Raw genomic sequence first — 224,517 nt, 5'->3', positions numbered from 1 at the left:
CGTCTTCGATCACCGAGTTGGAGAGGATCTCGCCCGCGATCTCCTCGACCGTGGCGCGCACGGCGTCGTCGATCGGGCCGTCGACGGTCAGTTCGAAGCGCTTGCCGACGCGCACACCGCTGACGACGCCGCGTCCGGTGCGGGCCAGGGCTCCGGCGACCGCCTTCCCCTGCGGGTCGAGCAGCTCGGCCTTGGGCATCACTTCTACAACGATGGTCGGCACGGGGATACTCCGCTCACTCGGGCGACAAGGGTGGGGGTTCGCCGACGATTCTACCGTGCGCGGCCGACAGCAGGTTCCGGGGCGGCGACCGCGGCCGCATAGGCGATCGCGCGCTCCTCCAGCTCGTCGCGGAGCCGGCGGAACAGCGCCGCGGACGCGTCCCCGGGCCAGTCCGGATCGAGCGCGGAGCCGGGGAGGCCGGGGTCGCGGTACGGGATGACGCGCCACTCGTCGAGCGCGCGCATCCACAGGGCGAACGCCTGGGCATCGTCGGCGGGCGGCCGCGCGTCGCCGAAGCGCAAGAGGAAGGATTCGTGCGCGCGACGGATGGACGACAGGTCGTACCAGCGGGCGAGGCCCGCGGCCAGATCGCCGCGTGGGGACGCATCGGCGAACAGCACGACCTCCGCCTCGGCGGCGATCTCCCGGGCGGCCGCGGCCAGCTCGTCCTCGAGGGATGCGGGCGCGATCCAGAGGCCGTCGGCGACCGAACCGCAGCCGAGCGCGCCGAGCCGGCGGCGCAGCCGATCGCGGCTGCCGCGGCTGCGCTCGGGGAAGGAGAAGGAGAGCAGGCACCATGCCGTCGCCTCTGAGCGCTCGCCGAAGATGCGCGCGTCCCCGCTCTCGAGCATCGGGACGGCGGCCTCATCGAGCGCATAGCCCGCGACGCCGTCGCGCGGCTCCCGGCGCAGGACGCCGCGCGTGCACAGCCGCGCGAGACTGGAGCGGGCGGTCGCGGGAGGCACGTCCAGCGCATCCATCAGCCGCACCGCGCCCGCGGCGCTCATCCACCCGCCGGCCGGTCGCAGCACGTTGCCGACCACGGTCCGGAGCAGCGCGGTGGCGCTGCCGCTGCTCGCCTCGAGGTCGTCGCGTCCGGCGGCGGCTTCAGTCATGCGTCAGTTCGCCGAGGGCGTCGCGCACCGCGGCCATCCCGACGCAGAGCTCCTCGAAGCCGGTGCTCAGCGGCGACAGGCCGATGCGCAGCCCGTCCGGGTCGCGGTAGTCGGGGATGACGTCGCGCTGCCAGAGCAGGGCCGTGACGTCGCGCATCGCCGGGTGGCTGAGGGTGATGTGGCCGCCGCGGCGTTCCGCATCCCGCGGGCTGGCGAGTGCGACCCCGAGCGGTGTCAGCCATTCCTCGGCAAGCGCGATCGCGAACTCCGTCAGCGCGACGGACTTCGCCCGCACGGCGTCGATGCCGGCTTCGCCGATCATGGCGATCGTGTCGCGCATGGCCAGCATGCCGACGATCGGCGGCGTGCCGCTGAGGAAGCGGCGGACGCCCTCGGCCGGCTGGTACTCCGGACCCATCAGGAAGACGTCGCGCACGCCCATCCACCCCTGGATGGGCTGGGTCAGCCGCGGGATCAGGCGCGCGTTCACGTAGCCGAACGCGGGCGAACCGGGTCCGCCGTTCAGGTACTTGTAGGTGCAGCCGACCGCGAGGTCGACGTCCGCGGCGTCGAGCTCGACCGGGACGGAGCCGGCGGAGTGGCAGAGGTCCCAGAGCACGAGCGCGCCCGCGTCGTGCACGATCCGGGTGATCGCGGGCAGGTCGGCCAGGAAGCCCGACCGGTAGGCGACGTGGCTCAGCACGACGAGGGCCGTCCGGGGGCCGACCGCCGCGGCCACCTGTTCGGGCGTGACGCCGGCCTCGGTGTCGGCCTCGATCCACACCAGGCTGAGGCCGCGCTCGCGGGCGATCCCGTCCAGGAGGTAGCGGTCGGTCGGGAAGTTGTCGGTGTCGAGCACGATCTCGCTGCGCTCGGGCAGCGCATCCACCGCCGCCCGGGCGAGCTTGTAGAGCAGCACGGTGGTCGAGTCGCCGATGAACGTCTGGCCGGGCGCGGCGCCGAGGGCGACTCGGCCGAGGTCGTCGCCGATGACGAACGGGAGGTCCATCCACTCCTCGTCCCAGCCCCGGATCAGGCGGTCGCCCCAGCCGTCGAGGAGGAAGCGGTGGATGCGCTCGACGCTCGCGCGCGTCGGGCGGCCCAGCGAGTTTCCGTCGAAGTACGCGGCGACCTGCGCGCTGCCGTCGTCGATGCCGGCGAAACGGTCGCGGAACGCGGCGAGCGGGTCCGCGGCGTCGAGGGCCCGGGCGGCGGTCAGCGGGTCGGGCGACAGGGTGGACGGAAGGGCGGTGTCGAAGTCGGTCATGCGTGGTCCTCGGTGGAGCTGGTGGCGTGGGAATCCGTGTCGTGGGAATTCGTGTCGTGTGCGGATGCGGTGAGCCGGGCGACGGTGAGCCCGCGGGCATCGGCGAGCCAGTCGGGGAGGGCGTCGGTGAGATCCTCGGGAGGCGGCGACGGCACGAGAGCGATGCGCGGGCCGATCGTCGGCGCTGTGCCTTCGGGCGTAGGCCGGCCGCCGGCGATGGAGCGCAGCACCGCCTCGGCGGGGACGCCGGCATCCAGCATCCCGCGCAGCTCGCGCGCGTTGACGCCGACCGGGAGCGGGCCGTTGCCGAGGTCGGTCCCGTAGAGCACGGTGCCGCCCGCGCGGGCGAAGCGGCCGAGGTTGTCGGAGGCGATGCGGTGGTGCTCGGTGGGGTCGCCCCAGCCGTGGATGTCGAGCGTGCTGACCCAGTTCATGCCGCGGCGGACGCACTCGGCGATCAGGGCGTCGTCGAGGCGCTCGGTGAACGGCGTGTGCGCCAGCTGGTCGGCTCCCGCGGCCACGGCTCGCGCGGTCTGCCCCGCGCCCTCCACGTGGACGGTCACCGGAACGCCCTGCGCGTGGGATTCGCTCACAATTCCGCGCAGGATGCGGTCGTCCACAGTTTCGCCCGCGACCGTGTTGAGGGTCACCTTGATGCGGGAGGCTCCCAGCATGACATTCGCACGAACCGCCAGCCGAGCCTCCCGTTCGCCGCCGACCTCCGTCGAGGAGCCCGGCGGTCCCCACCCGGCGTTGACCGGGTAACCGCCGACGCAGGTGAGCAGGGAGCCCACGATGGCGACCGCCGGGCGCGTGAGGTCGTCGGTGAGCCACCCGGCTGCCACGGCGGGGATCCAGCCCAGGTCGATCGCGTGCGTGATGCCACCGGAGAGCAGGGCGTGCTGGTCGGTGAGCCCGAGGTGCGTGTGGTGATCGGTGAGGCGGGGGAACAGTGTCCCGGCGATGCGGTGGTGACGTGTGCGCGCGTGCGCGGGGACGTCCGTCACCGGGTGGAGGCGCTCGCCGTCGCTGCGGAAGGTGGTCTCGCCGAGGAATCGGCGGCCGTTCCAGACGGCGTCGACCGTGAGGTACAGGTCGCCGGCGGCCGCCCCTGACCGGTCGGGTAGGTCGGGCACGTGGGTCACGCGGGTGCTCCGATCTCGGTGCGGACGGCGTAGAGCTCGGGGAAGAAGGTGAGGTCGAGCGCCTTCTGCAGGAACCCGGCGCCGCTGGAACCTCCCGTGCCGGTCTTCATGCCGATGGTGCGCTGCACCGTCTTCAGGTGGCGGAAGCGCCAGAGCTGGAAGTTGTCCTCCAGGTCGACGAACTCCTCGCAGGCCTCGTACTCGCGCCAGTGGTCGGTGGCGTGCTCGTAGATGTCGCGGAACACGGGCACCAGCTCGGGAGTGAACACGTGGGCCTGCGTCACGTCGCGGTCGAGCAGCGCCTCGGGGACGGCGAAGCCGGCACGAGCGAGGTAACGGAGGAACTCGTCGTAGATGCTCGGCGCCTCCAGCAGCGCGGACAGCAGTGCGTGCGCGGCGGGGTCGCTCTCGAAGACGCTCAGCATGCGGCGGTTCTTGTTGCCCAGCACGAACTCCACGGCGCGGTACTGGTACGACTGGAAGCCGGACGAGTTGCCGAGGAACCCACGGAACTCGGCGTACTCGGTCGGCGTGAGCGTCGCCAGCACCGACCACTGCTCGGTCAGCGTGCGCTGAATGTGCTTCACCCGGGCGATCCGCTTGAGGGCGGGGGAGAGGTCGTCGGCCCGCAGCAGGTCGCGGGCGGACTCCAGCTCGTGCAGCACGAGCTTGAGCCACAGCTCGGTGGTCTGGTGCTGGATGATGAACAGCAGCTCGTCGTGGTGCGCCGGCCGGCTCACCGGGCGTTGCGCGCTCAGGAGGGTGTCGAGGTCCAGGTACGACCCGTACGACATCCGTTCCCGGAAGTCGGTGACGATGTCGGGATCGAACTCTCGGGTGTTGTCGCCGTCGGCCATGCTGCAATTCTGCGCCGGTCGTCGGATAAGTGCAACAGTGAGATGGGATCGGGCGGCAGTGCCGTCCGTCCTCCCGCCGTTCACCCTGCCGTTACCCGGCGTTGCGTGCCTCGTCGCACCCCGCTCCTAGCCTGGCGGGACGCCGACGTGGAACGACGCGCGTGCGCGGCGTGGCCACCGTGTCCGCCGCGTCGTCCACCGCACAGGGAGGCACCGGATGGGCAGGCACTACGATCTCGCGGTGGTCGGCGCCGGCATCGTCGGCCTCGGCCACGCCGTCGCGGCCCTCCGCCGCGGGCTCACGGTCGCCGTCGTCGAGCGGGCGTCCACGGTCAACGGAGCGTCGCTCCGGAACTCGGGTCACCTCTGCATCACCGGTCAGGACGGCGAGGCCCGCGCCTACGCCGAACTCGCCCGCGAGCTCTGGCTGACCCTCGCCCCGGAGGCCGGCTTCTGGCTGCGCGAGTCCGGCACGGTCGTGGTCGCACGGAACGCCGACGAGCTGGCGGTGCTGGAGGAGTTCCGCGAGCGCCGTGGCGGCCACGACGTGCGACTCTTCGGACCTGCGCAGGTGCGCGAGAGCGCACCGCTGGCCGACGGTGTGGCGATCGGGGGAGCGTACCTCCCGTCCGACCTGCAGGTCGACCCGCGCGAGGCCGCCCCGGCGATCGCCCGCTGGCTCGACGCGCACGGGGTCGACCTCTTCTGGCACACGACAGCGCTCGCCGTCGAGGCGGGCACCGTCCACACGAGCCGCGGCCGGGTCGCCGCCGACGCGGTCGTCGTCGCCGTTGACGCGGATGTCGACCAGCTGTTCCCCGGCATGGCGGATGCCCACGGCATCCAGCGCCGCGGCCTCGACATGCTGCTGGTGGATGCGGCACTCGACGCTCCGCTCTCCGCGCCCCTCCTGACCGGCTGGTCGCTCGTCCAGCAGACCGCGTTCTCGCGGACCCCGAGCGCCGGCGCCCTGCGCGACCGCCTGGTGGCGGAGCAGCCCGCCCTGGCGGCCCTGGGCGCGGACGTTTCCTTCGCCCAGCGCCCGGACGGCTCGCTCCTCATCGGATCGACGGCTCGCCAGAGCGAAGACGCCTCGCCCTTCCAGCCGGAGGCCGCCTTCGAGGCACTCCTCGACCAGACGCGCGACCTCTTCGGCGCCGTGCCTCTGCGGGTCCGCGAACGCTGGCAGGGCGTCCACGCGGCGGCGCCCGACGACTTCCTCGTCGCGGCGCCGGCCCCGGATGTGCGGGTCGTCTCCGTGACGGCGGGGATCGGGATGACGACGGGGCTCGGTCTCGCCGACCGCGTCGTCGACGAGCTGTTCTCGGACGCGCCCGGCTCCCTCCTCCCCGCCGGCGCCACGCGCGCCCGTTAGTCCCGACCGCGACGAAAGGCACCACCATGACCCCCGACGGACGCATCACCAGCGAGTTCGACGACGTGACGATCGACGACGCCGCAGCCTCGCGCCACGCGGACGCGACCGGCGCGGACGACGAGGAGTGGGACAAGTTCGACGACAGGCCCGACGAGTTCCCCGAGGGCGACGACCGCGACGAGGACGACCTCGCCGACCTCGAGCTGGTGGTGCTCGGCCTGACCGGCACCACGGTGCTCGACGACGGCGCCGGAGCGCCGCGCGCCCTCCCCGGGACGGAGGACCTCATCCACCGGCTGCGGGCCACCGGCGTGAAGGTCGCGATCGTGAGCGGCTCCCCGCGTCCGGCCGTCGACCTCCTCCTGGACGCCGTCGGCTGGACCGGGATCGCCGATGCGGTGCTCACTCCGGCGGACTCAGGCCGGGCGCAGCCCTTCCCCGATCTCCCGCTGACCGCGCTGCTGCGCACCGGCGCCTCCAGCGTCGAGGGGATGGTCGTGGTCGACGACACGGCGGACGGCATCTCGGCGGGGATCGCCGCCGGCGCGGGGCTCGTCGTCGGTGTGCTGACGGGTACGGACGGCGAGGACGAGCTCCTCGAGGCCGGCGCGGACGCGGTGCTGACGAGCGTCGCCGACCTGCCCGAGCTGCTCGGCTACGAGCACACGGATGCCGACCGCGCCGCCGCCGACCGCGCCGCCGCCGACCGCGCCGCCGGCGACGCTGCCGACCGTCGTGCCGAGGGGGCCGACGCCCGGTGACGATCAAAGCGGTCACCCCGCGCGTCGTCGCACCGCCGGCACGCCTGGGGATGGGGGTGAGCGTGTACCCGTCGGCCACCGCGATGGTGTGGCCGGGTGAGGGGCACACGCATGAGGCGGTCGCGGTCCCCGGCGTGCGGCTCGCCCCGGGTGACGTGCTCGCCCAGGTGGAGCTCGCGACGGTGTGCGGCTCCGACATCCACACGGTCCTCGGTCACCGGCAGGCGCCCGCGCCGCTCGTGCTCGGGCACGAGCAGGTCGGCCGCGTCATCGCGCTCGGCCGCGGCGGCGCCAAGACGACCGACGGCCATCGGGTGGAGCTGGGGGAGCGCGTCGTGTGGTCGGTGGCCGTCCCGTGCGGGCGCTGCGCGCGCTGCCGCCGCGGCCTGCCGCAGAGGTGCTCGAACCTGCAGAAGTACGGCCACGAGCGGATGCGCAGGGGCTGGGAGCTGTCGGGCGGGTTCGCGACGCACGCGCACATCCTCGACGGCACGCCACTGGTGCGGGTGCCGGAGGACATCCCGGCCGTGGTGCTCGCGCCGGCCTCCTGCGCGACGGCGACGGTCGCCGCCGCCGTGGAGGCCGCCGAGGCGATCGTCCCGCTCGACGGCGCACTAGTGCTCATCGCCGGAGCCGGGATGATGGGACTCACCGCCGCCGCGATGGCCACGGATGCGGGCGCGCGGGTCGTGGTGAGCGACCCCATCCCGCAACGCCGGGAGGCGGCGCTCGCGTTCGGCGCGGTGGGCGTGGCCGACCCCAGCCCGGGCGCGGACCACGCCACCTCACTGCCGACAGTGCTGGCGAAGGCCGGCGGCCGGGGCGCGGCTCCGGTCGCCGCCCTGGAGCTCTCCGGGAACCCGGCGGCCGTGCGGACCCTGCTCGACGGCCTGGATATCGGCGGAGTCCTCGTCCTGGTCGGTTCCGTCTCGCCCGGGCCGGACCTCGCGGTCGCCCCCGAGCAGCTCGTGCGCCGCCTGCTCACGATCCGCGGCGTCCACAACTACGCACCGCGGCACCTGGAGCAGGCCGTGCGGTTCCTCGCCTCCGCCTGGCAGCGGTACCCGTTCGCGGAGCAGGTCGGCGAGACATTCCCGCTCGCCGAGGTGGATCGGGCGCTCGCGTCCGCCGCGTACCCCCGGGTGGCGGTGCGGCCGTAGCCTGGGTGGATGCTCGACCGCTTCTTCGACCTGATCCGGGAGGTCCCGGCCCCGGACGACGCCGAGCTGCTGTTCGGCTTCGACGAGCTCGGCCGGCTCCGCGAACGCAACCTGCGCCGCTACCTGGAGACGCCGCACGCGCCCATCCTGCTGCTCGGCGAGGCTCCCGGCTGGCGCGGGATGACCGTCACCGGCGTGCCCTTCACCTCGGTGCGCGAGGTGGATGCCGGCGTGCTGCCGGGGCTCGAGCTGCCGGCTCAGCCGCAGGCGCCCTGGGAGGCGTCGAGCCGCGTCTTCTGGGAGAAGATGAGCGCCTGGCGCGGTCCGCTCCCGCTCTCCTGGCCGGTGTACCCGCACCATCCGTTCGTCGCGGGACGGCCGCTGACCAATCGGACCCCGCGCTCGTCCGAGGTGCGCGCCGGCGCCCCGGTGGCCGAGGAGCTGATCCGCGCGCTCGGCATCGAGACCATCGTCGCCGTAGGGCGCAAGGCGCAGGGTGCGCTCGCCGAGGCGGGGATCGAAGCGCCCGCGGTGCGGCACCCCGCGCAGGGGGGCGCCCGCATGTTCACGGAGCAGTTGCTCGCCCTCAACCGGGCGATGCTCGACGGCTGACGACCGGTCGCAGCGCAAGGTCGCGGTGCCCGGCTAGAGCGCCTGAGCGTCCCGGTGCTCCGCCGTCTTGTCGAGGTACACGGCGGCGTTCCGGCGGATGCCGTCCAGCTCGTCGTCGGTGAGCTCGCGCCGCACCTTCGCGGGGACGCCCGCCACGAGTGACCGCGGCGGGATGACCGCGCCCTGCGTGACGACGGCCCCCGCGGCGATGAGCGAGCCGCTGCCGACCGTCGCTCCGTTCATCACGGTCGCGCTCATCCCGACCAGGACGTCGTCCTCGATCGTGCACCCGTGCAGCACGGCGTTGTGCCCGACCGAGACCCGCTCGCCGACGGTCAGCGGGAAGCCGGGGTCGACGTGCGCGGAGACATTGTCCTGCAGGTTGGAGTCGCGGCCGATGCGGATCGGCGCGTTGTCCGCCCGCACCACCGCTCCGTACCAGACGCTCGCCCCGGGCTCGAGCGTGACCGCCCCGACCAGGGTCGCTCCGGGCGCCACCCAGGCGTCGGCGTCCACCTGCGGAGCCCGGTCGCCGGGCAGCGCGTAGAGCATCCGGTCAGTCCCGCTCTTCGTCCGCTTCGAGCGCCTCGTCCGCGTCGACGAAGGTGTCGTCGGTCTCGGTCGCCCGGATCGCTGCCTCGGCCTCCTCGGACTCCAGCGCTTCTGCCTCGCGTTCGCGTCGGTGTTTGGTCATCGCGCACCTCCACGAGGCAGCGTAGCGGCAGGATGCGGAGATCGGTTGACCTGCGTTGGTCGGAGCGGTATATTCCTTCTGGAATAATCAAACCGGAACACTCATGGCTGAATCACGCATCCTCACCCCTCTCGCGGTCGCCGCCCTCGCGCTGCTGGCCGAAGGTCCGTCGCATCCGTACGAGATGTACCAGACCCTCATGCTCCGCTCCGAGGACCGCCTGGTGAAGGTGCGGCCCGGCTCGCTCTACCACACGGTCGACCGCCTGGCGCGGCACGGCCTGGTGCGGGTGACCGGCACCGAGCGCGAAGGCAACCGGCCCGAGCGCACCACCTACGCGATCACCGAGGAGGGCACGCTCGCCCTGGGTGAGCGCATCGCCGAGATCATCGGCACGCCCGTGAACGAGTACCCGGAGTTCCCCCTCGCGCTGGGGGAGGCGCACAACCTGCCGGTCGGCTCCGTTGTCGCGCTGCTCCGCAAGCGCATCGGACTCATCCGGGCCGACATCGCCGCCTACGACGAGGGGATCCGAACGATTCGGGCCAAGTCCGTCCCGGCGATGTACTGGGTGGATGTGCGCTATCAGCGCGCGATGGCGGAGGCCGATGTGGCCACGCTCGAAGCCCTCATCGACGACCTCGAGTCGGGAGCGATCTCCTGGGTCGAGGAGAAGCACTGAGCGACACCGCTCTCAACAGGAAGAACGTGACATGGAACGCGTACTGAAGCCGTGGCCTGCCCTCTGGGCGCTGGTCATCGGGTTCTTCATGATCCTGATCGACACCACCATCGTGTCGGTCGCCAACCCGTCGATCATGAAGGGTCTCGACCTCGGGACCGACTACAACGCCGTCATCTGGGTGACGAGCGCCTACCTGCTCGCCTATGCCGTGCCGCTGCTCATCACCGGTCGTCTCGGCGACCGCTTCGGGCCGAAGAACATCTACCTGATCGGCCTTGTGGTCTTCACGGGCGCCTCCGCCTGGTGCGGGTTCGCCGGGCACATCGGCATCCTGATCGCGGCCCGCGTCGTGCAGGGCCTCGGTGCGGCGCTCATGACGCCGCAGACGATGGCGGTCATCACGCGGATCTTCCCGCCGGACCGCCGTGGTGCGGCCATGGGCCTCTGGGGCGCGGTCGCCGGTGTGGCGACGCTGGTCGGCCCGCTGCTCGGCGGCATCCTCGTCGACACCCTCGGCTGGGAGTGGATCTTCTTCATCAACGTGCCGGTCGGCATCGTCGCGTTCATCCTCGCGGTGCGGCTCGTGCCCAAGCTGCCGACGCACACCCACAGCTTCGACATCCTCGGCGTGGTCCTCTCGGCTGTCGGCATGTTCCTGCTGGTGTTCGGCATCCAGGAGGGCGGCACCTACGACTGGGGCGTCATCTGGGGACCGATCTCGGTGTGGGGCCTGATCATCTCGGGGATCGTCGTGCTCGCCGCCTTCATCGTCTGGCAGGCCGTCAACAAGAAGGAGCCGCTGCTCCCGCTGCCGCTATTCCGCGACCGCAACTTCTCGCTCGCGAACGGCGCCATCACGACCGTCGGCTTCGCGGTGACCTGCATGGCGCTGCCGCTCGTGTTCTACTTCCAGACCGTCCGGGGACTGACCCCGACCGAGTCGGCGCTGATGCTCGCCCCCACGGCCGTGCTGTCCGGTGTGCTGGCCCCGTTCGTCGGCCGCCTGATCGACCGGGTGAACCCGCGCAACATCACCACGCCCGCGCTGGTGCTGTTCTCCTTCTCGCTGTTCCTGTACTCGCGGATGCTGTCGCCGGACGTCAACATCTGGCTGCTGCTCATCCCGAGCTCGCTGCTGGGCATCGCGATGTCGGGCGTGTGGGGACCGATCTCCACCACGGCGACGCGCAACCTGCCGATGAACCAGGCGGGCGCCGGCTCGGGCGTCTTCAACACGACGCGCCAGATCGGCGCGGTGCTCGGAAGCGCCTCGATCGCCGCCCTGATCGAGAGCCGGCTCGCCGTCGACCTGCCCAAGGCGCCGGGCGGGGCGGCCAACGCCGGCGCGGCGACCTCGGGCACCGAGCTGCCGCAGTTCCTGCACGCCGGCTTCACGCAGGCGATGTCGGAGGCGCTGCTGCTCCCCGCGGCGGTCGCCTTCCTCGGCGCGCTGATCGTGATCTGGTGGGAGCGCCCGAAGCCGCGCGCCTGGGGCGCCGGAGCGCCGGCGGGTGCGGGTGCGGGTGCGGGTGCCGCTGGCGCGGGTGCTGGTACGGCCGGTGCTGGTGCCGCTGGTGCGGGTGCCGGCGCGGCCGAGCCGGCCGGGGTCGGCGCGGTGCAGTCCGGCGCTGCGAGCACGGCCGACGAGGCGACCGGGCCGACGCACGGTGCGCACGCGGCACCGGTCCCCGTGGATGCGACGCCGCGCGGCTCGCACGCCGCCCCCGTCCCGCCCGCGACGGACGTCGCCCCCGGCGAGGAACCGCCCCACGGCATCCACGCCGCGCCGGTCACCGACTGACCCTCGTCTCGCGCACGACAGAGCGCCGCACCCTCAGGGTGCGGCGCTCTGCGCATCCCGGCCCCGCGCGACGCCGCCGGCACCCACGATTTGTGCCAAATGTAGGGAAAGCGCCCCGCGATTTGTGCCAAATCCAGGGAAAGCGCGCCCCATAACCACGATTTGTGCCAAATCGCGCTACGCTCCCGCCGCGCCGCACGCTCAGGGGTGTGCTGCTCCGAGCATCCTGGGCACCGCCACCGGCCCCACGATTTGTGCCAAATGTAGGGAAAGCGCCCCCCATAACCACGATTTGTGCCAAATCTTCCAACGTCACGCGCGACCATTCGTGCCGAATGCGGCGCGAGCGCGCCGCGAAGGGACTATTCGTGCCGAATGTTGCGAGAGCGTGCGCTGACTATTCGTGCCGAATATTGCGAAAGGCCGCCGCGGGGCGACGATTCGTGCCGAATGATGCGGAAGCGCGCTGCGACGATTCGTGCCGAATGTCGCAGAGAGCGGCGGCAGCGGCGGCGGCGCACCGCGGCGCGACCGCGCCGCCCGCGCGCGACCTACGGCTTCAGCCCCACCGCGGGCAGCAGCACCCCGTCGATCAGCGACAGCAGGAACTCGCGGTCCACCGGCTTCTGCAGGATGAGGACGCGGTACGCCGTCATCGAGGGCACGATCAGGGCCAGCGTGTCCACGTCCGTGTCCGCCGGGATCTCGCCGCGCTCGATCGCGCGGCGCATGAAGAGCCGGTTGAGGGACGCGCGCGGCTCGACGATCGCGGCGGTGACGGCGTCGACCAGCTGCGGGTCGCGGGCCAGCATCGACGTGATGCCGGCCATCACCTGGAGTTTCTTCTCGCCGTCCTGGATGGCGTGCGGGCGGATCATCGCGACGAGGTCCCCGCGCAGGGTGCCGGTGTCGGGAAGGTGCTCGAGGTCGATGTCGTTCTTCTTCATGCACGCGATCGCGTCGACGACGAGGTCGCCCTTGGACGCCCAGCGCCGGTAGACCGTCGCCTTGCCGGCCTTCGCCCGGGCCGCGACCATGTCGATCGTCATCCCGTCGTAGCCGGTCTCGGCGAGCACCTCGAGCGCGGCGTCGAGGATGTCGGCGTCGCGCGTGTGGTCTCGCCGGCGGCCCAGGCGGGGGGCTGCGCCGTCGGTGTCGAGCTGCGTCATCGCGGCTCCTTCAGGTCTGGTCGATGCATCCAGACCATTGTAAGGTTAATTTTAGAACTCGGGAGATCCGAAACTCGCCAGTTTCGTATATGCTGGCGCTCATGTCGCCGACTTCCTCCGTCACCGCGGTCTCACCCGAACCGTCCGGAACCGCCGTTCCGCACTCCCGGCGCTGGTGGACACTCGTCACCGTCGCCCTCGCCCAGCTCATGGTGGTGCTCGACTCCACCGTCGTGAACATCGCCCTCCCGTCCGCTCAGCAGGACCTCGGCTTCTCAAACGCCGACCGCCAGTGGATCGTCACCGCCTACTCGCTCGCCTTCGGCAGCCTCCTGCTGTTCGGCGGCCGCATCTCCGACCTCATCGGCCGCAAGCGCGCGTTCATCATCGGCCTCATCGGGTTCGCCGGCGCCTCCGCGCTGGGCGGCGCGGCGGGGACGTTCGGGATGCTCGTCGGCGCCCGCGCGCTGCAGGGCGCGTTCGGCGCGCTGCTGGCCCCCACCGCGCTGGCCGTGCTGACCACCACCTTCACCATCCCGAAGGAACGCGCCCGCGCCTTCGGCATCTTCGGTGCGATCGCGGGGGCGGGCGGCGCCGTCGGCCTGCTGCTCGGCGGTGTGCTCACGCAGCAGTTCAACTGGCGCTGGAACCTCTATATCAACGTCCCGATCGCCATCATCGCGATCATCGGCGCCGCGCTGTTCGTCACCTCGGTGAAGCGCACCGGCCCGCGTCCGAGGCTCGACGTCCCGGGGACGCTGCTCGTCTCCGCCGCGCTCTTCTCGCTCGTCTACGGCTTCTCGAACGCCGAGACCGACGGCTGGGACTCGCCGCTCACCTGGGGCTTCCTCGGCGCCGCCGTCCTGCTCCTCGTGGTGTTCGTGCTCTGGCAGCGGCGCGCCGCGCATCCCCTGCTCCCGCTGCACATCGTGCTCGACCGCAACCGGGGCGCGTCGTACAGCTCCATCCTGATCGCCGGTTCCGGGATGTTCGGCATCTTCCTCTTCGTGACCTACTACCTGCAGACCACGCTGAAGTTCACGCCCATCCAGACCGGACTCGCCTTCCTGCCGATGATCGTGATGCTGGTGATCGCCGCCCAGTTCTCCACGAACGTCTTCGTCCCGCGGTTCGGGCCGAAGGTCATGGTGCCGATCGGCATGGTCATCGCCGGCTCCGGGATGGTGTACCTCACGCACCTCGGCGTCACCGCGAACTACGCCACCGACATCCTCCCGCCGCTGATGATCCTCGGCGCCGGGATGGGCTCGATCATGCCCGCGGCGATCCAGACCGCCACGCTCGGCGTCGACCGCCACTTCGCGGGCGTCGCCTCTGCGCTCGTGAACACCAGCCAGCAGGTCGGCGGCTCGATCGGCACCGCGCTGCTGAACACGCTGGCCGCGACCGCGGCGACGGACTACCTGGCCTCGCACCTGCCGCCGACTCCCGCGGTGATCCAGGATGCTGCCGTGCACAGCTACGCGACCGCGTACTGGTGGGGCGCCGCGTTCTTCGCCTTCGGCGCCGTGCTGTCGGCGCTGCTCTACCGTCGCCGCTCGCAGGGCCTGTCCCTGGCCACGAGCCGGACGCCGGCCCTGGGCGAGGCGCCGGCGGACGAGGCGCCGGTCGGCGACGCGCCGCTGCCCGCGGCGCACTGACTCAGGCCGGGAGCGTCTCCGCCGCGGCTCCGGCCGCCGGCGCGGGCGCTCCCGGCTCCGCGACGACCCGCACGGCGTTCGCCCATGGGTCGTCGAACGTGACCGACCGCCCATCGTCGCGGGCGGCGACGCCGTAGTGCCGCATCCGCTCGCTCAGCTCCCCGAGGTAGTCGGCCGACGGCACGCGGATCTCGACCTCGCCGAGGCCGAGCGCGAGCCGACGGGGACCGGCGCCGCGGCTGTTCCACGTGTTCATCGCCATGTGGTGGTGGTAGCCGCCGGCGCTCACGAACAGCGCGCTGCCACCGAGGCTCGCCGTGGTCTCGAAGCCGAGCCGGTCGACGTAGAACGCGCGCGCCGACTCCACGTCGCCGACCGACAGGTGGACGTGCCCGACCGTGGCGTCGCCGAACGGATCGATCCCGCCGGCGTCGGCCAGGGCGACGCCGCGCTCGGTGAGGTGCTCGGTCAGGAACCGGTTCGGGTCGAGGTAGAGCGTCGCCATCTCCACCTGGCCGTGGGTCCAGCTCCACAGGCTGCGGTCGCGGTCCCAGTACAACTCGACGCCGTTCCCCTCGGGGTCGGTGAAGTAGAACGCGGTGCTCACGAGGTGGTCGGCGCTGCCGGTGAAGGTTCCCGGCGCACGGCGGGCGACCGAGTAGACGGCCGCGGCGAGCGCCTCCTGGGTGTCGAAGACGATCGCGGTGTGGAACAGCCCCGCCTCGCCGGGCGACGCGTGACGCAGCTCGGGGGCGTGCTCCAGGATGACCGCCGGTGTGGCGCCGCGACCGAGGATGACGCGGTCGCCCTCCGCCGCGAGCACGGTCAGCGTGACGGCGTCCCGGTAGTAGCGGGTCATGGCGTCGAGGTCGGCGACGCGGAGGGTCACGGCCCCCATGGCGGAGTCGGCGGGCAGCAGTTCGGGCATGGACCCTTCAACGCCCGGTGGATGCGGGAAATTTCACGTCTCGATCGCACCGCCGTTCTCGGCGAGGTAGCGACGCAGCGTCAGTGCCGGGTCGGCGGCCTGCTCGCGGCGGTAGCGGGCGAAGTCGAGCTGGTCGCGCAGGGACGAGCCGCCGCGCATCCGCTCGGCCTGGGCGCCCTCCACCGACTGGATGCGCGCCGCCTCCGCGACCAGCGCCTCGCGGTCTGCGGCCGCCAGCACGAGGACGCCGTCGTCGTCCGCGACGATCCAGTGCTCGGGGGTGACGGTCACCCCGTCGAGGAAGGCCGACCGCATCGCGGTTCCGGCCGGGGGCACCCGGCGGGGGCCGAAGGGATGCGCGCCGCGGCTGAACACCGGCAGCCCGATCTCGCGCAGCTGCGCGGTGTCGCGGTGCCGGCCCCAGATGACCGCGCCGGCGAGGCCGGCGGTCGCCGCCTCCAGCAGCATCAGGTCGCCGACGCAGGCTTCGTCGTCGCGACCGCCGTTGTCGACGACGAGCACGGCTCCGGGAGGCGCGTCGTCGATGGTCTCGAGCAGCACATCCACGCTGCCGAGATGGGTGACGGGGGCGGCGGGTCCGGCGAACGGGCGCCCAGGGAGCAGGGCGACGAGGCTGACGGGGGCCGTTCCGACAGGGATGCCGAGGCGGACGGCGGCATCGGCGACGGCTGCCGTCGCGGGGAGGGTGAGCTGGTCCATGACGGGACGCTATACCGCCCGGCATGCCCGCGGACGAATGGCCCCGCTCGCCGTCGCGCCGCGGCTACTCCCCGGTCAGCCGCTCCAGCAGCTCCCGGTACCGCGCCGCGGTGCGCTCGACCACGTCCTGCGGAAGCGCCGGCGGCTCGCCCGTCTTGTCCCAGTTCGCGGCGAGCCAGTCGCGCACGATCTGCTTGTCGAAGCTCGCCATCCGCTCCTCCGGCGTGGTCCCGGCCGCGTACGCGGCCGCATCCCAGTACCGGCTGGAGTCGCTGGTCAGCACCTCGTCCGCGAGCGTGATCACGCCGGTCGTGCGGTCGGCGCCGAACTCGAACTTGGTGTCGGCGATGATGACGCCGCGCGCCTCCGCGATCGCGGCTCCCCGCGCGTAGACGTGCAGGGACCGTCGCCGCAGCTCCTCGGCCACGTCGGCGCCGACGAGCTCGACGGTGCGCTCGAAGCTGATGTTCTCGTCGTGCTGACCGAGCGGGGCCTTCCAGGCCGGGGTGTAGATCGGCTCGGGCAGGCGGTCGCCGTTCCGCAGTCCGTCGGGAAGGGGGATGCCGCACACGCTCCGGCTCCGCTGGTACTCCGTCCATCCACTGCCGGTGAGGTAGCCGCGCACGACGCACTCGACCGGGAACATGTCGAGCGGCTTCACGAGCATCGAGCGGCCCGACACGGCCGCGGGGATCCGCTCGACCACGCGCTCGCCGACGAGGGTGTGGTCGGGCACGAGGTGGTTCGGGACGTCGTCCAGCTGGTCGAACCACCACAGGCTGAGGGTGGTGAGCAGCTCGCCCTTGTCCGGGATGCCCGGCTGCAGCACGTGGTCGAACGCGCTCACCCGGTCGCTCGCGACGACCAGCACACTGTCGGTGTCGGCGAGCCCCTCGGCGCCCTCGGGCACGTAGAGGTCGCGCACCTTGCCCGAGTAGACGTGGACCCATCCCGGAATCTCGCTCACCCGTCCATCGTAGGGGCGGGCGGCGAGACCGGGATGCGCGTCAGGCCAGCAGCTTCGCCTTCGCCGACGCGAACTCCTCGTCGGTGAGCACGCCCTGCGTGTGCAGGGTCGCCAGCTGCTGCAGCTTCGTCATCATGTCGTCCTCGGTGGGAGCCGCCGCCGGCGCCGGCTGCTGCGCGGCCTGCTGCGCTGCCGCCTGCTGCGCCATCTGCTGCATCTGCATCTGCTGTTGCTGCTGCTCGTACTGCTGCTGGTCGTACTGGCTCTGCGCCTTCTCCTGCTGGTGGCGCTGAACGCTTCCGGAGACCGCGGTCGCCGTACCGGCGACCACCGCCGTGCGCGCCGCCATCCCGATCAGTCCCGGGCGTCCCATCCGTCGCAGTGGCATGGTTGTCCTCCTCAGCTCTCCGTGGTCTCGAGTTCTTCGTACGCCTCGGCCGCCACCGCGTTCAGCACGGGTGCGGGGATGCGCTCGCTGTGCAGCACGACGCCGCCGGACTCGAAGAAGCGGCTCGCCAGCTCCTTCGCCCAGAGGTGCTCGATCACGAGGATCGCGCCGGTCGTCCCGGGTTCGAGCAGCTCGGCGATCTGCTGCACGTCCTCGTCGCCGGCCAGGCCGCTGCCTTCGAGCGTGATGTCGGTCATCCCGATCTCGTCGCCGATCTCCTCCAGCTCGATGATGTCGATGCTCCCGTCGTCGTGACGTTCGACGAAGACGAGGTCGAGCAGGCGGACCGTGCCGCTCGCGACCAGGTCGAGGATCGCCTGAACGACGCCCGCCGACGGGCGGTCCGTATCGAACGCGGCCACCATGAATTCCGCCGGACCGTACTCGAAGTCGGCCATGTCTGCCCCTTTCCCAAGCGGCCCTCGTCGCTTTTCACGGGCACCATACTGCGCGCCTCACCGGCCTGGCTACGCACCATTTCGCTGCCGGCGGCGGAGGTTGATGTGTCCGGTCACATCCGTAGGATGGAGGGGTGCCAACGGCCGCCCGGCCGCTGACGATGACCCGAGGAAGGGCCGCAATGGGCGAGAAGAACTGGGCAGGCAACTACGAGTACCGCGCGGCGAGGATCGCCCGCCCGACCACGCTGGAGGAGCTGAGCGACCTCGTCCTGGACTCCCCGGCGGTTCGCGCGCTCGGCAGCCGCCACTCGTTCAACGACCTTGCCGACACCGAGGGCGTGCTCATCAGCACGGCCGGCCTCCCGGGCGACGTGCGCATCGACGAGGCGGCGCGGACGGTGACGGTCGGCGGCGGCGTCCGCTACGGCGACCTGGCGCGCGAGCTGCAGGACGCGGGATGGGCGCTGCACAACCTCGCGTCGCTCCCGCACATCTCGGTGGCCGGCGCGATCGCAACCGCGACCCACGGCTCCGGCGACCGCAACGGCAACCTCGCGACCGCGGTCGCCGGGCTGCGCATCCTGAACGGCTCGGGCGAGCTCGTGGAGCTGCGCCGCGGCGATGAGGGCTTCGAGGGCGCCGTGGTGGGCCTCGGGGCGCTGGGCGTCGTCACGGACGTGACCCTCGACATCCGTCCGACCTACGACGCGCGGCAGCGGCTCTTCGGCGGTGTGCCGTGGGATGCGGTGCTCGGGCGGTTCGACGAGGTCACCTCGGCGGCGTACAGCGTCAGCCTCTTCACGACCTGGGACGAGGAGGCGGTGTCGCTCGCGTGGCTCAAGGAGCTGGCCGGAGCCGAGACGCTGATCGAGGACGACTTCTTCGGCGCCCCGGCGCTGACCGAGCCGCGGCACATGATCGCGACGATGGATGTGCGCAACACCACCGAGCAGCTGGGCGTGGTCGGCCCGTGGAGCGAGCGCCTCGCGCACTTCCGGTTCGCGTTCACGCCGTCGAACGGCGAGGAGATCCAGTCCGAGTACCTCGTGCCGCGGGCACGAGCCGTGGAGGCGATCGAAGCGGTGCGTGCGCTCGCGCCCCTGATCGCGCCGCTGCTGCAGATCAGCGAGATCCGCACCGTCGCGGCGGACGACCTCTGGCTGTCGAGCGCCTACGAGACGGACGTCGTGGGCCTGCACTTCACCTGGTTCCGCGACCAGGCCGGCGTGGAGGCGGTGCTGCCCGACCTGGAGGCCGCTCTGCTGCCGCTGGGCGCACGTCCGCACTGGGGCAAGCTCTACGTCGACCGCGACGGGATCGTCCCGTCCCTCTACCCGCGCCTCTCCGACTTCGCGGCTCTCGCGTCGCGCTTCGACCCCGCCGCCCGCTTCCGCAACCCCTTCCTCACCCGCCTGCTCCCTTAGTCCCGCGCTCCGCCCACCGTCGAGTACACGATTAGTGCACGCGACACGCCGCGAAGGCGTGCACAAATCGTGTACTCGACGGAGGGTGTCGAGGCGTGGGGGTCAGGAGACGCGGGCGGCGATGTCGGTGCGGTAGTGGGAGCCGGCGAGGTGGATGCGGCCGAGCGCCGTGTAGGCGCGGTCGCGCGCCTCGGCGAAGTCGGTGCCGCGGGCCACGACGGAGAGCACGCGGCCGCCCGTCGCGAGCAGCTCGCCCGTCGCCTCGTGGAGCACGGTCGCCGCGTGCGCGATGGTCACCTCGGGCACCGCGGCCGCCTCGCCGAGCCCCGTGATCGGGCGCCCGGTCTGCGGCGCCTCCGGGTAGCCCTCGCTCGCGAGGACGACCGTGACGGCGGTGTCGAGCGCGAACTCGGGTCGCGGCATCCCGCCGAGCCCGCCGGTGGCGGCGGCGTAGAGCAGCGTGGACAGCGGGGTCACCAGCCGTGGGAGCACCACCTGGGTCTCCGGGTCGCCGAAGCGCGCGTTGAACTCGATCACGCGGATGCCGCGGTCGGTCACGATCAGGCCGCAGTAGAGCAGCCCGATGAACGGGGTCTGCTCGGCGGCGAGGGTGCGGACGGTCGGTAGCGCGATCGTGTCGATGACCTCGTCGACGAAGCCCTCCGGCAGCCAGGGGAGAGGGGAGTACGCACCCATCCCGCCGGTGTTCGGGCCCGCGTCGCCGTCGAGCAGGCGCTTGTAGTCCTGCGCCGGCGAGAGCGGCAGCACGTCGTGGCCGTCGCTGACCAGGAACAGCGACACCTCCTGGCCGTCCAGGAACTCCTCGATCAGCACGCCGCCGTGGCGCAGCCAGTGGGTCGCGTGCTCGACGGCCGCGGCGCGGTCCTCCGTGACGAGCACGCCCTTCCCTGCGGCGAGGCCGTCCGCCTTGACGACGTACGGCGCGCCCAGCTCGTCGAGCGCGCGCTCCGCCTCGGCCAGCGTCTCGGCGCGCACCGCACGGCCGGTCGGAACGCCCGCGGCGTCCATGATCCGCTTCGCAAACGCCTTCGACCCTTCGAGCTGCGCCGCGGCCTTGCCCGGTCCGAACACGGGGATGCCGCGGGTACGCAGTGGATCGGCCACCCCTGCGACGAGCGGAGCCTCCGGGCCGATGACGACCAGGTCGATGCCGTGCTCGATCGCGTACTCGGTGACCGCCTCGCCGTCGAGCGGGTCCAGGCCCGTTTCGACCCGCACATCCTGCGCGATGCCCGCATTGCCGGGCGCCGCGACGATGTCGTGCCGCTCCTCCTCGCTGAGCAGCGCGGTGATGATGGCGTGCTCGCGGGCACCGGAACCGAGGACGAGAATCTTCACGCCACCATGCTAGAGGGAGCGGATGCCGCGGCTCAGCCGGGTGGAAGGATGGAACGCATGGCGAGAGCGAAGATCGCGGACGACGTGGGTGGACCGGCCGTCCGGGCCGCCGTCGCGGGGGGAGCGCCCCGTGACACGACGGCTACGGCCGTGCGGTACCTGCTGCAGCTGCTCGCGGAGCGGGCGCCGGGCAACACCGTCGAGGTGCGGGTGCCGCCGTTCGGTGCGGTGCAGTGCATCCCCGGTCCGCGTCACACCCGCGGGACCCCGCCGAACGTCGTCGAGATGGATGCGGCCACCTGGCTCGGTCTCGCCTCCGGGTCGCTCACCTGGGAGGAGGGCGTCGCCTCGGGCGCCGTCCACGCCTCCGGGCAGCGCGCTTCCCTCGAGGGCCTCGTGCCCTTGCGCTACTGACCGCCGTCGCCGTTCCGTAAGGTTCCGTCACCGACGGTCACCCAGCTTCGATCTGGGAGAATGGGAGTCATGAGCGACACCCCGCAGGACGAGCCGGTCGACGAGGTCGAAGAGACCGTCACCCCGGCCGAGGTGCGGGTGCGGCGCTCGCCGCGGTACTTCCGGTTCATGATCACGGGCGCGGTGCTGTTCGCCATCGTGGCGCTCATCCTCACCTTCGCGTTCCCGGAGAACCCGACGTACGACCGCGGAAGCGTCTTCGGCTTCCTGCTCGCGATCTGCGTCACCGTGGGCGTCGCCGTCGGCGCGGTCGTCGCGCTCATCCTCGACCGCACCACCGCGCGTCGAGCGCGCAGCGTCCAGGCGGATAGAATCGACGTGCGCGTCACCGAGCCCGGGTCGTCGCCTGCACGGCGCGAGGGCTCGCAGCCGGAGCCCGGCACACCGAGCACCACGCAGGGCAGCACGCAGAGCACCACCAGCGACACCGAGAGCTGAACATCCCGACTTCCTGAAAGGGGTCCGCTGTGGCCGGAGGCGACGGTCTTCTCAGTCACGAACTGCTTCCCGGCGAGAAGGGACCGCAGGACGCCTGCGGTGTCTTCGGCGTCTGGGCCCCCGGTGAGGAGGTCGCGAAGCTCAGCTATTTCGGGCTCTACGCGCTCCAGCACCGCGGCCAGGAGTCGGCGGGCATCGCGACGAGCGACGGCGACAAGATCCTGATCTACAAAGACATGGGTCTCGTCTCGCAGGTGTTCAACGAGAACGCGCTCAACTCGCTCCCCGGCCACATCGCCGTCGGCCACACGCGTTACTCGACGACCGGAGCGTCCAGCTGGCAGAACGCGCAGCCGACGCTCGGGTCCACGGCCAGCGGAACCGTCGCCCTCGGCCACAACGGCAACCTGACGAATACCGCCGAGCTGATGCAGCTCGTGCACGAGCGCTACCCGCAGCACGACGGAGAGCTCTCCCGCGGCAACACGACCGACACGGCCGTCGTCACGGCGCTCCTGACCGGCGACCTCGACCACACCCTCGAGTCGACCGCCCTCGAGGTGCTTCCGCGCCTGCGCGGCGCCTACTGCCTCGTCTTCATGGACGAGCACACTCTGTACGCGGCGCGCGACCCGCAGGGCGTGCGACCGCTGGTGCTCGGCCGGCTGGAGCGCGGCTGGGTCGTCGCCTCCGAGACCGCCGCCCTCGACATCGTCGGCGCCAGCTTCGTGCGCGAGGTCGAGCCGGGCGAACTGATCGCCATCGACGAGAACGGACTGCGCAGCCAGCGGTTCGCGACCGAGAAGCGCGCCGGATGCGTCTTCGAGTACGTCTACCTCGCGCGTCCCGACACCACCATCGCCGGCCGCGGCGTCTACGAGGCCCGCGTCGAGATGGGCCGCCAGCTGGCCCGGGAGCACGCCGTCGAGGCCGACCTCGTCATCCCGACCCCGGAGTCCGGCACGCCCGCCGCCATCGGCTACGCGCAGGCGTCCGGCATCCCGTTCGGACAGGGCCTGGTCAAGAACTCCTACGTCGGCCGCACGTTCATCCAGCCGTCGCAGACCATCCGCCAGCGCGGCATCAAGCTCAAGCTGAACCCGCTCAAGGAGGTCATCAAGGGCAAGCGCCTGGTGGTCGTCGACGACTCGATCGTCCGCGGCAACACCCAGCGCGCCCTGGTCTCGATGCTCCGTGAGGCGGGCGCAGCAGAGGTGCACGTCCGCATCTCCAGCCCGCCCATCACCTGGCCGTGCTTCTACGGCATCGACTTCGCGTCGCGCGCCGAGCTCATCGCGACCGGGCTCGGGGTCGAGGAGGTGCGCCAGTCGATCGGTGCGGACAGCCTCGGCTACCTCTCCGAAGACGGCATGATCGACGCGACCGAGCAGCCGCGCGAGCGCCTCTGCACGGCGTGCTTCACGGGCAACTACCCGATCGAGCTGCCGGATGCGCACCACCTCGGCAAGAACCTGCTCGAGCGTCCGGCCGTCGCCGCGACGGACGACGGTTCCGACGCGACCTCCGACGGCTGCGAGCCGGGCCCGGACTCCGAGTTGGAGCCGCTGCTGTCGTTCGGCGACCCCGGCCGCCAGGAGTGAGGCGGGAGGCGCCCGCCTCCGCCGATACGATGGAGCGGTGACCGACTCCACCGCCTCCTCGTCCGCCTCCTACGCCGCCGCCGGCGTCGACACCGCGGCCGGCGACCGGGCCGTCGAGCTCATGAAGGCCGCTGTCGGCCGCACCCACGGCCCCGAGGTGCTCGGTGGTGTCGGCGGGTTCGCCGGCCTCTTCGACGTGTCCTTCCTGCGCGACTTCCGCCGGCCGCTGCTCGCGACCTCCACCGACGGCGTCGGCACCAAGGTCGCCATCGCCCAGGCACTCGACAAGCACGACACGATCGGCCAGGACCTCGTGGGCATGGTCGTCGACGACATCGTCGTGGTGGGCGCGCGTCCCCTCTTCATGACCGACTACATCGCCTGCGGCAAGGTCGTCCCCGAGCGCATCGCCGCCATCGTCGCCGGTATCGCCGGCGCCTGCGCCGAGACCGGAACGGCCCTGGTCGGCGGTGAGACGGCCGAGCACCCCGGCCTGCTGGGAGCCGACGACTACGACGTCGCGGGCGCTGCGGTGGGAGCCGTGGAGGCCGACGACGTGCTCGGCGCCGAGCGCGTCCGCGACGGGGATGCGGTGCTCGCGATGGCCTCGTCGGGACTGCACTCGAACGGCTTCTCGCTGGTCCGCCACATCCTGGCCGCGCGCGGCATCGGGTTCACCGACCGCTCCGAGGAGTTCGGCGGCGTCGTGGGCGAGGCGCTGCTGGAGCCGACCCGGCTCTACACGGGACCGCTGCTGCGGGTGATGCAGGATGCGTCCCTCGGCGGAGCGATCCACTCCCTCAGTCACGTCACCGGCGGCGGCATCGCCGCGAACCTCGCGCGGGTGCTCCCGGTCGGGTCGTGGGTGGAGGTCGACCGCTCGACCTGGTCGCCCACGCCGGTGTTCCGCATTCTGAGCGACCTGGCGGGCAGCAGCCTGGAGTCGAGCGAGGGCACCTGGAACCTCGGCATCGGCATGTTCGCCGTCGTCGCTCCGGAGGCGGCCGAGGCGGTCGCGGCCGCGCTCACCGCCGACGGCATTCCCACCTGGCGTGCCGGGACGGTGTCCACGGGCGCCCGCGACCTCACCGGCTTCGAGCAGGGCGCCAAGGGCGTCGACGGCGGCGCGGTGCGCCTCGTCGGCGGCTACGCCGCCTGAGCCCGCGTCACCCTTTTTGGTCGGAGCGCCCCGCCCGCGCCTGCCGCTAGAGTGGCGCGTGTGAGCCGACCGCACGCCAGCCTTCGCATGGCGGGTGCGGTGGCACTCGCGGCTGTCGGTGCGCTGCTGGGAGCGGCGCCCGCTGCGGCGGCCGGGCTCCCCGCGTCCCCTCCACCCGCGACCCCTGCGCCATCGGCGCCGTCACCGGCGCCTGCGTCCGCCGCCGGGCCTGCGGATGCGCTCGTGCCGTTGGTCGACTGCGTGCAGGATGCGCCGCTCGGCGCCGTCTCGTCCCGCACGGTCGTGCTCGGGTATCGCTCGACCGCGGCCAGCCCCGTGACCGTGCCCGCCGCATCCGGGACGAACGACCTCACCGCGGGCACCGCGGACCGCGGCCAGCCCTCCACCTTCGCGCCGGGGGAGCACCACGGCGTCTGGCTGCTCACCCTCGACTCGGCCGCCGAACCGGACCTCGCCTGGCGCCTCGGCGCCACTGCGGTGCGCTTCGACGGCGCTCCCGCCTGCACGGCGGCCACTGCGGTCGCGGTCAGCGCGCCGGAACGGATCAGCGCGGGCGACACGGTCTCCGTCTCCGCCGCCGTGACGCGGATGCTGCTCGCGCCGCCCTCCACGGGCGCGATCGCGTTCGCCCTGGACGGCGGCCCAGCGGTGACCGCTCCCGTCTCCACCTCGGGCGTCGCCCGGGCGGACCTTCCGGTGGCGGCCGCGGGCGCTCACACGGTGACCGCGACCTACCTCCCGGCCGACGGCTCGGGGCTCCTCCCTTCCGGCGGCAGCGCGACCGTCACCGCGACAGCTCCGAGCGCGCCGCTCGAGGTCGCGGTAGGATCGGTCGTGACCGGGAGCAGCAGTGTGCTGGTCACCGTCGCACGCGCCTCCGCGGAGGGCACGGCGTCGGCCGACCTGATGACCGCCGACGGCACGGCCGCCGCCGGAGCGGACTATTCGCCCCTGGCGACGACCGTCGCGCTCGACGAGGGGCAGACCACCGCGACGGTCCGCGTCGACCTGCCGCCGCGCCCCGCAGGATCGCCCGCCGCGACCTTCTTCGTGCTGCTGCAGCGCGCATCCACCGCCGTCACCAGAGCGTCGGCCACCGTCCGCCTCCCTGCGGTGCCGGCCGCGGTGCCGGCGGCGGGCAACGGGGCGAACCGGGCGGGCGCCCTGCCCGGTGCGTCCTCGGCGCTGCCGCCGGACGACCCCACCGACGGTGCGCCCGCGACGGCGAGCACCGCACAGGACCTGGCCATGCTCGCCGGGGGCATCCTGCTCACCGCGGGCGGCATCCTGGGTGTGCTCGGCCTCGTGCGCGCGGTGGGGATGCGTGAAGCGCGGGCATGACGAACGTCACGTCCCGACGGTGACAGCTTTTCGGGGTGCCGGATCGCTGACGACCCGGCGGGCCTGGCTCTGGGGAGGGCTGGCTCAGGAGCGAAGGGCGGCGCTACGCGCGCTTCGGGGTGCCCGTCTCCTCGTCTTCGTCGTCGTACTCGTACTCGTCCTCCGACTCGGTCTCCTCGTCGGATTCGTACTCCGCCCACTTGGCGTACTGGTCGTCTTCGCTGTGGGAATGACCGGTCAGCTCACGCTCCAGGGCGTCGTAATTCACGGAAGGACTGAACGACTTCAACTGGCGAGCGATCTTGGTGTGCTTCGCCTTCTGACGGCCGCGCCCCATGCGTGACCCCCTTTTGGTCCCAGCCCGCACGAGAGACTCGCCGGGGATCGAATAAGAACAGTGAAAACTAGCATCGAGTTTAGCATGCGGCCCTCATGGCACCCCGAGTCGCCGCACAGCGAGAAGTGGTGGGATGAGCGCGTGAGCACGACCAGGACCGACACCCAGGTGGTGGTGATCGGCGCAGGCCAGGCCGGCCTCGCCGTGGCGTATTACCTGAGGCGGTTCGAGCTGACTCCCGGGGTCGACTTCATCGTCTACGACCGGGGTCCGCGTACCGGGGGAGCGTGGCAGCACCGGTGGGATGCGCTCAAGCTCGGCAGCGCCCACCACGTGAACGACCTCCCCGGGATGTCGGAGCTGGGGCTCAGCTTCGACACGGCGGACCGATCCCTTCCGGCCCGCGACATCGTGGCCGGCTACTACCGCCGCTACGAGGAATACTTCGGGCTGGATGTGCAGCGCCCGGTGACCGTCACGAGCGTGTTCGACCGCGGCGCCGACCTCGTCGTCCAGCACACGGCGGGCGAGACGGGCACGCGCATCGTCGTGAACGCGACAGGCACCTGGGGTGCGCCGTTCGTGCCGTACTACCCGGGCATGAACGACTTCCGCGGCCGGCACGTGCACACGTCGAGCTATCTGTCGGCGGACGAGTTCGCCGGGCAGTCCGTCGTGGTGGTCGGCGGCGGCACGAGCGCGATCGGGTTCCTGCTCGAGCTCGAGGGCATCGCGTCCTCGCTGACCTGGGCGACCCGGCGGCCCGTCGACTTCCGGGACGAGTCCGAGCTGACGATCGAGGGCGGCGTCGCGGCCGTCGCGATGCAGGACGCCGCAGCCCGGGCCGGACAGGCGCTCCCGTCGATCGTGAGCGGCACGGGCGTGCCGCGGACGCGACGCATCGCCGCGGGCATCGAGCGCGGTGTGCTGATCGAGCGGGAGATGTTCACCCGGATCGAGGAGGACGGCGTCCGCTGGCCGGACGGCTCGTTTACGCAGGCGGACGCGATCATCTGGGCGACCGGCTTCCGTCCGGAGTTGCGTCATCTGGCGCCGCTTCGGCTGCGGGAGAAGTCGGGCGGACTGACCGTCGCGTCCGGCGCCTCCTGGCAGGACCCGCGCATATTCCTCGCCGGGTATGGGCCGCAGGCGTCCACGATCGGGGCCAACCGCGCGGGACGCATCATCGCGCGCCAAATCATGGCGCAGCTGTAGGAGCCGACTGGGCCGGGCCGACGCGTCAGACCGTGATGTCGCGGCTCTCGCCCGCGAACCGCAACCCGCTCACCCGCATCCCGCCCGCGGCCGTGTCCGCATCCACCTCGAGCACGCCCGCCGCTGCGTCCGGCCGGAGCCCCAGCTGCGCGCCGAGCACGGCCACCGCCGCCGCGGCGGACCACGCCTGCGGGCGGCACGCCGCGGGGTAGGGGATGGGCGACGTCGTCTCGTCCGCGCCGTCTCCCGCGTGCAGCTCCGGCATCCGGTAGCCGAAGCCGGCGGCGGCTGCGAGCAGCCCGTCGGACAGCACGGCGGCCTCCTCGCGGAATCCGTCGTGCGCGAGGCCGCGTACGACGATGGCCGTGTCGTGCGCCCACACGCTGCCGCCGTGGTAGCTGAGCGGCCAGTAGCCGGCGGAGTCCGTGGACATCGTCCGCAGACCGTAGCCGGACGAGAGCTCGGGGGAGACGAGACGGCGCACGACCAGCGCGGCCTGGTCCGCATCCAGGATGCCCGTCCCCAGCAGGTGCCCGATGTTGCTCGTGACGGTGTCCACGCGCCGCTTCGCCGCGTCGAGGGCCACGGCGGGGTAGGCGCCCGCCGGGTCGTCGATCCAGAAGGCGTCCGCGAACCGCTGCTTGAGCCCCGCCGCCCAGTCGCGCCACCGGTCGCCGCCCGGCCGGTCGAACGCGTCGAGCAGCTCCGCGCCGCCGATGGCCGCCTCGTAGGCGTAGCCCTGCACCTCGCAGAGGGCGATCGGTCCCTCGGCGAGGGTGCCGTCGCGCCACTGAATCGAGTCGCCGGAGTCCTTCCATCCCTGGTTCGCCAGTCCGTGGCCCGTGGTGTCGACGTACTCGAGGAAGCCGTCGCCGTCGCTATCGCCGTAGTCGCGCATCCACGCCAGGGCCGCCTCCAGGTGCGGGAGGAGCGGCTCGATCTCGTGCCGGGGCATTCCCCACCGCCACGCGTCGTGCAGCAGGCAGACCCACAGCGCGGTCGCGTCGACCGTGCCGTAGTAGAGAGGCGGAAGGACGACCCCCTCGCCCGGGATGGCGAGCGCGCCGGGCCGGAGCTCGTGCATGATCTTGCCCGGCTGTTCCGCGGTGTCCGGCACGACGCGGGTGCCCTGGTAGTGCGCCAGCACGCGCAGCGTCGAGGCGGCCAGCTCGTGCCCGAGGGGGAGGAGCAGGCGGGCGGCCCAGATCGAATCCCGCCCGAAGAGGGTGAAGAACCACGGGGCGCCGGCCGCCAGGAAGACGTCGTCGGGACGCTCGCGCGTCGACATGCGCAGTGCCTGCAGATCGGCCACCGCCTGCCGCAGCCAGGAGCCCAGGCGGGAGTCGTCGGTGCGGGCCTCGAACGCCGCCCACTCCTCGGAGGGGCGCGCGCCGGCGACCACCGCTGTCGGGTCGTCGACCTCGATGCTCCACTCGACGACGGCCTCGCCGTGGGCCGGTGCCTCCACCTGCCAGCGCAGCACACAGGCATCCCCGTCGACGGTCACGTGAGCCCGGGGTGCGCGGACCGTCGCGGTGATGGGCCCGCTGCGGAGCACCGCTCCGTGGTCGGTGGCGTCGACGCTCACCGGATGCTCGCTGCCGGTGAGACCCGCCTTGATCTGCTGCATGGGCGAGAAGTCGGCGTGCAGCGCCACCTCGATGGTGGTGCGGACCGGCGCGCCGAGCGCGCTCCGCAGGACGAGCCGTTCCTCCAGGGAGCCCGCGCCCACGACGCGGGTGCGGTCGACCCGCACGCGCGGATCGGCCGTGCGGTCGTCGATGCCGCGGGCGAGTCCCGTGAAGACGGCGGTGGCCGCATCCGGGCCGGCGGTCGCGATGTGTTCGGGCTCGGCGCCGCCGATGGTGAGGACCACGCGATCGAGCACGCGGAGATCCGAGTGGTAGAAGCCGTGGATGCCGTGCCCGTCGATCCTCCCGTCCGGTGCGGACCAGGCCTGCGAGGGTGCGGTGAGCACCACGACGCTGTCGTGCAGGAGCGGCTGGAGGGGCTGGGTCATCGTGGCGGTGGTGCTTTCGTGCTCGGTGGTGGTGTCCGTCATGGTGGTGGCTGCCGTCATTCCTTCACGGCCCCCTCGCTCGCGTTCATGATCCGTCTCTGGAAGATGAAGAAGACCACGGCGACGGGGATCGTCATGACCGCGGCAGCGGCGAGTTTCAGCGGGTACTGCGTCCCCTGGCTGAGCTGCCCGCTGGCGAGGCCCGCGACGCCCTTCGTCAGGGTGGTCAGGGCCGGGCTCTGCGTGGAGACGATGAAGTGCGCCAGCTCGTTCCACGACCCCTGGAACGACAGGATGATGATCGTGATCAGCGCGGGCCGCGCCATCGGGAGCACGACCGACCAGAACACACGGAACGTCCCCGCGCCGTCGATGCGGGCCTGCTCCTCGACGCTTGCCGGGATGGACTCGAAGAAGTTCTTCATGATGAAGACGCCCGCGGCGTCCGTCAGCAGGGGCACGATCATGCCCGTGTACGAGTCGTAGATGCCGAGCTGGTTGATCACCAGGAACTTCGGGATGAGCAGCACCACGGTCGGGACCGCCATGATGGCGACGAGGGCGGCGAACACGACCGAGCGGCCGCGGAAGTGCAGGCGCGCGAGCGCGTACCCGGCCAGCGAGTCGAAGAAGACCCGGCCCAGGGTCACCACGATGGTGACGACCGCCGAGTTGGCGAACCAGACGGGAAAGTCGGAGTTGAGGAACAGCTTCGCGTAGGCCGCCGTGGTGAAGGTCTGCGGGATGAGCGCGACCGGGTTCGAGGCCGCCTCCGCGTCCGTCTTGAACGACGTCGCCAGCTGGATGAGGAACGGCATGATGTAGACGATCGCCAGCACCACCAGCACCGCGTAGGTGACGGAGGTCGCGACCACGGTGCTCGCGGAGCGCCGGCGGCCGGCGGGCCGTTGGGAGGGCGGCGGTGGCGAGACGGCTGCGCCGCGCTCGCTCTGCATCGCTGTGGTGCTCATCGGAGCGTTCCCTTCCGGTCGGGATCGTCGGTCTCGCGCGCGGCCGGCACGCTGCTCGGAGCGCCGGTTGCGGCCGTCCCCGCCGCCAGCGCCGGCTGGTAGAGCCGCATCCGGCGCTTCGAGACCTTCCGATCCCGGAGCACCCAGCGCTGGAAGATCGTGAAGACGACGATGATGACGAACAGGATGAACGCGATGGCCGCGCCCTGGCCCCACTCCTGGTTGACGAACGACGTCTGATAAGAGAGGTACGCGGGGGTGAGGGTGGTCTTGCCCGGCGCGCCGCGGGTGCCCGTGTAGATCTGGTCGAACACCTGCCAGCAACCGATCAGTCCGAGGGTCAGGACGGTGAACAGCGTCGGCCGGAGCTGCGGGAGGGTGATGCGCCAGAAGCGCTGCCAGCCGTTGGCGCCGTCCATCATCGCCGCCTCCGTCACGTCGCCGCCGAGGTTCTGCAGGGCCGCCAGGAAGAGCAGCATGAAGGTGCCGCTCGTGGTGAACACGGCCATGATGATGAACGCCGTCATCGCCACCGACGGGCCGCCGAGCCAGTCCCACCAGGAGACGCCGAGCGCGGTGTTCTGAGTCAGCGCGGCCGGTCCCTGGGCGACGCCGAAGAGCCGTAGGAAGTTGTGGATGATCCCGCTGGGATCGTTGAACCAGTTCGGGCCGTTGATCCCGAACCAGGAGAGCACCTTGTTGACGGCCCCGCTCGTGCTGAACAGGAACAGCCAGAGCACCGTGATGGCGACCGAGCTCGTCACCGAGGGGAAGTAGAACGCGGTCCGGAAGAACCCTCGGCCGCGGAGGATCGCGCGGCTGACCAGCACGGCGAGACCGAGCGACACCGCGGTCTGGATGGGGACGACCAGCACCACGTACCAGGCGTTGTTCTTGAGCGCGGTGCCGAAGTCCTGCTCGGCCAGCCCTCCTCCGCCGAGAAGCGTGGCGTAGTTGTCGAGGCCGACGAACTTCACGTCCGGCGAGAAGGGGCTGCCGCGACCGCCCCAGTCGGAGAAGCTGACCCAGAGGGCCATCAGCACCGGGACGACGAGGAAGACGCCGAGCAGCAGGATGACCGGGGCGGTGAACAACCACCCCGAGGCGGCCTCGCCGCGCCGGATTCCGGTGCGACGAGACCGACTCGCGGTTGCAGACATGACGGGCCTTTCCTCCGGTGGGCGCGTGCTACTTCAGCAGCGCTTCGAGGTTCTTCTGCGTGGTGTCGAGGATGGACTTCGGGTCGCCGGTGGCCAGCGACTCGAGCTTGCTGTTGAGGTCGGTGACCACGTCGGCGGAGCCCTTCGCGGTCGGCACGCCCTTGGCGTAGTCGGCGGCGTTCAGGAACGGCACCAGGTCGGGGTTGTCCGACTTCCACTCGTCGGCAGCCGACTTGATGGACGGCATCGGGCCGAAGGCCCTCGAGAAGGCGAGCTGGTCCGACTTGCTGGTCAGCTTCTCGACCAGCTTCAGCGCGGCGGCCTGGTTGGGGCTGTCGGCGGCGATGCCCCAGCAGTTGGTGAACTGCAGCGTGCCCTGGCCGGCCGGTCCCTTCGGCAGCTCTGCGATCTTGTACTTGATGTTGGGGAAGTCGGACTTGAGGGCGCCGGTGATCCAGTTGCCCTCGATCGTCATCGCCGCGAGGCCCTTGCCGAACGCCTCGCCGCCCCAGCCGGCGCCGAGGTCCTTCGCGTACTTCAGCTCCCCGCCGTTCAGCATCTGCTTGACGAAGGCGAGCGCCTTCACGTTGGCCTCGCTGTTCGCGGTGGCCTTGGTGCTGTCCTCATTCATGAGGTTTCCGCCGGCCTGGACCATGAACGAGCCGATGCGGGCGTACTCGCCCGAGATGCCGAGCCCGACCTGGCTGCCCGTCGTGAGCTTCTTGGCGACGGCCTCGAGGTCGTCCCAGGTCTTCGGGATGTCGGCGTCGGTCAGCCCGGCGGCCGTCCAGGCGTCGGTGTTGATCACCAGCTGGAGCGTGGAGAAGTCCTTCGGCGCACAGTAGAACTTGCCGTCGTAGGTGAAGGACTTGACCAGGCCCGGGTAGAAGTCGCTCTTGTTGCTCAGCTGGTCGCCGTAGGCGAGCAGCGACCCGTTCGACGCGTACCCGGCCAGCGCGTCGGTGGACAGGTAGAAGACATCGGCCGGCTTCTTCGCGGCGAAGCCCTGCGAGAGCTGCTGGTTGAGGTCGCTCGCGACCACCAGGTTCGCCTTGGTGCCCGAGCTCTTGGACCAGTCGGACACTGCGGACTTCACCGCGGTGGTCTCGGCGTCGCCGGACGAGCCGATCATGACGGTCAGCGCCTTGTCGGACGAGGTGAGCTTGCCGGTGTCGGAACTGCTGCTGCCGCCGAAGCCGGAGCCGCACGCCGTGAGGGCGAGCGCGGTCGCCGCGGCGACGGCGCCGCCCGCGAGCCAGCGGTGTGTGATCTTGCGCATTCGTGTCTCCTTGGTATGAGTGTGCCCGCGAGGAGGGGCGCACACGGGAAGGGGCGGGAAGGTTGTGGACAACCCGTCGGATGGTGCGGTCTGTGAGCGGATCCCGGGCACGCCGGAGCCGGTGCCGGTGCTCCGCTGCGATGCGCGCATCCGACCTCCTCCGCTCCGTCGCCTGATTCGTCACTCCTGGTTTGATCGATCAAATCGGCAGCCACTACGCTGAGTTTGAACGATCAAACCGGGATGCCTGTCACAGTAACCGCGCGCTTCCACAGGTGTCAAGCAGCCCACTAGGGTCGTATCCAGCCACGAGACGAGCCGGAGGGAGGCCAGGCGATGGGTGCGCAGCCGACCGTGACCGACGTCGCCGGCGTCGCCGGGGTGTCCCGCCAGACCGTGTCGAACGTGCTCAACGCGCCGGAGCTCGTCCGCCCGGAGACGCGGGAGCGGGTACAGGCCGCCATCCACTCGCTCGGCTATCGGCCCCACGCCTCGGCGCGCCGGCTCCGCACGCAGAAGAGCTCCACGATCGGCATCCGCCTCGACCCCATCACGCAGGACGGCATCTCGGGCAGCATCCTCGACCGGTTCCTGCACGCGCTCACCGAGCAGGCCGACCGCCAGGGTCTCCGGGTGCTGCTCTTCACCGCGACGGGGCCGGAGGACGAGATCGAGCAGTTCCGCCGGCTGTCGGACGCCGCCGACGTCGACGCCTTCGTGCTCACGTCGACGTTCCACGGCGACCCCCGCACGGAGTGGCTGATCGAGAACGGCCGGTCGTTCGTGACCTTCGGCCGCCCGTGGGGCATCGACGACATGACCGATCCCGAACATCTGTGGGTGGATGTGGACGGGCGCGCCGGCGTGCGCGAGGCGACGGCGCATCTGCTCTCCCGCGGCGGTCCGCGCATCGGCTTCATCGGCTGGCCCAGCGGGTCCGGGACGGGCGACGACCGCCGCGCCGGCTGGCTGGAGGCGATGCGCGCGGGGAGCGGTCTGACCGAGGAGGAGCTCCGGCTGCTCGACGCGGCGGTGGAGGACGTCGTCCCGAACGGTGCGGACGCGGTGCGCCGCCTCGAGCAGCGCGCCGGCCGCCTCGACGGGGTCGTCTGCGTCTCCGACTCCCTCGCGCTCGGCGCCCTCACGGCGACGGCGGGCCGCATCCCCGTCGTCGGCTACGACGACACGCCGGTCGCCGAGGCGCTCGGCTTCTCGAGCGTCGCCCAGCAGCTCGACGAGGTCGCCGCCGGCGTGCTGGAACTGCTCACCGGCGCACACGGCGGCCGCGTCCAGCGCGGCGACCCGGTGACCGACCCGCGTCACCGCCTGGTGACGCCGCGCCTGGTGGTGCGCGACGGTCCGTCGCTCATCGGCGACCGCACGCTCTGAAATCCGCGTGTAACGCGCTGCGGAGACAATGGAGGCATGTCTCCACAAGAGCCTCTGCTGGATGCGCCACGAGCGCGTCGCCTCCCGATCACCGTGTCCATCACCCGCCGTGTCGACAGCACGCGCCTGGCCGAGGTCACCCACTGGGTGCAGGCCGGCGTGAACCTGGCCAACACGTACGACGGCTTCCTCGGCTCCGGCTGGGTGCGCGCCCACGCCGACTCCGACGAGTGGCACATGCTCTACCGCTTCGCGGACGCGGACACCCTGGAGGCCTGGGAGGCGTCGGACGACCGTGCCGACTGGCTCTACGCGGGTCGCGAGCTGGTGGAGGTGTCCCGCGTCGAGCGGAGGACCGGCATCGAGGGCTGGTTCGACCAGCCGCAGCCGGGCGTGCCCGCGGCGCCGCCGCGCTGGAAGCAGGCCGTGACGATCTGGCTCGGATTCTTCCCGCTGTCGCTCGCCTTCACGTACCTCACCGTGACGTTCGTGCCGGGCTGGCACAGCCTGTGGCCGCTCGCGACGGTGCTGCTCAGCACGCTCTGCCTGACGCCCACCATGACGTACGTGCTGCTGCCGTTCGTCACCCGGTTGCTGCAGCCCTGGCTCCGCCGGTAGTTCACTCGGGGTTCTCCCTGACCCGACCCTGAACTCCCGGAATCCTGCCCGCGCGCCCTTGCATCCCTCGTAATCGCGATATATCGTGAATCCGTCAACAGTCGCGATATAACGCGAGTCACCGACGGTCCCGGCATGGACCGGAGAAGCAAGGAGAACGAACCATGGCACAGGAGAAGTGGCTGATCCAGCCGGGCGAGAGCCGCACCATCGATGTGGAGCTCGTCCGCGCGCTGAAGGTCGGATTCATTGGCGGTCAGATCGACATCGTCGGGCACGACGAGCCCGGCGCGCGGATCGAGGTCCACTCGGTCGAAGGGCGTGACCTGAAGATCGTCATCGACGGCGACCGCCTCGAGATCGACCACCCGCAGCTGCGCTGGGACAACTTCATCGAGGTCTTCAAGTCCATGCGGTCCAGCGCCCGGGCCGACGTCAGCGTGCTCGTGCCGCGCGATGTCGAGCTCAAGTTCGGCGTCGTCTCCGCGACCGCCCTGGTCTCCGGACTGCACACGGACGCGCGGCTCAGCACCGTGTCCGGGGATGTCGTCGCCGACGGCCTCACCGGCGACATCGAGCTCAACTCCGTCAACGGCGAGCTCTCGGTGCGCGACCACACGGGCCGCATCTCCGCGCACACCGTCTCGGGCGACGTGACCGCGACCGGCGCCATCCGCCGCTTCTCGGCCGACGGCGTCTCCGGCGACGTCATGATCGACGTCACCGGCACCCCGGACGAGATCGCCGTGAACACGGTCTCCGGCGACACGACCATCCGCATCCCGGAGGCCGTCGGCGCGCGCTACCGAGTGAACACGGTGTCGGGGAAGGTGCAGCTCGACAACATGACCGTGGTCGGCGGGATGGGCAGGGGCTACACCGGCACCTCCGGCACGCTCAACGGCACCTGGGTCGAGATCAACGTCAACTCCGTTTCGGGCGATGCGGCAGTGCTGCGCAGTGCCGCGACGGCGCAGGGCGCGAATGCGCAGGAGGCGTCGGCGTGAGCCCCGTCTTCTCGCACGGCAGCCTCCGGCTGTACCTGCTGAGCCTCCTCGACGAGTCCCCACGGCACGGCTACGAGCTCATCCAGGCGCTCAGCGACCGCTTCGGCGGCACGTACAGCCCCAGTGCCGGGACGATCTACCCCCGCCTCGCCAAGCTCGAGGAGGAGGGGCTGGTCACCAAGACCACCGAGGGCCGCAAGACCGTCTACGCGATCACGGACGCCGGGCGCGCGGAGCTGGACGCCCGCCGACCCGAGCTGGACGCGATCGAGGAGGAGGTCACCGACTCGGTCCGGCGGCTCGCCGACGAGGTGCGCGCGGGCGTGAACGACGCCATGCGCACGCTGCGCGCCGAGCTGGCGTCGGCCGCCCGGGAGGCGAAGCGGAACGCGTCGCGCGTCGACCCGCGCCAGGAGTCCCGAGACGCCGGCCGGGATGCACGCGCAGCCGGGATGACGGCGGTCCGGGATGCGGAGGCGGCGCTCAACGAGTTCCGTCAGCAGCTGCGAACGGACCTGCGTTCCGAGGCGGCGCGCGGCGCCCTCCCCGTCGACGTCGTCCCGCTCCTCAAGGGCGAACTGGACCGCGTTCGGCGCACCGTCGCCGAGGCGCTCAGCCGCCGCTGAGCGCGAGCGTTCGGCTTTGGGAAAGAGTCAGCGAATGCTCATCCGGCTCCCAGTGAGACCACTGCCGGTCGCCGTGCCGCGCCAATCCGCCACACCCGACCCGTCTGCAGGGCAACGCCCAGTGTTTGCAGATCGGGAGGGTGCTGGGGGCGCGACGCGCCGACTTGACAGTGCATTGCCAGCGAGTATGCTCGCACCTCGTGACAAATGAGGGGAGATCCCCGAAGCGCTGGTTGATCGGCGACCCGCTTCCGAGTGAGAAGCTCGAAGGACAACTGCTCCCGAAGCACCTCGCCCTACCCATCTTCGCCTCGGATGCGCTCTCGAGCGTCGCCTACGCTCCGCAGGAGCTCCTGATGATCCTGCTGCTCGGCGGGCTGGCGTTCCTGACGTTCGCGCCGTGGGTGGCCGCGGCGGTCGTCGTCCTGCTCGTCACGGTCGTGCTCAGCTATCGGCAGCTCGTCAAGGCGTACCCGTCGGGCGGCGGCGATTACGAGGTCGCCCACAAGAACCTCGGCGAGAAGGCCGGGCTGGTCGTCGCGTCCGCGCTGCTGGTGGACTACGTGCTCACCGTCGCCGTCTCGGTCGCGTCCGGCGTCGACAACGTGATCTCCGCGCTCCCCTTCCTCGCCCCCTGGCGGGTCGAGCTCGCCATCCTCTGCGTCATCGTCATCGCTGCCGTCAACCTGCGCGGCGTGCGGGAGTCGTCGAAGGCGTTCGCGCTGCCGACGTACATCTTCATCGGCAGCATCGGCCTCATGGTCGTCACGGCGCTCATCCGCACCGCCTTCGGCGACGCTCCGGTGGCCGAGTCGGCCGGGTACCAGGTGCACGCCGACTCCCTCACCCAGGCGGCCGTCGTGCTCCTGCTGCTGCGCGCCTTCTCGAGTGGATGTTCGGCTCTGACCGGTGTCGAAGCGGTCGCCAACGGCGTCCCCGCGTTCCGCACGCCGAAGATCCGCAACGCCCGCATCACTCTGGGACTCATGGGCGGCATCGCCATCACCCTGTTCGCCGGACTCACCGCGACTGCCCTGATCAGCGGCGTCCACTACGCCGAGAACCCGTGCGACCTTCAAGGCTGGGCGCAGTGCGCGACGTCGCCGCAGCGCAGCCTGATCGCCCAGATCGCCGCCGCCACCTTCGGCAACAACACGTTCTTCTTCTTCCTGGTGCAGGCCGCGACGGCGGTGGTGCTGCTGCTGGCGGCCAACACCGCCTTCAACGGCTTCCCGCTGCTCGGCTCGGTGCTCGCCCGCGACTCCTATGCCCCGAAGGCGCTGAACACCCGCGGCGACCGCCTCGTGTACTCGAACGGCATGATCATCCTCGCGCTGGCGGCGACGGTGCTGCTGGTCGTGTACCAGGCGAACCTGACCCAGCTCATCCAGCTCTACATCATCGGGGTGTTCGTGTCGTTCACCCTCGGCCAGTCGGGCATGGTGAAGCACTGGATCTCGCTGCTGCGCGAGGGCGGCCAGACCGGGCGTGAACGCACCGGGATCATCCGCTCGCTCTGCATCAACGCGTTCGGCGCGTGCCTCACCGCGATCGTGCTCATCGTCGTGACGATCACCAAGTTCACGCACGGCGCGTACCTGGTCTTCATCTTCATGCCGATCCTCTGGTTCCTCATGCTCGGCGTGAACCGGTACTACCGCGACGTCGAGAAGGAGGTCGAGGTCGACCCGGTCACGACGTTCGGAAGCGTCGGCGACCACGCCATCGTCCTCATCGGCAAGATGCAGAAGCCGGCCCTCAAGGCGCTCGACTACGCCATCGCCGCCCGGCACGACTCCATCGAGGCCGTCCACGTCTCCATCGACGAGGAGGCGACCCAGAAGCTGCAGCGGCAGTGGATCGAGCAGAACATCCACGTGCCGCTCACCATCATCGAGTCGCCGTACCGCGAGTTCGGCATCCCCCTGGTGAAGTACCTCAAGCACCGGCGGGAGGAGCACGGCTCCGAGGTCGTGACGGTCTACCTGCCGCAGTACATCGTCGGTCACTGGTGGGAGTCGCTGCTGCACAACCACCGCGCCCGCCGCATCAGCAAGCAGCTCATGCTGTGCCACGGCGTCACCGTCGCCCTCGTTCCGTGGCTGCTCGACTCGTCGTCGCTCATCTACGGCCGCCGCTCCCGCCCGCTGCCCGGCCAGGACCGCCGCGGCGAGCCGGTGCGCCCGGTCGCACGCCGGCCCCTCGTGCCCGCGTCGCGCGCGCACACGCGCATCCACATCCACCCGGTGCCGCTCACGATCGGCGACCCGGCCGAGAGCGCGGAGGACGTGGCGGCGACCATCCCGGAGCCGCAGCCGCAGGCCGATGCGACGACGGCGGAGCAGGCGGAGAAGCGCGAGCCGGCGGCCGCCGGCGGCGGGCCGAAGGCACGCGCGAAGCGCTAGGCGGCGGGGCCGCTAGGCGGCGGCGACGCCGCTAGCCGGCGGCATACGGGGCCAGCTCGACGATCGGTCCGTGCCCGGGCAGGATGCGGGCCGCGTCGCAGAGGACGAGCCTCCGGGCGCTCCGGGCCGCCTCGTCGGCGTCGTGCTGGAAGAACCCGGGCAGCTGCTGCAGATCGCCCGAGTCACGGAGCAGTGGATGACCGCTGACGACGGCATCGCCCGACAGCAGCGATTGCGATTCGGGCTCGAAGAAGCAGACGCTCCCGGTCGTGTGCCCGGGCGCCGGCACCAGCTGGAGCTCGTGTCCGGTGCTGAGCAGGATGCTTTCGCCCTCCACGGCCACCGCATCCCGCACGCCGACGTCGCCCAGGCCGCCGGCGCGCACCGCGGCGACCACCCAGCGCACCGTTCCCCGCTTGAAGATCGAGGGGAACAGGTCGGCCACGGTGACCTGCTCGGTGACGTCGCGGCGCACGTTGGGGAGCTCGGCGGGCGACGCGGCCACCACGACGCCCCGCTCGGCGGCGAGCCTGGCGCTCGCGCCCAGGTGGTCGGAGTGCCCGTGGGTGATCAGGATGCGGCGCAGGTCGGCCGGGTCGGCCCCCGCGATGCGGATGGACTCCTCGACCAGCGGAAGGTCCGCGGGGTAGCCGCAGTCGACCAGTTCCACGGCGCCGGCGCCGTGGAAGACAGTCCAGTTGGAGAGCGGTCCTTCGACGAAGAGGATGCCGGGGGCCACGCGGACGGTCGAACGGATGCCACTCACACCGTCACTCTAGCGACGCGCTTGACCTTGACGTAGCGTCAACTCCTAGCGTGGGTGCTGCATCGCATGAGAGGAGGGGACATGGACTGGTCCATCCAGGACATCGCCCGGATCGCCGGGACGACCAGCCGGACGCTGCGGCACTACGACGCGGTCGGGCTGCTCAAGCCCAGCCGGGTCGGGGGCAACGGCTACCGGTACTACGACCGCGACTCCCTCATGCGGCTGCAGCGCATCCTGCTGCTCCGCGACCTCGGCCTGGGCCTCGACGCCATCGGCCGGGTGCTCGACGACCGGACGGATGCGGCGCCCGCCCTGCGCGACCACCTCGCGTGGCTGCGCACGGAGCGGGAACGGCTGGCGCGGCAGATCGCGTCGGTCGAGTCGACGATCCACGCCGTGGAGGAAGGAGAGGAGATCATGGCCGAGCAGATGTTCGACGGCTTCGATCACACGCAGTACAAGGACGAGGTCGAGGAGCGCTGGGGGAAGGAGGCGTACGCCTCCTCCGACCGCTGGTGGCGCAGCAAGACGCCGGAGGAGCGCCGCGACTGGCAGGAGCGGCAGCAGCGTCTCGCCGCCGACTGGCAGGCGGCCGCCGCGGACGGGGTCGCACCCGACTCCGACCGGGCGCAGGAGCTGGCGCGACGTCACGCGGACTGGCTGGCCGACATCCCGGGCACGCCCGGCTACGGCACCGGCGCCCCGCTCGCCGCGTACCTGAGCGGTCTCGGCGACATGTACGTCGCCGACCCCCGTTTCGCGGCCAACTACGGCGGGGAGGCCGGCGCGACGTTGGTCCGCGACGCCCTCCGCCACTACGCCCAGCACCTCGCCTGACCCGCGCCCCCGGGTCGTTCCGGTCTAGCGCGCTGAGCCCCCCGTCGAGTACACGAAAAGTGCACGGTTTCGAGCTGAAACCGTGCATTTTTCGTGTACTCGACGGTGGGGGCGCGAGGGCGAGCGAGGTCAGGGGTGGCGGGGGCGGCCGGTGAGGCGGTCGTCGAGCCAGTGGGCGGCGACGACGCGGGAGGCGCGCGGGCAGCGCTCCGACGGAGGGTCGGCGGGCGCACGGTCGGGCTGCGGGCCGTGGACGAAGGGGGAGTCCGGGCGGATGGCGCGGTCGTGCGCCGCCCGGTCGGATTCGAGCAGGATGCCGTCGCGCACGTCGAAACGGACGGCACCCTGCTCCTCCTCGAGGCCGGCCGACTGCTCGGCCGTTCCCTCGAGCTCGCTCTCCAGCGCCGCCGCAGCCGTTGCAGCGTCCTGCGGCAGGCGGATCGCGAAGAAGGGGAGGGTGATGCTGCACAGCGGGCCGACCAGCAGCGCGAACGCGAGCGTCCCGACGCCGACGTTCCCGCCGAGCGCCCACCCGATGATCAGGACGGTCACCTCGATGGCGGTCCGCACCATCCAGATGGGCCGTCCGGTGCGGGCATGCAGGCCCGTCATGAGGCCGTCGCGCGGGCCGGGTCCGAGGCGCGGACCGATGTAGAGGCCGGTCGCCACGGCGAGAAGGAGCAGGCCGCCGACGAAGAACAGCACCTGCGCCCACAGTTCCGTCTGCTGCGGGAGGAGGTCGAGCCCCAACTGCGCGCTCGGCCCGACCAGCAGGACGTTGAGCACCGTGCCGAGTCCCGGCCGCTGGCGGAGCGGGATCCAGAAGGCGAGCACGACCAGCCCGACGATGTTCGTCACCAGGCCGAACGGGATGCCCGTCTTGAGGGAGACCCCCTGGGCGAGCACATCCCACGGCGACAGCCCGATGCCGGCGCGGACCATGAGCGCGATGGCGATGCCGTAGAGGAACAGGCCGATCAGCAGCTGCACGAGGCGCCGGGTGAGGAGGAGGCGGGTGGTCATGGGAACAATCCAATCGCGATGATTGGACTGGCGGCAAGATGCCAATTCGCCTAAAGTGGCCTGCATGTCGGATGCGCAGCTCACCGCCCGGTCTCTCGAACTCCTGCTCGGGACCTGGCGCACCTCCGCCGCGTCCTACGCCGCCCTCGCCGACCGCATCCGGCTGCTCGTGCTCGACGGGCGCGTCCCGATCGGCACCCGTCTGCCCGCCGAGCGAGATCTCGCCGGCCGGCTGCAGCTGAGCCGCACCACCGTCGCCGCGGCGTACCGGCAGCTGCGGGAGGGCGGCTTCGTCGACAGCGTCCGCGGCTCCGGCAGCGTCACCCGCCTGCCCGGGCGCACGCTTCCGCTGCCCGCGACCGGCGGCGAGGGGATGCTCGACTTCACCAAGGCGTCGCTCCCCGCGGCCTCTCCGCTCGCCGCCGCGGCCCGGGCGGCCGCCGAGGAGCTGCCGCGCTTCCTGCCCGACCCGGGTTACGACCCGGTCGGCCTGCCGCACCTGCGCGCCGAGATCGCCGAGCGGTACACCCGCCGGGGGCTGCCGACCGACCCCGGCCAGATCCTCGTCACCGTCGGCGCCCAGCAGGCCATCGCGCTGATCGCGCGCACCTTCCTGCAGCGCGGCGACCGGGTCGTGATCGAGGTGCCGACGTACCCGCACGCCATTGAGGCGATGCGGCTGGCCGGCGCGCGGCTCGTGCCCATCACGGTCACGGCGCCCGAGGAGGGCCCGCACCGGCTGGGGGAGGAGACGGACGGCTGGGATGCGGAGGGCATCGAGCAGACGTTCCGCCGGGCGAATCCTGCGCTGGCGTACCTGATCCCGGACTTCCACAACCCGACCGGCGCCTCGATGAGCCCGGAGACGCGTCGCCGGGTGCTCGCCGCGGCGGCCGGCCACGGCACGATCGTGGTCGCGGATGAGACGACCGCGGAGCTCGACATCGACCGGGTCGGCGAGTACCTGCCGCTCCCCAGCTACGCGGACCCCGCGACGCCGGCGGCCCCGATCGTGATGATCGGCTCGGCGAGCAAGACGCTGTGGGGCGGCCTCCGGATCGGCTGGATCCGCGCGGAGCGCTCGCACATCCAGCGCCTGATCGCCGCAAAGCCCGCGACCGACCTCGGAACGCCGGTCATCGAGCAGCTGGTCGTCGCGCAGCTTCTCCCGCAGCTCGCCGAGATCGCCGAGGAGCGCCGGGAGCAGTTGCGGCTCGGCCGCGCGGAGGTCCACCGGCTGGTCGCTGAGACCTTCCCGGAGTGGACCGTTCCGCCGCAGCACGGCGGCCTCACCGCGTGGGTGGGCATCGGGGCGCCGGTGAGCTCGGCGCTGGCACTCGCGGCCCGCAGCCACGGCCTCCTGATCGCGGCCGGTCCGCGGTTCGGGCTCGACGGAGCGTTCGAGCGCTTCCTGCGCATCCCGATCACCTACACGCCGGAGGAGTACGACCGGGCGTTCACGGCGCTGTCGCGGGCGTGGGCGGTCGCGGCCAGCGAGCCGGCGCCGTACTTCGACCAGGGGGCGCTGCCGAGCGTGGTCTGACGCCCGCAGTGCACCTCACGGGGACGCCCCCGGGAGTACGGGGATGTCGTACCAGGGCATGAAGCGCTCGCCCAAGCACGGCTGACATACTTTCCGAGCGCCATCGTCGCCGCGCGTCCCGTCCGCCGTTCCTTAAGGGGAATTCCGTGCACTTCCTCGCCGTCCTCAGCATGAAGAACCGTGCCCTGATCGCGCTCATCACGATCGTCGCAGCGGTCTTCGGCGGCCTCGCGCTCACCAACCTCAAGCAGGAGCTGATCCCCTCGATCTCCTTCCCGCAGCTCGTGGTGCTCTCCAGTTACCCGGGCGCGTCGCCGGAGGTCGTCAACAATGACGTGAGCACCCCGGTGGAGGCGGCGATCCAGGGGGTCCCGGACCTCGACAGCACCTCGGCGGTCAGCAGCACGAACCAGTCGATCATCACGGCGAAGTTCACCTACGGCACCGACCTGGCGACCGCCGAGCAGAAGATCGACCAGGCGATCAACCGCATCAAGTCCACGCTGCCCTCGGGCGTCGAGCCGCAGGTCCTCTCCGGCAGCATCGACGATCTCCCTGTCATCCAGCTCGCCGTGACCGGCGGCACGGATCAGCGGGCGCTCGGGAACGACATCACCAAGCTCGTCCTGCCCGACATCAAAGACCTCAACGGCGTGAACGACGCCCAGCTCGTCGGCGAGGTCGGCCGGCGCATCACCATCACACCGGACGCCGCGAAGCTCGCGGCTGCCGGCCTCTCGACGTCCGCAATCAAGGATGCGCTGCAGCAGAGCGGCGTGCTCATCCCGGGCGGCGACATCACCGAGGACGACAAGACGCTGTCCATCCAGTCGGGCAGCCAGCTGGGGTCGGTCGAGGACATCGCCGGACTGCCGCTGGTCCGCTCGGCGGGCGGCGCGGGGGCGTCGGGCGCGGGCGGAGCTGCGAGCGCGGCTGGCGGCGCGGGGGCGTCGGGCGCGGCCGGTGCGTCGGGCGCGGCCGCCGGCAGCGCAGGTGCCGCCGCGGGCGCCGCAACCGGCGCGAACGCAGCGACCGCCGCTGCCGCCGCGGCCACGCCGCCCCCGACGATCGGCGCTGTCGCGACGGTCGAGGAGACCGACGACCCGATCACATCCCTCTCCCGTGTCGACGGAAAGCCGGCGCTGACCGTCGCCGTCACCAAGCTGCCGTCTGCCAACACCGTCGAGGTGTCGCACGAGGTGAGCAACCTCATCCCGGACCTCGAGAAGAAGCTCGGCTCCGGCGTCACCATCACCGTCGTCTTCGACCAGGCGCCGTTCATCACGCAGTCCATCAACTCGCTCACCGAGGAGGGGCTGCTCGGCCTCGCGATGGCGGTCATCGTCATCCTGGTGTTCCTGCTGTCGGTGCGGTCGACCCTCGTCACCGTCATCTCCATCCCGACGAGCGTGCTCATCACGTTCATCGTGATGTGGGCCTCCGGCTACACGCTCAACATCATCACGCTCGGCGCGCTCACGATCGCGATCGGCCGCGTCGTCGACGACTCGATCGTCGTCATCGAGAACATCAAACGGCAGCTCGTGGCGGGTTCCGATCGCGCGGTCGTGATCGTGCGCGCCGTGCGCGAGGTCGCCGGGGCGATCACCGCATCCACCATCACGACGGTCGCGGTGTTCCTGCCGCTCGCCTTCGTCGGGGATGTCACGGGCGAGCTGTTCCGGCCGTTCGCCGTCACGGTGACGATCGCCCTGCTCTCGTCGCTGCTGGTGGCGCTGACGATCGTCCCGGTGCTGGCGTACTGGTTCCTGCGTGCGCCGAAGGTGCACAAGCACGAGGGCGGCGACGACGTCGAGGCCGCCCACCTGACCGTCGAGGAGGCCGCGGCGTCGGGGGTGGACGAGCTCGAGCATCCCTCGCGCCTCCAGGCGGCCTACCTGCCGATCATCCGCTGGACGCTCAAGCACTCGGTGTGGACCATCGTCGCCGCCGCGCTCGTGCTGGTTCTGACCGTCCTCTCGTTCCCGCTGGTGAAGACGAACTTCCTCGGCTCGAGCGGGCAGAACTCGCTCACGGTCACGCAGACCCTGGATCCGGGCGCGAGCCTCCAGGCGAAGGACGACGCCGCGAAGGTCGTCGAGAAGAAGCTGCTCGACACGTCGGGCGTCAAGACCGTGCAGGTCTCGATCGGCTCCAGCGGATCGTCGCTGCGTGACGCCTTCACGGGCGGAAGCGGTGGCACCACCTTCTCGATCACGACCGACCCGGACGCCGACCAGGCGAAGCTGCAGAACACCATCTCGGACGAGCTCGCGGCGATCAAGGGCCAGGGCGAGATCACGCTATCGGCGTCGAGCGGGTTCGGCGGGTCGACCGACATCCAGGTCGACATCTCGGCCTCCAGCAACGCCGACCTGCAGAAGGCGACGGACTCGGTGGTCGCGGAGCTCGACAAGAAGTCGTCGCTCAAGCAGGTCACCAGCAACCTGAGCGCGTCGCTGCCGTATGTGGCCGTGGAGGTCGATCGCTCGAAGGCGGCCGCCGCCGGACTCAGCGAGGTCGCGGTCGGCACCATCGTGTCGCAGGCCATGCAGCCGACGCAGGCCGGATCGGTCGCGATCGACAACACGACGCTCAGGATCTACCTGCAGAGCGCCAACCCGCCGACGACCGTCGCGGGACTCGCGCAGCTGCCGATCCCGACCGCGGCCGGCGTCGTCCCCCTCGACACCCTCGCCTCCGTGAAGGAGGTCAAGGGACCGGCGACGGTCACCACCGAGCGCGGCCTGCGCACGGCCAGCGTGACCGCGACTCCGGCGACGGACAACCTGACGACCGCGAACGCGGACGTCACGGCGAGCCTCAAGGCGGCAGACCTGCCCGAGGGTGCGACGGCGAAGATCGGCGGCGTCTCCGCCAGCCAGTCCGACGCGTTCCAGCAGCTCGGGATCGCGCTGCTCGCGGCCATCCTCATCGTGTACATCGTGATGGTGGCCACGTTCCGCTCGCTGCGTCAGCCGCTGCTGCTCCTGGTCTCGGTGCCGTTCGCGGCGACCGGCGCCATCCTGCTGCAGATCATCTCGGGCATCCCGCTGGGCGTGGCGTCGCTGATCGGCCTCCTGATGCTGATCGGCATCGTCGTGACCAACGCGATCGTTCTGATCGACCTCGTCAACCAGTACCGACGGCGGGGCCTCAGTGTGTCGGATGCGGTCGCCCACGGCGCCTCCCGCCGTCTGCGCCCGATCCTGATGACGGCGCTCGCGACGATCGCCGCCCTCACGCCGCTGGCCATCGGGCTGACCGGGCACGGCGGGTTCATCTCCCAGCCGCTCGCCATCGTGGTGATCGGCGGCCTGATCTCGTCCACCGTCCTGACGCTGGTCGTGCTGCCCACGCTGTACAACCTCGTCGAGGGGCGGCGTGAGCGGAAGGCGGCCCGGCGCGCGGCGAGGCTCGGCGGGGACGGCGACGGGACGTCCGGAGGCGGCACCGACGTGCCGCCGACCGGCCCCTCCGGTTTGGACGGCTCCTCCGGCCGGACCCCGGAGCCGCCGGTGTTCACCCGGCCGGCGGGCGGCTCGCAGATCTGAGCTGGACGTCGCGCGGCGTCTGAGATCCCGGACAGGCGACGCGCGACGGCCCGGCCTCTGGCGCCGGGGTCTGGATAGGGTCGCGGTATGAGCGAGCAGCCGCTGTCCGTCGATCCGCTGTGGCCCCGCGCGGGCGGGTGGCCGCCCCTGGGACCGGACGGCGCGGACCTGACGCTGCTCGGCATCCCAACGCACGAGACGTCGCTCTCGCCGACGGGAGCGCACGCGACGCCCGGTGCGGTGCGGGATGCGCTGCGCCGGTACTCGGCGTTCGTGCCGGGACTCGACGTGGAGGCGCTGCGCTTCGCCGACGCCGGCGACGTCGAGTCGCCCGATGCGCCCGGCGGACGGGAGCGCGCGATCGACGCCATGGCGCACGCGGTCGGTCTGTCGCGGCTGACGGTCGCCGTGGGCGGAGACAACGCGCTCACCGTCCCTGCAGCGCTCGGCGCGTTCGGGCCGGACCTGGCCGCCGCCGGACTGATCACGCTCGACGCGCACCACGACCTCCGGGACGGGCGGTCGAACGGCTCACCGGTCCGGGAGCTGCTGGAGGCGGGGCTCGATGGGCGCCGGGTCGTGCAGATCGGTATCGCGGACTTCGCCAACTCGGCCGCCTACACCCGGCGCGCGGCCGAGCACGGTATCACCGTCATCCCGCGCGACGCCCTGCACACGCGCCCGCTCGACGACGTCGTGGCAGAAGCGTTGGAGATCGCCGGGGCCGCGGGTGGTCCGGTGCACGTGGACCTCGACGTGGACGTCTGCGACCGTTCCGTCGCGCCCGGCTGCCCGGCCTCCGTCCCGGGCGGCCTGGCGGCGTGGGAGCTGCGGCGCGTCGCCCGGCTGCTCGCCGCATCCGCCTCGGTCCGCTCGATCGACATCGCGGAGGTCGACGCGACCGCCGACGCCCCCGACCAGCGCACGGTGCGCCTCGCCGCGCTGCTCGTCCTCGAGGCCGCCGTCGGCCTCGCCTCCCGCTGACGCGCGCGCCGGTCCCCTCCGCCCCCTCCGTCGAGTACACGAAAAGTGCACGCGACACGCGGCGGGAGCGTGCACTTTTCGTGTACTCGACGGAGGGCGGAGGCTCAGGAGGCGCGGACCGTGCGGGAGACGAGGGGGACGCCGGGACGGTAGGCCAGGTGCACGTGGCTGGGGGCGGCCAGGACCGCGAAGTCGGCCCGCGCGCCCGGGCGCAGGTGGCCGACGTCGTCGCGGCGCAGCGCGGCGGCGCCGCCGAGCGTCGCGGCCTCCAGCGCCTCGGCGGGAGTGAGGCCGAGCTCGCGCACGGCCAGCGCGATGCAGAACGGCATCGACGACGTGAACGACGACCCCGGGTTGCAGTCGCTCGCGATCGCCACCGTGGCGCCTGCATCCCGCAGCCGCCGCGCGGAGGGGTACGGGTGCCGCGTCGAGAACTCGACGCCCGGCAGGAGTGTGGCGACCGTGGCGGAGGCCGCCAGGCGCTCGACGTCGTCGTCGGTCAGGTAGGTGCAGTGGTCGACGCTCGCCGCATCCAGCTCGACCGCCAGCTGCACGCCGGCTCCCGGGCCCAGCTGCGACGCGTGGACGCGCACACCGAGTCCGCGCGACGCTCCAGCGGTCAGGATGCGGCGGCTCTGCTCCACGGTGAAGGCGCCGGTCTCGCAGAAGACGTCGATCCACGTGGCGTGAGGCGCGCACGCGTCGAGCATCGGGCCGACCACTAGATCCACGTAGGCGTCGGGGTCGTCCGCGAACTCGGGAGGGACGACGTGCGCACCCAGGAAGGTCGTCTCATCCGTGACCTCGCGGGCGAGCCGCAGCAGCCGCTCCTCGTCGGCGACGGTGAGCCCGTATCCGCTCTTCACCTCGAACGTCGTCGTGCCTTGGGCGTGGAGTTCCGCCACGAACCCGCCCAGCCGACCGCGCAGCGCAGCGTCGCTTGCCTCGCGCGTCGCCGCGACGGTCGACCGTATGCCGCCCGCGGTATACGGCCGCCCGGCCATCCGCGCCTCGAACTCCGCCGAGCGGTCACCCGCGAAGACGAGGTGCGTGTGCGCGTCCACGAAGCCGGGGACGACCGCCGCTCCGTCCAGCTCCTCGACCGCGTCGGCGTCCTCCCGCGGCGCGGCGGACGCCGGCCCGGTCCACGCGACCCGGCCGTCCACCTCCAGCAGGGCACCGTCGGTCACGAGCCCGAGATCGCCCTCGTGCGCCGGGTCGAACGTGACCAGCTCGCCGATGCCGGTGAAGAGCGTGGCGGTCATGGCCGGACGGCGCCCTGCTCGCGCATCGGGATGCGCAGCCCGCGCTCCTGCGCGACCTCGACGGCGCGCTCGTAGCCCGCATCCACGTGCCGCATCACGCCCGTGCCGGGGTCGTTGACGAGCACGCGCTCGATCTTCTCGGCGGCGAGGGGCGTCCCGTCAGCGACCACCACCTGTCCCGCGTGGATGCTGCGTCCGATGCCGACCCCGCCGCCGTGGTGCAGCGACACCCAGGTCGCACCGGATGCGGTGTTCAGGAGGGCGTTGAGCAGCGGCCAGTCCGCGATCGCGTCCGAGCCGTCGGCCATCGCCTCGGTCTCGCGGTACGGGGAGGCGACGGATCCCGAGTCGAGGTGATCCCGCCCGATGACGACGGGCGCGGACAGCTCGCCGGACGCGACCATCTCGTTGAAGCGCAGACCGGCGAGGTGCCGCTCTTTGTATCCCAGCCAGCAGATGCGGGCGGGCAGGCCCTCGAAGTGCACCTTCTCGCCCGCCCGGGTGATCCACCGTCGCAGGTGCTCGTCGTGCGGGAACAGCTCCAGCACGGCACGGTCGGTCGCCGCGATGTCGGCCGGGTCGCCGGACAGGGCCGCCCAGCGGAACGGGCCCTTGCCCTCCGCGAACAGCGGGCGGATGTAGGCGGGCACGAAACCCGGGAAGTCGAACGCTCGCTCGAATCCGCCGAGCTGCGCCTCGGTGCGGATGGAGTTGCCGTAGTCGAACACCTCGGCGCCCGCGTCGAGGAAGCCGACCATCGCCTCCACCTGGGCCGCCATCGACCGGCGCGCGTCGTCGGTGAACCGTTCGGGGTCGGCGGCGGCCCGCTCGCGCCACTCGTCGACGCCGTAGCCGATCGGGAGATACGAGAGCGGGTCGTGGGCGCTGGTCTGGTCGGTCACGATGTCGATCGGGACGCCGCGCCGCAGCAGCTCCGGGAAGACCTCGGCGGCGTTGCCGACCACGCCGACGGAGAGCGCCCGGCGCTCGTCCTTGGCGGCGAGTGCCCGCGCGACGGCGTCGTCCAGGTCGTCGGCGAGCACGTCGAGGTAGCCGTGGTCGACGCGGCGCTGGAGGCGGGTGCGGTCCACATCCACGATCAGCACGGCGCCGCCGTTCATGGTGACGGCGAGCGGCTGGGCGCCGCCCATCCCGCCGCATCCGCCGGTCAGCGTGAGGGTGCCGGCGAGCGTGGCGTCGGCGTGGTCGCCGGGGCCGCGCTGCGCCGCCAGCTTGCGGGCGACCGCGCCGAACGTCTCATACGTGCCCTGCAGGATGCCCTGCGAGCCGATGTAGATCCAGGATCCGGCGGTCATCTGGCCGTACATGGTGAGGCCGAGCGCCTCCAGCCGGCGGAACTCGGGCCACGTCGCCCAGTCGCCCACCAGGTTGGAGTTGGCGATCAGGACTCGGGGCGCCCACTCGTGCGTGCGGAAGACGCCGACCGGCTTGCCGGACTGCACCAGGAGCGTCTCGTCCGCCTCCAGGTCGCGCAGGGTCGCGACGATCGCGTCGTACGCCTCCCAGCTGCGCGCGGCGCGGCCGGTGCCGCCGTAGACGACCAGGTCGTCGGGGCGCTCGGCGACCTCCGGGTCGAGGTTGTTCATCAGCATGCGCAGCGGCGCCTCGGTCTGCCAGCTCTTGGCGCTGAGCTCGGTTCCGCGCGCCGCGCGCACCGGTCGTGCTCCATCCATCGTCTTACGTCCTTTCGCAATTCATCGGTTCCTCAGTTAATCCGCGTGACGACGGCGTTTCGGCGGATTAAGTGAGGAAGTGATGGTCAGGGGAGGGGGGTCGGGAGGGCGGCGCGGAGGGCGCCGGAGCGGACGAGGTCGGTGGCGGCCTCGATCTCGGGGGAGAGGTGGCGGTCGGGGCCGGGGCCCGGGACGACGGTGCGCAGGGTCGCGATGACGGAGCCGGTCGCGGGGCCGGGGCGCAGCGGGGCGCGCAGGTCGGCGCCGCGGGCGGCGGTCATCGCCTCGATCGCGATCACGCGCGTCAGGCCGTCGATCGCGCGGTGCAGCTTGCGAGCGGCCGCCCACCCCATCGACACGTGGTCCTCCTGCATGGCGGACGAGGGGATGCTGTCGACGGACGCCGGCGCGGCGAGCCGCTTCAGCTCGGAGACGATGCCCGCCGCGGTGTACTGGGCGATCATCAGCCCCGAGTCGACGCCCACCTCGTGCGCGAGGAACGGCGGCAGCCCCTGGTTGCGGGCCGGGTCGAGGAAGCGGTCGGTCCGGCGCTCCGACATGCTGGCGACGTCGGCGACCGCGATGGCGAGGAAGTCGAGCACGTAGGCGACCGGTGCGCCGTGGAAGTTGCCGTTCGACTCCACCCGTCCGTCCAGCGTGAGCACCGGATTGTCGACGGCCGACGCGAGCTCCCGCTCGGCGACGAGCTCGGCATGGGCGAGGGTGTCGCGGGCCGCGCCGTGCACCTGGGGAGCGCAGCGGAGGGAGTACGCGTCCTGCACCCGGGTGCACTCCGGCCCCTTGTGGCTGGCCACGATCGGCGAGCCGGCGAGCATGGTCCGGATGTTCGCCGCCGAGACCGCCTGGCCTGCCTGAGGCCGCAGCCGCTGCAGATCGTCCGCGAAGACGGCGTCGGTGCCGAGCAGCGCCTCGACGCTGAGCGCAGCGGCGATGTCGGCGTCGGTCAGCAGGCCGTGGAGGTCGTGGATCGCGAGGGCGAGCATCCCGAGCATCCCGTCGGTGCCGTTGATGAGCGCCAGGCCCTCCTTCTCGGCGAGGACGACGGGGTGGATGCCGGCGGCCGCGAGCGCGTCGGCGGCGTCCTGCAGTTCCCCGTCGACGCGCACGCGCCCCTCGCCCATGGCGGCCAGCGCGCAGTGCGCAAGCGGTGCAAGGTCGCCGGAGCAGCCGAGCGAGCCGTACTCGTGGACGACCGGGGTGATGCCGGCGTTGAGCAGGGCGGCGTAGGTCTCGACGGTCTGCGGCCGCGCGCCGGTCCGTCCGGTCATGAGCGTGGAGAGGCGCAGCAGCATGAGGGCGCGCACCACCTCCCGCTCCACCTCGGCGCCGGAGCCGGCGGCGTGCGATCGGACGAGACTGGCCTGCAGCTGAGCACGCCGGTCGGCCGGGATGAACGTGGTCGCGAGGGCGCCGAACCCGGTCGAGATGCCGTAGTGCGGCTCGGTGTCGTCGGCGAGGGCCTCGACGATCGCGCGGGAGGCGGCGACGCCCGCGAGAGCGTCCGGATCGAGCTCGACACGAGCGTCGTTCCGGGCGACGGCGACGACGTCGGCGATGGTCAGCGGTCCGGCGCCGACGGTGACGGAGGTCTGGGTCTGGAGCATGCTCCGATCATCGCGCCGCAGCGTCCGGGCGCGCCCCGGCTGTAAGCTGCTCGGTGTCCGGGATCCCAGACGCATAGCCAGCATGCACAAGCTCCGGATGCCTGAGCCCAGGATGCCCAGCCCAGGATGCACAGCCGGGAGGATGCGATGAGCAAGGTGCCCGCAGCGGAGAACACGCTACGCATCCTCGGCTACCTCGGCGCTCAGCGCGGCCCTGCCCCGGCCGCGGCGATCGCCTCCGCCCTCGGTCTTCCGCGCTCCACGGTCTACCACCTGCTCGCCGTGCTGACGGAGCACGGCTTCGTGCTGCACTTCCCCGAAGCGCGCCGCTACGGCTTGGGCGTCGCGGCCTACGAGCTGTCGAGCGGGTTCTCGCGGCAGCAGCCGCTGAGCCGCCTCGGGCGTCCCATCGTGGCGGCGCTCGTCGACGCGATCGGCGAGTCGGGTCACGTCGCCGTGCTCCACGGCCGCGACGTCGTCTACATCGTGGAGGAGCGTGCGCCCCGGCGCCCCCGGCTGGTGACGGATGTCGGCGTGCGCCTCCCGGCCCACCTCACGGCGAGTGGACGCGCGCTGCTCGCCACCCTTCCCCGGGAGCAGCTGCGGGCGCTCTACCCGGACTCCGGAGCGTTCGAGGACCGCACCGGCGCGGGCCCGCACTCCTACGCCGAGCTGCGCCGCGTCGTCACCGAGGCCCGCGAGCGCGGTTACGCGACCGAGGACGGCGAGGTCACGGCCGGGTTCGCATCCGTCGCGGTTTCCGTGCGCGACCACGCCGGCTGGCCGGCGGCGGGGATCGCCGTCACCTTCCCGCGCGAGAACGTGGCACCCGAGGGGTGGGATGCGCTCGCCGCGCGGGTCCGCGACGCCGCGGCCGAGCTCTCCCGCCGCATCCGGGGCAGCTGACACGCGAGCGGCGTCAGGAGGCCGGGACCGGGAGCGCCTTCGCGTAGCAGACCGAGTAGGGATCGCCCACGTAGGGCCCGAAGTTCGGGATGCGCGCATACCCCGACCGCTCGTAGAGCGCGATCGCGGCGTGCTGCAGGGGCCCGGTCTCCAAGCGCAGCTCCGCGACGCCTGCGTCGGCCGCCGCGCGCTCGATCGCGGACAGGAGCAGGCGGGCGAGGCCGCGCCCGCGCGCATCCTCGTGCACGAACATCCGCTTCAGCTCGGCCCGGGGAGCCGCCCTGTCAGACGCATCGCCGACGACCAGCGCCGCGATGCCGAGCGCGCGACCGTCCACCCGCGCGACGAACACGGTGACCCCCTGGCGCTCCAGTTCGGAGACGTCGAGGAGGTAGCAGCTCTCGGCCGGGTACAGCGAGAAGGCGTACTCGTCGCTGAGACGGAGCAGATCCTCCACCTCGGGCTGGCGAGGCGGTTCCACGCGGACGTCGATCGGCATGCGTCGATGCTAGCCGCGCGCTGTGACGGCGGCGTTACACGGGGCGGTGGATGCGGCGGCCGCGGCCCAGCGCATCCACCGTCCCGAAGGGCTCAGGCTCGGCTCGGCGTGCGGTTCTCGGCGCTGACCATCCAGGCGAACTGCTCGAGCCGCTCGATGATCGCGTGCAGGAGGTCCGCAGAGGTCGGGTCCTCCTCGTCGACGTCGTCGTGCACGTCGCGCATGGTGCGGACGACCGCCTCCAGCCGCTCGGTGATGAGGTCGACGGTCTCGGTCGTGTCGACCTCGCCGTTCGGGAACTCCGGCAGGCTGGTCTGCTCGGCGACGGTGGCACTGCGGCCGTCGGGCGTCGCGTGCAGTGCGCGCAGGCGCTCGGCGACGTCGTCGCTGAACTCGCGGGCGGCCTCGACGATCTCGTCGAGCTGCAGGTGGAGGTCGCGGAAGTTGCGTCCGACCACGTTCCAGTGCGCCTGCTTGCCCTGCAGGTGCAGCTCGATCAGGTCGACGTGCACGCGCTGGAGGTTCTGGGCGAGCTCGGCGGAGGCGACGAAGCCGTGCTCCGCGTGCTCGCGACGCGTCGGCGCGACGCCGACGGCGGCGGTGCGGCGCACTGCGGGCGTCTTCGGAGTGGTCTTCTTGGTGCTCGTCTTGGTCTGGCTAGCGGCCACGATGGGGTCCCTTCCGGTCGATGGACCTCACGCACGGTAGGCCGCCGGAGCGCATCGCGGAACCGGGTTGACTTCGGCGCGAAGATCTTGGCACTCTCCGGGCCCGAGTGCTAAAATCTGTGGTCGAAAGCGGGAGGCATTCCGCCTCTCACCAGCTCAATTGAAGAAAGGGGTACATCCAATGGCCATGTCGTTCGATCCTTTCTCCCAGTTGGACCGGATCGCACAGAGCGTCTTCGACACCAGCCGTCAGCCGCGCATCATGCCGGTGGACCTGTTCCGCGAAGGCGACCGCTACATCCTCAACGCCGACCTGCCCGGCGCGGACCCGGCCTCGGTCGACGTGGACGTCGACGGCCACCTGCTGACCATCCGCGCGGTGCGCAGCGCCGCCGACCGCGACGGCGCCCGCTGGCTCGCGCAGGAGCGCCCGTACGGCGCCTACATGCGCCAGTTCACGATCGGCGACGACGTGGACAACGACGGCATCACCGCGTCGTACGACAACGGTGTGCTGAGCGTTGTGATCCCGATCGCCGAGCGGGCGAAGCCGCGCAAGATCGCGGTGGAGTCGCCGCGCGAGAACGGCGCGCGGGCGGTCTCGGCCGGCTGATCGGCAGTCCGGCAGCGGTGAGAGCCCGGGGGCGCTCCGTCAGGCGGCGGCGCGCCCCCGCGCCACCCACTCCAGACGCCGCAGCGCCTCGGCATTGCGGATGTGGAGCAGTGCGTCCGCGATCACACCGGGGATCCGCGTGACGATCCCGGTGTGCGGGTACTCGACCATCCGGACAACGCAGCCGCCGCTGCCGCGCGGCTTCACCTCGATGATGACCCGCTCGGAGCCGAACGGGCGGGTCTTCGCCTCGAGCACCATCCGGTGGGGCGGATCCCACTCGTCGATGCGCGTCTCGTCGTTGAGCACCAGCGGCCAGATGCCGATCGAGTGATGGAGGCGCGACCCGACGGCCGGGTAGCGGTCGTCGGCCGCGCGCAGCCGCGAGGCTCCGACGACCCACGTCGGGTACACCCACGCGTCTGCGAGGACGGAGAAGACCTGCTCGGGCGAGCAGGCCATACGGCGGACGTTGACGGACATGATCACGGCTCCCGGGGGGTCGGCGGAAGGATGGCATCGGGGATGAGCGACGGACCGGACGGCGTGAACGTCTGGCCGGGTCCTGGGGCTAGGTCCGGCATCCTCGTCACGCCGAACTCGTGGCGCAGCGCGCTGCGGGCGGCGTAGTAGCCGCCGAGTCCGTGGACGCCGGGACCCGGGGCGACGGACGCCGACGCGAGGTAGAGCCCGCGGCCGGGCATCCGCCACGGGTCGGAGCTGAGCACCGGGCGGGCGACGAGCTGCCCGAAGTCGGGCGAGCCCGCGGAGATGTCGCCGCCGATGTAGTTCGGGTTGTGCTGCTCCATCTGGACCGCCGTCATGGTCGAGGTCCCGATGATCAGATCGCGGAACCCGGGAGCGAAGTGCTCGATCCGGCGGATGATCGCCTCCGTGCGGTCCACGGTGGAGCCGCGCGGGACGTGTGTGTACGCCCAGAGCACGTGCTTGCCGGCCGGCGCCCGGCTGGCATCGAACAGCGAGGGCTGCGAGAGCAGGACGTACGGCGGGTCGCTTTCCCGTCCGGCCGCCACCTCGTTCTCGGCACGCGCGACCTCCCGCCGGCTGCCGCCGAGGTGCACGGTCGCGGTCTCCGCCAGCTCCGGGTTGGTCCACGGCACCGGCCCGGAGAGGGCGAAGTCGGCCTTGAACACGCCGTTGCCGTCCCGGAACCGTCCGATGCGGCGCAGATAGCCCGCCGGCAGGCGGTCCTCGCCCAGGCGGGCCGCGTCCGCGACATGGGTGTCGAAGACGACGACGCGCGCGTCGGGCAGGTCGGCGAGCGACTCCACCGGGGTTCCCGTGACGACCTCGCCACCGTGCGCCTCCAGATCGGCGACCATCGCGTCGGCGATCGCCTGGCTGCCGCCGACCGGGATGGGCCAGCCGCGTGCGTGCGCGTAGGTGGCGAGGGTCAGCCCCGCCGCAGCGCCCGCCACGCTCGGCAGGGGAAGGGTGGTGTGCGCGAAGACACCGGCGAGCAGCGCGCCCGGAGCTTCCGTGCGGAACGGCAGGTCCCACCACGGGCCGCCTTCGGCAAGTGCCGTCAGCCCGAACCGCGCGGCCACGAGAGGATGGCGCGGCACCTGCAGCAGGGCCGAGCCGGTGAACTGCGCCACGGCGTCCGCCTGCCGCACCAGCGGGCCGAGGAGGGCGCGCCACGCGGGGCCGTCGACGCCCAGCGCATCCGCCGTCCGCTCCAGGTCCAGGTACGCCATCGCGACGCGGCCGCCCTCGAGCGGGTTGCCGTAGGACGCGGTGGGGACGATGAACGGCACGCGCCGGTCCAGGCCGAACTTCCGGAAGAAACCGGAGGCGAAGGCGAGGGGATGCACGGCCGAGCAGATGTCGTGCCGGAACCCGGGGAGCGTCAGCTCCTCCGTCCTCAGCCCTCCGCCGATGGTGGCGTTGCGCTCGTAGACGCGCACCGAGAGACCGGCGCGGGCGAGCGTCACGGCCGCCGAGAGACCGTTCGGGCCGGACCCGATGACGATCGCGTCCAGCCGGTCCGCGGAGGGGGAGGAGCTCATACCTCCCTGTATACCCCGGTGCCGCCGGTCCGCAGAGTGCGATGACCAGTGCACTCCCAGCATCCATCCGCTATCGTTGGTAGGTCGGCTCTTGACACTGCGCGATCTGCGCGGATGGGTTTGTCAGTCAAGTGGGCCGGTTCTGCACCCGATCAGCGGTGTGGATCACACAATCGTGAACGGCCCCGGACACAGTTCGCCCGGGAAACATCCGGTGCGCTTCGGCGCGCCGCCGCGCACTCGACCTGAACCCAGGAAGCACATCCATGCCCGGATACAACAACGACCGACGATCGCAGCCCTCCCGCGGCGGCGCCCCGAAGAGCGGAAGCCGCAGCCCCAAGCACCGCGGCTACCGCGCCGAGGAGCCCGCGGCGGGCAAGAAGGCCCGCTGGAACGCCGACGAGCGTGCCGCCCGCGGCCGTGCCACCTACGGCACGCGCGACGACAACGCCGGCGCCGGCCGACCCCGCGCCGAGCGCCCCAACTGGGAGCCCCGCGGCAAGGACGCCCGCCGCACCGACCGCGAGTGGGACGACCGCGCGCAGCGCCAGGAGCGTCCGCGCCGGTTCGACGACCGCGCCGAGCGCCCGCGTCGCGACGGGGATGAGCGTCCGCGCCGGTCGTTCGACGACCGCGCTGAGCGTCCGCGTCGTGAGTACGACGATCGTCCGCGCCGTTCGTTCGATGACCGGGCCGACCGCCCGCGTCGGTCGTTCGATGACCGGACCGAGCGTCCCCGTCGTGACGGGGATGACCGTCCGCGCCGGTCGTTCGACGACCGGGCCGACCGTCCGCGCCGTTCCTTCGATGACCGTGCCGAGCGTCCGCGTCGTGACGGGGATGACCGTCCGCGCCGCTCGTTCGATGACCGGGCCGACCGTCCGCGTCGCTCCTTCGATGACCGTGCCGACCGTCCGCGCCGTGAGTACGACGACCGCCCGCGCCGTTCGTTCGACGACCGTGCCGAGCGTCCCCGTCGCGAGTACGACGACCGCCCGCGCCGTTCCTTCGACGACCGTGCCGAGCGTCCGCGCCGCGAGTCCTCCTACTACCCGTCCCGCGACGAGAAGCCGGCCTTCGTGCCGACCGACGACGTCGTGCTCGAGCGTCTCGAGGCCGAGGCCATCCAGGCCGAGGACGTCGACGGCGTGACCTTCGCCGACCTGGGTCTGGGCGGCAACATCGTCCGCGCGCTCGCCGACCTCGGCGCCGAGAAGCCGTTCCCGATCCAGGCGGCGACCCTCCCGGACGTGCTCGCCGGCAAGGACGTGCTCGGCCGCGGCCGCACCGGCTCCGGCAAGACGATCGCCTTCGGCGCACCGCTCGCCGAGCGGCTCATGCAGCTGTGGGCGGAGTCCGGCAAGGCCGGCGGCAAGCGCCAGCTCGGCCGTGCGCCGCGCGCGCTCATCCTGGCGCCCACCCGCGAGCTCGCGCTGCAGATCGACCGCACCGTGCAGCCGATCGCCCGCAGCGTCGGCCTCTTCACCACCCAGATCTACGGCGGCGTGCCGCAGGGCCGTCAGGTGGGCGCGCTGCAGCGCGGCGTCGACATCGTGATCGGCACCCCGGGCCGCATCGAGGACCTCGTGGAGCAGGGCCGCCTCGACCTCAGCGAGGTGCAGATCACCGTCCTCGACGAGGCCGACCACATGTGCGACCTGGGCTTCCTCGAGCCGGTGCAGCGCATCCTGCGCCACACGGCCGAGGGCGGCCAGAAGCTGCTCTTCTCCGCCACCCTCGACTCCGGCGTCGCCCAGCTGGTGGACGAGTTCCTCGTCGACCCGGCCGTGCACGAGGTCGCCGGTGAGGACCAGGCGTCCTCCACGATCGACCACCGCGTGCTCGTCATCGAGCACCGCGACAAGGGCGCCATCATCGAGCAGCTCGCCGACCGCGACGGCAAGACCCTCGTCTTCGCCCGCACCCGCGCCTTCGCCGAGATGCTGGCCGAGCAGCTGGAGGACGCCGGCATCCCCGCCGTCAGCCTGCACGGCGACCTCAACCAGTCGCGCCGCACGCGCAACCTGGAGAAGCTGACCAGCGGACGGGTCAACGTGCTGGTGGCGACGGATGTCGCAGCCCGCGGCATCCACGTCGACGACATCGACCTGGTCATCCAGGCCGACGCCCCCGACGAGTACAAGACGTACCTGCACCGCTCCGGCCGCACCGGCCGCGCCGGCAAGCAGGGCACCGTCGTCACGCTGATCCCCAAGCAGCGCCAGCGCCGGATGAACGACCTGCTCGGCCGCGCCGAGATCGAGGCCGAGTTCGTCCCGGCCGCCCCCGGCGACGACGTGCTGCTCACGCTCGCGCAGTAACCACGTTCACGCGCACCGCCCATCCCCGGTCCCCGGGGGTGGGCGGTCGTGTTTTAACTGCATTGGTGCTCCCCTGCGGACCGCTTGCGGCCATCCAGCGTTTCAGGCGAGCCGGTGCTCGATATGTTTTGTTTGAACATGAGATTCGAACGAAAGGTGGCCCCCATGGCCGTTATCAGCGTCACTCCGGAAGAGCTGAAGAGCCAGGCGCAGGTGTACCTCGTCGCGAGGGACGAGATCGAGTCCGCGGTGCAGAAGGTGAACAGCATGAACAGCACGATCGCCGAGGAGTGGAAGGGCGCGGCCTTCGAGGCGTACCTGAACCAGTACGACCAGCTCTACAAGAACGTCCAGCAGTTCGAGCAGCTGCTGCAGTCCATCAACGAGCAGCTCAACTCCTACGCCGACACCGTCGCGGAGCGCGATGCTCAGGACGCGCAGAGCTTCGGCTTCTGAGGTCGATGCTGCCGCGCGTCGTGCGCTGGGGGGTGTCATGGCCACGCTGCTCGGCGTGAGCCTCGTGCTGCTCGCCCAGAACTCCGCCCGGGCGGACACCGAGAGCGGCGGGAACGGTCCGGGCGGGGACGGTTCGGTCGGGGACGGACGCCTCCACCTGATCCCGGAAGTGATCACCAATTCGGGGCTGAGCGTCAGCGGTTCGAGCGACTTCCCGCTGCGGGCCGGGCTGTTCCTGCCGGAGCTGTCGGAGCGTGCGAAGGCTCTGGCCACTTCTCGGGCTTCCGTCGAGCACGCCGTCCGCACGGTCGCCTTCGATGCTCGCCCGAATCCGCTCTTCTCGAAGAGCTACGCCGAGACGAGGCGCGCGCTGTTCGCTTCGCCCGCGCCGCAGCGGCCGTCCCTCGACAGCGCCGAGGGCACGGCTCGCGGCGGCGACGGCATGTGGCTGCTGCTCATGAGCATCGCCGCGGCGCCCGCGATCGGCCTGGCGATCCTCCTCGGGAGGAAGAACGCCACCAGACGAATGAGGAGAGATGCCGGATCGACACATTGACGTCAGCCTGGAACTGCGCGGCCGGCAGCTGGACCTCCGCGTCCCCACGGCCGTGACGCTCGGCCGCCTGACCGAACTGCTCGCGCAGGTGCTCCGGGAGCACGGCATGGTCATGCCCCCGGAGTGGCGGCTCCGCCTGAAGGACAAGCCGATCGCGCTGGGCGATCACGACGTGATCGCCGACTTCCCGGTGGGCAACGGGGATGTGTTCGAGGTGGTGGCGGGGTGATCGCGGTCTCTCAACGCATTGTCGCCATGCTCTGTCTGGCGTTCGTGATCGTGCACGTCACGAGCGCGTGCTCACTCCTGGAAGGAAGTCAGATGAACCAACCGGGGACGCCTCGTGCCGACCTCGCAAACCAGAGGGCGTCAGCCGTGAAGTTCGTGCGGAACCAGCCTGACGTTCAAGTCATCAGATTCACTCAACCGGGGAGCGTGGACGGCGGTGGCGGGTGGTCAGCCAACGCGGTCGTCACCATTGGCGGCAAGGAATACCACGAGATTCTCGGCCCTAACACTCTGGGAGGGGATCCGCTGCCTGACACCCCAGCTGGTGCGACCAGTGGGCCCGTGCTCGTCCAATACAGTGACGGCACCTCGGAGGTGCTGGAGTGACCGGCGCAGAAGACTACAAGGGCATCGCTGACGCTGCATACAAGGTGGACCCGCTGGTCAGGCAGCCCCCGTTTGTCGCCGGATCCACGTTCTATATCGGTGGCGAGAAGCAGGGGAATCTCTACTGCGTCGTTGACAGCATGACCGATCCAGTGACCGGGTTCCAGGCGATGACCGTCGCTCCGCTGGTCGGCGGGAAGCCCGACCTCTCGCAGGTCACCGTGTCGTATGCCGGGACGAACCCTGCGCACCGGGCGGACCTCAGCACGGACATGACATCGATCGTGGATTCGAAGCTGGCGAAGACGCAGGCGGAACAGGCCATGGCGTACGCCGAGAAGGTCAGGAGCACGTACGCGGCCTCGTCCGTGACAATCACCGGGCACTCGCTCGGTGGCTACCTGGCGTTGCTGGTCGCGGCCGAGTTCCACCTGCCGGCGGTGACGTTCAACGGGCCCGACCCGTGGGACGTGCTCTCGCCGCAGGCGCGCGACTGGGTGAAGGTTCAGATCGCCGCGGGGAAGAACCCGTTGCACAACTACGTCAACGAGTGGGATGTGATCGGCAACTTCCACGGCAACGGGACGGGTGCGGCGGACTACGTGAAGGCCGCACGTGGCCAGTGGTTCTTGAACTACCACAACCTCGACACCGGGTTCGGCTTTGCGAAGGACGGGTCGGTCATCGGCGCCGGCGCTCAGGGTCGGACGATGCACGAGATCATGGACAACCTGTGCAGCCTCGTACCGCCTGGATACCGGCAGGGATTCACCGACCTGCTCACCGGCGCCGCCGAGAGCCTCCACGATCCGGCGATCGCGTCGGCCGTGGGCGGTGCCGTGTCGGGCGTGATGGTCCTCATCGACACGGTCGCAGCGATGGCGCTGGCGTCGCGGATCTTCAGCACGATGGACGTGCTCCGCACGATCAAGACGGTCAACAGCGGCCTGGTGCCACAGCTCGCGGACGGCCTCAACCAGTCGAAAGACGCGATGGGCGCGCTTCCGTACATCACCGAGAGAGACATCGAGCAGTGCGTCGCCGTTCACCGCTTGCAGGTGCACGCCAACATCGACGAACACGCGGTCGCCGCCGTCGACCGGAAGCTGGACGACCACGTACGAGTCGTCGACCAGCTCGCGAACGGAATCAGCAACGCGGTCGCCACGGCAGGTGCACAAGACCAGCTCTGGGCGTCCTTGTACGCGGCGCGCTGACGGAAGGAGAACGACATGTCCGGTTCCGGAGCGAAGGCCGACCACGGGAGCCCCGATCTGGCGGACCTGCTCGCGGGGATCGCGAGCGGCCTCCACGAGGCGATCGACGACGCGCATCGCGGAATGGACGTGCTCCTCCACGACGCAGCGGTGAGGCTCCTCAACGCGCTGCTGCCGCCGATGGTCCACAGCAGGAACGCGTTCGTCCGCGCCGCGAACTGGGCTGCGCTCGAGGCCGACACGGCCCAGTTGCTCTTCGCCCTCGGCAACACGGTGATTCCGAACTCGGTGCTGGCCGGACAGGTCGCCGAGAAGGTCGAACAAGGGATCGGCCGCATCGTGACGGACCTCGACTACACCCACGGAGTGAACAGCATCACATGACGACCCACCACCCACTCGGAGGAGTGGAGCACGCGCAGCAGGAAGAAGCTGCTGCTGCACGCCGGCGTCTCGACCAGGCGGAAGAGTTCGTCGCCGGCTACCGGTCACGGCTCGCGCGGATGCAGGAAGCCTTCTACGAGGTCGCTGCGCGGCACGGAGCTGAAACAGCACCCGGCTTCATCGCCAAACTCGAGCGTGTCGCCGAGGAAGGAGACCATCAGGTGCGCCGGGCGACACAGGTGATCGCAGGATTCCGAGCGGACCTCGACGAGCAGGCCGCGAGGCACGGGGACGAGCGGGAAGCGTTCCTCCGCGATCGCGAGGTTTAGGGGTCGCCGAGGGGTAGCGTCCGGAGATCAGGCGATCTCGTCGGTGGACGAGCGCGGCTTCTGTGTCGTCGCTCGTGGCCGGCGGCGCGGGAGCAGCCAGCTGATCAGCCCGCCGATCACGGAACCCGCTCCGAAGATGAGCAGCCACCGGGCATCGAAGCCGCCCTCGCCGGGTGCGGTCCCCGACGGCGTCGCGTCCGTCGCCGTCACCGGGTTAGCGAACGCCTCGTAGATCTTCCCCTGGTCGGCGCCTGCGGCGCGCGTGTTGGCGAGCACGGTCGAGAACCGCTTGCTGAACTCGCCTCCCGCGGCTGCATCCGCAGTGCCGGTCATGATCGTCTGGTTCATCGCGTCGAGCACGGCCTCGGTGTCCGTCTGCGTAGCCGTAACCCCTTCGACCAGCGTGTCGAACTGTGCTGAGTTGTCCTCGATGAGCTGCGCGCTCGCGGCGACGCTCTGGGCGCCGTTGCGCGTGGACGCCACGAGATCCGAGAGAGCGGAGTAGAGGGCGGGACCCGTGCGCTCGTCCACGTAAAGCTCGGCGGTACCCTCGGGGCCGCCGTTCCACGGCACGGTGGTCAGCTGAAGCACGGTGTTCGCTCCCTCCCGCCAGAGCGCCGGCGCAGCGCTGATGCTGGCGATCGCCGCCGCGTACCAGCCCTGGAGGCGGCGGACCGCCTCAGAGAAGTACGTCGACGACAGGTGGAGCGCCGCTGTCGTGTCGAGGTCGGCGTCGATGGCCTCGAGCTGTTCCCTCACCGCGTCGATCTGGGCGAGGATCGCCGCGATGTTGTCACGGCCGAGTTCCCCGAAGTCCGCCACGTCCGCCTCGCTGAGGCGGCTCTCGATCGTGGACGCGTCGACCGTGCCGTAACGGTTGTAGACCGACTCGGTGCTCCGTCCCTCGAAGTCGCGCGTGGGCACCACCGCCGCGCTGAAGTCGTCCAGACTGTCGGACGGCGCTCCGAAGAGGAGAAGCAGCAGGTTTGCGGCCGTGCGGATGCCGCTCAGGTATGTCGTGATCCCTGCGAAATCCGAACTGCCGATCGCCTGCGTTGCCGCGTCTGCGGGGACGAGCAGATAGGTGTCGCTCCCGACGGTCTGCGAAGGGCCGACGACATCGGAGGAGGTGGTGTCCTGCGCGACATAGGTCACGGTGGCACTCCCCTCCACACCGGTCAGGTCGATCGTGTACTGGAAGGTGACAGAGATCGGTTCGCTGCCGCCCCTGTTGTCGACCGTGGCCGACGCGGACGCCGCGTCGATCGTGACGCACTCCGGGATCGTCTGCGGACACGATGGGGCAGGGGTCACCAGCGAGACGCCGGCGACCTCGGCCGGGAGTCCGCCGGGCAACGTCGCGATCACGGTGTATCGCGTCTCGGGAGGAACGTCCACCGATACCGAGCGCGTCGCGGCGTGCGTGGCGACAGCCGCCCCGGTGGGCTGCAGCAGCGTGAGGGCCGGAGAGGCGACGCCGTGCGCGTGAGCGTAGGCGCGGATGAGTTCGAGTTGACTCCGGTAGGGCGCCGGGTCGAACCCTGAAGCGCCCTGAAGCTCGGCGAACAGTGCGTCGTACTGGACCGGATCGGTCGGGATGGTGGCCACGAGATCGCGGATCTTCTGCTCCTGGCGGAGGACAGCGTCCGAGGCCCCGCTGTCGCCGAAGCCGCCGGCGATCAACCGGGCGAGCGCCCGTCGCGCACCGGACGCCGGAAGCGCTGAGGGATCGATGCGGTAGGTGGACTCGTCGATCGCAGGATCGCCGGAGGGAACACCGAGAGCGGCGTTGTCGCCGGGCATGGTGAGCGCGAAGAACTGGGTGAGCAGGGACGTCTCGAGCGCTTCCAGGCGCCGAAGAGATTCGGTGAGATGGGATCGCTGGTGCTCCAGTGACGAGGTCAGCGCGTCGACTCGGGCGTTGTAGTCGGTCACGATGGTCTCGTAGTTCGCGACGGCCTGCTCGAGGTCGGCCAGCGCGCCGGTTCGGGTCCCGTCCGGGGCACGGGAGGAGAGCCCGTCGAATCCGGTCCAGGCGTCCTTCCCGGACAGCAGGTCGTCGATGTGGTCCGTGAAGGCCCTGTCGAAGTGGTCCTTGTTCGATGCGGCCTGCTGCGAGATGGCGGCGTTCCCGTTGACGACGTTGGTGTGGGCGATCTGCTCCTGGAGCATGAAGTACTCGGACAGGTGTGGTCGTTGATCGCCCAGCGAGTCGGCGATGGAGGTCAGCGCTCCGGTGGTGCGGTCCGTGAAGCCGTTCTGCGCCGCGATCCATCCCGAGTTCAGCGACGTCAAGAGGCGGGCGAGGCCCACACTGCTGCCATGGCGCGAAGACGCCGTTCCGAGGGAGGGGGCGATCGACCCGTCCAGAATGTCGACCAGGCCGGAGTGCCGAGAGACGACCGAGCTCATGGCCGTCTGGGCATCCGAGATGTTCGCGGCGATGCTGGCGAAGTACATCTTCACGATCCGGGTGTTGAAGTCGCGCAGGATCGTGGCGAGCTGACCCTCCAGGCGCTCGCGGGAGAGCCGATCGCCTGCGACCACCTTGTAGTCGACGGCGGCCCTGGTCGGGTCGAGGTCCTCAAGCGTGAGGATGTCGTGCGAGAAGGACCGAGGCAGGACGATCATGGCGCTGACGGCCCGGCCGGCGTAGGCGCGCTCGGCCACCGCACGTGAGACCACCTGCCAGTTGTACTCGGTGTCGTTGGAGACCAGGCTCACGAACTCCTGGCCGAAATGGTAGGTCTCGCCGTTGAAGTCGGCGGAGTGATCCTCGTTCACGAGCGCGATGGCCGGGGCTCCTGCCGGCGCGCCGCTGCCGTGAGGGTTCACCAGCGCGGTCGATCCCGCGAGGACGAGAGCCACAACGAGTGCATACAGGCTCACGATGGCCTTCCTGAGCATGCCTACCTCCCGCGCGAGTGGATGCGCCGATCCTGTCCTCGGCGCCGGGACGCGAGATCGTTCCCCGTCCCGAATATGACCCTAACAGACACGGAATCAAATATTTCGATAAGGTCATTTCAACGACAGAAGGGACAGGCGGATGAAGCTCTCCGACGGACGCGACGCACTCGAGTTCGAGCGCGCCGGCGACATCCTGCGCGTGAAGGTGACAGGCGCCCAGATCGCGATGGCGTCGATGGAGGTCATCCGTCACCATGCCCGCATCGGTCCGGACGCGTTCGACGAGTTCGCGGCGGTCGTCGAGTATGCGGTGCCACCGGGGGCCGTGACTCTGCGGCAGGCGACGCTGAGCGCACGCACCCGGTTGGCGAGGCTGCAGACGGCGCAGAGGCTCGCAACACTGGTCCCGCGGGCGGCGGGCTTTCGTGTGCCGTTCCTCCATCCGGAGAACATTCTGCTGACAGGAGCGGGTGCCCGTCCCGCCCACTCCGGCCTGGCGGGAATGCTCGCACCGATGGACTCCGACGACGCGCGCTTCCTCGTGGGGTACAAAGCGCTCGTCCTCAGCGTGTTCCACCCGCGGTTGCCCTTCGAGCACCTGGTCGACGGCTCGGCGGCGCTCACCGACGCGCTCAGCATGACCGTGTCGGGTCTCGGCACACCGGAGGAGATCTCGGCGTTCATCGACGCGGAGTGTCTTTCCGAGTCGCATCGCGCCGCCCGGCGGACGGCAACGGTGCCGCGTCTTCGGCACCGGCTGCTCACCGGGGGAGGGACGGCAGCGATCGTCGGGGCGGCCGTTCTCGGCTGGTTCACCTACGTGTCGTACGTGCAGACGGTGCCGAAACAGGAGGCGATCATCGCCGCCCAGGCGGAGTTCCTCACCCGCGACTACGCCCGGGCGCTGGCGGAACTGCGCGACTACAGTCCCGGCGACCTGCCGAGATCCGCCCGCTACATCCTCGCGGCGAGCTCCATCGAGCTCGCGGAACTGACCGGCACGCAGAAGCAGGCGGTGCTCGACAGCATCTCCACGAAGACCGACGACAACACGCTGGGCTATTGGATCCATCTCGCCCGGGGAGAACTCGACCGTGCCCTCAGCCTGGCGCAGAACCTCGGAGACGACCAGCTCACGTTGCTGGCCTACACGGAGCTCTACGAGGCGACGAAGCTGGACGCGAGGATGGACGGCGCGACGAAGCAGAAGCGCCTCGAAGACTACAGCGCGAAGATCGACGACCTCACCGGGCGACTGAGGGTGGAGCGGTGAGCGCCCCGGCGGTCGACGACCCGTTCGGCACATCCACCATGTCCGAGCCGAGTGATCGGTTGATCGACGATCGGCTGGAACCCGAGACGGTGCTTTTCGTCGTCCACATGCTCGGTGAACGGCTGATCAGCATCACTCTCACGGAGGATCGGCGCTCCGCCGTCCGCGACGGGCTCACGATCGGCGTGATCAACGACCGGCTGTTCGTCAACGGCGAGGCCGTCAGCCCCGGGATTCGACTGCTAGCGGGAATCAAACTGCTGATCGTGGATGCGCGCCTCGCCAGGACGACGCACCTGCAGTTGGACATGACGGAAGATACCGTCCTGGGGAAGTCGGCGGCCGCCACGGTGCGAACGTCGTCGAGCGGCGGCGTCGCCGCCGTCGTCGTCCGGAACGATGCCCTCGTCGTGGACCCCGCAGGCGGCCTCGTCTATCTCAACGACGTGCGCATCACCGAGCCGGAGCTGCTCGGGCCGCTGGAACCGGGTGACCGTTTGCTCACACCGGAGGTCCTGCTCGAGAGGAGACCCTCGCAGTGGCGCCTCACGACCTTCGCGCCCGGCGTGGAGGTGAACGAGGCCGCCGTGCTCCGGCAGCCGAAGGCAGCCGAGTTCCCTCCCGATTTCCCCGAGTACCGGCGGAGTCCTCGAATCACTCTCGAGCTGCCGACCGAGAAGATCGAGCTGCGGAAGATCGAGCCGCCCCAGAAGCCGGACAGGAACGGCATCCTCAAAGCGCTCCTCCCACCGTTGGGGATGGTCGCTATCGGCGTCGTTACCACCGTGCTGTCCGGGCGGAATCCGCTGCTGATGCTCGGCATGGCCCTGATGAGCATCATTACTGCGGCATTCACCGTGTCGACCTTCGTGAGCGAGCGTCGGGCGAGACAGCGGCAGGAGGCGGTGAGGCGGGAGAGCTATGAACGGTACCTGCTCGATGCCGCCGCGTCCCTCGGGCGGCTCTCGGCACTCGAGAGACGGGTGCGTGACCATGCCCTACCCTCGCCGGATGCAGTGATCGACCTCGTCGACGCGTACGACTCGCGCATCTACGAGAGGCTCCCGAACAACAGGGACTTCCTGGAGGTCTCACTGGGCATGGGAGACATCCCGTCGTCCCTGACGATCGCCTCCGACGTCGACGAGCGCGACGACGACCACGACGCGCGAAGGGTCGCCGAACTGCTCGCGCGCTATGCGACGCAGCGCCAGGTGCCGATGCCGCTGAGCCTGCGATCGCAGACGATCGGGCTGGTCGGGGGTCGTGATGCCGTGACGACCGCTGCGGCCGGCCTCCTGTTCCAGCTGGCCGTCTTCCACTCGTACCGCGATCTCCAGTTCGTCGCGCTGGTAGGCGAGTCGTCGTACCGGGAGGAGTGGCTGCACTGGCGCTTCCTGCCGCACTTCACGTTGCACGACCTGAACCTCCGCGGGATCGTCCGCAACGCGAAGACGCGCGACATGGTCCTCGGCAGCTTCACCCGGATCCTCGCGAGGCGGCGGCAGGCGCTGCGGGAGTCGACCCGGGAGAGTCCGGTGTTCGCGCCGCACTACGTCCTCACGGTCCTCGACGACACCCATCTCGCCGGACACGGGATCAACGAGTACCTGGCGGAGGACATGAGCAAGCTGGGGGTGACCGTCATCTGGTGCACCGAGGACCGCACCATGCTGCCGGAGACCGTGACCGCGCTCATCGAGTACCGGAACCGCACCGCCGGCACACTCGTCAACGACGGGCGCGTCCATGTGGCGCGGGGTTTCGTGCCATATGCGAGACCGCGAGGGTTGGAGCGGGCGCTTCGGCGCCTGTCGAACCTGACGCACGTGGAGGTCGAGAAGAACGCGGTCCCCACCGCTGTGAGCTTCCTCGAGATGTACCAGGTCGAAGAGGTCGAGCACCTCGAGGTGGGTCGGCGCTGGTCCGAGGCGGACACCTCGAAGACGCTCGCCGTTCCGCTCGGATTGCGGGGAAAGGACGACCTCGTCGAACTCAACCTCCACGAACGGGCCCACGGCCCGCACGGTCTCGTCGCGGGAACGACGGGCTCGGGCAAATCGGAGATCGTGCAGTCGTACATCCTGTCGCTCGCGGTCAACTTCGGCCCGGAGGATGTGGGCTTCCTGCCGATCGACTTCAAGGGCGGCGGAATGGCCAACCTGTTCGCCGGCCTGCCTCATCTGCTGGGATCCATCACCAATCTCGACGGCGCCGCTTCGGCGCGGGCTCTCGCGTCCATCCGCGCCGAACTTCAGAAGCGGCAGCGGCTGTTCGGCGAGTACGGCGTGAACCACATCAACGGGTACACGCGGCTCTACAAGCTCGGTCGGCAGGAGGGCGATCCGATCGAGAGGAAGAACTACCCGGCGAGACCCCTCCCGCATCTGTTCCTGATCTCCGACGAGTTCGCGGAGCTGAAGGCCAACCAACCGGAGTTCATGGAGGAGCTCGTCTCGACCGCGCGGATCGGGCGATCGCTCGGCGTTCACCTGATCCTGGCCACCCAGAAGCCGAGCGGAGTGGTGAACGACCAGATCTGGTCGAACAGCCGCTTCAAGCTGGCGCTGAAGGTCGCCGACGTGTCCGACTCGAACGAGATCATCAAGACGCCGGATGCGGCCGGCATCGTCGAGCCGGGCCGGGCCTACCTGCAGGTGGGCAACAACGAGATCTACGAGCTCTTCCAGTCCGCGTGGTCGGGGGCTGCCTACGATCCCGGCTCGGCGGACACGAGCGGGGTGGACGAACGCATCTACCGGGTCAACGACGTCGGGCAGTACGACCTGTGGACGCGCGACCTCTCGGGCGAAGAAGCCGTCCGGGAGGCGCGTGGTGATCGCGTCAGCGAGCTGAGGGCGGTCGTCGCTCACCTCGCGGAGGTGGCACAGGGGGCCCGGGCCGTTCTGCCGGATAGGCCGTGGTTGCCGCCGTTGGATGGCCGGCTGACGACGCCAGCTGTAGGCGAAGGGCCCGGGGTGCCCCTGGGTCGGCTGGACATCCCGCGCCGGCAGTCGCAGGAGACCTACGTCTTCGCCCTCGAAGAGGCATCGCATCTGGCCGTCTTCGGAAGTCCCGGCTTTGGTGCGTCCACGGTGCTGCAGACGCTCGTGATGAACCTGGCGCGCCAGCGGAGCCCGCTGCAGGTGCAGTTCACCCTTCTGGACTTCGGCAACAACGGTCTCCTGCCGCTGCACCGCTTGCCGCACGTCGCCGATCTGGTGACGCTCGAGGAGCACGAGAAGCTGCGGAAGGCGCTGGACCGGATCGGCCGGGTGCTCTGCGAGCGCAAGCGGCAGCTCCGGACGGCGGGCGTGGCCAACGCCGCCCAGTTCGCCGCCAAGACGGGGGAGGAGCTGCCGGTCGTCGTCACCGTCCTCGACGGCTACGACGCGATCGCACAGGACAAGCGCAAGGATTCGATCGACGCACAGCTGATCCAGCTCCTGCGTGAAGGGGCCGCACTCGGCGTCCACCTCGTCATGACGGCGAACCGCGCGAACTCCCTCCGGATGAACATGAGCAGCAACATCCCCGCGAAGATGGCGCTCTATCTCAACGACGAGGCCGACGTCGCCGCGTTGTTCGGCCGGGAGCGCGTCGTGCAGGCGGAGATCCTCGGTCGGGGGCAGCTGCTGCTGGAGGCGCCGACCGCCATCCAGTTCTACCTGCCGGCGGAGGGCGGGAACGACACCGAGGTGCTGGATGCTCTCGACCGGGAGGTCGCGCGGCGGGACGCCGAGTGGACAGGCGAGCGACCGGCGCGGATCCCGATGGTTCCCGACGAGCTGCCCCTGACCGACTTCGGCGCCCTGCCGCAGGTCGCCGGCTGGACCGCGCGTGGGGACCTGCCTCTGGCCATGTCATGCCAGACGACGGACGTCGTCGGACTCGTTCGCGGCGCCCAACCGTTCTTCCTCTGTGCGGCCTCCGATGAGGATCAGGAGGTGATCCTCCAGAGGACGCTGCTGCACGCGCTCGCCGCGACCGGCGCTCGAACCGTGCTCGCCGACCACGGCCAGCGCTTCGAAGACCTGGCCGAGCTCGTGCACGATGTGGGAAGCGTGACCTGGCACGACAAGCCGGAGGATGCCGCTCTCGACGCCGCTCTGCTCACCGAATACCTGCACCTCGGCGGGAGCCGGCAGCGGGGCGACTCCCAGGTGCTGGTGATCGCCGACCTGGCGCACTTCGTCCAAACGACGAGGATCACACCGGACGTGTTCGTCTCGAGCCTGAGACCGGCGAGCAGGGCCGGGCTGGATGTCGTGATCTTCTCGCCCCACGCCTACATCGCGAAGTCGTTCGATCCGGTGCCCAAGGGCCTCAGGGAACTGAAGTTCGGAGGTCTCATCGGAGCAAGGGCGTATGAGAGCCCGCTGATCAGGACCGGGGGCCTCTCGACGGAACCGGACCTGCACTCCGACCAGGTTCACCTCGTGAGCAGAGGAGGATCGGCCTACGACAAGGTCAAGCTGCCGTCAGGCTGACGGCGCCGACAGCCCCGCCGCTCCTGGTTGCACGAGGGTGAACCGGCCGTCCTCGAAGGGCGCGACGCCCGCGGCGCCGGCGAAGGCGGCGAACGCGCGTGACGCAGCCTCGCGCTCCTCCGGCGGCATCGCGGCGAGGACTTCCGCGACGGCGTTGCGGCGGTGGGCGATCACGCGTTGCACCAGGCGCTCGCCCTCGTGCGTGAGGCTGAGCCGCACGTAGCGGCGGTCCGACGGATCCTCCCGCCGTTCGATGAGGCCGAGGCGGACGAGCTTCTCGCTGGTGCGCGTCGCGTTCGAGGCGTGGACGCCCAGCTCGACGGCCACGTCCCCCGGGTTCTGCGGACCGCGGGTCGCGATGAACACCAGAACACGCAACTGCGGCGACGTGACGATGTGGTCGACCTCCATCACCGACTGCGCTGCCACGTGCATCAGCACATCTGCCGCGCGCAGGGCGGACTCGATCGATTCCTCGTCGCTCACGACTCCATTTCTACCGTGAACGCGCGCCACGCGGACCGCCGGGATGCGCGATGCTCCCGGCGAGGCCGCGCAGCCGCGCCTCCCGTTCAGCTGCCGTCGTCGCCGTGGTCGCGGTCGTCCCGCCGCAGGGCGCCCTTGACCCGCTCCACCCCCTCCGTGACCAGCGACGTGGCCGAGTCCTTGATGGCGCCGAAGCCCTCGGGGTCGCCGCTGAGCAGCGCCTTCGCCGTGTTCTTGGCGAACTCGAACGTGATGTGCGGCGGAAGGGGCGGGACGTTCTTGCTGGTGTGCGCGTCGATCAGCGTGACTCCCCGATGCGCGAATGCCGCATCCCACGCCGCCGCCACGTCGTCGTCCTCGGTGACCGTGATGCCGTTGAAGCCCAGCAGTCGTGCCCACCCGGCGTAGTCCACCGACTCGACGTCCTGCGACGTCGACCACACCGGGTTGCCGTCCTCCGTCCGCATCTCCCAGGAGACCTGGGTCAGGTCGTCGTTGTGGAGCACGAGCACGATGAAGGTCGGGTCCGACCAGCGCGACAGGTACTTCTTGATGGTGATGAGCTCGTTCATCCCGAGCATCTGGAACGCGCCGTCGCCGATCGTGCACACCACGGCGCGGTCGGGGAACGCGAACTTGGCGGCCTCGGCGTACGGCATGGCCGCCAGCATGCTGGCGAGCCGTCCGGAGAGATCCCCGAGCATCCCGTCGTGCAACCGGATGTAGTGGCCGTACCAGTCGGCGGTCGTGCCCGCGTCGGCGGTGACGATCGCACCGGCCGGGAGGCGCTTGTTCAGCTCCTGGTAGACGCGGCGCGGATTGACGCCGTCGTCGTACGTCTGCTCCGCCTGCGCCGTCAGCTCGTCGTCCCACTTGGCCATGTCGGCGATGACCTTCTCCTGCCAGGAGCGGTCCTCCTTGCGGGTCAGCAGGGGCAGGAGGCCGTCCAGCGTGGCCTTCACGTCGGCCCAGATGCTGACCTCGGTCGGGTAGCGCATCCCGAGCTGCTCCGGGCGCAGGTCGATCTGCACGGCGCGCGCCTGCCCGGTCGCGGGCAGGAACTGCCCGTAGGGGTAGTTCGTGCCGAGGAGCACGAGGGTGTCGCAGTCCTTCATCTGCTGGTAGCTCGCTCGCGAGCCGAGGAGCCCGAGCTGCTGCGTGTGGAACGGGACATCGGACGGCACCACCTGCTTGCCCCGCAGGCTGGTGATGACGCCGGCGCCGGCGAGCTCGGCCGCCTCCAGCACCTCGGCCGTCGCGCCGTTCGCGCCCGCGCCGACCAGGAACGTGACGCGCTCGCCGGCGTTGATGACGTCCGCGGCCGCCTGCAGCTGCTCGAGCGGCGGGGCGATGCGGATGGACGGCGCGACCGCGCTGGACCGCGACTGCCACATCTCCGGGCCCGGTTCCACCATCTTCTGGCCCTGCACGTCGTGCGGCAGGATGATCACGCACGGCTGCAGCCGGGTGATCGCGGTCCGGAACGCCGTGTCGACGACGGCCTGGGCCTGCGCGGGCGACACGATCGTCTGCACGTACGCCGCGACGTCGGAGAACGTCCGCTCGAGGTGGCTCTCCTGCTGGTTGAAGGTCCCCAGCGAGTCGAGCCCCTGCTGCCCCACGATCGCGACCACCGGCTGGTTGTCCATCTTGGCGTCGTAGAGGCCGTTGATCAGGTGGAAGCCGCCCGGGCTCGACGTGGCGATGCACACCCCCACCTCGCCGGTGAACTTCGCGTGCGCCGTCGCCATGAAGGCGGCGATCTCCTCGTGCGTCGGCCGGATGTACTCGAGGCCCTCTCCGGCCCGCTCGGCCTTGCCGAGCGCACCGTCGAACTCCCCGATGCCGTCCCCGGGGTACCCGAAGACGCGCCGGACGCCCCACTCCCGGATCCGCTCGATCACGAACTCGCTCACCGTCGCCATGCTGTCTCCTCCACGTCTTTCGTGTCCTCCGCCATCCAACGCTTCCGCGCCGCCCCGTCAACGGCCACGGGAGCGGCTCACTTCTTCGACTGCTCCTCGGCCGCCTCCCGGAAGCGCTGCCGCGGCTCGGGGAAGGCGCTGACCGGGGCGTCGTCACGCGGCGTCAGCCCGTTGCCGATCCACCCGAGCACCAGCCGGAACCGGCGGCTCAGGCTCGGCAGCGCGATCGCGTGGTACACCTTGTCGACCGCCCAGGCCGGCAGTCCGCGCAACGGCACGCCGCGGAGCACCGCGGCCCCGCGCATCCCGCCGTAGCTGGCCAGCGTGCCGAGCGAGCGGTGCCGGTACTCGACGGGACCGCGCCCGTCGAGCGCGCGGCGGAGGTTGTCGGCCAGCACCCGCGCCTGCCGGATCGCGTTCTGCGCGTTCGGCGCGTAATACGCCGGCTGGTGCTCTGCGGTGAGGTCGGGGACCTGCGCGTCGTCGCCGAGCGCCCACACACCGTCGACCACCGATCCGTCGTCGCGGACCGCCTGCATGGTCGCGGCGCACTGCACGTGACCCTTCTTCCCCAGCGGCACGCCGGCTCGCTCGAGCACCGGGTTCGGCGTGACGCCGGCCACCCAGACGATGGTGTCCGAGGGGTGCGTCTCCCCGTTGCTGAGCACGACGTCGCCGCCCTCGCACGTCGTCACCTCGGTGCGGAGGAGGACGCGGATGCCGCGGCGGCGCAGCAGCCGCAGCGTCCAGGCGGACAGCGGCTCGGTCAGCTCGGCGGCGATGCGGCCGGCGGCCTCGATCAGCAGCCAGCTCATCCGCTCGCCGTCGAGCTCGCGGTACCGCTCCAGCTCCGCCGTCGCGAGGCGCTGCAGCTCGGCGATCGCCTCGACGCCGGTGTACCCGCCCCCGACGAAGACGAAGGTCAGGGCGCGCTGCCGTTCCGCGCGGTCGGTCGTCGCGGCGGCGAAGCGGATGCGCTCCAGCACGTGGTCGCGCAGGAACGACGCCTCCTCGACGCTCGAGAATCCGATGGCGTTCTCCTCGAGGCCCGGGATGGGCAACGTCTTCGTGACCGCGCCGAGGGCGAACACGATGTGGTCGTAGGAGAGGGAGCGTTGCGTGCCGTCGAGCGCGCGCACGACGGCCAGCTTCGCGTCCGGGTCGACCGACTCGACCGTGCCGGAGACGACGTCCGCGTGGCGGAGCGGCCGGCGGATCGGGACGACGCTGTCGCGCGCCTGCGTCTCGCCGCCCGCGACCTCGGGCAGCAGCGGCTTGTAGGTCAGGTACGGCTGCGGCTCGACGACGGTCAGGCGGAGCCGGTGCGCCGCGGCATCCCGGCGCAGGTCCCTGGCCAGCGTGAAACCGGCGAAGCCGGCTCCGAGGATGAGGATGTGCGGCTCGGTCATCGGTCACTCCCTCGCGATCACAGTCCCACGCTGCCGTGCATGATGCCGCCGTCGACGAAGACGGTCGTGGCCGTCATGTACTTTGCGGCGTCCGAGACGACGAACGCGACGACGTCGCCGATCTGCGAGGGCTCGGCGACCTCGCGCAGCGGGATGCTGTTCTCCAGCCTCTGCCGCAGCGAGTCGTCCTTCATGGTGGCGGCGTTGATCGGGGTGTTCACCGCGCCGGGCGCGACGCTCACGACGCGGACTCCCTGCGGCCCCAGCTCCACGCCGGCGGTCCGGGTCAGCATCCGCATCCCGCCCTTCGAGACGCAGTAGCTGAGGTTGCCGGGCATCGGCCAGTCCTCGTGCACCGAGGACACGTTGACCACGACGCCTCCGCCGCCCTGGGCGATGAACCGTTGCGCGGCGCGCTGCGTGCCGAAGACGGCGCTCTTGAGGTTGATCGTCATGACCTCGTGGAAAGTCTTCTCGTCGACCTCCAGGAGGCTGTGCCGCTTCTCGACGCCGGCGTTGTTGACGTAGGCGTCGAGCCGGCCGAACTCGTCGACGGCGGTCTGGATGAGCTTGTCGATGCCCGCCGTGGTCGACGCGTCCGCTTCGACGCCGATCGCCCGGCCTCCACCGGCGGTCACCTCCTTGACGAGGTCCGCAGTGTCCTCGGGATGGGCGACGTAGTCGATCACCACGGCCGCACCGGCTGCCGCGAGGGAGCGGACGATCGCTGCCCCGATCCCGCTGTTGCCGCCCGTGACGACCACGCTCTTGCCGCTGAGCTCCACCGGGTCCTCCTTCGCTCGACGCGTTCGACGCCGCGACGCCGTTCTCACGCCGTTCCGGCGCCGCGCTGATGCCGCCCATTGAACGCTGGGCTCGCGCAAAGGGAATCGTTCGTGCGAAGGCTCGCAGGGGATCGCGGGCGAACATCCGGAAACGTGTACGCGCTGTCGAGGGATGGGTCTCCGGCTGGACGGGATGGCGAGTCACAGCCGCCTCGGAAGCCGTATTGTCATGATGGGCCAGACCCGTTTCAGCGAAGAAGAGGAGCGCCATGAGCTACGCCGTGACCAATCCCGCCACCGGCGAGACGGTCAAGACCTTCGACACCATCAGCGACGACGACCTGCAGGCCGCGATCGCGGCCGCCGACGACGCATTCCGGACGTGGTCGCGATCGACCACCGTGCAGGACCGCGCAGCGCTCGTCCGCCGGGTCGGGGAGCTGCACGTGGAGCGCCGCCAGCAGCTCGCCGACATCATCGTGCTCGAGATGGGCAAGCCGGTCGAGCAGGCACTGGCGGAAGTCGACTTCGCCGGCGCCATCTACGAGTACTACGCCGACCACGCGGACGACTTCCTGAAGGACGAGCCGATCCAGCTGCTCGACGGCGACGGCTCGGCCGTGGTCCGCCGCTCCGCCCTCGGCGTGCTGCTCGGGATCATGCCGTGGAACTTCCCCTACTACCAGGTGGCCCGCTTCGCCGGCCCGAACCTGGTGATCGGCAACACCATCCTGCTCAAGCACGCGGAGCAGTGCCCGGAGTCGGCGGCCGCCATCCAGCAGATCTTCCTCGACGCGGGCTTCCCCGAGGGCGCCTACGTCAACATCTACGCCAGCCACCCGCAGATCGAGACCGTGATCGCGGACCCGCGCGTGCAGGGCGTCTCGCTCACCGGCTCGGAGCGCGCCGGTGCCAAGGTGGCGGAGATCGCCGGGCGCAACCTCAAGAAGGTCGTGCTCGAGCTCGGCGGCTCGGACCCGTTCATCCTGCTCTCCACCGACGACCTGGATGCGGCGGTGCAGAACGCGGTGGATGCGCGCCTCGACAACAGCGGGCAGTCCTGCAACGCCGCGAAGCGCTTCGTGGTCATCGACGAGCTGTACCAGCCGTTCCTCGACAAGTTCACCGCCAAGCTGTCCGAGGTGGAGGCGAGCGACCCGACGAGCGAGGAGTCGGCGCTCGGCCCGCTCTCGTCGCTCAAGGCGGCCGAGAACCTCGACGAGCAGGTGAAGCGCGCGGTCGAGAACGGCGCGACGCTGGTCCGCGGAGGCGGCCGCAACGGCGCGTTCTTCGAGACGACGGTGCTCACCGACGTCACGCCGGACAACCCGGCCTCGAAGGAGGAGTTCTTCGGCCCCGTCGCGCAGGTGTTCCGCGCCAAGGACGAGGAGGACGCCGTTCGCATCGCCAATGACACCCCGTTCGGCCTGGGGTCGTACCTCTACACGACCGACAAGGAGCAGGCGGAGCGCGTCGCGAACCGCATCGAGGCCGGCATGGTGTTCGTCAACGTGGTGCTCGCCGACGGCGCCGAGCTGCCGTTCGGCGGCGTGAAGCGCTCCGGCTCGGGCCGCGAGCTCGGCCGCTTCGGCGCCGACGAGTTCGTCAACAAGAAGCTCATCCGCTCCTCCTGGTGACCCGGGGCTCCGCCCCACCGTCGAGTACACGAAAACTGCACGGATTCGGGAGGAATCCGTGCAGTTTTCGTGTACTCGACGGTGGGGGTGCTGAGGCCGGGTGGGTTACGGTGTTCGTGGAGGTGCCCGATGGGATACATGATGTACGACAGCAGCACGCAGATCTCGTTCGATGACCGCGTGCTGGCGCACCTCGAGGTCGTCATCGTCTCCAAGCTGCGGCGCAAGGAGTCCTTCGCGTTGAGCTGGCGCGAGTCGCCGGAGAACGGCGACGGCCGCACCACGATCTGGATCGACCCGTCCATCCCGCTCCGCTTCCGCTACAGCGGTTCGCGGCCCCCGACGATCGACCGCGAGTGGATCGAGCACCTGGCCGCGTCGGCCGCGAGCTCCTCCGGCCTGATCGCCCTCGACGAGGACGGCCAGCACGTCACCGGCACCACGCACGAGCGCGGGCTCTAGGGCCGCTCACTCCTCGAGCTGATCGAGCGTGTGCCGGGCGAGCGCGGCCATGCGCGGGTTGTCGTCGGACGACATCGCCAGCGCGGACGCCATCGCGACCGCCCAGCCGCGGGCGCGCCTCCAAGTCGCCCGGTCGGGGGATGCGGGGAGCGCCGCGCGGAACGCCTCCCGGGCGTCCCCGTCGAACGTCAGCCACGCCGTCGCCAGGTCGGTGGCGGGGTCGCCGCTCGTCACATCCCCGAAGTCGACCACGGCGGCCAGCGAGACCGAGTCGCCGATGAGCAGGTTGCCGGGATGGAGGTCTCCGTGCAGCAGCAGGGGCGGGCCGTCCCACACCGCCGCTTCCAGAGCCTCGCGCCAGGCCTGCTCGAGGTGGGCGACCTCCCGGCGTCCGGAGAGCGACCGCAGCCGCAGGCGCACGGCCTCGTCGCGGTCGGCCAGCGGCACGCCGCGCACGGGGTTCCTCGGCGCCTCGGGCGCCGGGACGGCCAGCTCGCCGACGAACATCGCGAGCGGCTCCGCCAGCCCGGCACGTCCGGCCGCGTCGACCGAGGCGCCGTCGGTGCCCTCGAACCACTCGACCACGCTCCACGGCCAGGGGAACGCCTCCGAGGGCGACCCGACGCGCACCGGCGCGGGCACGGGGACGCCGACCCGCGCGGCGATCGCGGGCAGCATCCGCTGCTCGTGCTCGATCAGGTGTGCGGCGACCTCGCGGCGCGGGACCCGCACGGCCAAGCGGTCGCCGAGGCGGTAGAGCTGGTTGTCCCAGCCGTCCGAGACGAGTCGCAGCTCTCCCGGGAGGTCGGGATGCTGCTCCGCGAGCAGTCGACGGACGAGTCTCTCGTCCGTCACGATGTCGGCCGCAGGGGTGTCGCTCACCGGTCGAACCTAGCAGGATGCGCGCCGCGCCCAGGGCGGCCGGGACGCGGCTGATCGGCCGTCGTGGCCTCGTGGTTCGCAGCAAAGCTGCGTATCGTGGAGAACCACGCCGATTCCGTGCATCCCGCGCCAAACGTGTGCGGGATCTGTGTGAAAGCATGTCCGTCGGAGGTTCCATGACCAAGACGCCCGCCCCGGCCGCCGACCGCATGCACGCGGTCACCCCCGAGACCCGTGAGCTCGTCGACCTGGTGCTCGACTACTCGCGGCGCCGCATCCTGAGCGAGGACACCCCGCTCGACAAGCCGCTGCCCGAGTTCGAGCTGCGCCGGCTCGCCGGGCAGACTGTCTCCGAGACCGGGATCGGCGCCGAGCGCGCGCTCGCCCTCTTCGAGCACGTGCTCGCCCCCGCCTGCATCACCACCGACCACCCGCGGTACCTCTCGTTCATCCCGACCGCTCCGACCAAGGCGGCGACCGCGTTCGACCTGGTCGTGTCGGCCAGCGCCGTCTACGGCGGTTCGTGGCTCGAGGGATCCGGAGCGGTCTACGCGGAGAACCAGGTGCTCGCCTGGCTGGCGGCCGAGTTCGGGCTTCCGGCCACGGCGGGCGGCGTCTTCGTGCAGGGCGGGACGCTCGGCAACCTGTCCGCGCTCGTCGCCGCCCGCGAGGCCGCCCGCACCGAGCGGGGCAACCCGTCCGGTCGCTGGGTGATCGTGTGCAGCGCCGAGGCGCACTCCTCCATATCGTCGGCCGCGCGGGTGATGGATGTGGACGTGGTCGCGGTCTCCCCGGGTGAGTCCGGCGTCCTCACCGGTGACGCGGTGCGCCCCGCTCTGGAGGAGTACGGCGACGCGGTCTTCGCGGTCGTCGCGACCGGGGGGTCGACGAACTTCGGAATCGTCGACGACATCGCCTCCGTCGCGGCGCTCAAGTCGGAGTTCTCGTTCTGGCTGCACGTCGACGGCGCGTACGGGCTCGCTGGGATGCTCTCCCCGCTCGCGCGTCATCGCTTCGCCGGCGTCGAGCACGCGGACTCCGTGATCGTCGACCCGCACAAGTGGCTGTTCGCTCCGTTCGACGCCTGCGCACTGATCTACCGCGACCCGGAGGCCGGCCGCCGCGCGCACACGCAGCACGCCGAGTACCTCGACACGCTCACCGAGAACACCGAGTGGAGCCCGTCCGACTATGCGGCGCACCTGACGCGCCGGGCGCGCGGGCTGCCGTTCTGGTTCTCGCTGGCGTCGCACGGGGCCGCCGCGTACCGGGACGCCGTGACGGCATCCATCCGGCTGGCCGAGCAGATCGCAGACGAGATCGAGCGGCGCGACGGGTTCCGCCTGGTGCGGCGGCCGCAGCTGTCCGTGGTCGTCTTCGAGCGCGAGGGGTGGACGAAGGAGGACTACGCCGTGTGGTCGGCCCGCCTGCTGGACGAGCAGCGCGCGTTCGTCACGCCGAGCTCGCATGCCGGCCGGCCGAACACGCGCTTCGCCGTCCTGAACCCGCTGACGACCTTCGACGACCTGGTCGGCATCCTCGACACGATGGAGTGAACGGCAACGCATCAATCGGCAACGCAGAAGCCCCCGTGCCAGACGGCACGGGGGCTTCTACGTTCGAGAGGGAGGGTGTCAGACGATGTCGTCCGACTCGCCCGTCCGGCGCGTCACGCGCTCGCCCGTCGCAGGATCGACGGCCGTGCGGGTGGTGGCGACGGAGGTGCGACGCCGGGTGAGCAGCACGATCCCGATGATGATGCCGATGACGCCGGCGACCATCAGGATGTAGCCCACCAGGTGCAGGTCGATCCAGCCGACCTGGACGTTGAGTGCGAACGCGAGGATCGCGCCCACGACGACGAGGAAGATCCCTGCGCCGAGGCTCATGGCGTCTCCCGGCCTAGACCCGACGGCTTCCGGTGAGCAGTCGCACCAGCCAGACGATCACGGCCAGGACGAGCAGGATGATTCCGACCCAGAGCAGGAAGTTCAGGGACTGCACGAATCCGCCGGTGAGCAGCAGGATGATGGCGATGATGGCAACGATGATGAGCAGGATGTTCATGGAGAAGTGTCCTTTCCTTGACGCGCTCCACACAACAACTACTTCAATTGCCTAGCAATCCCCTTGACTTCAGGTTCGTTTGGGCCTAGCCGTGCGCTCGGACGCGATCCGGTCCACGGTTTGGCGCATCTTCGTGAGGAATCGGGTGACCGTCTCGGCCTCGTCGGCGCTCAACTCGGCGGTCGCGGCGGCGATCTGCTCCTGGGCGGCGGCCAGCAGAGGACCCGTGTCGCCGAGCGCGGCCCGCGTGGGGACCAACTCCACCGAGCGCTTGTCGATGCGGCTCGGGCGCCGCTCCACGAAGCCCGCCTTCGTCAGCCGGTCGATGAGGAGGGTGGTGGACGCGCTCGACACCCCCACATAGGCGCTGACGTCCTTGGCGAAGGTCGGACGCCCGGCGGCCGTGTTGTCGAGGATCAGGCGCAGGGCGAGCAGATCGTTCTCGCCGATCCCCATCGCCGACCCGGTGCGCCGCCGCATCGCCGCTTCGGCCGCACGGTAGACCTGCAGCGCCTCGAGCACACCCGTCTCGGGCCGAGGCTCCTCCGGTTCGTGCGTCACTCTTATCAGTCATGCCCAGGATGCGTCCGTATGCAACGGGGGTGGACCTGACTGTCGGCGGATTCACGGACACGGAATGGGCGCGTATGCTCGCGCGGTGGACGAACGAGTGCTCCTCGAGCGGTATGAGCTGCACGACCGGTTGGGTCGGGGCGGGATGGCGACGGTCTTCCGCGCGCTCGACCGGCGGCTGGACCGAGAGGTCGCGGTGAAGGTGTTCGCCAGCGGAACAGCGGTGGACGATGCGCGACGGCGCACCGAGGCGACCATGCTGGGGCGGCTCAGCCACCCAAACCTGGTCGCGCTGCACGATGCGCACCTCGCTGCGGACGGCGACACCACGCCCAGCTTCCTCGTGATGGAGCTCGTCGACGGCGAGGACCTCCGCACGCGCCTGGAGCACGGTCCGCTCGCCCCGCAGGAGGCCGTCGAGGTGGCGGTCGGCATCGCGGAGGCGCTCGTGGTCGTCCACGAAGCCGGCATGGTGCACCGCGACCTGAAGCCCGGCAACATCCTGCTCGCCGAGGCGAGCGTCCCCGGCGGGCAGACCGTCGTGAAACTCGCCGACTTCGGGATCGCGCACCTCGTCGGCTCGGAGCGCATCACGACGATCGGCACGGTGATGGGGACGGCCGGATACCTCAGTCCGGAGCAGATCTTCGCCGGGGAACCCGGTCCGTCGTCCGACATCTACTCGCTCGGCCTCGTGATGCTGGAGGCGCTGACCGGGGTGCGCGAGTACCCCGGGACGCCGGTCGAGGCCGTAGCCGCTCGGGCGGCGCGCGATCCGCGCATCCCCTCGTCGCTGCCGGAGGACTGGCGCGGGCTGCTGGGCGCCATGACCGCGCGCGATCCGCAGCTGCGGCCGACGGCGCTCGAGGTCGCGGTCATGGTGCGGGAGCTGGCGCCGCAGCTGGTGGGGTGGACTCCCGAAGCGCCGGAGGACGTGCCCACGGTCGCGATGCCCGCGGTCGGGGCGGAGGCGGTCGGCGGCGCCGCGGTCGCGGCCGAGCGGTCCGGCGGCGCGGCCGCGCTCGGGGCTGAGCCTGAAGCGACCGACGCGACGCGCATCCTGCCCACGACCAGAGCGCGTCGCTCGCGGGCGTCGACGCGGCGCCGGCGCGGCATCGTCGCGACGGGGGCGGTCGCGGGGAGCATCCTGGTCGTCCTGGCGACGCTCGGGCTCGGCAGCATGATGGCGCCGGCGTCGGAGAAGCCCCAGAGCGTCCCGGACACGCCCCGGCCCACACCGAGCGTCGTGGCGCCCGCGTCGACTGTCGCGCCGGTCGAGGCGCCTGCCACGCAGGAGCCGGTGCAGCAGGAGCCGGTGCAGCAGCAGGCGCCCGCCAAGCAGGAACCGGCCAAGCAGGAGCCCGCCAAGCCCGGTCCGGGCGGCGGCCCGGGCAAGGGCGGCGGCAAAGGCGGCGGCCCGGATAAGGGCAAGGGCTGACCGCTTCCCGCTGAGCCTGCGCACCGGCGAGCCGCGCCCGGGATCCCTGCGAACTTCCGCAGCCGCCCGTTCGCCGGTACTGTCCGGGGTATGCCCGAGCAACCGAGGACCGCCGCCATCGTCGTGAACCCGGTGAAGGTGGATGAGCCCGCGCTGCGCGAGGCGCTCGCCGCCGCCGAGCAGCGGTGGGGGTGGAACGAGACCATCTGGCTCGAGACGACCGAGGACGACCCGGGTGCGGGCCAGACCAAGGAGGCCCTCGAGCGCGGGGCCGACGTCGTGATCGCCGCGGGCGGCGACGGCACCGTCCGGACCGTCGCGGAGGCGCTGCGCGGGAGCGACGTCCCGATCGCCCTGCTCCCCTCGGGCACCGGCAACCTGCTCGCCCGGAACCTGAACCTGACCCTGGATGACGTGGAGAACGCCCTCGACTCCGCCTTCGACGGGGGCGACCGGTCCATCGACATGGGCGTGGTCGAGCTGCGCGACGGCGACGGTCCCACGCGCCGCCACGCGTACCTGGTCATGGCGGGCGTCGGGATCGACGCGCGCATGATCGCGGCGACCGACGACGACCTGAAGGCGCGCCACGGGTGGCTCGCCTACGTGAAGGCCATCGGCACGGTGCTGCGCGACAAGAACCAGCTGCGCGTGCGCTACCAGCTCGACAAGACGGGGGTGCACTCTGCGCGCGCCCACACCGTCCTGATCGGGAACTGCGGGTCGCTGCCCGCGAACATCCTGCTGCTGCCGGATGCCGCGGTCGACGACGGCGAGTTCGACATCGTCGTCCTGCGGCCGGAGGGATTCATCGGCTGGCTGCAGATCGTCGTCAAGATCTTCTGGGAGAACGGCGTGCTGCGGCGCACCACCGTCGGCCGGCGCTTCATGGGCGCCGACCGGGAGGTGCGGGCGATGAACTACCTCAAGGGCCGCGAGTTCGTCATGCGGCTGAGCCGGGCGGAGGAGGTGGAGCTGGACGGCGACCTGTTCGGGCGCGCCTCCGCGCTCCGCACCTGGGTCGATCCGTCCAGCCTCACCGTCAAGGTTCCGCGCGAGGACTGAGCCTCAGGCGAGGACTGAGCCTCACACGAGGACTGAGCCTCAGGCGCGAGCCAGCAGCTCCAGCGTGTCCACGACGCGATTGGAGAAGCCCCACTCGTTGTCGTACCAGGCGACGACCTTGACGTGACGCCCATCCACCCGGGTGAGCGCCGAGTCGAAGATCGACGACGCGGGCTGCCCGGTGATGTCGCTCGACACGAGCGGGTCCTCCGAGTAGTCGAGGATGCCGCGCAGCGCGCCGTCGGCCGCCGTGCGGTACGCGGCGAGCACCTCGTCGCGGGTGACATCGCGCGCGACCGTGGTGTTGAGCTCCACGATGGAGCCGACCGGCACAGGCACGCGGATGGAGTCGCCCGACAGCTTGCCGTCGAGCTGCGGCAGCACCAGGCCGATCGCCTTGGCGGCGCCGGTCGTCGTCGGCACGATGTTGACCGCTGCCGCACGGGCGCGGCGGAGGTCGCGGTGCGGGCCGTCCTGCAGGTTCTGCTCCTGCGTGTACGCGTGGACGGTCGTCATGAAGCCGTGCTCGATGCCCGCGAGGTCGTCGAGGACCGCGGCGAGCGGAGCGAGCGCGTTCGTGGTGCAGGAGGCGTTGGAGACGATGACGTGGCGCTCCGGGTCGTAGGCGTCGGTGTTGACGCCGTACGCCAGGGTGACGTCCGCGCCGTCGGATGGGGCGCTGACCAGCACGCGGCGCGCGCCGGCGTCGAGGTGGGCGCGGGCGGCGTCTGCGGAGGTGAAACGTCCGGTGGACTCGAGCACGACCTCCACGCCGAGCTCCCCCCACGGCAGGTCGGCGGGCTCGCGCTCGGCGAGCACGCGGATGCGGCGGCCGTCGACGACGAGCGTGTCCCCGTCGACCTCGACGGAGCGTCCGAGCCGGCCCAGCGAGCTGTCGAAGGCGAGGAGGTGGGCGAGGGTCGCCGGGGCGGTGAGGTCGTTCACGGCGACGACCTCGAGGTCGGTGTCGCGCTCGAGGAGGGCGCGGAGGGTGTTGCGGCCGATGCGGCCGAATCCGTTGATGGCGATGCGGGTCATGGGCGTTCCTTTCGTGTTGCCGCATCCATGCTCGACGGTGGGTGTCGCGTCTACCAGTGGCGTGGATGCCATGCTACGCAAGATTTGCGCCAGACATTTCGCCAGGTGGCGCAAGGATCCCGCCAGCGCCGTGGCGGCGCCGGGTCACGCCGAGAACGTGTTCCGGTACTCCGTGGGGGACGTGCCGAGGATGCGCTGGAAGTGCAGCCGCAGGTTGGCCCCGGTACCGAGTCCCACCCGGGCGGCGACCTGCTCGACGCCGAGATCGGTGCGCTCCAGCAGTTCGCGTGCCAGGTCGACCCGGGCGCGGAGCACCCACTGCATCGGCGTGTATCCCGTGTCTTCGACGAAGCGCCGGGAGAACGTCCGGGCCGACACGTTGGCGTTGCGGGCCAGCTGCTCCAGGGTGAGCGGCTCGGCGAGGTGGGCCAGCGCCCACTCCCGGGTGCTGGCGAACACGTCGCCGAGCGGTTCCGGGACGCTGCGCGGCACGTACTGCGCCTGGCCTCCACTGCGGTAGGGGGCGGCGACGAGCCGCCGGGCCACGCGGTTCGACAGCCCGACGCCGTGGTCGCGGCGCACGAGGTGCAGGCAGAGGTCGATGCCGGATGCGGCGCCCGCCGAGGTGAGGATGTCGCCCTCGTCGACGAACAGCACGTTCTCGTCGACCTGGACGAGTGGATGCCGCTCCGCCAGCGCCCGCGTGTAGTGCCAGTGCGTGGTCGCGCGCCTGCCGTCGAGCAGCCCGGTCGCGGCCAGGGCGAATGCCCCGGTGGAGATGGCGGCGAGCCGGGCGCCGCGTTCGTGCGCCGCCAGCAGCGCCCCGACGACGGAGGCCGGCGGCTCGGTGGTGGCGGGCGACCGGTAGCCCGGGACGAACACCGTGTCCGCCTCCTCCAGCGCCGACAGCCCCTCGGCAACGTGGTACGAGAGGCCGTCGCCGCCGGTCACCAGCCCCGGCGCCGCGCCGCACACCCGCACCTCGTACGGCATGCTCGGCCGGTGCGAGAAGACCTGCGCCGGGATGCCCACGTCGAGAGGCTTCGCGCCCTCCAGCACCAGCACGGCGACGCGGTGCGACGCGCTCATGACCGGGCGGAGACGATCTGCAGCAGGGCTGCTCGCAGCGCGGCGGGGTCGGCGACCTCGGGGAACACGTCGTCCTCCAGCCCACGCACCCCCTCGAACGCGGAGCGGCCCGCGCCGGTGATCGCGAGCACGTGCCGGCGGCGGTCGCCCGGGTCGGGCGTGCGGGTGACCAGGCCCTCGCGGACCAGGCGGTCGACGGTGCGCGACATGGTCTGCGGTTCGACCTGCGCCATCCGCGCCAGGTCCGACTGCGAGTCGAACCCCAGCTCGAGGAGGTGAAGGACGATCAGTCCGGCGTGCGTCAGGCCGCGCTGCTCGAGCGCCTCGGCCCACGCGCGCTCGACGGCGCGCGAAGCGGCGCCGAGCAGCCGGCCGAGCGGCCAGTTCTCGGGGCGGTGCTCCTCCGCCTCGGCCTCGCGCGTGTCCATACCCTCATCGTACGGATGCGGGAGCCGCAACGGTGCGCGCTGTGCGCATCCTGCGCGGTCTCCCCGCTCGCGCTCAGTCGGTTCCGGAGTCGAACGCGGCGCCCTCGGAGCTGAGGTCGATCTCGCGGGAGAGCTCCTCATCCACCGTCTCGACGCCCTCGAGGATCGCGCGGGCGCGTCCCTCCTCGAGTTCGCCCACCAGCGCGCCGGTCGGGCCGCCGATCAGACCGGCGGCGGCGTACTGCTCGAGCCGCGACCGGGAGTCGGCGATGTCGAGGTTGCGCATGGTCAGCTGGCCGATGCGGTCGGCCGGGCCGAAGGCGGAGTTGCCGACGCGCTCCATCGACAGCTTCTCGGGGTGGTAGCTGAGCGCGGGACCCGTCGTGTCGAGGATGGTGTAGTCGTCGCCGCGGCGCAGGCGCAGCGTCACCTCGCCGCTGATCGCGGAGCCGACCCAGCGCTGCAGCGACTCGCGCAGCATGAGCGACTGCGGGTCGAGCCAGCGGCCCTCGTACATGAGGCGGCCGAGGCGGCGGCCCTCGTTGTGGTAGTTCGCGACCGTGTCCTCGTTGTGGATGGCGTTCAGCAGGCGCTCGTAGACGATGTGCAGCAGGGCCATGCCCGGCGCCTCGTAGATGCCGCGGCTCTTCGCCTCGATGATGCGGTTCTCGATCTGGTCGGAGGCGCCCAGGCCGTGGCGGCCGCCGATCGCGTTGGCCTCCAGCACGAGCGCCACCGGGTCGTCGAACTCGACGCCGTTGATGGCGACCGGGCGCCCGGCCTCGAAGCGGACCGTCACCGTCTCGGGCGTGACCTCGACGTCGTCGCGCCAGGCGGCGACGCCCATGATCGGGTCGACGATGTCGAGACCGGCGTCCAGCTCCTCCAGGCGCTTCGCCTCGTGGGTGGCGCCCCAGATGTTCGCGTCGGTGGAGTACGCCTTCTCGCTCGGGTCGCGGTACGGGAAGCCGCGCGCGACGAGCCACTCGCTCATCTCGGTGCGGCCGCCCAGCTCCTCCACGAACGCGGTGTCGAGCCACGGCTTGTAGATGCGCAGCCGCGGGTTGGCGATCAGGCCGTAGCGGTAGAACCGCTCGATGTCGTTGCCCTTGTAGGTGGAGCCGTCGCCCCAGATCTCGACGCCGTCCTCCATCATCGCGCGCACCAGCATGACGCCGGTGACCGCGCGGCCGAGCGGGGTCGTGTTGAAGTACGTCTTGCCCGCCGAGCGGATGTGGAAGGCGCCGCACTGCAGGGCGATCAGTCCCTCCTCGACCAGGGCGCGCTTCGCGTCGACGAGCCGGGCGATCTCGGCGCCGTACTCCTTCGCGCGGTCGGGGACCGCGTCGATGTCGGGCTCGTCGTACTGGCCGATGTCGGCGGTGTACGTGCAGGGCACGGCGCCCTTCTCACGCATCCAGGCGACCGCGCAGGAGGTGTCGAGCCCTCCCGAGAACGCGATGCCGACTCGCTCACCGACGGGCAGACTGCTCAGAACCTTGGACACGGCGACCAGCTTACCGGGCGGGGTGCGCGGTCTCGGTGCCGCGGTGGCGCTGCGGTGCCGGCGGGGCGCGGGCGCCGTCGCGTCGCTGCCGTGGCGCCGCCGCGGCGACGCAGTCACCGGCGCACATTCGTGCCGAATGCGCGTCAACGGCCTCGCTGAAGCGACATTCGTGACGAATGTCCCCGGCAGTGCTCGCGGGACGTGCGGCGGTGGGTGCCGAGATTTGTGCCAAATCGTGGTTATAAGCGTCGCACTGCCGCGATTTGGCACAAATCGTGAGGCGGCCCGGGCCAGGGCGAGGGTCAGCCGCGGCCGTCGGGGGATGGGGTGGGGCACGCAGTGCCGGGCTGCGTGAGCAGCTCGAAGTGCCACGCCTCGTTGGCGTACGCCTGGCACAGTCCCCAGGCGTCGCCGAAGCGGTTGAGGAAGTCCATCGCGCCGGCGTCGGCGATGTCGACCGCCTCACCGCGCACGTGGGTGGAGTCGCTCCCGCGCCGCACCCACTTCTCCGCCTCCTCCTCGCTGCCGTACTGCGCGACCGCCTGCGCGAACAGGTGCTCCTGGTACCGCTCCGACCTCCAGCCGTCGGCGATGGTGATGCGTGACCCGTCGCCGTCCTGCGCCATCGCCTTCTGCGCCTGCCGCAGCGCTTCCAGCAGCCGCGGGTCGAGGCGGGTGACCGCCGGGAGGCCGCTGTCGAGGGGCAGGGAGGTTCCGTCGGGGATGTACCCGTCGTCGTCGGTCAGGCCGGAGACTGAGCCGGAGCCGGAGCCGGAGGCGTGAGAAGCGTCAGGCGCGGTCCCCGGCGCACCGATCGGCCGGGCGAGCGCACCCGCAGAGGCGGTGCATCCCACCAGGGTCGCGGCGAGCAGGAGGGACAGCGCGGCCCTGAGGAGGCGCGGGCGGTGTGCGTGCATGTCTCCACGCTCGCAGCGCGCGGCCGGGCGCCGCGTCCGCCGCGAGGCCCATCCCGGTCCGTCGCGCGACGGACCCCGCCGCCGCACCGCGCGCCGCCGCCCTGCGCGGGGTCGCCGCACGATTTGTGCCAAATCGCGGTTATGCGACGCTCGTAACCACGATTTGGCACAAATCGTGAAAGGCCACGCGACGGGCCGCGCGCGACGGGGCCGCGCGAAGCGCCGGCCGCGGCGGCGTCAGCCGAGCCGCGGCGTGCGCGGCGGCTCGGCGCGGCGGCGGCCGGTCGCCTCGAAGGCGGCGGCCAGCCGCAGCAGGGCCGCGTCGTCGTAGGCGCGGCCGGCGAACGTCAGGCCGACGGGCATCCGTGTGTCCGTCATCGTGCCCATCGGCACGGTGACCGTCGGGATGCCCAGGTGGCGCGGCACGAGGTTGCCGGTCGCGACCCAGACGCCGTTGCGCCAGCCGAGGTCGGCGGAGGCCGGGTTCACGTCCATGTCCGCCGGGGCGACGTCCGCGACCGCGGGGAACACCACGGCGTCGAGGCCGAGCCCGTCCATCCACTCCTCCAGGTCGACGCGACGCGTCTCCTCCAGCCCGCGCAGACCGGGCTCCAGCTCCGGGATGCTCTCGAGCGTCGTTCCGGGATGCGCACGCACCCAGGCGGGGTAGTCGGCGATGTCGTCCTCGAAGCCGTCGTACCGGTCGGGGAGTGCGCCCTCCGGATGCGGGAAGATCCGCGCGCCGTCGACGTCGGCCAGCGTGCGCAGCGCGGGGTCGCCGTTCGCGGCGAGGAAGTCGTCCCACGCCCACGCCGACAGGTCCACGATCTCGCGCCGCAGGTACGCAGGGCTCACGAGGCCCCGCGTCGCGATGGTCGGTGCGCCGGGACGGTCGCCCTCGTAGTTCGACACCGCCGGGAAGTCGACCTCGACGACGGTCGCGCCCGCGGCCTCCAGGTCGCGGCGCGCCGCCTCCCAGAGGGCGATCACGGAGTCGCGCGTCTCGATGCGCCGCCCCGTCGGGCCGCCGATGCCCGGGCGCTCGGCCGTGCCGGCGTCCGGGTCGGCGTTGATGTACATCCGCGGGATGCCGAACCGGCGTCCGCTGAGCGAGGCGCCCTCCGCCAGGGCCGGGTATGACGACGGCCGCAGCTCGGAGGCGCGCGGGATCGGCACCCAGGGCTGGGCGCGCCAGAAGTCGCCGCGGGTCTCGGTGTCGTCGGCGACGATCACGTCGAGCACCTCGAGCAGGTCGGCCGTGGTGCGCGTGTGCGGCACCACCACATCCATCGTCGGCACGAGCGGCCAGTTGCCGCGCACCGAGATGACGCCGCGCGACGGGGTGTAGGCGCACAGCGCGTTGTTGGATGCGGGCGCCCGTCCGGACGACCACGTCTCCTCGCCGAGACCGAAGGCGGCGAAGCTGGCGGCGGTCGCCGTTCCGGACCCGTTGGAGGACCCGGACCCGAACGCCGCCGTGAGGTAATCCCCGTTGTACGGGGACTCGGCGCGACCGTAGACGCCGCGCTGCATTCCCCCGTTCGCCATGGGAGGCATATTGGTGAGGCCGAGCAGGATGGCGCCGCCGGCGCGCAGGCGCTCGATGGTGAACGCGTCCCGTTGCGCGACGAGGTGCTCGAATGCGGGGGACCCCGCCGCGGCGGTGAGCCCCCGGGCCAGGTAGCTGTCCTTCGCCGTGTACGGGATGCCGTCCAGCGGCCCGAGGGTCGCTCCCGCCGCCCGGCGGGCGTCGGATGCGCGGGCCTCATCGATCGCGTCGGGGTTGCGCACCACGACCGCGTTGAGGCGAGGGCCCGCGGCGTCGTATGCGTCGATCCGCGCGAGGTAGGCCGTCACGAGCTCCTCGCTCGTCGTCTCCCCGGCGTCCAGCGCCCGCCGTAGCTCGGCGATCGGTGCCTCCACCACGTCGAACGTCATCGGACCGTCTCCACCGCCGGCTGCTGCTGGGTGATGCAGTGGATGCCGCCGCCGCGGGCGAAGATCGGCCGCGAGTCGACCATCGTGACGCGACGGCCGGGGTAGGCGGCCTCGAGGATCTCGGTCGCCTCGGCGTCCGCGCGCTCCTCGCCGAAGCCGCACGCGACCACGCCGTCGTTCACGACGAGGTGGTTGACGTAGCTCCAGTCGACGAATCCCTCCTCGTCGCGGAGGGTGGCCGGCGCGGGCAGGTCGACGATCTCCCACGACCGTCCCGCCGCGTCGGTGGTCTCCGCGAGCAGGGCGCGAAGGTCGCGCGAGACCTCGTAGTCGGGGTGCTCCGGGTCGCGCTGCGTGTGCAGCAGCAGCGTGCCGGGCGACGGGATGCTCGCCACGATGTCGACGTGCCCGTTGGTGCCGAAGTCGTCGTAGTCGCGGGTGAGCCCGCGCGGCAGCCAGATCGCGTGGGTGGCGCCGATGGTGCGCGCCAGCTCCGCCTCCACTCGCTCCTTGTCGGCGTAGCGGTTGCGGCGCGGGTCGAGCTGCACCGTCTCGGTGAGCAGCACGGTCCCCTCGCCGTCGACGTGGATGCCGCCGCCCTCGTTGACGAGCAGGGAGCTGACGAGCTCGGCGCCCGTCCGCTCGGCCACGAACCGGGCGATCTCGGCGGACTTCCGCCACTCCGCCCACTCCGGGTCGCCCCAGCCGTTGAAGGTCCAGTCGACGGCGCCGAGCACGCCGGGGCGCTCGTCGTCCACGACGAAGGTCGGGCCGAAGTCTCGCATCCAGAACTCGTCGAGCGGCGCCTCCACCTGGTCGACGTGCGAGCCGAGCGTTCGACGGGCGCGCTCGCGTTCGCTGGGGTCGACGACCATGGTCACCGGCTCGTATTCGGCGACGGCGTGGGCGACGGCCGTCCAGGCGGCGTAGGCCTCCTCGGCGGACGCGGCGTCGTCGCCGAGCGTCAGCCCGGCGCGCGGGAACGCCATCCACGTGCGCTCGTGCGGTGCGGTCTCGGCGGGCATGCGCCAGGTCATCGGGCCTCCATCGGTCGAAGACGACATCTGTTGATCGAATGATCAATAACTCACCCAGAAGGTACCTATACTGGGCGGACCATGTCAAGAGCACCCCGCCGACCGCCCGCCGAGCGCCGCGCCGAACTGGCGACCGCGGCCCGCGACCTGGCGCTCGCCGACGGGCTCGCGGCCGTCACGCTGCGCAGCGTCGCCGGGCGCGCGGGCGTCACTCCCGCGCTGGTCGCGCACTACCATCCCGCGATGGATCAGCTGGTCGCCTCGGCTTTCACCGCCGTCGTCGGCGCCGAGCTCGGGGAGGTGCAGGCGCTGCTCGCGCCCGCCGAGGGGGCCGTCGACCGGTTGGCACTCCTGCTGCGCACGCTGCTCGACGGAACACGCGACGACGTCACGCTGGTCTGGGTGGAGGCGTGGGCGCTGGGACGCCGCAACGAGGCGCTCGCCGCGGCGGTGCGGACCCAGATGGACGCCTGGCAGGAGCTCATCCTCGCCATCGTCACGGAGGGTGTCGATGCGGGCGACTTCTCGGCCGACGACCCGGCCCAGACCGCCTGGCAGCTGCTCGGCATGATCGACGGACTGAATGCGCAGGCCTTGGTCCGCTGGGGCGCCGCCGGTGACCGCGGCCCCGTGCTCGCGCACGCCGTCGAGGGGATGCTCGGACTGCGCCGCGGGGCGCTCGATCGCGCGCTGACACCGTAGGCCGCGATCGAGTCGTGAGTGGATGCTCGAATCTCCGTCGAATGGCGACCATATGTCACCACTCGGCGGCCGCGGCCGCGGCCACGGCCGCCGGGCTCAGCTGATCCAGGCGAGCAGCTCCGCGCGGAACTCGTCGGGCTTCTCGATGTGGGCGGAGTGGCCGCAGTCGTCGAGGACGACCTCGCGCGTCGTGCCGCCGGCGTCCGCGTAGCGGCCGAGCACCGCGCGCGTCTGCGCCAGCATCGGCTGCGGCGGGGCGACCTCGTCGCCCGGCCAGCCCGGGATGATCCCGGCGGCGCCGAGCTGGTTGAGGTCGAAGAAGGACGCGTCGCCGACGATCGCGTCGACCGCGCCGTGGATCCACAGGATGGGCGGCTTCGCGGGTGCGTCCACGATCCCGGACGTGTCGAAGTAGGTCGGCGCGAGGGTGTTCAGGATGCCGCGGGTCCCGGGCGCGAATCCGGGCCAGTGCTCCGACCCGCCGGCATCGCCCGGGTAGTTGTCGGGGCCGGTCGCCGTGGAGAGCATCGACTCCACCCACAGGTCTTCGTACTCGGACTCGAAGCCCGGGGCGACGTACGAGGAGCGGTAGACCGCGCGCGGCGAGGTGGGCGCGTCCTCCGTCGTGTCGCCGGCGGCGAGTCTCGCCACGAAGTCGGGGTTCGCGCCGCCCCCGCCGGTGCCGGAGGCGTCCGGGTTCAGCAGCGAGCCGTCGGCCGCGGTGCCGCCGAAGCCGTACGGCGAGACGGGGGAGACCAGGGTCAGGCTGGACACCAGGTCCGGCCGGTCGAGCAGCAGCTGCATGACCACCCCGCCGCCGAGGCTCCAGCCGACGATGTGGGTCGCGCCCAGGCCGAGGGCGTCCGCCACGGCGGCCACGTCGTCGGAGAAGTCCCGCACGCCGCGGGTCGCATCCACCGGGAGGGTCTCGCTGTCGCCGAAACCGCGCAGGTCGACGGCCAGCGCACGGATGCCCGGCGGGAGGGCCAGCATGAGCGGCTGCCAGAACAGCGACGAAGACACGTTCCCGTGCACGAACAGCACCGTCTGCAGCGCGTCGCCGTCGGCGGGCCGCTCCAGCACGTTGGCCGCGTAGCGGTCGGTGGTGACGCGGTGGGCGGTGATGCCCGGCAGCAGGGTTCCGGTCATGCGTGGGTCTCCTTCGGGTCGAGGACGGGCACGACCTGCCGCAGGCCGCCCTCCGTCATCAGGATCGTGTAGTGGTTGACGTCGTGGGCCTCGTGCGCGCGCAGATCCGGGAGGCGCCGGCCCCACTCCTCGACGACCGAGGTCTCGTAGAGGGGCGGCCCGTCGAGCAGGCCACGTGGCGCCCGCACGAAGTCGATGGGCAGCCGCAACCCGGCGAGGGCGTCGGCGTAGCCCGCCGATCCGTCCAGTTCGAGCGCGTTCACCGAGACTGCCGCCGGGTCGACGCTCGAGCGCAGCTCGGGCTCCTCGCCGACGAGGTCGTACGCCACGTAGTCGGCGATCGCCGCGTTCCACCAGGGCCCGATCGCGGTATGCGCGCGCCAGAAGTCCTCGTAGGCCTGCGCCGACGGGAATCGCATGCGCAGACGCTCCAGCGCGGGGCCGAGCACGACGGCAGGCAGGTCCTCCGGCGGCACGCCCTCCGGGAGCGGAATGGGGAGGCCGCCGTCGATCAGCACGAGCCGCTCCACCCGGTCGGGATGCCGCTGCGCGAGCCGGACCGCGACGAACGCGCCCATCGAGTGGCCCGCCACGGTGGTCCGCTCGATCTCCAGGGCGTCGAGCACCCGCGTCAGGTCGTCGGCGTGGTCGTTGAGGGTGAACGGTCCCGGCAGGCCCGCGCTGCGCCCTCGTCCGCGCAGGTCCGGCGCGATGATGCGGCGGTCCGGCAGCGCTGCCGCGGCGAGCATCCAGGCCACGTGGTTCGCGGTGATCCCGTGCACGGCCAGCAGCGGCGCGCCGGTCGCGTGCGGGTTGTAGTCGCCGCCGGCCAGCGTGCCCCCGCGCACCGGGACCGCGAGGGGATGCTCGGCTCCGGTCATCGTGCGCTCCACCCGCCGTCCATGGTGTAGCTGGCGCCGGTGACCATCCCGGCCGTGTCGCCGGTGAGCCAGAGCGCCAGACTGGCGACCTCGGACGGCTCGACCAGCCGCTTGATCGCCTCCTCCGCGAGCAGCACCTTCTCGAGCACCTCGTCCTCGGGGATGCCGTGCACGCGCGCCTGGTCGGCGACCTGCTTCTCGACCAGGGGCGTCCGCACATACCCGGGGTTGATGCAGTTCGAGGTGACGCCGTGCTGCGCCCCCTCCAGCGCCGTCGTCTTCGACAGCCCCTCGAGCGCGTGCTTCGCCGTGACGTACGCGGACTTGAACGGCGACGCGCGCAGCCCGTGCACGCTCGAGATGTTCACGATCCGGCCGAAGCCGCGGTCGTACATCCCGGGCAGCGCGGCGCGGATCAGGAGGAACGGCGCCTCCACCATGATCCGCAGCATGAGCGCGAAGGTCTGCGGCTCGAACTCCGGGATGGGGCGGACCGTCTGGATGCCGGCGTTGTTCACGAGGATGTCGGTGTCGAGCGTCAGCTCGGCCAGCTCCTCCGTCTTCGAGAGGTCGATCTCCCAGGCGTCCCCGCGCAACCGGGCGGCGACGCGGCGCGCCTCGTCGCCGTTCAGGTCGGCGATCGTCACCCGCGCGCCGGCCTCCGCGAACGCCTCGGCGCAGGCCATCCCGATGCCGCTGGCGCCCCCGGTGACGAGCGCCCTGCGCCCGGTCAGATCCGTCATCGCGACCTCCTCCCGGCCGCCATCGGCCTCGGCCGCACTCTAACGCCGCGCGCCGGGGGAACGGAAGGGTCGCGGCTCAGTCGTACGAGAGACCGATGCGCTCCCGGATGCTGTCCAGCGTCCCCATGATCTCGACCGACTGGGAGAGCGGCAGCCGCACGTCCTCGCCGCCGCCCGCCGCGATGAGACGCTCGATCGCACGAGCCTGGTACTGCATCCCGCGCCCGCTGATCCGGGACTCGTAGGTCTCGACGACGTGACCGTCGGCGGCGACGACGCGGAACGACGTCGGAGCGTAGAACGTGGCATCGAGTTCGACGCGCGCGTCGGTGCCCACGATCACGGCGCTGTTGTCGCCCACGGCGTCCAGGCCGGTCGTCAGCGCCGCCTGTGCGCCGGAGTCGTAGCCGAGCAGGATGGACGTCTGCCGGTCGACCCCGGTGTCGGTCGGGATCGAGAGGGCCAGCACCTCGGATGGCGCGCCCAGCACATCCCACGCGAAGGACACCGGGTAGATGCCGAGGTCGAGCAGCGCTCCGCCGCCCAGCGCCGGGTTGAGCATGCGCCCGAGCGGGTCCGGGTTGGTGCGCTGCCAGTGGTGGGCCGCCACCGACCGCAGCTCGCCGAGGGTGCCGTCGCTGATGATCTCCTGCAGCCGCTCCATGTGGGGCAACCACCGCGTCCACATGGCCTCGAGGGCGACCAGGCCGCGGGAGCGGGCGGCGTCGGCGATCTGCTCTGCCTCCGCGCGGTTCATCGTGAACGGCTTCTCGACCAGCACGTGCTTGCCCGCGGCCAGTGCCAGCAGGGCGTTGGGCGCGTGCTGGGGATGCGGTGTCGCGATGTACACGACGTCGACGTCGGGGTCCGCCACAAGCTGTTCGTAGCTGCCGTGCGAGCGGGGGATGGCGTGGGCGGCCGCGAACCGCGCCGCCGACTCCGGCGTCCGCGAGCCGACGGCCGCGACGGTGTGGCCGTCCAGCTGAAGGTCGCGCGTCATGGCCGCTGCGATGCCGCCGGTGCCGAGGATGCCCCACGCGGGGGAGGAGGTCGTCATGCGGTCATCGTACCGACGCGTCTCACTCGCGCAGCAGCGCGCGCAGCGTGCCGATCGTGTCCGCCTCGCCCGCGTCCTTGTCGTCGCGGTAGCGCTTCACGCGCGCGAACCGCAGCGCGATGCCGCCCGGGTAGCGGCTGGAGCGCTGCACGCCGTCGATCGCGATCTCGACGACCGTGGTCGGCGCCACCCAGACGGTGCCCGCCGTGCGCCGCACCTCGATCTCCTGGAAGTGCTCGGTCTGCCAGGCGAGCAGCTTGTCGGTGAGGCCCTTGAACGTCTTGCCCACCATGACGAACCCGCCCGGCTCGCCGTACGCGCCCTCGGGGTCGCGAGCGCCGAGGTGGATGTTCGACAGCATCCCCTGCCGGCGCCCGGAGCCCCACTCCACGGCCAGCACGACCAGGTCGTACGTGTGCACCGGCTTGGCCTTCACCCAGCTCGACCCGCGGCGGCCGGCGGCGTAGAGCGAGTCGATCGCCTTCACGACGACGCCCTCCTGCCCAGCGGCCAGCGCGTCCCTCGAGACCCGCTCGGCGACCTCGGGGTCGTCGGTGATCTCGCCCGGGATGCGGTGCTCGCCCGCCACCCGCTCCAGTTCGGCGAGCCGGGTGGAGAGCGGCTCGTCGAGCAGGTCGCGGCCGTCGACGTGCAGCACGTCGAAGAACCAGGGATGCAGGGCCGTCTCGCGCGCGGCGTCCGCGCCGAAGCGCGACATGGTCTCCTGGAACGGACGCGGCGCCCCCTCCTCGTCGAGCGAGAGGGTCTCGCCGTCGAGGATGACGTCGCGCACCGGGAGCCGGCGCACCACCTCGACCACCTCGGGAAGGCGGTGCGTGATGTCCGCGAGGTTGCGCGTGAAGACGCGGACGTCGTCCCCGTGCCGGTGCACCTGGATGCGCGCGCCGTCGAGCTTGTACTCCACCGAGGCCCGGCCCGTCGTCGCGAGCGCGTCGGTCGGCGTCGGGGCGGATGCGGCGAGCATCGGGAGCACCGGGCGGCCGACCTCGAGACCCACCGCCTCCAACTCCTCGGCCGTTCCGGTGAGGGCGAGCCGGGCCGTCTCACCGAGGTCGCCGGAGAGCATCGCAGCCCGCCGCACGACGTCGCCGCTGCGGTCGGACGCTCGGGCGATCGCATCGGTCAGCACGCCCTCCAGGGCGCCGGTCCGCATCTCGCCGAGCAGCACGCGGGTCACGAAATCCTGCTCCCGCGCGGTCGCCCGCGACGAGAACTCCTGGAGGACGCGCGTGCGCTCGGCGGCGGATCCGGTGCCGGACAGGGCCGCGAGCCGGTCGAGCAGCGCATCCAGGTCGTCGACAGTGAGCGACGGCTCGGCGGAGGGATCGCCCATCGCGCCGCTGAGCCCGCGCCAGCCGACGCCGACGCGCCCCTGCCGCGCCTTGCCGACGAGGAAGCCGACCGCCGGGGCGATCTCCTCGGGCGCGAGCCCGCCGAGCAGCGCGGCCAGCGCATCCACCTTGGCCAGCCGGGACCGGGTGGAGGCGACGGTCTCGGCCGTGGTCACGAGCGCATCGAGGAGCACGTGCCCATCCAACCACCGGCCTCCGACGTTCCGGGGTCGTGACCGATGTCCGCGGACCGTCCTAGGCTGCATCCATGAACCCCGTCCACAACCTCGACGCGGCCTTCGCCCTCATCCCGGAGCCGTGGCAGCCCCACCGTCTGGCGAGCGTCAACGACTACGACGTGAAGGTGGCGCGCCTGCGCGGTGAGTTCGTCTGGCACGCGCATCCCGAGACCGACGAGCTGTTCCTGGTCATCGAGGGCCGGCTCACGATCCAGCTGCGCGACGGCGACGTGGAGCTCGGGTCCCGCGACGTTTTCGTCGTTCCGCGCGGGGTGGAGCACCGGCCGCGTGTCGACGACGGCGACGCCCTGGTGATGATGGTCGAGCCGGCGGGCACGGTCAACACGGGCGACAACCCGGGGGAGCGGACCGCCGAACTGCGCGAGCTCCCCGCGGACTGATCCCGCGCTCAGACAGTGGCGAGGAACCCGGAGATCACATCGAGCGACCCCGGCACGATGCGGTAGTACGCCCACGTCCCGCGCTTGGTGCGGGAGAGGAATCCGGCCTCGCTGAGCACCTTGAGGTGGTGCGACACCGTCGGCTGGGAGAGGCCGAGCGGCTCGGTGAGGTCGCAGACGCACGCCTCGCCGTCGGCGTGCGCGGCGACCATCGACAGGAGCCGGAGCCGCGCGGGATCGGCGAGCGCCTTCATGGCGCGGGCGACCGAGACCGCGTTCTCCTCGCTGATGACCTCGCGGGTGATGGGCGCGCAGCACGCCTGCAGGTCGCGGAGGGGGAGCAGCTCGGTGATGGCCATGGGGAGATTCTCGTCGCTATATTGACAGTCGTCAATGTATGCGTTCATCCTGTGTTCATCGACAAACGTCGATGAAGGAGGTAGAAACGACATGGATTGCTGCGAGACCGACGTGTGCCAGCCGCTTCCGGACGGGTCCTGCCCGCCCGACTGCTGCTGACGCACCGGGCCGCCGCTCTTCCGGGGCGGCGGCCCGACCGCCACCCCGACCGCCGACAGGAAGACCCGATGACCGCATCCGCCCGCCCCACCGTCCTGTTCGTCTGCGTGCACAACGCGGGCCGCAGCCAGATGGCCGCCGGCTACCTGCGCGAGCTCGGCGGCGACCGCGTCGAGGTGCTCTCCGCGGGCTCCGAACCGGGCGACGCGATCAACCCGGTCGCCGTGCAGGCGATGGCCGAGGAGGGCATCGACATCGCCGGGTACACCCCCGCCATCCTGACCACGGATGCCGTGCGCGAATCCGACGTCGTCATCACGATGGGCTGCGGCGACGCCTGCCCGATCTTCCCCGGCAAGCGCTACGAGGACTGGGAGCTCACCGACCCGGCCGGACGCCCGATCGACGAGGTGCGTCCGATCCGCGACGAGATCCGGGCGCGCGTATCGGCCCTGCTGAAGGAGCTCCTCCCGGCCTGAGCAGCGCGGATGTTCGCAGAACCCTCTCGCGGATGTCCCCTTTCCGTCGGCGCACCGGATCGCCGCGCTATCGTCGTCTCGTCCACTTCCCCCTCTGCAGACAGGCGACGCGTAATGCCGAGACAGGAACGCGCCGAGCGAACGCGGGTCGCCATCCTCGACGCCGCGGCCGCCGAGTTCGATGAGCACGGGTACCAGGGCGCGCGGCTCGAGCGGATCGTGGAGCGCACCGGCTCCACCAAGGGCGCGGTCTACTTCCACTTCAAGTCGAAGCTCGACATCGCCCGGGCGCTTGTCGACGACAAGTACGGCAACTGGCCGGTCATCATCGGAGAGGTCGCCGAGTCGGGCCTCCGGGGGCTCGCGGCCGCGGAAGACCTGACGCAGCGCGTGGCCGCCGTGTTCGTGCGGGAGGTGCGGGTGCGGGCGGCGATGAAGCTGTCGCAGACGCTGTTCCCGCCGATGGTCGAGCAGAGCCCGTACGACCGCTGGATCCTGGTCATCGGTGGGCTGCTGCAGCAGGAGATCGACGACCGGGGGCTTCGTGGCGTGGATGCGCGCGAGCTCGCCACGGTGGCGGTGCACTCCTTCTTCGGCGCCTACATGATCGCCGACGAGCTCGGCACCCTGGAGGGGTTGCCCCGGGATGTGACCCGCATGTGGGATGCGCTGCGCCCGGCTCTCACCGCATCCTGAGCAGTCGGGAAAGCGGTTGTTGCGGTCAAACCGGTAAGTCAGTATGTTTTAAGCCGGGGAAAACGACGGCCGTCTGCGCCGTCACTTGGGGGAGTGCGCCCCGTCTCGTTCTGGAGTCGGGGCGCGCCCCGGCGCCCGTTCTGCAGGCCTACTCGGCTTCGCCGCGACGGGCGCGCGACCGGCGCACGCGCCGGACGATCAGCCAGGCCAGCGTCAGGCCTACGGCGGCGTAGATCACGACATCGAGGTACTCGGTGTAGCGCTCCACCAGGTGGTACTGCGTGCCGAGGGCGAAGCCGGCGCCCACCAGCAGGGAGTTCCACAGCAGCGTCCCGGCCAGGGTGAAGAGCGCGAACCGGCCGAACGGCATCCGGGTCGCGCCGGCCGGCAGTGAGATGAGGCTGCGGACCAGAGGCACGAGCCGGCCGAAGAACACCGCACCGCGGCCGTGGCGGCGCAGCCAGTCCGCCGACGTGCGGAAGTCGCTCTCGTCCACGAGCGGCAGCCGGGCCAGCAGCCGCACCGCCCGATCCTCGCCCAGCCTCCGGCCGAGCAGGTAGAGCACGACGGCCCCCGCGAAGCTGCCGAGCGTCGCTGCGAGCAGCACCAGGACCACGTTGAGCGAGCCCTGGAAGGCGAGGAACCCGGCGAACGGAAGGATGACCTCGCTCGGGATGGGCGGGAACACCACCTCCGCGAGCGCGCAGATGCCGACCCCGACCTCGCCGAGCGCGGTCATCACGCGGGCGGCGGCGCCCGCGATGCCGCCGAGGTCTGCCGGGTCGGTGGAAGAGGGGGAGGCGGTCGGAAGGGCGAGGGCGAGCGTCGTTCCCGTCATGCCGACGACGCTACCGGCGGAGGATGGGAGACCCGTGGATGCTGTACTCGCCCGGGCGCGCTCAGCTCACGCGGACGAACGTCTGCTGCCAGCCGGTCGACCCGTTCGGAGCGATCGGCTCGCGCTTCTGCTCCTGCATCCGGCCGGCGCGATCGGTCGCGCGGACCGAGAGGGTGTGGCTGCCGCTCGTTGCCTGCCAGTCGAGCGACCACTGCACCCACGTGTCGGCGTTGATCGGCGTCGAGAGCTTCGCCTGCTGCCAGTCGCCGCCGTCGATCTTCACCTCGACGCTCCGGATGCCGACGGTCTGAGCCCAGGCGACGCCGGCGATCTTCGTCGGACCGGCGGCCACCGGCTTGTCGACGCGCGGCGTGTCGATGCGGCTCGACAACTTGATCGGCGCCTTGGCGCTGTAGCCGCGCGGCGTCCAGTACGCCTGGTCGGCGGCGAACGTCGTCACCTTCAGCTCGGTCAGCCACTTGGTCGCCGAGACGTACCCGTAGAGCCCGGGCACGACCATCCGCACCGGGAAGCCGTGCTCGAGCGGCAGCGGCTTGCCGTTCATGGCGACCGCCAGGATCGCGTCGCGGTTCGCATCCGTCAGCGCCTGCAGCGGCGTGCTCGCCGTGAACCCGTCCACGCTGCGGGAGAGGACCATGTCGGCGCCCGAGCGGGGGCGTGCCATGGCCAGCACGTCCCGCACCCGGACGCCGAGCCACTTCGCCGTGCCGACGAGGTTGCCGCCGACCTCGTTCGAGACGCAGGTCAGGGTCACGGAGTACTCGTCCAGTCCCATGTCGAGGAGGTCCTGGAAGCTGAGCTCGACGCGCTTCTCGACCATCCCGTCGACGGTCAGCTTCCAGGTCGCGGGGTCGACGGACGGCACGGTGAGCGCGGTGTCCACCCGGTAGAAGTCGGCGTTGGCGGTGAAGAGCGGGGAGATGCCCGGCACGTCGAGCTCCGCGCCGGCGGGCACCGTCACGCGAGAGCGCGGGGCGGGGAGGCGTACCGCCGCGCGGATCGCAGCGATGGACGAGGTCGCGGCCGAGCCGAGCCGCGACCCCACGCCGGCGACGACGGCTCCGACCGCCGCGACACCGGTGAGCACGAGGAAGCGGCGGCGGTCGAGGCCCGCTTCGGCGGCGCCCGCCGCGCGCGCGTCGCGCCAGCGGCGGAGGCGCCCGATGAGGAACGTGAGGAGGAGCGCGCCGGCGACCGCGCCCACGGCCGACGGCAGCGCGGAGAGCAGCGTCGCGCCCGTGCGGGTCAGCGTCGCCACGACGGCGACGACGCCCGCGACCGCGAACAGAGCGGCGCCGAGCCGGCGGCGCCACAGCTCCAGCACGCCCGCGACGGCGGCGGCCACGAAGACGGCGAGCCCGAGCGAGGCGAGCAGGAACAGCTTGTCGTTCGAGCCGAACACCTCGATGGCGAACTCCTTCGCCCAGCGCGGCACGATGTCGATGACGAACGAGCCGACGGCCAGGATCGGGCCGGCGTCCCTCACGGTGACCAGGGCGACCAGTTCGGCGACGGCCAGGAACACCCCTCCGCTGACAGCGCCCGCGAGGGCCGCCCAGAGGATGGTGCCGGCCCTGTTCTTCGTGCGCTGATTCATCACGCTTCTGGTTCGTGACCGGGGGTGCCGCGGATTGGTCCAATCCGATTCCGCCGCCATCCCGAACCCCTGATGACCGCCACAGCGGTGGCCTCTTGATCAGCAGCATCCCTTGAAGGAGAACAATCATGCGAACCACTGCCCGTCTCGCAGCGGCCGGCCTGCTCGCCGCCGCCGCCCTGGCCCTGACCGCCTGTTCGTCCGGAGCCGGCTCGGCCACGAACGACAAGTCCAGCGCTCCGATGGAGTCGTCCAGCCCGTCGGCGTCCACCATGGACCCGGCCGCCGACCTCGTCGGCCCCGGCTGCGCCGCCTACGCCAAGCAGGTCCCGTCGGGCTCCGGCTCGGTCGCCGGCATGGCCGAGGACCCGGTGGCCACCGCCGCGAGCAACAACCCGCTGCTGACCACGCTGGTCGCGTCGGTCTCCGGCAAGCTCAACCCGAACGTCAACCTGGTCGACACCCTGAACGGCGGACAGTTCACCGTCTTCGCCCCGGTCGACGACGCGTTCAAGAAGATCGACCCCGCGACCATCGACACGCTCAAGACGGACGCCGGCGCTGCGACGCTGACCTCCATCCTGACCTACCACGTGGTGCCCGGTCAGCTCTCCCCGAAGGAGATCGTCGGCACGCACAAGACCGTCGAGGGCGGCGACGTCACGGTGACCGGCTCGGGTGACTCGCTGAAGGTCAACGACGCCAACGTGATCTGCGGCGGCGTCCACACCGCCAACGCGACCGTCTACCTCATCGACTCGGTGCTGATGCCCCCCGCGAAGTAACCCTTCGCCCCGCTCGGCGCCCCCGTCGAGTACACGAAAAGTGCACGCTTCCGGCTCCGGAAGCGTGCACTTTTCGTGTACTCGACGGAGGGGGAGGGCGCGGGTCAGCGGAGGAAGCGGGCGAGGGCGGCGGTGAGGGCGGCGCGGGCGTCGGCGTCGGAGATCGTGGCCTCGTCGTCGCCGGGCTGGTGGCCGTAGTCGCCGAACTGGGCGTGGTTCATCCCGGCGATCTCGACCAGTTCGGCGTCCGCGGGAAGCAGGTGCCGGGCCGCCGCGATCTTCGCCGGGGTGCTGAGGCCGTCGCGTCCGCCGCCGATCGACAGCACGCGGAGGTCGGAGTTGCTGAGGTCGTTCGCGCAGTACGACCCGAAGAGGATGAGTCCCTCGACCTCCGGGTCGTCCGCCAGCTGGCAGGCGCGCACCCCGCCCAGGGAGTGCCCGCCGACGTACCAGTGATCCACGTCCGGCGCGTGACGCGTGAACGTGCTCAGCGGGCGCTGGTCGAAGAAGGCCAGGTCGAGGGTGGGTTTCGTGATGGCGACCGTCAGCCCCGTCTCCTCCACGGCTCCCGACAGCTTGGACAGGTAGGCGTACGGGTCGACCAGCGCCCCCGGGACGAAGACGAGCCCCGTCCCGGATGCTGCGCCGGTCGGCTCCATCACCACCGCATCCCCCGCATCGTGGATGCTGACCGCCGGATTCCGCCACGCCTCCAGCGCCGCCGCCCGGTCGCCCATCATCGGGGTCGACGCCCAGGCGAGGAAGCCGACGACGACGAGCGCGACCACGGAAACGCTCGCGATGGCGACGTTCCGGATGGCGCGCGGAGTTCTTCTGGACGCGTTCACGCACGTAGCGTACCCTGACAGTAAGCCTGCTGACTAATCACTTGGCAAGGGAGTTCGCATGTCGTCTCGGACACGCTGGGCCGGGCTGGTCTTCATCAGCGTCGCCGTGGCTCTGATCATCGTCGACTCGACGATCGTCAACGTCGCCATCCCCTCCATCGTGGACGAACTGCACATCGGCTCCACCGGCGTCCAGTGGGTGCAGGAGTCGTACACCCTCGTCTTCGCCGCCCTGCTGCTGGTCTTCGGCACGCTCGCCGACCGGTTCGGCCGTCGCCGCATGATGCTGACCGGCGTCGTCATCTTCACCCTGGCGTCGGTCGCGGCCGCGCTCGCGCCGACCGGCGCGTTCCTGATCGGCGCGCGGCTGGTGCAGGGTGTCGGCGGCGCGATGATCCTGCCCACCACGCTGTCGCTCATCAACGCGGGCTTCCGCGGCAAGGAGCGCGCCCTCGCCTTCGCCGTCTGGGGCTCCACGATCGGCGGCATGACCGCCCTCGGACCGCTGCTCGGCGGCTGGCTGACCACCGCCTTCTCCTGGCGCTGGGCGTTCGGCATCAACATCCCGCTCGGCATCATCATCGTGATCGGCGTGCTGGCGACCGTGCCCGAGTCGCGCGACACCCGCAATGCGGAGAGCGTGGACTGGGTCGGCGCGCTGCTGTCCGTGATCACCAGCGCGTCCCTCGTCTTCGGCCTCATCGAGGGGCGCACCTACGGTTGGTGGCTGGTGGACACGCGTCCGTCGATCGGCGACTGGACCTGGCCGTTCGCCCTGTCGCCGGTGCCGATCGCCTTCGCCGTCGCGATCGTCGGCGGCGTGCTCTTCGTGCTGCGCGGCCGCGCCCGGTTGAAGGCCGGCCGCAGCACCATGCTCGCGCTCGACCTTTTCCGCATCCCCTCGTTCCGCAACGGCAACATCGCGGCGACGATCGTCGCGCTCGGTGAGTTCGGCATCGTGCTGGCGCTGCCGATCTGGCTGCAGAACGTGCTCGGCTACAGCGCGCTCGACACCGGCCTGATCCTTCTCGCGCTCGCGATCGGCTCGTTCGTCGCCAGCGGCTTCGCCGGAGCGTTCGGCAACCGCATCCCCGCCGTGACCGTCGTGCGCGTCGGCCTGGTCGCGGAGATCGTCGGCGTCGCCGGGCTCGGTCTGGTGATCACGGCGACCACCCCGTGGGGCGCGCTGCTGCCCTTCCTCTTCGTCTACGGCTTCGGCGTCGGTCTCGCGACCGCGCAGCTGACCGGCGTCGTGCTCCGGGATGTGCCGGTCGACCAGAGCGGGCAGGGCTCCGGGACCACCAGCACGGCCCGCCAGATCGGTTCGGCGCTCGGCATCGCCGTGCTCGGGACGGTGCTGTTCGCATCCACCACGGTCGTGCTGGACGACAGCCTGCAGGACCGCGGGGTGCCGGCGGCGCAGCGCGACCAGCTCGTCTCCGCGGTCGTCGACAGCTCGGGCGCCGCGATCGCCGCCCTCGAGAAGGATCCGCGCACGGCGCCGATCGCCGCGGACGCCAAGACCGCGTTCAGCGACGGGACCCGCTGGGCTGCGTTCTCGGCGGCGGGGTTCCTGGTGATCGGCCTGGTCGCGACGCTGTCGCTGGGCAGCGGGCGGCGGCGGGAGGACGAGGATGCGCGGGGCGGCGAGTCACCGTCCGATGCGCCCGTGGCGGAAGCCGCGCCGGCCGCCCCCGCGGCTGCCGGAGCACCCGGCGACGCGACTCCTCGCTCGGAACTGACGGCCGACGACGTCGCGTCGATGGTCCAGCGTCTCGCGGACGCCCTCGAGGCCGACCCGCAGCTCGAGCGGGCGACCGCCGCCGCGAAGCGGCTCGACCGCCGATCGCGCGCGCTGCTGACCCGCTTCTTCAGCGACCTCGCCCGCGACTGACCGCTCAGGGGCGCGCGCCGCCGCATCGCGCAGCCGCGCTGGACGCCGCCGCCTCGGCGGTCGCTCAGTCCCGCGCCTCCTGCACGTCGCGCGCCTTGAGCGTGCGGTAGGTGGTGACGGGATGCGTCCCCAGCACGATCTTGCCGCGCGAGTGCAGGTTCTGCAGGTCGTCGTAGGCGTACGCGATCTCGTCCAGCGGGTAGAAGCCGGAGATGAGGAGCGTGAACGCGCGCTCGTCCGCCAGCTGGGCCAGCCGCGCGAGCTGGGCGCTGCCGTGGGCGACCGTCTCCGGGTCGTCCTGGAGCAGCCGCAGCTCGGTGTCGCGGCGGTCCGCGCTGGACCGGTAGCGCGACGGCGGCACGCCGAGCGACTCGGCGAGCGCACGTCCGTCCTGGCCGAAGTTGTCGATCAGGCAGGTGACGCCGTTGGGGGCGTGCTCGCGGATGCGGTCCTCGATGCCGTCGCCGTAGCGCACCGGCTTGATCCCGAGCTGGCGCAGGTAGTCGAAGTTGCGGTCGCCGCAGGTGCCGATCACCCGCGCGCCGCGGTGCTTGGCGAGCTGGGCCTCGATGCTGCCGACCGCGCCGGCGGCGGCCGAGACGACGACGGTGTCCGTGTCGCCGACGCGCAGGTCGTCGAGCGTGTCGAGTGCGGTGACACCCGCGAGGTAGAGCCCGCCCGCGACCTCCCAGGCGACGTGCGGCGGCTTCGGCACGACGGCCGCCGTCGGCACCACGAGGTACTCCGCATGCGCGCCGGTCCGCACGTGACCGATCACCTCCGCGCCCCGCCGGAAGCGGCCTGCGGCATCCGGCACCACGACGATGCCGGCGAAGTCGCTCCCCGAGGCCCGCGGGAAGGGCTCGTCGGCCCACGCCTCCTCACGGCCGCTGCGGATGAAGCCGTCGATGTGGCTGATCCCCGTGGCGACGACCTCGACGATCACCTCGTCGCGTTCCGGTGTCCGCAGCGGGCGGGTGCGCTTCTCGAGCACATCCACGTCGCCGTTGCGGTCGTACTCGACCACCATCGTGTCGCTGTAGGTCTTGGCCATCGTCGGTCACTCCTTCTCGCGCTGCTCTAGTCGTCCGGCAACCACAGTTCGCCCGGCCGGTACGATCCGAAGCTCCACTCGCGACCGCCCGGGTCGAGCACGCGAGCGCGGCGGCCGCCCCATTCGGTGTCTCCCGGAGGGAAGACCTCGGTCGCGCCCGCCGCGATCGCACGGGCGTACGCGGCATCCACGTCGGGCGTGACGAGGTAGACGCCCGCGCCGGTCGAGACGCCGACCAGCGGGGGAGGAGGCTGCGTCGTGTCGGTGCCGAGCATCACGACGGTGTCCTGCCACCGCAGTTCGCAGTGGGCGACCGTCCCGTCCGGTGCCTGCTGGCGCTGCAGAACGTCGAACCCGACCGCCTCCAGCCACTCGATCGCCGCAGCGGCGTTCCGGTAGCTCAGGTAGACGGCCGACGAGATCATCGGTCCAGCTCTGACCCCTGCGCCTGGGGCGGCCGCGCCCGCAGGTCGGAGCGGATGCCGTCGAGCACCGCGTGGACGGAGACCCGCTTCGTCTCCGTGTCGACGATGTTCGCGGGCACGGTGACGATCAGCCCGGACTGGTAGAAGGCACGGATGCGGAACCCGCCGGCCCAGGAGCTGTCGGACTCGTTGTCCGTCTCGGATCCGCCCGACAGCTCGAAGCGCAGCAGACCGGTGCGGCTCTCGACGCGCGTGACGACCTGTGCGCCGGGCGTGCCGTCGTCGATGACCTCGCTGGCCACGACGATGGTGTCGGTGAAGACGCCGACGCGCAGCGTGACCGTGGAGAGCCCGGACGCTGCCGCGGCCCCCAGGTAGATGATGCGCTCGTCGCCGACGGCGAGCTCCAGCTGGCGCAGAAGCACCGGGTACCAGTCGGGGTTCGTGCCCAGCAGTTCCACCAGGCCCCGCTCCGCGTGAAGCAGTGCTCGGAGCTGCTCCTGGATCGTCGCGGTGTCCGTCATCGGGTGCCCTCCTCGTGAGCCGTGGCGCGTGTTCGACGCCCCGCTCCCAGCGTATCGCTAGCCAGGCTAGAAAAGCGATCTTCTCGTGTTCCGGATGCTGAGAACACGAGAAGGGGAGGGGCTGTCCGGCCCCTCCCCTTCAGCGCGGGATGCGATGCGTCAGCGCCGCGGGTCGTTCCGTCCCGGCGTCCCCGCCCCGAGCGCGAGGGTCTGCTGAAGGGCGGTGTACTCCGGCTTCGGCTGCAGGTTCTCGTCGTAGATCGTGGCGGCGCCTTCGCCCGCGAACACGCCCGGCACCCACGAGTACGCGTCGCCGAATCCCCACACCGTGTACGACAGGCACGAGCGCACCGCAAGGCAGGCCTGCAGCGTCGACGTGTACCCGCCGACCTGCGCGTTCTGCTCCACCGGCGTCACCGGCAGAGTGGTCCGCACATCCACCTCGGTCTCTGCGACCTTGAGCCCCAGGTCCGAAAACCGCTGCAGGTTGCTCTGCAGGTCCGGCAGCGGGTACTGCGTGTCGAGGTGCGTCTGGAAGCCGACGCCGTCGATCGGGACGCCCTTCGCCTTCAGGTCGCGGACGAGTGCGTAGACCGCATTGCTCTTCGGGCCGGTGAACTCGATGTTGTAGTCGTTGTAGAAGAGGAGCGCCTTCGGATCGGCCTGGTGCGCCCAGCGGAACGCGTCCTCGATGTAGCTCGGCCCCAGCTTCTGCAGCCAGATGCTGTCGCGCAGCGTGCCGTCGTCGTTGAACGCCTCGTTGACGACATCCCACTGCCAGATCTTCCCCCGGAAATGCGTGACCTCGTCGATGACGTGCTTCTTCAGGATGGCGCGCAGCTGGTCGGCGCTCATGGACGGCGCGGCGGCGGTCAGCCACGCGGGCAGCTGGCTGTGCCAGACCAGGGTGTGTCCGCGCACGAGCTGGTCGTTCTGCTCGGCGAAGGCGACCAGCCGGTCGGCGGCGGACCAGTCGTAGGTTCCCTGCGTGGGCTCGACCACCTCCCACTTCATGACGTTCTCCGGCGTCACCGACGAGAACTGCGTCGCGGTGATCGACCGGTAGGCGTCGTCGGATGCGAGGGCGTCGGTGTTGACGGCCGTCCCGATGCGAAGACCGGACTGCGCGGCGAGTGCCCGCAGCGAGGTGTCCTGCCCGGGATTGTGGTGGCCGGCCGGCGTGGATGGGGTGCCTGCGAAGGCGGCGCTCTGGGTGAGGATGACGGCTCCGGCCCCGATCACCGCGGTGGCGACAAGACCGGCTCGAAAACGTGATGTCACGCTGATACTCCTTTGTATGCGTCGGGCTCCGGCGAGCGTCGGTGCCCGTCCCGAATTTGTTGCGTCATCCACCCAATGCCGCCCCCGAACGGGTGTCAAAAGTTTTGGAAAAGCCGTGTGCGCTGTGGGAAGCTCGCGCCGCGCGAGCGCCGAGACGCGTCGCGGCGCTGCGATTTGTGCCAAATCGCGGTTATGCGAGGCCCAAAACCAAGATTTGGCACAAATCGCGCGAGCGGTGAGGGGCCCGGGCGGGAATGCCTTCGCGGACCGACGGTTATATAGTTAGCGCATATAAACAATCGACTCCACGTACTGGCACGCACACCGACAAGGACTCCCGTGGCTCGCACCGGCATCTTCACCAAGGACCACCCGCACTACCGCTGGGTGGCGCTCTCGAACACCACCCTCGGCATGCTCATGGCGACGATCAACTCGTCGATCGTCATCATCTCGCTGCCCGCCATCTTCACCGGCGTCAAGCTGAACCCGCTCGAGCCGGGCAACGTGTCCTACCTGCTCTGGATGCTGATGGGCTACATGCTCGTCACCGCCGTCCTCGTCGTCATGTTCGGCCGGATGGGCGACCAGTTCGGCCGCGTGCGCATCTACAACCTCGGGTTCGTCATCTTCACGCTCGCCGCGATTGCGCTGTGCCTCGACCCGTTCACCGCCGGGCCCGGGGCGCTCTGGCTGATCGCCTGGCGGTTCGTGCAGGGCATCGGCGGTGCCATGCTGTTCGCCAACTCGACCGCGATCCTCACCGACGCCTTCCCGGCGAACAAGCGCGGCTTCGCGCTCGGCCTCAACCAGGTCGCCGCGATCGCGGGAAGTTTCATCGGCCTGATCCTCGGCGGCGTGCTCGCCGAGATCGACTGGCGTGCCGTCTTCTTCGTGTCGGTGCCGTTCGGTGTCATCGGCACCATCTGGTCCATCAAGTCGCTGCACGAGGTCGGGCAGAAGAACCCGGGCCGCATCGACTGGCTCGGCAACGCGACCTTCGGCATCGGGCTCATCGCCCTGCTCACCGGGATCACCTACGGCATCCAGCCCTACGGCGGCTCCAGCCAGGGCTGGGGCAACCCGTGGGTGCTCGGCGCGATCATCGGCGGACTCGTGCTGCTGGCCCTCTTCGTCGTCGTCGAGCTGAAGGTGCCCGCGCCGATGTTCGACATGCGCCTGTTCCGCATCCGGGCGTTCTCCTCCGGCATCTTCGCCGGCTTCCTCGCCGCGATCGGCCGCGGCGGTCTGCAGTTCATGCTGATCATCTGGCTGCAGGGGATCTGGCTGCCGCTGCACGGTTACAGCTACGAATCGACGCCGCTGTGGGCCGGCATCTACATGCTCCCGATCACGATCGGCTTCCTCATCGCCGGACCGATCTCCGGTGCGCTGTCCGACCGGTTCGGCTCGCGCGCCTTCGCGACGGTCGGCCTGCTGCTCGTGGCCGCGACCTTCGTGGGGCTGCTGCTCATCCCCGTGAACTTCGAGTACTGGCAGTTCGCCGTGCTGACCGGCCTCAACGGCATCGGGTCCGGCCTGTTCTCCTCGCCCAACCGCACGGCGATCATGAACAGCGTGCCCGCGAACGAACGCGGGGCCGCGTCCGGGATGGCCGGTGTCGCCCTGAACGCCGGAAGCTCCCTCTCGATCGGCATCTTCTTCTCGCTCATGATCGCCGGGCTGTCGGTGGCGCTCCCGTCCGCGCTGACGAACGGCCTGACCTCGCACGGCGTCCCGTCGAACATCGCCGCGCAGGTCGGCAACACCCCGCCCGTAGGTTCGCTGTTCGCCGCGTTCCTCGGCTACAACCCCATCCAGAGCCTGCTCGGCCCGACCGGCATCCTCACCGCTCCGCACGTCGACGGCGCCACGCTGACCGGCAAGGAGTTCTTCCCGCAGCTGATCTCGGGGCCGTTCCACGACGGGCTCGTGGTCGTCTTCATCGCCGCCGCCGTCATGAGCGTCATCGGCGCCGTCGCCTCCTTCCTGGGCGGGGGCAAGTATGTTCATGAGGAGGCCGCCGCGATTCCGACGCGGCAGGCCACCGAGGAAGGCGAGGAAGTCGGTGCCCAGCGCGCATGAAGCTGACGAGCGGCCGGCGGCCGGACGCGACGACGATGTCCCCGGCCGCCTGGCCCTGGCCGTGGGGCGGCTGAACCGCCGCATCCGGTCGTCCACGGGAGGGCTCAGCCACGGGCAGCTCTCCGCCCTGTCCACGATCGTGCGCAGCGGTCCTCTCCGGCCCAGCGAGCTCGCCGCGATCGAGGTTGCGGCGGCCCCGACGATCACGCGGATCGTCGCGGAGCTGGAGGCGCGCGGCCTCGTCGAGCGGACCCCCGACCCGGAGGACCGCCGCTCCCTGTTCGTCTCGGGAACCGAGTCGGGCAGCGCCCTGCTCCTGGAAGCGCGCTCGGACCGCGCCCGCGCGGTCGCGGACGTGCTCGCGGAGCTCGCCCCGGAGCAGATCGACGCGATCCGCGCCGCCCTCCCCGCACTGGAGCAGGCCGCGCAGGTCGCGCCGCCGCCCACCGCATCCACCCTCTGACCCCCGAGTCGCGCGCTCCACTCGGCGTCGAGTCGTGACATCTGGTCGCCACTCGACCCGGATTCGCGCATCCACTCACGGTTGGATGGACGGCGACGGTAGGCGCGCCGGCGCGCGTCGGCGGCGGGTCAGGCGACGGACAGCAGCGCGGCCGCGACGACGGCCAGCACGAGCCCCGCCCACTGCACCGGCGCGACACGCTCCCGCAGCACGACGGCGGCGAGCAGGATGGTGCCCGCCGGATACAACGCGACGAGGACGGACATCGTGGTCAGGTCGCCCAGCCGCAGCCCGAGCAGGATGAGCAGGTTCGCCGACGCGTCGAGCGCTCCGGCGGCGACGGCGATCCCCGAGCGGCGAGCGTCGAGCCGCGGGCCGGTTGCCGCCCGGCGGCGGCTCCGCAGCACGAGCAGGGCGACGACCGACCACATCACCGCCCCGTTCACCGCACGGTTCGCGATCAGCGGCACGACGCCGGAGTCCGACGGCGTCTGGTCGAGCAGGATGAGGAACACGCCGATCATCGCGCCGGCCCCCACCGCCATGAGCAGCGCGCGGAGGCTCGGCCGCACGGCGCCCTTCTCGGGGACGAAACCGACGAGGACCACGGCGACCAGCGCCATCCCGAGTGCGATATAGCCGAGCACCCCGAAGCGGTCGCCTCCCAGCAGACCCCACGCCATCGGCACGAGAGCCGACACCAGGGCCGTCAGCGGCGACAGGATGCTCATCGGCCCGAGCGCGAGGCAGGCGTAGAGCAGACCGACCGCGATGGAACCGACCAGCCCCGACAGCACGCCCCAGCCCAGCGCGGCCGCGGACCAGACACCGCCCGCCAGCGGTAGCGCGAGGAGCAGCAGGAGGAGCCCGCTGATCGCGCCGACAGCGGTGGTGCGCACCGGGCCGATGCGCCGGGCGGCCACGCCGCCGAAGAAGTCGGCGGAACCGTAGACGATGGCGCTCAGCAGCCCGAGGACTGCCGCCGGCATCAGCTCCCGGCCAGACGGTACGTGTGCAGCACGGCCCCGCCGACGAACCGGTCCAGGGCGGCGAGCTCGAACGTCCACTTCTCGTGGTCGTCCGGGAAGATGCGCAGGCCGCCTCCGACCATCACCGGGTAGGTGAGCAGGCGCAGCTCGTCGACGAGCCCCCACACCAGCAGCGACCGGACGAGGGATGCGCTCCCCGCCACGAGGATCGGGCCGCCGTCGCCCTCCTTCAGGGTCGCGACGGCGGAGCGGACGGGCGGCTCGAGGGCGGTCGCGTTCCAGGTCAGCTCGCCCGGGCGGGAGGTGGCGACGGACTTCGGCATGGCGTTCATCTTGTCGGCGAACTCGCCGTCGCGCGGCGGCCAGGCGTCCGCGAACTGCTCGTAGGTGCGGCGTCCCAGCAGTAGGGACTCGGCCTCGAGCACCTCCCGCAGCTTGAAGGCGCGGAGGTCCTCGGTGCTGAACGGGATGGTCCAGCCGGAGTGCGGATGCGTGGGCTCGCCGCCGGGAGCCTCGACGACGCCGTCGAGGGTCATGAACTCGGTCACGATGAGCCGCCGCATGTGGGCGATGGTACCGGAGCAGGGGTGTGGACGGGCGGGTTCTCCACAGATCCGTCGCAGCCGGGGAAGCCGTCAGGGGCCGCCGTTACGATCGATGCATGAGCGACACCTCCGGCTGGGTCCCCGACGACAGGGATGCGCCTCCTCTCGATGAGGAGCCGCCCTTCCTCGAGTACGACGACCCGTATGCGGGCGCTCCGGAGTGGGAGGGTGCTGGGCCGGCGCCGGCGCTCGCTCGGGCGGCGGCTCCGGTGCTGCCGGTCGTGCGTGCCACTCCGCCGCGCTTCGGCACGGCGCATGAGGCGTTGCGCACGGTGTTCGGCTACGACACGTTCCGCGGTCAGCAGCAGGAGATCATCGAGCGCGTGGCCGGTGGCGGCGACGCGGTCGTGCTCATGCCGACCGGCGGCGGCAAGAGCCTCTGCTACCAGATCCCGTCGCTGCTGCGCGAGGGTACGGGCGTGGTCGTCTCCCCGCTCATCGCCCTCATGCAAGACCAGGTGGATGCGCTCATCGCGGTCGGCGTGCGCGCCGCCTTCCTGAACTCCACGCAAGACGGCGCGGCCCGTGCCGCGGTCGAGCGGGCGTACCTCGGCGGCGAGCTCGACATCCTCTACGTCGCCCCGGAGCGCCTGTCGTCGGAGTCCACCAAGCGCTTCCTCGAGCGCGGCCGCATCGCGCTGTTCGCCATCGACGAGGCGCACTGCGTCTCGCAGTGGGGACACGACTTCCGTCCGGACTACCTGGCGCTCTCCGAACTCGCCGACCGTTGGCCGGACGTCCCCCGCATCGCCCTGACGGCCACCGCGACGGAGGCCACCCACCGTGAGCTGACGTCGCGGCTGCGGCTCGAGGGCGCGGAGCACTACGTCTCCGACTTCGACCGGCCGAACATCCAGTACCGGATCGTGCCCAAGGCCGAGCCGCGCAAGCAGCTGCTCGACTTCATCACGCGCGAGCACCCGGGCGACGCCGGGATCGTCTATGCGCTGTCGCGCAACTCGGTGGAGAAGACGGCCGAGTTCCTCTCGTCGCGCGGCCTGACCGCGCTGCCGTATCACGCCGGTCTCGACGCGTCGGTGCGCGCAGCGACCCAGTCCCGCTTCCTGCGCGAGGAGGGCGTGATCGTCGTGGCGACCATCGCCTTCGGCATGGGGATCGACAAGCCCGACGTGCGCTTCGTCGCCCACATCGACCTGCCCAAGTCGGTCGAGGGCTACTACCAGGAGACGGGCCGTGCCGGGCGCGACGGCCTGCCGTCGACGGCGTGGCTGGCGTACGGCCTGCAAGACGTGGTGCAGCAGCGCCGCATGATCGACGACTCGCCGGGCGACCTCGCGCACCGCCGCCGGATGACGCAGCACCTGGATGCGATGCTCGCCCTGTGCGAGACGGTCCAGTGCCGCCGCGTCAATCTGCTCGCCTACTTCGGCCAGAACTCCTCGCCGTGCGGCAACTGCGACACCTGCCTGACCCCGCCGGAGAGCTGGGACGGCACCATCCCCGCCCAGAAGCTGCTGTCGACGGTGGTCCGCCTGAAGCGCGAGCGCAACCAGCGGTTCGGGGCCAGCCACCTGATCGACATCCTGCGCGGAAAACGCACGGCACGCGTCGAGCAGTACGGCCACGACGCCCTCGCCACCTGGTCGATCGGCGACGACCTGTCCGAGAGCCAGTGGCGCGGGGTGGCCCGGCAGCTGATCGCTCAGGAGCTTCTCAAGCCCGAGGGCGAGTACGGCGTGCTCACGATCACCCCGGCGAGCGCCGAAGTGCTCTCCGGCGCCCGCCCGGTCATCCTGCGCACGGAGCCCGATCGCCCGGAACGCGCGGCCCGCTCCTCCCGCAGCAGTGCGTCCTCGGCCGACGCAACGCTGTCGCCCGCCGACGCGGACCTCTTCGAGGCCCTGCGCGGCTGGCGCGCCGCCCAGGCCCGCGAGCAGTCGGTCCCCGCCTACATCGTCTTCTCCGACGCGACCCTCCGAGCGGTGGCCGCGGCCCGCCCCGCGACGCCCTCCGATCTCGACGGCATCCCCGGCATCGGGGCGAAGAAGCGCGAGGCCTACGGAGAGGCGCTGCTGGCGGTGGTCGCGGCATCCGGCGCGGCGGCTCCGGTCGCGGGGTAGGGGCGCCGGGGGCTCGGGCGCTCTCGTCGCGGTGTTGGCGGGGGCAGGGGCGCCTGCGCGGCCACCGCTGACGGAAGCTACCGTCGGAGATCTGCAGCCGTTCGCCGGAGATCTGGCCGATAGCGCCCCGATTCTCCCTCTCCAGAGCGTTGCGTCGGAGATTTGAGCACCTTTTTCCGACGCAAGGGGTGGCCCCTGAGACCTGTCGGGCAAGTGTCGGAGATCCGGCCGGGCACAACCCGGTGCTGCTTTTCCGGCCCGTTGGATCGGGAGCCAGGCCCGTCCATCGATAGCCGGGGGCCCGCCGTCCCGGACGCAGACCGTACGTCGGAGATCTGTGACCGTGTGTCGGAGATCCGGCCGGTTACGCCCCGGATCTCCTTCCCCAGAGCGTTGCGTCGGAGATTTGAGCACTGTTCTCCGACGCAAGCACCTCCGCGGAGCCCGACGAACGCAAGCACCTGCGGGGGCCCACCAGCGCAGACGCGCAGAGAGCCCGGCCGCCATGCGACCGGGCTCTCGGGTGCGCACGCGTCAGGCGGCGCGGCGACGCCCGCCGCGCGCGAGCAGGAGCGCGCCCCCGGCCCCCGCGAGGAGCAGCGCCGCGCCCAGCGGCACCGTCACGTCGGAGCCCGTCGCGGCGAGACCGGCTCCAGTTCCGTCCGCGGCGACGGCGGCCGCCGCCACCGTGATGGCGACGCTCGCCGTCGCGCCCGACGTCCGGCCCAGCAGCACGAGCGTGTGCGCCCCGGCCGGAACCGTCGCGGGAATAGTGACCGACGCGGTGACCGATCCCGTCGGCCCGGCCGTGACGACCGCGAGAAGCACGGGGTCGGAGTGCAGCCACACCTCCACCTGCTCCCCGGCGGCGAAGCCGCTCGCCGTCACCGAGACCTGCCCGCCGGCCGCGACCGACCCGCTGGAGACGGTCGCGACCGGGGCAACGGGAGTCCCGCCCCCGCCGGACCCGCCGGACCCGCCCGACCCACCGGTCCCTCCAGAGCCGCCCGACCCACCAGAGCCACCCGACCCACCGTTCCCCCCACCCGGAAGCACCGCGCACGACACGGTCCCCTGCCGCAGCGCGTGGCCGCCGTCGTTCGTGTCGTCCGCCCAGATCGCCGGCTTCAGCCCGTTCACGCACTCCGCCTGCGGCGCGACCGCGAAGCCTTCGTTGTTGTAGTCCGGCATCCCGCTGGGGCGCGCGAACGCGGCCGTCACCTGGAACGTCCCGGCCCCCGTCCCGCCGGATGCGACGGTAAGCAGTTCGTGCTGCCCGTGGCACGTGTCGTCGCAGACCGCCCAGATCGCCTGCCGCTCGGCGTCGAACTGGAGGTCCATGACGCCGGGCATCCCGGTCGAGATGGTCGCGACGCGCGTGAATGTGCCGGATGCCGCCAGCGCGTAGGCGTAGACGTTGCCGTTGGCCTCCAGCCCGGCGAAGAACAGGCCGCTGCCGTGGCCCGGGTACCGCGCGGGGTCGTACGCCTGGCCGGTCGTCGCATCCACGAAGCCGTTGCCCGTGAGGTACGCGTCCGGAACCCAGGTCACCGCCTCGAGGCCCAGGTTCGCTCCCACGGCGGGGAGGTCCGCGGTGAGGTTCCAGTCCGCCGTGGCCGTGAGCGACGTCCCGGGCTGCGACGGGTCGAAGCGCAGGATCGCCGGGCGGCTGACCGTGTTGGCGGAGTTGTTGCGCTCGGTCGAGACGTAGATGCCGCCGTCGGGGCCGGCGCCCGTGATGGTCACGCCCTCCGAGTCGGGGTCTCCAGTGCCGTCGGTGTAGTGCAGCGCCTTGCCCGCGCTCCAGCCGTTCGCGGTGTCCGGCGTCCAGGCCGTGCCGTTCCAGAGCAGGCGGAACAGCGTTCCGGGGCCGTTCTTGACCGCCCAGAGCACGCCCGGCGCACCGGTGCCGGAGGCCTGGTAGTACAGGCCGCTCATGTTCCCGCCGAGCACGTTCGCCGCATCCACCTCGCGGATGTCCGACCCGCCGGGCCACGCGGCCAGCTGGACGTCTCCGGGGCACGCATTCGGACCGTTCTTGGTTGATGCGCTGGTCGTCGTGAACGCGCCGGTCCCGTTCGGGCAGCGGCCGTAGGTCGTCGTGGCGTGTGCCGTCCACGTGTACGAGTCGATGAGCGTGGACCCGTCGGGCGCGAACAGCCGCGCCTGGTCGGCGCTTCCCAGCCCGAACAGCGAGGAGACGTCCGCGGTGTAGTACCCGCCGGCTGCCAGGGTCGTGCCGGTCGGGATGACGAAGGCGTCCGTGTCCTTGTCGTCGCGCAGGATGTAGCCGCCCAGGTCGGCCGCGGTGGCGCCGGTGTTGATCAGCTCGATCCAGTCGGACGTGTCGCCGTCCGACTCCACCTCGTTGATCTTCACCGAGACGGGCGGCGTGCTGCAGTCGTTCGCCGCGCCCTGCGTGGAGGTCGTGGTGTTGCGGAACGCGCCCGTGCCGTCGGGGCAGCGACCGTACGTGACGGCGGCGTGCGCCGTCCATGTGTAGCTGTCGACCAGCGTGTGCTGCGGGTCGAAGAGCCGCGCGGAGTCGCCGCTGCCCAGGCCGAAGCCCAGCGTGGCGTCGTCGATGACGACGTAACCGCCGGCCGCGATGACCGAGCCGGACGGCAGCGGCACAGCGGTGTGGGTGTCGTCGTTGTCGAGCACCGACCAGCCGGTGAGGTCGACATCCTGGGCGCCCGTGTTCTTCAGCTCCACCCAGTCGGGCCCGCCGCCGGGCGCGCTGGACTCGACCTCGTTGATGACGACGGACGGCGTGGCCGCCGACGCGGGGGCCGCTGCGGCGAGCGCCGCGGTGGCGCAGAGCCCGGCGACCGCCAGTGCGGCCAGCCCTCTCCAGTGAGTGCGCACGGATGTTCTCCTCGGGATGACGTGGTGCGGGTTCCGGGTGCGGCACGGATGCCGGGAGCGTCGCTGAGAGGACGCTCAGACGCAGCCTCCGGGATGCGGGCGAACGCGCGGTGAACGGCAGCCGACGATCCGGTGGCGCAGCGCGCATCCACCTCGGCGAGGGCTGTACCCCACGCACTTCGGGCCGTACCCCTTTGCGAACCGCGCGGTGCAGGGTACGGTGCGTGATTCATGCGGGCGACCAGGGAATTCCTTCCGGCCGCCCGACGTTATGACATTGAACGATTACTGCGGCGATCTCGAAGGAGGAAGCAGGAGATGGCACGAATGATCGAGGAGCTCGAGGACGAGACCGGCGCCGTCATCAAGTACAAGCGTCACGCGAACGGTCGGGGACTCGTGTCCCCGACGGCGCGGGTGGCCGAGTCGGCTTACATCGAGCCCACGGCCTACGTGGAGGCGGATGCACGCGTCGGGATCGACGCCTACGTCGGCGCGGGCAGCTGGATCGACAAGGGAGCCACGGTGGGTGACCGCACCTTCGTGGGCGCGAACGTCCACATCGGCGCGGGATGCGTCGTCGGCTCCGGCGTGAAGATCGGCAGCGGCGCGAAGCTCGGCGAGAACGCGATGGTCGGCAACGGCGCGCGCATCGAGCGCGACGCGCAGCTCGCCGCCGGGTCCGTCGTGGAGCTGAAGGGTTCGGCGGCGGCTCGCGCCGCCCTCGCGACCCCGCTCCGGGCGCCGCGTCCCCAGCAGGGGCGCGACCTGCGGACCCCGCGGGCGCCCCGCCGGGCGGCCTAGCCGGATCGGCGGCGCCGGCAGGCCCGGCGCCGCCGCGACCGCGGATCGAAGCGCCGCTCCCACTCGGGGGCGGCGCTTTTTCGCGCTCTGCAGCAGGGCGGGCGCTTGTTCCTTCACCACCAGCCCGGACACCCGCATTTGGAGGTTCCCACAACGCCGGGGTCGCACGTCCACCCGGCCGTTTGTAGGCGGCGCACCGACGTTTTCGCCAGTCCCGGCGGGCGTCGTAGCGTGTCCTCATCCCGCGATTTTCTTGAGGAGAGGTCATGGTCGACACTGCCGAACGCGTCCCGAACGCTGTCTCCACCACCACCCCGGCGCCCGCCGTCCCGGAACCCGGACCCGTCGGTGCATCGCCCCGCGTCGACGTGGAGGCGCTGGGCCGCCAGCTCCTCGGAGACTGGGCGGAGGCGCGGCTGGCGTCGCGCCGGCTCGCGGGGCGTCCCGAGATGCAGAAGCAGGAGGGCCTGTCCGTCGCCGAGCACCGGAAGCGCGTGTTCGAGCAGCTGAGGCTGCTGGTCGAGAACGGCCAGGTGCACCGCGCCTTCCCGAAGTCGGTCGGCGGCGAGGAGGACAACGGCGGCAACATCGCCGCGTTCGAGGAGCTCGTGGCGGCCGACCCGTCCCTCCAGATCAAGTCGGGCGTGCAGTGGGGCCTGTTCGGCGCCGCCGTGCTGCACCTCGGCACCGAGCGTCACCACACCGCCTACCTGCCCGCCATCATGTCGCTGGAGGTGCCGGGCGCGTTCGCGATGACCGAGACCGGGCACGGCTCCGACGTCGCGAGCATCGGGACCACCGCCACCTACGACCCGGAGACGCAGGAGTTCGTCATCGACACCCCGTTCCGCGGGGCGTGGAAGGACTACCTCGGAAACGCCGCGGTGGATGCGACCGCTGCGGTCGTGTTCGCGCAGCTCATCACGCAGAACGTGAACCACGGCGTGCACGCCTTCTACGTGCCGATCCGCGACGCCAACGGCGACTTCCTGCCCGGCGTCGGCGGCGAGGACGACGGCCAGAAGGGCGGACTGAACGGCATCGACAACGGCCGGCTGCACTTCACCGGGGTCCGCATCCCGCGCACCGATCTCCTGAACCGCTACGGCGACGTGGCGGAGGACGGCACCTACACCTCGCCGATCTCCAGCCCGGGGCGTCGGTTCTTCACCATGCTCGGCACGCTGGTGCAGGGTCGCGTCTCGCTCGACGGGTCGGCGACCATCGCATCCAAGATCGCCCTGAAGATCGCGATCACCTATGCGGACCAGCGGCGCCAGTTCACCGCGGGCAGTGACACCGACGAGGAGGTGCTGCTCGACTACCAGCGGCACCAGCGCCGCCTGCTGCCGCGCCTCGCGACGACGTACGCGGCGAGCTTCGCCCACGAGGTCTTCCTGCACAAGTTCGACGACGTCTTCAGCGGCGTCGCGGACACGGACACCGACCGGCAGGACCTCGAGACGATCGCGGCTGCACTCAAGCCGCTCAGCACGTGGCACGCGCTCGACACGCTGCAGGAGGCGCGCGAGGCGTGCGGAGGGTCCGGCTTCCTGACCGAGAACCGGCTCACGTCGCTCCGCCAGGACCTGGACATCTGGGTCACCTTCGAGGGCGACAACAACGTCCTGCTGCAGCTGGTCGCGAAGCGCCTGCTCACCGACTACAGCCGCAAGTTCGCGAAGGCGGACGCCGGCGCGCTCGCCCGCTACGTCGTCACCCAGGCGGCGGGCAAGGCGTACCACGGCAGCGGGCTGCGGAGCGTCGCCCAGACGGTCCGCGACTTCGGCTCGACGGCCCGCGCGGTCAACTGGCTGCAGGAGCCGTCCACCCAGCGCGAGCTGCTGACGGCGCGCGTCGAGACGATGATCGCGACGATCGCGGGACGCCTGCGCCCCGCATCCAAGCTGGGCAAGAAGGCGGCCGCCGACCTGTTCAACGCGCAGCAGAACGACCTGATCGAGGCCGCCCGCGCCCACGGCGAGCTGCTGCAGTGGGAGGCGTTCACGGACGCCCTCGAGGACGCGCCGGACGAAGGCACCAAGCAGGTGCTGACCTGGCTGCGGGATCTGTTCGGCTTCGGGCTGATCGAGAAGCACCTCGCCTGGTACCTGATCAACGGCCGGCTCTCGCCGCAGCGGGCGCAGGCGGTGTCGGCCTACATCGACCGGCTGCTCACGCGCATCCGCCCGCACGCCGTCGACCTGGTGGATGCGTTCGGCTACGGCCCCGAGCTGGTGCGCGCGAAGATCGCGTCCGGCGCCGAGGCGGAGCGCCAGGCCGAGGCCCGCGCGTACTACGCCGAGCGCCGTGCCGACGGCACCCTGCCGCCGCACGAGAAGTCGCAGAAGAAGCGCTGAGGCTTGGCGGGCGGCGTCGCGTCGCTCGCCCCGGCCCGGTCGCGCGATTTGTGCCAAATCGTGGTTATGGCGCTCCCATAACCGCGATTTGGCGCAAATCTCTCGCGTTCCCGCCCGCCGCGCAGGATTCGTGCCGAATGGCAGCAACCGCGGCGCCGGTGCGTTCATTCGTGACGAATGTCGCGCGCCGCCGGGTGCGATTTGTGCCAAATCGTGGTTATGGCGACGCGAATACCGCGATTTGGCACAAATCGTGAGCTCGCGAACGCGCGCGTCAGAGCAGGCCGAGTGCGCGCACGGCGTCGCGCTCCGCGACGAGCTCCGCCACCGACGCGTCGATGCGCGAGCGCGAGAAGGCGTCGATCGCGAGGCCGGGGACGATCCGCCACGCGCCGTCCACCGAGCGCACCGGGAACGACGAGACCAGCCCCTCCGGCACCCCGTACGACCCGTCGGACACCACGCCGGCGCTGGTCCAGCGCTCGCCCGTGCCGTGCACCCAGTCGTGCACGTGGTCGATCGCGGCGCTCGCCGCCGACGCGGCGGACGACGAGCCGCGCACCTCGATGATCTCGGCGCCGCGCTTCGCGACCCGGGGGATGTACTCGTCCACGAGCCAGCGCTCGTCCACCAGTTCGGTGGCCGGGCGGCCGTCCACGGTCGCGTGGCTGAGGTCCGGGTACTGGCTGGCCGAGTGGTTGCCCCACACGATGACGCCGTCGACGGACCGGACGGGCACGTGCAGGTGCCGGGCGAGCTGCGCGACCGCGCGGTTGTGGTCCAGCCGGGTCATCGCGGAGAACCGCTCGCGCGGGACGTCCGGCGCGTGCGCGCTCGCGATGAGGGCGTTCGTGTTGGCCGGGTTGCCGACGACGAGCACGCGGACGTCGTCCGCGGCGCCCGCGTTGATCGCCTCCCCCTGGGGTCCGAAGATGGCGCCGTTCGCCTCGAGCAGGTCGCTCCGCTCCATCCCCGGTCCGCGCGGGCGCGCGCCCACCAGAAGCGCGATGCTGGTGCCGTCGAACGCCGCCCGGGCGTCGTCCGTCACGTCGACGGAGTGCAGCAGCGGGTATGCGCCGTCCTCCAGTTCGAGGGCGGTCCCCTCCGCCGAGCGGACCCCGGCCGGGATCTCCAGCAGTCGGAGACGCACCGGCGTCTCACGCCCGAGCAGCTGCCCCGACGCGATCCGGAACAGCAGCGCGTAGCCGATCTGGCCGCCTGCCCCGGTCACGGTCACGGTGACGGGCGAAGGGGACGGAGACGGGGTGGATGCGCTCACGCCGCGAGCCTAAACCGCAGCCCGGGCGACCGCGCAAGCCCCGAGACCGGCCGCGCGCCGCGGCGTACGGTGTGCCCATGACGTTCGATCCGAATGCCGACATCAGCGGCGGCAAGGTCCGCCGCCGTGGCCGCACCACTGGGATCGCCGCCGGAGGCGTCGGCCTCGGCGCGATCGCGGTGTTCCTAATCGCCCAGCTGCTCGGCGTGGACGTGACCGGGCTCGTCGGCGGCGACTCCGGCGGCAGCACCCAGCAGATCGGGACGGGCGACCAGGAGGTGGCCTGCACGACGGGCGCCGAGGCGAACGCGAGCGTCGACTGCCGGATGAAGGGAGCGGCCGCCTCGCTCGACACGTACTGGGCGGACGAGCTGCCGCGCCTCGGCGGCAGCTACGAGTCGCCGCAGTTCATCCTGTTCACCGACCAGACCAGCACCGGATGCGGCGGAGCCACGAGCGCGGTGGGGCCGTTCTACTGCCCGCCCGACCGGACCCTGTACGTCGACACCGGCTTCTACGACGAGCTGCGGTCGCGGTTCGGCGCGAGCGGCGGCCCGCTGGCCGAGATGTACGTCGTCGCGCACGAGTGGGGCCACCACATCCAGAACATCTCCGGGATCATGGACCAGCACACCAGCCGCGAGACCGGACCGGCGTCGGACAGCGTCCGCACCGAGCTGCAGGCGGACTGCTTCGCCGGGAGCTGGGCGGGCGCGGCGTCGACGACGAAGGACGAGAACGGGCGCACCTTCCTCGAGCCGATCACGGATGCGCAGATCGCCGACGCGCTCAGTGCGGCTGCCGCGGTCGGCGACGACCGCATCCAGAAGGCAGCCACGGGACGCGTGAACCCCGAGGGGTGGACGCACGGCTCGGCGGAGCAGCGTCAGCGCTGGTTCACCACCGGCTTCCGTCAGGGCGCCGCCGCCTGCGACACGTTCTCGGTTCCGGCCTCACGTCTCTGAGCGTCACCGGGCGTCGGTGTCGACGGCGTCCAGAAGGAGCCCGACGGCGTCACGAACGGGGCCCGGCCGCGTCTCAAGGGGTATGTCCCCTTCCACTCTGACGGTCCCCGAGGGGATCGCTCTGCTCCTGCTGCGCGACTCCGACGGCCGACGCGCGGTCGAGGCGGGGACGTTCGACGCCCTGCTCGCGGCGGGTGCGCTCGCCGAGCTGGCGGTGGACGGCGCGATCGACCTCGACGCGGGCGAACGGGTGGTCGTGGCCGGCGGAGCCCGTGCATCCCGAGCACGACGCCTCGATCTCACGCTCCACCGCATCCTCGACGAGGTGGCGGCATGCCCGCCTCAAAAGGACGAGTGGTGGGTGGCCCGGCTTGCGGGCCTGGCGCTGACCGACGGCATCCTCGACGCCCTCGTCGGCCGCGGCATCCTGGCCGAGCGTCCGCGGACCTTCCTCGGCCACCCGGTGGCGCCCGCCTACCCGGCCCTCCGGTCCGACGAGGAGGAGGCACTGCGCGACGCCCTCCGCTTCTCGCTCGCGGTGGACCACCACCCGGCCCCGCGGGTCGCCGCGACCATCGCGCTCCTCGACGTGATCGGCCGCCTCCGCCACGTCGCCGGCTTCATCCCCGACGGCGGTCTCGACCTGCGCTCCGGCCAATGGCCCGCTGCCGCCCTCCAGGCGTGGCTGCTGGGCCGCGACCCGGTCGCCGGTGGCGCGCTGCGAACATCCATCGAGCGCGGTGACGCCGGCTGAGCGGCCCCGGGCACTAGCCTGGCGGAATGCGCACCCTCTACCCGGAGCTCGAGCCGCACGACAGCGGGATGCTGGAGGTCGGCGACGACCAGCAGCTCTACTGGGAGGTGAGCGGCAACCCGGACGGCAAGCCCGTCGTGTTCCTCCACGGCGGCCCCGGCGGCGCGACGACCCCGGCGCACCGGCGCCTGTTCGATCCGGAGCTCTACCGCATCGTGCTGTTCGACCAGCGGATGTGCGGACGCAGCCTCCCGCACGCCAGCGCGCCGGACGCCGACCTCGCGGTGAACACCACCTGGCACCTCGTCGAGGACATCGAGCGGCTGCGCGAGCACCTGGGGGTGGACCGCTGGCAGGTGTTCGGCGGTTCGTGGGGGAGCACGCTGGCCCTCGCGTATGCGGAGACGCATCCCGACCGTGTGACCGAGCTGGTGCTGCGCGGGATCTTCACCCTGCGCGCGCAGGAGCTGGACTGGTTCTACGAGGGCGGCGCCGCGGCACTGTTCCCCGATCTGTGGGAGGGCTTCGTCGAGCCCGTACCCCCGGCGGAGCGGTCGCACCTGATGCGCGCCTACCAGCGCCTGCTCTCCGACCCGGACCCGGCGGTGCACCAGCCCGCCGCGGTGGCGTGGTCGCGCTGGGAGTCGTCCACGATCACCCTGCTGCCGCGTCCGGAGCTCGTCGAGTCGTTCACCGAGCCGGCCTACGCCGTCGCCTTCGCGCGCATCGAGAACCACTTCTTCATGAACGGCGGGTGGTTCGAGGAGGGCCAGCTGATCCGGGATGCGCCGAAGCTCGCGGGCATCCCGACGGTGATCGTGCAGGGCCGCTACGACGTCTGCACGCCCCCGATGACGGCCTGGGACCTGCACCGTGCACTGCCGGAGGCGGACCTGCACATGATCCCGGACGCCGGGCACGCCTTCGACGAGCCGGGCATCCTGGATGCGCTGATCGAGGCGACCGACCGTTTCGCCGGCAAGGAAGCGCCCGAGCAGGACGACGCGGCCGAGCAGGACGACGCGACGGACGCCGATGGGCCCGACGCCGAGGAGCCGGACGGCTCAGCCGGCTAGCACCGCCAGCGCCTGCCGCAGCTGCGTCGACGACGTGGTCATCGTGTACGGGAAGTACACGACCTCGACGCCGACCGCGGCGAACTCACGCTCGAGCCGCAGGCCCTTCTCGGTGCCGCGCCAGTCGTCGCCCTTGAAGAACACGTCGAACCGGAGCTCGCGCCAGGTGTCGAGCTTGTCGGGGACGGTCTCGGCGACCGCCTCGTCGACGTACTCGATGCTGCGCACGATCTCGAGCCGCTCCGCCAGGGGGATCACCGGGCTGATGCCCTTCGTGAGCTCGAGCATCTCGTCGGAGACGACGCCCGCGATCAGGTAGTCGCACTGGCTCTTGGCGTGCTTCAGGATGTTCAGGTGTCCGATGTGGAACAGATCGAACGCCCCTGCGGCGTAGCCGACGCGTCGGGTCACGGGCTTCCCCCCTTTGGTTGAGATATCCTCACCATTCTGGCGGATTAGTGAGGATTTGTCACCAGGGGGATCGGATCCTGATCAGACGCGGCTCAGCAGGGCCTCCGCGACCGTCTCGACGAGGGGGGTGAGCTGGGCGAGGGACTGTTCGAAGACGGCCTTCGAGCGCCCGTACGGGTCGACGATGTCCCCCTCCGCACCGCCCCGGGGCGTCGAACGCCCGCGGCCCAGCGGCCTCGGCGGCCGGTGCGACGCGGCCCAGGCGACGAGTTCGCGCGGGGTCGTGTCACCGGGGGCCGCCCCGCAGAGCTGGGCGAACTCGGCCAGGGTGAAGGCCCGGCGGGCGGCGCGCGGCGCAGCGGAAGCCACCCACTCGCGGTGCGCGAAGGTGGCGGTGAGGATGAGATCCGCCCGCTCGAGCATCGGAGGATCCGCCTGCCGCGCACGGTGGCCCCGGACGTCGAGACCCCTCGCCTCGAGCAGGCGGGCCATCGGCGGGTCCGCCGACCAGCCGGTCATCGCCTCCGTGCCGGCCGACTCGACGCGGAAGCGCCGGTCATCCGCCAATTCTGTGGCGAGGAGCGCTTCCATCGCGGGCGATCGGCAGATGTTCCCCGTGCAGAGCGCGAGGACCCGGAACGGATCGTGTGCGGACATCCCACCATTCTCTCCGATGCGCCGGGCGTGGCCGCGACCACACCCGAAAGGGGGTGATTCCCGGCGTGGCGTGCTACGGTCTCACGCTGTTAGATTGGTTGATTTTGACCTGGCACCTCGCCGCGGCGTTTGCTAGGGTCGCCTTCAACCTCGGCAGGAACTGGTCTCCCCTGCCACTCCCGTTCGTACTACCCGACGTTTGGATAGCACCCCTCTATGTCCCGACACCCTGCCCACCGTATCGAGACCCCTCGGACGGCAGGCGCGAAGAAAGCGCGCCTGCGAACCGGAATCGCACTAGCGGCCAGCGCGGCCGTCGCGGCCACCGCTGTCGGCGTGACCGCCGCCGGCGCCTTCGCCGCCCAACCCACCTATGTCGCCGCCCGGCAGATCGCCGCCGACAGCTTCGACCGCACCGCGCAGAGCGGTTGGGGCGCTGCCCCGATCGGCGGCGCGTACAGCGTGAGCAGCGCAGCGGCCTTCTCGGTCGGCTCCGCCGCCGGCACCCAGGCCGTTCCGCGGCCCGGTGCGTCACTGAACGCCACCCTGCCGTCCGCGACGGCGTCGGATGTCGATGCTGCGACCACGGTCGTGCTCCCGTCCGTCCCCGCCAGCGGCAACGGCGTCTACTCCGGCGTGCAGGTCCGCTCCACGGCCGGCGCGTACTACCAGGCCAGCTTCCGGGTGGACTCCGCCAAGCGCGGTCTGCTCTCCATCATCCGCGTCAACGGTTCGACCGCGCGTCAGACCGTCGTCGCCGCTGAGAAGGTCGTCGTCTCCTCGGTCGCCGCCGGCCAGCCCATCCGCCTGGAGCTCCGGGCCACCGGCACCGACACGGTTGCACTGAGCGCCCGTGCCTGGGTCGCGTCCACGACGACGCCGGACTGGCAGGTCACCGCGGGCGACAACTCCATCGACCGGCTCACCCACCCGGGCGGCATCGGACTGTGGAGCTACGTCTCCAGCAGCTCCACCGCGGTCCCCGTGCGCTTCGACGACCTGAAGGCCGCGGCCCTCGAGGTCGAGCAGCCGGGCGACCCGGGACCGGTCGTCACGCCGACGCCGACCCCGACCGAGACCACGACGCCGACTCCGACGCCCACGCCGACGACGACGCCCGCTCCGCCGGTGACTGCTCCGCAGCCTCCGGTGACCGACCCCGGGTCGACCCCGACCACCGGACCGGACACCAGCATCGACCAGTCGTCCGCACGCACCGCGACCGGCGCCGCGCCGATCGGCAGCACGTCCTACGCCGTCCCCGCGGGTGCCTACTTCGTGGCGACGAACGGCAGCGACGGCGTGTCGCGGTCGACCGAGTCCGCCCCCTGGAAGACCGTCCAGCACGCGGTGGACGCGGTTCCGTCCGGTTCCACCGTGGTGGTCCGCGGCGGCACGTACCACGAGACCGTGACCATCCCGCGCGGCAAGCAGGTCACCATCCAGTCGTACCCGAAGGAGGCCGTCTGGTTCGACGGCAGCCGCACGGTGTCGAACTGGGCCCACTCGGGTTCCGCCTGGGTCGCCGGCAGCTGGAACGTCAACTTCGACGACAGCCCCACGTACGACCGGGGCGCCCCCGACGGCACGGCGGCAGGCTGGCAGTTCGTCAACCCGGCCTACCCGATGGCCGCGCACCCCGACCAGCTGTTCCTCGACGGCCGCGCGCTGAAGCAGGTCTCCTCCCGCTCCGCGGTGACGGCCGGCACGTTCTACGTGGATGAGGGCGCTCACCAGCTGGTGCTCGGCTCCGACCCGTCGGGCCACGAGCTGCGCGCCAGTGACACCGTCAAGGCGTTCGTGGTGCTCGGCGACGGCAGCGCGCTGAAGGGCATCGGCATCCGCCGGTACTCGCCCTCCGTGCCCGACATGGGCGCCGTGCAGGTGTACGCCAACCGGGCCACCATCGAGAACGTCGCCATCACCGACAACGCCACGACCGGACTCGCCATCGGCGGTACGGACGGCACCCTGACCCGCGTCACGGTCGCCCGCAACGGCATGCTGGGTGCGCAGGCGACCTACTCGGACCGCCTCAAGGTCAACGGCATGCTCGCCGACCACAACAACACCGAGCACTTCAACCGCGCGCCGGTCGCCGGTGGGTTCAAGGTCGCCCGTGCCCGCGACATCACCGTCCTGAACAGCAACTTCCTGAACAACGACGGCAACGCGCTGTGGTTCGACGAGTCGGTGTACGACGCGAAGATCGCCAACAGCGACATCGTGGGCAACTCGGGCAACGGCCTGGTCGCCGAGATCTCCGCGAAGTTCGCGATCGCCAACAACGTGATCGCGCAGAACGGCATCGCCGGCATCCTCGTCAGCGACACCAACGGCGCGGACATCCGCAACAACACGATCACCGGCAACGCCCGTGACATCAACATCACCCAGGGCTTCCGCCGGGCGAGCGACCTCTCCACCGCCGGTCACGACCCGCGGCAGAAGCTGCCGGACCCGACGGTCACCTGGATCACGGGCAACATCAGCGTCGTGAACAACGTGCTCTCCAACAGCACCGGCAACGCCGTGCTCGCGGTCGAGGACTACAGCCACGAGCGTTCGGCCGCCCAGATGGGCATCACCCTGAACGGCAACGTCTACCAGCGGACCTCCGCCGGAGACCCGTCGTGGCTGATCATCTGGTCGCGCGGCGCGGGCAACCCGGCCGTCTACGGGTCGCTGGCGGAGTTCACGTCGGCCACCGGCCAGGACCGCACGTCGCGGTCGTTCGACGGGCAGAGCGTCCTGACGAGCGGCTTCGACCCGCTGCCGCTGGTCGCGTCGCTCACCTCGGCGCTGGCTCAGCCGCTGCCCGCGGCGACGGCTCAGCTCATCGGCAAGCCGGCCGGCGCACTGCAGCTGGGCGCCTGGAGCTGATGCTCCGGATCGCTCAGCGGCTGCGGACCATGCGGGCCGCCGCCATAACCCCGGAGAGATCCCGCCGGATCGCGGGGATGAGCAGCACCGCAGCACCGTAGACGAGCGCAAGCGCCACGACGGCCGCCGCCACCTGGACCACCGTGCCCAGGGCGGCGGCCGTCGTGCATGCGGCCCAGGCGGCCGCCGCGCCGAACGCGGCGCATGCCAGCACCCGGCCGGCTCCGGCGTACAGCCGGGCGGTGGGGACCTCGGTGTTGCGTGCGAGCCACCACAGCGACAGCGGCCACGACAGGGCCGGTGCGATCGCGTAGGCGATCGCGACACCGAGCACACCGCCGAACGATCCGATGACGATGCAGACGATCTTGATCGCGGCGCTCACCAGCGAGTAGCGCAGGAGCGCCCCCGTCAGCCCGCGCGAGACGTAGGCCCAGTAGCCGACGAAGGCGAGGATCTGGAAGATCCCGGCGATGGCGAACAGCCGCAGGATCGGCGCCGCCTCGCCCCACTGCGCGCCGAGCAGCAGGGACGTCAGGGGCTCGGACGCCCCGGCCACCAGGGCGAGGCCCGCCACGACGGTGTAACCGAGGGCGAGCTGCCCGCGGCAGAGCCACTCGCCGAACCGCTCCTTGTCGTCCTGCAGGCGCGAGAAGACGGGAAGAGCGACGGTGGTGAGGGGGATGCGCACCTGGTTGAGCGGCGTCATCAGGAGCTGGAAGGCGCGGCTGTAGACGCCGAGGGCCGAGGCCCCGAAGCGTGCGCCAACCAGGATGTTGTCGATGTTGTTGCTGATGTAGCTCACCAGCTGGGAAGCGAGCATGTTCCAGCCGAAGGCGACGAACGCGCCGATCGGGGCGTCGCGCCGTGGGAGCCCGGGCAGCCAGCGGCCCGAGATCACCAGGACGACGAGCAGAACCGTGGCCTGGGTGAGCTGCTGCGCCACCAGGGCCCAATATCCCCAGCCCGCCAGCGCGGAGCCGACGGCCACGCCGAGCGCGAGGAACGGGGCGACGATGTCGGCCAGCGCGACGGCGTTGAACCGCATCCGGCGCACCAGATCCGCTCGGTACTGGGTGCCGAGCCCGTTGATGAGGAACGTGAACGCCAGCGCGTGAGCGATCGGCACGAGATCCGGCTGGTGGAAGCCGAGGGCGATCAGCCCGGCGCCCGAGAAGACCGCCGCGGTGAGCACGGCGCCGATCGCCGCGTTGACCCAGAACAGGTTGCTGCGCTGTCCCCGGGTGACGACGGGCGCCTGAATGGAGGCGGACGACAGCCCGAAGTCACGGAACAGCTCCCCGACGCCGATGATGGCGACGACCATCGCGATCAGGCCGTAGTCGTGGGGGCTGAGAAGGCGGGCCAGGACGACGACGGACGCCACCTGGACGACGACCTTGCCTCCCTGTGCGCCCAGGGTGACGGCCGCTCCCCGTGCCGCGCGACGGCCGAGCCCCTCCGTGCCGGGGGCGGGGGTGCGCACGTCGGGTGCGTCGGGGTCGTGCGCGGTCCGCGCGCGAGAACCCGCCCGCTCGACGCGATGCTGGGGGCCGGGACGCGGTGTCCGGATCGTCATGCGCGGCGCTCTCTCGCCGCGAGCGTGCGGGCTCGGGCGCGTCGGAACGTCCCCCGGGCGACGCGCACGACCTCGCGGAGACGCGGCAGCGCGAGCGCGAGCAGTCCGAAGCCGCGGTAACGCGGAACGCGGCTCCCCGCGAGCACGGCGCCGGCAAGGCGTCCCGCCAGTGTGCTGCGGCGGGTGGTCTGCAGCGGCTGGACGGCGGCCAGGTCCTCCATCTCGATGGTGCTCACCGAGATGACGCCGGCCTCGACGGCGCGGAGGATGATGTCGTAGCCCCGCTCGGTCCGGGCGATCAGGGCGCTGCGTCCGGCGCCGTCGGCGAACACCGGGTAGCCCCGCTCGTCCGACCGCCAGAAGTCCGCCGCGGTGATGTCGGCGCTCTCGCCCACTCCGTCCGCGCAGATCTTGCAGCGCCACTGCGCCGCAGGACCGAGGGCGGACCCCCACGATTCGTCGTAGCTCGCGTCGCTGGACGTTCCGTCGGGACGTTCGACGGTGAAGCGCCCGGGCCATCCGCGGCCGCGATACCAGAGGTCGCTCACCGGCGTCCCCGGGGGAGAGCCCAGCTCGGTTGCGAGGCGATCCGTGGCGTGCTGGCTCGGCGTGCCGGCGCAGAAGAACGAGAGCAGCACCGGCTGCTCGCCGGATGCCCGCCGGTCGGAGGTGAGCGCGCGGACGGCACTCACCTCGCACGGCTTCCCGACCATGACCGTGCCGGGGAGCAGGACCTCGGGACGCGAGGCGCTCGCCGTCGGCGCATACCGGGAGCCGGCGGCGCCCAGCGCCTCGTCGCGGCTGAGGATGCTCACGCTCACCGTGCGCCGGGGCTCCTCGGCGTCCGCGCGTGCACCCACCATGCGCGCGGCCTGGCCGGTCTCCAGCAGCCAGGCGGCGATGGCGGTGAGCGCTCCGCCGCTGCTGCCGCGGAAACGCACGTCGGTGTCGGTCGCCCAGGCCATCCACACGCGGAGGTACGGTCCCATCGTGGGGTGCCGGCGCCCGGCCGTAGGATGCACCGCACGTACGGTCACGCCGGGGCAGGCCTCCTCGAACCGTCGGACGGCGTCCGGCTCGACCGACGCGGCCGGCTCCGCGCGCGGCGCTTCCTGGTCTTCCGCGACCGGGTCGACCGGCGTCGGGCGGAGGTTGCCCTCGGCATCGAGCCGCATCTCCAGCCCGGGGTCGAGCAGCGCGCACGCCCCGCATCCGCTGCAGTTGCCGGACGCGACGACGCGGGCGACGGCCGCTCGGAGGGCGGCCGTGCGCTCCTCCGCGGTGCGGGTCGATGTCGTGCGGGTGGTCGTGGTCATGCGGCCACCCGCTCGACGCTCTGCGCGAGCGCCGAGGCCGCCGCATCCAGGCGCTCGCCGGCGACCCCGAGGAGCCGGGTCGCGTCGGCCGAGAGCGCCTCGTCGGCGACATGTGCGAGCGCTTCTCCGGCAGCATCAGCGGAGGTGCGCAGGTCGACCGAGCGCGTCCAGCCGAGGTCGCCGAGCAGCGGACCGAACTTGCGGGAGTAGGCGAGGGGCACGGCCGGGGTCCCGGTCGACAGCGCATTGAGGCACGCGTGCATCCGTGAGCCGAGCACCACTTGGGCGGATGCGACGGTCCGCCGCACGTCGTCCAGGTCGCGCGGCACGACGGTCTCGAGCCGCTGGGAGCGCTGCGCCTGCAGTTCGGAGATCGCGTGGATGTCGGAGTCGGGATTGTCGGATTCGAGCACGTGGGCCAGAAGCGTCACCTCGCGGCCTTCTGCCGCGAGGCCGTCGAGGAGGCGGTGCACCGTACGGCGGTACGCCTCGTTGTCGACGTGCGGGTTGGCGTTCCAGAGCAGGCCGGAGACGTTGAGCACCACGTCCCGGGTCTTCGCGACGGCCGGCCGCGGGAGGGCGAACACGACGTCGGTGGTCAGGACGTCGGCCGGGCGTCCGAGAGCCCGGGCCGCGTCGGCGCTCGCGCTGTCGCGGGCCATCACCAGCTGCGACCTGCGGAGGCTGCGCCGCGCGATGCGGCGGCCGAGGGGGGAGTCGAACGGGCCGATGGTCTGCGGCCCGAGCACCACCGGCACCCCCGCCTGGGTGGCGAACTCCGCCACCGCGGACATGACGGCCAGGCGCCGAGTGCCGTAGATGTCGGCGAAGCTGTCGCCGGACCGCGTGTCGACGACCAGATCGAAGCCGGCCAGCCAGCGCTGCATCCCGTTCCGTCCCGTGACGCGTTCCTTCACGAGCGAGCGGAGGCGGCCGATGGGCAGCTGCGGTGCGCGCATCCCGTAGTTCTGGAAGACGATCTCCGTGTCGGGCTCGACCCGGCGGAGGAGCGCGGCGGTCCCCGCTCCGAGCGCGCGCACGCCGAGGTTGGGCGACGCATCGTCGGCCCACAGGATCAGTGTTCGCATCGACGCTCCCATGGTCGGTCGGGTGAGGGGGTGCTCGGCGCTCGAGGTGAGACTTACTCATGTATCTTAGTCAGCGCCCGGCGTTCGCGTGACCCCAATTGAGGGCGCGTGAGGAGCGGGGCTGCGCGTGCCAGAGTGGACGGCATGCCGATCGGAGGGGGAGACATGCCGGGCCTCGTCGTGCAGCAGTCGTTTCCGGAGCCGCGACCCACCACCAACCCGTACCTGATCATGCTGCGCGAGGCCGTCGCCGCGCAGCCCGGTACCGAGGTGCGGACCTTCAGCTGGCGTCGGGCACTGCTCGGGCGGTACGACGTCTTCCACGCGCACTGGCCGGAGATCCTCGTCTCGGGTCACAGCCCGCTGAAGAAGGCGGTGCGGCAGGTCTTCACCCTGGCCCTGCTGCTCAAGCTCCGGATCACCCGCACGCCCATCGTCCGCACGGCGCACAATCTCGACCTGCCGACCGGGATCAGCCGGCGCGAGACCGCCCTGCTGAGGCTCTTCGACCGCTGGACGACCCTGCGCATCCGCCTCAACCCGCTCACGCCGGTTCCGGAGGGATCGGCGGTCGAGACCATCGAGCACGGCGACTACCAGAAGTGGTTCGCCCGCTACCCCCGGCGGTCGGCGACGCCGGGGCGGCTCGCCTACGTCGGCCTCGTGCGCCGCTACAAGGGCGTCGACGCCCTGATCGCCGCCTTCCGCGATGCGTTCCGCTCCGACGGCGAGCCGCACGCCAGCCTGACGGTGTCGGGCAAGCCCTCGTCGGACGAACTCGTCGCGCAGCTCCAGGAGCAGGCGGCGGGCGACGACCGCATCTCGCTCCGCTTCGCGTTCCTCACCGACGAGGAACTCGTCGCCGCCGTCACCGAGGCGGAACTGATCGTGCTGCCCTACCGCGAGATGCACAACTCCGGGGGTGCGCTCTCCAGCCTGTCGCTGCAGCGGCCGGTGCTCGTGCCTGACAACGAGGTGAACCGGTTGCTCGCCGAGGAGGTCGGCGAACTCTGGGTGCAGCGGTACCAGCCGCCGCTCGGCTCCGGCGACCTCGAGCGCGCGCTCGCCGCCGTCCGCGCGCGCGAGCCGGGCAGCACGCCGGACCTGAGCCGGCGCGGGTGGGACGAGACGGGACGGCGCCACGTCGAGGCGTACCGTCGTGCCATCTCGCTGGTCAGCCGGCGGCGCGCACGAACACCCCGCGTTTGACCGGACGGCCCGCCCGGAGGGCGTCGCCGAGCGATCGGGCGGCGAGTCCCCGGGCGGCGTAGGCGTCGAGCACCGCACCGGAGAGGGCGAGCCGGTCGACCACCGGCTCCGGCCCGTCGTCGACGCCGTCCACGGCGGAGGCGAAGTTGTCGTGCGCGAGCAGGATGGCTCCGCGGTGCGCGGCCCGTTCCGCCCCCGCGAGACGTTCCGCGTCGGACAGGGCGCCGGCGCCGTCGCGGACCGACGCATCCCAGAGCACCGGCACCAGGCCCGCCGACCGGACCGACCGCCAGGCCGAGAAGGTCAGGTGACCGTAGGGCGGCCGGTACCAGCGGACGGTGCGGCCGATGGTGTCCTCGAGCTCGCGCCTCCCGTCGTGCATCCGGCGGTGGAACTCTTCGCCCGGCAGCGTCGTGGCATCCACGTGGTCCACGCCGTGCAGGGCGATCTCGTGACCGGCCTCCTGGACGGACCGCACGAGCGCGGGATCGCGGCGGACGCGCGAGAGCAGGACGAAGAACGTGGCGGTCGCGCCCCGGTCGGCCAGCAGCTCCACCAGGCGGTCCGTCGTCCCGGCGACCGGGCCGTCGTCGTAGGTCAGCACGAACTCCGGCGCGGCCGTGCGTACGGAGACGATGGAGCCGGCCGGTGCGGTCACCCGCCGGACGACCTCGCGGGCCGCGCCGCGAAGCGTCATGCGCCGGCTCCCGCTGGGCCGCCTGCGGCGCCTGCGGCGTCGGCGGCCGCGGCATCCCCGGAAGCGGGCCGTGCGTACTCCTGGTAGACGATGCCGAGCGCGCCCTGCACCATCCCGCCGCCCCGCCAGATCGCCCGCGCACCGCGCGCCTGGTGCCGCAGCGAACGGAGCACCACGCCGGCGACCCATCGGACGGCGCCGCCGAGGATGCGCGCGAGGCCCCCGGCGACCGCCGCGACCCGCACCCGAAGGGGGCCGGCCGCGCCGCGCGCGAGGCGGATACGGATGGTGCTGGTCGAGTTGCCGTGGCTCCACGCGCGCTGCAGCACCCACCGGCGCGTCATCCGGGTGCGGGGGACCAGATCGGTGATGGCCGACTCGTCGCACCAGGTCATGCGATAGCCCTTCGCGTGCAGCTCACGGCTGAACAGGGTGTCCTCTCCGCCGCTCAGGCCGAGGTCGTCGGCGAACCGTACGCCGGCCTCGTGGACCTGCTCGAGGTCGAGCAGGAGGTTGCCCGCGGCGGCGACGTCGATCGGCGACCCCGTCGGCATCCTGCGCCGCACGTAGAACGACCCGGCGGCGAGCCACGGGTCCAGTTCACCGCTGAACTCGGCGACCACGCGGCCGGAGACGGCTGCCGGCCGGCCCGTGTCCTGCCAGGTCTCGAGCAGCCGCACCAGCCATCCCTCGTGCGGCACCTCGTCATCGTCGATGAAGGCGAGCAGCCGGGTGCCCGCCTCGTCGATCGCGCGGTTCCGCACGGCCGAGATGCCGGGATGCGACTCCACGACGGCACGCACGCGGTCGTCGCCGAGGGCGTCCACGACGGCCTTGCCGCTGCCGGCGGGATCGTTGTCCACGATCAGCACGCGGGTGGGATGGGACGGCCCCGCCTGGTCCGCGTGCTGGAGCAGCTGCGGCAGGAGCGCACCGAGCTCGGCTGGACGATGGAACGTCGGCACGGCTATCGTCACTGACACCGGTTCCTCCGGTTGCACGGCCACCCCCCCTCACGTCAGAGCGGAAGTCTATGCCAGACCCGACACCCGATGCTCCCGCCGTCACGCGCGGACCCGCACCGGTGTTCGCCGCGGAAGCCGTCGTGGTCGTGAACTACGGGTCGTCCGGCCTGCTCGCCGAGAACCTCGCCGCCCTCACCCGGCGTGCCGGGGGGCTCCTGACGGTCGTCGTCGACAGCTTCAGCTCGGACGCCGAGCGCGCGAGGATCGCGGACCTCTGCGAGCAGGAGGGATGGATCGCCGTGCTGCCGCCGGACAACCCGGGATTCGGCCGGGGGATGAACGCCGGCGTCGAGCGAGCCGCACAGGCAGGCGCCGAACGCGTCCTCCTGCTCAACCCGGACGCGGAAATCGCACCGGAGGCGGTCCGGGCGCTGTTCGACGCGGTCGCTGCGAGCCCGCTCACCCTGGTCGCCCCGCGCATCCTCCGTCCGGACGGGACGGTGTGGTCGGCCGGGTCGGATGTGTCGCTGGTCGACGGGCGGATGACGTCGGCGCGACGACGCCCGCAGCCTCCAGAGCGGCGAGCCGAGCCGTGGCTGAGCGGCGCCTGCCTCTGCCTGTCGCTCGCACTGTGGGAGCGGGCGGGCGGCTTCGCGGACGGCTACTTCCTGTACTGGGAGGACGTGGACCTGTCGTTCCGGGTTCGCAACGCCGGGGGAGCACTGGAGGTGCGGGAGGACATCGTCGCCACCCACGCCGAGGGCGGAACGCAGCAGGCGGGGGCCGAGCGCGCCGCGACCGCCAAGTCGGAGGCGTACTACTACTTCAACATCCGCAATCGCATGCTGTTCGCCGCGCTTCAGCTCGACGACGACGACCTGCGGCGCTGGCTCCGCGCATCCCCCGGCGTCGCGCGGGAGATCCTGCTGCAGGGCGGCCGTCGGCAGTTCGTGCGACCCGTGGTCCCGCTGCGCGCCGCCCTGAGGGGCCTCCGCGACGGACGCCGGATCGCGCGGGCGGAGCTGCGGGCGCGGGCGGGTCGTCCGCGCGCGGCGGTCCCCGGCGGCGTCGACGGCCGGCGTGACGCGCGCATCCGGGAGGGACGATGACGGTCCGGGGACGACTGCGGCGGTATGCCGAGCTCGCGCGCGGGGTGCTGCGCGGCCACCCGGGAGCCCGCATCGGCCCGGGCGTGCGGCTCGGCGGTCCCGGGCGGTACGAGCTCGCCCGCGGAAGCGCCGTCCGCAAGGGCGCGCGGGTGTGGGTCGGCGAGGGCGCCGTCCTGCGACTGGAGCGGGGCAGCGCCATCGGCGCACGCTGCACGGTGAACGTCGCGTCGGGTGTGTCGCTCGGGGAGGGCACCCAGATCTCGTGGGAGGTGCAGCTCCTCGACACCGACTTCCACCGCATCACCCGGCCGGACGGTGAGGTGCTTCCGCACACCGCGCCGATCCGCATCGGCCGTCACGTGCTCGTCGGGACCGGCGCCATGATCCTCAAGGGCGTGAGCATCGGCGACGGGGGCGTCGTGGCCGCCGGGTCGGTGGTGACGCGCGATGTGGATGCGGGGGTCATCGTCGGGGGGAACCCGGCCAGACCGCTGGGCGAGGCGTCCGACTGGGAGTGACCGTGCCGCGGGGTGGCTCGGCGGGGCGGTGACCCCCTGATGAGGGGGCGACAGCTGAGGAATTCTCGTATTAGTCTGGACATGCAACAGCGACCCGACCCCTGATGCGACCTGATAGCCGTTCCGTACTCCCTTACCCGGGAGTCCCGCGGAGACATCGTTGGCCGAGCCGTCGTGTGTTTCCGAGAGAGCGAGAGCGAGCATCCACATGGTCGATGGGGGAAGGCGCATCAGCGTCGCCCTCGTGGGCACGCGAGGCGTGCCGGCGAGGTACGGGGGATTCGAGACCTGCGTGGAGGAGGTCGGCACCCGGCTGGCCGCCCGCGGCCACGACGTGACCGTCTACTGCCGCCCGACCGCCGACGACGCCCGCCCCTCCGAGTACGCCGGGATGCGGCTGGTCCACCGGGGCGCGCTCCGCCGGCGCAGCCTGGAGACCCTCAGCCACACCGGGCTCTCGGTCGCGCACCTGCTCCGCCACCGGACGGACGCCGCCATCGTCTTCAACGCGGCGAACGCGCCGTACCTGCCGGCCCTGCGCGCTGCGCGCATCCCCGTCGCCACCCATGTCGACGGACTGGAGTGGCGGCGTGCGAAGTGGGGACGCGGCGGCCACGCCTACTACCGCACGGCCGAGTCGCTCGCCGTGCGCTGGTCCGACGCGCTCATCGCCGACGCGCAGGGGATCGCCGACTACTACCGCGACGAGTTCGACGCCGACACCGAGCTGATCGCCTACGGCGCACCGCTCGTGGCTCGCGAGTCCGACCTGCTCGCCGGCGTCGGCCTGGAGCCGGACGGATACCACCTGCTGGTCGCGCGGTTCGAAGCCGAGAACCACGTGGACATGATCGTCGAAGGCTACGTGCGGAGCGCCTCCACCAAGCCCCTCGTCGTCGTCGGCTCAGCTCCGTACGCGGAGGAGTACAGCGCCCGGGTGCGGAACGCCGCGGACGACCGGGTGCGGTTCCTCGGCGGCGTCTGGGACCAGCGCCTGCTGGACCAGCTGTACGCGGGAGCCAGCACCTACCTACACGGCCACTCGGTCGGCGGGACCAACCCGTCGCTCCTCCGCGCGCTCGGCGCCGGCACCGCCGTGATCGCCTACGACGTCTCGTTCAACCGCGAGGTGGCCGGTGCGGCCGCCGCCTACTTCTCCGACGCCGCGGGCGTCGCGGCGGCGGTGGATGCGGCGGACGGCGACCCGTCACTGCTGGTCGCGCGCCGCGACGCAGCGGTCGCACGGGCGTCCGCCTACGACTGGGACGACGTGGCCGACCGGTACGAACTCCTCTGCCGCCGCCTGGCCGCCCGCGAACTGGTCAAGCCGGCCCGCCCGCTCGGGCGTCAGCGCACCGGGGCCTTCGGCCGCCGGACCGCCGAAGAGCAGGCGCTTCCGGGCGTCGGCCGGATCGAAGGGGTGTCGCGATGACCGGCGGCAGCGCCGACGCGACCGGCCTCCGCACCGGCGGCTTCGGCGACGCCGTGCGGCGGCTGCGGGATGCGCAGAAGCCCCCGGCGCGATCCGCGCCCGCCTACTCGCGGTTCGTCAACCGGCGCATCGGCCGCTACCTCGCTGCCTGGGCGTACACCGCGCGACTGACGCCGAACGCGGTCACGGGCATCAGCGCCGTCTTCACGTTCGTCGCCATCGGCCTCCTCGTGGCCCTGCCGCCGACCTGGCTGCTCGGCGTCGTCGTGGCCGTGCTGCTCCTGGTCGGCTACGCCTTCGACTCGGCCGACGGGCAGCTGTCCCGTCTGCTCGGCACCAGCAGCCCGGCCGGCGAATGGCTCGACCACATGGTGGATGCGACCAAGGTGTCGACGATGCCGCTCGCGCTCGCCGTCGGCTTCTACCGCTTCGGAGTCGTCCCGACTGCATGGCTGCTCGTGCCGATCGGTTTCGCGATCGTCTCGGCGGTGCTCTTCTTCGGCATGATCCTGACCGAGCAGCTGCGGCGCCGTACCCGCGGCGCCGTGCCGCTCGCGGCCGACGCGCCGGGGCGCCCCTCGTGGGCGCGGGCGCTCGCCGTGCTGCCCATGGACTACGGCGTCCTGTGCCTGTCGTTCCTGACCCTCGGTGCCGTTCCCGTGTTCACGACGCTGTACACGCTGATCGCGGCGGCCACCACGGCCTTCCTCGTTCTCGCGGCCGCCAAGTGGTTCCGCGAGCTCCGCTCCTGGACTCCCGCAAGACCCGAACAGAAGGGGGACCTCCGATGACCAAGGTCGATCGTCCCGAACCGAACCCCGACGAGCAGCCCGGCGGACGACGCCGTCGGCGGGCGCTCCTCATCGCCGGCGCCGTCGTCGTGGCGGCGGTCCTCGCGGTCGCGATCTCCGTCGCCGCGGTGCGGGGTGCGCAGAATGCCCAGAACGCCCAGTCCGCGTCCGGGGACAAGAAGACGGCGTTCCAGCTCCCCACGCCGGACACCAACTCGCCGCCGCCGCCCGCCGCCTCACCGACGCCGAGCGCGTCGTCGGGCGGCGCCCAGGCCGCGCCGAAGCCCGACGCGCGCTACGGAGCACCCGTCGCGGCCGTCGTGTCGCGCGACGACACGGCGACGCTGTCGGGCGGCCTGACGGCCAAGCTTGAGGTCGAGAAGACCAACGCCACGGCGGTACGGGCCGGTGAGGTCTCCGGTTCGGCCGTGCAGGTCAAGGTCGAGCTGCGCAACCCCGGCGCCAGCGACGTCTCCCTGTCCCAGGTGGCCGTGAACGCCTACTACGGCTCGAAGTCGATTCCCGCCACTGAGCTCAGCGATGGCGCCCAGCCGCTCCTCGGAACGTTGAAGGCGGGTGAGACCCGGACCGGGGTCTACGTGTTCTCCGTTCCCGCCGACCAGACCGGCGCTGTCGTCATCACCGCGACCGACGCCGCCGGAACCCCGATCACCGTCTTCAAGTGAGCCGTCCGTGACCGTCGCCTTCCGAGCCCTCCTCGTCTCGTCGTCCCTCAGCGGGCCGGCGGTCGACCGTACGCTGGTCAGCGTCGCGGGGCTCACGGTGGCGGTCGCGGCGTTCCTGGTGCTCCGGCGGATGCCGCGCACCGCGGTGGGCGTCTGGATCGGCGTGCTCTGCTTCGTGCCGATCTGGATCGGCCTGGGTATCGGCTTCAACGGGAACTACTACCTGCCGGCGGTGACCGGGATGGCCCTCCTCGCGACGGTCGCGCTGCTCCCCGCCCACGGTTACCGGTTCGGCATGATGGACGGACTGGTCGCGCTGCTCATCGTCTTCGCGATCGCCTCGCTGCTCACGGAGAACGCCGGGATCGCGCTCGGCTTCGCGTTCTCGCTCGGCACCTACTTCGTCGCCGGTTATGTGTTCGGGCGCGTCGCGGGGCTCCGCGTCGACCCCGCCTGGATCTACGGCGCGGTCGCGATCGCGTTCAGCATCGTCAGCGTGCTCGCCATCATCGAGTTCTTCGGCGGCTGGAACCCCTTCGTCACCATCAAGGCCGGCAACTCCATGTACGCCATCTGGGGCACCATCCAGGAGCGCGGTGGCGTCGCGCGGGCGGAGGGCGCCTTCGGGCACTCCATCGCCCTCGGCTCCAGCCTCGCGATCGCCATCCCGCTCACCCTGGCCGCACGCTTCCCGCTGCTGCTCAGGGCGGCGATGGTGCTGCTGATGCTGTTCGCGACGGTGCTCACCTTCAGCCGGATCGGGATGATCGGCGCGCTTCTCGGCCTCTTCCTCTCGATCCTGTTCATGCGCGACGCCATCTCGCGCCGGGCGCGGATCGTCCTCACCTCCGCGATCGTGGTGGTGTCCCTGCTGGTGTTCCCGCTGGTCACGACGGTCTTCGACGACGCCGGGTCGGAGGCCTCCGGAAGCGCCGACTACCGGGGCGACCTGCTGTCGCTGATCGGGAGCATGAACGTGGTCGGCGTCGCGGACTCGGCGCGCAAGGACTCCACCGGCCAGGTCTACTTCGGCGACTTCCGCTCCATCGACAGCCAGCTCATCCTCACCGGGCTCTCCAGCGGAGTGATCGCGCTCCTGCTGGTCGTCGCAGCCCTGGTCGCCGGCATCGTGCTCGTGATCTCCCGCCGTGCCACCCCGGCGACCATTGCCGTGGTCGCGCAGATCCCGGCTCTGGCGACCGTCGCTCTGATCACCCAGTACTCGGTGTTCCTCTGGGTCGCGATCGGCCTCGCCGCGACGACGCAGCACTTCCGTCCGTCCGTTGCAGCCGGCACGCTCCTCGTGTCGCAGCACCACCGGCGCCAGGAGGTCCCCGCGGGCCTCCCGGCCGCCGTGCCCGTCCCCTCGCGCGAAAGGAGCGCACGCTGATGCCCGCGCCCGCCCGACACACCCCCGACAACCGCCCCAGCACCGAACAGGGACGGGGCGGAGACCCCGCCCAGCACCAGTTCGTGGCCGCTTTCAAGCGCTTCTGGTACATCATCGCGCTGGGCGCGTTCGCCGGGCTGATCGGCGGGTGGGGACTCGCCCAGGTGGCGACGCCGGTCTACACCGCGACGAGCAACCTGTACTTCTCGCTCAACTTCGGCGGTTCCGCGAACGACCTCAACCAGGGCTCCACCTACACGCAGAACCAGATGCTGTCCTTCGCACAGCTGGCGGAGTCCGCGATCGTGCTGCAGCCGGTGATCGACCAGCTGCACCTCGAGCGCACGCCCGCCTCCCTGGCCGACTCGATCGCCGTCAGCACGCCGCAGAACACCGTCATCCTCGAGCTGTCCGTGACCGACAGCGACCCCGCGCAGGCCGCAGACATCGCCAACGCGGTGGCCGCGACGCTCGGCAAGAAGGTGGAGGAGATCGCCCCGAAGAGCGTGACGGGCGCCACCACCGTGTCCGTGCGCACGATCCAGACGGCGGTGAAGCCGGAGGCGCCCTCGTCGCCCAACGTGAGGCTGAACCTCGTCGCGGGCGTCGTGATCGGTCTGCTGCTCGGCGTGCTGCTCGTGGTGCTGCGCGAGCTCCTCGACACGCGGGTGCGCTCCGCCGACATCGCCGCGCGCGTCACCGGCGTCCCGCTGCTGGCGCAGATCCAGCGGCTGCGACGGCGCCAGCCCAGCCCGATCCTCCTCACCGACCCGCTGTCGAGCGCCGCAGAGGGCTACCGGCGTCTCCGCTCCAGCCTGGAGTTCGTGAGCGTCGACTCTGACCGCCTCGCGTTCGTGGTGACCTCGTCCGTCCCGGACGAAGGCAAGTCGCTGGTCTCGCTGAACCTCGCGCTGGCGCTGACGGAGGGCGACCGCCGGGTGCTGCTCGTGGATGCGGACCTGCGCCGGCCGACGCTCGCCGCCTCGACGGGGCTGCCGGCCGGATCGGGCCTCACCTCCGTGCTGGTCGGGCGCGCCTCCGTCGCCGAGGTCGTCCAGGAGTGGAACGGGCTGGACGTCATCACGAGCGGTCCCATCCCGCCGAACCCCAGCGAGCTGCTGTCGTCGCGGGCCATGTCCGACTTCATCGCGCAGGTGGGCCGCGAGTACGACGTCGTCGTGTTCGACACGCCGCCGATGACCGCGGTCGTCGACGCGGCGGTGGTCGCCCGCTCGCTGGATGGCGCACTCGTGGTGGCGGACCGGACGCGCGTCTCGCGGTCGCAGCTGGCACTGACGATGGACCTGCTCGAGAAGTCGGGCGTCCGTGTCCTCGGGCTCGTCCTCAACCGCGTCGCGCCCACCAAGAGCTCCGACAGCTACTACCGCCAGTCGGGCACCGAGAAGAGCGGATGGCGGAGCCGGCTGCGCCTGCGCCGTCGCGCGTCGACCACTCCGCCGCTCCCGCTTCCCCCGCTGCCGGCCTCGGAACCCGACGCGCTGCCCGCCGCCGAGCGCGCCGCAGCGGACTGGGAGGTCGACGACGCACAGCTCGACGAGCACTTCGACGAGGACATTAGCGCCGTCGAGTCGGACGAGGACGACGACCGCGAGCTGGCGAACACCGGCCCGACGTCACAGGTGAAGCCGCGCCGCTGACGGCCGCGGCGCGGGTCGCCCGCCTCAGCGGCGGGCGGCCGACCGCACGATGTCCGCGATGCGCCGCCGGTAGGTGGAGACGCTGTGCCGGCGCTCCGCCTCGTCGGCGTCGGCCGTGACGGCCTGCGCGGTGGCGTCCCAGCCGTCGATCGTCCCCTGGAGGGCGTCCGCCAGTGCGGTCGCGTCGTCGGGACGGACGGTCACGGCCGTGCGGTAGCCCGCCGTCGCCTCAAGGAGCCCGCTGGTGGCGCTCGCGATCACCGGGCGTGCGGCGAGCAGTGCCTCCACGGCCGTGTTGCCGAACGGCTCGTCGACGCGCGAGGGCACCACGACGACATCGCCGGAGCCGACGATGTCCCACACGGACGGCTGGAAGCCGTGGAACCGGACGCTGTCGTTCAGACCGGCGCGGCCCACCGTCTCGGTCAGCTCCTTCTCGTACCACTCGTAACCGGGGAAGACCGATCCGACGACGTGCAGGTCCGCCTCGACGCCGCGGTCCCGGAGCTGGGCGACCGCGCCGATGGCCACGTCCACGCCTTTGCGCGGCGAGAGACGGCCGATGTAGGTGACGCGCAGCGGCCCGTCGAGCCGGGGGCGGGGGTCCGTCCGCGTGCCGGGACCGGGGACGGCGTTGTAGACGATCTCCGACCGCTCGCCCAGGCTCCGGAACGAGCTCGTGAGCACCCCGGTGCTGAACCGGCTGTTCACCACGATCCGCCGGGACAGGAACAGGGGGAGGGCCAGGATGCGCCGCATCACCGCGGAGGCGCTCGCCTCGCCCTCGTGCACGTGGGTGAGCACGGGGATGCCGCGGAGGCGGGCGAGCACCGGCCACAACGGCACGGTGATGGTGTTGACGTAGACGAGAGCGGGGCGCTCACGGCGCAGGAGCGAGGAGCCCTGGACCGTCGAGACCAGGGCCGTCCGCACGAAGCGGACGAAGCCGCGCGGCGTGAGGACGCTCTTCCTCAGCACAGGGCTCGGGCACAGCTCGACGGACGCCCCCCGCCGCCGCAGCTCGGCGATCAGTGGGCCGTCCGTCGGAACCGCGACGACGACGCGCCAGCCGTCGTCGACCAGTCCGCTCACGCTCTCGAGCATCACCCGGTCGGAGCCGTAGAGCTCCGCGCTGGGGTGCGCGACGAGGACGGTGTGCGAGGGTCGGCGACGGCTGGCTGCGGTCATCCTCCGGATCTTACTGGGCCGGGGTCACCGCGAAGTTGTCGAACTTCGTGGTGAGGGGTGCGTCGGTCGCGGTACCGGAGAGGTAGGCGCGGAGTCCGACGGTGCCGGCGGTCTGCAGTGCGGCCGTCGTGTCGGTCACCGAGGCCTGCCAGGTGGCCGGTTCGGTGGTCCCCACCTTCCACACCCGGGCCTGGATGGTGGTCGGCGAGGTGCCGAACACCTGCAGGCGCACCTGGTACTGCGTCCCGGGGGTGTAGGTGAGACCGGCGACGTTGGCCACCTTCAGTGCCGTCGAGCCCTGGAGCAGCTGGATCTGCACCACGCCGTTGCTCTGGAACCAGACGCGGGCGGAGTACTCGGCGGTGCCGACCACCCGGCCGAGGGCGGAGACGTAGATCCCCCCGCCGGTCGAGGTGCGGTCCGTCGTGAACTGCACCGTGGTGTTCGTGTTGGTGCTCGTCACGCTGTTCAGCAGCTCGGTCTTGGTGGACCCTGCGGCGCCGACGATCTGGCCGGCCCCCGTTCCCACCGTGTAGGCCGTCGCGGAGCCCGCTCCGGTCCACGCCCCGCCGAGGTCCGCCGTTCCCCAGCCGCTGGCCGAGGTGCGCTCGAACGTGTCGGACGCGAGGGCGGCGGGCGGAGGTGCGGTGACCGTCACGGACTTGGTGGCGGCGTTGGTGCCACCGCGGTTGTCCGTCACCGTCAGCGTGACCGTGTAGGTCCCGCCGGCCGCGTACGGGTGGCTGGCCGTGGCCGTGTTCGCCGTGGCTCCGTCACCGAAGTCCCAGGCGTAGGAGGCGATGGTTCCGTCGGGATCGCTGGAGGCGCTCCCGTCCACCGAGACCGTCAGGCCGTTGGTCGACGAGGTGAAGCTCGCGACCGGCGCCTGGTTCGGCGGAAGGGTGGTCGTCACCTGCTGCTGGACGGGAGCCCCGGCCAGTCCCTGGTTGTCGGTCACCGACAGCGTCACCGTGAACGTGCCCGCGCTTCCGTAAGTGTGGGTGGGGTTCACGCCGGTGCCGGTGGTGCCGTCACCGAAGTCCCACGCGTACGAGGCCACGGTCCCGTCCGGGTCGGACGAGGCGGATGCGTCGAACGAGGCGTTCAGGTTCGTCGCACTGGCGGTGAAGGAGCCGACCGGAGCCTGGTTGGCGGCCACCGTGACCTGCTTGGAGGCCGTGTTGGTCGAGCCCTGGTTGTCGGTCACCGTCAGGACCACCGTGTAGGTTCCGCCGGCCGCGTAGGTGTGGCTGGCGGTCGGTGTCGTCGCGGTCGCGCCGTCACCGAAGTCCCAGGCGTAGGAGGCGATGGTGCCGTCGGGGTCGACGGATCCGGTGCCGTCCGCGTTCACGGTCAGGCTGTTCTGCGTGGTCGTGAAGGATGCGGTCGGCGTCTGGTTCGGCAGCGTGCCGCTGGTGCCCAGCGCGTAGTGGTTGGCGACCTGCTGCGCACTCAGCTCGCTGGAGTAGACAGCGGCCTCGTCCAGCGTCCCGTTGAAGTACGGGCCGGTGGAGCCCCAGGTGTTGTCGCCGCCGATCCGCCAGTACCCGTTGTAGGCCTGAGCCTGGGTCTGCGGGTTGGTGCCGACCAGCTGGCCGTCGACGTACAGGCTCATGCCGTCCGGACCCTGCGTCGCGACCGCCATGTGCCACTGGTTGTTGTTCAGCGGGTTCGGCGACGTGATCGTGTTGGTCTGGCCGGTCCACACCCCGAACACGATGCGTCCGTCGTCCTGCATGTAGACGTGCCGGTCGTAGCTCCCCGAGAGGCCGGTCTGCTGGTCGCCGAAGCCGATCAGCTTTCCGCCCTTGGTCGTCGAGGTCTTGAACCAGATCTCCTCGCTGTAGGTGGTCGGGTTGGCGTACTGCTGGTTGCTGGAGACGACGCCTCCGTTCGATCCGCTGAAGTTCGTGTTGAACTTCACGGCCTTGTCAGCGGTGCCCGGGAGGACGCCCGACTGGTTCTTCGTCGTCGCGGTGCCCGAGTAGGTGCCGTTGTTGCTGTACGCGTCGGCGCTGTTCGCGGTCGACCCGCTGGTCTCATCCAGCCGCCAGAAGATGTCCGGGTTGGCGTTGTAGACCGCGGCGCCGTAGGCGTCGGCGGGAGCCGGAGCCAGCGGGGACGGACGACCGGAGGCGACGTACTGGTTCACGACCGTGGTGCGGTCGAGGACCGTCGGGTAGATCGAGACCTGACCGATGCTGCCCGCGAAGAACGCGCTGCCCGGCTGGTTCGGCCATCCGCCGAGGCTGTCGCCGCCGACCCGCCAGTAGCCGGAGTAGTCCTGGCCACTGGTGACGTCGGTGCGCGAGCCCACCTGCTTGCCGTCGATGTAGAGCCGCATCCCGTTGGAGCCGAGCGACGCCGTGACCTGGTGCCACTGTCCGTCGTTGAGTCCCGCTGCGCTGTTCAGCGTCTGCACGCCGCCCGGGTACACGCCGAACCAGATCCGGCCGCTGTTGTCCATGTAGACGTGACGGTCGTAGCCGCTCGATGTCCCGACGTTGGCGTTGCCGAAGCCGATGATCTTGCCGCCGCTGGTGGAGGTGGTGTTGAACCAGGCGGACACCGTGAAGGTGTTCGGTCCGGGGATCGACGAGGGCGTCACGGCCCAGCCGGTCGAGGTGCCGTTGAAGGTGGATGCGGTGGTGCCGCTGATCGGACCGGCCACCCCGTTGCGGGTGACGCCGGCCTGCAGCTGCAGGTCGTTGAACCCGACGTGGTCGAATCCGGCCGAGCCGCTCGCCTCATCCAGCGGCCAGTACGAGCTCGCGCCCGCCTGTGTCACGGAGTCCGCGTAGGGTCCGCCGCTGTCCGACGCCGCGATGGTCACTGTGTTGCCGAGGCGGGAGATCTGGTTGCCGTCGGGGTCGGTCACGTAGACGCGGTAGGAGTGGGTGGATCCCGGCGCCAGACCGGTGTCGATGAAGCCCATCGAGGGACGCGTCCAGAAGTTGGAGATCTGGGTGGTCTGGTAGACGGGTGTGGCGGTCTGGCCGTCGCGGACGACCTTGTAGCTCAGGTTGACGTTGTCCTGATCGTAGGTCGCGGTCCACGAGACGCGGGCCTGGCCGGCCTTGAACGAGACGGCGCTGGGGACCAGTGCGGTGTTGACGTTCGGGCCGAGCTTGCTCTTGACCACGTTGTTCATGGCATAGCGGACGAGGCCCTGCTGGGCGACGCCGTTGACGTACGGGAACTCGCCGCCGGCGACCAGGTAGTTGCCGTTGCCGGCCACCGACCAGGCGGCCTGGCCCTGGCCCGTGAACGAACCGGTCACGTACTGCGGGAACCAGTTGAGCAGGGTCGGGGCGGGCTGACCGGTGAAGTTGGCGTAGGCGCCGTCACCGTTGTTGGTGAGCGTCCCGGTCTGAGCCTTCGAGAAGGCCATGGTGTGGTGGTAGGTCCACGGGTCCGTCTGCGGGAAGCCGCCGACGTTCCCGCAGTAGTGCGGGTGCCCGGCGACGTACAGCGCGTCGTTCATCGGCCAGATGGAGTACGTGTCGCCGTGGCAGTCCTCCATCCAGATGAGGTTGCCGGTGGCGGGGTCGGCCGAGAAGCTGCCCTCGAGGTTGCCGCCGGAGCCGAACACGTAGCCGGAGCCGTACACGCGGTCGTTCGTGGCGACCAGCGCGGTGATGCCCGCCTGGGTGCCCGCGTCGCGGACGACGGAGTTGGCACCGAACGCCTGGAAGGCTCCGGTCGTGCCGTCGAACATGGCGAGGCCGTAGGCGTTGGTGCCGCCGTTGACGTGCTGGAAGCGTCCACCGGCGTACACCTTGGTGCCGTCCGGGCTGACGGCCAGCGCGTCGACGACGTAGTCGGCGCTGGCGGCCCAGGTGGTGTTGGTGGAGCCGTCGGATGCGTTGATCTTCGCGACGTACGGCGTGGAGGCGCCGTTCGTGGTCGTGAACGTGCCGCCCGCGTAGAGGGCGGTGTTCGTCGCGGCCAGCGCACGGACCTGGCTCTCCATGACCGGGCGGAAGGAGCTGATCACCTGTCCGGTCGCCGTGCTGATGGCGACGATGCGGTAGTAGTTGCCGCCGCCCGCCGTGGTGAAGTCACCGCCGACATACACGCGGGTGCCGTCCGGCGATGCCGCGATGGCGAGCGCCTGCGCGTTGAGCGGGACGTTGAAGCTGCTGATGAGGTTGCCCGTGGTCACGTCGTACGCCAGCAGGTTGCTGCGCGCCGTCGTGTTCGTCCCGGCCGCCGCGCCTGCGGGGCGTGCCGTGGTGAACTTGCCGGCCACGTACACGGTGTTGCCGACCACGACCTGCGCCCATGCCACCCCGTCGATCTGGGTGGTCGGCAGGACGTCGGCGCTCACCGTCGGTGGCGAGGCCGGGTTGGCCGGATCCGGTGGTGCCGTGTCCGCGGCGGCGGGCTGCGCGATGGCGATGCCGCCGAACACCAGGCCGATCGCCGTCAGGACGGCGGTCAGGATACCCAGTGTGCGAGAGCGGGGTCGGGGCGTTGTACTCATGACAACCTCGTTGTCTTTCGGTCGGGGGAGGGAGCGAGGCGGTTGGATCCGGGGGCGCATCAGTACGCCCCCACGGGATGTGTCAGCACCTTGACGGTGCGCCACATGATGACGAGGTCGCCGGTCAGCGACCAGTTCTCCACGTAGTAGAGGTCCAGGCGGACGCTCTCCTCCCAGGAGAGATCGGAGCGACCGTTCACCTGCCACATCCCGGTGAGTCCCGGCTTGATGTACAGGCGACGGTGCACGTGGTTCTCATAGCCCTCGACTTCGGAGGGCAGCGGCGGGCGCGGGCCGACCAGGCTCATGTCGCCGAGGAAGACGTTGACCAGCTGCGGCAGCTCGTCGAGCGAGAATTTGCGGAGCGTGCGGCCGACGCGGGTCACGCGAGGGTCGTGCTTCATCTTGAACAGCAGGCCGTTGCCGTCGCTGCTCTCGCGGAGCGCGGCCAGGCGAGCCTCGGCATCCACGACCATCGAGCGGAACTTGTACATCTTGAAGCGCTCGCCGTTGCGGCCGACGCGCTCCTGCGCGAAGATCACGGGCCCGTTGTCGTCGAGCTTCACGGCGATCGCGATCGCGAGGAAGAGCGGGGAGAGCAGGAGCAGGGCCAGCCCGGCCGCGAAGAAGTCGAACGCGCGCTTGAGCACGTGCTTGCCGCCCTCGAACTGCGGGATCTCGACGTGGATGAGCGGCAGCCCCTCCACCGGACGGAAGTGGATGCGCGGGCCCGCGACGTCGGTCAGCGGCGCCGCGAGAACCAGCTCGGTGGCGGTCCCCTCGAGCTTCCAGGCGAGCTTGCGCACGAAGTCGCCGGAACTGAGGGCGCGGCCGGCCACGATCACCGTGTCCGCGCCCAGCCGCGCCGCAGCGTCAGCGACCCCCGACAGGTCGCAGACGATCGGTACCTCCCGCTCGGGACTCGCGATCCGGCGCCGCATCTCGGCGTCCTTCTTCGCGCCCTTGCGCTTGCCCGTGTCGAGAGCGGCACCCACGACGTTGTAGGCCGCTCCCGACTTCTGGTGGATCTGGCGCACGACGTAGTCGACGTCGTTGAACCGTCCCACGACGAGCGCACGCGAGAGGTAGTGGTCGAAGGTGCGCTGGTGGATGAGCCAGTGGCGCCACAGCCAGCGCGAGAACAGCACCCCGGCCATGCCGGCCGGCAGCGCGACGATGAAGTAGCCCCGGGCGATGTCGATCTTCGTCACGAGGAAGAGGATGGCCAGCACGCCGAAGGTCGTCGCCGTCGCCGAGACGACGCGGCGGTACTCGGAGACGCCGAGCCCGATGACGCGGGGATCGCGGGTGCGGTACACCGACAGGGTGAAGAGCCACGTCGCGGCGATGATCAGCGACAGGTAGGCGTAGTCGAGGTGGAATCCCGCGGTCGGAGCGACCGCGTCGTCGAAGCCGAAGCGCACGTACACTGCGCCGATGGTGGCGGCGAGGATGATCGCGGTGTCCGTGGCGAGCAGCCGGTAACGGTAGCGCTTCGCCCAGGTGAGTTCGGAGCTGCGCCCGCGCAGAGCGGTGGGGGCGACGATGCCGGGGAGCCGGGGGCGGACGACGGTCATGCCGCCACCTCCGCAGCGCCGGCGCCGGCATCGTGTCCCATCAGGGAGCCGACGGCGGCTGGGGGGAAACCGTGGTCTCGAACGGCTTCACCGCCGCCGGCTCCGCTCGAGGGGCGACTCCCGTGGTTCCGCGCGCGCCGAGTGCTCCCCCTTCGGATGGGGTTGAGTGCGGGAAGCGCTCGGCGCGGCGAAATCGGGTACACGTGGGTCACCTGCGGGTCGGGTAGGTACTGCTTTCGGGTGGTGTGAACGATCGGAGTTCCAGTACCGTAAAGTGACTGTTCCTCACCAATCCACAAAACTGAGAATACATCGTTTTCTCAGCTTCGCGTCACCCGCTTTTGGGGGGTGAGTGATCCTCAGTTACCCGTGAGCGTGTTGAAGGCGACCACCACGATCGCGCCGTTGAACAGGAACGACAGCACCGAGTGCCACGTCACCGTCCACCGGATCGCCGGAGACAGGACCCTGGTGTCGGACGTGGCGAAGGACGTGCCGACCGTCACGGAGAAGTACACGAAGTCGCTCAGCCGAGGCTGCCGTTCGCAGGGGAACTCGAGCGTCGGATGCGCGCTGCAGTGGTAGCGCCGGAAGTACGACTGCGCGAACCCCCAGTGCAGCAGGGCCCACGACACCAGCATCGCCCAGACGCCGAGGCTGTCCACGAGGAGGTGGAGTCCTTCGTCGGCTACCGGCGTGCGCACCGTCAGGGCGCCCGACGCGCCGATCACGAATCCGCCGACCGTGGTGAGCGTCGTCATGGTGCGTACCGTCCGACCCAGGTGGAAGCGACTGAGGGTCCGCTTCGACCAGCTCTCGCGACGCGCCATTGTCGCGACGACGACGCCCACCGTGAGGACATAGGCGGTGCCGACCGCGCACCACGCTGCGAACAAGCCGAAGTACGTCGCGTCTGTCGCCAGGAACATCATCGCGAGCACGAGGCCGATCAGCGAGGCCTGAACCAGCAGGTTCGCCGCGACGGCGACGTGGGTCAGGGGCGCGACGGACGGTTCGGGTTCCGTCCGTCGCTCCGCGCGAGTCGGTTCGACCGCGGTGTCCATGCCAATGCTCCTTCGTGCGCCCAGGCGGGAGCTCACATCACATAAGACGGGAGCGAACCCGTTCCATGACGCGGCCGCTGCACTGCGCCCATCCCCGTCACGAATCCCGGAACCATCGCGTCTGGAGGAATGAAGGGCCCGCGTCTGGCACCAGCAGCGGGCCGCAACCACATTCACGATTGGAACACCGTGCGCATTCGCAAAGCACTCATCCCCGCCGTCCTCGTGGCCGGCATGGCCGCCGTCAGCCTGTCGGCGTGCAGCACGACCACCGAGACCGTCAGCACGTCCGCGGCGACGGAGGACACCGCGGAGGTCGACACCAACTTCGACGGAATGCCGAAGGAGGTCCCCTACCTGCCCGAGTCCGTCGTCACGAGCGTGAAGGTGAGCGGCAGCAACGTGACCGGCAACTGGACCGCAGATGCCCAGACGACGTCCGCCGACGCGGTGAAGGACGCCGAGCAGGTCCTCAAGAACAAGAGCTTCACCGAAGCGGGCACCAACAAGTGGGAGAACGACAAGTACGTCGTGAAGCTGTCGGGTTCCGGCAGCAGCGTGAAGTACGAGCTCGACCGCAAGTAGTCAGTCAGATTGGAACGCTGTGCGCATCGCTAAAGCACTCATCCCCGCCGTCCTCCTCGCCGGTATGGCCGCCCTCAGCCTGACGGGCTGCGTCGAGGCCAGCCTCGGGGACACGAACTCGACCAGCAACCCGACGAACGACAACTTCTCCGAGATGCCGCGCGAGGTGCCGTACCTGCCCGACTCGGTCGTCACCAAGGCCACGACCTCCGGCAACGATGCGAGCGGCGACTACACGGCCGACGTCGAGACCACGTCCTCCGACGCGGCCGCGGACGCCGAGGAGATCCTCGAGAAGAACGATTTCTCCAAGGTCTCGACCCACAAGTACGAGAACAGCAAGTACACGGTGACGCTGTCGGGCTCCGGCAGCAAGGTCAAGTACCAGCTCGACCGCAAGTAAGGCGCCGAGACCCGGAGTACGAAAGAGGCCCCCATCCCGTCAGGATGGGGGCCTCTCTCGTATCGCCGGCGCTCGGTCTACCGACCGCGCTGGTACGGAATGACCACCTGTTTCACGATGAGCAGGGCCGCCGCGGCGAAGGGAATCGCCACCAGGGCGCCCAGCACTCCGAGCAGCGCACCGCCCGCCAGAGCCGCGACCACCACGAGCGCTCCGGGCACCGCCACCGCGCGGCTCATGATCCGCGGGCTCAGCACGTACGCCTCCACCTGCATGTAGACGAGGTAATAGATCGCCGCGGCGATGGCGGTCGCCGGCCCGGATAGCGCGCACACCGCGGTGATGATCACCGAGCCGGTGGCCGTCCCCACCAGCGGGATCAGCGAGAACACGAACGCGATCGACGCGAGCAGGATCGGATACTTCGCTCCGATCACGCTCAGGAACACCGCGCTCAGCACGCCGTTGATCAGTGCCAGCGCCAGCTGACCGGAGACGAACCGGCCCACCGAGCCGGTGATCTGATCGCCGAGGTCTGCGACGCGAGCGCGCCGAGAGGCAGGCACCAGCTGGTACGCGCGGCGCGTGATGCGCGGGAGGGACGCGGTGAAGTAGACGGTCAGGATGGCCACCACGACCACGCCGAAGGCGCCGTGCAGGACCGCCGCGCTCGTCTGCAGCACCGCCGTGGTGAGACTCGGAACGTTCTGCTGCGCCCACGACGCCAGCGCGTCGATGTTCTGCTGGTTCACGATGGCGGGGAACTGCGTCTTCAGCCCCTGGAACCACTCATTGGCCGCCCCGCTCTCGAACCACGAGGCGACGTGACCGACCAGCTGGCTGCCCTGGTCGACGGCGACGGGGACGATCGCGTAGACCAGAGCGACGAGGCCGCCGATCGCGACGGCGAGGGTGGCGACGAGGGCCAGCCACCGCGGCACCCGGCGGCGCTCGAGGAACGCGATCAGCGGTTCGACGCCGAGGGCGAGGAAGAGGGCGGCCCCGATCCACGTGATCACGGTCGACAGGCTGGCGACGGTGTTGAGCACCAGCAGGCCGAGCCCGACGCCGAGCGTACCGACGAGGGCGAGGCGGAACGGGTTCTGGATGGTCACACCTACCCAGACGGCTCCGCATGTCGGACGTGACGCCTAAGCTGGCGGCATGTGCGGCAGGTTCGCGATGGACGACAAGGTCAACGCCGAGATCACGGAGTTCGTGGAACGGACCGGGCGGCGGCCCGAGGAGTGGCGCGCCGACTGGGAGGCGGACTACAACATCGCGCCGACCGACGACATCCCGGTGCTGATCGACTCGGCCAAGACCCGGGAGCTGCGCTTCGAGCGCGCGCACTGGTCGCTCGTCCCGTCCTGGTCCGACACCCTCAAGACCAAGTTCCCCACCTTCAACGCGCGGGCGGAGGACATCGCCGAGAAGTCCACCTGGCGCAAACCCGTGCAGTCGCACCGCGCGATCGTCCTGGCGCGCGGCTACTACGAGTGGCAGGGGCCGAAGGGCAGCAAGACGCCGTACTTCATCCGCTACCCGGAGGGACGCCTGATGGGCTTCGCCGGGCTGTACTCCTGGTGGCGCGACAAGAGCAAGGCGGAGGACGACCCCGACCGCTGGGTGCTCACCGCCACGATCCTCACGTCGGATGCCGTGCAGACGCTCGCCGACATCCACGACCGCAATCCCGTCATCCTGCCCGAGGAGCTGTGGCAGCACTGGATCGACCCGTCCATCGTCGGCGACCAGGCCCTGGTCGACGAAGCGGTGCGCGCGGGCGTCGCCGAGGCCGAGACGCTGCGCTTCGACCGGGTGGCCCCGTTCAAGACGAGCGACGACGGACCGCAGCTGATCCAGCCGGTGGACGCCGCCTGAGCGTCGGCGAAGCGTCGGCGAAGCGTGAGCGTCGACGAGGCCTGACGCTCAGCGCGTCAGCTCGATGATGACGCTGCGGTGCGTCGTGATCGTCCGGCCGGTCTCGAAGAAGCCGAGCGCCTGCAGGTCGGCGAGTCCCCACGTGTCCTGGACGCCCTCCTCGTCGTCGTACTCGATCATCCACACCCGCTCCACGCCGTCGAAGCGACCGCGCTGCGCCGCCGCCGGCACCGAGTAGGCGCGGTCCGACCACCAGTCGTTGCGGTAGTAGGGGACGCGCAGGGTGACATCCCGGACGCCCCGGAAGCCGTCCGGGTAGGTGCGCATCGCCAGCCGGGGCCGCTGCGAGGGCCGCGCCGACTCGTCGAAGACGACGGCGTCGCCCGGGCCGGCGTTCGCGTGCATCGCCGCGCTGATCTCGGCCCAGTCGCTGTCGTTCTTGGCGTAGGGACCGCGCTGGAGCACGTAGACCGGGGCGCAGAGGGCGACGAAGACGAGCGTCGCGCCCGCGGTCGCGGCCACCGTCCGCCTCGGGTCGCCGCCGATGAGCCGCCCGAGCACCAGGATGCCCTCCGCGACGAGGAGTGCGGCGGCCGGAGCGGCGAACGTCGAGTAGCGGCCCGTGTACATCGGGTACACGAGGTTGACCACGAGCATGACGCCCGTCGGCAGGAACAGCCAGGTGGCGGCGACGAGGCGGGTCGACACCCCGCGGGGACCGGTGCCGGAGGGACGCATCCCGCGCGTGCGCCAGGCGCGCCACGCCGGCCACAGTGCGAGTGCGATGAGCGCCCACGCCGGGATCGCGACCCACGGCATCCCGAACCACAGGAAGTAGTACCAGATCGACGGGTCGTCCGGGGTGGCGCTCAGGTAGGAGATCTGACTGCGTTCGAGGTATGCGAGCGCGGCGAGCGGCATCAGGGTCAGCATGACGCCGGCGGCGCAGACGGCCCATGCCCGGAGGGTCGAGCGCGACGCGCGGCTCCCGAGCAGCACGGCGCCGTGGGCGATCAGCAGGGTGGCGAAGTAGAGGAAGAGGTACGAGGAGGCGGCCATGCCGACGGCGTACAGCAGCCAGGCGAGCCGCCGCGCGGCCGGTGCCAGCCGCCGGCCGCCGCCGTCGACGAGCCACAGCAGGAGCAGCGTGAGCCAGGCGGCCGCGGCGGCGGTGAAGGCATACGACCGTGCCTCCTCGCCGGCGTACGTGAGCCGGGGGAGGACGGTCGCCACGATCCCGGCAACGACCGCCGCCCGGGCGCCGCCGCGCCGGCCCGCGATGAGCGTCACGGCCGCCACCGCGGCCCCGACCGCCACCGCGCTCGGCAGCCGCAGGGCGAACGCGCTCTCGCCGGCCAGACGGATCCACCCGTGCATGAACAGGTAGTAGAGCCCGTGCACCGCGTCGACGTGCAGCAGCATGCCGATCAGGCTGCCGACGGGGCGCTTGGCCGAGAGCAGCGTCGCCGCCTCGTCGCCCCACAGCGAAGGGATCCAGCTCGCCGCGGCGCACAGCACGATCGCAAGGAGGCCGAAGATGCCCGCGATCGTCCACGGGCGCACCGCGCGGAGCGGCGCTCCGACCCGGAGGTCCGGTTCGACGAGGACGGCCATACCACCCGGTTCTAGACGGCGGACGGGAACACCTCAGAGACAACCAGAGAACCCTGGGGGACGCGTGAGGGAGCACTACGGAAACTCACAGCCCCTGCCTACTCCGGCGGTGGTCCTCCGGATAGCCCCGTGGCGCGCGCGCGCCGAGCGCCGCGCGCAGAGCGCAGCGCGCCGGCGCTCAGACCTCGCCGCGCCGCGCTCCCGCCCAGAGGTCGACCCCCGCATCCACCGCGTGCTGGTCGATCGCCGCCAGCTCGTCGTCGGAGAAAGACAGGTTGCCGAGCGCCGCGACGTTCTGCTCGAGCTGGCCGACGCTGCTCGCACCGATGACCAGGGAGGTCACACGCTCGTCGCGGAGCGCCCACGCGAGCGCGAGCTGCGCGAGCGACTGCCCACGGGCCGCGGCGATGTCGTTGAGCGCGCGCAGGTGCCCGATCGCCTCGTCGGTGAGCCAGGACGAGTCGAACGAGTCGCCGCGGCTCGCACGGGAGCCCTCCGGCACGCCGTCGAGGTACTTGTCGGTCAGCATCCCCTGCGCCAGCGGCGTGAAGCCGATCACGCCGACGCCGAGCTCGTCGACCGTGTCGAGCAGGCCCTCGGTCTCGATCCAGCGGTTCAGCATCGAGTACGACGGCTGGTGGATGAGCAGCGGCGTCCCGAGGTCCGCGAGGATCTCTGCGGCCCGCCGGGTCTCCTCGGCGCTGTACGACGAGATGCCGACGTAGAGCGCCCGCCCGGAGCGCACGGCCGTGTCCAGCGCCTGCATCGTCTCCTCCAGCGGAGTCGACGGGTCGGGACGGTGCGAGTAGAAGATATCCACATAGTCGAGCCCCAGCCGCTCCAGCGACTGGTCGAGGCTGGCGAGCATGTACTTGCGGCCCCCGCCGCCCTGCCCGTACGGCCCGGGCCACATGTCCCACCCGGCCTTGCTCGAGATCACCAGCTCGTCGCGGTGGTCGCGGAGGTCCTCGCGGAGGATGCGGCCGAAGTTCTTCTCGGCCGACCCGTAGGGCGGACCGTAGTTGTTCGCCAGGTCGAAGTGGGTGACGCCGAGGTCGAAGGCGCGGCGGATGATCGCGCGCTGCGTGTCGATCGGCCGGTCGTCGCCGAAGTTATGCCAGAGGCCGAGCGAGAGGGCGGGCAGGTCGAGACCGCTGCGCCCGGTCCGGCGGTAGAGCATGTCGTCGTAGCGTGCGGGATCCGGAATGTAGGCCATGCCTCCACAGTGCTACGCCGAGGGTGCGATGTCCAACCGGCGCGGACGTCCGGTGCGCTGCGCGAACCACGGCGGCGGCTACCGCAGATCGGCGACCGATCAAGCCCTTCCGCGCCGACGGATGCGGCGGTCGCATAGGACCATGACCGACGAAACGACTCCCACAACCGACCCCACCGTCCCCGGCCAGCCGCAGGGCGCTCCGGCGCCCTCGGACACCCCGGTGCACGACCAGCCGACCGCCGCCGGGCAGGCGCCTGCGGGCACGGCCCTGGACGACGACGCCGACCTCCCGGCCGACGACGAGACGGCCGACACCCTCCAGAACGACGCGCTGCTGGACGAGGAGCAGCCGTGACGTCACCCCATCGCTGCTCATGACAGCGGCGGCCACGCTCGGGTGAGCACGGCCGCCGCTGGACGGGCAGGGGACGGGTCAGGTGCGGCTCGCACCGCGGCGCAGCCAGCCGACGATCGCCGTGATGACGAAGAAGACGATGCCGAGGATCGCCAGCCACAGCAGCCCCTTGATGGCGAAGCCGAGGATGGCGAGGACCAGCCAGATGATGAGCAGGACGATGATAAGAGCGATCATGTGATCATCTGACCCCTCCGCGCGGGACTCGTCAATGTTCAGCGGCGGCCCTTGCGTGCCGCCCGGTTTCGTGCGAATACCCAGCCGACCACGCCGCCGGCCGCGAACACGATGAGCACCAGCGCCCACGTCGGCATCACGAGCTGCCCCCACAGCAGGTAGATCGTCGCCTGGTCGCCGCCGACCCCGTTCTGGATGGCGACGACGATGAGCAGGACCACCAGCACGATCGCCGGCCACTTCCGCTTGAGGAAGCGGACGAACGCGTTCTCCCGGGTGTCGTGAGGGGTGCTCATGGCGTCAGTATGGCGCGACGCGCCGCGGGCGGAACAGGGGGAGGTAAGGGCGTCACGAAGTGCGTGCAGGCACGTCTTCCTCTGTAGGGGCGCTCGAGGTACTGCCTCGACACCGCAACGCCCCGCCAAGAGAAAGAGAACTGTATGAACCCCCGTTCCATCCGCCGCGCCGCCGTCATCGCCGTCGTGGGGGCGACCGCCGTCGCAGGCGCCTCGCTGCTCACCGGCTGCGTCCCCGACGCGAAGGCTCACGTCCAGGAGGGCGCCGTGCACGTCACCAAGGACGGCAAAGAGACGTTCGAGAAGGATGGCGTGGTGGTCGATGCCGCCGGCAAGAAGGTCCTCATCGAGGCTAACGGCGCCAGCGCGACCGTCAAGTGCACCGGCGGCGAGGAGATCGACCTCGTCGGCCACGACGGCACCATCACCCTGACCGGGTCGTGTGGCCACGTCGAGGTGACGTCGAGCAAGCAGAAGATCACCGCGGAGACCATCTCGGGTGTCAAGCTCACCTCGTCCGACACCACGTTCGATGCCGGCACGATCGAGAAGGATGTCGTCGTGTTCGGCTCCGACATCGACCTCACCTACGGTGAGTACAACGGCTCGGGAGCGCCTGCCCTCTTCGGCGCGAACATCAACGTCGGCATGAAGGGCCAGGCGCCCAGCGCGACCGCAACCCCGATGCCCACGCCCGCGAAGTAACGAAACCCCCGCGCGACGGCCGTCGCCGCATCCACACGGTGCGGCGATGGCCGTCCGCGCATCCATACGATGCGGCGACGGCCGTCCGCGCATCCACACGATGCGGCGACGGCCGTCCGCGCATCCACACGATGTGACGACGGCCGTCCCCGCATCCACACGGTGCGGCGACGGCCGTCCCCGCATCCACACGATGCGGCGACGGCCGTCCGCCGTTGCAGCGCTTCGCTCAGCCCACCGGCAGCTTGGTGTCGTCCTGGTGGTACAGGAAGTCCTCGAGCGGGAACGGCTTGTGCTCGATGGCCGCGGCGATCGCCAGCTGGCCGATCACGGTCTCCACCACGGAGCGCTCGAACGGGCCGAGCCCCGCATCCACCGGCACGATCGTCAGTCCCGCGTGACCTGCGCCCGGCACGCTGGCCGGGTCGGCGCCGGTCACGAGCACGACGCGAACCCCGGCGTCGAGCACCGACGAGGGGATGGCCAGCTCGCGCCCGTCGCCGAACACCACGAGCGCATCGCCCGCGGAGAGCACCTCCATCGGTCCGTGGAGGTACTGGTACGTCTCGAAGGCGGCACTCGGCGTGCGCAGGCCCTCGCGGACCATGAGCGACAGCTCCGACGCGGACGACAGCGACGCGCCGCGACCCACGACGTCGATCGCGCCGGCCTCGGCCAGCACCCGGCCGATCGTCTCCGCCACCTCCGCGTATTCACGCAGGGCGTCGGCCGCGCGTGCAGGGATGCGCTCCGCCTCGGCGGCCGCGTCGAGCGCGCCGACGTGGTCGAGCAGCAGCGCGTAGGCGAGGAGCGTCGCGGTGTAGCCGCTGGTGTACACGGGCGAGTCGGGGAAGCCACCCAGGCCGAGCACCGCATCCACCGTGTCCCGGATGGGGGCCTCGGGGTAGTTCGAGATGCCGATCCGCGTGCCGGCGGGCAGCGTCCGAGCGGCGTACAGCGGCTCGGGGCTGCGTCCGGACTCGGATACCACGATGTGGTGGTCGGCCCGCACGGCGACGACACCGTCGGCGAGGTCGGACGCCACGACCGACGAGGCGGGCCGGCCCACGGCCGCGAGGGCGGCGACGAGCGCGTGCGCGGAGTTCAGCGAGGCGCCCATCGCGACGACGGACACCGACTCGTCGGCTCCCCATCGGCTCAGTCCGGAGGCGGCCAGGTCGCGCAGCACGGTCTCCCGGGCGAGGGCGAGGTTCTCCGGCTGGGCGCGCATGGCGTCGACGAAGGGGGCTTTGGGTTCCATGGAAGGTCCTTACGTGTCGGTGAGGGAGGTCGGTCGGGGAAGGTCAGCCCTTGACGGCGCCGGCGGCCATGCCGCTGACGACGTACCGCTGGAAGATCAGGGCGACGATGATCGGGGGCAGGGCCGCGAGGATGCCGCCGGCGGCCACGAGCCCGAAGTCGGTCGTGTAGCGTCCGGCGAACTCGCTGATCGCGACCGGCAGCGTCTTGGCCGCGTTCGACGAGGTGAAGATCAGCGCGTACATGAACTCGTCCCAGGCCAGCAGGAACGCGAACATGATCGCCGCGAAGATGCCGGGGCGCGCGGCGGGCAGCACCACGCGGAAGAGCGCGCCCAGCCGCGAGGCTCCGTCGATGCGGGCCGCCTCCTCCAGCTCCTCCGGGATGGTGAGGAAGTAGTTGCTGAGGATCCACAGCACGAACGGCACCACGAGAGAGCAGTCGACGATGATCAGGCCGACCACCGAGTCCAGCAGCCCCAGCGAGTTGAGGATCAGATAAAGAGGAATGAGCAGCGCGATCTGCGGCAGCATGTACGTCGCCAGGAAGAGGATGAGCACCGCCTGCCGGAAGCGGAACCGCAGCCGCGCGAACGCGTAGGCGCCGAGGATGCCGACGACCATCGAGACCGCGACGGTCCCGACCGCCACGATGGTGGTGTTGGCGAGCGCCGCGCGGAACGTCGCGCCGACGCTTTCCGCCCCGCCGCGGAAGATCAGCTCGTAGCGGCTCCAGTCGAGCGTGTCCGGGATCCACTGCAGCGGTGTGGAGATCAGGATGCGCTGCGGCGTCACGCTGGCGATCACCATCCACCCGAAGGGCAGTAGGATGACGACCGCGACCCCCAGCGCCGCCAGGTGGATCAGGATCGAGTTGCGGGTCGTGCGCTTCACAGCAGGCTCATCTCGGATCGGCGCAGCATGCGCAGGTAGACGAAGGTCAGCGCGAGGATGACCAGCACGATGATGTACGACAGGGCGGCGCCCACCCCGAAGTTCTGGTCGGAGAACGCGGTCGTGTAGGCGTAGTACGCGATCGTCTGGGTGCCGTTCACCGGCCCGCCGCGGGTCATCGCGTAGATGATGTCGAAGACCTTGAACGCCTCCACCGTGCGCAGCACGAGCACGATCGAGATCGACGGCACCAGCATCGGCAGCACGATGGTGCGGAAGATGCGCGGCCAGCTCGCCCGGTCGACCTTCGCCGCCTCGTACAGCTCGCTCGGGATGGACGTGAGCCCCGCCAGCAGGAAGAACGCCACCAGCGGGGTCGTCTTCCAGACGTCGGCGACGATGACCATGTTGAGCGCGAGGGTCGGGTCTCCGAGCCACGCCTGGTACTGGTCGATGATGCCGAGCTGGGTCAGCGCGGCGTTCAGTGCGCCGTACTGGGCGTTGAAGATGCCCTTCCACATCGCCGCGTTCACGATCGTCGGGATGGCCCACGGGATGATGACGACGGCGCGGAACAGCCACCGCGCGCGGAGCTTCGCGTTCAGGAGTCCCGCCACGATCAGGCCGAGCACCAGCTCCAGCGCGGTCGAGACGAGGGTGAAGTACAGCGTCCGTCCCATCGCCGCCCAGAAGCCCGGGGCGGTGAGGGTGTCGATGTAGTTCTGCAGCCCGACGAACGGGGTGTCGGTCGCCAGCGCCGAGTTCACCTCGAAGAACGAGATGAGGAGCGTGCGGAGGATCGGGTAGACGATGACCCCGAACACCGCGATCGCGGCGGGCAGCAGCAGCCAGAAGGCGAGCCTTCCCTGGTTGTCGCGCTTGCGCCGGTTGCGGCGCTGCCCCGTCGCGGGGGCGCGTCGCTCCGTCTCGACTCCGGCGACCGACACGCCGCTCATCCCTGGTTCTCGTTCGCGGCCTCGACCGCGTCGTCGAGGGCCTGCTGCGGACTCTTCTTCCCGAGCAACGCGTTCTGCAGCTCCACCTGGATGGCCTGCGACACGGTGTTGTAGTTCGGCACCGGCGGGCGCAGGATCATCGAGTCGTAGGCCTTGCCCGCGGCGGCGAACACCTCGGGGTTGGTCTTCGTGATCTCGGGCTTGGTGTAGCTGGCCTTCCAGTTCGTCATCGAGCTCTTGACGTACTTGTCCTGCACCGCCTCGCTGGTCATGTACTCGATGAACTTCCACGCGGCCGCCTGGTGCTTCGACTTGGCGCCGATGGCGAGCGCCATGGAGCCGTTCACGCCGGGGTTGTCGCCGCTGGGGCCCGCCGGGGGAGCGGTGACCGCGATCTGCCCGACCACCTTCGAGATCGACGGGTCGTTCTGGTCGCGGAAGGTCGACTCCCAGTTCAGCTCCATCGCCGTCTTGCCGGCCGCCATGGACTTGTCGGTGTCGTCCTCGAGGAAGGTCGTCGACGCCGGGTCGGTGAGCCCCTCATCCAGCGACTTCTTCATGAACTCGAGCGCCTGCACGCCCGCGCCCTCGTTGATGTCGAGCTTTCCGCTGGAGTCGGTGAACTGGCCGCCGTACGCCCCGAGCAGCTCGGCGTAGTCGCACACCAGCGCCTCGGCCTGCGACCAGCTCCAGGCGATCGGGTACTGCACCACCCCGGCGTCCTTGAGCTTCTTGGCGACGGCGAGCACGCCGTCCCACGCCTTGACGTCGTCGGGGGTCGCGCCCACCTTGGCCAGCATGTCCTTGTTGTAGAAGAACAGCTTCGTGGACGGGCCCCACGGCACGCCGTAGAACTTGCCCTTGTACTCGGCGCTGGTGAGCGCGCCGCCGAGCATGTCGCTCTTCCACGAGGACGGGAACCGCTTGGTCACGTCGGTGATGATGTTCTTGGAGGCGAACTCCGCCGGCCAGATCACGTCGAGGTGCACGACGTCGTACGTTCCGGCCGGAGCCGAGGTGACGATCTTGTCGTGCAGCGCTTCGTAGGCGACGAACGTCGGCTTGACGGTGATCTTGGGGTTCTTCGCCTCGAAGTCCTTGATCATCGCGTTGACGTCCGACTCCGAGTAGCCGGCCTGCTTCATGAACAGGGCGTTGATCGTGCCGGTGCCGTCGCCCTCGCCGCCCGACGCGGTGCCGGCGCCGGTGACGCTGCAGGCGCTGAGGGCGAGAGCGGCGGTCGCGGCGAGCCCGAGGGCCCCGAGTGCGCGACGGCGCCCGGTGGATGTGATTCTCATGACTTCCTCCGTGTGTTCGATGGTGCGAAGGGGACGACAGTGGCCGCCTCCGTGAGCCGGCGGGCGAGCGCGAGGGCGCCGCGCACCGGGGCGACATCCAGCAGGTGGATGGAGTGGGTGAGCCCGCGGGCGCGCAGGCGCTCGCCGAGGGCGTCGAACAGCCGCGGCTGGTGGCTGACGACGCCGCCCGCGCAGACCACGTCGTCGCCGGCCGCGCCGCGGCGGTGGACCAGCTCGACGCTCCGGGCGAGCTCGTCGGCGGCGGCGTCGATGACGCGTGCCGCCCGTTCGCTGCCCGCATCGGCCGCAGCGAAGACGAGCGGTGCCGCGGCGCCCCACGCCGTGACGCGCGGGCGGACCGTGAGCGCGTTGGAGAGCCCGACGATCTCGTCGACGCCGAAGTGGGCGAAGAGGGCGTCGGCCAGCGCGTCGCGCGGCTCGTCCTGGTCGACCGCGTCGAACAGCGAGCGCACGGCGTCCCGCACCAGCGCGGGGGCGCTTCCGGGGTCGTTGAGGATGTAGCCGTAGCCTCCGGCGCTCACCAGGCTGCCGTCGGCGCGGCGGCCGACGACCTTGCTGCCGGTGCCCGCGATGACGGCGATCGCCTCGTCGAAGCCGGCCGCCGGTCCGACCAGCTCGACGTCGTTGAGGGCCAGCGCCGGTCCGTCGTGCAGCTCCGCGAGCATGTCGGAGAAGGCGAGCGTCTGGGCTTCGCTGTCGAGCCCGTGGGCGCCGACGACGAGGGGAGCCTCCGCGGCGCCGGGCTCCTCATCCAGCAGGGCGAGCAGCCCGCGGACGTTGTCCTCCGAGTGGAGGTGGCCCCCGTGCTGCCAGTCGGCGGTCTTGACCGACCGGTCGAGGAGCGCGGCGCCGGCGTCGTCCTCGACGCACACGTGCGTCTTGGTGCCGCCGATGTCGATTCCGACGATCACGTCTGCTCCTTTGCGTCGTTGAAGGATCTTCTTCTTTCCTATCGGAGTGAGAAGAAGTTGACGCCCAACCTAGGCGACACTCCCCGCCCCCGTCAAGACCCGCGCGTCCTCGGGGGCTGCGGTGTTCGAGATTTGGCACAAATCGTGGTTTTGAAGGTCGCATAACCGAGATTTGGCACAAATCGTGACGGGCATAACCGCGATTTGGCACAAATCGCGGCCACAGACCCAGGCGAGTGCGGGTCAGAACGCGAGGTACGCGAACCCGTTGACCTCGGCGGCGGCCAGCTCCGCGGCGCCCAGCAGCACCGCATCCTCGCGGTGGGTCGCCGGCTCGATGCGCGGCACGCGGATGATGCGCCCCCGCAGCCGCTCCTGGATGCCGGGGATCACCATGTCGGAGCTGCCGACGAAGCTGCTTCCCACCACGACGAGCTCCGGGTCGAGCACGATCACCAGCGCCGCGACCGCGATCGCCACCATGTCGAGGATCTCGTCGGCCAGCTCCTGCGCGTCCGTATTGCCGGTGCGGGCGAGTTCGAAGACGTCCTCGGCGGTCAGTGAGCCGGAGGCGGGGATGGGCATGCCGCGTTCCCGGGCGCGCTGCGTCAGCGCGAGCGAGCCGATGCGGTCCTCGAGGTCGCCGCGCGCGTCGTACGAGCGTTCCAGCGAGGACCGTTCCATGAGCAGGTAGCCGATCTCGCCTGCCTCCGCCCGCGCTCCGCGGTGCAGTTCGCCGTTAGCGACGATGCCCGCGCCGAGGCCGTTCTCGAGGAACAGCGCCACCAGGCTCGACAACCCCCTGCCCGCTCCGGCGTGCAACTCGCCGTAGGCCAGCGCGTTCGCGTCGTTCTCGACGATGACGGGCAGGTCGGTCCGTTCCCGCAGCAGCGCGCCGAACGGGACGCCGGTCCAGCCGAACTCCGGCATCGTGCCGACCACGCCGTCCGGCTGCTGCACCACACCGGGCACGGCGATCCCGACCGCGAGGCACGGCGTGCCCATCGAGTCCGCGGTCGCGATCAGGTCGTCGAAGAGCCGGAACACCTTGCGTAGCTGCCGGTCCTGGTCGGGCGCTGCGCCCGTCCCGCCGCCGTCCGCTCCATCGCCATCCGGCCCGCCGCCTTCTGCCCCGGCCTGCCTGGCGCCGAGCGTCACCGACCGCCGGAACACCACCTTCCCGTCGAAGTCGACGAGGATGCCCGTCACCGTCTCGGCGCGCAGCTGGATGGCCGCGACGAGCCGCGAGCTGCCTGCGTACCGCAGCAGCACGGAGGGCCGCCCGCCGGTCGACGGCTCCTGCCCGGCGGGAACGATGAGGCCGTCGTCGATGAGGGATGCGGTGAGCCGGTTGATGGTGGCCGGGCTGAGGCCCGTCTTGACGCCGAGCTGCTGCCGCGACAGCGCACCGGACTCGCGCAGCGCCTCGATGATGGCGGTCTGGTTGACGCGTGCGAGGGTGCTCGTGGTCGCCGTCGCCCGCGTCCGCTTCGCCACCGGCGCCTCCTCGTCCCGTCCCCGCTCCCGCGGTCTGCGCACACTTTACTATCGCAGTGATCGGATGTGCGCCACCGTCACCCGGTCGCCGGTCACCCCGCGCTCAGCCTAGCGACGCTGCGATCGCCTCCGGGATGCATGACCTCTTCCCCGTGACCCGCAGCGGGGGCACTCGAACTGGGGCGCGCATCCGCTCGGACGGCAGGGGTACCGTCGGCGGCATGTTCCGGTTCCCTCGTGCAACGGGCCGGCGGCGGACTGACCCCGCCGTCGGCTCGTTGCTGGCCGGCGCCATGGCGGGCGGCATCCGCGACATCTACGGACACACGGTCACCTACGTGCCCGAGGACCTCGTCTACGTCGAGCGCCTGTTCACCGACCTCCGCACGGACGACGGGTTCGTCGGCGACGAGTTCACCCTGCAGAGCCTCGGCTGCCTGATCGGCGAGATCCTCGTGCGCACCGATGGCGGGCACTGGAGCGCCGCTGCGCGCCGCCGGGGAGGCCCGGACGACGCGGGCCTCGAGGTCGTCCTGCCGAACGGCCGGGCGGTGAACCCCATCCGCGCCGCCTACGACCGGGCGGACCGCGGGGCCGACTCGTCGGTGATCCGGTTCCGCCAGGTCGCACTCGCGTCCTGACCGGCGCTCGCGTCCTGACCGGCGCTCGCGTCCGACCGGCGCTCGCATCCGACCGGCGCGAGCATCCCGGCCGACGTCGCCCCACCGGTGCGCACGCGCCGCCGCTACGGCATGATCGTCGCCGGGAGCACATCCTCCCGCCAGGAGGGACGACGATGTCGAAGACGCGGCTCGAGGCCTTCAGCGACGGCGTGCTCGCCGTCGCCATCACGCTGCTGGTGCTCGACCTGCACCTCGAACCCGGCGAGCCGGGCGGCCTGTTCGCCCAGCTGGTCGCGGCGTGGCCGTCGCTCGCGTCCTACATCGTGAGCTTCCTGGTCATCGGCGTCATCTGGGTGAACCATCACGCGGTGGTGCGGCTGGTTCAGGTCGTCGACCGCACGCTGCTGTTCTGGAACCTCGTCCTCCTCATGTTCGTCACCGCGCTCCCCTTCACGACGTCGACGCTGGCCGCGGCCCTCGCGGGAGGCGACCGCACCGATCTCCGCGTCGCGGCGGTCCTGTACGGGGGCGCGATGACCGGCGTCGCCGTCGGTTTCACCGTTCTTCAGGCGCGCATCACCGGCCAGCTGGTGGCGTCGGGCCAGATGGATGCGGCCACGCGCCGCCGCTCCCTGCTGAGGTTCGGGCTGGGCACCGTCGTCTACCCCGTGATCACCGTCGTCGGACTGTTCAGCGTCGTCGCGATGCTCGTGGCGCTCGCCGCTCTGAGCCTCTACTACCTGTTCAACCAGACGGGCACGTCGGAGACCGGCCATCTCGGCGACGGCGAGCCGTCCTGACGGGCCGCTTTCACTACGCTTTTTGACGTCCCGGGTCGCGGCGCCGCCGCGGCTGCGGCACAGTGTCCGAATGAGCTTCGGACCGGCACGATCCCTGGAGCAGCTCTTCGCGACCAGGTCGAGCATCAAGTGGCGCCGCTACCCGGCGGACGTGCTGCCCGTCTTCGTCGCCGAGATGGACTTCGATGTCGAGCCGGCCATCCTGGACCGCGTCGCCGAGACCCTGCGGCACTCGGACACCGGCTACCTGGACTCCGCCGGTCCGCTGGCGCCGGCCTTCGCCTCCTTCGCGGCGCGCGAGTGGGGCTGGGAGGTCGATCCGGGCACGGTGCACCTGGCGACGGATGTGACGGTCGGCGTGGTCGAGGCGCTCCGGCTGGACCTGCCCGAGGTCGGTGGACGCGTCGTGCTCACGCCGCCCGTGTACCCGCCCTTCTTCGAGATGGTGGACGAGGCGGATGCGGTGGCGGTCACGGTCCCGCTGCTCGAGGACGAGGACTGGTCGCTCGACCTCGCGGGGATCGAGCGCGCCTTCGCCGAGGGGGCGGACGCCCTGCTGCTCTGCAACCCGCAGAACCCGACCGGCCGATGTCACAGCCGCAGCGTTCTGGAGGCGCTCGCCGCGCTGGCCGCCCGCTACGACGTGTTCGTGGTCAGCGACGAGGTGCACGCGCCGCTCGCGCATCCCGGAGCCGTCTTCACCCCCTTCGCGCCGATCGCCCGCGCCGCCGGCGCCCGTTCGGTCACCGTCACGTCGGCGAGCAAGGCCTGGAACCTCGCCGGCCTCAAGTGCGCCGTCGTCGTGCCGGCCGACGACGCGTCGGCACAGCTGCTGACCGCCCTGCCGGAGGAGCTGGCCGCGCGCACCAGCATCCTCGGCCTCCACGCCAACGTGGCCGCCCTCTCCTGCGTCAGCTGGCGCGACGACCTCCTCGGCCTCCTGGTGTCGAACGTCCGGCTGCTCGAGGCCGAGCTGGCCGAGCACGCACCCGCCGTCCGCGTCGTCCGGCCCGACGCCGGGTATCTGGTCTGGCTCGACTTCCGCGACGCCGGACTCGGCGACGACCCAGCCCGCGTGCTGATCGAGCAGGGGAGGGTCGCCCTCAACTCGGGACTCGCCTTCGGCGAGCCCGGGCGCGGCTTCGCCCGGATCAACCTGGCGTGCAACCCGTCCACGGTTGTGGAGGCGGTGCGCCGCATCGCCGCGACGGTCGCGGCCGCGCGCGAGCGGGCGGTGCTCGCCGGCTGACGCCGCTCGCCTGACGGCGGCGCCGCTGCCGGCGGTCACCGATCGTCGGAGAACCGGTCGCAAATCTCCGACACAGGGCTCTGGTGCAGGAGTTTCGCGGCGATTTCAGCCGATCATCCGACGGTAGGCGCCGAATCTCCGACGCTGGGACTGGAGGGGAGTCTCACGCGCCGTCCGCGCCGCCCGCGGCGACCAGCCCGCGGTCGAGGTCGTCCAGGATGTCGCGCACGCTCTCCAGACCGATCGACAGGCGGATCAGCCCCGGTCCGATCCCCGCCTCCGCCTGCTCCTCGGGCGTCAGCTTGGCGTGAATGGTGCTGCCGAGGTGGATCGCGAGCGTCCGGACGTCGCCGATGTGCGTCATCGGCGAGATCAGCTCCAGCGCGTCGATGAAGCGGCGGGCCGCCTCCCGTCCGCCGGCCAGCTCGATGGACACGATCGATCCGGCTCCTGCAGGCAGGTAGCGCTGGGCGCGGGCGTGGAACGGGTTCGACGGGAGGCCCGGGTAGTGCACCTCGGCGACCTCCGGCCGTGCCTCCAGCCATTCCGCCACCGTCTGCGCGCTGGCGACGTGCCGGTCCATCCGCACCGACAGCGTCTCGATGCCGTGGAGCAGCAGGAAGCTGCTGGTCGGTGGCACCGTCGGCCCATACTCGAGCACGATCACGCTGCGCACGTAGGCGAGGTAGGCGCCCTCGCCGTAGCGCTCGACGAAGGACGGGACGCCGGGCCGCGGCGCCGCGGCGAGCTGCGGGAACCGTCCCGCCTGCGCCGCCCAGTCGAAGCGTCCCGCGTCGACGATGGCGCCGCCGATCACCGACGCGTGACCGGACAGCCACTTCGACGTCGAGTGGATGACGATGTCGGCACCGTCTTCGATGGGGCGCCAGAGGTAAGGCGTCGGCACGGTGTTGTCGACCACCAGCGGGACGCCCGCCTCGTGGGCCAGCCGGCCGATCCGCTCGATGTCCACCACCTGGCCGAGCGGGTTGGGGAGCGTCTCGGTGTAGACGGCCTTGGTGTTCGGGCGGATGCGCGACGCCCACTCGGCGTCGTCCGCGTCGTCGGGCACGTACTCGAACTCGATGCCCTGGCGGGCGAGCACGCCGCGGAACATCTCGCGCGTGCCCTCGTAGAGCGACCGTGTGGCCAGGATGTGGTCGCCGTTCGCCGCGAGGGCGCTCAGGGCGGAGGCGATCGCCGCCTGTCCGCTGGCGACGACGATCCCGTCCACGCCGCCCTCGAGGTCGGCGATCCGGCGGCCGGCGACCGCGTTGGTGGGGTTCTCGTTGCGCGAGTACGCGCGGTAGGCGCTGCGGCCGGCGAACCGCTCCTCGCCGTCGTCGAAGCTGTCGAAGACGTACGCCGCCGTCTGGTAGATCGGGGTCACGCGGGAGCGGGTCTCGGAGTCGACCACGGCTCCGGCGTGGATCTGGCGGGTCTCGAAGTCGAGCGGTCGGGTGCTGCGGCCTGGCATGGGGTCACTGTAGTGAGAGCCGCGGCAGACTGCCACGTTGTTGCGCCATGCGACGGCCGCAGCACCCCTCCGTCGCTCATGCCGTGCGTCCTTCGGACTCGTCGTCGGTGATGTGCTCTTTCCAGACGGTCGTGGCGGCGGGGTCGTCGCTCGCCTCCAGAAAGGCGATGTGCTCCATGAAGCAGCCGGGAGCGGCCACATGCTGCTCCTCTATACAGCCGAGCCGGGCTCACCCTCCGCCGAGCGGCTGCGGCTGCTCGCCTCGTGGTCGGCGGAGCGGACGGCGACGTCGGCGCAGTGACGCCCGCGCGTCCGGGCGCCAGGGGGCCTCAGCCGAGGCGGACCGGTCTCCGGAGCCGCTGCGTGATGAACAACGCGGCACGCTCGACGGCTTCGTCCGCCTCGTCGAGGACCCCGGTGAAAGCGGGGAACACATGGGGGACGTCGGCGACCACATCCAGGATCACGTCCACTCCGGCGTCGCGGGCCCGGTCGGCGAGCCGCACGGAGTCGTCGAGCAGCAGCTCGTTCGTGCCCACCTGGAGCAGGATCGGAGGGAACCCGGTCAGGTCGGCCAGTACCGCGGGCGCGAGGAGCGGCTGGTGCGGGTCCTGCCCGGCGAGGTAGAGGTCGCCGGTGCGGCGCATCCCTTCGATGGTGAAGAGCGGATCGGCGTCCCGCCTGGTGGACATCGAGGCGCCGGACCTCGTGTGGTCGAGGCCCGGCGAGAAGGCGACGATGCCTGCGGGGAGCGGCAATCCCTGGTCGCGGGCGGCGAGGGTCGTCGTGACCGCCAGGCCGCCGCCGGCGGAGTCGCCGGCGAGGACGATCGACGACGGATCGGCTCCGTGGTCGAGCAGCTCGCGGTAGGCGGCGAGACAGTCGTCGATGCCCGCGGGGAAGGGATGCTCGGGCGCCAGCCGGTAGTCGAGGGAGACGGCCGGCACGCTGGTCTGCTGCACCAGGCGCGCTGTGAGGGCCATCGCGGTCTCCGGTGACCCGAGCGAGAACGATCCGCCGTGGAAGTAGAGGATCGTTCCGGGGTGCGGATCGGTCGCCGGCCGCACCAGGACTGCGGGTCGCCCGCCCAGCTCGATCGGGCTCCGCGTGATCTCGGTCGGCACGGGGAACTGGCCCATGAATCGCGCGAACCCCGCCCGCTGGTCCTCGACTGCGGCCGGACCGGCGGCTTGTGGGGCCGCTCGAAGCTGCCGATCGAGCGCCTGTCGTTGTTCCCTGCTCATGTCTTCCTCTCGTCCGGACTACTTGCCGCGGCATGTATCTGTAGAATGTATGCCGTGGCAACTAAAAGCGCAAACGACGCACTCGTCCGGCTCTTCGACGACCTGGTCCGCTGCGAGACGCGCCTGTACAACGCGATCGGCGAGTCCCTCCGGCAGGAGCACGGGATCGCCACCTCGCAGTACGAGTTCCTCCGCTACTTCCGCGATCACCCCGGTTCGCGGATCGCCGACGTCGCAGCCAACTTCGCCGCTGGAATCGGCGCGATCAGCAAAGGAGTCGACCGCCTCGAGGCGCGCGGATGGGTGGCCCGCCACCCGAACCCGGCCGACGGGCGTTCCTCCCTCGTCAGCCTGACCTCCGCAGGCGCCGTTCTCGTGGCCGACGCTGACAGCACGTTCCGCGACCGGTTGGCCGAGCTGATGACCGCAGATCTCGCAGCGGCCGACGTCGAAGCGACAGGGCGCGTGCTCGCGTCACTGCGCTCCGCGCTCGAGCGGGATCGCGTGGGCCTGCCGGTCGGCTGAGGCGGCGAACGGCCCCGGTTCCCCGGGTCCTTGGCTGAGCAGATCACGAACGTCATTACCCGCACGTCGGACGAGAGGGTTCTTCTTAGGAGAGGCGCTTCAAGATACGCTCGCCAGATGCAGGCCAGTTTTGTCACGAGCGGCGAAGTCCCGCAGATTGTCGCTGATGGAACGGATTATTGGGTTCGGCTCTGGACACCTCCGTCCGATCCCCAGGGTGGTTGGTTCATCGACGAATGGCAAATCTCGGACGCGACCGACGCGCTCTCGGTCATTGAATGGGCGCGCGGACGCACTGCCCCCCAGGGCGCTTTCGAAGTGTTCGTCGAATCCAGGGATCACGCTGTTCGAAGCGATGCCCAGTATGTACCTGTGAAGCGGCACATTCGCATCTACGGGGCGCCGGCAGACCATGGCGGCGCCACCGAGCAAGTTACCTTCACTGCACAATGATCGCCGTCAGAGCGGACCTGTCGGTCCCGCTCTGACGGCGATCGGCTCGCTAGCTCCTATAGATGGGCACGCTGACAGTGAGCGGTTCAGACTCCGCAGCTCCCGCCTTGGCGAATGTGACTCCGCATCCCACGCCTTTCCAGATGCCGTAGATGGTGTTCACCGAGTACGACGGGTTATACCCGGCGGGCGCGCGAAGAACGTAGGACAAGTAGCCGCGGAATGTGTTCGGACCCGCGCTGCACGGCGCCGCGGCGTTAGCTTGCTGCTGAGCGGTGTTGTAGTAGTCATTCGTGGTCCCCGCCAAACTGCCCGCGCGCGTGGCTGTGCCAGGCCGTCCGCGCGCCGGGCGCGAAGCGTACGAGCGCGGCCGTCATGCGCTTGTCCCCGTCGTGCGGCGTCACGATCGGGTCGACCCAGACGTCGCCGGCGAACTGCTCCGGCGGGTTCTTGACCGTGGGGGTGGTGGGTTCGATGTTCATGCGTTCTCCGTCTCCAGCAGCACCTTGATGGCGCGTCGCTCGTCCATTGCCTGGTAGCCCTCGGCCGCCCGCTCGAGCGGGAGGGCGAGGTCGAACACCGCTCCGGGGTCGATCTCGTCGTTCATGATCGACGCGATCAGCTCGGGAAGGAATCGCCGCACGGGCGCCGGACCTCCGTGCAGTACCGGGGGAGCGCAGCGGAGGAGGATACGCCGCGAAAAGCCCGGTACGGAGCGCCGGGAGGGAACTACGATCGGGCGACGGAAAGGCCCTCAAGATCCGCGCCAAGGGCTGCGGAATTTGTCGTTCAGAGGGCGTGGCCTAAAGCGGCGGACGCACCCTATACGCGAGGTTTACTTCTTGGTCGTAGTAGCCATTGCGGTGGTATGGAGCGTATGAGACAAGTCGAATCTGCGCGAACGTACCCTCGGCAACGTCGTCGATCGTCACGTTCCACGTCAGTTGGGAGATCTCGCCAGACCTTCCGTTGACCGTGATTGCGCCACGTGTGGCGCTGCGACCCTCGAGTCGCCAGATCAGAGGACGATCTTCGGGATCCCATCCCAGGCATTCAAACGTCACGACATCACCCGGATGGAGAATCGTTTCGACCCTCACAAGCGACTGTTGTGTCCCTGCATCAAGTCCGGGGCGATTCTGGTTTCCGAAGCTGTCGACGACTGACTCGATTCGGGGGTAGATCTCTCCCGCACTAGCTTCGCGACTCATGTAGAGCGTCACCCGATTTCTTATCTCGCCCGCGATTCCAGAGAGCAGATCGCGCTCAAAGGGGACTAGCGGACGGCTGTGAGCGACGTCGTTCCGAAGAGCATCGAATCGTCGCAGTAGGGGAAGCGTGCTCGCGCGGTCGCCCAAGGCTGCAGCCACGGGCTCCCAGTTCTGTTCGACAATGTTGATCAGCTCGTAGCACTCGCACCAGGCCAAGCCTGGCCGCTCAATATTCGCCACGCCCCGGCGGGTCCGGCTTCGGCTTGCATCGCGGCGCTGATCCCATTTCGCCCGCTGTTGCTCTGTTGACACCCGGTCGAGCCACCCGTCGCCCCAGGCTTGCTTGTACGCGTGCAGCATCAGCTCGCGGAGCGCCGACTCAAACGAGCTAAGGGCAGCCGACGGTTCGAGCAAAGACACGTGTGGAAGTATGCAGGAAGGCCAGGCCCTCGGGGAAGCCGTCACTTAAGCGCCTGCGTGCATTGCTCCTTCGTTGCATTGCTCGTCCGTCGCTCCCTTCGTTGCTTTGTTCGCTCATCGGTCCTCTTCCTTCAGCCTGGCCAGCTTTTGCTTTCATCTCTCCGTCCCGGTCATGTTGGTGCTTCTCCTGTCTCGACGTGCAGCTGATGCTGAGCGTGGGACTATCGCCACCGATTGGGTGCAGCTCCCGCACGGACCGCGAGCAGAGGTCGCGTTCGGCACTGAAACCGGGCCGCCAGGGGCTAGGTTAGTGCGGCACTCGCGCAGCCTGTTACCTCGAAAAGGACATCGATAGGGGCAGCTGAATCACTCTGATAACTGTCCCAACGGGCTCCAAGGGTGGTGGTGAATCGGGTCGAAGCCGCGCACGTCCACGTCACTTTTATATCGATCGGCCGGGTCGGAACGTTTTTGACGCTTGCTTACTCTCGGTGCTTGCACCCCACGGACCAACCCGCTATACATGAGCAAACGTCAGTTTGACTCATTGCCGTGGCTTCGGCCTGCGGTCAAGGTGTCACCACCGGAAGTGGACCTGTGCGCGCAGCTAGATTTGTCGCCGCCACTGGAATTGTGGCGGGGTCGTTAATCGCTACCTTGGTCGTCGGTCCGGCGCAGGGATCATTTGCCGCCATTTCTTCGCCCACCTCAGATTCGGTGACCCGAATTGCAGGGGGAGACCGCTTCGAGACGGCCGCTGCAGTGTCTGCCTCGACGTTCCCGGTCGGTGTGCCTGTGGCCTATGTGGCAAGCGGATACAACTTCCCCGATGCCCTTGCTGGCGGGCCCGCTGCGGCGCATGAACACGGGCCGGTACTCCTCACAGCGCCGACTCAGCTACCCGATGCCACCGCGGGAGAACTGACTCGGCTGAAGGCAGCCAAGATCGTCGTTCTAGGCGGCCTGGCGGCCGTGTCGTCATCCGTCGCGTCCGCGCTAAGGGAGTACACCGCAGACGTGACACGGGTCGCCGGTGGTGACCGCTTCGAAACGGCAGCCAAAGTCTCCGCTTCCGTATTCCCACCCGGCGTTCCAGTCGCCTATGTTGCAAGCGGATCAAACTTTCCGGATGCGCTCGCTGGCGGTCCTGCTGCCGCCGCAGCAGGCGGCCCTGTCCTTCTCACTGCCCCTGGAGCTCTGCCAGTAGCCACCTCCACTGAACTGAAGCGGCTGAAGCCTGAGAGAATTGTGATGCTCGGAGGCGACGCTGCAGTCTCGGCCGGCGTGGAGACATCGTTGAAGGACATGAGCTCAGCGTCCGTCACTAGAGTTGCCGGGAGCAACCGATTTGAAACGGCCGCGATGGCCACTTCCGTCTTTGCGCCCGGAGTTCCCGTCGCTTATGTCGCCAATGGATACAACTTCCCCGACGCGCTCGCCGGTGGTCCCGCCGCATCGATCGCAGGCGGCCCAGTGCTGCTCACCTCGCAGGGAACCCTCTCCGATGCGACCTCGAAAGAACTCGATCGGCTGCGGCCGAAGTCGATCGTAGTGCTCGGCGGTTCCGCGGCCGTGTCGGACACGGTCTCTCAGGCGCTCGGTGGCAAAGTGAACAGACCGATAGCCCTGACGATCGCGACTCATGAGCTTTCCGCCGCGACGGTCGGCGAGGCGTACTCCGCGACGCTGAACGCGGCCGGAGGCACTGCGCCCTACCGATGGTCGGTGACCGGTCTTCCCGATGGCGTTCTCGCCTCCCCAGAAGGGGGCCTTAGCGGCACCCCTTCGGCCGCGGGGACCTCATCGGTGACGATCGCCGTGATCGACTCCGCCGGAGCGTCAGCCGTCGCGAGTCTCCTGCTCATCGTTTCGCCGGGAACGTTCACCGCGCCGACGCCGACGATCGCGGGCGCCCCCGAGCTCGGCGGAACGCTGACGGCCGACCCGGGTCTCTGGCAGCCCGTTCCCGAAACCTTCGACTATCAGTGGTTGCGCAACGGTGCTGAGATATCGTCTGCCTCCGGCGTGCAGTACATCCTCACCGCCGACGACCTCGGCGCCACACTATCGGTGAAGGTCACCGGTCATAAGCCCGGATACACCGCCCTCAGTGTCGCTAGCTCGGGCCTATCCGTCCCGCGCCCCGGAACCGGATTCCACATCGCGCCGATACCGACTGTGTCCGGAACCGGACAGTTGGGTGGAGCGCTGGTAGCCACTGTCGGCACCTGGAGTCCAACGCCCACGACATTCCAGTATCAGTGGCTGCGCGACGGCCAGCCTATCGAGGATCAGAACGCAAAGACGTTGCGCTACTACCCCTACGGCGCCGACCTCGGACACACGATCACGTTCAGCGTCACCGCGACGCTCGACGGGGTAAGTGCTACACGCGCGAGCGCCCCCGTGACGCCCACCTGCGGGCCGGCCGTCACCGACGGCACCCGGGTCGCCGTCATCCACACCGATATCTCGGGAGCCGTGACCTACACCACGGAGGACGTGGACGTGGTGAGAGTGTGCGAGACGCCCGACACCGGAGGCCCGAACGTCACGGTCGGATCGACACTCACGATCGGCCCCGGCGTGAGCCTCGAGCTGTACAAATACCTGAACGTCGCCGGCACACTCAACCTCTCTGGAACGGCCGACGCGCCCGTTACGGTTCCGGTCGTCTCCGGCGCGATCATCGGCTCCTACTCCAGCGGGAGACTGACCGTCGCGTATGCGAACGCACCCGACCTCGGTATCCAGTGGAGCTGCGGGTCGATCGACATCCGTCATTCGACGTTCGACGAACTGAACGTCGACGGCACAGCGGGCATGTCAGAGCTGGAGGCACTGTGCTTTCCCACTCAGGACACCCTACGCATACAGGACTCGACGATCCTGCAACCAGGGCAACCGGCCTGGATGGGATGGACGTGGGGCCTCAAGGTCGACGGATGGCGGGGAAACGTCGACCTAGAGCGCAACGATTTCGCCGGCGACGTGTCTGCATGGTTCAACTCCCCCTGGAATCCGAGTACGACCGACCCGCCGGGCTCCGGCATCGTCCGCGACAATACGTTCCGCGGCAGAGTGGGGCTCCAGTACTTCGATCAATGCTCAGGCAACTGCGCGACCAAGGCTGCTCCGCTCGCGCTCACGGGAAACCGGCTCACTGATTCGGCTGCGGGATTCGAGCTTTCGGCCATCCTGACGGACGGGTCCGTGGCGAACAACACCGGACCACGAACCGGACTCGTCACCTACGAGGCGGTCACGGCGTCAGGCCACCTTGCATTCCCGCTCCCCGACGCCGCGCCGACCGCGCCGCAGTACTCCCGGTGGCTCTCGGTGCCCACCGGCTCGACCGTCGTGATCCCTCCCGGGAACAACATGACGCTGCGAAGCGTCTGGATTCAAGGCACGCTTACAGTCGGTGCTGCCGGGGCGAGCCCCGTCACGATCACTGGCGACTCGCAGCTGACCATCGGCGTAGAAAGCGGCGCGACGGCGACCTTCAACGGAGTCACGTTCGACGATCTCCTATGGGTCGACACTTCGGGGGATCTCTCGATCGTCGACTCGGTGCTGAACAATCCCGTCGGCGAGTCCGATGGCAGCCAGGAGCCGATGCACTACGACTGGGTCAATTCGGTGATCCGCCAGACCGGGGGCAACCTGTACCTCGACGCACAGTATGTCGGCACTCCACGACTTCTCAAGCAGATAAGCGGCGAGGCCGTCGTCCGGGGCAGCTTCGTCGGCCCCAAGACCGGTATCGCACTGATCGAGACCTGCGAGTGGGAAGAGCAGAAGTGCTTCGTCGACGCACGCGATGTCGATTGGGGCGAAGCGACAGGGCCGTTCCCGCAGCCGCCGCTTGGAGACCTGCTCGCCCCGACACCGCAAGCGCTGTTCTGCGGAACCGGCATCGCCTATCCCTGGCCAGGGTCGACGGCGGCAGACGCGGGACACTGGGTCGGCGGATGCGACGGTATCGATCACGATCCCGGGCGGCAGATCGCGACCGCGAAGCAGAACTACGATTCCGCGCGGGCGGAGTTCTTGGCCGAGTGCGCGACCGATCCCGGTGAGTTCGCAAGCGCCTGCGACGTCGTCACGCGAACGGACACGTGCCTCTCGGGTGCCATGACCTTGGCCCAAGAGGTGTCGCCATACCCACTCGCGCCGCCGAGCGACTCCGACGTCGCAACGAAAATTGCGAGCGGAGGTGTGGATACCCTCGAGGCACTCGATCGGCCGGCGCTCCGCATAGCGAGAGCTGGCGCCGCCATCGCGCTGAAGGCGGGCTACGTGTATTCGACACTTCTCAGCGTGAAGTCGGCGTACGACCAATGCAGGCCCTAGTGAGGGGGCGCTTTCGGTACGTCCTCGAGAACATCCGCACGACCTCTGCGGCTCTGTCAATTCATGCTGGATGTCACTGAACGGGAAAGATGGAGCGCCTGACGATGACGTCGGCAGGAACTGCGAAGACGGCGACCGGACGACCTTGGCCGTTGGCGCACACGCGAAACGCGAGGGCAAGCGGGTCGTTGTCATCTGACCGAAGGGCGTGAACCGCGATTGATGATCCGCCGCTAACGAGAGCCACTCTATTTGTCCCGTGCTGGATCGCCCCGCGTTTACCCCGCACATTGCAACGGCCTTGGCGTCACTCCAATCGGTGCCATGCGAGCGAAAACTGCGGAAAGTCAGGCGCAACGCGACCTACGTCAGCCTCTGCGGCCTACCGGAATCTAATCGCGGTTTCGGGTCTGAGGTAGAATTCTCGGTGCAGCCTGGATGCGAACCGGTGCGATTTGCACGAATCGCCGATCGCCTCGCACTGGGCGCGATCTGCTGCGTCGACTAGGCGAAGTGTTCGTTGCCTCAGGTATGCCTATTCGGGACAACCAGGGGAACAGTTGCAATCATGTTCGGATTGTGCAGGGCGGACTTTTCGTTGCGCCCCAGCGCAGGGAATGTGGCAACTAGTCGAGTTGCTCGACCCTGTCGAGGTGGAGTCCTCGTAAGCGGACAAAGGTCCCAGATCCCCCGACGCAGTTCGAAGATCACTCGCCGTCGGCTCGACATAGCGCGAGCGATTTCCGAACCGCGCGGAGTGATCGTGTGGGGGACGCCGAAGAATCACGAGCGGCGCTCGGTCCCTTTCCCCGGTCTGGTGACCGCTCCCCCGGAGGCCCGGTGCGCCGGTCGGGAGGCCGACGAGCCGGTGTTCGTCGGCGCCGAAAGTGGTGTGCTCCGGGCAGGCAACTTCCGCAGTCGCGTCGTCAATGGGGCCATCGCCCGGTGCATCGAGAAGGACGACACCTTCCGGCGACTGACTCCCCACGACCTCAGACACTCGGCCGCGTCGCTCGCCGTCTCGGCCGGAGCCAACGTCGAATCCGTGCAAAGGATGCTCGGACACGCGTAGGCCGCGATGACCCTCGACGTCTACGCCGACCTCTTCGACGATGACCTTGACGACGTTGCGGACGCACTCGATGCCGACGACGCGAAAATCAGTTGTAGTCAAAATGTCGTCAAAACGGCGATTCGACTGCGTGGCCGAGCAAACAAGAAACCCCCGGATTCCGTTAGGACCGGGGGTTCTCTCTGGTGGCTCCGACCGGCATCGATCCGGTGACCTTTCGATTTTCAGTCGAACGCTCTACCAACTGAGCTACAGAGCCAGAGGATGCTGCTGCATCCACCTAGACGGAAGCCCTTCCGAGAGGAAGGGCTTGTCGCCGTGGCGACCCTGACGGGACTTGAACCCGCGACCTCCGCCGTGACAGGGCGGCACGCTAACCAACTGCGCTACAGGGCCTTACTGTGTTGCTTTTGAATTGTGGTGTTCATCGATCGTGCTGCTCATCGATTGTAGTGGACGCCGTTGGACGTGACCCCAACGGGATTCGAACCCGTGCTACCGCCGTGAAAGGGCGGCGTCCTAGGCCGCTAAACGATGGGGCCGGATCGTCCCGAATCGCTTTCGCGCTCCGATGACCACCGACGAACAAGCATACGGAAACGTCGCCGAGAATGCGAATCGCCTCCGGATCCCGGGCGGGTCGGGGCTTTCCGGACGGTTTCCGGCCGCTGCCGGGTTCGCGCAACGCCCCACGGAAATCCGCGATCCGGCCCATGCGGACGCATAGTCTCCGAGCCAGGCGGTCCCTCGGCCGCCCGTGCGAACGCACGCCCCCGAACCGGCATTGAGGCCACCGACCTGGGCTCACGGACACCATGTTGCTAAAGTTGCGCCTGTTGACCGTGTGACCGATGTGACGGATGTGATCACTGTCGACGCGAGAAGTGAGCGGGTCGATAACAGCATGAGACGCGAGACGACGAGCCGAACGGTTCCCCCGACCATCCCCGGCAGCCCCCGCCGCCGGGCGGTCCGTGCTGCCCTGGCCGCCCTCGCCGTCGCCGCCGTCACGGCGGTGGGAGCCATCGCTGCCCCCGCCTACGCCGACAACTACCCGTCGTGGCAGGACGTGCAGAACGCCAAGGCGAACGAGTCGGCGGCCAGCGCCCAGGTCGACCGCATCAACGGCCTGATCTCGTCGCTCAAGCAAGAGGTGGCGGACACGCAGGCGCTCGCCGTCAAGCGCGGCGCCGAGCTCGAGGTCGCCCAGACGAACTACGACATGGCGACGATGAAGGCGCTCGATCTCGAGTCGCAGGCCGTCGCCAGCCAGAAGAAGGCCGACGAGGCCAGCGAGCAGGCCGGCAAGCTGGCCGCGCAGCTGTACCGCACCGGCGGCCGCAACCTGACGGCCAACCTCTTCCTCAGCGGCAACAACGCCAGCACCACGAGCCCCGACAAGCTGCTCTCCGGGCTGGGCAGCATGTCCAAGCTCGTCGAGCAGTCCAACAAGGTCTACACCGACGCCAAAGCCGCGCAGAACACGGCGAAGTCGCTGTCGGCGCAGGCGGATGTGGCGAAGGCCGAGCGCGAGCGGCTCCGCGTCGTCGCCGAAGCGGCGATGCAGGCCGCGATCGAGGCGGCCAAGGCGGCTCAGGACAAGCTGGCCGAGCAGCAGAAGCAGATCGTCGTCATGCAGGCGCAGCTCGCCGCCCTGAAAGACACCACCGCCAAGACGGTCGCCGGCTACCAGGCCGGTGTCGCGGCCGCGGCCGCAGCGGCGGCCGCGCGCGGGTCGGCGGGGCTCCCCGGCGGCTACGTCGGACCGCAGGGCTGGGCCGTGCCCGCCGCCGGCCCGATCACCGACGGCTTCGGCGCGCGCCCGTCGCCCGGCGGCGTCGGCAGCACGTACCACATGGGCATCGACATCGGCGCCTCGTGCAACGCGCCCATCTACGCCGCCCACGAGGGCACGGTCATCTACGCCGGCCCCAACGGCTCCTACGGCAACTTCGTGCTGCTCGACAACGGCGGCAGCGTCGACACGGGTTACGCCCACATCCGTGACGGCGGCATCCTCGTCGGCATCGGCCAGCACGTCGGAGCCGGCCAGCCCATCGCCCGCGTCGGCACGACCGGCGCATCCACCGGCTGCCACCTCCACTTCGAGGTGCGCACCAACGGGACGAAGATCGACGGCATCCCGTTCATGAGAGACAGGCAGGCACCCCTTGGCTAACGAGAACGAGAAGATCAGCCGGGTCCGCCCGGGCCTCGCTATCGGAGCGGGCGTGATGGGCGCGGTCACCGCATCCATCGGCATCGTCACCCCGGCGCAGGCGGTCGACTACCCGTCGTGGAACGACGTGCAGCAGGCCAAGAACAACGTCGCCAATCAGCAGGCGATGATCGACAACATCACGAGCCTGATCACCGGTCTGCAGTCGAGTGTGGATGCGGCCCGCATCGCCTCGGAGAAGGCGGCGGAGGCGTACTTCCAGGCGAAGGATGCGCTGGCGGCCGCGACGGCGAAGGCCGATGACCTGCAGAAGCAGGCGGTGGAGGCGGCCGAGAAGGCGAAGACCTCCAAGATGCGCGCGGGCCTGCTCGCCTCGCATCTGGCGAAGTCCGGCGGCGGGGACGTGACCACCGACCTCATGCTGAAGGGCGGCGGCTCGGGCTCCGCCGCCGACAAGCTGCTGTTCCAGCTCGGCACGATGAGCAAGCTGACGGAGCAGTCGAAGGCGGTCTACGACCAGGCCACCACGGACAAGAACACGGCCGACGCCCTCACCGCGCAGGCCAAGGCGGCCAAGACCGAGCGCGAGTCGCTCGCCGCCGAGGCCGACAAGGCGCTCGCCGCCGCGCAGTCCGCGCAGGCGCAGGCGCAGGCGGCGCTCGCGACCCAGCAGCAGAAGTCGACCGAGCTGGTCGCGCAGCTTGCGACGCTGAAGAACACCTCCGCGCAGACCGAGGCCGCCTACCTCCAGGGCGAGCAGGTGAAGGCGCAGCAGGAGGCGGCCCGCAAGGCGCAGGAGGCGGCCCTGCGGCAGCAGCAGCAGCAACAGCAGCAGCAGCAGGCCGCCGCACCGAGGCCGCCGGCGTCCGGCGGCGGGGGAGGCGGCGCGGCTCCGGCGGCGCCCGCGGCTCCTGCGGCCCCGAACGGGAACGTCGTCCAGACCGCGATCGCCTACGCCCGGGCCCAGCTCGGCAAGCCGTACATCTTCGGCGGCGAAGGTCCGGTGGGCTACGACTGCTCCGGTCTGACGATGAAGGCGTACGCGTACGCCGGCGTCTACATCGGCTCGCACTCGGTCAACAACCAGTACTACACCGCGGCTGGCCGCGGTCAGCTGGTGTCGTACAGCGCCAAGCAGGCGGGCGACCTCATCTTCTGGGGATCCGGCCCCGGCGACTTCTACCACGTGGGCATCTACATCGGCGGCGGCATGATGATCGCCGCTCCCACCGAGGGCGACGTCGTCAAGATCCAGTCCGTCTGGGGCTCCCCCTACCGCCTGGTCGCCCGCCCCAGCGCCTAACCCACTGCGTCGCGCGCTCCGCCCCCGTCGCGCGCTCCGCCCCCCGTCGAGTACACGAAAAGTGCACGCCATCCGGCCGGATAGCGTGCACTTTTCGTGTACTCGACGAGGGGTCGGCCCGGGGGGTCAGTGGCCCTCGGCGGCGAGCTTGGCGATCGCCTTCTGGATGAGGCCGTCGGCCTCGGCGGCGTCGCCCCAGCCCTCGATGTTGACGAACTTGCCCGGCTCGAGGTCCTTGTAGCGGGCGAAGAAGTGCTCGATCTCCTTGCGCGTCTGCTCCGGGATGTCGTTCACATCCTGGATGTGCTGCCAGCGCGGGTCCTTGTACGGCACGGCGATGATCTTGGCGTCGCCGCCCGCCTCGTCGCTCATGTTCAGCACGGCGACCGGGCGCACCTTGACGCCGACACCCGGGAAGACCGGGTACTCGAGCAGCACCAGCGCGTCCAGCGGGTCGCCGTCGTCGCCCAGCGTGTTCTCGAAGAAGCCGTAATCGGTCGGGTACACGAAGCTGGTGAAGAGCACGCGGTCGAGGTAGACGCGACCGGTCTCGTGGTCCACCTCGTACTTGTTGCGGCTCCCTTTGGGGATCTCGATGACGACGTCGTATTCGGCCATGCCGTGCTCCTTAATGGTCGTGATTCGGCACTAACGTTACTAGGTGCCCCTCCACGGTTCCGCGGCCCCGGACCGCCGCCCGCGGCTGACGCCCGCCATCGCCGACGCCCGCCGGGCCGTCCGCACGGCGCTCGCCGCGGCGGCCGAGCTTCCGCCGGTCGACCCGCACGACGACCATGGTCCGGCCCGCCCGGCTCCGCTGACACCGGGCGCTCTCGTCCTCGTCGGGCTGAGCGGGGGAGCGGACTCCCTCGCGCTCGCAGCGGCCACCGCGTTCGAGGCGCCGCGGGGGGGATTCCGTGCGGGCGCCGTCGTGGTCGACCACGGCCTCCAGCCCGGGTCGGATGCGGTCGCCGCGCGCGCCGCCGAGCAGGCGACAGCGCTTGGGCTCGACCCGGTGCTGGTGCGCCGGGTCGAGGTGGATGCGGCGGGCGGCCCCGAGGGGGCGGCCCGCACCGCCCGGCACGCGGCGTTCGACGCCGCCGTCGCGGAGACGGGCGCCGAGCGCATCCTGCTCGCCCACACCCTCGACGACCAGGCGGAGACGGTGCTGCTCGGCCTCGCCCGCGGTTCCGGCCCGTCGAGCCTGCAGGGGATGCTGCCGGACACCGGCCGGCTGCTGCGCCCCTTCCTCGGGATCCGCCGCGCGCAGACGCGGGCGTTCTGCGCCGACAGCCGCCTGGAGCCGTGGGACGACCCCCACAACGAAGACCCCTCTTATACGCGCGTGCGCGTGCGGCACGCGGTGCTGCCGGCGCTGGAGCGCGAACTCGGACCGGGTGTCGCCGAAGCGCTGGCGCGGACCGCCGAACAGCTCCGCGAGGACGACGAGGCGCTCGACGGCCTCGCCCTCGAGTGGGCGCAGGAGCTGGTGACCCAGGCCGACGACGGATCGGTCGCCCTGGACGTCCGCGGCCTCGCGTCGGACCCGGCGGCGCTCCGCCAGCGGATCATCCGGCTGGTGGTCTCCGCGGAGTTCGGCGTCTCGCTCACGCGCACCCATACGCTCGCCGTCGCGGCCCTCATCACCGACTGGCACGGGCAGGGACCGGTCGACCTGCCAGGCGTTAGAGTGGTCAGGCAGAACGGGCTGCTCACGTTTCACCCCACCACGTAAGGACAGCACCTCCCCCATGGAACTCACGGACGTTCAGGACGACCTCACCGAGATTCTGATCACCGAGGAGCAGATCCGCTCCCGCGTCGCCGAGCTCGCCCGCGAGGTGGAACGCGACTACGCCGGCAAGGACGTGCTGCTGATCGGCGTGCTCAAGGGCGCCGTGATGGTGATGGCCGACCTGTCCCGCGAGCTGCGCATCCCCGTCACCATGGACTGGATGGCGGTCAGCTCCTACGGCAGCGGAACGCAGTCCAGCGGCGTCGTCCGCATCCTGAAGGACCTGGACACCGACCTCAGCGGCAAGACCGTCCTCATCGTCGAGGACATCATCGACTCGGGCCTCACGCTGTCGTGGCTGCTGTCGAATCTGCGCAGCCGCGGGCCGGAGTCCATCGAGATCTTCACGCTGCTGCGGAAGCCCGAGGCGGCGCGCGTCGAGATCGACGTGAAGTACGTGGGCTTCGACATCCCGAACCAGTTCGTCGTGGGCTACGGCCTCGACTACGACGAGCGCTACCGCACCCTGCGCGGCGTGGGCATCCTGGCGCCCGCCGTCTACAGCTGACGCGGCCCGCTACTGCGGCCGGCCGCACGCAGACCGCCCAGAGCGAACACGCAGGCGACCCCCAGCGCCCAGGCGGTACTGTGGTCGCACCATGAACGTCAAGAAGATCTTCCGCGGCCCGATCCTTTACGTCGTGCTCGCGATCATCGCGGTATGGATCGGCTCGAGTCTGATCACCATGTCGGGCTTCAAGAGCGTGTCCACGCAGAAGGGCCTGGAGTACCTCTCCCAGGACAAGGTGGCCAGCGCGAAGATCGTCGACGGTGAGAACCGCGTCGACCTGACGCTGAAGGAGCCGGACGGCAACCTGGGCGACCAGGTGCAGTTCTACTACGTGACGCCGCGCGGCGAGGACATCGTCAAGGCCGTGGACGCCGCCGACCTGCCCAAGGGCTACGACGACGAGGTGCCGCAGCCGAACTGGTTCGTCAACATCCTCGGCTTCCTGATCCCGGCGCTGCTGATCGGCGTGTTCTTCTGGATCATGATCTCCGGCATGCAGGGCGGCGGCAACAAGGTCATGCAGTTCGGCAAGTCGCGGGCGAAGCTCGTGACCAAGGAGACGCCGAAGGTCACCTTCGACGACGTCGCCGGCTCCGACGAGGCGATCGAGGAGCTGCAGGAGATCAAGGACTTCCTGAAGGAGCCGGCCAAGTTCCAGGCGGTCGGCGCCCGCATCCCGAAGGGCGTGCTGCTGTACGGCCCTCCCGGAACGGGCAAGACCCTCCTGGCCCGCGCCGTCGCGGGTGAGGCGGGCGTCCCCTTCTACTCGATCTCCGGTTCGGACTTCGTCGAGATGTTCGTCGGCGTCGGCGCCAGCCGCGTGCGCGACCTGTTCCAGCAGGCGAAGGAGAACTCGCCCGCCATCATCTTCATCGACGAGATCGACGCGGTCGGACGCCACCGCGGCGCCGGGCTCGGCGGCGGTCACGACGAGCGCGAGCAGACGCTGAACCAGCTCCTCGTCGAGATGGACGGCTTCGACCCGAAGACCAACGTCATCCTGATCGCGGCGACGAACCGTCCCGACATCCTCGACCCCGCGCTGCTGCGCCCGGGCCGCTTCGACCGCCAGATCGGTGTGGATGCGCCCGACATGCTCGGCCGGAAGAAGATCCTCGAGGTGCACGGCCGCGGCAAGCCCCTCGCCGCCTCCGTCGACCTCGAGGTACTGGCCCGCAAGACGCCGGGCTTCACCGGAGCCGACCTGGCCAACGTCCTGAACGAGGCCGCGCTGCTGACCGCGCGCTCCAACGCGCAGCTGATCGACAACCGCGCCCTGGACGAGGCCGTCGACCGCGTGATCGCCGGTCCGCAGAAGCGCACCCGGGTCATGAAGGACCAGGAGAAGCTGATCACGGCGTACCACGAGGGCGGCCACGCGCTCGCCGCCGCGGCCATGCGCCACACCGACCCCGTGACGAAGATCACCATCCTGCCGCGCGGTCGTGCCCTGGGTTACACCATGGTGCTGCCGCTGGAGGACAAGTACTCCGTCACCCGCAACGAGCTGCTCGACCAGCTGGCCTACGCCATGGGCGGCCGCGTCGCCGAGGAGATCGTGTTCCACGACCCGACGACCGGCGCCTCGAACGACATCGAGAAGGCGACCTCCATCGCCCGCAAGATGGTCACCGAGTACGGCATGAGCGCCGACATCGGCTCGGTCAAGCTGGGCCAGGCGAACGGCGAGATGTTCCTCGGTCGCGACATGGGTCACCAGCGCGACTACTCCGAGCGGATCGCCGAGCGCGTCGACGCCGAGGTGCGCGCCCTCATCGAGAAGGCGCACGACGAGGCGTGGGAGGTGCTCAACGACAACCGCGCGACGCTCGACCGTCTGGCCGCCGCGCTCCTCGAGCACGAGACCCTCGACCACAACCAGATCGCCGAGATCTTCGCCGAGGTGAAGAAGCTGCCGGAGCGCCCGCAGTGGCTCTCCAGCGACAAGCGCCCCATCTCGGACGTGCCGCCGATCCCGTTCCCGAAGGCGCCGATCGACGCCGGTGCGGTGGACGGCGGAGTGGACTCCGAGCCTCCGGCGGCCAAGCCGAAGCGTTCGCCCGCCATCAAGCCGCGGCCGGCCACCGCCTAGGGCCGCCGCGCGCATGCCCGGCATCGACCGTCCGCGCATCGAAGCGGCCGTCGCCGAGATCCTCGCCGCCATCGGCGAGGATCCGGCGCGTCCGGGGCTCGAGAGCACTCCGTCCCGGGTCGCCGACGCCTACGCGGAGTTCTTCGCCGGCATCGGGCGTGACGCGGCCGCGGATCTCGGGGAGCCGGTCCCGCTCGAGGATGGGCGCACGGCCGAGACCGTGCTGCTGCGCGACATCGAATTCCGCTCGGTCTGCGAGCACCACCTGCTCCCATTCCTCGGCGTCGCCCATGTCGCGTACCTGCCGGGTGACACCGTGGTCGGGCTGGGGCGCATCCCGCGCGTCATCGAGACGCTCTCCGCGCGCCCGACGCTGCAGGAACGGCTGACGGAGCAGATCGCCGACACGATCGAGGAGGGCGCCGCCGCCCGCGGCGTGCTCGTTGTGCTCGACGCGGCCCACTCCTGCGTCACCACGCGCGGGCCGCGCCAGACGGGCAGCACGACGGTGACCGTCGCCGCACGCGGCGCGTTCGCCGACCCGATCGCGCGGGCCGAGCTCATGGCCCTGATCGGGCGTGGCGTCGCGTGACCCTCATCATGGGCGTCCTCAACGTGACGCCGGACTCCTTCAGCGACGGCGGGCTCTGGCTCGAGCCGGACGCCGCCATCGAGCACGGCCTCGACCTGGTCGAGCAGGGCGCCGACCTGGTGGACGTGGGCGGCGAGTCCACCCGTCCCGGAGCGGTTCGCGTCGATCCGGTGGAGGAGCAGAAGCGCGTCGTCCCGGTCATCCGGGAGCTCGCGTCGCGCGGGGTGCTCGTCAGCGTGGACACGCTCAACGCGTCGACCGCGAGAGCGGCCGTGGAGGCCGGCGCCGCGATCATCAACGACGTCTCCGGCGGACTCGGGGACGCCGGTATGCCGGATGCCGTCATCGAGACCGGCGCGCAGTACGTCGTCATGCACTGGCGCGGACGTCTCGACGCCGCCGACTCGCGCGCCGTCTACCGGAACACCGTTGCCGAGGTGCGGAGCGAGCTGTCGGCCCGAGTCACCGATCTGCTCGAACGCGGCGTCGACCCGGCCAAGCTGATCCTGGACCCCGGCCTCGGGTTCTCGAAGAACGCGACCCACAACTGGCAGGTGCTCGCCGGGCTGCACGAGATCGAGACGCTCGGTTACCCGGTGCTGATCGGCGCGTCGCGCAAACGGTTCCTCGCAGCTCTGCTGCCGGAGGGCGCGCCCGCGGAGGATCGCGACGCACCGACCGCCGTCATCTCGGCGCTGGCCGCCCAGGCGGGCGCCTGGGCGGTGCGCGTGCACGACGTGCCGTCGACCCGGATCGCCCTCGACGTGGTGCGGGCGTGGCAAGCTGGACGCGATGACTGACATCCACTCCCGGAGGGCCGACTCGATCGTCCTCACCGGCTTGCGCGTGCGCGCGAACCACGGCGTCTTCGACTTCGAGCGCGCCGACGGGCAGGACTTCGTCGTCGACGTCACCGCGTGGCTCGACCTCGCGCCGGCTGCCGCCGGTGACGACCTGGCCGCGACCGTCCACTACGGCGACCTGGCCGAGGAGGTCGTCGCGGCGGTGGAGCGCGACCCCGTCGACCTCATCGAGACCGTGGCCGAGCGGGTCGCATCGACGGTGCTCGCGCATGAGCCGGTGGATGCCGTCGAGGTGACGGTGCACAAGCCGCAGGCGCCGATCAGCGTGCCCTTCGGGGATGTCGCGGTCCGCATCACGCGGAGCCGGCCGTGAACGCGGCGCCGATCGGCAAGCCGGTGCGGATGCGCGTCGGCGTGCCCGCCGTGCTCGCGCTCGGCAGCAACCTCGGCGATCGCGCCGAGACCATCCAGGCCGCCGTCGATCTGCTGCGCGCGGAGCCGGGCGTCGATGTGCGCGCCGTCTCGAGGCTGTACGAGACGCCGGCGCTCAAGCCCGAAGGCATCGACGAGGAGGCTCCCGCGTACCTGAACGCGGTCGCCCTCGTGCACACGCTGCTCGAACCGCTGGCCCTGCTCGGCGTGGTCAACCGCGTCGAGGACGCGCTGGGACGCGTCCGCGAGGAGCGCTGGGGCGACCGCACGATCGACATCGACATCGTCGACTACGACGGCATCGTGTCCGAGGACGACCCGCGGATCGTCCTCCCGCACCCGCGGGCGCACGAGCGCGCCTTCGTCCTGGTGCCGTGGCTCGACGTCGACCCCGGGGCGCGTCTGGCGGGCTACGGGCCCGTCGCAGAGCTGGCCCGTCAGGCCGGCGATCCGGTCGAGCTGTGGGAGGACCGCCCGTGAAGCGCACCGGTCCCGCCTCACTCATCGGACTCGCCGTCCTCGGTCTCGCCATCGGCTTCCTCGCGGAGCTCGCCGCGGCGTCGATGGGCGCCGCCATCTTCATCCCGCCGCTGACGCTGCCGATCACGCTGCTCGCGGTCGCCGTGATCGTCGTCGCCTTCGCCGTGCCGATCCGGCGTGCGGTGCGCGGACGCAGCGTGCGGCGCATCGACCCGTTCCAGGCGACGCGCATCGTGGTGCTCGCCAAGGCGTGCAGCCTGAGCGGCGCCCTGCTCGTGGGCGCCGGCGTGGGCGTCGGCGCCTATCTGCTCACCCGGGATGTGCTGCCCGGCGGCAACGCCATCCTGCTGACCGCGCTCGCCACAGCCGGTGCGGTGGTGCTGCTGGTGGCGGGCCTGGTGGCCGAGTTGTTCTGCACTCTGCCTCCCGGCGACGACGACGAGCGCACGGAGAACGTCCATGTCCGATCGGATTGACCTCGACGTCGGCGAATGGCGCCGCGTCTCGCCCAAGTACGTGCTGGTCGTCATCGCCAGCACCGTCCTGACCGGCCTCGTGCTCTCCGCGGCGAGCCTGTTCCTGTGGCTCGTCGGCGGCTGGAGCTTCGGCTGGCTGCTGCTCGCCGTGGTCGTGGTCGTGAGCGTCATCGCCCTCGTGATCGCGCCCCGGCGTGCCCGCTCCATCGGGTACCTCCTGCGCGAGGACGATCTGCTGTTCCGTCGCGGCATCATGTTCCAGCGGTTCGTCTCGGTGCCGTACGGGCGGATGCAGCTGATCGACATCAACCGCGGCCCCGTGAGCCGGCTGCTCGGGTTGGCCGACCTCAAGTTCGTCACGGCGGCCGCCTCCACCGGCGTGATGGTGCCCGGCCTCCCGGAGGCGGACGCCGCGGAGCTGCGCGACCGCCTGGTCGAACTGGCGGAGAGCAGACGGGCCGGACTGTGACCGCGCCGCAGCTCCCCGGTAACGGCTCGGCGCCGGCGCTGTCGCCGGCGGAGCGCGCGGCCGAGCGGTACACCGACGGCGAGTGGCACCGCCTGCACCCGGCGACGCCGGTGCTGCGCGGTGGGATCGTGTTCATCGCGCTCATCGGCTTCGTGCTCTCGAACCTGCGCGAGCGGTTGATCAGCTTCTTCGTGGGGGCGCCGCAGTACGGAGGCGACCCGCTCGACGCGATCTACGACCACGGCTGGGAGGGCTGGGCGCTGCTCGGCGTCGCCGTGGTGCTTCTCGCGTGCCTCGGGGCGTTCTACCTGTCGTGGCGCATGCACAGCTTCCGCATCACCGGGGACGCGGTGGAGGTGCGGAGCGGCATCCTGTTCCGCACCCAGCGCAAGGCGCGGCTCGACCGCATCCAGGGCATCAACGTGGTGCGCCCGCTGCTCGCCCGGCTGGTCGGCGCGGCGAAGCTCGACATCTCCGTCGCCGGCCACGATGCGAACGTGCAGCTCGCCTACCTCGGGTCGTCCCTGGCGGACGGCCTGCGCGGCGACGTGCTGCGGCTGGCGTCGGGGGTGCGCGCGGTCGAGGCGGCGGAGGCCGCCGCCGAGGCGGCCGAGCAGGCCGGCACGGCGGGTGTGCACGACCCTTCGGCCCCCGGTGGGGAAGCTCTCCGGCCGTCGCGCACCGCCGCGGTGGGCGACCTGGTCGGCCGGCGCGTGAACGAGTTCCTCGCGCCGGAGCTCGACCCGAACGCCGCACCGCCCGAGTCCGTCGTGAAGATCCCCCCGCTGCGACTGTTCGGTTCGCTGCTGCTCAGCGGCTTCACGATCTTCGTGCTGGTCGTCGTCGCTTTCCTGGTGTGGGGCGCGGCGAGCGGCGCCCTGTGGCTGCTCATCGTGGTGCTGCCCGGGCTGCTCGGCTCGGCGAGCTTCTACATCAACCGCTTCACCAAGTCGCTGCGCTACTCCATCGCCGGCACGCCGGACGGCGTGCGCGTCGGCTTCGGCCTGCTGAGCACCAGCAACGAGACGCTGCCGCCCGGGCGCATCCATGCCGTCGAGGTGCTGCAGCCACTGCTGTGGCGGCCGTTCGGGTGGTGGCAGATCCGGATCGACACCGCCGGTCATTCGCGCGAGAAGGGCGCCGCCGGCCAGCCGAACACGACCATGCTGCCGGTGGGCGACGCCGCCGATGTGTCCCGCGTGCTCTCGCTGGTGCTGCCCGGCTTCGCGACCGACGAGCACCGCGCCCTGGTCGAGGCGGGGATGGTGTCGTCCGGTCATGACGACTTCACCGGGAGTCCGCGCCGGGCCGCCTGGATCCGCCCGATCTCGTGGCAGCGCACCGGCTTCCGGCTGGTCGGCGACGCGATCGTGCTGCGCCGGGGGTTCGTGTGGAGGAGCCTGGCGATCGTTCCGCTCGCGCGGCTGCAGAGCCTCGAGCTGCAGCAGGGCCCGCTGGATGCGGCGCTCCGGCTCGCGGAGGCGCGGTTCCACACCGTCTCCGGCCCGGTGCGCCCGCGGCTGGCCGCGATCGACGCCCGGACGGCCGTGACGCTGTTCGAGGAGGTCTCGGCGCACGCCGTCGCCGCCGCGACCGTCGATCGCAGCCACCGCTGGCGGCACGATCCGATCCGTCCAGAGGAGGACCACTGATGCTCCCGTCCGCTCGTCCACCGTCGCAGCGTTCCGGGCGGCTCGGGCTCGGGATCGTGGGCTCCGGCCGCGTGGGACCAGTGCTCGGACTCGCGCTCGCCGGTGCGGGCCACGCCATCGTCGGGATCTCCGCGGTCTCGGAGCGCAGCCGCGAACGCGCGGAGAGCATGCTGCCGCACGTGCCCATCCTCGACGTGCCGACGGTGGTCGAGCGCAGCGAGCTGGTCGTGCTGGCCGTGCCGGACGCCGAACTCCCCGGACTCGTCGCCGGCCTCGCCTCGACCGGCACGTGGCAGCCCGGCCAGATCGTGCTGCACACGGCGCCCGGCTACGGGATCGACGTGCTCCAGCCGGCTGCCGCCGCGGGCGCCATCCCGCTCGCGGTGCATCCCGCGCTCGAGTTCACCGGGACGAGCCTCGACCTCACCCGCCTCGCCGAGAGCTACTTCGCGGTGACCGCACCGGCCGCCGTGCTGCCCATCGCCCAGGCGCTGGTCGTCGAGATGGGCGGAGAGCCGGTTGTCGTCGCCGAGGCGGACCGGCCCGCTTACGCCGAGGCCATCGCGACCGCGACATCGTTCTCGCGTTCGATCGTCGAGCAGTCCACCGGGCTGCTGCGCGACATCGGCGTCGAGAACCCTGGCTCGTACCTCAGCTCGCTGATCCGCTCGGCCGTGGACAACGCGCTCACGCGGGCCGGAGCGCCCTCCCGGCTGGCGGTGGAGGACGTGATCGACGCGTTGGGCGCGGAGCCGGGGGACGGGGATCCCGGCGACGACGGACGCGGCTGGTTCCTCCGCGGCGAGTAGCCTGGTTCCGGCCGGTGAGGACCGGCCGAAGGGATGCGCATGCCAGAGATCATCACCACCATCGCCGAGCTGCGGGCACGGGTCGCCGAGGCCCGTCGCTGGGCGCATCAGGACGGATCCTCGGACGCACCTGTGGGTCGCGTCGTCCTCGTGCCGACGATGGGGGCCCTGCACGACGGTCACCTGCGCCTCGTGTCGAGCGCGCGCGATCTCGGCGGCTTCGTGGTGGTCTCGATCTTCGTCAACCCGCTGCAGTTCGGCCCGGGTGAGGACCTCGACCGCTACCCGCGGACGCTGGACGCCGACGTTGCGGCCCTCGAGGGGCTCGCCGACGTCGTCTTCGCCCCGACCGCATCCGAGATGTATCCGCACGGGCCGTCGGAGACGCGCGTGACCGCCGGTGCGTCGGGTTCGCTGTTCGAGGGCGCGTCGCGTCCGGGGCACTTCGACGGCGTCCTGACCGTCGTCAGCAAGCTCTTCAACATCGTGCAGCCCGACGTGGCGGTGTTCGGCCAGAAGGACGCGCAGCAGGTGCACGTGATCGGGCGCATGGTGGACGACCTGAACCTCCCGGTGTCCATCGCCGTGGTGGACACGGTGCGGGAGTCCGACGGATTGGCGCTGTCGAGCCGCAACCGCTACCTGGAGGAGGACGACCGGCTCGCCGCTGTGACGCTCTCCCGTGCGCTCGCCGAGGCGGCGGAGGCGGCGGCGGCCGGTGTGGGCGAGGCGCTCGCCGCGGCGCACGCGCGTGTGGCCGCCGAGCCAGCGGTTAAGCTTGACTATCTGGCGATCGTCGATCCGGAGACCTTCCGGGAGGCGTCGCCCGACCACCACGGTCCCGCCCTGATGCTGATCGCCGCCCGGGTCGGAACCACCCGGCTGATCGACAACGCACGCCTCACGACGTGACCTGAGCGACCACCCACCGCCACCTCGAACGGAAAGACAGCGATGACCGACGCGCAGACCACCGCGGCCGACCTGGGCGACGACCAGCTCGGCGAGGACGAGATCAGCGAGCAGAAGGCGGTCCGGCTGAGCAAGCGCGACCGCCTGCTCGCCGAGGCGACGGACGCGGGCGGTGGAGCGTACCCGGTGCACGTCCCGGTGACGACGACCATCCCGGCCGTCCGCGCGAAGTGGGGCCACCTGGCCGCCGACGAGGCGTCGGGCGAGATCGTCGGGATCGCCGGCCGCGTCGTGCACCTGCGCAACACCGGCAAGCTCTGCTTCGCGGTGCTGCAGGCCGGTGACGGATCGCGCATCCAGGTCATGGTGTCGCTCGCGGCGGTCGGCGAGGAGTCGCTCGCGGCGTGGAAGGAGCTCGTCGACCTCGGCGACCACGTGTTCGTCTCGGGCGAGGTCGTGTCGAGCCGTCGCGGGGAGCTCTCGGTGATGGCGCAGGAGTGGCGCATCGCCGCCAAGGCGCTGCTGCCGCTGCCGAACCTGCACAGCGAGCTGAGCGAGGAGACGCGCGTCCGCGCGCGGTATCTGGACCTCATCGCCCGCGAGCAGGCGCGCAAGACCGTCATCGACCGCGCGAAGGCGGTCGCCAGCCTGCGTCGCACCTTCGGGGAGCGCGACTTCGTCGAGGTCGAGACGCCGATGCTGCAGGTCATGCACGGCGGCGCCTCGGCCCGTCCGTTCGTGACGCACTCGAACGCCTTCGACACCGACCTCTACCTGCGCATCGCGCCGGAGCTGTACCTCAAGCGCGCCGTCGTCGGCGGCATCGACCGAGTCTTCGAGATCAACCGCAACTTCCGCAACGAGGGCGCGGACTCCACGCACTCGCCCGAGTTCGCCATGCTCGAGGCGTACCAGGCCTACGGCGACTACAACTCGATCGCCGACCTCACGCAGACGCTGATCCAGGATGCCGCCATGGCGATCTCCGGATCGCACGTCGTGACGTGGGCGGACGGCACCGAGTACGACCTCGGCGGCGAGTGGGACCGCATCCGGATGTACGACAGCCTGTCGGAGGCGATCGGCGAGGAGATCGTGCCCGAGACGCCGATCGAGCGCCTGCGCGAGCTGGCTGCGGAGGCGGGCATCGAGATCGAGCACCCGCTGGCCGGCAAGTACGTCGAGGAGCTGTGGGAGCACCACGTGAAGACGGACCTCGTGCGTCCGACCTTCGTCATGGACTTCCCCGTCGACACGAGCCCCCTCGTGCGCGCCCACCGCTCGCGCGAGGGCGTGGTGGAGAAGTGGGACCTCTACACCCGAGGCTTCGAGCTGGCCACCGGCTACTCGGAGCTCGTCGACCCGGTGGTGCAGCGCGAGCGCTTCATCGAGCAGGCGAAGCTCGCGGCCGCCGGGGACAACGAGGCGATGCGTCTCGACGAGGAGTTCCTCCGGGCGCTGGAGTTCGGCATGCCGCCCACTGGCGGCATGGGCATGGGCATCGACCGTCTGCTGATGGCTCTGACCGGCCTCGGCATCCGCGAGACGATCCTCTTCCCGCTCGTCAAGTAGCAGCACGCCGGGAGGACGCCGCCTCCCAGCCTCGCGGGTTAGCATGGAGCCGTTATGAACGACGTCATCAGCGGTATCGTCTGGGCTCTCGCGCCGACCGTGCTGGTCGGTCTGCTGTTCTGGGCGATCATGCGCGCGATCGTTCGCGCTGACCGCAATGAGCGCAAGGCGTACGCCCGCCTCGAGGCGGAGGAGCGCGCCCGCCGCGGCCTCGCCCCCAAGGCCTGAACGGAGTGACCCCCGCCGGTCCGCTACGGTAGCTCTGGGGACGCCGCCGCGTCCTTCTGCGCTCGTAGGAGGGACGTCGGGATGGAGACGGGTTTCTGGGTCTCGGTCTCGATCTGGGTCGCCCTTCTCGTCGACTTCGTGATCCGTGTCCTGGCGATCATCATCGTCCCGCGCAACCGCAAGCCGACGTCCGCCACGGCGTGGTTGCTGGCGATCTTCCTCATCCCGTACATCGGGATCCTCTTCTTCCTCCTCATCGGCAGCTACAAGCTCCCGAAGCGGCGCCGGCGGAAGCAGGAGGAGATCAACCGCTTCATCATCGACAGCACCGAGGGCATCGAGCGCGTGCGTCGCGACCACCCGTGGCCGCCGTGGCTCGAGGGCGTGGTCGAGCTCAACCGCAAGCTGGGCGCCATGCCGCTGGTCGGCGGCAACCGCGCGACGCTGAACGGCGACTACCAGGGGTCGCTCAACTCCATGGCTGCGGAGATCCACACCGCTCGCCGGTATGTGCACGTCGAGTTCTACATCCTGACCCTCGACAAGACGACCGGCCCGTTCTTCGACGCGCTCGAGGATGCGGTCAAGCGCGGCGTCACCGTGCGCGTCCTGCTCGACCACATCGCCTCGCTCCGCACACCCGACTACAAGCGGACCCTGAAGCGGCTCACCGCGATGGGCGCCAAGTGGCAGCTCATGCTCCCGGTCCAGCCGTTCCGCGGCCGGTACCAGCGGCCGGACCTGCGCAACCACCGGAAGCTGCTGATCGTGGACGGCCGCGTCGCGTTCATGGGCTCGCAGAACGTGATCGACCGTAGCTACAACAAGAAGTCGAACATCCGGCGCGGGCTCAAGTGGAAAGAGCTCATCGTCCGTCTCGAGGGCCCCATCGTCGCTGGTCTCAACGCGATCTTCATCACCGACTGGTACAGCGAGACGGATGAGTTGCTGCGCCGGGAGACCGAGCCGATCACCGACGAGATCGACGACAACGAGCTCGACGCCCAGGTCGTGCCCTCCGGCCCCGGGTTCGCCGGCGAGAACAACCTGCGGCTGTTCCTGGCGCTGCTGTACTACGCGCAGGAGCGCATCGTCATCACCTCTCCGTACTTCGTGCCGGACGAGTCGATGCTCATGGCGATCACCTCCGCCGTGCAGCGGGGCATCCACGTCGAGCTCTTCGTCTCGGAGATCGGGGACCAGGCCCTCGTCTATCACGCGCAGCGGTCGTACTACGAGGCGCTGCTGCGCGCCGGGGTGAAGATCTGGATGTACAAGGCTCCGTACATCCTTCATGCGAAGCACTTCACGATCGACGACGATGTCGCCGTCATCGGGTCGAGCAACATGGACATGCGCTCCTTCCAGCTGAACATGGAGGTCTCGCTCATGGTGCGAGGCCGTTCCTTCGTCGAGGAGATGCGTCGGGTCGAGGCCGGCTACCGCCGGGACAGCCGCCAGCTCACGCTGGACGAGTGGATGAAGCAGCCGCTGCGCAGCACCGTGCTCGACAATCTGGCGCGGTTGACCTCCGCGCTGCAGTGAGGCCTGGCCCCTACGCGGCCGCGAGGTCGCTCACGCGCCGTACCTCGCACCAGGGCTGAGCGGCGCTCGCCAGCCGCTCGTCGGCGGTGAGCAACGGCACGTCGAGCAGGCGGGCGAGGGCGACGTACATGCTGTCGTAGGCGGTCAGATTCTCACGCCACCGCCAGGCCTCCTGCCAGAGCGGCTCATGCTCCATGCGCACGATCTCCAGCCGGTAGAACGCTTGGATGGCCAGTTCGCTCTGCTGCGCCTTCTCGGGCTGCCGACGCGTGTGTCGGCGCATCGCGCTCACGAACTCCGGATCGATGAGATGCGGGGCGACGAAGATGCACTCGGCGAGTTCTTCGCTCTCCTCGAAGGCACGGAGCCCGTCGGTCGCGAGCAGCGCGACGACGGCGCTGCAATCCAGGACGGCGGACTTCATCGATCGTCCCGCTCGGCGCGGATGATCTCGGCGATCTCCTCCGTGGAGATGTCGAGCAGCGGCTGCCGCAATTCATCGCGGGGCGGCTCCGCCTCCATCCGGAGCCGGTGGGCGGCTTTCACCTCCGTCCACCGTTCGTCGATGCGCAAGCGCTCGGCGATACGCGTGAGCTCGCGACGGAGGTACTCGGAATACGACAGCCCCTTCGCGGCTGCAGCGCTCTTCAGGCGGTCGTTGACCGCAGGATCGAGGTCTCTCACTTGCACGGTGACTCCCATGGTTCCAGGCTAGGTGGTTGTGCATGCAGAAGCAACGGATCTGCATGCATAGGGAATCATCTCCTGGCGGAGGTTCTCCCGGGAGCACCCGCCCGGAATCTGTGGAAAGTGGCTGCGACCGCGGGGCTGTGGACGACTCAGCCGCGCGGGCGGAGCCGCACGGTCGGCAGCTCGGGGGCGGGCAGGGGCGAGCCGTCGTATCCCTCGACGGTGCCGAAGCGTCCGTCGGGATCGCCGCCCGCGATCACCTCGCCCTGCCAGTCCGCGCGGTAGGCGACCACCTCGTCGTGACTGCGGCCGATGAAGTTCCACCACATCACGATCTGCTCGCCGAGCGGCTCCCCGCCGAGCAGCACGACGCGCGCAGCCGACTCCGCCTGCAGCGTCAGGGACGTGCGGCCCGGGCCGAGATAGGCGAGGTGCCACAGCGGGATCGACACGCCGTCGACCGCCACTTCTCCGGTGTCGACCAGCAGCCCGTGCTCGAACGACGCCTCCAGCGGCACCTCGATGGTCGAACCGGCCGGCACGACCAGCTCGGCGCCAACGAGAGGGGAGAAGATGGTCGCCGGCGTGCCGCTTCCCGCGAGGGACCCGACGAACGTCTTCACGCTCGCCGCCCCGAGCCGGCCGGTCACCGGCGCGTGGTGCTCGAAGAACGGCGCGACATCGCGGGAGGCGGACGGCAGCGCGACCCACAGCTGCACCCCGTGCAGTCTCGCCGTACCGGGTGTCGAGACCTCGGAGTGGCTGATGCCGTGGCCCGCGGTCATCAGGTTCAGCTCGCCCGGGCGCACGAGCGCGTGGCTTCCGACGCTGTCGCGGTGGTCGATCTCGCCCTCGAACAGCCAGCTGACCGTCTGCAGGCCGGTGTGCGGATGCGGCGGCACGCGCATCCCGCCGCTCACCGAGACGTCGTCCGGGCCGTAATGGTCGATGAAGCACCAGCCGCCGATGAGCGAACGCCGGCGCTGGGGGAGGGTGCGGCGCACCGTCATCGCCCGCGGTCCGCCGAGAGGGACATCGCGGGGCTCGAGGATCTCGACCACGTCCTCGGAGACCGCCGCCTCCGCGGGCACGGGCTCCGTGAGCACGGAGCCGCCGACCGATTCCGCCGGATCGCGCTCCAGATTGCTCATAGCGGCATCTTAGGCGCGGACTGCTCCAAGCCGGGCTTCCTAGAATGGGCTCGTGCCCCGCCGTGTCCTCCGCCCCCTCGCCGCCCTGGCCGGCCTGGCCCTGCTCGCCGGGCTCACGGGGTGCAGCGCGGGCGCCGGAAAGCCGGTCGAGGACTACGCCGGCGAGCCGAAGGGCGTCCAGGCTCCGGCGAGCAGTGCGGGAGGCGCATCCTGGGCGGCGTGGCTCGACGACGGCGCGCAGTTCGCCATCGTGCTGTACGGAAGCTCCTCCTGCCCGCCGAAGGTGCAGAACGCGACCGCTTCGTCCGGCACCCGGATCACCGCGACCCTCGCGCCGGCCCCCGGGGGCATCTGCACCCGCGACTACGTGCCCCACACGACCGTCTTCACCACGCCCGACCGGATCAGCAAGACGGCCGAGGTGACCGTCGACCTCGCCGGTTCGACGCTCACGCTGCCCGCCCGTCAGGGCTGATCGGACGCAATCCGCACTGTCCTGAGCACGTTGTCACGCCCACGGCGAACAGGGCCACGCTGGCGGGGGAGCGGTGGTTACTCTCTTTGTATCGACGCCGAACCTGCAACGGTGTCGCCGAGGAGTAGACATGTTCGAGAGATTCACCGACCGCGCCCGCCGTGTCGTCGTCCTGGCCCAGGAAGAGGCCAAGATGCTCAACCACAACTACATCGGGACGGAGCACATCCTGCTCGGCCTGATCCACGAGGGCGAGGGCGTCGCCGCCAAGGCCCTCGAGTCGCTCGGCATCTCGCTCGACGCCGTGCGCGAGCAGGTCCAGGACATCATCGGCCAGGGTCAGCAGCAGCCGACCGGCCACATCCCGTTCACGCCGCGCGCCAAGAAGGTGCTCGAGCTCAGCCTCCGCGAGGCCCTCCAGCTCGGCCACAACTACATCGGCACGGAGCACATCCTGCTCGGCCTGATCCGCGAGGGCGAGGGCGTCGCCGCCCAGGTGCTCGTGAAGCTGGGCGCCGACCTCAACCGGGTGCGCCAGCAGGTCATCCAGCTGCTCTCCGGCTACCAGGGCAAGGAGCAGGTCCAGGTGGGCGGCAACGATCAGAACACCGCGCAGGCCGGTAGCCAGATCCTCGACCAGTTCGGCCGCAACCTGACCCAGGCCGCTCGCGACAACAAGCTCGACCCGGTCATCGGGCGCGAGAAGGAGATCGAGCGCGTCATGCAGATCCTGTCGCGCCGCTCCAAGAACAACCCGGTGCTGATCGGTGAGCCCGGCGTCGGCAAGACCGCCGTCGTCGAGGGACTCGCCCAGGCGATCGTCCGCGGCGACGTCCCGGAGACGCTGAAGGACAAGCAGCTCTACACGCTCGACCTCGGTTCGCTGATCGCCGGTTCCCGCTACCGCGGTGACTTCGAGGAGCGCCTCAAGAAGGTGACCAAGGAGATCCGCACCCGCGGCGACATCATCACCTTCATCGACGAGATCCACACCCTGGTCGGTGCGGGCGCCGCCGAGGGCGCGATCGACGCGGCCAGCATCCTGAAGCCGCTCCTCGCCCGTGGTGAGCTGCAGACGATCGGTGCGACCACGCTCGACGAGTACCGCAAGCACTTCGAGAAGGATGCCGCGCTCGAGCGCCGCTTCCAGCCCATCCAGGTGGCCGAGCCGTCGCTGCCCCACGCGATCAACATCCTCAAGGGGCTGCGCGACCGCTATGAGGCGCACCACAAGGTGTCCATCACCGACGGCGCGATCGTCGCGGCGGCCAACCTGGCCGACCGCTACATCCAGGACCGCTTCCTGCCGGACAAGGCCATCGACCTGATCGACGAGGCCGGCGCCCGCCTGCGCCTGTCGATCCTGTCGGCTCCGCCGGAGCTGCGCGAGTTCGACGACAAGATCGCCGCCGTGCGCTCCCAGAAGGAGGCCGCGATCGAGGACCAGGACTTCGAGAAGGCCGCCAGCCTCCGCGACGAGGAGAAGAACCTCCTCGGCGAGCGGCTGCGCCTCGAGAAGCAGTGGCGCTCGGGCGAGGTCAAGACCACGGCGGAGGTCGACGAGGGCCTCATCGCCGAGGTGCTGGCCCAGGCGACCGGCATCCCGGTGTTCAAGCTCACCGAGGAGGAGTCGGCACGGCTCGTCTACATGGAGCAGGCGCTGCACCAGCGGGTCATCGGTCAGGAGGAGGCCATCGCGGCGCTCTCCAAGACGATCCGCCGCACCCGCGCCGGCCTGAAGGACCCGAAGCGTCCGTCCGGCTCGTTCATCTTCGCCGGCCCCACCGGTGTCGGTAAGACCGAGCTCGCCAAGGCGCTCGCCGAGTTCCTGTTCGACGACGAGTCGGCGATGATCTCGCTCGACATGTCGGAGTACGGCGAGAAGCACACCGTCTCCCGCCTGTTCGGCGCCCCTCCCGGGTTCGTCGGCTTCGAGGAGGGCGGCCAGCTGACCGAGAAGGTCCGCCGCAAGCCGTTCAGCGTGGTGCTGTTCGACGAGATCGAGAAGGCGCACCCGGACATCTTCAACTCGCTGCTCCAGATCCTGGAGGAGGGACGTCTGACGGATGGCCAGGGACGCGTGGTCGACTTCAAGAACACCGTCATCATCATGACCACCAACCTCGGTACCAAGGACATCTCCGGCGGCCCCGTCGGGTTCCAGATCGAGGGCGACCCGCAGACCGGCTACGACCGGATGCGCGGCAAGGTCTACGAGGAGCTGAAGAAGAACTTCAAGCCCGAGTTCCTGAACCGTGTCGACGAGATCATCGTCTTCCCGCAGCTGGACAAGAGCGAGCTCCTGCAGATCGTCGACCTGTTCATCAAGCGCCTGTCGACCCGCCTGCTCGACCGCGACATGACCATCGAGCTGACCGTCCCGGCGAAGGAGCGGCTGATCGAGGTCGGGTTCGACCCGACGCTCGGCGCCCGCCCGCTCCGCCGCGCGGTGCAGCACGAGATCGAGGACCGCCTGAGCGAGAAGATCCTGCACGGCGAGCTGAACGCGGGCGACCACGTCCACGTCGACTTCGCCGACGGCGACTTCGTCTTCACGACGACCGCCCGCAAGGAGCCGATCGGCGCCGGCATCAACTCGGCGGCCGCGATCGGCACCGGCCCGGCGACGCCGGACCTGGCGGCGAACGACTGATCCACCGCGATCCACGACCTGGGAGGGCCGGTCTTCTTCGGAAGGCCGGCCCTCTCGGTGTTCGGGCAGCGTCTACCCGGTATCGGGCGGGTGACCGCCGTGCGATCGGTGTTCGCGCACTCGGTAGGGTGGTTTCGTGGGCGAGAGCGAACCAGGGTTCAGGATCCGGCGGGCGCGCACGGGAGACGTGCAGCGCATCCAGGAGCTGGTGGAGCCGCTGGTGCACCGACGCATCCTGCTCGGCAAGGAGACCGTCACGTTCTACGAGGCGGTCCAGGAGTTCCGGGTGGCGGAGGACGCCGACGGTCGGCTGATCGGCTGCGGCGCCTTGCACGTCATGTGGAGCGACCTCGGCGAGGTGCGCACGCTGGCCGTGTCGGACCAGTGGCTGGGCAAGGGCGTGGGCCGCGCGCTGCTGGCGAGGCTGGAGTCGGACGCCCGCGAGCTCGGGCTCAGCCGGTTGTTCTGCCTCACGTTCGAGGTGGGTTTCTTCGCGAGGAACGGGTTCGAGGACATGGGCGAGGAGACCGTCGACCCTCAGCTGTACGCCGAGCTGGTGCGGTCGCACGACGAGGGCGTCGCGGAGTTCCTCGACCTCGCCCGCGTGAAGCCCAACACGCTCGGCAACACGCGGATGCTGAAGCGTCTCTGAGCGCTGCGCCGCTGAGTGCTGAGTCTCTGGGCGCTCCGACTCTGAGCACTGCCCGGGGGCCGGGCGCGCCTGCCGGGCGGCCCCGAGGGTGCTGGCTATAGTGCGGGCATGTCGACGTTCAAGAACCCGGTCGGCCCCCAGCCGAGCAGCGTGTACTGGCGCCGTCGGCTCATCGTCCTCCTCGGCGTGATCGCCGTCGTGGTGGTCATCATCCTCATCGTGGCCCGCCCCGGCGCCTCGAACGGCGAGCCTGCGAAGAAGGCTCCCGCGACGACCGGCACGAGCGCGCCGACGCCGGCGGCGACCAGCATCCCGACCAGCAGCGCATCCGCGTCGGGTCAGCCGTGCAAGCCGGCCGACGTGACGGTGGAGGCCGTCACCGACAAGGACGAGTACGCGGCCGGGGAGCTGCCGCAGCTCTCCGTGGCCCTGACGAACACAGGGTCGGCGGCGTGCACGATCGACGCGGGGACGGCGCAGCAGGTGTTCACGATCACCAGCGGCACGGAGGTCTACTGGAAGTCCACGGACTGCCAGAGCGACAAGGTGGATGCGGAAGTGCTGCTGCAGCCGGGCAAGACGATCTCCTCGCAGACGCCGATCACCTGGGACCGGACGCGGTCGGACCCGTCGACGTGCGCGGCGAAGCGCGAGCAGGTGCCGGCCGCGGGGGCGTCGTACCACCTGGAGACGAGCGTCTCGGGCATCAAGAGCTCCGAGACGAAGCAGTTCATCCTGCAGTGAACGCGCTGTCGTTCCGGTCGTAGCTCGCGGCGACCTCCCGGACCTCGACACCGGAGCCGTGGCGGGTCGCCGGGTTCTGGCGCGCCCAGGCGAGTGCGGCATCCAGGTCGGGGGCCTCGATGATGCCGATGCCCGCGATGAGCTCCTTGCTCTCGGTGAACGGCCCGTCGGTGACCCCGTCGCCGCGGACGGACTTCGCCGTCGCGGGTTCCGAGAGCGCGTAGGCGGCGGTCAGCGCACCGGCCGCGATGAGGTCGTCGGAGTGCTGGTCGTGCTCGGCCAGTTCTGCGGCGTCGTGCTCGGCCGTGGTGTCGGAGTAGATGAAGATGGCGTACTGCGGCATGGTGTTTCCCTTCCGTCGACGGATGTCGTCACCTGTGCGTCGAACGGCGCGGCGTCGGTTCGACATCCGGTTCGATGTTCCGGTCAGAACGCGGCGTCGAGTTCTCGCTCGCGGTCGGTGGATGCGGCGGTGAAGGCGAGCCGGAGCGCTTCCCGGATCGAGGCGCTCCGGTCGTCCACCCGGGTGGCGAACCCGAGCCGGGCTGCCTCCGCCGTGCGCTGCTTGCCGCTCACGACCGGGCGGATCTCGCCAGCGAGGCTGATCTCGCCGAACGCCGCGAGGGTGTGCGGGATGGCCCGGTCGGTCGCCGCCGACGCGATCGCCAGTGCGATCGCCAGGTCGGCCCCCGGCTCCGTGAGCCGCACGCCGCCGACGGTGGAGACGTAGACGTCTTTGTCGCCGAGCTTGATGCCGGCCCGCCGTTCGAGCACGGCCAGCAGCATGGCGACCCGGGACGAGTCGACTCCGTTGGTCACGCGGCGCGGGTTCGGGGCCGTCGTGCTCACGACGAGGGCCTGCACCTCGACCGGCAGCGGCCGCCGTCCCTCCATCGCCACCGTGACGCAGGTGCCGGAGACCGGCGTCGTGTTGCGGCTGAGGAACAGCCCGCTCGGGTCGGGCACCTCGGCGATGCCGTCGCCGGCCATCTCGAAGCAGCCCACCTCGTCGGTCGGCCCGAAACGGTTCTTGAGCGCCCGGATGAAGCGGAGGGCCGTCTGACGGTCGCCCTCGAACTGGCACACCACATCCACCAGGTGCTCGAGCAGCCGGGGACCCGCGATCGAGCCGTCTTTGGTGACGTGCCCGACGATGAGCACGGGCAGATCGCGCTCCTTGGCGATGCGGATGAGCGTGCTGGCGACCTCGCGCACCTGGCTCGGGCCGCCGGCCATGCCCTCGCCGGCCGAGCTCGACACCGTCTGCACCGAGTCGACGATCACGAGCGAGGGGTCGACCGCGTCGATCTGCGCGATGATCGTGCTGAGGTCGGTCTCGGAGGCCAGGAACAGCTCGTCGTGGACCGCGCCGGTGCGCTCGGCGCGCATCCTGACCTGGCTCACCGACTCTTCCGCGCTCACGTAGAGCACCCGGTTGCGGGCTCGCGCGGCTCGGGATGCGACCTCGAGCAGCAGGGTCGACTTCCCCACCCCGGGCTCGCCGCTGAGCAGGATGGCCGCTCCCGGGACGATGCCTCCGCCCAGCACCCGGTCGAACTCGCCGATGCCGCTGGGTCGCCGCGGCGTGCCCTCGGCGCGGATGTCCGTGATTGCCCGCGCCTCGCGCCCGGCGGCGATGGTCACGGGTTTCAGCGCCCGCAGCACGCCGGTCGGCTGCGCCGTCTCGGCGAGTGTTCCCCACGCGTCGCACTCCGGGCAGCGGCCCACCCACTTGGCTGTGGACCAGCCGCAGTCGGAGCAGCGGTAGTTGACGGACGCCTTCGGCACGGCACCTCCTCGATCGGGCTCAACACTACGGGGAGCCACCGTCATCGCCGGAAGGATCGCGGCGACCTGTGGACATCCCGTCGCGAGCCGTGCATGTGAGCACTTCTGCGAGTCGGTGGCCGCGTGCACAATGGGCCCCATGGCTGACCGCACGTTCGCACTCCGCTCCGGCCGCGCCGTCGGCGTCTCCACCTTCGGGGACCCCGACGCCGAACGTCTCGTGGTGTTCTGCCACGCGGCCCCGGGCTCCTCGGTGTTCGACCCCGACCCGGACGCCTCCGCCGAACGGCATGCGCACATCGTCGCGATCGACCGTCCCGGTTACGGCGCTAGCGAACCGTGGCCGCTCGGGAGCTGGCCCAGCATCACGCAGGCCGCCGACGACATCGCCGAGTACATCCGGTCGGTCGTCGTGGCCGAGACGGTCATCGGGGTGACGCGTCCCCGCACGGTCGGCGTCGTCGGCTGGTCCGCCGGCGGCCGGGTTGCGCTCGCGGTCGCGGCACGGCATCCACATCTCGTCGACCGCGTGGCGATCGTCGGGACCCCGGCGCCCAACGAGGCGGTGCCGTGGATCGACCCGAAGCTGCAGGCGCTGTCGGACGAGCTCGGCGCCATGGCGCCCGGCGAGGCGATGAGCCGGCTGAGCGCCATGCTGCAACCGCAGGCGGACGCCGTGGCCGCCGCGTCCGAACCGGGCGGGGTCCCGCTGGAGATGCTCGGCGTCGGTCCCGTCGACCAGCAGGCGCTGTCCGGCCGGGGCGTGCACGACCGCCTGGGTCGGATGCTGAAGGAGGCTTTCCGCCAGGGGACCGGGGGAGTCGCGGGCGACATCCTGAGCTACACCGCGCGGCCGTGGGGTTTCGAGCTGGGCGACGTCGCCGCGAAGACGCTGATCATCGCCGGGCAGGCGGATGCGGTCGCCGGCTATGCGCACGCCGCCTGGTACAAGAAGGCGCTGCCGGACTCGCGGATGGAGACGATGCCCGGCGTCGGTCACCTGGCGATCGTGCCGGCGTGGGGGCGCGTGCTGTCGCACGTCGCGCCGGCGCAGCTCACGCGCTGAGCGCCTCCGGAGCCGTCGTGGCCTGCTCGCCATGGCGCGGGTACAGCTCGCGCGCCCGCGCGGTCACCGCCGGGAGGAAGGCGGACGCCCAGGTGCGGTAGCCGTGGTCGTTCGGGTGGAAGAGGTCCTCCGCGAACTGCGTGAAGGCGCCGCGGAGACCCTGGCGGCGCATGGTGGAGTGCAGCGGCGCCACCTGCAGTCCGCGCTCCGCCGCTTCCTCGCGCAGGATCTGGTTGGCCTCGGCGACGATCCGCTCGTTCCAGGGGAGATAGAAGTAGGGGAGGTCGGCGACGATCGCGTGATCGGGCACGGCCGCGAAGACGGCGCGCAGCCCCTCGCGGAAGCGGACCGGGTCGAACGCCGCGATGTCGTTCGCACCGATTGAGACGGTCACGATGTCGGGCTCCGGGTCGAGCGTCAGGAACCGCGGGAGCTGGTCCGCCACCGCGAGTGAGACGGTCGCACCCGACACCGACAGGTTGACGACCCGCACGGAGCGACCGGTGACCGCGCGCAGGTGATCGGCGATGATCCCGACGTAGCTGTTCTTGGGCGCGGACGCGCCGATGCCCTGGGCGGCGCTGTCCCCGATCGCCACGTACAGCAGCTCGCCCGGGTCGTTCGCCACATCCCGCCACCACTTGGAGTGGACCGGCAGAAGCTCGTTGAGCCGCACCCGCCCCTCGGCGACGGCCGCCCGCTTCGCCTGGACGCGCCTCCACCCCACGACGGTGAGCGCCCCCGTGGCGACGAGACCGGCTGCGGACGCGAGGATGCGGGGGACTGCACTCATGGACGGAAGAGTACCCCGCGCCACTGACCCCGGCACCGCCCCCGCTCGATTGGAGACGACCGCCCGAATCGCGTACGATAGTCCGCGGTACCGTGTCCGAGCGGCCGAAGGTGCAACTCTCGAAAAGTTGTGTGGGTGAAAGCCCACCGTGGGTTCAAATCCCACCGGTACCGCCAATGTGAAGCCCCCGCGATCCCCATCTTCATCGGGATCCGGGGGCTTTCGCTCGCGGGACCGGTCATCACGGCTGGGCCGGTGCGGCGCTAGGCGCTCGTCTTGATGGCGGTGTCCAGCAGGTGCGCGACGGCGGAGCGTGCACTCTCGGGGAAGCCCGAATAGAGCGCGGCGTGGGCCGCGGCGCCGTCGAACATCAGAGTGAGTTGCTCGGCCAGCTCGTGCGGGTGGTCTGCGCCCGCCGCGGTCGCCTCGCGCTCGAAATACGCGGTGTAGAGGTCCTTGTAGTGTCGTGCCACCAGCGCGGCCGGATGCTCCCTGCTGCGCACTTCGGTCGCAATGTTGACGAAAGGGCACCCGAAGTACTCGTCGTTGTCTGCGACCTCCGAGAGGGCATCGAAGACATCGAGAATGCGTTGGCGTGGCGTCCTGGCGCCGTCCGGGTGGAAGAACTGCGCGAACACGTTCGATCCGACCTCGTTCAGTGTGTCGGCCACCAGCGCGTCCTTCGTCTGGAAGTGCTGGTACAGGGAGCGTTTCGAGACGCGCGCCTCCTGTGCGATGCGATCGACTCCCACGGCCCCGACGCCGTACCGGATGAAGAGGTGCGCCGCCGCCGCGAGGATGCGTGCCCGCGGCGGCAGCCGCTCCGGAGGAGGCCCGTCCGGCACTGTTCCGGGCTGCCGGACGGGCGGCTGAGCGATCTCAGGAAGATGCGGGTTGGTCATCGCGCCTGGTCTTCCTGCGACAGCGATGCCTGCGACAGCGATGCGTGCGACAGCGACGGGTACAGGGCTTCGACTCCCCCGGGAAGGCCGGCGCGGATGCTGCGGCTCTCTTCGTCGGCGAACACCTCGAATTCGCGGTTCTCAATGGCGTCGACCGCGAGACGTGCGACGTCCGCCGGGTCCTCCTTCGGAGCGTCGAACACCCGGGAGAAGTCAGTGTCCATCAGGGCGACGTAGAGTCCGCCGACCCGGGTGCCCTGGCCGGCGAGATCCTGTCGGAGGCCGTCGGTCAGCGACCACTCCGCCGCCTTCGAGGCGCTGTAGCCGCCGATGAAGGGAACGTTGAGCCAGGAGTATGCGGACAGGATGTTGAGCACGTAGCTCTCCGCGTGCTCGCCCAGCTGCGGTGCGAAGGCCCGTGTGACGGAGAGAGTGCCGAAGAAGTTGGTCTCGAACTCGTGGCGGATATGGGCGAGCTCGCCTCCCAGCAGCGACGACCCGGTGACGACCCCCGCGTTGTTCACGAGGATCGCCGCGTTCCCGACCGAGGCGGCGGCGGCCACGGACGCCGGGTAGGTGATGTCCAGCCGGAGGGGCGTCACCCCTGCGAGATCGACGGAGTCCGGATTGCGGGCGCCGGCGAACACATTCGCTCCGCGGTCGCGCAGTTGCCTGGCGATGTGTCGCCCCAATCCGCGATTCGCTCCGGTGACCACTGCGGTGGTGTGTTCAAGCTTCATTCTCGATCCCTCCATCTGGGTTGTGTGATCCAACCTAGCTATCTGAGTGGGATGGGGCAACTCAGGTACACTCGAAGCATGGGCGCTATACCGGAGGACGACACCTGCTCCATCGCGCGAAGCCTGGGCGTGCTGGGTGAACGTTGGACGCTGCTGATCATCCGCGACGCCCTCGAGGGCTTCACTCGCTTCCAGGAGTTCCGGCGCAGTCTCGGAGTGGCAGCAGACGTCCTGACGGCGCGGCTCGCGATGCTCGTGGAGCACGGCGTGATGACGAAGGTGGACTACCAGGAACCCGGGGAGAGGCGCCGCTCCGAGTATCGGCTGACCGAGGCCGGGAGGGAGCTGTACGTCGTCCTCTCAGCGTTGCAGCAGTGGGGCGACCGCCACGTTCCCGCCGATGCGGGGCCCAGCCTGAAGCGGGTGGACGTGGAGACGGGGGCGTCCGTGCATGTCGGCTTCGTGGGCGACGACGGAATGGAGCTTCCGCCCGCCCGCGTCGAGCTCAGGCCGACCGAGTCGTATTCACCGCTGCGGCGGCGATTGCACGAGGAACGGCAGGCGCGCGCCGGGTCGCGCTGAACGCGTCCGGCCGGTGCCATCGCCATAGTAGGTTCATCTCATGACTCGCCCCGAAGCGCTGAGACAGAGTGCCGTCGTTTCGACCGGAACAGCATCATGAGCGACATGGACGACCTGCTCGCGGTTCTCGAGGCGCACGAGCGCGAGCTGCAGTTCGAGCGGATGGACCACGATCTGGCGTGGGAACTCGGGGTGTACCTTCGCGAGCGTGCGGCGCAGGCAGGTCATGGGATCGTGATCGATGTCGCCCTCGGCGAGCAGGACGTCTTCCGGGCGGCGCTGCCCGGAACGACGTCGCACAACGACAAGTGGATCGATCGCAAGAAGCGCACCGTCCGCGAATGGGGCACCAGCACGTACCTCGCCGGGCTGCGCTTCCCGCTCTACAACCCGCCCTTCTCGCTCGAGACGGCCCCCTGGGTGGATGCCCGGCTCTACTCGGGCAGCGGAGGAGGATTCCCGCTCACGGTGCGTGGAGCGGGCGTGGTCGGCACCATCGCGGTCAGCGGTCTCCCTCCCGAACTCGACCACGCCTTCATGGTCGAGTCGTTGCGCGACTTCCTCCGCCGCCCGGCCGTGCATTAGGGGGGCGTTCGAATGCCGCAGGTCGACCCGCTGCCGCACCTGGCGCGTCGTGTGACCTCCATCGATGTCGCCAAGGCGGCCGGCTGCTCGCAGGCCGCCGTCTCACTCTGGGTCACCGGCAAGCACGAAGGCCGGCTCAGCGATGAGCTGCAGAAACGAATCGCCAAGGCCGTCGCGGATCTCGGCTATGTGCCGAACCGCACCGCCCGACGGCTCACCGCGGGGTCGTCGCGATCGGTGTCGTTCATCTTCCCCGGGTTCTCCTACCACTTCTTCGGATCGATCCTGGAGGGTGTCGGGGGAGTGCTCGACGATGCGTGGGAGTTGACCTTCCATGACTCCCGCCCGGGCCGGGCCCACCCCGACCGCCCCAACGTGGTCAGCAGCTCCGTTTTCGCGGATACCACAGGAGTCATCCTTGCCAGCCCGTCCGCCGCCGAGGTGGAGGCGATCGGGAAGGTGGGCGCCGCCGCAGTGCTCGTCGACTCGCCCGAGGCGCCGCCCGGCACCTCCCGGGTGAGCTTCGAGCTCGTGGAAAGCCTCCGAGAGGTGGCGGAAGATCTTCACCGTCTCGGCCATCGCCGGGTGGGCTATGTGTCCTTCGTCGCCAATTCGCTCACCCTGGCGAGCCGCCGGGCCGCAGTGGTCTCAGCCTTCAAGGCGCGCGGGCTCAAGGTGGTCGGGCCGGATCTGCGGCTGGAGAGCCTGGACATGGGCGCCATCGCCGAGCGGTTCGCGCAGAAGTGGCCCGACTGGCGAGCCGCGGGAGTCACCGCGGTCTTGTGCGCCGACGATCGCCACGCGTTCGGAGTCATCCGGGCTGCCCGGGGGATGAACCTGCGGATTCCGGACGACTTCTCCCTCGTCGCGTTCAACGACACGGATGCCGCGGCGATCGTCGACCCCGCATTGAGTTCGATCCGGCTGCCGTCGGTGGCGATCGGAGCTGCTGCCGGCCAGGCGCTCAAAGACCTGGTCACGGAAGGGAACGCGCGAGAGATCGCGGTGGCGACGCAGTACATCCCCCGGACGTCGACCGGGATGACCCCCGCCGAGTAGCGAGCTGTCGCACTCGGAACCGACGCGAAATGAGCGCGTTATACGTATTGCGTTATACGCATAACGTCATTAGCTTCATTCTCACTCGGATGAAACGGTGCAGCTCAGCCCGATGAATGAGCCCCCTGTAGCGCCGCTTCTGCCTCCTGAGTTCAACGAGGAATAGGAGCACCACAGTGACCAAGAAGATTCGGATGGTGGCCACAACGGTCGCCGCCATCGCCATCGCCTCGCTCGCTCTGAGCGGCTGCTCGAGCAGCGCAGGCGGAGAAGCGGGCGGAAAGAAGACCGTCGCCTTCGTCTCGACCCAGGCGGCGGGCGACGATTCGGGCGTCGACGACCTCGTCGCCGGGCTGAAGAAGATCAAGACCGCGGACGACGTCAACACCAAGTACGTCGAGTCGACCGACCCGTCGGGGTACGAGAGCTCGATCCGCAACGTCGCGCAGTCGGGCGCGAACGTGATCGCAGGGGCGTTCCCGGACATCACGAACGCCCTCGACGGCGTGGCCCCGGATTTCCCGGACACGCAGTTCGTCCACATCTTCGCCGACCCGCCCCAGAAGAAGATCGCGAACCTCACCACGGTGAGCTTCGACGTCTACAAGGCGCTGTACCTGTCCGGGTACGCGGCAGGCACGTTGACGAAGTCGAACACGGTCGGGTGGATCGGTGGCGCCGGCTCCCCGCTGCTCTACGCGAACTTCCACGCATACAAAGCCGGCGCCGAGGCCGCCAATCCCCGTGTGAAGGTGCTGAGCGGCATCGTGGGCTCGTTCTCCGACCCGTCGAAGGCCCGTGACATCGCTCTCGGAATGATCTCCCAGGGTGCCGACCTCCTCCAGACCGACGCCGGCGGCAGCTCGGTCGGCATCATCCAGGCGGCGGCCACCGCCAGCGCCCTCGTGTTCACGGACGCCTCTGCCGCGGTCGCCCAGCAGAACCCGAAGACGGTCGTCGGCCTGACGTACCTGCGATTCGGCGATGCACTCAAGGAGGCCGTCACTCGGATCCTGAAGTCCGGCAAGTCCCTGGGCACCTACGCCGCCTCGCTCGACAAGGACCTGGTCGGGGTGCAGATCGCCGACAGCTTCCTGAACGGCGGCTCCGACCGTGTCGCCGACGTGAAAGCCCTGCAGCCCAAGCTCGACGACCTGAAGAAGCAGATCGTCGACGGCTCCGTGAAAGTCGCCTACGACACCGACGGCATCTGAAGCCGCTCCCTCCACCCATCCCTCCGCTGAAACGATGAGGTCATCCGTCATGCTCGGCCCCCGTCTCGACGTCGCAGACGTCACCATGAGGTTCGGCGAGTTCGCCGCCCTCTCCGAAGTCAATGTCAGCTTCGAGCCGGGAGCCGTGCACGCGGTCGTCGGTCAGAACGGGGCGGGTAAGACGACCTTCGCCCGTGTCGTCTGTGGGTTGTACGAGCCCACAGGCGGCACCGTCTCCCTCGACGGAGTCCGGCTGCAGGCCGGCGATGTCGTCGGAGCCCGCAAGCAGGGTGTCGACATGGTGCATCAGCACTTCAGCTCGCCGCCCTCGATGACGATCGCGGAGTGTCTCGAGCTCTTCTCCGCCGACACGAAGCCTCTCTACTCGCGGCGAAAGCTGGAGCAGCACTGGCAGCGACGTGCGGACGAGGCGGGGTTGGGCCTCGACGTGCGCATCCGGGTGCGCGACCTGTCGGTCCCGCAGCGCCAGTCATTGGAGATCACCCGGGCGCTGGTGGGCGATGCCCGGGTGCTGATCTTCGATGAGCCCACGGCCGCCATTCCGGCGAGCGAGGTTCCTGCGCTGTTCGAGCGCATCCGGGGGCTCGCCGCACGGGGACTCACCGTGATCGTGGTGCTGCACAAACTCGCCGAAGTGTTCGCTGTGGCGGACACCGTGACCGTGCTGGAGAAGGGCAGGGTGTCCCTGCCGCTGACCCCGGCGCGCGAACTCACGCCCGAGACCGTGGCCGAGCACATCATCGGTCAGCAGCGAACCGACGACGTCGTGGAGCTGGTCGACAGTGGGGGAGTCAGCTACGTCGGCGCCGCGTTCCCGGCGGACGCTGAACCGCTTCTGCGGGCCAGCGGCCTGTCGACCAAGGACACGTCCAACGACGCGGCCCTGTCCGAGGTCGAGCTCGAGTTGCGTCCGGGCGAGATCGTCGGCATCGCCGGTGTGGAAGGGAACGGTCAGCGCTCCCTCGTCGAGGCGATCGTCGGCCTCACCCCCGTCACCGGTTCCCTCACGCTCGACGGCACGGAGATCGGACGCGCGTCTGTGATCGGTCGCCGCCGCGCCGGAATCAGAGCCGTCCCGTTCGAGAGGAACCTCGAGGGGGTCAGCTCGACCAGCCCGCTCTGGGCGAACGTCGCGATATCCGACGTCCTCATGCAGACGACAGCCTTCATCAACCGATCGAAACTCCGGAGTTCGGTCTCCGCCCGCCTGGACACGTGGAGTGTCGCGTACCGGTCGGTGGATCAGGCCGCAGGGCAGCTCTCCGGCGGCAACATCCAGCGCGCGATCCTCGCCCGCGAGATCGACGACAACGCCCGGCTCGTCCTCGCCGCCCAGCCCACCCGAGGGCTCGACATCGGCGCGATCGCCTTCGTGCAGAAGTCTCTCGCCGACGTCGCCGCTCGCGGCGGAGCCGTCCTCCTGGTCTCGAGCGATCTCGACGAACTCCGCGCTCTCTCGACGCGCATCCTGGTCCTCCGAGGCGGTCGCATCGTGGCCGAGATGCCGCCGACAGCCTCGCTCATCGAAATCGGAACGGAAATGGTCGGTGCCGCTCATGCATAGGCTCTCCGCCTTCGGGCGCTCCGCGGCGATGGTCATCGCAGCCTTCGCCCTCGGCTCCCTCGTCTTCCTGGCCTCCGGCTACAACGTGTCCTCCGTCTGGAGCGGCACCGTGCAAGGCGCCATCACGGCACCCGGCGCGCTGCAGAACACGCTGCGCTGGACCATCCCGCTGGTGATCGCCGGTCTCGGTGTCCTCGTGTCCTTCCGCGCCGGGTTCTTCAATGTCGGCGCACAGGGGCAGATCTACCTGGGCGCTCTCGCGGCCACCGTCGTCGGGCTGACGGTCCACGTCCCAGGGCCGCTGCTCAGCGTGCTCTGCGCGGTCGCCGGCATGGTCGGCGGTGCCGTCTGGGCCTTGATCGCCGCCGTGCTGAAGGTGGTGTTCGGCACCGATGAGGTGCTCTCCACGCTGATGCTCAACTTCATCGCGGTGCTCCTGGTGCAGTACGTGGCCGGTGGCCCGCTGCGGGACAAAGCCGGGTCGAGCGCCGTCGCGTCCACCACAGCGCTACCGCAGGATGCTCGCGTTTCGAACGGACTGGGAGTGTCGGCCGCCCTGCTCATCATCGCCGTGCTCGCTGTCGTGCTGGTCTGGGTGTGGGCATCGTCCACTCGCAGTGGACTCACCACGGAACTGCTGGGGCGGAACCCCGTCGTCGTGCGCTGGCAGGGTGCGTCGTCGAGACGGCTGGCGTTCGTGTGCTTCGGCGCAGCGGGAGCCGCGGCCGGTCTCGCGGGCAGCCTGGACGTGCTCGGCCCCGCCGGCCGGCTCGTCGCCGGCTTCTCGCCCGACATCGGTTTCACCGCGGTGCTCGTTGCCCTGGTCGGGATGTTGACCGTGCCCGGCGTCGTCCTCGCCGGGCTGCTGTTCGGCGGACTGCAGGCCGCCCTCCAGTACCTCCCGACCGTCTCGGACATTCCCCGCTCCGCGCTCGACCTCATCCAGGGGCTCATCGCCGTGCTGATCACTCTGCAGGTGCGCAGCGTCTGGCGGAGGCGAGCCCGCGCGCCGAAACCCGATCAGAACATCCCCGAACCATCCCCGACAGCAGCGGAGACAGCAAATGTATGAGTTCCTCGCCACCGCAATACGCGACGCCGCCCCGCTCCTCTGGGTGGCCCTCGGCGGCCTCCTGGCTTACCGCGTCGGAGTGTTCAATCTGGGTCTCGAGGGGCTCATGGCGATCGCCGCCTTCACCGCGGTCGCGGCGGCCAAGGCGACGGGCAGCATCGCTCTGACTCTGCTCATCACCGCCGCCGTCACCGTCGCCGTGTCGATCGTCTACTGGCTGTGCATCACCATCCTCAAAGGCGACGTCATCATCGTCGGCATCGGCCTCTCGACCGTCGGGCTGGCGCTCACAGTGTTCATGCTCAACGTCTTCTACGGCTCTCAAGCGACGGCGAATGCGCCGGTGGCGCTTCCGGAGCCCATCCCCTCCACTGTCCGCGGCGGGCCGATGCAGATCATGGCAGGGATGTCCATCCTGGTGTGGATCCTCCCCGTCGTCGCTCTGATCGTCTGGGTCGTGCTGCGCCGGACCCAGGCCGGGCTGGTCATGAACGCGGTCGGCGAATTCCCGTTCGCGGCGCGCAGTGCCGGCCAGTCGCCCACCGTGGTCCGTTTCTGGGCCATCGCCGCAGGAGGCGTCCTGATCGCGATGGGGGGAGCGGAGCTCTCGCTCGGGGGCCTCGACTCCTTCAGCCAGGACATGACGGCCGGCCGGGGATTCCTCGCCTTCTCCGCCCTCATCTTCGGCGGGGGAACGGTGTGGGGTGTCGTCGGAGCGTGCGCCTTCTTCGGCGTCGCCAACGCGCTCGGCATCCTCGCCCAGGTGCAGGGATGGAGTCTGCCGACCGAGTTCCTCCTCGCCATCCCCTACATCCTCACGATCCTCGCCGTGACCGTCGCCGCCTACATCGCCAAGCGCGCCGGCGGGAACATCGCCACCTTCGCGGAACTCCGCGATTGACGTCCTGCACAAGAGAAAGACAGCCATGCCCTCCTCCGACTCCCTGTCCTCGACCGACCGCGCGCACCTCGAGCACGCGGTGCGGCTCGCGACCGAGAACGTCGCCGCCGGCGGCGGCCCGTTCGGCGCCGTCCTCGTCGACGCGGACGGCGCCGTCGTCTCCGTCGGCCAGAACCGCGTCACGCGCGACAACGACCCCACCGCGCACGCCGAGATCGTCGCCTTGCGCGCCGCGGGCCGCCTGCGCGACGACTTCAACCTCTCCGGTCTGACCCTCTACTCCTCGTGCGAACCGTGCCCGATGTGCCTGGCCTCGAGCCTGTGGGCGCGGGTGGACCGGGTGGTCTTCGCCGCGGACCGCTACGACGCGGCCGACGGCGGCTTCGACGACCTCGCCTTCTACGACCTCTTCGCCCGAGACCGCGAAACCTGGGAGACACCGGTGGAATCGCACCCCCTCCCCGGCCGGGCGACGCCGTTCGACGCGTGGAAGTCGAACACGACCCGCGTCGACTACTGACGCGAATCCCGATAGGAGCACCATGAAGAACACGTCCGTCCGCCCGGTCATCATCGGGTCCGGGATGATCGCCGTCAGTCACGCCCGCGCGCTCGCTGACATCGGGATCGCTCCCGCGGTCGTCTGGAGCCCCAGTCCGGCGAACCGCGAGCGGTTCGCCGCCGACTGGGACGCCGTGTCCGCGCCCTCCTTGACCCAAGCGCTGGACACTCCCGGTGTCACCCACGTGCATGTGTGCTCGACGCCGATGAACCATCTCGACCCCATCCGGGAGGCCGCGGAGCGCGGACTGGCGATCGTCAGCGAGAAGCCGCTCGCTCCGACCGGAGAGCTCGCCTCCGAGGCTCTGGAGTACGTGCAGTCCCACGACGTCGCTCACTTCCTCAACTTCAACCGCCGGCAGGACGAGGGCATCCAGCTGCTCCGTGCCGCGATCGGCGCCGGAGACCTCGGCGCGCCCGTCTCGGTGTTCGGGCACTACCGCCAGCAGTGGAACGCCAATCCGAGCGGGCTCGACTGGCGGTACGACCCGCAGCAGGTCGGCCCTTCCCGCACTGTCACCGAGATCGGCTCGCACTGGCTCGACCTCGCGGAGTTCGTGCTCGGGGACCACATCGGCGAGGCGAGCGGGCTCCTGTCGAGGATGGGAGAGCGCGATTACGACACCGGTTCGGCGTCCGGCCGGGTGAACCCGCCCAACGACGATCTGTTCGCCGCGCTGCTCCGATTCGACTCGGGCGTCGTCGGCCAGGTCTACGGGACCGAGCTCTCCCACGGCTCGTTCGACGAGATCGAACTGCGCGTCGACGGCACCCTCGGGTCGGCGGTCTGGACCTCCGGGCACCCCAACCTGCTCCGCATCGGCGACAAGACCTCCGGGCTGCGCACGCTCGGCCTGGACGCGCCCACCTCATCCCTCGGGCGGAGCATCGCCGCCATCTACGGGGGTGAGGCGGAGGAACGCGGAGTCGCCACCTTCGTCGACGGGCTCAGCAACGCACTCGCGATGGACGCCATCCGGCTGTCCGCGCAGACCAACACCTGGAAGGAAACACGATAGTGAACCGCAATCAGGCACCTCTCGGCTTCACCCTCATCGGGGGCACCGCACTCGTCACCGGCGCTGCAGGAGGCATGGGCCGCGCCATCACCGCCGCCCTGCTCAACGCCGGCGCGACCACCGTCTACGCCTGGGACCGGCTGCCCACCGACAGCGACGGGGTCACCTCGCAGATCGTCGATCTCGCCGACACCACGGATGTCGAGCGTGCTCTCGCCGCGCTCGAACGCACGCCCGAGATCGTCGTGAACGCCGCCGGGTTCCAGGTCGCACGCCCCACCTTCTCCGTCGACACCGATGACTTCCGCCGCACCCTGGACATCAACCTCACCAGCCCGTACGTCATCCAGCGTGAGGTCGCCCGGCGTCTGGCCGACGAGGACAGGGAGGGCGCGTTCATCAACATCACCTCGGTCGCCGGCAAGCACGGCTTCAGCAATCAGGTCGACTACACGACCTCGAAGGCGGCGCTGATCGGGCTCACCCGGGCCGCCGCCCTGGACCTCGCACCTGCCATCACCGTCAACGGCATCGCTCCCGGCACCGTAGACACGCCGATGATCGCGCAGGTCATCGCCGAGGTGGCCGCCCAGACCGGGCTCTCGCTGGAAGACCAGCGGGAGGCGTTCGTGTCCGGCATCCCCACCAAGCGGATGCAGCAGCCCAACGAAGTGGCTGCCGCCATCGTGTTCCTCGCCTCGGTCGCCGCGCGCTCGATCACCGGCGAGATCCTCAACGTCGACGGCGGGAGCACGCGTGACTGACGGGCGGCCCTCGGAACTGGCCCGCGAGGCCGCGCGCACGCTCGCCGAACTCACCGGCGTCCCCCGGCACGAGATCGCCATCACACTCGGCTCGGGGTGGAGGTCGGCTGCCGAGCTGATCGGGGACGTCGTCGCCGACATACCCGCGGCAGAGGTGCCCGGATTCACCCCATCGGGTGTCGCCGGCCACTCGGGACGGCTCCGGTCGATCCGGTTGGCCGACGGGAAGCATGTCCTCGTGATCGGCGCGCGCACCCACCTCTACGAAGGGAAGGGCGTCGCCGCCGTGGTGCACGGAGTGCGCACGGCCGCCGCAGCCGGCGCCACGACGCTCATCCTGACGAACGGTGCGGGCGGGCTGAACCCCGCCTGGACCCCGGGCGAGCCCGTGCTGATCCGCGACCACATCAACCTGACAGCCACCTCGCCGATCGTGGGCGCCGAATTCGTCGACCTCACGGACCTGTACTCCCCGCGTCTGCGCGAGCTGGTCGGCTCCATCCGCCCGGGGATCGACGAGGGGGTCTACGTGCAGCTGCCGGGGCCCCACTACGAGACACCCGCCGAGATCGCGATGGTCCGCGCGATCGGCGGGGACATCGTCGGCATGTCGACCGCGCTCGAAGCCATCGCGGCGCGGCAGTGCGGACTGGAAGTCCTCGCGATCTCCCTGATCACCAACCTCGCCGCCGGGATCCAGAACGCGCCGCTCAGTCACCAGGAAGTACTGGAGGCCGGCGCATCGGCCGAAGGCCGCCTCGGCCCGCTGCTTGCCGAGATCGTGAACACGGTGGGGGCTGCCGGATGATCGCGGACGATGTGTTCGCCCGCGCCGAGTGGTGGCTGCACAACGACCCCGACCCGGTCACACGGCAGGAGCTGACCAAGCTGCTCGACTGGGCACGCCAGGGTTCACCCGCCGCGCTTGCGGACCTCCGGGACCGGTTCTCCGGACGTCTGCAATTCGGAACCGCTGGCCTGCGCGGTGCGCTGGGAGCAGGCCCGAACCGGATGAACCGGGTATCCGTCGCCCACACCGCGGCGGGGCTCGCCGCCTACCTCAACGCCACCCCCGGCCCCCCGTCGGTCGTCATCGGCTTCGATGGCCGGACCAACTCGCACGCCTTCGCCATCGACACCGCCGAGATCATGGCCGCGGCAGGGATCACGACGTACCTTTTCGCTCGGCTGGGGCCGACGCCGCTGCTCGCCTTCGCCGTACGGGAGCTCGACGCCACAGCCGGCGTCATGGTGACGGCCAGCCACAACCCTGCCGGTGACAACGGCGTCAAGATCTACCTGGGAGGGCAGCACAAGGGCGCCCAGATCGTCGCGCCCGTCGACCAGGAGATCTCTGCACACATCGGCGCCGCCGCGGCGTTGCCCTACGCGGTGATCCCGCTCTCGTCCGATTTCGAGCTCGTCCCGGCGTGGGTGAGCCGGAAATACATCGCCGCCACCTCTTCACTGGTCACCCGATCCCCAGTGGCGATGCGCGTGGTTCATACCGCGATGCACGGCGTGGGCTGGAAGACGGTGGAAGAGGTGGTGTCCGCGGCCGGCTTCTCCTCCGTGATCCCCGTGCCCGAACAGCAGCATCCCGATCCGCGTTTCCCGTCCGTGCGATTTCCGAACCCCGAGGAGCCGGGGGCTCTGGATCTCGCCTATGCACTCGCGACGGAACGCTCGGCCGAACTCATCATCGCCAACGACCCCGACGCCGACCGGCTTGCCGTCGCCGTTCCCGACGACGAGGGCTGGCGTCGACTGACCGGAAACGAGGTGGGCCTGCTGCTCGGCTGGGACGCCGCTGAACGGACTCGCGCACGCGGTGAGACGGGGACGCTGGCGTGCTCGGTTGTGAGTTCGCCGGCACTCGGGCAGGTGGCAGCCGACTACGGGCTCCGATTCGTGGAGACGCTCACGGGCTTCAAGCACATCGCGCGCGTCCCCGATCTGATCTTCGGGTTCGAGGAGGCGCTGGGCTACCTGGTGGACCCTGCCAAGGTGTCCGACAAGGATGGGATCTCCGCCGCTGTGGCGGTTCTGGACCTGGCATCCCGGTTGAAGCGGGAAGGGCGCTCGTTGGACGATCGGCTGCTCGAAGCCGCCCACCGGTTCGGCGCCCACGCATCGGAACAGGTGTCGATCCGGACAGCTCGGGTGAGCGATATCACCGAGACGATGGCAAGGCTGCGCCGCCGGCCGCCGGCCGTGTTCGCGGGCGCGGACGTCGTGGCGGTCGACGACTTCCTCCACGATGTGCGGGAGTTCGCACCGACGGACGTGCTTCGCTTCCGGCTGGCCGACGGATCCAGGATCATCGTGCGTCCATCCGGCACCGAGCCCAAGCTGAAGGCCTACATCGACACGCACAGCGTGATCGGGCGCCCGGAAGAACGCATTCGCATGGCCCGTGCGCGTGCGCGCGACCTGGCTGATGGAGTGCAGCGAGAACTCAGGGGAGCGTCCGCGGCCGGGGGCGGCCTCGATGACTGAGCCGGCACCGGGCAGTGGCGTGCGGTCGCTCGTCGCGGCCGCCGGATTGCCGTACTTCCCGATCGCGCTCTTCGCGCGGCTACCTCTCGCGATGACGCTGATCGGTTCCATCACGATGATCACGATCGTCCGCGGCTCGCTCGCCGAGGCGGGTGCGGTATCCGGCGTGCTCGGGCTCACGTCGGCGTTCGTGGCCTCCGTGATCGGGATCGCCGCCGACCGGTGGGGCCAGCGGCCGGTCGTGCTCGTCGCTTGCATCGGGAATGCGATCGCGCTGACGAGCCTTGTCGCCCTGACCGTCGTGGGAGCCCCGCTGTGGTCACTGCTCCTGGTCGCGGTTGCGGCCGGCGGCACATCCCCGCAGATCGGACCCATGGCGCGCGCTCGCTGGATCGGTCTGGCAGGAGGCCGGTCGCCGGCGGCTCTGACGTGGGCGATGGGTTACGAGTCGACGGCGGACGAGCTGACGTTCATCATCGGACCCCTCCTCGTGGCTCTTCTCGCCGGTGCCCTCTTCCCGGCCGCTCCGCTGCTGCTGGCCGCACTCGTGACGGCAGGCTTCGGCATCGCCTTCGCGGTGCATCCCACCCATGCCGCCGCGCGGGCATCGCGCGAGACCGCTCCTGCTCGGCCCGTCCGCGAGGTCTTCTCACCCCGCGCCGTCGTCACGCTCGGAGGAATGGTGCTGATGGGCGCCTTCTGGGGAGGGTCACTGACCACCCTGACCGGGTTCGCAAGCAGAGCCGGTCACCCGGCTCAGGCCGGTCTCATCTACGGTGTGATGGGCATTGCGGCCGGCGGCGTGGCCTTCGGCGCCGGTCTGCTGCCGAGCCGCTTTCGACTCACCTGGCGCTGGATGAGCGGCGCGGGGATCCTCCTCATCGCCATGGTCGGTGCGTCCACGTCAGCCGATTCGATCGTCCTGGCCGCCTGGTATTTCGGCGCCGGTATCGGGGTGGGCCTCACCATCGTGACCCTGTTCAGCCTCGCGGCGTCCGGCGCCCCCGCGGGCCGCTCCAGCACCGTGATGACCATCATGAACGCGGGGATGATCCTGGGGCAGGCGCTCACAACGACCGTCAATTCCCAGCTTGTGGCCGTTCGTGGGCCCTCGGCCGGGCTAGTGACCCTGATCCTGGTCGCCGCCGGCATGCTGGCCGCGGCGTCGATCCGGGCGGCGATGCGAGACGCTCCCCGCCCGTCTCGGACGGCGGCGCCATGACGGCGCCGTGAAAGGACGGGAGGGCACGATCATCGGCGGGCCCTCCCCATTCGGGCCCTCCCCGCGCACGCCGGATGCGGGCGTGGGGACGGCCCGGAGATCAGTTCTGACCGAGATCGTGCTTGGCGGCGCGAGCCGCGGCGACGAAGGCGTCGATGAGGCGCGACCGCCTGCTCTTCTCCCAGCCGAGCAGAACATCTGTCGGCGGCAGGTCTGAAACGGGGACGAACGCGACGTCGGGCCGCCGGTAGAACCGAGCCGTCGACTGGGGGAGGATCGCGATCCCGCTCCCCACGGCGACGAGCTCGAGTTTCTCTTCGACGGTCCGGCTCGGAGGACGCGCCGACCCTCGACGGGGGAGCATCTCCGCGGCGACGGTGGCCCACTCCGGCACGGCGGCCGGATCCTGGAGCAGGTGCTCCCCGGCGAGGTCGCCCATGAGGACGCTCGGCGCCGCCGCCAGCTCGTGGTCGGTCGGCAGCATGACCACGCGAGGCTCGGAGAACAACAGCTCGGTGGCCAGCCCGGCGGCGTCGAACGGCCGTCGCAGATAGCTGACGTCCGCGCGGCCGTCGTGCAGCACCCGCACCTGGTTGTCCCAGCTCGTGCGCATGACATGGATCGACACCTCGGGGAGGGTGCGCTGGAAGGCTCGTACGGCTGTGGTGACCATCAGACCGGGCATGAAGCCGACAGTGAACTCGGACTCGCCCCGCGCGGCGATCGCCACCCGGCGCCGGACCGCCGAAGCGGACGCGAGGAGCGCCTCCGCCTCCTGGTACAGCAGCCGACCGTGGTCGGTGAGTTCCGTTCCACGGGTGTCGCGCACGAACAGTCGCACGCCGAGTTCCGCCTCGAACGCTCGGATCTGCCGGGAGAGCACGGGCTGCGCGATCATCAGCACCTCCGCTGCGCGGCCGAAGTTGAGCTCCTCGGCGACCGCGACGAAGTAGCGCAGCTTGCGCAGATCCAGATCGGTGTTCACAAAGCCAGGATCGCACACTCCTTGATACCTTTCGGGTCTCAATAAGAACGAAAGAGGTCTTGGACGGGCGACGCCTGAGCGAGGGATGCTCGATGCGGTTCAACGAAAGGAAACTCCATGTCTCTCAACGGGAAGCGCGTCGTCATCATCGGCGGCACCTCCGGAATCGGCCTGGCGACCGCGCACGCTGCGGTGGACGCCGGTGCAGAGGTCGTCATCGCATCCAGCCGTCAGGCGAGCGTCGACGCAGCGCTGGGCGAGCTGTCCGCCGGCACCACCGGCCGGACCCTCGACGTCCTCGATCCCGCCGACGTCCAGGCGTTCTTCGCCCAGGTCGGCCCATTCGATCACCTCGCGTACACCGCGGGGGAGCCGCTCGGACTCCTGCCCGTGGATGGACTCGACATCGACCGGGCGCGCGCCTTCTTCCAGGTGCGCTTCTTCGGCGCCCTCAACTCGGTGAGCGCTGCAGCACAGTACATCCGGCCGGGCGGGTCGATCACCCTCACCTCCGGTTCGGCCCGCACCCGCCCCGGTGCCGGCTGGGCCGTCGCGTCCAGCCTGTGCGGGGCGACGACGAGCCTCGCAGGTGCCCTCGCGGTCGAGCTCGCTCCCGTCCGCGTGAACGTGGTCGAGCCGGGCATCGTCCGAAGCCCGTTGTGGAGCGGTATGAGCGCCGAGGATCAGCAGGCGATGTACCAGCAGCAGGCCGACGCCCTCCCGGCCGGACGCGTCGGCGAGGTCGACGACGTCGCGCACGCTTTCGTGTACTCGATGACCCAGTCCTTCATGACCGGCACGTCCATTCCGGTGGACGGCGGGGCGCTCCTGGTCTGACGATGACCTCGGATCGAACCGTGAAGTACCCGCCTCTCGACCCGGACGCGGTGCTGTGGGTTCACAGCCCGGGCGGCCCGGACTCCGATCTGCTGATCATGATGCACGGCTGGAGCTATGACGAACGGCACCTGTTCGCCCTCCGCGCCCGTCTTCCCCAGGAGCTCACGATCGCCTCGCTC

Annotated in this window: 208 protein-coding genes, 4 tRNA genes and 2 pseudogenes (2 of these 214 cut by a window edge); 112 read left to right on the top strand and 102 right to left on the bottom strand. The window is 70.7% G+C overall.

Annotation, left to right across the window (positions count from 1 at the left end; translation table 11 throughout):
- The 5 genes in view from purS to kynA are tightly spaced (at most 50 nt apart) and all read right to left on the bottom strand, a layout consistent with a single transcriptional unit that may run on beyond the window.
- Positions 1-223: the 5' portion of a phosphoribosylformylglycinamidine synthase subunit PurS gene (gene purS, locus J2W45_RS10970; protein ID WP_310131736.1), read on the bottom strand. 38 nt of this gene lie to the left of the window's left edge; only the first 223 of its 261 coding nucleotides appear in the window; the start codon lies at positions 221-223; its stop codon lies beyond the left edge, outside the window.
- A 50-nt stretch (positions 224-273) separates the two neighbouring features.
- Positions 274-1,119, bottom strand: a complete 846-nt coding sequence (locus J2W45_RS10965) for a PaaX family transcriptional regulator (RefSeq protein WP_310131734.1) — start codon at positions 1,117-1,119, stop codon at positions 274-276.
- Entirely contained in the window at positions 1,112-2,386 is a 1,275-nt protein-coding gene (locus tag J2W45_RS10960) for a kynureninase (RefSeq protein ID WP_310131733.1), read from the bottom strand. Before J2W45_RS10960 ends, J2W45_RS10965 begins: the two co-directional genes overlap by 8 nt.
- On the bottom strand, positions 2,383-3,531 hold the full coding sequence (locus J2W45_RS10955; RefSeq protein WP_310131731.1) for an amidohydrolase family protein: 1,149 nt from the start codon (positions 3,529-3,531) through the stop codon (positions 2,383-2,385). The genes J2W45_RS10960 and J2W45_RS10955 overlap by 4 nt, the downstream gene beginning before the upstream one ends.
- Positions 3,528-4,388, bottom strand: coding sequence for a tryptophan 2,3-dioxygenase (gene kynA, locus J2W45_RS10950; RefSeq protein WP_310131729.1), 861 nt, complete (start codon positions 4,386-4,388; stop codon positions 3,528-3,530). The genes J2W45_RS10955 and kynA overlap by 4 nt, the downstream gene beginning before the upstream one ends.
- A gap of 217 nt (positions 4,389-4,605) precedes the next feature.
- Between kynA and J2W45_RS10945 the strand changes: the two genes are divergently transcribed.
- The 4 genes from J2W45_RS10945 to J2W45_RS10930 are packed head-to-tail and all read left to right on the top strand — an operon-like array spanning position 4,606 to position 8,299.
- Positions 4,606-5,763 carry a TIGR03364 family FAD-dependent oxidoreductase gene (locus J2W45_RS10945; protein WP_310131726.1) on the top strand — a complete coding sequence of 386 codons (1,158 nt, stop codon included), beginning with the start codon at positions 4,606-4,608 and terminating at the stop codon, positions 5,761-5,763.
- A gap of 26 nt (positions 5,764-5,789) precedes the next feature.
- The gene (locus tag J2W45_RS10940; RefSeq protein ID WP_310131724.1) at positions 5,790-6,527 is read left to right on the top strand and encodes an HAD family hydrolase; all 738 of its coding nucleotides are present in this window, start codon (positions 5,790-5,792) and stop codon (positions 6,525-6,527) included.
- Entirely contained in the window at positions 6,524-7,687 is a 1,164-nt protein-coding gene (locus J2W45_RS10935; protein ID WP_310131723.1) for an alcohol dehydrogenase catalytic domain-containing protein, read from the top strand. Before J2W45_RS10940 ends, J2W45_RS10935 begins: the two co-directional genes overlap by 4 nt.
- Positions 7,688-7,696: 9 nt before the next feature.
- The gene (locus tag J2W45_RS10930; RefSeq protein WP_310131722.1) at positions 7,697-8,299 is read left to right on the top strand and encodes a uracil-DNA glycosylase family protein; all 603 of its coding nucleotides are present in this window, start codon (positions 7,697-7,699) and stop codon (positions 8,297-8,299) included.
- A gap of 33 nt (positions 8,300-8,332) precedes the next feature.
- Here J2W45_RS10930 and J2W45_RS10925 read toward each other — a convergent pair whose 3' ends face one another.
- Both J2W45_RS10925 and J2W45_RS10920 read right to left on the bottom strand, forming a co-directional pair.
- Positions 8,333-8,851, bottom strand: coding sequence for a gamma carbonic anhydrase family protein (locus J2W45_RS10925; protein WP_310131720.1), 519 nt, complete (start codon positions 8,849-8,851; stop codon positions 8,333-8,335).
- Between the two features lie 4 nt (positions 8,852-8,855).
- Positions 8,856-8,993 carry a hypothetical protein gene (locus J2W45_RS10920; RefSeq protein ID WP_310131719.1) on the bottom strand — a complete coding sequence of 46 codons (138 nt, stop codon included), beginning with the start codon at positions 8,991-8,993 and terminating at the stop codon, positions 8,856-8,858.
- Positions 8,994-9,096: 103 nt separating this feature from the next.
- Here J2W45_RS10920 and J2W45_RS10915 point away from each other — a divergent pair, with 103 nt between their 5' ends.
- Together J2W45_RS10915 and J2W45_RS10910 are read left to right on the top strand one after the other, a co-directional pair.
- Complete coding sequence (locus tag J2W45_RS10915) at positions 9,097-9,675, top strand: PadR family transcriptional regulator (RefSeq protein ID WP_310131717.1); 579 nt, start codon at positions 9,097-9,099, stop codon at positions 9,673-9,675.
- Between the two features lie 31 nt (positions 9,676-9,706).
- Positions 9,707-11,479, top strand: coding sequence for an MFS transporter (locus J2W45_RS10910; RefSeq protein ID WP_310131713.1), 1,773 nt, complete (start codon positions 9,707-9,709; stop codon positions 11,477-11,479).
- 551 nt (positions 11,480-12,030) lie between these two features.
- On the opposite strand, the gene J2W45_RS10905 is transcribed toward J2W45_RS10910, so the two are convergent.
- Positions 12,031-12,648 (bottom strand): TetR/AcrR family transcriptional regulator, encoded by a 618-nt coding sequence (locus J2W45_RS10905; RefSeq protein ID WP_310131710.1) that lies wholly within the window; start codon positions 12,646-12,648, stop codon positions 12,031-12,033.
- Between the two features lie 101 nt (positions 12,649-12,749).
- On the opposite strand from J2W45_RS10905, the gene J2W45_RS10900 reads away from it, so the two are divergent.
- Positions 12,750-14,309: an MFS transporter gene (locus tag J2W45_RS10900; protein ID WP_310131707.1), complete on the top strand. Its 1,560-nt coding sequence runs from the start codon at positions 12,750-12,752 to the stop codon at positions 14,307-14,309.
- Position 14,310: 1 nt separating this feature from the next.
- Here J2W45_RS10900 and J2W45_RS10895 read toward each other — a convergent pair whose 3' ends face one another.
- The 5 genes from J2W45_RS10895 to J2W45_RS10875 form a co-directional block, all read right to left on the bottom strand.
- Positions 14,311-15,237, bottom strand: coding sequence for a VOC family protein (locus J2W45_RS10895; protein ID WP_310131703.1), 927 nt, complete (start codon positions 15,235-15,237; stop codon positions 14,311-14,313).
- Between the two features lie 33 nt (positions 15,238-15,270).
- Positions 15,271-15,957, bottom strand: coding sequence for an RraA family protein (locus J2W45_RS10890; RefSeq protein WP_310131700.1), 687 nt, complete (start codon positions 15,955-15,957; stop codon positions 15,271-15,273).
- A gap of 64 nt (positions 15,958-16,021) precedes the next feature.
- Positions 16,022-16,924, bottom strand: a complete 903-nt coding sequence (locus J2W45_RS10885) for a phosphoribosylaminoimidazolesuccinocarboxamide synthase (protein ID WP_310131697.1) — start codon at positions 16,922-16,924, stop codon at positions 16,022-16,024.
- A gap of 40 nt (positions 16,925-16,964) precedes the next feature.
- Positions 16,965-17,312, bottom strand: a complete 348-nt coding sequence (locus J2W45_RS10880; protein ID WP_310131695.1) for an SHOCT domain-containing protein — start codon at positions 17,310-17,312, stop codon at positions 16,965-16,967.
- A gap of 11 nt (positions 17,313-17,323) precedes the next feature.
- Positions 17,324-17,770 carry a DUF6325 family protein gene (locus J2W45_RS10875; RefSeq protein ID WP_310131692.1) on the bottom strand — a complete coding sequence of 149 codons (447 nt, stop codon included), beginning with the start codon at positions 17,768-17,770 and terminating at the stop codon, positions 17,324-17,326.
- Between the two features lie 182 nt (positions 17,771-17,952).
- Here J2W45_RS10875 and J2W45_RS10870 point away from each other — a divergent pair, with 182 nt between their 5' ends.
- Positions 17,953-19,197 (top strand): FAD-binding protein, encoded by a 1,245-nt coding sequence (locus tag J2W45_RS10870; protein WP_310131689.1) that lies wholly within the window; start codon positions 17,953-17,955, stop codon positions 19,195-19,197.
- A gap of 102 nt (positions 19,198-19,299) precedes the next feature.
- On the opposite strand, the gene purD is transcribed toward J2W45_RS10870, so the two are convergent.
- Positions 19,300-20,556: a phosphoribosylamine--glycine ligase gene (gene purD, locus J2W45_RS10865; RefSeq protein ID WP_310131687.1), complete on the bottom strand. Its 1,257-nt coding sequence runs from the start codon at positions 20,554-20,556 to the stop codon at positions 19,300-19,302.
- Between the two features lie 57 nt (positions 20,557-20,613).
- On the opposite strand from purD, the gene J2W45_RS10860 reads away from it, so the two are divergent.
- The 5 genes from J2W45_RS10860 to J2W45_RS10840 all read left to right on the top strand — a co-directional run bounded on the left by J2W45_RS10860 (position 20,614) and on the right by J2W45_RS10840 (position 25,590).
- A complete protein-coding gene (locus J2W45_RS10860) occupies positions 20,614-20,970 on the top strand; it encodes a sterol carrier family protein (protein WP_310131684.1) in 357 nt (118 codons plus the stop codon).
- Positions 20,971-21,039: 69 nt separating this feature from the next.
- A complete protein-coding gene (locus J2W45_RS10855) occupies positions 21,040-21,468 on the top strand; it encodes a hypothetical protein (RefSeq protein WP_310131681.1) in 429 nt (142 codons plus the stop codon).
- A gap of 29 nt (positions 21,469-21,497) precedes the next feature.
- Positions 21,498-23,069 carry an amidophosphoribosyltransferase gene (purF, locus tag J2W45_RS10850; protein ID WP_310131679.1) on the top strand — a complete coding sequence of 524 codons (1,572 nt, stop codon included), beginning with the start codon at positions 21,498-21,500 and terminating at the stop codon, positions 23,067-23,069.
- 37 nt (positions 23,070-23,106) lie between these two features.
- Positions 23,107-24,228: a phosphoribosylformylglycinamidine cyclo-ligase gene (gene purM, locus J2W45_RS10845; protein WP_310131677.1), complete on the top strand. Its 1,122-nt coding sequence runs from the start codon at positions 23,107-23,109 to the stop codon at positions 24,226-24,228.
- Positions 24,229-24,288: 60 nt separating this feature from the next.
- Positions 24,289-25,590, top strand: coding sequence for a Calx-beta domain-containing protein (locus J2W45_RS10840; protein WP_310131676.1), 1,302 nt, complete (start codon positions 24,289-24,291; stop codon positions 25,588-25,590).
- 103 nt (positions 25,591-25,693) lie between these two features.
- Here the strand turns inward: J2W45_RS10840 and J2W45_RS10835 are convergent, their stop codons facing one another.
- Positions 25,694-25,927 (bottom strand): DUF3073 domain-containing protein, encoded by a 234-nt coding sequence (locus J2W45_RS10835; protein ID WP_310131674.1) that lies wholly within the window; start codon positions 25,925-25,927, stop codon positions 25,694-25,696.
- 141 nt (positions 25,928-26,068) lie between these two features.
- On the opposite strand from J2W45_RS10835, the gene J2W45_RS10830 reads away from it, so the two are divergent.
- Positions 26,069-27,142 (top strand): NAD(P)-binding domain-containing protein, encoded by a 1,074-nt coding sequence (locus J2W45_RS10830; RefSeq protein ID WP_310131672.1) that lies wholly within the window; start codon positions 26,069-26,071, stop codon positions 27,140-27,142.
- Between the two features lie 25 nt (positions 27,143-27,167).
- Here J2W45_RS10830 and J2W45_RS10825 read toward each other — a convergent pair whose 3' ends face one another.
- From J2W45_RS10825 to J2W45_RS10810, 4 genes are read right to left on the bottom strand one after another with little or no spacing between them, the layout of a single operon-like run.
- Positions 27,168-29,222, bottom strand: coding sequence for a glycogen debranching N-terminal domain-containing protein (locus tag J2W45_RS10825; protein ID WP_310131670.1), 2,055 nt, complete (start codon positions 29,220-29,222; stop codon positions 27,168-27,170).
- Positions 29,219-30,118, bottom strand: coding sequence for a carbohydrate ABC transporter permease (locus tag J2W45_RS10820; RefSeq protein ID WP_396427116.1), 900 nt, complete (start codon positions 30,116-30,118; stop codon positions 29,219-29,221). The genes J2W45_RS10825 and J2W45_RS10820 overlap by 4 nt, the downstream gene beginning before the upstream one ends.
- Before the next feature lie 11 nt (positions 30,119-30,129).
- Entirely contained in the window at positions 30,130-31,293 is a 1,164-nt protein-coding gene (locus J2W45_RS10815) for a carbohydrate ABC transporter permease (protein ID WP_310131666.1), read from the bottom strand.
- Between the two features lie 28 nt (positions 31,294-31,321).
- Positions 31,322-32,572 carry a sugar ABC transporter substrate-binding protein gene (locus J2W45_RS10810; RefSeq protein ID WP_310131664.1) on the bottom strand — a complete coding sequence of 417 codons (1,251 nt, stop codon included), beginning with the start codon at positions 32,570-32,572 and terminating at the stop codon, positions 31,322-31,324.
- Between the two features lie 336 nt (positions 32,573-32,908).
- Between J2W45_RS10810 and J2W45_RS10805 the strand changes: the two genes are divergently transcribed.
- The 5 genes from J2W45_RS10805 (at position 32,909) to J2W45_RS10785 (ending at position 38,617) form a co-directional block, all read left to right on the top strand.
- Positions 32,909-33,961: a LacI family DNA-binding transcriptional regulator gene (locus tag J2W45_RS10805; RefSeq protein ID WP_310131661.1), complete on the top strand. Its 1,053-nt coding sequence runs from the start codon at positions 32,909-32,911 to the stop codon at positions 33,959-33,961.
- 36 nt (positions 33,962-33,997) lie between these two features.
- On the top strand, positions 33,998-34,579 hold the full coding sequence (locus J2W45_RS10800; RefSeq protein WP_310131660.1) for an antibiotic biosynthesis monooxygenase: 582 nt from the start codon (positions 33,998-34,000) through the stop codon (positions 34,577-34,579).
- 164 nt (positions 34,580-34,743) lie between these two features.
- Positions 34,744-35,586: a DUF4097 family beta strand repeat-containing protein gene (locus J2W45_RS10795; RefSeq protein ID WP_310131658.1), complete on the top strand. Its 843-nt coding sequence runs from the start codon at positions 34,744-34,746 to the stop codon at positions 35,584-35,586.
- On the top strand, positions 35,583-36,212 hold the full coding sequence (locus J2W45_RS10790) for a PadR family transcriptional regulator (RefSeq protein ID WP_310131657.1): 630 nt from the start codon (positions 35,583-35,585) through the stop codon (positions 36,210-36,212). The genes J2W45_RS10795 and J2W45_RS10790 overlap by 4 nt, the downstream gene beginning before the upstream one ends.
- Positions 36,213-36,445: 233 nt before the next feature.
- Entirely contained in the window at positions 36,446-38,617 is a 2,172-nt protein-coding gene (locus J2W45_RS10785) for an APC family permease (protein ID WP_310135006.1), read from the top strand.
- A gap of 31 nt (positions 38,618-38,648) precedes the next feature.
- Here the strand turns inward: J2W45_RS10785 and J2W45_RS10780 are convergent, their stop codons facing one another.
- Positions 38,649-39,383 carry an MBL fold metallo-hydrolase gene (locus tag J2W45_RS10780; protein ID WP_310131655.1) on the bottom strand — a complete coding sequence of 245 codons (735 nt, stop codon included), beginning with the start codon at positions 39,381-39,383 and terminating at the stop codon, positions 38,649-38,651.
- 81 nt (positions 39,384-39,464) lie between these two features.
- On the opposite strand from J2W45_RS10780, the gene J2W45_RS10775 reads away from it, so the two are divergent.
- A complete protein-coding gene (locus J2W45_RS10775) occupies positions 39,465-40,223 on the top strand; it encodes a MerR family transcriptional regulator (RefSeq protein ID WP_310131653.1) in 759 nt (252 codons plus the stop codon).
- 129 nt (positions 40,224-40,352) lie between these two features.
- Here J2W45_RS10775 and yczE read toward each other — a convergent pair whose 3' ends face one another.
- Entirely contained in the window at positions 40,353-41,246 is an 894-nt protein-coding gene (gene yczE, locus J2W45_RS10770; protein WP_310131652.1) for a membrane protein YczE, read from the bottom strand.
- Between the two features lie 64 nt (positions 41,247-41,310).
- Here yczE and yczR point away from each other — a divergent pair, with 64 nt between their 5' ends.
- From yczR to J2W45_RS10755, 3 genes are all read left to right on the top strand, one after another.
- Positions 41,311-42,789, top strand: coding sequence for a MocR-like transcription factor YczR (yczR, locus tag J2W45_RS10765; RefSeq protein ID WP_310131650.1), 1,479 nt, complete (start codon positions 41,311-41,313; stop codon positions 42,787-42,789).
- Positions 42,790-42,935: 146 nt separating this feature from the next.
- Positions 42,936-46,343 (top strand): efflux RND transporter permease subunit, encoded by a 3,408-nt coding sequence (locus J2W45_RS10760; protein WP_310131649.1) that lies wholly within the window; start codon positions 42,936-42,938, stop codon positions 46,341-46,343.
- A gap of 87 nt (positions 46,344-46,430) precedes the next feature.
- A complete protein-coding gene (locus tag J2W45_RS10755) occupies positions 46,431-47,327 on the top strand; it encodes an arginase family protein (protein WP_310131648.1) in 897 nt (298 codons plus the stop codon).
- 104 nt (positions 47,328-47,431) lie between these two features.
- Here the strand turns inward: J2W45_RS10755 and hutI are convergent, their stop codons facing one another.
- The 3 genes from hutI to hutH form a co-directional block, all read right to left on the bottom strand.
- On the bottom strand, positions 47,432-48,592 hold the full coding sequence (gene hutI, locus J2W45_RS10750) for an imidazolonepropionase (protein WP_310131646.1): 1,161 nt from the start codon (positions 48,590-48,592) through the stop codon (positions 47,432-47,434).
- Entirely contained in the window at positions 48,589-50,286 is a 1,698-nt protein-coding gene (gene hutU / locus J2W45_RS10745; RefSeq protein WP_310131645.1) for a urocanate hydratase, read from the bottom strand. Before hutU ends, hutI begins: the two co-directional genes overlap by 4 nt.
- An 86-nt stretch (positions 50,287-50,372) precedes the next feature.
- The gene (gene hutH, locus J2W45_RS10740) at positions 50,373-51,911 is read right to left on the bottom strand and encodes a histidine ammonia-lyase (protein WP_310131644.1); all 1,539 of its coding nucleotides are present in this window, start codon (positions 51,909-51,911) and stop codon (positions 50,373-50,375) included.
- A 147-nt stretch (positions 51,912-52,058) separates the two neighbouring features.
- On the opposite strand from hutH, the gene J2W45_RS10735 reads away from it, so the two are divergent.
- On the top strand, positions 52,059-52,817 hold the full coding sequence (locus J2W45_RS10735; protein ID WP_310131642.1) for an IclR family transcriptional regulator: 759 nt from the start codon (positions 52,059-52,061) through the stop codon (positions 52,815-52,817).
- A 13-nt stretch (positions 52,818-52,830) separates the two neighbouring features.
- Here the strand turns inward: J2W45_RS10735 and J2W45_RS10730 are convergent, their stop codons facing one another.
- Both J2W45_RS10730 and J2W45_RS10725 read right to left on the bottom strand, forming a co-directional pair.
- The gene (locus J2W45_RS10730) at positions 52,831-53,316 is read right to left on the bottom strand and encodes a GNAT family N-acetyltransferase (protein WP_310131641.1); all 486 of its coding nucleotides are present in this window, start codon (positions 53,314-53,316) and stop codon (positions 52,831-52,833) included.
- A 92-nt stretch (positions 53,317-53,408) separates the two neighbouring features.
- Positions 53,409-53,927: a Dps family protein gene (locus tag J2W45_RS10725; RefSeq protein ID WP_310135004.1), complete on the bottom strand. Its 519-nt coding sequence runs from the start codon at positions 53,925-53,927 to the stop codon at positions 53,409-53,411.
- A gap of 238 nt (positions 53,928-54,165) precedes the next feature.
- On the opposite strand from J2W45_RS10725, the gene J2W45_RS10720 reads away from it, so the two are divergent.
- On the top strand, positions 54,166-54,597 hold the full coding sequence (locus J2W45_RS10720; protein ID WP_396427086.1) for an Hsp20/alpha crystallin family protein: 432 nt from the start codon (positions 54,166-54,168) through the stop codon (positions 54,595-54,597).
- Positions 54,598-54,636: 39 nt separating this feature from the next.
- Here the strand turns inward: J2W45_RS10720 and J2W45_RS10715 are convergent, their stop codons facing one another.
- Both J2W45_RS10715 and J2W45_RS10710 read right to left on the bottom strand, forming a co-directional pair.
- Positions 54,637-55,080: an SRPBCC family protein gene (locus J2W45_RS10715; RefSeq protein WP_310131639.1), complete on the bottom strand. Its 444-nt coding sequence runs from the start codon at positions 55,078-55,080 to the stop codon at positions 54,637-54,639.
- Between the two features lie 2 nt (positions 55,081-55,082).
- Positions 55,083-56,627 carry a phytoene desaturase family protein gene (locus J2W45_RS10710; RefSeq protein WP_310131638.1) on the bottom strand — a complete coding sequence of 515 codons (1,545 nt, stop codon included), beginning with the start codon at positions 56,625-56,627 and terminating at the stop codon, positions 55,083-55,085.
- 266 nt (positions 56,628-56,893) lie between these two features.
- Here J2W45_RS10710 and J2W45_RS10705 point away from each other — a divergent pair, with 266 nt between their 5' ends.
- From J2W45_RS10705 to J2W45_RS10675, 7 genes are all read left to right on the top strand, one after another.
- Positions 56,894-58,951: a DEAD/DEAH box helicase gene (locus J2W45_RS10705; protein ID WP_310131637.1), complete on the top strand. Its 2,058-nt coding sequence runs from the start codon at positions 56,894-56,896 to the stop codon at positions 58,949-58,951.
- 165 nt (positions 58,952-59,116) lie between these two features.
- Positions 59,117-59,407 (top strand): WXG100 family type VII secretion target, encoded by a 291-nt coding sequence (locus tag J2W45_RS10700; protein ID WP_310131636.1) that lies wholly within the window; start codon positions 59,117-59,119, stop codon positions 59,405-59,407.
- Positions 59,408-59,444: 37 nt separating this feature from the next.
- On the top strand, positions 59,445-59,963 hold the full coding sequence (locus J2W45_RS10695; protein WP_310131635.1) for a hypothetical protein: 519 nt from the start codon (positions 59,445-59,447) through the stop codon (positions 59,961-59,963).
- Positions 59,944-60,192 (top strand): EsaB/YukD family protein, encoded by a 249-nt coding sequence (locus tag J2W45_RS10690; protein ID WP_310131633.1) that lies wholly within the window; start codon positions 59,944-59,946, stop codon positions 60,190-60,192. Before J2W45_RS10695 ends, J2W45_RS10690 begins: the two co-directional genes overlap by 20 nt.
- A 526-nt stretch (positions 60,193-60,718) precedes the next feature.
- Positions 60,719-61,795 carry a lipase family protein gene (locus J2W45_RS10685; RefSeq protein ID WP_310131632.1) on the top strand — a complete coding sequence of 359 codons (1,077 nt, stop codon included), beginning with the start codon at positions 60,719-60,721 and terminating at the stop codon, positions 61,793-61,795.
- A 15-nt stretch (positions 61,796-61,810) separates the two neighbouring features.
- A complete protein-coding gene (locus J2W45_RS10680) occupies positions 61,811-62,179 on the top strand; it encodes a hypothetical protein (RefSeq protein ID WP_310131630.1) in 369 nt (122 codons plus the stop codon).
- Positions 62,176-62,508, top strand: coding sequence for a hypothetical protein (locus J2W45_RS10675; protein WP_310131628.1), 333 nt, complete (start codon positions 62,176-62,178; stop codon positions 62,506-62,508). Before J2W45_RS10680 ends, J2W45_RS10675 begins: the two co-directional genes overlap by 4 nt.
- A gap of 27 nt (positions 62,509-62,535) precedes the next feature.
- Here J2W45_RS10675 and esaA read toward each other — a convergent pair whose 3' ends face one another.
- Complete coding sequence (gene esaA, locus J2W45_RS10670; protein WP_310131627.1) at positions 62,536-65,397, bottom strand: type VII secretion protein EsaA; 2,862 nt, start codon at positions 65,395-65,397, stop codon at positions 62,536-62,538.
- A gap of 160 nt (positions 65,398-65,557) precedes the next feature.
- Here esaA and essB point away from each other — a divergent pair, with 160 nt between their 5' ends.
- Entirely contained in the window at positions 65,558-66,691 is a 1,134-nt protein-coding gene (gene essB / locus J2W45_RS10665) for a type VII secretion protein EssB (RefSeq protein WP_310131625.1), read from the top strand.
- Positions 66,688-71,181, top strand: a complete 4,494-nt coding sequence (gene essC, locus J2W45_RS10660; protein ID WP_310131622.1) for a type VII secretion protein EssC — start codon at positions 66,688-66,690, stop codon at positions 71,179-71,181. The genes essB and essC overlap by 4 nt, the downstream gene beginning before the upstream one ends.
- Here essC and J2W45_RS10655 read toward each other — a convergent pair.
- The 4 genes from J2W45_RS10655 to J2W45_RS10640 form a co-directional block, all read right to left on the bottom strand.
- Positions 71,173-71,667: a MarR family winged helix-turn-helix transcriptional regulator gene (locus J2W45_RS10655; RefSeq protein ID WP_310131621.1), complete on the bottom strand. Its 495-nt coding sequence runs from the start codon at positions 71,665-71,667 to the stop codon at positions 71,173-71,175. The genes essC and J2W45_RS10655 overlap by 9 nt on opposite strands.
- 86 nt (positions 71,668-71,753) lie before the next feature.
- Positions 71,754-73,592, bottom strand: a complete 1,839-nt coding sequence (locus tag J2W45_RS10650) for a thiamine pyrophosphate-requiring protein (RefSeq protein WP_310131620.1) — start codon at positions 73,590-73,592, stop codon at positions 71,754-71,756.
- A 77-nt stretch (positions 73,593-73,669) separates the two neighbouring features.
- A complete protein-coding gene (locus tag J2W45_RS10645) occupies positions 73,670-75,001 on the bottom strand; it encodes an NAD(P)/FAD-dependent oxidoreductase (protein ID WP_310131618.1) in 1,332 nt (443 codons plus the stop codon).
- A gap of 17 nt (positions 75,002-75,018) precedes the next feature.
- Entirely contained in the window at positions 75,019-75,786 is a 768-nt protein-coding gene (locus tag J2W45_RS10640) for a glucose 1-dehydrogenase (protein ID WP_310131617.1), read from the bottom strand.
- Between the two features lie 269 nt (positions 75,787-76,055).
- On the opposite strand from J2W45_RS10640, the gene J2W45_RS10635 reads away from it, so the two are divergent.
- Positions 76,056-77,423 (top strand): NAD-dependent succinate-semialdehyde dehydrogenase, encoded by a 1,368-nt coding sequence (locus J2W45_RS10635; RefSeq protein ID WP_310131615.1) that lies wholly within the window; start codon positions 76,056-76,058, stop codon positions 77,421-77,423.
- A 129-nt stretch (positions 77,424-77,552) separates the two neighbouring features.
- Positions 77,553-77,885 (top strand): DUF7882 family protein, encoded by a 333-nt coding sequence (locus J2W45_RS10630; protein ID WP_310131614.1) that lies wholly within the window; start codon positions 77,553-77,555, stop codon positions 77,883-77,885.
- A 6-nt stretch (positions 77,886-77,891) separates the two neighbouring features.
- Here J2W45_RS10630 and J2W45_RS10625 read toward each other — a convergent pair whose 3' ends face one another.
- Positions 77,892-78,767 carry an aminoglycoside phosphotransferase family protein gene (locus J2W45_RS10625; RefSeq protein ID WP_310131612.1) on the bottom strand — a complete coding sequence of 292 codons (876 nt, stop codon included), beginning with the start codon at positions 78,765-78,767 and terminating at the stop codon, positions 77,892-77,894.
- Positions 78,768-78,925: 158 nt separating this feature from the next.
- Here J2W45_RS10625 and J2W45_RS10620 point away from each other — a divergent pair, with 158 nt between their 5' ends.
- On the top strand, positions 78,926-80,323 hold the full coding sequence (locus J2W45_RS10620) for a pyridoxal phosphate-dependent decarboxylase family protein (protein ID WP_396427085.1): 1,398 nt from the start codon (positions 78,926-78,928) through the stop codon (positions 80,321-80,323).
- A 78-nt stretch (positions 80,324-80,401) separates the two neighbouring features.
- Here J2W45_RS10620 and J2W45_RS10615 read toward each other — a convergent pair whose 3' ends face one another.
- The 3 genes from J2W45_RS10615 to J2W45_RS10605 all read right to left on the bottom strand — a co-directional run bounded on the left by J2W45_RS10615 (position 80,402) and on the right by J2W45_RS10605 (position 81,395).
- Positions 80,402-80,656, bottom strand: coding sequence for a DUF6458 family protein (locus tag J2W45_RS10615; protein WP_310131610.1), 255 nt, complete (start codon positions 80,654-80,656; stop codon positions 80,402-80,404).
- Positions 80,657-80,669: 13 nt separating this feature from the next.
- On the bottom strand, positions 80,670-80,834 hold the full coding sequence (locus tag J2W45_RS10610; protein WP_183080093.1) for a hypothetical protein: 165 nt from the start codon (positions 80,832-80,834) through the stop codon (positions 80,670-80,672).
- 69 nt (positions 80,835-80,903) lie between these two features.
- On the bottom strand, positions 80,904-81,395 hold the full coding sequence (locus J2W45_RS10605) for a MarR family winged helix-turn-helix transcriptional regulator (RefSeq protein WP_310131609.1): 492 nt from the start codon (positions 81,393-81,395) through the stop codon (positions 80,904-80,906).
- A 97-nt stretch (positions 81,396-81,492) separates the two neighbouring features.
- On the opposite strand from J2W45_RS10605, the gene J2W45_RS10600 reads away from it, so the two are divergent.
- Together J2W45_RS10600 and J2W45_RS10595 are read left to right on the top strand one after the other, a co-directional pair.
- Positions 81,493-82,845 carry a serine/threonine-protein kinase gene (locus tag J2W45_RS10600; RefSeq protein ID WP_310131608.1) on the top strand — a complete coding sequence of 451 codons (1,353 nt, stop codon included), beginning with the start codon at positions 81,493-81,495 and terminating at the stop codon, positions 82,843-82,845.
- 90 nt (positions 82,846-82,935) lie between these two features.
- Positions 82,936-83,910, top strand: a complete 975-nt coding sequence (locus tag J2W45_RS10595; RefSeq protein WP_310131606.1) for a diacylglycerol/lipid kinase family protein — start codon at positions 82,936-82,938, stop codon at positions 83,908-83,910.
- A 39-nt stretch (positions 83,911-83,949) separates the two neighbouring features.
- Here J2W45_RS10595 and gap read toward each other — a convergent pair whose 3' ends face one another.
- The 7 genes from gap to J2W45_RS10560 all read right to left on the bottom strand — a co-directional run bounded on the left by gap (position 83,950) and on the right by J2W45_RS10560 (position 91,864).
- A complete protein-coding gene (gap, locus tag J2W45_RS10590) occupies positions 83,950-84,948 on the bottom strand; it encodes a type I glyceraldehyde-3-phosphate dehydrogenase (RefSeq protein WP_310131604.1) in 999 nt (332 codons plus the stop codon).
- Between the two features lie 144 nt (positions 84,949-85,092).
- Entirely contained in the window at positions 85,093-86,037 is a 945-nt protein-coding gene (locus J2W45_RS10585) for a GlxA family transcriptional regulator (RefSeq protein WP_310131602.1), read from the bottom strand.
- Positions 86,034-86,465: a MarR family winged helix-turn-helix transcriptional regulator gene (locus J2W45_RS10580; protein WP_310131600.1), complete on the bottom strand. Its 432-nt coding sequence runs from the start codon at positions 86,463-86,465 to the stop codon at positions 86,034-86,036. The genes J2W45_RS10585 and J2W45_RS10580 overlap by 4 nt, the downstream gene beginning before the upstream one ends.
- Before the next feature lie 73 nt (positions 86,466-86,538).
- The gene (argG, locus tag J2W45_RS10575; RefSeq protein WP_310131598.1) at positions 86,539-87,972 is read right to left on the bottom strand and encodes an argininosuccinate synthase; all 1,434 of its coding nucleotides are present in this window, start codon (positions 87,970-87,972) and stop codon (positions 86,539-86,541) included.
- A gap of 302 nt (positions 87,973-88,274) precedes the next feature.
- Positions 88,275-88,889, bottom strand: coding sequence for a M15 family metallopeptidase (locus tag J2W45_RS10570; RefSeq protein WP_310131596.1), 615 nt, complete (start codon positions 88,887-88,889; stop codon positions 88,275-88,277).
- Between the two features lie 237 nt (positions 88,890-89,126).
- Positions 89,127-90,827, bottom strand: a complete 1,701-nt coding sequence (locus tag J2W45_RS10565; protein WP_310131594.1) for an amidase — start codon at positions 90,825-90,827, stop codon at positions 89,127-89,129.
- Positions 90,824-91,864 (bottom strand): agmatine deiminase family protein, encoded by a 1,041-nt coding sequence (locus J2W45_RS10560; protein ID WP_310131591.1) that lies wholly within the window; start codon positions 91,862-91,864, stop codon positions 90,824-90,826. The genes J2W45_RS10565 and J2W45_RS10560 overlap by 4 nt, the downstream gene beginning before the upstream one ends.
- Before the next feature lie 81 nt (positions 91,865-91,945).
- Here J2W45_RS10560 and J2W45_RS10555 point away from each other — a divergent pair, with 81 nt between their 5' ends.
- Positions 91,946-92,566 (top strand): TetR/AcrR family transcriptional regulator, encoded by a 621-nt coding sequence (locus tag J2W45_RS10555; protein WP_310131589.1) that lies wholly within the window; start codon positions 91,946-91,948, stop codon positions 92,564-92,566.
- A 96-nt stretch (positions 92,567-92,662) separates the two neighbouring features.
- Here the strand turns inward: J2W45_RS10555 and J2W45_RS10550 are convergent, their stop codons facing one another.
- From J2W45_RS10550 to J2W45_RS10530, 5 genes are all read right to left on the bottom strand, one after another.
- Entirely contained in the window at positions 92,663-93,715 is a 1,053-nt protein-coding gene (locus tag J2W45_RS10550; RefSeq protein ID WP_310131587.1) for an alpha/beta hydrolase, read from the bottom strand.
- Entirely contained in the window at positions 93,712-94,596 is an 885-nt protein-coding gene (locus J2W45_RS10545) for an alpha/beta fold hydrolase (RefSeq protein WP_310131584.1), read from the bottom strand. Before J2W45_RS10545 ends, J2W45_RS10550 begins: the two co-directional genes overlap by 4 nt.
- Positions 94,593-95,339, bottom strand: coding sequence for a 3-hydroxybutyrate dehydrogenase (locus tag J2W45_RS10540; RefSeq protein ID WP_310131582.1), 747 nt, complete (start codon positions 95,337-95,339; stop codon positions 94,593-94,595). The genes J2W45_RS10545 and J2W45_RS10540 overlap by 4 nt, the downstream gene beginning before the upstream one ends.
- Before the next feature lie 76 nt (positions 95,340-95,415).
- The gene (locus J2W45_RS10535; protein ID WP_310131580.1) at positions 95,416-96,396 is read right to left on the bottom strand and encodes a Gfo/Idh/MocA family protein; all 981 of its coding nucleotides are present in this window, start codon (positions 96,394-96,396) and stop codon (positions 95,416-95,418) included.
- A gap of 22 nt (positions 96,397-96,418) precedes the next feature.
- A complete protein-coding gene (locus J2W45_RS10530; RefSeq protein WP_310131579.1) occupies positions 96,419-97,942 on the bottom strand; it encodes an ATP-dependent DNA ligase in 1,524 nt (507 codons plus the stop codon).
- A 74-nt stretch (positions 97,943-98,016) separates the two neighbouring features.
- Between J2W45_RS10530 and J2W45_RS10525 the strand changes: the two genes are divergently transcribed.
- Positions 98,017-98,388 (top strand): cupin domain-containing protein, encoded by a 372-nt coding sequence (locus J2W45_RS10525; RefSeq protein WP_310131576.1) that lies wholly within the window; start codon positions 98,017-98,019, stop codon positions 98,386-98,388.
- An 8-nt stretch (positions 98,389-98,396) separates the two neighbouring features.
- On the opposite strand, the gene J2W45_RS10520 is transcribed toward J2W45_RS10525, so the two are convergent.
- A complete protein-coding gene (locus J2W45_RS10520; RefSeq protein ID WP_310131574.1) occupies positions 98,397-98,747 on the bottom strand; it encodes a metalloregulator ArsR/SmtB family transcription factor in 351 nt (116 codons plus the stop codon).
- A 228-nt stretch (positions 98,748-98,975) separates the two neighbouring features.
- Between J2W45_RS10520 and J2W45_RS10515 the strand changes: the two genes are divergently transcribed.
- Both J2W45_RS10515 and J2W45_RS10510 read left to right on the top strand, forming a co-directional pair.
- Complete coding sequence (locus J2W45_RS10515; RefSeq protein ID WP_310131572.1) at positions 98,976-99,386, top strand: arsenate reductase ArsC; 411 nt, start codon at positions 98,976-98,978, stop codon at positions 99,384-99,386.
- A 114-nt stretch (positions 99,387-99,500) separates the two neighbouring features.
- Positions 99,501-100,082: a ScbR family autoregulator-binding transcription factor gene (locus J2W45_RS10510; RefSeq protein WP_310131570.1), complete on the top strand. Its 582-nt coding sequence runs from the start codon at positions 99,501-99,503 to the stop codon at positions 100,080-100,082.
- A gap of 148 nt (positions 100,083-100,230) precedes the next feature.
- Here the strand turns inward: J2W45_RS10510 and J2W45_RS10505 are convergent, their stop codons facing one another.
- Both J2W45_RS10505 and J2W45_RS10500 read right to left on the bottom strand, forming a co-directional pair.
- Complete coding sequence (locus J2W45_RS10505; RefSeq protein ID WP_310131566.1) at positions 100,231-100,920, bottom strand: DedA family protein; 690 nt, start codon at positions 100,918-100,920, stop codon at positions 100,231-100,233.
- 61 nt (positions 100,921-100,981) lie between these two features.
- Entirely contained in the window at positions 100,982-102,538 is a 1,557-nt protein-coding gene (locus tag J2W45_RS10500; protein ID WP_310131565.1) for a molybdopterin-dependent oxidoreductase, read from the bottom strand.
- 128 nt (positions 102,539-102,666) lie between these two features.
- Here J2W45_RS10500 and J2W45_RS10495 point away from each other — a divergent pair, with 128 nt between their 5' ends.
- Positions 102,667-103,323 carry a fasciclin domain-containing protein gene (locus tag J2W45_RS10495; protein WP_310131563.1) on the top strand — a complete coding sequence of 219 codons (657 nt, stop codon included), beginning with the start codon at positions 102,667-102,669 and terminating at the stop codon, positions 103,321-103,323.
- A 104-nt stretch (positions 103,324-103,427) separates the two neighbouring features.
- On the opposite strand, the gene J2W45_RS10490 is transcribed toward J2W45_RS10495, so the two are convergent.
- Positions 103,428-104,171 (bottom strand): alpha/beta hydrolase, encoded by a 744-nt coding sequence (locus J2W45_RS10490; RefSeq protein WP_310131561.1) that lies wholly within the window; start codon positions 104,169-104,171, stop codon positions 103,428-103,430.
- Positions 104,172-104,229: 58 nt separating this feature from the next.
- Between J2W45_RS10490 and J2W45_RS10485 the strand changes: the two genes are divergently transcribed.
- Positions 104,230-106,065: an MFS transporter gene (locus tag J2W45_RS10485; protein WP_310131559.1), complete on the top strand. Its 1,836-nt coding sequence runs from the start codon at positions 104,230-104,232 to the stop codon at positions 106,063-106,065.
- A 64-nt stretch (positions 106,066-106,129) separates the two neighbouring features.
- On the opposite strand, the gene J2W45_RS10480 is transcribed toward J2W45_RS10485, so the two are convergent.
- The 4 genes from J2W45_RS10480 to J2W45_RS10465 form a co-directional block, all read right to left on the bottom strand.
- The gene (locus J2W45_RS10480; RefSeq protein ID WP_310131556.1) at positions 106,130-107,119 is read right to left on the bottom strand and encodes an NADP-dependent oxidoreductase; all 990 of its coding nucleotides are present in this window, start codon (positions 107,117-107,119) and stop codon (positions 106,130-106,132) included.
- Positions 107,120-107,145: 26 nt separating this feature from the next.
- Entirely contained in the window at positions 107,146-107,544 is a 399-nt protein-coding gene (locus J2W45_RS10475; protein ID WP_310131553.1) for a VOC family protein, read from the bottom strand.
- The gene (locus J2W45_RS10470; protein WP_310131551.1) at positions 107,541-108,068 is read right to left on the bottom strand and encodes a hypothetical protein; all 528 of its coding nucleotides are present in this window, start codon (positions 108,066-108,068) and stop codon (positions 107,541-107,543) included. The genes J2W45_RS10475 and J2W45_RS10470 overlap by 4 nt, the downstream gene beginning before the upstream one ends.
- A gap of 159 nt (positions 108,069-108,227) precedes the next feature.
- A complete protein-coding gene (locus tag J2W45_RS10465) occupies positions 108,228-109,349 on the bottom strand; it encodes an endo-1,4-beta-xylanase (protein ID WP_310131549.1) in 1,122 nt (373 codons plus the stop codon).
- Positions 109,350-109,688: 339 nt separating this feature from the next.
- Here J2W45_RS10465 and J2W45_RS10460 point away from each other — a divergent pair, with 339 nt between their 5' ends.
- Together J2W45_RS10460 and J2W45_RS10455 are read left to right on the top strand one after the other, a co-directional pair.
- On the top strand, positions 109,689-111,434 hold the full coding sequence (locus tag J2W45_RS10460; protein WP_310131546.1) for an MFS transporter: 1,746 nt from the start codon (positions 109,689-109,691) through the stop codon (positions 111,432-111,434).
- On the top strand, positions 111,418-111,897 hold the full coding sequence (locus tag J2W45_RS10455) for a MarR family winged helix-turn-helix transcriptional regulator (protein ID WP_310131543.1): 480 nt from the start codon (positions 111,418-111,420) through the stop codon (positions 111,895-111,897). The genes J2W45_RS10460 and J2W45_RS10455 overlap by 17 nt, the downstream gene beginning before the upstream one ends.
- 128 nt (positions 111,898-112,025) lie before the next feature.
- Here the strand turns inward: J2W45_RS10455 and J2W45_RS10450 are convergent, their stop codons facing one another.
- Positions 112,026-112,886 carry an EamA family transporter gene (locus tag J2W45_RS10450; RefSeq protein WP_310131541.1) on the bottom strand — a complete coding sequence of 287 codons (861 nt, stop codon included), beginning with the start codon at positions 112,884-112,886 and terminating at the stop codon, positions 112,026-112,028.
- Positions 112,886-113,449, bottom strand: a complete 564-nt coding sequence (locus tag J2W45_RS10445; RefSeq protein WP_310131539.1) for a dihydrofolate reductase family protein — start codon at positions 113,447-113,449, stop codon at positions 112,886-112,888. The genes J2W45_RS10450 and J2W45_RS10445 overlap by 1 nt, the downstream gene beginning before the upstream one ends.
- 98 nt (positions 113,450-113,547) lie before the next feature.
- On the opposite strand from J2W45_RS10445, the gene recQ reads away from it, so the two are divergent.
- On the top strand, positions 113,548-115,572 hold the full coding sequence (gene recQ / locus J2W45_RS10440) for a DNA helicase RecQ (RefSeq protein ID WP_310131535.1): 2,025 nt from the start codon (positions 113,548-113,550) through the stop codon (positions 115,570-115,572).
- A gap of 534 nt (positions 115,573-116,106) precedes the next feature.
- Here recQ and J2W45_RS10435 read toward each other — a convergent pair.
- Positions 116,107-118,440 (bottom strand): lamin tail domain-containing protein, encoded by a 2,334-nt coding sequence (locus tag J2W45_RS10435; protein ID WP_310131533.1) that lies wholly within the window; start codon positions 118,438-118,440, stop codon positions 116,107-116,109.
- Between the two features lie 318 nt (positions 118,441-118,758).
- Here J2W45_RS10435 and J2W45_RS10430 point away from each other — a divergent pair, with 318 nt between their 5' ends.
- Together J2W45_RS10430 and J2W45_RS10425 are read left to right on the top strand one after the other, a co-directional pair.
- On the top strand, positions 118,759-119,244 hold the full coding sequence (locus tag J2W45_RS10430) for a DapH/DapD/GlmU-related protein (protein WP_310131531.1): 486 nt from the start codon (positions 118,759-118,761) through the stop codon (positions 119,242-119,244).
- A 266-nt stretch (positions 119,245-119,510) separates the two neighbouring features.
- Positions 119,511-121,604 (top strand): acyl-CoA dehydrogenase family protein, encoded by a 2,094-nt coding sequence (locus J2W45_RS10425; RefSeq protein ID WP_310131528.1) that lies wholly within the window; start codon positions 119,511-119,513, stop codon positions 121,602-121,604.
- 274 nt (positions 121,605-121,878) lie between these two features.
- Here J2W45_RS10425 and J2W45_RS10420 read toward each other — a convergent pair whose 3' ends face one another.
- The gene (locus J2W45_RS10420; protein ID WP_310131526.1) at positions 121,879-122,883 is read right to left on the bottom strand and encodes a malate dehydrogenase; all 1,005 of its coding nucleotides are present in this window, start codon (positions 122,881-122,883) and stop codon (positions 121,879-121,881) included.
- A gap of 77 nt (positions 122,884-122,960) precedes the next feature.
- Here J2W45_RS10420 and ypfJ point away from each other — a divergent pair, with 77 nt between their 5' ends.
- The 3 genes from ypfJ (at position 122,961) to pip (ending at position 125,678) form a co-directional block, all read left to right on the top strand.
- The gene (ypfJ, locus tag J2W45_RS10415) at positions 122,961-123,848 is read left to right on the top strand and encodes a KPN_02809 family neutral zinc metallopeptidase (RefSeq protein ID WP_310131523.1); all 888 of its coding nucleotides are present in this window, start codon (positions 122,961-122,963) and stop codon (positions 123,846-123,848) included.
- Between the two features lie 82 nt (positions 123,849-123,930).
- The gene (locus tag J2W45_RS10410; RefSeq protein ID WP_310131519.1) at positions 123,931-124,602 is read left to right on the top strand and encodes a GOLPH3/VPS74 family protein; all 672 of its coding nucleotides are present in this window, start codon (positions 123,931-123,933) and stop codon (positions 124,600-124,602) included.
- A gap of 26 nt (positions 124,603-124,628) precedes the next feature.
- Positions 124,629-125,678, top strand: coding sequence for a prolyl aminopeptidase (gene pip / locus J2W45_RS10405; protein WP_310131517.1), 1,050 nt, complete (start codon positions 124,629-124,631; stop codon positions 125,676-125,678).
- On the opposite strand, the gene J2W45_RS10400 is transcribed toward pip, so the two are convergent.
- Together J2W45_RS10400 and J2W45_RS10395 are read right to left on the bottom strand one after the other, a co-directional pair.
- On the bottom strand, positions 125,667-126,089 hold the full coding sequence (locus J2W45_RS10400) for an FAD synthase family protein (protein WP_310131515.1): 423 nt from the start codon (positions 126,087-126,089) through the stop codon (positions 125,667-125,669). The two genes, pip and J2W45_RS10400, sit on opposite strands and share 12 nt — an antisense overlap.
- Before the next feature lie 81 nt (positions 126,090-126,170).
- On the bottom strand, positions 126,171-126,746 hold the full coding sequence (locus tag J2W45_RS10395) for an arsenate reductase/protein-tyrosine-phosphatase family protein (RefSeq protein ID WP_310131512.1): 576 nt from the start codon (positions 126,744-126,746) through the stop codon (positions 126,171-126,173).
- 336 nt (positions 126,747-127,082) lie between these two features.
- On the opposite strand from J2W45_RS10395, the gene J2W45_RS10390 reads away from it, so the two are divergent.
- Positions 127,083-129,629 carry a right-handed parallel beta-helix repeat-containing protein gene (locus tag J2W45_RS10390; protein ID WP_310131511.1) on the top strand — a complete coding sequence of 849 codons (2,547 nt, stop codon included), beginning with the start codon at positions 127,083-127,085 and terminating at the stop codon, positions 129,627-129,629.
- Between the two features lie 13 nt (positions 129,630-129,642).
- On the opposite strand, the gene J2W45_RS10385 is transcribed toward J2W45_RS10390, so the two are convergent.
- From J2W45_RS10385 to J2W45_RS10375, 3 genes are read right to left on the bottom strand one after another with little or no spacing between them, the layout of a single operon-like run.
- Entirely contained in the window at positions 129,643-131,208 is a 1,566-nt protein-coding gene (locus J2W45_RS10385) for a lipopolysaccharide biosynthesis protein (protein WP_310131509.1), read from the bottom strand.
- Positions 131,205-132,524, bottom strand: coding sequence for a Coenzyme F420 hydrogenase/dehydrogenase, beta subunit C-terminal domain (locus tag J2W45_RS10380; RefSeq protein WP_310131507.1), 1,320 nt, complete (start codon positions 132,522-132,524; stop codon positions 131,205-131,207). Before J2W45_RS10380 ends, J2W45_RS10385 begins: the two co-directional genes overlap by 4 nt.
- Positions 132,521-133,612 carry a polysaccharide pyruvyl transferase family protein gene (locus J2W45_RS10375; RefSeq protein WP_310131505.1) on the bottom strand — a complete coding sequence of 364 codons (1,092 nt, stop codon included), beginning with the start codon at positions 133,610-133,612 and terminating at the stop codon, positions 132,521-132,523. Before J2W45_RS10375 ends, J2W45_RS10380 begins: the two co-directional genes overlap by 4 nt.
- Before the next feature lie 144 nt (positions 133,613-133,756).
- On the opposite strand from J2W45_RS10375, the gene J2W45_RS10370 reads away from it, so the two are divergent.
- Positions 133,757-134,821: a glycosyltransferase family protein gene (locus tag J2W45_RS10370; protein WP_310131504.1), complete on the top strand. Its 1,065-nt coding sequence runs from the start codon at positions 133,757-133,759 to the stop codon at positions 134,819-134,821.
- On the opposite strand, the gene J2W45_RS10365 is transcribed toward J2W45_RS10370, so the two are convergent.
- Positions 134,787-135,518 (bottom strand): polysaccharide deacetylase family protein, encoded by a 732-nt coding sequence (locus tag J2W45_RS10365; RefSeq protein WP_310131503.1) that lies wholly within the window; start codon positions 135,516-135,518, stop codon positions 134,787-134,789. The genes J2W45_RS10370 and J2W45_RS10365 overlap by 35 nt on opposite strands.
- On the bottom strand, positions 135,515-136,483 hold the full coding sequence (locus tag J2W45_RS10360) for a glycosyltransferase family 2 protein (protein ID WP_396427084.1): 969 nt from the start codon (positions 136,481-136,483) through the stop codon (positions 135,515-135,517). The genes J2W45_RS10365 and J2W45_RS10360 overlap by 4 nt, the downstream gene beginning before the upstream one ends.
- Before the next feature lie 68 nt (positions 136,484-136,551).
- On the opposite strand from J2W45_RS10360, the gene J2W45_RS10355 reads away from it, so the two are divergent.
- The 7 genes from J2W45_RS10355 to J2W45_RS10325 all read left to right on the top strand — a co-directional run bounded on the left by J2W45_RS10355 (position 136,552) and on the right by J2W45_RS10325 (position 144,067).
- On the top strand, positions 136,552-137,592 hold the full coding sequence (locus J2W45_RS10355) for a glycosyltransferase family 2 protein (protein ID WP_310131502.1): 1,041 nt from the start codon (positions 136,552-136,554) through the stop codon (positions 137,590-137,592).
- Positions 137,589-138,110, top strand: coding sequence for an acyltransferase (locus J2W45_RS10350; RefSeq protein WP_310131500.1), 522 nt, complete (start codon positions 137,589-137,591; stop codon positions 138,108-138,110). The genes J2W45_RS10355 and J2W45_RS10350 overlap by 4 nt, the downstream gene beginning before the upstream one ends.
- 208 nt (positions 138,111-138,318) lie before the next feature.
- Positions 138,319-139,542 (top strand): DUF1972 domain-containing protein, encoded by a 1,224-nt coding sequence (locus J2W45_RS10345; RefSeq protein WP_310131498.1) that lies wholly within the window; start codon positions 138,319-138,321, stop codon positions 139,540-139,542.
- Entirely contained in the window at positions 139,539-140,333 is a 795-nt protein-coding gene (locus J2W45_RS10340) for a CDP-alcohol phosphatidyltransferase family protein (RefSeq protein WP_310131496.1), read from the top strand. The genes J2W45_RS10345 and J2W45_RS10340 overlap by 4 nt, the downstream gene beginning before the upstream one ends.
- Positions 140,330-141,019: a hypothetical protein gene (locus J2W45_RS10335; RefSeq protein ID WP_310131493.1), complete on the top strand. Its 690-nt coding sequence runs from the start codon at positions 140,330-140,332 to the stop codon at positions 141,017-141,019. Before J2W45_RS10340 ends, J2W45_RS10335 begins: the two co-directional genes overlap by 4 nt.
- Before the next feature lie 7 nt (positions 141,020-141,026).
- Positions 141,027-142,409, top strand: coding sequence for a hypothetical protein (locus tag J2W45_RS10330; protein ID WP_310131490.1), 1,383 nt, complete (start codon positions 141,027-141,029; stop codon positions 142,407-142,409).
- Positions 142,409-144,067, top strand: a complete 1,659-nt coding sequence (locus tag J2W45_RS10325) for a tyrosine-protein kinase domain-containing protein (protein WP_310131489.1) — start codon at positions 142,409-142,411, stop codon at positions 144,065-144,067. The genes J2W45_RS10330 and J2W45_RS10325 overlap by 1 nt, the downstream gene beginning before the upstream one ends.
- Positions 144,068-144,091: 24 nt before the next feature.
- On the opposite strand, the gene J2W45_RS10320 is transcribed toward J2W45_RS10325, so the two are convergent.
- From J2W45_RS10320 to J2W45_RS10305, 4 genes are all read right to left on the bottom strand, one after another.
- Positions 144,092-145,255 (bottom strand): glycosyltransferase, encoded by a 1,164-nt coding sequence (locus J2W45_RS10320; protein WP_310131487.1) that lies wholly within the window; start codon positions 145,253-145,255, stop codon positions 144,092-144,094.
- Positions 145,256-145,265: 10 nt separating this feature from the next.
- Positions 145,266-149,741, bottom strand: a complete 4,476-nt coding sequence (locus tag J2W45_RS10315) for a PKD domain-containing protein (protein WP_310131486.1) — start codon at positions 149,739-149,741, stop codon at positions 145,266-145,268.
- A 59-nt stretch (positions 149,742-149,800) separates the two neighbouring features.
- A complete protein-coding gene (locus J2W45_RS10310) occupies positions 149,801-151,318 on the bottom strand; it encodes a sugar transferase (RefSeq protein WP_310131483.1) in 1,518 nt (505 codons plus the stop codon).
- A 359-nt stretch (positions 151,319-151,677) separates the two neighbouring features.
- Positions 151,678-152,382 (bottom strand): DUF1345 domain-containing protein, encoded by a 705-nt coding sequence (locus J2W45_RS10305; RefSeq protein WP_310131480.1) that lies wholly within the window; start codon positions 152,380-152,382, stop codon positions 151,678-151,680.
- Between the two features lie 189 nt (positions 152,383-152,571).
- Here J2W45_RS10305 and J2W45_RS10300 point away from each other — a divergent pair, with 189 nt between their 5' ends.
- Together J2W45_RS10300 and J2W45_RS10295 are read left to right on the top strand one after the other, a co-directional pair.
- A complete protein-coding gene (locus J2W45_RS10300; RefSeq protein ID WP_310131479.1) occupies positions 152,572-152,967 on the top strand; it encodes a hypothetical protein in 396 nt (131 codons plus the stop codon).
- A 19-nt stretch (positions 152,968-152,986) separates the two neighbouring features.
- The gene (locus tag J2W45_RS10295; RefSeq protein ID WP_310131476.1) at positions 152,987-153,370 is read left to right on the top strand and encodes a hypothetical protein; all 384 of its coding nucleotides are present in this window, start codon (positions 152,987-152,989) and stop codon (positions 153,368-153,370) included.
- Positions 153,371-153,447: 77 nt separating this feature from the next.
- Here J2W45_RS10295 and J2W45_RS10290 read toward each other — a convergent pair whose 3' ends face one another.
- Entirely contained in the window at positions 153,448-154,485 is a 1,038-nt protein-coding gene (locus J2W45_RS10290; protein WP_310131473.1) for an AI-2E family transporter, read from the bottom strand.
- Positions 154,486-154,534: 49 nt separating this feature from the next.
- On the opposite strand from J2W45_RS10290, the gene J2W45_RS10285 reads away from it, so the two are divergent.
- A complete protein-coding gene (locus J2W45_RS10285; RefSeq protein ID WP_310131472.1) occupies positions 154,535-155,254 on the top strand; it encodes an SOS response-associated peptidase in 720 nt (239 codons plus the stop codon).
- Positions 155,255-155,302: 48 nt separating this feature from the next.
- Here J2W45_RS10285 and J2W45_RS10280 read toward each other — a convergent pair whose 3' ends face one another.
- Both J2W45_RS10280 and mgrA read right to left on the bottom strand, forming a co-directional pair.
- On the bottom strand, positions 155,303-156,868 hold the full coding sequence (locus J2W45_RS10280; RefSeq protein WP_310131470.1) for a glycosyltransferase family 39 protein: 1,566 nt from the start codon (positions 156,866-156,868) through the stop codon (positions 155,303-155,305).
- A 178-nt stretch (positions 156,869-157,046) separates the two neighbouring features.
- Complete coding sequence (gene mgrA / locus J2W45_RS10275; protein WP_310131469.1) at positions 157,047-158,084, bottom strand: L-glyceraldehyde 3-phosphate reductase; 1,038 nt, start codon at positions 158,082-158,084, stop codon at positions 157,047-157,049.
- Between the two features lie 142 nt (positions 158,085-158,226).
- Here mgrA and J2W45_RS10270 point away from each other — a divergent pair, with 142 nt between their 5' ends.
- Complete coding sequence (locus J2W45_RS10270) at positions 158,227-158,442, top strand: hypothetical protein (RefSeq protein WP_310131468.1); 216 nt, start codon at positions 158,227-158,229, stop codon at positions 158,440-158,442.
- 78 nt (positions 158,443-158,520) lie between these two features.
- On the opposite strand, the gene J2W45_RS10265 is transcribed toward J2W45_RS10270, so the two are convergent.
- Complete coding sequence (locus J2W45_RS10265) at positions 158,521-158,679, bottom strand: hypothetical protein (protein ID WP_310131466.1); 159 nt, start codon at positions 158,677-158,679, stop codon at positions 158,521-158,523.
- Between the two features lie 38 nt (positions 158,680-158,717).
- Positions 158,718-158,975 carry a LapA family protein gene (locus J2W45_RS10260; RefSeq protein WP_310131463.1) on the bottom strand — a complete coding sequence of 86 codons (258 nt, stop codon included), beginning with the start codon at positions 158,973-158,975 and terminating at the stop codon, positions 158,718-158,720.
- Between the two features lie 144 nt (positions 158,976-159,119).
- On the opposite strand from J2W45_RS10260, the gene J2W45_RS10255 reads away from it, so the two are divergent.
- Positions 159,120-159,680, top strand: coding sequence for a hypothetical protein (locus tag J2W45_RS10255; protein WP_310131460.1), 561 nt, complete (start codon positions 159,120-159,122; stop codon positions 159,678-159,680).
- A gap of 229 nt (positions 159,681-159,909) precedes the next feature.
- On the opposite strand, the gene J2W45_RS10250 is transcribed toward J2W45_RS10255, so the two are convergent.
- From J2W45_RS10250 to J2W45_RS10225, 6 genes are all read right to left on the bottom strand, one after another.
- Positions 159,910-160,941: an SIS domain-containing protein gene (locus tag J2W45_RS10250; protein ID WP_310131458.1), complete on the bottom strand. Its 1,032-nt coding sequence runs from the start codon at positions 160,939-160,941 to the stop codon at positions 159,910-159,912.
- Between the two features lie 43 nt (positions 160,942-160,984).
- Positions 160,985-161,833 (bottom strand): carbohydrate ABC transporter permease, encoded by an 849-nt coding sequence (locus J2W45_RS10245; RefSeq protein ID WP_310131456.1) that lies wholly within the window; start codon positions 161,831-161,833, stop codon positions 160,985-160,987.
- Complete coding sequence (locus J2W45_RS10240; protein ID WP_310131453.1) at positions 161,830-162,789, bottom strand: carbohydrate ABC transporter permease; 960 nt, start codon at positions 162,787-162,789, stop codon at positions 161,830-161,832. The genes J2W45_RS10245 and J2W45_RS10240 overlap by 4 nt, the downstream gene beginning before the upstream one ends.
- The gene (locus tag J2W45_RS10235) at positions 162,786-164,087 is read right to left on the bottom strand and encodes an extracellular solute-binding protein (RefSeq protein WP_310131450.1); all 1,302 of its coding nucleotides are present in this window, start codon (positions 164,085-164,087) and stop codon (positions 162,786-162,788) included. The genes J2W45_RS10240 and J2W45_RS10235 overlap by 4 nt, the downstream gene beginning before the upstream one ends.
- The gene (locus J2W45_RS10230) at positions 164,084-165,019 is read right to left on the bottom strand and encodes an N-acetylglucosamine kinase (RefSeq protein ID WP_310131446.1); all 936 of its coding nucleotides are present in this window, start codon (positions 165,017-165,019) and stop codon (positions 164,084-164,086) included. The genes J2W45_RS10235 and J2W45_RS10230 overlap by 4 nt, the downstream gene beginning before the upstream one ends.
- A 243-nt stretch (positions 165,020-165,262) precedes the next feature.
- The gene (locus tag J2W45_RS10225) at positions 165,263-166,516 is read right to left on the bottom strand and encodes an ROK family transcriptional regulator (RefSeq protein WP_310131443.1); all 1,254 of its coding nucleotides are present in this window, start codon (positions 166,514-166,516) and stop codon (positions 165,263-165,265) included.
- Positions 166,517-166,737: 221 nt separating this feature from the next.
- Here J2W45_RS10225 and J2W45_RS10220 point away from each other — a divergent pair, with 221 nt between their 5' ends.
- The 3 genes from J2W45_RS10220 (at position 166,738) to J2W45_RS10210 (ending at position 169,188) form a co-directional block, all read left to right on the top strand.
- Positions 166,738-167,157 carry a hypothetical protein gene (locus tag J2W45_RS10220; protein ID WP_310131441.1) on the top strand — a complete coding sequence of 140 codons (420 nt, stop codon included), beginning with the start codon at positions 166,738-166,740 and terminating at the stop codon, positions 167,155-167,157.
- A gap of 155 nt (positions 167,158-167,312) precedes the next feature.
- Positions 167,313-167,939 carry a TMEM175 family protein gene (locus tag J2W45_RS10215; RefSeq protein WP_310131439.1) on the top strand — a complete coding sequence of 209 codons (627 nt, stop codon included), beginning with the start codon at positions 167,313-167,315 and terminating at the stop codon, positions 167,937-167,939.
- Between the two features lie 70 nt (positions 167,940-168,009).
- Positions 168,010-169,188: a MalY/PatB family protein gene (locus tag J2W45_RS10210; RefSeq protein WP_310131436.1), complete on the top strand. Its 1,179-nt coding sequence runs from the start codon at positions 168,010-168,012 to the stop codon at positions 169,186-169,188.
- A gap of 163 nt (positions 169,189-169,351) precedes the next feature.
- Here the strand turns inward: J2W45_RS10210 and J2W45_RS10205 are convergent, their stop codons facing one another.
- The 3 genes from J2W45_RS10205 to J2W45_RS10195 all read right to left on the bottom strand — a co-directional run bounded on the left by J2W45_RS10205 (position 169,352) and on the right by J2W45_RS10195 (position 171,804).
- Positions 169,352-170,665 carry an O-acetylhomoserine aminocarboxypropyltransferase/cysteine synthase family protein gene (locus J2W45_RS10205; RefSeq protein WP_310131433.1) on the bottom strand — a complete coding sequence of 438 codons (1,314 nt, stop codon included), beginning with the start codon at positions 170,663-170,665 and terminating at the stop codon, positions 169,352-169,354.
- A 76-nt stretch (positions 170,666-170,741) separates the two neighbouring features.
- Positions 170,742-170,864 carry a hypothetical protein gene (locus J2W45_RS10200; RefSeq protein ID WP_310131430.1) on the bottom strand — a complete coding sequence of 41 codons (123 nt, stop codon included), beginning with the start codon at positions 170,862-170,864 and terminating at the stop codon, positions 170,742-170,744.
- A 130-nt stretch (positions 170,865-170,994) separates the two neighbouring features.
- Positions 170,995-171,804, bottom strand: coding sequence for an alpha/beta hydrolase (locus J2W45_RS10195; RefSeq protein WP_310131427.1), 810 nt, complete (start codon positions 171,802-171,804; stop codon positions 170,995-170,997).
- Between the two features lie 159 nt (positions 171,805-171,963).
- Here J2W45_RS10195 and J2W45_RS10190 point away from each other — a divergent pair, with 159 nt between their 5' ends.
- Entirely contained in the window at positions 171,964-172,434 is a 471-nt protein-coding gene (locus J2W45_RS10190) for a MarR family winged helix-turn-helix transcriptional regulator (RefSeq protein WP_310131419.1), read from the top strand.
- Positions 172,435-172,551: 117 nt separating this feature from the next.
- Complete coding sequence (locus tag J2W45_RS10185) at positions 172,552-172,887, top strand: hypothetical protein (RefSeq protein ID WP_310131416.1); 336 nt, start codon at positions 172,552-172,554, stop codon at positions 172,885-172,887.
- 305 nt (positions 172,888-173,192) lie between these two features.
- On the opposite strand, the pseudogene J2W45_RS10180 reads toward J2W45_RS10185, so the two are convergent.
- The 3 genes and pseudogenes from J2W45_RS10180 to J2W45_RS10170 form a co-directional block, all read right to left on the bottom strand.
- A pseudogene (locus J2W45_RS10180) lies at positions 173,193-173,369 on the bottom strand (cupin domain-containing protein); the annotation flags it as partial.
- Positions 173,366-173,551: pseudogene (locus tag J2W45_RS10175) on the bottom strand (IMP dehydrogenase); the annotation flags it as partial. The pseudogenes J2W45_RS10180 and J2W45_RS10175, both read right to left, overlap by 4 nt.
- 139 nt (positions 173,552-173,690) lie before the next feature.
- On the bottom strand, positions 173,691-174,518 hold the full coding sequence (locus J2W45_RS10170; protein WP_310131413.1) for a hypothetical protein: 828 nt from the start codon (positions 174,516-174,518) through the stop codon (positions 173,691-173,693).
- 717 nt (positions 174,519-175,235) lie between these two features.
- Here J2W45_RS10170 and J2W45_RS10165 point away from each other — a divergent pair.
- A complete protein-coding gene (locus J2W45_RS10165; protein ID WP_310131410.1) occupies positions 175,236-178,874 on the top strand; it encodes a cell wall-binding repeat-containing protein in 3,639 nt (1,212 codons plus the stop codon).
- An 817-nt stretch (positions 178,875-179,691) separates the two neighbouring features.
- Positions 179,692-179,946 carry a tyrosine-type recombinase/integrase gene (locus J2W45_RS10160; protein ID WP_310131408.1) on the top strand — a complete coding sequence of 85 codons (255 nt, stop codon included), beginning with the start codon at positions 179,692-179,694 and terminating at the stop codon, positions 179,944-179,946.
- Between the two features lie 183 nt (positions 179,947-180,129).
- Here J2W45_RS10160 and J2W45_RS10155 read toward each other — a convergent pair.
- The 3 genes from J2W45_RS10155 to J2W45_RS10145 all read right to left on the bottom strand — a co-directional run bounded on the left by J2W45_RS10155 (position 180,130) and on the right by J2W45_RS10145 (position 180,488).
- Positions 180,130-180,205, bottom strand: a tRNA-Phe gene (locus tag J2W45_RS10155).
- Positions 180,206-180,265: 60 nt separating this feature from the next.
- Positions 180,266-180,342: transfer RNA gene (locus J2W45_RS10150), tRNA-Asp, on the bottom strand.
- A 73-nt stretch (positions 180,343-180,415) separates the two neighbouring features.
- Positions 180,416-180,488: transfer RNA gene (locus tag J2W45_RS10145), tRNA-Glu, on the bottom strand.
- 362 nt (positions 180,489-180,850) lie between these two features.
- Between J2W45_RS10145 and J2W45_RS10140 the strand changes: the two genes are divergently transcribed.
- A complete protein-coding gene (locus tag J2W45_RS10140; RefSeq protein WP_310131405.1) occupies positions 180,851-182,125 on the top strand; it encodes a peptidoglycan DD-metalloendopeptidase family protein in 1,275 nt (424 codons plus the stop codon).
- Positions 182,118-183,428, top strand: coding sequence for a C40 family peptidase (locus J2W45_RS10135; RefSeq protein ID WP_310131404.1), 1,311 nt, complete (start codon positions 182,118-182,120; stop codon positions 183,426-183,428). The genes J2W45_RS10140 and J2W45_RS10135 overlap by 8 nt, the downstream gene beginning before the upstream one ends.
- 126 nt (positions 183,429-183,554) lie before the next feature.
- Here J2W45_RS10135 and J2W45_RS10130 read toward each other — a convergent pair whose 3' ends face one another.
- Entirely contained in the window at positions 183,555-184,046 is a 492-nt protein-coding gene (locus J2W45_RS10130; RefSeq protein WP_309853846.1) for an inorganic diphosphatase, read from the bottom strand.
- A 43-nt stretch (positions 184,047-184,089) separates the two neighbouring features.
- Between J2W45_RS10130 and tilS the strand changes: the two genes are divergently transcribed.
- The 15 genes from tilS to cls all read left to right on the top strand — a co-directional run bounded on the left by tilS (position 184,090) and on the right by cls (position 197,796).
- Entirely contained in the window at positions 184,090-185,163 is a 1,074-nt protein-coding gene (tilS, locus tag J2W45_RS10125; RefSeq protein ID WP_310131401.1) for a tRNA lysidine(34) synthetase TilS, read from the top strand.
- 16 nt (positions 185,164-185,179) lie between these two features.
- A complete protein-coding gene (gene hpt, locus J2W45_RS10120; RefSeq protein WP_310131400.1) occupies positions 185,180-185,731 on the top strand; it encodes a hypoxanthine phosphoribosyltransferase in 552 nt (183 codons plus the stop codon).
- A 91-nt stretch (positions 185,732-185,822) separates the two neighbouring features.
- Complete coding sequence (gene ftsH / locus J2W45_RS10115; protein WP_310131398.1) at positions 185,823-187,826, top strand: ATP-dependent zinc metalloprotease FtsH; 2,004 nt, start codon at positions 185,823-185,825, stop codon at positions 187,824-187,826.
- A gap of 13 nt (positions 187,827-187,839) precedes the next feature.
- Positions 187,840-188,418, top strand: a complete 579-nt coding sequence (gene folE / locus J2W45_RS10110) for a GTP cyclohydrolase I (RefSeq protein ID WP_310131396.1) — start codon at positions 187,840-187,842, stop codon at positions 188,416-188,418.
- A complete protein-coding gene (gene folP / locus J2W45_RS10105; protein WP_310131394.1) occupies positions 188,415-189,218 on the top strand; it encodes a dihydropteroate synthase in 804 nt (267 codons plus the stop codon). Before folE ends, folP begins: the two co-directional genes overlap by 4 nt.
- Complete coding sequence (folB, locus tag J2W45_RS10100; protein ID WP_310131392.1) at positions 189,211-189,594, top strand: dihydroneopterin aldolase; 384 nt, start codon at positions 189,211-189,213, stop codon at positions 189,592-189,594. The genes folP and folB overlap by 8 nt, the downstream gene beginning before the upstream one ends.
- The gene (folK, locus tag J2W45_RS10095) at positions 189,591-190,133 is read left to right on the top strand and encodes a 2-amino-4-hydroxy-6-hydroxymethyldihydropteridine diphosphokinase (protein ID WP_310131391.1); all 543 of its coding nucleotides are present in this window, start codon (positions 189,591-189,593) and stop codon (positions 190,131-190,133) included. Before folB ends, folK begins: the two co-directional genes overlap by 4 nt.
- A complete protein-coding gene (locus J2W45_RS10090; protein ID WP_310131388.1) occupies positions 190,130-190,609 on the top strand; it encodes a DUF3180 domain-containing protein in 480 nt (159 codons plus the stop codon). The genes folK and J2W45_RS10090 overlap by 4 nt, the downstream gene beginning before the upstream one ends.
- Entirely contained in the window at positions 190,593-191,078 is a 486-nt protein-coding gene (locus J2W45_RS10085) for a PH domain-containing protein (RefSeq protein ID WP_310131386.1), read from the top strand. Before J2W45_RS10090 ends, J2W45_RS10085 begins: the two co-directional genes overlap by 17 nt.
- Positions 191,075-192,730 carry a PH domain-containing protein gene (locus tag J2W45_RS10080; protein ID WP_310131383.1) on the top strand — a complete coding sequence of 552 codons (1,656 nt, stop codon included), beginning with the start codon at positions 191,075-191,077 and terminating at the stop codon, positions 192,728-192,730. Before J2W45_RS10085 ends, J2W45_RS10080 begins: the two co-directional genes overlap by 4 nt.
- Positions 192,730-193,539, top strand: coding sequence for a Rossmann-like and DUF2520 domain-containing protein (locus tag J2W45_RS10075; protein ID WP_310131381.1), 810 nt, complete (start codon positions 192,730-192,732; stop codon positions 193,537-193,539). Before J2W45_RS10080 ends, J2W45_RS10075 begins: the two co-directional genes overlap by 1 nt.
- Before the next feature lie 33 nt (positions 193,540-193,572).
- Positions 193,573-194,451, top strand: a complete 879-nt coding sequence (panC, locus tag J2W45_RS10070; protein WP_310131379.1) for a pantoate--beta-alanine ligase — start codon at positions 193,573-193,575, stop codon at positions 194,449-194,451.
- A gap of 42 nt (positions 194,452-194,493) precedes the next feature.
- Entirely contained in the window at positions 194,494-196,023 is a 1,530-nt protein-coding gene (lysS, locus tag J2W45_RS10065) for a lysine--tRNA ligase (RefSeq protein ID WP_310131375.1), read from the top strand.
- A 54-nt stretch (positions 196,024-196,077) separates the two neighbouring features.
- Positions 196,078-196,251: a hypothetical protein gene (locus J2W45_RS10060; protein ID WP_310131373.1), complete on the top strand. Its 174-nt coding sequence runs from the start codon at positions 196,078-196,080 to the stop codon at positions 196,249-196,251.
- A gap of 81 nt (positions 196,252-196,332) precedes the next feature.
- On the top strand, positions 196,333-197,796 hold the full coding sequence (gene cls / locus J2W45_RS10055; RefSeq protein WP_310131370.1) for a cardiolipin synthase: 1,464 nt from the start codon (positions 196,333-196,335) through the stop codon (positions 197,794-197,796).
- Positions 197,797-197,806: 10 nt separating this feature from the next.
- On the opposite strand, the gene J2W45_RS10050 is transcribed toward cls, so the two are convergent.
- The 3 genes from J2W45_RS10050 to J2W45_RS10040 form a co-directional block, all read right to left on the bottom strand.
- Entirely contained in the window at positions 197,807-198,220 is a 414-nt protein-coding gene (locus tag J2W45_RS10050; RefSeq protein WP_310131368.1) for a type II toxin-antitoxin system VapC family toxin, read from the bottom strand.
- Complete coding sequence (locus tag J2W45_RS10045; protein WP_310131367.1) at positions 198,217-198,498, bottom strand: hypothetical protein; 282 nt, start codon at positions 198,496-198,498, stop codon at positions 198,217-198,219. Before J2W45_RS10045 ends, J2W45_RS10050 begins: the two co-directional genes overlap by 4 nt.
- Before the next feature lie 137 nt (positions 198,499-198,635).
- Positions 198,636-199,637, bottom strand: a complete 1,002-nt coding sequence (locus tag J2W45_RS10040; protein ID WP_310131365.1) for a pirin family protein — start codon at positions 199,635-199,637, stop codon at positions 198,636-198,638.
- A 52-nt stretch (positions 199,638-199,689) separates the two neighbouring features.
- Between J2W45_RS10040 and J2W45_RS10035 the strand changes: the two genes are divergently transcribed.
- The 4 genes from J2W45_RS10035 (at position 199,690) to J2W45_RS10020 (ending at position 204,161) form a co-directional block, all read left to right on the top strand.
- The gene (locus J2W45_RS10035) at positions 199,690-200,112 is read left to right on the top strand and encodes a hypothetical protein (protein ID WP_310131363.1); all 423 of its coding nucleotides are present in this window, start codon (positions 199,690-199,692) and stop codon (positions 200,110-200,112) included.
- 130 nt (positions 200,113-200,242) lie between these two features.
- On the top strand, positions 200,243-202,765 hold the full coding sequence (locus J2W45_RS10030) for an ATP-dependent Clp protease ATP-binding subunit (protein ID WP_310131360.1): 2,523 nt from the start codon (positions 200,243-200,245) through the stop codon (positions 202,763-202,765).
- A 136-nt stretch (positions 202,766-202,901) separates the two neighbouring features.
- Complete coding sequence (locus tag J2W45_RS10025; protein ID WP_310131359.1) at positions 202,902-203,417, top strand: amino-acid N-acetyltransferase; 516 nt, start codon at positions 202,902-202,904, stop codon at positions 203,415-203,417.
- 108 nt (positions 203,418-203,525) lie between these two features.
- Positions 203,526-204,161, top strand: coding sequence for a hypothetical protein (locus tag J2W45_RS10020; protein ID WP_310131357.1), 636 nt, complete (start codon positions 203,526-203,528; stop codon positions 204,159-204,161).
- Here the strand turns inward: J2W45_RS10020 and J2W45_RS10015 are convergent.
- Both J2W45_RS10015 and radA read right to left on the bottom strand, forming a co-directional pair.
- Positions 204,148-204,504 carry a YciI family protein gene (locus tag J2W45_RS10015; protein WP_310131355.1) on the bottom strand — a complete coding sequence of 119 codons (357 nt, stop codon included), beginning with the start codon at positions 204,502-204,504 and terminating at the stop codon, positions 204,148-204,150. The two genes, J2W45_RS10020 and J2W45_RS10015, sit on opposite strands and share 14 nt — an antisense overlap.
- Before the next feature lie 83 nt (positions 204,505-204,587).
- Positions 204,588-205,949 carry a DNA repair protein RadA gene (gene radA / locus J2W45_RS10010; protein WP_310131353.1) on the bottom strand — a complete coding sequence of 454 codons (1,362 nt, stop codon included), beginning with the start codon at positions 205,947-205,949 and terminating at the stop codon, positions 204,588-204,590.
- 139 nt (positions 205,950-206,088) lie between these two features.
- Between radA and J2W45_RS10005 the strand changes: the two genes are divergently transcribed.
- Positions 206,089-207,015, top strand: a complete 927-nt coding sequence (locus tag J2W45_RS10005) for an alpha/beta hydrolase (protein ID WP_310131350.1) — start codon at positions 206,089-206,091, stop codon at positions 207,013-207,015.
- Here the strand turns inward: J2W45_RS10005 and J2W45_RS10000 are convergent.
- Entirely contained in the window at positions 207,005-207,808 is an 804-nt protein-coding gene (locus tag J2W45_RS10000) for an SGNH/GDSL hydrolase family protein (protein ID WP_310131347.1), read from the bottom strand. The two genes, J2W45_RS10005 and J2W45_RS10000, sit on opposite strands and share 11 nt — an antisense overlap.
- Before the next feature lie 86 nt (positions 207,809-207,894).
- On the opposite strand from J2W45_RS10000, the gene J2W45_RS09995 reads away from it, so the two are divergent.
- Positions 207,895-207,984 (top strand) — tRNA-Ser (locus J2W45_RS09995).
- 87 nt (positions 207,985-208,071) lie between these two features.
- On the opposite strand, the gene J2W45_RS09990 is transcribed toward J2W45_RS09995, so the two are convergent.
- Positions 208,072-208,710, bottom strand: a complete 639-nt coding sequence (locus J2W45_RS09990) for a TetR/AcrR family transcriptional regulator (protein WP_310131344.1) — start codon at positions 208,708-208,710, stop codon at positions 208,072-208,074.
- Positions 208,707-209,450 carry an SDR family oxidoreductase gene (locus J2W45_RS09985; protein WP_310131343.1) on the bottom strand — a complete coding sequence of 248 codons (744 nt, stop codon included), beginning with the start codon at positions 209,448-209,450 and terminating at the stop codon, positions 208,707-208,709. The genes J2W45_RS09990 and J2W45_RS09985 overlap by 4 nt, the downstream gene beginning before the upstream one ends.
- 78 nt (positions 209,451-209,528) lie before the next feature.
- Between J2W45_RS09985 and J2W45_RS09980 the strand changes: the two genes are divergently transcribed.
- The 13 genes from J2W45_RS09980 to J2W45_RS09920 all read left to right on the top strand — a co-directional run bounded on the left by J2W45_RS09980 (position 209,529) and on the right by J2W45_RS09920 (position 222,513).
- Entirely contained in the window at positions 209,529-210,032 is a 504-nt protein-coding gene (locus J2W45_RS09980) for a winged helix-turn-helix transcriptional regulator (protein WP_310131340.1), read from the top strand.
- Between the two features lie 96 nt (positions 210,033-210,128).
- Positions 210,129-210,617 (top strand): heme-degrading domain-containing protein, encoded by a 489-nt coding sequence (locus J2W45_RS09975; protein WP_310131337.1) that lies wholly within the window; start codon positions 210,129-210,131, stop codon positions 210,615-210,617.
- A gap of 12 nt (positions 210,618-210,629) precedes the next feature.
- Positions 210,630-211,676 carry a LacI family DNA-binding transcriptional regulator gene (locus tag J2W45_RS09970; RefSeq protein WP_310131335.1) on the top strand — a complete coding sequence of 349 codons (1,047 nt, stop codon included), beginning with the start codon at positions 210,630-210,632 and terminating at the stop codon, positions 211,674-211,676.
- A 176-nt stretch (positions 211,677-211,852) separates the two neighbouring features.
- Positions 211,853-212,890: a BMP family ABC transporter substrate-binding protein gene (locus tag J2W45_RS09965; RefSeq protein WP_310131334.1), complete on the top strand. Its 1,038-nt coding sequence runs from the start codon at positions 211,853-211,855 to the stop codon at positions 212,888-212,890.
- Between the two features lie 34 nt (positions 212,891-212,924).
- A complete protein-coding gene (locus J2W45_RS09960; protein WP_310131332.1) occupies positions 212,925-214,475 on the top strand; it encodes an ABC transporter ATP-binding protein in 1,551 nt (516 codons plus the stop codon).
- Complete coding sequence (locus J2W45_RS09955) at positions 214,468-215,547, top strand: ABC transporter permease (protein WP_310131329.1); 1,080 nt, start codon at positions 214,468-214,470, stop codon at positions 215,545-215,547. The genes J2W45_RS09960 and J2W45_RS09955 overlap by 8 nt, the downstream gene beginning before the upstream one ends.
- Positions 215,540-216,448 carry an ABC transporter permease gene (locus J2W45_RS09950; protein WP_310131326.1) on the top strand — a complete coding sequence of 303 codons (909 nt, stop codon included), beginning with the start codon at positions 215,540-215,542 and terminating at the stop codon, positions 216,446-216,448. The genes J2W45_RS09955 and J2W45_RS09950 overlap by 8 nt, the downstream gene beginning before the upstream one ends.
- A 25-nt stretch (positions 216,449-216,473) precedes the next feature.
- Complete coding sequence (locus tag J2W45_RS09945; protein ID WP_310131324.1) at positions 216,474-216,968, top strand: nucleoside deaminase; 495 nt, start codon at positions 216,474-216,476, stop codon at positions 216,966-216,968.
- A 22-nt stretch (positions 216,969-216,990) separates the two neighbouring features.
- Positions 216,991-218,028: a Gfo/Idh/MocA family protein gene (locus J2W45_RS09940; protein ID WP_310131321.1), complete on the top strand. Its 1,038-nt coding sequence runs from the start codon at positions 216,991-216,993 to the stop codon at positions 218,026-218,028.
- The gene (locus tag J2W45_RS09935) at positions 218,028-218,792 is read left to right on the top strand and encodes an SDR family NAD(P)-dependent oxidoreductase (RefSeq protein WP_310131319.1); all 765 of its coding nucleotides are present in this window, start codon (positions 218,028-218,030) and stop codon (positions 218,790-218,792) included. Before J2W45_RS09940 ends, J2W45_RS09935 begins: the two co-directional genes overlap by 1 nt.
- Positions 218,785-219,600, top strand: coding sequence for a purine-nucleoside phosphorylase (locus J2W45_RS09930; protein ID WP_310131317.1), 816 nt, complete (start codon positions 218,785-218,787; stop codon positions 219,598-219,600). The genes J2W45_RS09935 and J2W45_RS09930 overlap by 8 nt, the downstream gene beginning before the upstream one ends.
- Positions 219,597-221,291 (top strand): phospho-sugar mutase, encoded by a 1,695-nt coding sequence (locus J2W45_RS09925; protein ID WP_310131316.1) that lies wholly within the window; start codon positions 219,597-219,599, stop codon positions 221,289-221,291. The genes J2W45_RS09930 and J2W45_RS09925 overlap by 4 nt, the downstream gene beginning before the upstream one ends.
- Entirely contained in the window at positions 221,284-222,513 is a 1,230-nt protein-coding gene (locus J2W45_RS09920) for an MFS transporter (RefSeq protein ID WP_310131314.1), read from the top strand. Before J2W45_RS09925 ends, J2W45_RS09920 begins: the two co-directional genes overlap by 8 nt.
- Before the next feature lie 100 nt (positions 222,514-222,613).
- Here the strand turns inward: J2W45_RS09920 and J2W45_RS09915 are convergent, their stop codons facing one another.
- A complete protein-coding gene (locus J2W45_RS09915) occupies positions 222,614-223,498 on the bottom strand; it encodes a LysR family transcriptional regulator (protein ID WP_310131311.1) in 885 nt (294 codons plus the stop codon).
- 117 nt (positions 223,499-223,615) lie between these two features.
- Here J2W45_RS09915 and J2W45_RS09910 point away from each other — a divergent pair, with 117 nt between their 5' ends.
- Both J2W45_RS09910 and J2W45_RS09905 read left to right on the top strand, forming a co-directional pair.
- Positions 223,616-224,335, top strand: a complete 720-nt coding sequence (locus J2W45_RS09910) for an SDR family oxidoreductase (RefSeq protein WP_310131309.1) — start codon at positions 223,616-223,618, stop codon at positions 224,333-224,335.
- Between the two features lie 20 nt (positions 224,336-224,355).
- Positions 224,356-224,517, top strand: the start of a protein-coding gene (locus J2W45_RS09905) for an alpha/beta hydrolase (RefSeq protein ID WP_310131306.1). It continues 498 nt past the right edge of the window; the window shows 162 of its 660 coding nt (coding positions 1-162); its start codon is at positions 224,356-224,358; its stop codon lies beyond the right edge, outside the window.

This window comes from Leifsonia shinshuensis, assembly GCF_031456835.1.
In the GTDB taxonomy this organism is placed as follows: Bacteria; Actinomycetota; Actinomycetes; order Actinomycetales; family Microbacteriaceae; genus Leifsonia; species Leifsonia shinshuensis_C.
The sequence above is the reverse complement of the archived record's forward strand: the minus strand, read 5'-3'. Positions and strand labels throughout refer to the sequence as shown.

What these genes read in the sequence shown, in the direction of transcription:
- J2W45_RS10965 (WP_310131734.1), bottom strand. Translation starts at nt 1,119, where the DNA reads ATGACTGAAGCCGCCGCCGGACGCGACGACCTCGAGGCGAGCAGCGGC.
- J2W45_RS10960 (WP_310131733.1), bottom strand. Translation starts at nt 2,386, where the DNA reads ATGACCGACTTCGACACCGCCCTTCCGTCCACCCTGTCGCCCGACCCG.
- kynA (WP_310131729.1), bottom strand. Translation starts at nt 4,388, where the DNA reads ATGGCCGACGGCGACAACACCCGAGAGTTCGATCCCGACATCGTCACC.
- J2W45_RS10945 (WP_310131726.1), top strand. Translation starts at nt 4,606, where the DNA reads ATGGGCAGGCACTACGATCTCGCGGTGGTCGGCGCCGGCATCGTCGGC.
- J2W45_RS10940 (WP_310131724.1), top strand. Translation starts at nt 5,790, where the DNA reads ATGACCCCCGACGGACGCATCACCAGCGAGTTCGACGACGTGACGATC.
- J2W45_RS10930 (WP_310131722.1), top strand. Translation starts at nt 7,697, where the DNA reads ATGCTCGACCGCTTCTTCGACCTGATCCGGGAGGTCCCGGCCCCGGAC.
- J2W45_RS10925 (WP_310131720.1), bottom strand. Translation starts at nt 8,851, where the DNA reads ATGCTCTACGCGCTGCCCGGCGACCGGGCTCCGCAGGTGGACGCCGAC.
- J2W45_RS10920 (WP_310131719.1), bottom strand. Translation starts at nt 8,993, where the DNA reads ATGACCAAACACCGACGCGAACGCGAGGCAGAAGCGCTGGAGTCCGAG.
- J2W45_RS10915 (WP_310131717.1), top strand. Translation starts at nt 9,097, where the DNA reads ATGGCTGAATCACGCATCCTCACCCCTCTCGCGGTCGCCGCCCTCGCG.
- J2W45_RS10910 (WP_310131713.1), top strand. Translation starts at nt 9,707, where the DNA reads ATGGAACGCGTACTGAAGCCGTGGCCTGCCCTCTGGGCGCTGGTCATC.
- J2W45_RS10905 (WP_310131710.1), bottom strand. Translation starts at nt 12,648, where the DNA reads ATGACGCAGCTCGACACCGACGGCGCAGCCCCCCGCCTGGGCCGCCGG.
- J2W45_RS10900 (WP_310131707.1), top strand. Translation starts at nt 12,750, where the DNA reads ATGTCGCCGACTTCCTCCGTCACCGCGGTCTCACCCGAACCGTCCGGA.
- J2W45_RS10895 (WP_310131703.1), bottom strand. Translation starts at nt 15,237, where the DNA reads ATGCCCGAACTGCTGCCCGCCGACTCCGCCATGGGGGCCGTGACCCTC.
- J2W45_RS10890 (WP_310131700.1), bottom strand. Translation starts at nt 15,957, where the DNA reads ATGGACCAGCTCACCCTCCCCGCGACGGCAGCCGTCGCCGATGCCGCC.
- J2W45_RS10880 (WP_310131695.1), bottom strand. Translation starts at nt 17,312, where the DNA reads ATGCCACTGCGACGGATGGGACGCCCGGGACTGATCGGGATGGCGGCG.
- J2W45_RS10875 (WP_310131692.1), bottom strand. Translation starts at nt 17,770, where the DNA reads ATGGCCGACTTCGAGTACGGTCCGGCGGAATTCATGGTGGCCGCGTTC.
- J2W45_RS10870 (WP_310131689.1), top strand. Translation starts at nt 17,953, where the DNA reads ATGGGCGAGAAGAACTGGGCAGGCAACTACGAGTACCGCGCGGCGAGG.
- J2W45_RS10860 (WP_310131684.1), top strand. Translation starts at nt 20,614, where the DNA reads ATGGCGAGAGCGAAGATCGCGGACGACGTGGGTGGACCGGCCGTCCGG.
- J2W45_RS10855 (WP_310131681.1), top strand. Translation starts at nt 21,040, where the DNA reads ATGAGCGACACCCCGCAGGACGAGCCGGTCGACGAGGTCGAAGAGACC.
- J2W45_RS10835 (WP_310131674.1), bottom strand. Translation starts at nt 25,927, where the DNA reads ATGGGGCGCGGCCGTCAGAAGGCGAAGCACACCAAGATCGCTCGCCAG.
- J2W45_RS10825 (WP_310131670.1), bottom strand. Translation starts at nt 29,222, where the DNA reads ATGACGGCAGCCACCACCATGACGGACACCACCACCGAGCACGAAAGC.
- J2W45_RS10820 (WP_396427116.1), bottom strand. Translation starts at nt 30,118, where the DNA reads ATGCAGAGCGAGCGCGGCGCAGCCGTCTCGCCACCGCCGCCCTCCCAA.
- J2W45_RS10815 (WP_310131666.1), bottom strand. Translation starts at nt 31,293, where the DNA reads ATGTCTGCAACCGCGAGTCGGTCTCGTCGCACCGGAATCCGGCGCGGC.
- J2W45_RS10810 (WP_310131664.1), bottom strand. Translation starts at nt 32,572, where the DNA reads ATGCGCAAGATCACACACCGCTGGCTCGCGGGCGGCGCCGTCGCCGCG.
- J2W45_RS10805 (WP_310131661.1), top strand. Translation starts at nt 32,909, where the DNA reads ATGGGTGCGCAGCCGACCGTGACCGACGTCGCCGGCGTCGCCGGGGTG.
- J2W45_RS10800 (WP_310131660.1), top strand. Translation starts at nt 33,998, where the DNA reads ATGTCTCCACAAGAGCCTCTGCTGGATGCGCCACGAGCGCGTCGCCTC.
- J2W45_RS10795 (WP_310131658.1), top strand. Translation starts at nt 34,744, where the DNA reads ATGGCACAGGAGAAGTGGCTGATCCAGCCGGGCGAGAGCCGCACCATC.
- J2W45_RS10775 (WP_310131653.1), top strand. Translation starts at nt 39,465, where the DNA reads ATGGACTGGTCCATCCAGGACATCGCCCGGATCGCCGGGACGACCAGC.
- yczE (WP_310131652.1), bottom strand. Translation starts at nt 41,246, where the DNA reads ATGACCACCCGCCTCCTCCTCACCCGGCGCCTCGTGCAGCTGCTGATC.
- yczR (WP_310131650.1), top strand. Translation starts at nt 41,311, where the DNA reads ATGTCGGATGCGCAGCTCACCGCCCGGTCTCTCGAACTCCTGCTCGGG.
- J2W45_RS10755 (WP_310131648.1), top strand. Translation starts at nt 46,431, where the DNA reads ATGAGCGAGCAGCCGCTGTCCGTCGATCCGCTGTGGCCCCGCGCGGGC.
- hutI (WP_310131646.1), bottom strand. Translation starts at nt 48,592, where the DNA reads ATGACCGCCACGCTCTTCACCGGCATCGGCGAGCTGGTCACGTTCGAC.
- hutU (WP_310131645.1), bottom strand. Translation starts at nt 50,286, where the DNA reads ATGGATGGAGCACGACCGGTGCGCGCGGCGCGCGGAACCGAGCTCAGC.
- hutH (WP_310131644.1), bottom strand. Translation starts at nt 51,911, where the DNA reads ATGCTCCAGACCCAGACCTCCGTCACCGTCGGCGCCGGACCGCTGACC.
- J2W45_RS10735 (WP_310131642.1), top strand. Translation starts at nt 52,059, where the DNA reads ATGAGCAAGGTGCCCGCAGCGGAGAACACGCTACGCATCCTCGGCTAC.
- J2W45_RS10730 (WP_310131641.1), bottom strand. Translation starts at nt 53,316, where the DNA reads ATGCCGATCGACGTCCGCGTGGAACCGCCTCGCCAGCCCGAGGTGGAG.
- J2W45_RS10720 (WP_396427086.1), top strand. Translation starts at nt 54,166, where the DNA reads ATGGCCATGTCGTTCGATCCTTTCTCCCAGTTGGACCGGATCGCACAG.
- J2W45_RS10715 (WP_310131639.1), bottom strand. Translation starts at nt 55,080, where the DNA reads ATGTCCGTCAACGTCCGCCGTATGGCCTGCTCGCCCGAGCAGGTCTTC.
- J2W45_RS10710 (WP_310131638.1), bottom strand. Translation starts at nt 56,627, where the DNA reads ATGAGCTCCTCCCCCTCCGCGGACCGGCTGGACGCGATCGTCATCGGG.
- J2W45_RS10705 (WP_310131637.1), top strand. Translation starts at nt 56,894, where the DNA reads ATGCCCGGATACAACAACGACCGACGATCGCAGCCCTCCCGCGGCGGC.
- J2W45_RS10700 (WP_310131636.1), top strand. Translation starts at nt 59,117, where the DNA reads ATGGCCGTTATCAGCGTCACTCCGGAAGAGCTGAAGAGCCAGGCGCAG.
- J2W45_RS10695 (WP_310131635.1), top strand. Translation starts at nt 59,445, where the DNA reads ATGGCCACGCTGCTCGGCGTGAGCCTCGTGCTGCTCGCCCAGAACTCC.
- J2W45_RS10690 (WP_310131633.1), top strand. Translation starts at nt 59,944, where the DNA reads ATGCCGGATCGACACATTGACGTCAGCCTGGAACTGCGCGGCCGGCAG.
- J2W45_RS10685 (WP_310131632.1), top strand. Translation starts at nt 60,719, where the DNA reads ATGACCGATCCAGTGACCGGGTTCCAGGCGATGACCGTCGCTCCGCTG.
- J2W45_RS10680 (WP_310131630.1), top strand. Translation starts at nt 61,811, where the DNA reads ATGTCCGGTTCCGGAGCGAAGGCCGACCACGGGAGCCCCGATCTGGCG.
- J2W45_RS10675 (WP_310131628.1), top strand. Translation starts at nt 62,176, where the DNA reads ATGACGACCCACCACCCACTCGGAGGAGTGGAGCACGCGCAGCAGGAA.
- essB (WP_310131625.1), top strand. Translation starts at nt 65,558, where the DNA reads ATGAAGCTCTCCGACGGACGCGACGCACTCGAGTTCGAGCGCGCCGGC.
- J2W45_RS10650 (WP_310131620.1), bottom strand. Translation starts at nt 73,592, where the DNA reads ATGGCGACGGTGAGCGAGTTCGTGATCGAGCGGATCCGGGAGTGGGGC.
- J2W45_RS10645 (WP_310131618.1), bottom strand. Translation starts at nt 75,001, where the DNA reads ATGACCGAGCCGCACATCCTCATCCTCGGAGCCGGCTTCGCCGGTTTC.
- J2W45_RS10635 (WP_310131615.1), top strand. Translation starts at nt 76,056, where the DNA reads ATGAGCTACGCCGTGACCAATCCCGCCACCGGCGAGACGGTCAAGACC.
- J2W45_RS10630 (WP_310131614.1), top strand. Translation starts at nt 77,553, where the DNA reads ATGGGATACATGATGTACGACAGCAGCACGCAGATCTCGTTCGATGAC.
- J2W45_RS10620 (WP_396427085.1), top strand. Translation starts at nt 78,926, where the DNA reads ATGTCCGTCGGAGGTTCCATGACCAAGACGCCCGCCCCGGCCGCCGAC.
- J2W45_RS10615 (WP_310131610.1), bottom strand. Translation starts at nt 80,656, where the DNA reads ATGAGCCTCGGCGCAGGGATCTTCCTCGTCGTCGTGGGCGCGATCCTC.
- J2W45_RS10610 (WP_183080093.1), bottom strand. Translation starts at nt 80,834, where the DNA reads ATGAACATCCTGCTCATCATCGTTGCCATCATCGCCATCATCCTGCTG.
- J2W45_RS10595 (WP_310131606.1), top strand. Translation starts at nt 82,936, where the DNA reads ATGCCCGAGCAACCGAGGACCGCCGCCATCGTCGTGAACCCGGTGAAG.
- gap (WP_310131604.1), bottom strand. Translation starts at nt 84,948, where the DNA reads ATGACCCGCATCGCCATCAACGGATTCGGCCGCATCGGCCGCAACACC.
- J2W45_RS10585 (WP_310131602.1), bottom strand. Translation starts at nt 86,037, where the DNA reads ATGAGCGCGTCGCACCGCGTCGCCGTGCTGGTGCTGGAGGGCGCGAAG.
- J2W45_RS10580 (WP_310131600.1), bottom strand. Translation starts at nt 86,465, where the DNA reads ATGGACACGCGCGAGGCCGAGGCGGAGGAGCACCGCCCCGAGAACTGG.
- J2W45_RS10570 (WP_310131596.1), bottom strand. Translation starts at nt 88,889, where the DNA reads ATGCACGCACACCGCCCGCGCCTCCTCAGGGCCGCGCTGTCCCTCCTG.
- J2W45_RS10565 (WP_310131594.1), bottom strand. Translation starts at nt 90,827, where the DNA reads ATGACGTTCGACGTGGTGGAGGCACCGATCGCCGAGCTACGGCGGGCG.
- J2W45_RS10560 (WP_310131591.1), bottom strand. Translation starts at nt 91,864, where the DNA reads ATGACCTGGCGCATGCCCGCCGAGACCGCACCGCACGAGCGCACGTGG.
- J2W45_RS10555 (WP_310131589.1), top strand. Translation starts at nt 91,946, where the DNA reads ATGTCAAGAGCACCCCGCCGACCGCCCGCCGAGCGCCGCGCCGAACTG.
- J2W45_RS10550 (WP_310131587.1), bottom strand. Translation starts at nt 93,715, where the DNA reads ATGACCGGAACCCTGCTGCCGGGCATCACCGCCCACCGCGTCACCACC.
- J2W45_RS10545 (WP_310131584.1), bottom strand. Translation starts at nt 94,596, where the DNA reads ATGACCGGAGCCGAGCATCCCCTCGCGGTCCCGGTGCGCGGGGGCACG.
- J2W45_RS10540 (WP_310131582.1), bottom strand. Translation starts at nt 95,339, where the DNA reads ATGACGGATCTGACCGGGCGCAGGGCGCTCGTCACCGGGGGCGCCAGC.
- J2W45_RS10535 (WP_310131580.1), bottom strand. Translation starts at nt 96,396, where the DNA reads ATGACGACCTCCTCCCCCGCGTGGGGCATCCTCGGCACCGGCGGCATC.
- J2W45_RS10525 (WP_310131576.1), top strand. Translation starts at nt 98,017, where the DNA reads ATGAACCCCGTCCACAACCTCGACGCGGCCTTCGCCCTCATCCCGGAG.
- J2W45_RS10520 (WP_310131574.1), bottom strand. Translation starts at nt 98,747, where the DNA reads ATGGCCATCACCGAGCTGCTCCCCCTCCGCGACCTGCAGGCGTGCTGC.
- J2W45_RS10515 (WP_310131572.1), top strand. Translation starts at nt 98,976, where the DNA reads ATGACCGCATCCGCCCGCCCCACCGTCCTGTTCGTCTGCGTGCACAAC.
- J2W45_RS10510 (WP_310131570.1), top strand. Translation starts at nt 99,501, where the DNA reads ATGCCGAGACAGGAACGCGCCGAGCGAACGCGGGTCGCCATCCTCGAC.
- J2W45_RS10505 (WP_310131566.1), bottom strand. Translation starts at nt 100,920, where the DNA reads ATGACGGGAACGACGCTCGCCCTCGCCCTTCCGACCGCCTCCCCCTCT.
- J2W45_RS10500 (WP_310131565.1), bottom strand. Translation starts at nt 102,538, where the DNA reads ATGAATCAGCGCACGAAGAACAGGGCCGGCACCATCCTCTGGGCGGCC.
- J2W45_RS10495 (WP_310131563.1), top strand. Translation starts at nt 102,667, where the DNA reads ATGCGAACCACTGCCCGTCTCGCAGCGGCCGGCCTGCTCGCCGCCGCC.
- J2W45_RS10485 (WP_310131559.1), top strand. Translation starts at nt 104,230, where the DNA reads ATGTCGTCTCGGACACGCTGGGCCGGGCTGGTCTTCATCAGCGTCGCC.
- J2W45_RS10480 (WP_310131556.1), bottom strand. Translation starts at nt 107,119, where the DNA reads ATGGCCAAGACCTACAGCGACACGATGGTGGTCGAGTACGACCGCAAC.
- J2W45_RS10475 (WP_310131553.1), bottom strand. Translation starts at nt 107,544, where the DNA reads ATGATCTCGTCGGCCGTCTACCTGAGCTACCGGAACGCCGCTGCGGCG.
- J2W45_RS10470 (WP_310131551.1), bottom strand. Translation starts at nt 108,068, where the DNA reads ATGACGGACACCGCGACGATCCAGGAGCAGCTCCGAGCACTGCTTCAC.
- J2W45_RS10450 (WP_310131541.1), bottom strand. Translation starts at nt 112,886, where the DNA reads ATGCCGGCGGCAGTCCTCGGGCTGCTGAGCGCCATCGTCTACGGTTCC.
- J2W45_RS10445 (WP_310131539.1), bottom strand. Translation starts at nt 113,449, where the DNA reads ATGCGGCGGCTCATCGTGACCGAGTTCATGACCCTCGACGGCGTCGTC.
- recQ (WP_310131535.1), top strand. Translation starts at nt 113,548, where the DNA reads ATGAGCGACACCTCCGGCTGGGTCCCCGACGACAGGGATGCGCCTCCT.
- J2W45_RS10430 (WP_310131531.1), top strand. Translation starts at nt 118,759, where the DNA reads ATGGCACGAATGATCGAGGAGCTCGAGGACGAGACCGGCGCCGTCATC.
- J2W45_RS10425 (WP_310131528.1), top strand. Translation starts at nt 119,511, where the DNA reads ATGGTCGACACTGCCGAACGCGTCCCGAACGCTGTCTCCACCACCACC.
- ypfJ (WP_310131523.1), top strand. Translation starts at nt 122,961, where the DNA reads ATGACGTTCGATCCGAATGCCGACATCAGCGGCGGCAAGGTCCGCCGC.
- J2W45_RS10410 (WP_310131519.1), top strand. Translation starts at nt 123,931, where the DNA reads ATGTCCCCTTCCACTCTGACGGTCCCCGAGGGGATCGCTCTGCTCCTG.
- pip (WP_310131517.1), top strand. Translation starts at nt 124,629, where the DNA reads ATGCGCACCCTCTACCCGGAGCTCGAGCCGCACGACAGCGGGATGCTG.
- J2W45_RS10395 (WP_310131512.1), bottom strand. Translation starts at nt 126,746, where the DNA reads ATGTCCGCACACGATCCGTTCCGGGTCCTCGCGCTCTGCACGGGGAAC.
- J2W45_RS10385 (WP_310131509.1), bottom strand. Translation starts at nt 131,208, where the DNA reads ATGACGATCCGGACACCGCGTCCCGGCCCCCAGCATCGCGTCGAGCGG.
- J2W45_RS10380 (WP_310131507.1), bottom strand. Translation starts at nt 132,524, where the DNA reads ATGACCACGACCACCCGCACGACATCGACCCGCACCGCGGAGGAGCGC.
- J2W45_RS10375 (WP_310131505.1), bottom strand. Translation starts at nt 133,612, where the DNA reads ATGCGAACACTGATCCTGTGGGCCGACGATGCGTCGCCCAACCTCGGC.
- J2W45_RS10370 (WP_310131504.1), top strand. Translation starts at nt 133,757, where the DNA reads ATGCCGATCGGAGGGGGAGACATGCCGGGCCTCGTCGTGCAGCAGTCG.
- J2W45_RS10365 (WP_310131503.1), bottom strand. Translation starts at nt 135,518, where the DNA reads ATGACGCTTCGCGGCGCGGCCCGCGAGGTCGTCCGGCGGGTGACCGCA.
- J2W45_RS10355 (WP_310131502.1), top strand. Translation starts at nt 136,552, where the DNA reads ATGCCAGACCCGACACCCGATGCTCCCGCCGTCACGCGCGGACCCGCA.
- J2W45_RS10350 (WP_310131500.1), top strand. Translation starts at nt 137,589, where the DNA reads ATGACGGTCCGGGGACGACTGCGGCGGTATGCCGAGCTCGCGCGCGGG.
- J2W45_RS10345 (WP_310131498.1), top strand. Translation starts at nt 138,319, where the DNA reads ATGGTCGATGGGGGAAGGCGCATCAGCGTCGCCCTCGTGGGCACGCGA.
- J2W45_RS10340 (WP_310131496.1), top strand. Translation starts at nt 139,539, where the DNA reads ATGACCGGCGGCAGCGCCGACGCGACCGGCCTCCGCACCGGCGGCTTC.
- J2W45_RS10335 (WP_310131493.1), top strand. Translation starts at nt 140,330, where the DNA reads ATGACCAAGGTCGATCGTCCCGAACCGAACCCCGACGAGCAGCCCGGC.
- J2W45_RS10325 (WP_310131489.1), top strand. Translation starts at nt 142,409, where the DNA reads ATGCCCGCGCCCGCCCGACACACCCCCGACAACCGCCCCAGCACCGAA.
- J2W45_RS10320 (WP_310131487.1), bottom strand. Translation starts at nt 145,255, where the DNA reads ATGACCGCAGCCAGCCGTCGCCGACCCTCGCACACCGTCCTCGTCGCG.
- J2W45_RS10315 (WP_310131486.1), bottom strand. Translation starts at nt 149,741, where the DNA reads ATGAGTACAACGCCCCGACCCCGCTCTCGCACACTGGGTATCCTGACC.
- J2W45_RS10310 (WP_310131483.1), bottom strand. Translation starts at nt 151,318, where the DNA reads ATGACCGTCGTCCGCCCCCGGCTCCCCGGCATCGTCGCCCCCACCGCT.
- J2W45_RS10305 (WP_310131480.1), bottom strand. Translation starts at nt 152,382, where the DNA reads ATGGACACCGCGGTCGAACCGACTCGCGCGGAGCGACGGACGGAACCC.
- J2W45_RS10285 (WP_310131472.1), top strand. Translation starts at nt 154,535, where the DNA reads ATGTGCGGCAGGTTCGCGATGGACGACAAGGTCAACGCCGAGATCACG.
- J2W45_RS10280 (WP_310131470.1), bottom strand. Translation starts at nt 156,868, where the DNA reads ATGGCCGTCCTCGTCGAACCGGACCTCCGGGTCGGAGCGCCGCTCCGC.
- mgrA (WP_310131469.1), bottom strand. Translation starts at nt 158,084, where the DNA reads ATGGCCTACATTCCGGATCCCGCACGCTACGACGACATGCTCTACCGC.
- J2W45_RS10270 (WP_310131468.1), top strand. Translation starts at nt 158,227, where the DNA reads ATGACCGACGAAACGACTCCCACAACCGACCCCACCGTCCCCGGCCAG.
- J2W45_RS10265 (WP_310131466.1), bottom strand. Translation starts at nt 158,679, where the DNA reads ATGATCGCTCTTATCATCGTCCTGCTCATCATCTGGCTGGTCCTCGCC.
- J2W45_RS10260 (WP_310131463.1), bottom strand. Translation starts at nt 158,975, where the DNA reads ATGAGCACCCCTCACGACACCCGGGAGAACGCGTTCGTCCGCTTCCTC.
- J2W45_RS10255 (WP_310131460.1), top strand. Translation starts at nt 159,120, where the DNA reads ATGAACCCCCGTTCCATCCGCCGCGCCGCCGTCATCGCCGTCGTGGGG.
- J2W45_RS10250 (WP_310131458.1), bottom strand. Translation starts at nt 160,941, where the DNA reads ATGGAACCCAAAGCCCCCTTCGTCGACGCCATGCGCGCCCAGCCGGAG.
- J2W45_RS10240 (WP_310131453.1), bottom strand. Translation starts at nt 162,789, where the DNA reads ATGAGCGGCGTGTCGGTCGCCGGAGTCGAGACGGAGCGACGCGCCCCC.
- J2W45_RS10235 (WP_310131450.1), bottom strand. Translation starts at nt 164,087, where the DNA reads ATGAGAATCACATCCACCGGGCGCCGTCGCGCACTCGGGGCCCTCGGG.
- J2W45_RS10220 (WP_310131441.1), top strand. Translation starts at nt 166,738, where the DNA reads ATGTTCCGGTTCCCTCGTGCAACGGGCCGGCGGCGGACTGACCCCGCC.
- J2W45_RS10215 (WP_310131439.1), top strand. Translation starts at nt 167,313, where the DNA reads ATGTCGAAGACGCGGCTCGAGGCCTTCAGCGACGGCGTGCTCGCCGTC.
- J2W45_RS10210 (WP_310131436.1), top strand. Translation starts at nt 168,010, where the DNA reads ATGAGCTTCGGACCGGCACGATCCCTGGAGCAGCTCTTCGCGACCAGG.
- J2W45_RS10205 (WP_310131433.1), bottom strand. Translation starts at nt 170,665, where the DNA reads ATGCCAGGCCGCAGCACCCGACCGCTCGACTTCGAGACCCGCCAGATC.
- J2W45_RS10195 (WP_310131427.1), bottom strand. Translation starts at nt 171,804, where the DNA reads ATGGGCCAGTTCCCCGTGCCGACCGAGATCACGCGGAGCCCGATCGAG.
- J2W45_RS10185 (WP_310131416.1), top strand. Translation starts at nt 172,552, where the DNA reads ATGCAGGCCAGTTTTGTCACGAGCGGCGAAGTCCCGCAGATTGTCGCT.
- J2W45_RS10140 (WP_310131405.1), top strand. Translation starts at nt 180,851, where the DNA reads ATGAGACGCGAGACGACGAGCCGAACGGTTCCCCCGACCATCCCCGGC.
- J2W45_RS10130 (WP_309853846.1), bottom strand. Translation starts at nt 184,046, where the DNA reads ATGGCCGAATACGACGTCGTCATCGAGATCCCCAAAGGGAGCCGCAAC.
- hpt (WP_310131400.1), top strand. Translation starts at nt 185,180, where the DNA reads ATGGAACTCACGGACGTTCAGGACGACCTCACCGAGATTCTGATCACC.
- ftsH (WP_310131398.1), top strand. Translation starts at nt 185,823, where the DNA reads ATGAACGTCAAGAAGATCTTCCGCGGCCCGATCCTTTACGTCGTGCTC.
- folE (WP_310131396.1), top strand. Translation starts at nt 187,840, where the DNA reads ATGCCCGGCATCGACCGTCCGCGCATCGAAGCGGCCGTCGCCGAGATC.
- folB (WP_310131392.1), top strand. Translation starts at nt 189,211, where the DNA reads ATGACTGACATCCACTCCCGGAGGGCCGACTCGATCGTCCTCACCGGC.
- J2W45_RS10085 (WP_310131386.1), top strand. Translation starts at nt 190,593, where the DNA reads ATGTCCGATCGGATTGACCTCGACGTCGGCGAATGGCGCCGCGTCTCG.
- J2W45_RS10075 (WP_310131381.1), top strand. Translation starts at nt 192,730, where the DNA reads ATGCTCCCGTCCGCTCGTCCACCGTCGCAGCGTTCCGGGCGGCTCGGG.
- panC (WP_310131379.1), top strand. Translation starts at nt 193,573, where the DNA reads ATGCGCATGCCAGAGATCATCACCACCATCGCCGAGCTGCGGGCACGG.
- lysS (WP_310131375.1), top strand. Translation starts at nt 194,494, where the DNA reads ATGACCGACGCGCAGACCACCGCGGCCGACCTGGGCGACGACCAGCTC.
- J2W45_RS10060 (WP_310131373.1), top strand. Translation starts at nt 196,078, where the DNA reads ATGAACGACGTCATCAGCGGTATCGTCTGGGCTCTCGCGCCGACCGTG.
- cls (WP_310131370.1), top strand. Translation starts at nt 196,333, where the DNA reads ATGGAGACGGGTTTCTGGGTCTCGGTCTCGATCTGGGTCGCCCTTCTC.
- J2W45_RS10050 (WP_310131368.1), bottom strand. Translation starts at nt 198,220, where the DNA reads ATGAAGTCCGCCGTCCTGGATTGCAGCGCCGTCGTCGCGCTGCTCGCG.
- J2W45_RS10045 (WP_310131367.1), bottom strand. Translation starts at nt 198,498, where the DNA reads ATGGGAGTCACCGTGCAAGTGAGAGACCTCGATCCTGCGGTCAACGAC.
- J2W45_RS10040 (WP_310131365.1), bottom strand. Translation starts at nt 199,637, where the DNA reads ATGAGCAATCTGGAGCGCGATCCGGCGGAATCGGTCGGCGGCTCCGTG.
- J2W45_RS10030 (WP_310131360.1), top strand. Translation starts at nt 200,243, where the DNA reads ATGTTCGAGAGATTCACCGACCGCGCCCGCCGTGTCGTCGTCCTGGCC.
- J2W45_RS10020 (WP_310131357.1), top strand. Translation starts at nt 203,526, where the DNA reads ATGTCGACGTTCAAGAACCCGGTCGGCCCCCAGCCGAGCAGCGTGTAC.
- J2W45_RS10015 (WP_310131355.1), bottom strand. Translation starts at nt 204,504, where the DNA reads ATGCCGCAGTACGCCATCTTCATCTACTCCGACACCACGGCCGAGCAC.
- J2W45_RS10005 (WP_310131350.1), top strand. Translation starts at nt 206,089, where the DNA reads ATGGCTGACCGCACGTTCGCACTCCGCTCCGGCCGCGCCGTCGGCGTC.
- J2W45_RS10000 (WP_310131347.1), bottom strand. Translation starts at nt 207,808, where the DNA reads ATGAGTGCAGTCCCCCGCATCCTCGCGTCCGCAGCCGGTCTCGTCGCC.
- J2W45_RS09990 (WP_310131344.1), bottom strand. Translation starts at nt 208,710, where the DNA reads ATGACCAACCCGCATCTTCCTGAGATCGCTCAGCCGCCCGTCCGGCAG.
- J2W45_RS09985 (WP_310131343.1), bottom strand. Translation starts at nt 209,450, where the DNA reads ATGAAGCTTGAACACACCACCGCAGTGGTCACCGGAGCGAATCGCGGA.
- J2W45_RS09980 (WP_310131340.1), top strand. Translation starts at nt 209,529, where the DNA reads ATGGGCGCTATACCGGAGGACGACACCTGCTCCATCGCGCGAAGCCTG.
- J2W45_RS09975 (WP_310131337.1), top strand. Translation starts at nt 210,129, where the DNA reads ATGAGCGACATGGACGACCTGCTCGCGGTTCTCGAGGCGCACGAGCGC.
- J2W45_RS09970 (WP_310131335.1), top strand. Translation starts at nt 210,630, where the DNA reads ATGCCGCAGGTCGACCCGCTGCCGCACCTGGCGCGTCGTGTGACCTCC.
- J2W45_RS09960 (WP_310131332.1), top strand. Translation starts at nt 212,925, where the DNA reads ATGAGGTCATCCGTCATGCTCGGCCCCCGTCTCGACGTCGCAGACGTC.
- J2W45_RS09955 (WP_310131329.1), top strand. Translation starts at nt 214,468, where the DNA reads ATGCATAGGCTCTCCGCCTTCGGGCGCTCCGCGGCGATGGTCATCGCA.
- J2W45_RS09950 (WP_310131326.1), top strand. Translation starts at nt 215,540, where the DNA reads ATGTATGAGTTCCTCGCCACCGCAATACGCGACGCCGCCCCGCTCCTC.
- J2W45_RS09945 (WP_310131324.1), top strand. Translation starts at nt 216,474, where the DNA reads ATGCCCTCCTCCGACTCCCTGTCCTCGACCGACCGCGCGCACCTCGAG.
- J2W45_RS09940 (WP_310131321.1), top strand. Translation starts at nt 216,991, where the DNA reads ATGAAGAACACGTCCGTCCGCCCGGTCATCATCGGGTCCGGGATGATC.
- J2W45_RS09925 (WP_310131316.1), top strand. Translation starts at nt 219,597, where the DNA reads ATGATCGCGGACGATGTGTTCGCCCGCGCCGAGTGGTGGCTGCACAAC.
- J2W45_RS09920 (WP_310131314.1), top strand. Translation starts at nt 221,284, where the DNA reads ATGACTGAGCCGGCACCGGGCAGTGGCGTGCGGTCGCTCGTCGCGGCC.
- J2W45_RS09910 (WP_310131309.1), top strand. Translation starts at nt 223,616, where the DNA reads ATGTCTCTCAACGGGAAGCGCGTCGTCATCATCGGCGGCACCTCCGGA.